The 230,686-nt window shown below is 50.1% G+C and carries 203 protein-coding genes, 8 tRNA genes, 1 other RNA gene and 3 riboswitches (2 of these 215 only partly in view); of the genes, 26 read left to right on the top strand and 186 right to left on the bottom strand.

What is annotated here, in order from left to right:
• From ACRTGH_RS10740 to ACRTGH_RS10770, 7 genes are all read right to left on the bottom strand, one after another.
• Positions 1-140: the 5' end (the start) of a gamma carbonic anhydrase family protein gene (locus ACRTGH_RS10740; RefSeq protein WP_368846041.1), read on the bottom strand. Its footprint begins 418 nt before the window's first position; the window shows 140 of its 558 coding nt (coding positions 1-140); the start codon lies at positions 138-140; its stop codon lies beyond the left edge, outside the window.
• A 100-nt stretch (positions 141-240) separates the two neighbouring features.
• Positions 241-1,089 carry an NAD(+) diphosphatase gene (nudC, locus tag ACRTGH_RS10745; RefSeq protein WP_368846040.1) on the bottom strand — a complete coding sequence of 283 codons (849 nt, stop codon included), beginning with the start codon at positions 1,087-1,089 and terminating at the stop codon, positions 241-243.
• Between the two features lie 54 nt (positions 1,090-1,143).
• Complete coding sequence (gene recO, locus ACRTGH_RS10750; protein WP_368846039.1) at positions 1,144-1,956, bottom strand: DNA repair protein RecO; 813 nt, start codon at positions 1,954-1,956, stop codon at positions 1,144-1,146.
• Positions 1,937-2,626, bottom strand: coding sequence for a DUF502 domain-containing protein (locus tag ACRTGH_RS10755; protein ID WP_368846038.1), 690 nt, complete (start codon positions 2,624-2,626; stop codon positions 1,937-1,939). Before ACRTGH_RS10755 ends, recO begins: the two co-directional genes overlap by 20 nt.
• A gap of 54 nt (positions 2,627-2,680) precedes the next feature.
• Positions 2,681-3,574, bottom strand: a complete 894-nt coding sequence (gene era / locus ACRTGH_RS10760) for a GTPase Era (RefSeq protein WP_368846037.1) — start codon at positions 3,572-3,574, stop codon at positions 2,681-2,683.
• Between the two features lie 41 nt (positions 3,575-3,615).
• Complete coding sequence (gene ybeY, locus ACRTGH_RS10765; protein WP_438474339.1) at positions 3,616-4,119, bottom strand: rRNA maturation RNase YbeY; 504 nt, start codon at positions 4,117-4,119, stop codon at positions 3,616-3,618.
• Entirely contained in the window at positions 4,116-5,183 is a 1,068-nt protein-coding gene (locus ACRTGH_RS10770) for a PhoH family protein (protein WP_368846036.1), read from the bottom strand. The genes ybeY and ACRTGH_RS10770 overlap by 4 nt, the downstream gene beginning before the upstream one ends.
• Positions 5,184-5,354: 171 nt before the next feature.
• Here ACRTGH_RS10770 and bioB point away from each other — a divergent pair, with 171 nt between their 5' ends.
• A complete protein-coding gene (gene bioB, locus ACRTGH_RS10775; RefSeq protein WP_368846035.1) occupies positions 5,355-6,359 on the top strand; it encodes a biotin synthase BioB in 1,005 nt (334 codons plus the stop codon).
• Positions 6,360-6,673: 314 nt separating this feature from the next.
• On the opposite strand, the gene holA is transcribed toward bioB, so the two are convergent.
• Entirely contained in the window at positions 6,674-7,708 is a 1,035-nt protein-coding gene (gene holA, locus ACRTGH_RS10780; protein WP_368846034.1) for a DNA polymerase III subunit delta, read from the bottom strand.
• A gap of 62 nt (positions 7,709-7,770) precedes the next feature.
• Positions 7,771-8,712, bottom strand: a complete 942-nt coding sequence (locus ACRTGH_RS10785) for an NAD(P)-dependent oxidoreductase (RefSeq protein WP_368846033.1) — start codon at positions 8,710-8,712, stop codon at positions 7,771-7,773.
• A gap of 261 nt (positions 8,713-8,973) precedes the next feature.
• Here ACRTGH_RS10785 and tkt point away from each other — a divergent pair, with 261 nt between their 5' ends.
• Positions 8,974-10,965: a transketolase gene (gene tkt / locus ACRTGH_RS10790; protein WP_368846032.1), complete on the top strand. Its 1,992-nt coding sequence runs from the start codon at positions 8,974-8,976 to the stop codon at positions 10,963-10,965.
• Between the two features lie 192 nt (positions 10,966-11,157).
• A complete protein-coding gene (lexA, locus tag ACRTGH_RS10795) occupies positions 11,158-11,772 on the top strand; it encodes a transcriptional repressor LexA (RefSeq protein WP_368846031.1) in 615 nt (204 codons plus the stop codon).
• A gap of 41 nt (positions 11,773-11,813) precedes the next feature.
• Here lexA and ACRTGH_RS10800 read toward each other — a convergent pair whose 3' ends face one another.
• The 13 genes from ACRTGH_RS10800 to cobO form a co-directional block, all read right to left on the bottom strand.
• A complete protein-coding gene (locus ACRTGH_RS10800; protein ID WP_368846030.1) occupies positions 11,814-13,097 on the bottom strand; it encodes a methionine gamma-lyase family protein in 1,284 nt (427 codons plus the stop codon).
• Between the two features lie 28 nt (positions 13,098-13,125).
• A complete protein-coding gene (locus ACRTGH_RS10805) occupies positions 13,126-13,899 on the bottom strand; it encodes a hypothetical protein (protein WP_368846029.1) in 774 nt (257 codons plus the stop codon).
• Positions 13,880-14,455, bottom strand: a complete 576-nt coding sequence (pyrE, locus tag ACRTGH_RS10810) for an orotate phosphoribosyltransferase (RefSeq protein ID WP_368846028.1) — start codon at positions 14,453-14,455, stop codon at positions 13,880-13,882. Before pyrE ends, ACRTGH_RS10805 begins: the two co-directional genes overlap by 20 nt.
• Entirely contained in the window at positions 14,452-15,171 is a 720-nt protein-coding gene (gene pyrF, locus ACRTGH_RS10815; protein ID WP_368846027.1) for an orotidine-5'-phosphate decarboxylase, read from the bottom strand. Before pyrF ends, pyrE begins: the two co-directional genes overlap by 4 nt.
• A 65-nt stretch (positions 15,172-15,236) precedes the next feature.
• Complete coding sequence (carB, locus tag ACRTGH_RS10820; RefSeq protein WP_368846026.1) at positions 15,237-18,467, bottom strand: carbamoyl-phosphate synthase large subunit; 3,231 nt, start codon at positions 18,465-18,467, stop codon at positions 15,237-15,239.
• A 2-nt stretch (positions 18,468-18,469) separates the two neighbouring features.
• Positions 18,470-19,543, bottom strand: a complete 1,074-nt coding sequence (carA, locus tag ACRTGH_RS10825) for a glutamine-hydrolyzing carbamoyl-phosphate synthase small subunit (protein WP_368846025.1) — start codon at positions 19,541-19,543, stop codon at positions 18,470-18,472.
• Entirely contained in the window at positions 19,540-20,850 is a 1,311-nt protein-coding gene (locus ACRTGH_RS10830) for a dihydroorotase (RefSeq protein ID WP_368846024.1), read from the bottom strand. The genes carA and ACRTGH_RS10830 overlap by 4 nt, the downstream gene beginning before the upstream one ends.
• Entirely contained in the window at positions 20,834-21,793 is a 960-nt protein-coding gene (locus ACRTGH_RS10835; protein ID WP_368846023.1) for an aspartate carbamoyltransferase catalytic subunit, read from the bottom strand. Before ACRTGH_RS10835 ends, ACRTGH_RS10830 begins: the two co-directional genes overlap by 17 nt.
• 242 nt (positions 21,794-22,035) lie before the next feature.
• A complete protein-coding gene (locus tag ACRTGH_RS10840; RefSeq protein WP_368846022.1) occupies positions 22,036-23,649 on the bottom strand; it encodes an MBL fold metallo-hydrolase in 1,614 nt (537 codons plus the stop codon).
• Positions 23,650-23,755: 106 nt separating this feature from the next.
• Entirely contained in the window at positions 23,756-24,682 is a 927-nt protein-coding gene (gene murB / locus ACRTGH_RS10845) for a UDP-N-acetylmuramate dehydrogenase (RefSeq protein ID WP_368846021.1), read from the bottom strand.
• 36 nt (positions 24,683-24,718) lie between these two features.
• Positions 24,719-25,201, bottom strand: a complete 483-nt coding sequence (gene trmL / locus ACRTGH_RS10850; protein ID WP_368846020.1) for a tRNA (uridine(34)/cytosine(34)/5-carboxymethylaminomethyluridine(34)-2'-O)-methyltransferase TrmL — start codon at positions 25,199-25,201, stop codon at positions 24,719-24,721.
• A gap of 19 nt (positions 25,202-25,220) precedes the next feature.
• Complete coding sequence (gene ilvD, locus ACRTGH_RS10855; RefSeq protein WP_368846019.1) at positions 25,221-26,873, bottom strand: dihydroxy-acid dehydratase; 1,653 nt, start codon at positions 26,871-26,873, stop codon at positions 25,221-25,223.
• Positions 26,874-26,966: 93 nt separating this feature from the next.
• Positions 26,967-27,509: a cob(I)yrinic acid a,c-diamide adenosyltransferase gene (gene cobO / locus ACRTGH_RS10860; RefSeq protein ID WP_438474886.1), complete on the bottom strand. Its 543-nt coding sequence runs from the start codon at positions 27,507-27,509 to the stop codon at positions 26,967-26,969.
• 110 nt (positions 27,510-27,619) lie between these two features.
• Between cobO and ACRTGH_RS10865 the strand changes: the two genes are divergently transcribed.
• A complete protein-coding gene (locus ACRTGH_RS10865; protein WP_368846017.1) occupies positions 27,620-29,248 on the top strand; it encodes an SGNH/GDSL hydrolase family protein in 1,629 nt (542 codons plus the stop codon).
• Positions 29,249-29,358: 110 nt separating this feature from the next.
• On the opposite strand, the gene ACRTGH_RS10870 is transcribed toward ACRTGH_RS10865, so the two are convergent.
• From ACRTGH_RS10870 to ACRTGH_RS10910, 9 genes are all read right to left on the bottom strand, one after another.
• A complete protein-coding gene (locus ACRTGH_RS10870; RefSeq protein ID WP_438474347.1) occupies positions 29,359-32,094 on the bottom strand; it encodes an FtsK/SpoIIIE family DNA translocase in 2,736 nt (911 codons plus the stop codon).
• 99 nt (positions 32,095-32,193) lie between these two features.
• The gene (locus ACRTGH_RS10875) at positions 32,194-33,474 is read right to left on the bottom strand and encodes an amidohydrolase (protein WP_368846016.1); all 1,281 of its coding nucleotides are present in this window, start codon (positions 33,472-33,474) and stop codon (positions 32,194-32,196) included.
• A 15-nt stretch (positions 33,475-33,489) separates the two neighbouring features.
• Positions 33,490-34,731 carry an adenosylhomocysteinase gene (locus tag ACRTGH_RS10880; RefSeq protein ID WP_368846015.1) on the bottom strand — a complete coding sequence of 414 codons (1,242 nt, stop codon included), beginning with the start codon at positions 34,729-34,731 and terminating at the stop codon, positions 33,490-33,492.
• Positions 34,732-34,781: 50 nt separating this feature from the next.
• Positions 34,782-35,534: a 5'/3'-nucleotidase SurE gene (gene surE, locus ACRTGH_RS10885; RefSeq protein WP_368846014.1), complete on the bottom strand. Its 753-nt coding sequence runs from the start codon at positions 35,532-35,534 to the stop codon at positions 34,782-34,784.
• Between the two features lie 25 nt (positions 35,535-35,559).
• Complete coding sequence (locus ACRTGH_RS10890) at positions 35,560-36,579, bottom strand: HlyD family secretion protein (RefSeq protein ID WP_438474350.1); 1,020 nt, start codon at positions 36,577-36,579, stop codon at positions 35,560-35,562.
• Positions 36,580-36,746: 167 nt separating this feature from the next.
• Entirely contained in the window at positions 36,747-39,362 is a 2,616-nt protein-coding gene (gene alaS, locus ACRTGH_RS10895; RefSeq protein ID WP_368846226.1) for an alanine--tRNA ligase, read from the bottom strand.
• 94 nt (positions 39,363-39,456) lie between these two features.
• Positions 39,457-41,478 (bottom strand): NAD-dependent DNA ligase LigA, encoded by a 2,022-nt coding sequence (gene ligA / locus ACRTGH_RS10900; RefSeq protein WP_368846012.1) that lies wholly within the window; start codon positions 41,476-41,478, stop codon positions 39,457-39,459.
• A gap of 7 nt (positions 41,479-41,485) precedes the next feature.
• Positions 41,486-43,762, bottom strand: coding sequence for a DNA helicase PcrA (pcrA, locus tag ACRTGH_RS10905; RefSeq protein ID WP_368846011.1), 2,277 nt, complete (start codon positions 43,760-43,762; stop codon positions 41,486-41,488).
• Between the two features lie 86 nt (positions 43,763-43,848).
• Positions 43,849-45,498 carry a putative manganese-dependent inorganic diphosphatase gene (locus ACRTGH_RS10910; RefSeq protein ID WP_368846010.1) on the bottom strand — a complete coding sequence of 550 codons (1,650 nt, stop codon included), beginning with the start codon at positions 45,496-45,498 and terminating at the stop codon, positions 43,849-43,851.
• A gap of 283 nt (positions 45,499-45,781) precedes the next feature.
• Between ACRTGH_RS10910 and ACRTGH_RS10915 the strand changes: the two genes are divergently transcribed.
• Entirely contained in the window at positions 45,782-46,582 is an 801-nt protein-coding gene (locus ACRTGH_RS10915; protein WP_368846009.1) for a tRNA 2-thiocytidine biosynthesis TtcA family protein, read from the top strand.
• Positions 46,583-46,607: 25 nt separating this feature from the next.
• Here ACRTGH_RS10915 and ACRTGH_RS10920 read toward each other — a convergent pair whose 3' ends face one another.
• The 16 genes from ACRTGH_RS10920 to ACRTGH_RS10995 form a co-directional block, all read right to left on the bottom strand.
• Positions 46,608-47,333 carry a 7-carboxy-7-deazaguanine synthase QueE gene (locus tag ACRTGH_RS10920; RefSeq protein ID WP_368846008.1) on the bottom strand — a complete coding sequence of 242 codons (726 nt, stop codon included), beginning with the start codon at positions 47,331-47,333 and terminating at the stop codon, positions 46,608-46,610.
• 3 nt (positions 47,334-47,336) lie between these two features.
• The gene (queD, locus tag ACRTGH_RS10925) at positions 47,337-47,717 is read right to left on the bottom strand and encodes a 6-carboxytetrahydropterin synthase QueD (protein ID WP_368846007.1); all 381 of its coding nucleotides are present in this window, start codon (positions 47,715-47,717) and stop codon (positions 47,337-47,339) included.
• A gap of 65 nt (positions 47,718-47,782) precedes the next feature.
• Positions 47,783-49,045, bottom strand: a complete 1,263-nt coding sequence (locus ACRTGH_RS10930) for a glycosyltransferase family 2 protein (RefSeq protein ID WP_368846006.1) — start codon at positions 49,043-49,045, stop codon at positions 47,783-47,785.
• Positions 49,046-49,081: 36 nt separating this feature from the next.
• Positions 49,082-49,783: a CDP-diacylglycerol--serine O-phosphatidyltransferase gene (gene pssA / locus ACRTGH_RS10935; RefSeq protein WP_368846005.1), complete on the bottom strand. Its 702-nt coding sequence runs from the start codon at positions 49,781-49,783 to the stop codon at positions 49,082-49,084.
• Between the two features lie 2 nt (positions 49,784-49,785).
• Complete coding sequence (locus ACRTGH_RS10940; RefSeq protein ID WP_368846004.1) at positions 49,786-50,421, bottom strand: phosphatidylserine decarboxylase family protein; 636 nt, start codon at positions 50,419-50,421, stop codon at positions 49,786-49,788.
• A gap of 229 nt (positions 50,422-50,650) precedes the next feature.
• Positions 50,651-51,406, bottom strand: coding sequence for a WecB/TagA/CpsF family glycosyltransferase (locus ACRTGH_RS10945; RefSeq protein ID WP_368846003.1), 756 nt, complete (start codon positions 51,404-51,406; stop codon positions 50,651-50,653).
• A gap of 16 nt (positions 51,407-51,422) precedes the next feature.
• Positions 51,423-52,346, bottom strand: coding sequence for a bifunctional riboflavin kinase/FAD synthetase (locus ACRTGH_RS10950; protein ID WP_368846002.1), 924 nt, complete (start codon positions 52,344-52,346; stop codon positions 51,423-51,425).
• Positions 52,347-52,377: 31 nt separating this feature from the next.
• Complete coding sequence (gene truB, locus ACRTGH_RS10955) at positions 52,378-53,259, bottom strand: tRNA pseudouridine(55) synthase TruB (protein ID WP_368846001.1); 882 nt, start codon at positions 53,257-53,259, stop codon at positions 52,378-52,380.
• A complete protein-coding gene (locus tag ACRTGH_RS10960) occupies positions 53,259-54,215 on the bottom strand; it encodes a DHH family phosphoesterase (protein WP_368846000.1) in 957 nt (318 codons plus the stop codon). Before ACRTGH_RS10960 ends, truB begins: the two co-directional genes overlap by 1 nt.
• A gap of 11 nt (positions 54,216-54,226) precedes the next feature.
• Complete coding sequence (rbfA, locus tag ACRTGH_RS10965; protein ID WP_368845999.1) at positions 54,227-54,592, bottom strand: 30S ribosome-binding factor RbfA; 366 nt, start codon at positions 54,590-54,592, stop codon at positions 54,227-54,229.
• Positions 54,593-54,598: 6 nt separating this feature from the next.
• Positions 54,599-57,103, bottom strand: coding sequence for a translation initiation factor IF-2 (infB, locus tag ACRTGH_RS10970; RefSeq protein ID WP_368845998.1), 2,505 nt, complete (start codon positions 57,101-57,103; stop codon positions 54,599-54,601).
• A gap of 13 nt (positions 57,104-57,116) precedes the next feature.
• Positions 57,117-57,413 carry an RNase P modulator RnpM gene (gene rnpM / locus ACRTGH_RS10975; RefSeq protein ID WP_368845997.1) on the bottom strand — a complete coding sequence of 99 codons (297 nt, stop codon included), beginning with the start codon at positions 57,411-57,413 and terminating at the stop codon, positions 57,117-57,119.
• Between the two features lies 1 nt (position 57,414).
• Positions 57,415-58,506 carry a transcription termination factor NusA gene (nusA, locus tag ACRTGH_RS10980; RefSeq protein WP_438474888.1) on the bottom strand — a complete coding sequence of 364 codons (1,092 nt, stop codon included), beginning with the start codon at positions 58,504-58,506 and terminating at the stop codon, positions 57,415-57,417.
• Between the two features lie 68 nt (positions 58,507-58,574).
• On the bottom strand, positions 58,575-59,027 hold the full coding sequence (locus tag ACRTGH_RS10985) for a ribosome maturation factor RimP (protein ID WP_368845995.1): 453 nt from the start codon (positions 59,025-59,027) through the stop codon (positions 58,575-58,577).
• 199 nt (positions 59,028-59,226) lie between these two features.
• Complete coding sequence (locus ACRTGH_RS10990) at positions 59,227-60,099, bottom strand: diacylglycerol/lipid kinase family protein (RefSeq protein ID WP_368845994.1); 873 nt, start codon at positions 60,097-60,099, stop codon at positions 59,227-59,229.
• Positions 60,096-61,763, bottom strand: coding sequence for a putative polysaccharide biosynthesis protein (locus ACRTGH_RS10995; protein WP_368845993.1), 1,668 nt, complete (start codon positions 61,761-61,763; stop codon positions 60,096-60,098). The genes ACRTGH_RS10990 and ACRTGH_RS10995 overlap by 4 nt, the downstream gene beginning before the upstream one ends.
• Positions 61,764-62,001: 238 nt before the next feature.
• Here ACRTGH_RS10995 and ACRTGH_RS11000 point away from each other — a divergent pair, with 238 nt between their 5' ends.
• The gene (locus ACRTGH_RS11000; protein ID WP_368845992.1) at positions 62,002-62,769 is read left to right on the top strand and encodes a DUF4931 domain-containing protein; all 768 of its coding nucleotides are present in this window, start codon (positions 62,002-62,004) and stop codon (positions 62,767-62,769) included.
• A 231-nt stretch (positions 62,770-63,000) separates the two neighbouring features.
• On the opposite strand, the gene ACRTGH_RS11005 is transcribed toward ACRTGH_RS11000, so the two are convergent.
• From ACRTGH_RS11005 to ACRTGH_RS11150, 30 genes are all read right to left on the bottom strand, one after another.
• The gene (locus tag ACRTGH_RS11005; protein WP_368845991.1) at positions 63,001-63,852 is read right to left on the bottom strand and encodes a pyridoxamine kinase; all 852 of its coding nucleotides are present in this window, start codon (positions 63,850-63,852) and stop codon (positions 63,001-63,003) included.
• A 413-nt stretch (positions 63,853-64,265) separates the two neighbouring features.
• Positions 64,266-65,594 carry an MATE family efflux transporter gene (locus tag ACRTGH_RS11010; protein ID WP_368845990.1) on the bottom strand — a complete coding sequence of 443 codons (1,329 nt, stop codon included), beginning with the start codon at positions 65,592-65,594 and terminating at the stop codon, positions 64,266-64,268.
• Between the two features lie 139 nt (positions 65,595-65,733).
• Complete coding sequence (locus ACRTGH_RS11015) at positions 65,734-66,714, bottom strand: ABC transporter ATP-binding protein (protein WP_368845989.1); 981 nt, start codon at positions 66,712-66,714, stop codon at positions 65,734-65,736.
• A complete protein-coding gene (locus tag ACRTGH_RS11020) occupies positions 66,704-67,492 on the bottom strand; it encodes an ABC transporter ATP-binding protein (protein ID WP_368845988.1) in 789 nt (262 codons plus the stop codon). The genes ACRTGH_RS11015 and ACRTGH_RS11020 overlap by 11 nt, the downstream gene beginning before the upstream one ends.
• 18 nt (positions 67,493-67,510) lie before the next feature.
• Positions 67,511-69,070, bottom strand: a complete 1,560-nt coding sequence (locus ACRTGH_RS11025) for an ABC transporter substrate-binding protein (RefSeq protein WP_368845987.1) — start codon at positions 69,068-69,070, stop codon at positions 67,511-67,513.
• 41 nt (positions 69,071-69,111) lie between these two features.
• Positions 69,112-69,924, bottom strand: a complete 813-nt coding sequence (gene nikC, locus ACRTGH_RS11030; protein WP_368845986.1) for a nickel transporter permease — start codon at positions 69,922-69,924, stop codon at positions 69,112-69,114.
• Positions 69,921-70,865, bottom strand: a complete 945-nt coding sequence (gene nikB, locus ACRTGH_RS11035; RefSeq protein WP_368845985.1) for a nickel ABC transporter permease — start codon at positions 70,863-70,865, stop codon at positions 69,921-69,923. Before nikB ends, nikC begins: the two co-directional genes overlap by 4 nt.
• Positions 70,866-71,101: 236 nt before the next feature.
• Positions 71,102-71,351: riboswitch (cobalamin riboswitch) on the bottom strand.
• A 110-nt stretch (positions 71,352-71,461) separates the two neighbouring features.
• A complete protein-coding gene (locus tag ACRTGH_RS11040; RefSeq protein ID WP_368845984.1) occupies positions 71,462-72,451 on the bottom strand; it encodes a lysylphosphatidylglycerol synthase transmembrane domain-containing protein in 990 nt (329 codons plus the stop codon).
• Between the two features lie 44 nt (positions 72,452-72,495).
• Positions 72,496-73,296 (bottom strand): GTP cyclohydrolase FolE2, encoded by an 801-nt coding sequence (gene folE2, locus ACRTGH_RS11045; protein ID WP_368845983.1) that lies wholly within the window; start codon positions 73,294-73,296, stop codon positions 72,496-72,498.
• A gap of 16 nt (positions 73,297-73,312) precedes the next feature.
• Positions 73,313-73,987 carry a 7-cyano-7-deazaguanine synthase QueC gene (gene queC, locus ACRTGH_RS11050; RefSeq protein ID WP_368845982.1) on the bottom strand — a complete coding sequence of 225 codons (675 nt, stop codon included), beginning with the start codon at positions 73,985-73,987 and terminating at the stop codon, positions 73,313-73,315.
• A gap of 10 nt (positions 73,988-73,997) precedes the next feature.
• On the bottom strand, positions 73,998-74,642 hold the full coding sequence (rpe, locus tag ACRTGH_RS11055; RefSeq protein WP_368845981.1) for a ribulose-phosphate 3-epimerase: 645 nt from the start codon (positions 74,640-74,642) through the stop codon (positions 73,998-74,000).
• On the bottom strand, positions 74,639-75,523 hold the full coding sequence (gene rsgA, locus ACRTGH_RS11060; RefSeq protein ID WP_368845980.1) for a ribosome small subunit-dependent GTPase A: 885 nt from the start codon (positions 75,521-75,523) through the stop codon (positions 74,639-74,641). The genes rpe and rsgA overlap by 4 nt, the downstream gene beginning before the upstream one ends.
• A gap of 88 nt (positions 75,524-75,611) precedes the next feature.
• Positions 75,612-77,378 carry a Stk1 family PASTA domain-containing Ser/Thr kinase gene (pknB, locus tag ACRTGH_RS11065; RefSeq protein ID WP_368845979.1) on the bottom strand — a complete coding sequence of 589 codons (1,767 nt, stop codon included), beginning with the start codon at positions 77,376-77,378 and terminating at the stop codon, positions 75,612-75,614.
• A gap of 11 nt (positions 77,379-77,389) precedes the next feature.
• Positions 77,390-78,784, bottom strand: a complete 1,395-nt coding sequence (locus ACRTGH_RS11070; RefSeq protein WP_368845978.1) for a peptidoglycan D,D-transpeptidase FtsI family protein — start codon at positions 78,782-78,784, stop codon at positions 77,390-77,392.
• Entirely contained in the window at positions 78,777-80,030 is a 1,254-nt protein-coding gene (locus ACRTGH_RS11075; protein WP_438474362.1) for an FtsW/RodA/SpoVE family cell cycle protein, read from the bottom strand. Before ACRTGH_RS11075 ends, ACRTGH_RS11070 begins: the two co-directional genes overlap by 8 nt.
• Positions 80,023-80,739: a Stp1/IreP family PP2C-type Ser/Thr phosphatase gene (locus ACRTGH_RS11080; protein ID WP_368845976.1), complete on the bottom strand. Its 717-nt coding sequence runs from the start codon at positions 80,737-80,739 to the stop codon at positions 80,023-80,025. Before ACRTGH_RS11080 ends, ACRTGH_RS11075 begins: the two co-directional genes overlap by 8 nt.
• Complete coding sequence (locus ACRTGH_RS11085; protein WP_368845975.1) at positions 80,736-81,188, bottom strand: FHA domain-containing protein; 453 nt, start codon at positions 81,186-81,188, stop codon at positions 80,736-80,738. Before ACRTGH_RS11085 ends, ACRTGH_RS11080 begins: the two co-directional genes overlap by 4 nt.
• Positions 81,189-81,941, bottom strand: a complete 753-nt coding sequence (locus ACRTGH_RS11090) for an FHA domain-containing protein (protein WP_368845974.1) — start codon at positions 81,939-81,941, stop codon at positions 81,189-81,191.
• Between the two features lie 15 nt (positions 81,942-81,956).
• Complete coding sequence (gene rlmN / locus ACRTGH_RS11095) at positions 81,957-83,009, bottom strand: dual-specificity RNA methyltransferase RlmN (protein ID WP_368845973.1); 1,053 nt, start codon at positions 83,007-83,009, stop codon at positions 81,957-81,959.
• Complete coding sequence (rsmB, locus tag ACRTGH_RS11100) at positions 83,006-84,346, bottom strand: 16S rRNA (cytosine(967)-C(5))-methyltransferase RsmB (protein ID WP_368845972.1); 1,341 nt, start codon at positions 84,344-84,346, stop codon at positions 83,006-83,008. The genes rlmN and rsmB overlap by 4 nt, the downstream gene beginning before the upstream one ends.
• Positions 84,347-84,355: 9 nt before the next feature.
• Positions 84,356-85,234 (bottom strand): DUF116 domain-containing protein, encoded by an 879-nt coding sequence (locus ACRTGH_RS11105; RefSeq protein WP_368845971.1) that lies wholly within the window; start codon positions 85,232-85,234, stop codon positions 84,356-84,358.
• Positions 85,235-85,300: 66 nt separating this feature from the next.
• Complete coding sequence (gene fmt / locus ACRTGH_RS11110; protein ID WP_368845970.1) at positions 85,301-86,239, bottom strand: methionyl-tRNA formyltransferase; 939 nt, start codon at positions 86,237-86,239, stop codon at positions 85,301-85,303.
• Positions 86,236-86,700, bottom strand: a complete 465-nt coding sequence (gene def, locus ACRTGH_RS11115; protein WP_368845969.1) for a peptide deformylase — start codon at positions 86,698-86,700, stop codon at positions 86,236-86,238. Before def ends, fmt begins: the two co-directional genes overlap by 4 nt.
• A gap of 66 nt (positions 86,701-86,766) precedes the next feature.
• On the bottom strand, positions 86,767-87,576 hold the full coding sequence (locus ACRTGH_RS11120) for an amidohydrolase family protein (RefSeq protein ID WP_368845968.1): 810 nt from the start codon (positions 87,574-87,576) through the stop codon (positions 86,767-86,769).
• A 117-nt stretch (positions 87,577-87,693) separates the two neighbouring features.
• The gene (locus tag ACRTGH_RS11125) at positions 87,694-88,494 is read right to left on the bottom strand and encodes a class I SAM-dependent methyltransferase (RefSeq protein ID WP_368845967.1); all 801 of its coding nucleotides are present in this window, start codon (positions 88,492-88,494) and stop codon (positions 87,694-87,696) included.
• A gap of 5 nt (positions 88,495-88,499) precedes the next feature.
• Positions 88,500-90,407 (bottom strand): DNA mismatch repair endonuclease MutL, encoded by a 1,908-nt coding sequence (gene mutL / locus ACRTGH_RS11130; RefSeq protein ID WP_368845966.1) that lies wholly within the window; start codon positions 90,405-90,407, stop codon positions 88,500-88,502.
• Complete coding sequence (gene mutS, locus ACRTGH_RS11135; RefSeq protein WP_368845965.1) at positions 90,404-93,007, bottom strand: DNA mismatch repair protein MutS; 2,604 nt, start codon at positions 93,005-93,007, stop codon at positions 90,404-90,406. The genes mutL and mutS overlap by 4 nt, the downstream gene beginning before the upstream one ends.
• 102 nt (positions 93,008-93,109) lie before the next feature.
• A complete protein-coding gene (gene miaB, locus ACRTGH_RS11140) occupies positions 93,110-94,453 on the bottom strand; it encodes a tRNA (N6-isopentenyl adenosine(37)-C2)-methylthiotransferase MiaB (RefSeq protein WP_368846225.1) in 1,344 nt (447 codons plus the stop codon).
• Positions 94,454-94,545: 92 nt separating this feature from the next.
• The gene (locus ACRTGH_RS11145; RefSeq protein WP_368845964.1) at positions 94,546-95,130 is read right to left on the bottom strand and encodes a UbiX family flavin prenyltransferase; all 585 of its coding nucleotides are present in this window, start codon (positions 95,128-95,130) and stop codon (positions 94,546-94,548) included.
• Positions 95,131-95,334: 204 nt separating this feature from the next.
• A complete protein-coding gene (locus ACRTGH_RS11150) occupies positions 95,335-96,561 on the bottom strand; it encodes a VanW family protein (RefSeq protein ID WP_368845963.1) in 1,227 nt (408 codons plus the stop codon).
• Positions 96,562-96,748: 187 nt separating this feature from the next.
• Here ACRTGH_RS11150 and ACRTGH_RS11155 point away from each other — a divergent pair, with 187 nt between their 5' ends.
• Positions 96,749-96,958: a hypothetical protein gene (locus tag ACRTGH_RS11155; protein WP_368845962.1), complete on the top strand. Its 210-nt coding sequence runs from the start codon at positions 96,749-96,751 to the stop codon at positions 96,956-96,958.
• Between the two features lie 154 nt (positions 96,959-97,112).
• Here ACRTGH_RS11155 and ACRTGH_RS11160 read toward each other — a convergent pair whose 3' ends face one another.
• The 3 genes from ACRTGH_RS11160 to ACRTGH_RS11170 form a co-directional block, all read right to left on the bottom strand.
• The gene (locus ACRTGH_RS11160) at positions 97,113-99,182 is read right to left on the bottom strand and encodes a polyribonucleotide nucleotidyltransferase (RefSeq protein ID WP_368845961.1); all 2,070 of its coding nucleotides are present in this window, start codon (positions 99,180-99,182) and stop codon (positions 97,113-97,115) included.
• Between the two features lie 129 nt (positions 99,183-99,311).
• Positions 99,312-99,578: a 30S ribosomal protein S15 gene (gene rpsO, locus ACRTGH_RS11165; RefSeq protein WP_368845960.1), complete on the bottom strand. Its 267-nt coding sequence runs from the start codon at positions 99,576-99,578 to the stop codon at positions 99,312-99,314.
• 108 nt (positions 99,579-99,686) lie between these two features.
• Entirely contained in the window at positions 99,687-102,419 is a 2,733-nt protein-coding gene (locus ACRTGH_RS11170; RefSeq protein ID WP_368845959.1) for an ADP-ribosyltransferase-containing protein, read from the bottom strand.
• Between the two features lie 198 nt (positions 102,420-102,617).
• On the opposite strand from ACRTGH_RS11170, the gene ACRTGH_RS11175 reads away from it, so the two are divergent.
• On the top strand, positions 102,618-102,824 hold the full coding sequence (locus ACRTGH_RS11175; RefSeq protein ID WP_368845958.1) for an IS3 family transposase: 207 nt from the start codon (positions 102,618-102,620) through the stop codon (positions 102,822-102,824).
• 232 nt (positions 102,825-103,056) lie between these two features.
• On the opposite strand, the gene ACRTGH_RS11180 is transcribed toward ACRTGH_RS11175, so the two are convergent.
• The 17 genes from ACRTGH_RS11180 to ilvN form a co-directional block, all read right to left on the bottom strand.
• The gene (locus ACRTGH_RS11180) at positions 103,057-103,890 is read right to left on the bottom strand and encodes a nucleotidyl transferase AbiEii/AbiGii toxin family protein (RefSeq protein ID WP_368845957.1); all 834 of its coding nucleotides are present in this window, start codon (positions 103,888-103,890) and stop codon (positions 103,057-103,059) included.
• Positions 103,887-104,483, bottom strand: coding sequence for a type IV toxin-antitoxin system AbiEi family antitoxin domain-containing protein (locus tag ACRTGH_RS11185; protein WP_368845956.1), 597 nt, complete (start codon positions 104,481-104,483; stop codon positions 103,887-103,889). Before ACRTGH_RS11185 ends, ACRTGH_RS11180 begins: the two co-directional genes overlap by 4 nt.
• A 260-nt stretch (positions 104,484-104,743) precedes the next feature.
• On the bottom strand, positions 104,744-106,117 hold the full coding sequence (gene rlmD, locus ACRTGH_RS11190; protein WP_368845955.1) for a 23S rRNA (uracil(1939)-C(5))-methyltransferase RlmD: 1,374 nt from the start codon (positions 106,115-106,117) through the stop codon (positions 104,744-104,746).
• A 261-nt stretch (positions 106,118-106,378) separates the two neighbouring features.
• Positions 106,379-107,047 (bottom strand): HAD family hydrolase, encoded by a 669-nt coding sequence (locus tag ACRTGH_RS11195; protein ID WP_368845954.1) that lies wholly within the window; start codon positions 107,045-107,047, stop codon positions 106,379-106,381.
• A 147-nt stretch (positions 107,048-107,194) separates the two neighbouring features.
• Positions 107,195-111,289, bottom strand: coding sequence for a DNA-directed RNA polymerase subunit beta' (gene rpoC, locus ACRTGH_RS11200; protein WP_368845953.1), 4,095 nt, complete (start codon positions 111,287-111,289; stop codon positions 107,195-107,197).
• A gap of 17 nt (positions 111,290-111,306) precedes the next feature.
• On the bottom strand, positions 111,307-115,044 hold the full coding sequence (gene rpoB, locus ACRTGH_RS11205) for a DNA-directed RNA polymerase subunit beta (protein WP_368845952.1): 3,738 nt from the start codon (positions 115,042-115,044) through the stop codon (positions 111,307-111,309).
• Positions 115,045-115,378: 334 nt separating this feature from the next.
• Entirely contained in the window at positions 115,379-115,750 is a 372-nt protein-coding gene (locus ACRTGH_RS11210) for a YraN family protein (protein ID WP_368845951.1), read from the bottom strand.
• On the bottom strand, positions 115,747-116,076 hold the full coding sequence (locus tag ACRTGH_RS11215) for an EscU/YscU/HrcU family type III secretion system export apparatus switch protein (RefSeq protein ID WP_368845950.1): 330 nt from the start codon (positions 116,074-116,076) through the stop codon (positions 115,747-115,749). The genes ACRTGH_RS11210 and ACRTGH_RS11215 overlap by 4 nt, the downstream gene beginning before the upstream one ends.
• Positions 116,073-118,151 carry a hypothetical protein gene (locus tag ACRTGH_RS11220; protein WP_368845949.1) on the bottom strand — a complete coding sequence of 693 codons (2,079 nt, stop codon included), beginning with the start codon at positions 118,149-118,151 and terminating at the stop codon, positions 116,073-116,075. The genes ACRTGH_RS11215 and ACRTGH_RS11220 overlap by 4 nt, the downstream gene beginning before the upstream one ends.
• Before the next feature lie 35 nt (positions 118,152-118,186).
• Positions 118,187-118,969, bottom strand: a complete 783-nt coding sequence (gene rnhB / locus ACRTGH_RS11225; RefSeq protein WP_368845948.1) for a ribonuclease HII — start codon at positions 118,967-118,969, stop codon at positions 118,187-118,189.
• Positions 118,969-119,922 carry a ribosome biogenesis GTPase YlqF gene (ylqF, locus tag ACRTGH_RS11230; protein ID WP_368845947.1) on the bottom strand — a complete coding sequence of 318 codons (954 nt, stop codon included), beginning with the start codon at positions 119,920-119,922 and terminating at the stop codon, positions 118,969-118,971. The genes rnhB and ylqF overlap by 1 nt, the downstream gene beginning before the upstream one ends.
• Before the next feature lie 334 nt (positions 119,923-120,256).
• On the bottom strand, positions 120,257-121,918 hold the full coding sequence (gene ilvB, locus ACRTGH_RS11235; protein WP_368845946.1) for a biosynthetic-type acetolactate synthase large subunit: 1,662 nt from the start codon (positions 121,916-121,918) through the stop codon (positions 120,257-120,259).
• A gap of 27 nt (positions 121,919-121,945) precedes the next feature.
• Positions 121,946-123,013, bottom strand: coding sequence for a 3-isopropylmalate dehydrogenase (gene leuB / locus ACRTGH_RS11240; protein ID WP_368845945.1), 1,068 nt, complete (start codon positions 123,011-123,013; stop codon positions 121,946-121,948).
• Positions 123,013-123,507, bottom strand: coding sequence for a 3-isopropylmalate dehydratase small subunit (locus ACRTGH_RS11245; protein WP_368845944.1), 495 nt, complete (start codon positions 123,505-123,507; stop codon positions 123,013-123,015). Before ACRTGH_RS11245 ends, leuB begins: the two co-directional genes overlap by 1 nt.
• 1 nt (position 123,508) lies before the next feature.
• A complete protein-coding gene (gene leuC / locus ACRTGH_RS11250; RefSeq protein ID WP_368845943.1) occupies positions 123,509-124,768 on the bottom strand; it encodes a 3-isopropylmalate dehydratase large subunit in 1,260 nt (419 codons plus the stop codon).
• Positions 124,769-124,975: 207 nt separating this feature from the next.
• On the bottom strand, positions 124,976-125,989 hold the full coding sequence (gene ilvC / locus ACRTGH_RS11255) for a ketol-acid reductoisomerase (protein WP_368845942.1): 1,014 nt from the start codon (positions 125,987-125,989) through the stop codon (positions 124,976-124,978).
• A complete protein-coding gene (gene ilvN, locus ACRTGH_RS11260) occupies positions 125,970-126,500 on the bottom strand; it encodes an acetolactate synthase small subunit (RefSeq protein WP_368845941.1) in 531 nt (176 codons plus the stop codon). The genes ilvC and ilvN overlap by 20 nt, the downstream gene beginning before the upstream one ends.
• 220 nt (positions 126,501-126,720) lie before the next feature.
• On the opposite strand from ilvN, the gene mutY reads away from it, so the two are divergent.
• Both mutY and ACRTGH_RS11270 read left to right on the top strand, forming a co-directional pair.
• A complete protein-coding gene (gene mutY, locus ACRTGH_RS11265; RefSeq protein ID WP_368845940.1) occupies positions 126,721-127,884 on the top strand; it encodes an A/G-specific adenine glycosylase in 1,164 nt (387 codons plus the stop codon).
• A 31-nt stretch (positions 127,885-127,915) separates the two neighbouring features.
• Positions 127,916-129,121: an MFS transporter gene (locus ACRTGH_RS11270; protein ID WP_368845939.1), complete on the top strand. Its 1,206-nt coding sequence runs from the start codon at positions 127,916-127,918 to the stop codon at positions 129,119-129,121.
• A gap of 285 nt (positions 129,122-129,406) precedes the next feature.
• On the opposite strand, the gene cobC is transcribed toward ACRTGH_RS11270, so the two are convergent.
• The 19 genes from cobC to ACRTGH_RS11365 all read right to left on the bottom strand — a co-directional run bounded on the left by cobC (position 129,407) and on the right by ACRTGH_RS11365 (position 149,511).
• Entirely contained in the window at positions 129,407-130,027 is a 621-nt protein-coding gene (gene cobC, locus ACRTGH_RS11275; RefSeq protein ID WP_368845938.1) for an alpha-ribazole phosphatase, read from the bottom strand.
• Positions 130,024-131,109, bottom strand: coding sequence for a threonine-phosphate decarboxylase CobD (gene cobD / locus ACRTGH_RS11280; protein ID WP_368846224.1), 1,086 nt, complete (start codon positions 131,107-131,109; stop codon positions 130,024-130,026). Before cobD ends, cobC begins: the two co-directional genes overlap by 4 nt.
• A gap of 231 nt (positions 131,110-131,340) precedes the next feature.
• The gene (cobS, locus tag ACRTGH_RS11285; protein ID WP_368845937.1) at positions 131,341-132,165 is read right to left on the bottom strand and encodes an adenosylcobinamide-GDP ribazoletransferase; all 825 of its coding nucleotides are present in this window, start codon (positions 132,163-132,165) and stop codon (positions 131,341-131,343) included.
• Between the two features lie 24 nt (positions 132,166-132,189).
• Positions 132,190-133,155 carry an adenosylcobinamide-phosphate synthase CbiB gene (cbiB, locus tag ACRTGH_RS11290; RefSeq protein WP_368845936.1) on the bottom strand — a complete coding sequence of 322 codons (966 nt, stop codon included), beginning with the start codon at positions 133,153-133,155 and terminating at the stop codon, positions 132,190-132,192.
• Positions 133,149-134,684 (bottom strand): cobyric acid synthase, encoded by a 1,536-nt coding sequence (locus ACRTGH_RS11295; RefSeq protein WP_368845935.1) that lies wholly within the window; start codon positions 134,682-134,684, stop codon positions 133,149-133,151. The genes cbiB and ACRTGH_RS11295 overlap by 7 nt, the downstream gene beginning before the upstream one ends.
• A 31-nt stretch (positions 134,685-134,715) precedes the next feature.
• Entirely contained in the window at positions 134,716-135,291 is a 576-nt protein-coding gene (gene cobU / locus ACRTGH_RS11300; protein WP_368845934.1) for a bifunctional adenosylcobinamide kinase/adenosylcobinamide-phosphate guanylyltransferase, read from the bottom strand.
• Positions 135,284-136,690 carry a cobyrinic acid a,c-diamide synthase CobB gene (locus ACRTGH_RS11305; RefSeq protein WP_368845933.1) on the bottom strand — a complete coding sequence of 469 codons (1,407 nt, stop codon included), beginning with the start codon at positions 136,688-136,690 and terminating at the stop codon, positions 135,284-135,286. Before ACRTGH_RS11305 ends, cobU begins: the two co-directional genes overlap by 8 nt.
• Positions 136,691-136,702: 12 nt before the next feature.
• Positions 136,703-137,335: a precorrin-8X methylmutase gene (locus ACRTGH_RS11310; protein WP_368845932.1), complete on the bottom strand. Its 633-nt coding sequence runs from the start codon at positions 137,333-137,335 to the stop codon at positions 136,703-136,705.
• Positions 137,336-137,344: 9 nt separating this feature from the next.
• Positions 137,345-138,115, bottom strand: coding sequence for a precorrin-6A reductase (cobK, locus tag ACRTGH_RS11315; RefSeq protein WP_368845931.1), 771 nt, complete (start codon positions 138,113-138,115; stop codon positions 137,345-137,347).
• A complete protein-coding gene (cobJ, locus tag ACRTGH_RS11320; protein ID WP_368845930.1) occupies positions 138,112-138,852 on the bottom strand; it encodes a precorrin-3B C(17)-methyltransferase in 741 nt (246 codons plus the stop codon). Before cobJ ends, cobK begins: the two co-directional genes overlap by 4 nt.
• Positions 138,840-139,895, bottom strand: coding sequence for a cobalt-precorrin 5A hydrolase (locus tag ACRTGH_RS11325; RefSeq protein ID WP_368845929.1), 1,056 nt, complete (start codon positions 139,893-139,895; stop codon positions 138,840-138,842). Before ACRTGH_RS11325 ends, cobJ begins: the two co-directional genes overlap by 13 nt.
• Positions 139,892-140,650, bottom strand: coding sequence for a precorrin-4 C(11)-methyltransferase (cobM, locus tag ACRTGH_RS11330; RefSeq protein WP_368845928.1), 759 nt, complete (start codon positions 140,648-140,650; stop codon positions 139,892-139,894). The genes ACRTGH_RS11325 and cobM overlap by 4 nt, the downstream gene beginning before the upstream one ends.
• 13 nt (positions 140,651-140,663) lie before the next feature.
• Positions 140,664-141,251, bottom strand: coding sequence for a precorrin-6Y C5,15-methyltransferase (decarboxylating) subunit CbiT (gene cbiT, locus ACRTGH_RS11335; protein WP_368845927.1), 588 nt, complete (start codon positions 141,249-141,251; stop codon positions 140,664-140,666).
• The gene (gene cbiE / locus ACRTGH_RS11340; RefSeq protein WP_368845926.1) at positions 141,248-141,874 is read right to left on the bottom strand and encodes a precorrin-6y C5,15-methyltransferase (decarboxylating) subunit CbiE; all 627 of its coding nucleotides are present in this window, start codon (positions 141,872-141,874) and stop codon (positions 141,248-141,250) included. Before cbiE ends, cbiT begins: the two co-directional genes overlap by 4 nt.
• A complete protein-coding gene (cbiD, locus tag ACRTGH_RS11345) occupies positions 141,856-142,959 on the bottom strand; it encodes a cobalt-precorrin-5B (C(1))-methyltransferase CbiD (RefSeq protein WP_368845925.1) in 1,104 nt (367 codons plus the stop codon). Before cbiD ends, cbiE begins: the two co-directional genes overlap by 19 nt.
• A gap of 395 nt (positions 142,960-143,354) precedes the next feature.
• Positions 143,355-143,924, bottom strand: coding sequence for a peptide-methionine (S)-S-oxide reductase (locus ACRTGH_RS11350; protein ID WP_368845924.1), 570 nt, complete (start codon positions 143,922-143,924; stop codon positions 143,355-143,357).
• 3 nt (positions 143,925-143,927) lie between these two features.
• Entirely contained in the window at positions 143,928-145,112 is a 1,185-nt protein-coding gene (meaB, locus tag ACRTGH_RS11355) for a methylmalonyl Co-A mutase-associated GTPase MeaB (protein WP_368845923.1), read from the bottom strand.
• Positions 145,113-145,117: 5 nt separating this feature from the next.
• Positions 145,118-147,313 (bottom strand): methylmalonyl-CoA mutase, encoded by a 2,196-nt coding sequence (scpA, locus tag ACRTGH_RS11360; RefSeq protein WP_368845922.1) that lies wholly within the window; start codon positions 147,311-147,313, stop codon positions 145,118-145,120.
• Entirely contained in the window at positions 147,313-149,511 is a 2,199-nt protein-coding gene (locus ACRTGH_RS11365) for a methylmalonyl-CoA mutase family protein (RefSeq protein ID WP_368845921.1), read from the bottom strand. Before ACRTGH_RS11365 ends, scpA begins: the two co-directional genes overlap by 1 nt.
• A 246-nt stretch (positions 149,512-149,757) precedes the next feature.
• Positions 149,758-149,931, bottom strand: a riboswitch (cobalamin riboswitch).
• Between the two features lie 129 nt (positions 149,932-150,060).
• Here ACRTGH_RS11365 and ACRTGH_RS11370 point away from each other — a divergent pair.
• Positions 150,061-150,324, top strand: coding sequence for a hypothetical protein (locus tag ACRTGH_RS11370; protein ID WP_368845920.1), 264 nt, complete (start codon positions 150,061-150,063; stop codon positions 150,322-150,324).
• 70 nt (positions 150,325-150,394) lie between these two features.
• Here the strand turns inward: ACRTGH_RS11370 and ACRTGH_RS11375 are convergent, their stop codons facing one another.
• A complete protein-coding gene (locus tag ACRTGH_RS11375; RefSeq protein ID WP_368845919.1) occupies positions 150,395-152,281 on the bottom strand; it encodes a type I glutamate--ammonia ligase in 1,887 nt (628 codons plus the stop codon).
• Between the two features lie 273 nt (positions 152,282-152,554).
• On the opposite strand from ACRTGH_RS11375, the gene hypF reads away from it, so the two are divergent.
• From hypF to ACRTGH_RS11395, 4 genes are all read left to right on the top strand, one after another.
• Positions 152,555-154,939, top strand: coding sequence for a carbamoyltransferase HypF (hypF, locus tag ACRTGH_RS11380; RefSeq protein ID WP_368845918.1), 2,385 nt, complete (start codon positions 152,555-152,557; stop codon positions 154,937-154,939).
• 16 nt (positions 154,940-154,955) lie between these two features.
• A complete protein-coding gene (gene hydF / locus ACRTGH_RS11385) occupies positions 154,956-156,170 on the top strand; it encodes a [FeFe] hydrogenase H-cluster maturation GTPase HydF (RefSeq protein ID WP_368845917.1) in 1,215 nt (404 codons plus the stop codon).
• 224 nt (positions 156,171-156,394) lie between these two features.
• Positions 156,395-157,243, top strand: a complete 849-nt coding sequence (locus ACRTGH_RS11390; protein ID WP_368845916.1) for a methyl-accepting chemotaxis protein — start codon at positions 156,395-156,397, stop codon at positions 157,241-157,243.
• 58 nt (positions 157,244-157,301) lie between these two features.
• Positions 157,302-158,156, top strand: a complete 855-nt coding sequence (locus ACRTGH_RS11395; protein WP_368845915.1) for a methyl-accepting chemotaxis protein — start codon at positions 157,302-157,304, stop codon at positions 158,154-158,156.
• A gap of 75 nt (positions 158,157-158,231) precedes the next feature.
• Here the strand turns inward: ACRTGH_RS11395 and ACRTGH_RS11400 are convergent, their stop codons facing one another.
• The 4 genes from ACRTGH_RS11400 to murI form a co-directional block, all read right to left on the bottom strand.
• Positions 158,232-158,543, bottom strand: a complete 312-nt coding sequence (locus ACRTGH_RS11400; protein ID WP_368845914.1) for an AzlD domain-containing protein — start codon at positions 158,541-158,543, stop codon at positions 158,232-158,234.
• Positions 158,540-159,280, bottom strand: coding sequence for an AzlC family ABC transporter permease (locus tag ACRTGH_RS11405; protein ID WP_368846223.1), 741 nt, complete (start codon positions 159,278-159,280; stop codon positions 158,540-158,542). Before ACRTGH_RS11405 ends, ACRTGH_RS11400 begins: the two co-directional genes overlap by 4 nt.
• The gene (locus tag ACRTGH_RS11410) at positions 159,280-159,672 is read right to left on the bottom strand and encodes a thioesterase family protein (RefSeq protein ID WP_368845913.1); all 393 of its coding nucleotides are present in this window, start codon (positions 159,670-159,672) and stop codon (positions 159,280-159,282) included. The genes ACRTGH_RS11405 and ACRTGH_RS11410 overlap by 1 nt, the downstream gene beginning before the upstream one ends.
• A 70-nt stretch (positions 159,673-159,742) precedes the next feature.
• Positions 159,743-160,513, bottom strand: a complete 771-nt coding sequence (gene murI / locus ACRTGH_RS11415) for a glutamate racemase (RefSeq protein ID WP_368845912.1) — start codon at positions 160,511-160,513, stop codon at positions 159,743-159,745.
• 197 nt (positions 160,514-160,710) lie between these two features.
• Between murI and ACRTGH_RS11420 the strand changes: the two genes are divergently transcribed.
• Entirely contained in the window at positions 160,711-161,853 is a 1,143-nt protein-coding gene (locus ACRTGH_RS11420; RefSeq protein WP_368845911.1) for an acyltransferase, read from the top strand.
• A 34-nt stretch (positions 161,854-161,887) separates the two neighbouring features.
• Here ACRTGH_RS11420 and pepD read toward each other — a convergent pair whose 3' ends face one another.
• From pepD to typA, 3 genes are all read right to left on the bottom strand, one after another.
• Positions 161,888-163,336, bottom strand: a complete 1,449-nt coding sequence (pepD, locus tag ACRTGH_RS11425) for a beta-Ala-His dipeptidase (RefSeq protein ID WP_368845910.1) — start codon at positions 163,334-163,336, stop codon at positions 161,888-161,890.
• A gap of 76 nt (positions 163,337-163,412) precedes the next feature.
• A complete protein-coding gene (locus ACRTGH_RS11430; protein ID WP_368845909.1) occupies positions 163,413-163,970 on the bottom strand; it encodes a cell division protein SepF in 558 nt (185 codons plus the stop codon).
• Positions 163,971-164,175: 205 nt separating this feature from the next.
• Positions 164,176-165,993 carry a translational GTPase TypA gene (typA, locus tag ACRTGH_RS11435; RefSeq protein ID WP_368845908.1) on the bottom strand — a complete coding sequence of 606 codons (1,818 nt, stop codon included), beginning with the start codon at positions 165,991-165,993 and terminating at the stop codon, positions 164,176-164,178.
• Between the two features lie 359 nt (positions 165,994-166,352).
• Here typA and ACRTGH_RS11440 point away from each other — a divergent pair, with 359 nt between their 5' ends.
• Positions 166,353-168,317 carry a methyl-accepting chemotaxis protein gene (locus tag ACRTGH_RS11440; RefSeq protein WP_368845907.1) on the top strand — a complete coding sequence of 655 codons (1,965 nt, stop codon included), beginning with the start codon at positions 166,353-166,355 and terminating at the stop codon, positions 168,315-168,317.
• A 245-nt stretch (positions 168,318-168,562) separates the two neighbouring features.
• Complete coding sequence (locus ACRTGH_RS11445; RefSeq protein ID WP_368845906.1) at positions 168,563-170,317, top strand: Rqc2 family fibronectin-binding protein; 1,755 nt, start codon at positions 168,563-168,565, stop codon at positions 170,315-170,317.
• 43 nt (positions 170,318-170,360) lie between these two features.
• On the opposite strand, the gene dut is transcribed toward ACRTGH_RS11445, so the two are convergent.
• The 4 genes from dut to ACRTGH_RS11465 are packed head-to-tail and all read right to left on the bottom strand — an operon-like array spanning position 170,361 to position 172,760.
• Positions 170,361-170,816: a dUTP diphosphatase gene (dut, locus tag ACRTGH_RS11450; protein WP_368846222.1), complete on the bottom strand. Its 456-nt coding sequence runs from the start codon at positions 170,814-170,816 to the stop codon at positions 170,361-170,363.
• A 56-nt stretch (positions 170,817-170,872) separates the two neighbouring features.
• Positions 170,873-171,115, bottom strand: a complete 243-nt coding sequence (gene hfq, locus ACRTGH_RS11455) for an RNA chaperone Hfq (RefSeq protein ID WP_368846221.1) — start codon at positions 171,113-171,115, stop codon at positions 170,873-170,875.
• Positions 171,116-171,138: 23 nt separating this feature from the next.
• Positions 171,139-172,086, bottom strand: coding sequence for a tRNA (adenosine(37)-N6)-dimethylallyltransferase MiaA (gene miaA, locus ACRTGH_RS11460; RefSeq protein ID WP_368845905.1), 948 nt, complete (start codon positions 172,084-172,086; stop codon positions 171,139-171,141).
• Positions 172,083-172,760: a metal-dependent hydrolase gene (locus ACRTGH_RS11465; protein ID WP_368845904.1), complete on the bottom strand. Its 678-nt coding sequence runs from the start codon at positions 172,758-172,760 to the stop codon at positions 172,083-172,085. The genes miaA and ACRTGH_RS11465 overlap by 4 nt, the downstream gene beginning before the upstream one ends.
• A 228-nt stretch (positions 172,761-172,988) precedes the next feature.
• Here ACRTGH_RS11465 and ACRTGH_RS11470 point away from each other — a divergent pair, with 228 nt between their 5' ends.
• Positions 172,989-173,690: a thiamine diphosphokinase gene (locus ACRTGH_RS11470; RefSeq protein WP_368845903.1), complete on the top strand. Its 702-nt coding sequence runs from the start codon at positions 172,989-172,991 to the stop codon at positions 173,688-173,690.
• Here the strand turns inward: ACRTGH_RS11470 and ACRTGH_RS11475 are convergent.
• The 34 genes from ACRTGH_RS11475 to ACRTGH_RS11640 all read right to left on the bottom strand — a co-directional run bounded on the left by ACRTGH_RS11475 (position 173,678) and on the right by ACRTGH_RS11640 (position 193,675).
• Entirely contained in the window at positions 173,678-174,568 is an 891-nt protein-coding gene (locus tag ACRTGH_RS11475) for a TrmH family RNA methyltransferase (RefSeq protein ID WP_368845902.1), read from the bottom strand. The two genes, ACRTGH_RS11470 and ACRTGH_RS11475, sit on opposite strands and share 13 nt — an antisense overlap.
• 80 nt (positions 174,569-174,648) lie before the next feature.
• Positions 174,649-175,002 carry a 50S ribosomal protein L20 gene (gene rplT / locus ACRTGH_RS11480; RefSeq protein WP_368845901.1) on the bottom strand — a complete coding sequence of 118 codons (354 nt, stop codon included), beginning with the start codon at positions 175,000-175,002 and terminating at the stop codon, positions 174,649-174,651.
• A 47-nt stretch (positions 175,003-175,049) separates the two neighbouring features.
• A complete protein-coding gene (gene rpmI / locus ACRTGH_RS11485) occupies positions 175,050-175,247 on the bottom strand; it encodes a 50S ribosomal protein L35 (protein WP_368845900.1) in 198 nt (65 codons plus the stop codon).
• Positions 175,247-175,780 (bottom strand): translation initiation factor IF-3, encoded by a 534-nt coding sequence (gene infC, locus ACRTGH_RS11490; protein ID WP_438474892.1) that lies wholly within the window; start codon positions 175,778-175,780, stop codon positions 175,247-175,249. The genes rpmI and infC overlap by 1 nt, the downstream gene beginning before the upstream one ends.
• 276 nt (positions 175,781-176,056) lie before the next feature.
• Positions 176,057-177,244 carry a methionine adenosyltransferase gene (gene metK / locus ACRTGH_RS11495; protein WP_368846219.1) on the bottom strand — a complete coding sequence of 396 codons (1,188 nt, stop codon included), beginning with the start codon at positions 177,242-177,244 and terminating at the stop codon, positions 176,057-176,059.
• 228 nt (positions 177,245-177,472) lie between these two features.
• Positions 177,473-177,577, bottom strand: a riboswitch (SAM riboswitch).
• A 46-nt stretch (positions 177,578-177,623) separates the two neighbouring features.
• A complete protein-coding gene (gene coaBC / locus ACRTGH_RS11500; protein ID WP_368845899.1) occupies positions 177,624-178,826 on the bottom strand; it encodes a bifunctional phosphopantothenoylcysteine decarboxylase/phosphopantothenate--cysteine ligase CoaBC in 1,203 nt (400 codons plus the stop codon).
• Positions 178,826-179,038 (bottom strand): DNA-directed RNA polymerase subunit omega, encoded by a 213-nt coding sequence (gene rpoZ / locus ACRTGH_RS11505; protein ID WP_368845898.1) that lies wholly within the window; start codon positions 179,036-179,038, stop codon positions 178,826-178,828. The genes coaBC and rpoZ overlap by 1 nt, the downstream gene beginning before the upstream one ends.
• Before the next feature lie 2 nt (positions 179,039-179,040).
• Positions 179,041-179,655 (bottom strand): guanylate kinase, encoded by a 615-nt coding sequence (gene gmk, locus ACRTGH_RS11510; protein ID WP_368845897.1) that lies wholly within the window; start codon positions 179,653-179,655, stop codon positions 179,041-179,043.
• Positions 179,652-179,930, bottom strand: a complete 279-nt coding sequence (gene remA, locus ACRTGH_RS11515) for an extracellular matrix/biofilm regulator RemA (RefSeq protein ID WP_368845896.1) — start codon at positions 179,928-179,930, stop codon at positions 179,652-179,654. The genes gmk and remA overlap by 4 nt, the downstream gene beginning before the upstream one ends.
• A 13-nt stretch (positions 179,931-179,943) precedes the next feature.
• Entirely contained in the window at positions 179,944-180,813 is an 870-nt protein-coding gene (locus ACRTGH_RS11520; protein WP_368846218.1) for a YicC/YloC family endoribonuclease, read from the bottom strand.
• Between the two features lie 212 nt (positions 180,814-181,025).
• Positions 181,026-182,645, bottom strand: coding sequence for a peptide chain release factor 3 (locus ACRTGH_RS11525; protein ID WP_368845895.1), 1,620 nt, complete (start codon positions 182,643-182,645; stop codon positions 181,026-181,028).
• Positions 182,646-182,660: 15 nt separating this feature from the next.
• Positions 182,661-183,731 (bottom strand): tartrate dehydrogenase, encoded by a 1,071-nt coding sequence (locus ACRTGH_RS11530; protein WP_368845894.1) that lies wholly within the window; start codon positions 183,729-183,731, stop codon positions 182,661-182,663.
• 89 nt (positions 183,732-183,820) lie between these two features.
• A tRNA-Cys gene (locus ACRTGH_RS11535) sits at positions 183,821-183,895 on the bottom strand.
• Between the two features lie 3 nt (positions 183,896-183,898).
• Positions 183,899-183,973, bottom strand: a tRNA-Gly gene (locus ACRTGH_RS11540).
• Positions 183,974-183,979: 6 nt separating this feature from the next.
• Positions 183,980-184,056, bottom strand: a tRNA-Asp gene (locus ACRTGH_RS11545).
• A gap of 117 nt (positions 184,057-184,173) precedes the next feature.
• On the bottom strand, positions 184,174-184,548 hold the full coding sequence (rplL, locus tag ACRTGH_RS11550) for a 50S ribosomal protein L7/L12 (RefSeq protein WP_368845893.1): 375 nt from the start codon (positions 184,546-184,548) through the stop codon (positions 184,174-184,176).
• 96 nt (positions 184,549-184,644) lie between these two features.
• Positions 184,645-185,190 (bottom strand): 50S ribosomal protein L10, encoded by a 546-nt coding sequence (gene rplJ / locus ACRTGH_RS11555; RefSeq protein WP_368845892.1) that lies wholly within the window; start codon positions 185,188-185,190, stop codon positions 184,645-184,647.
• 172 nt (positions 185,191-185,362) lie between these two features.
• A complete protein-coding gene (gene rplA / locus ACRTGH_RS11560) occupies positions 185,363-186,049 on the bottom strand; it encodes a 50S ribosomal protein L1 (protein ID WP_368845891.1) in 687 nt (228 codons plus the stop codon).
• 55 nt (positions 186,050-186,104) lie between these two features.
• Positions 186,105-186,530: a 50S ribosomal protein L11 gene (rplK, locus tag ACRTGH_RS11565; RefSeq protein WP_368845890.1), complete on the bottom strand. Its 426-nt coding sequence runs from the start codon at positions 186,528-186,530 to the stop codon at positions 186,105-186,107.
• 68 nt (positions 186,531-186,598) lie between these two features.
• The gene (gene nusG, locus ACRTGH_RS11570) at positions 186,599-187,135 is read right to left on the bottom strand and encodes a transcription termination/antitermination protein NusG (RefSeq protein WP_368846217.1); all 537 of its coding nucleotides are present in this window, start codon (positions 187,133-187,135) and stop codon (positions 186,599-186,601) included.
• A gap of 15 nt (positions 187,136-187,150) precedes the next feature.
• Positions 187,151-187,375 (bottom strand): preprotein translocase subunit SecE, encoded by a 225-nt coding sequence (secE, locus tag ACRTGH_RS11575; RefSeq protein ID WP_438474390.1) that lies wholly within the window; start codon positions 187,373-187,375, stop codon positions 187,151-187,153.
• Positions 187,376-187,416: 41 nt separating this feature from the next.
• Complete coding sequence (gene rpmG / locus ACRTGH_RS11580; RefSeq protein WP_006192858.1) at positions 187,417-187,566, bottom strand: 50S ribosomal protein L33; 150 nt, start codon at positions 187,564-187,566, stop codon at positions 187,417-187,419.
• A 257-nt stretch (positions 187,567-187,823) separates the two neighbouring features.
• Positions 187,824-187,900: transfer RNA gene (locus tag ACRTGH_RS11585), tRNA-Met, on the bottom strand.
• Positions 187,901-187,912: 12 nt separating this feature from the next.
• A tRNA-Thr gene (locus ACRTGH_RS11590) sits at positions 187,913-187,988 on the bottom strand.
• A 10-nt stretch (positions 187,989-187,998) separates the two neighbouring features.
• Positions 187,999-188,074: transfer RNA gene (locus tag ACRTGH_RS11595), tRNA-Met, on the bottom strand.
• A 16-nt stretch (positions 188,075-188,090) separates the two neighbouring features.
• Positions 188,091-188,176, bottom strand: a tRNA-Tyr gene (locus tag ACRTGH_RS11600).
• 34 nt (positions 188,177-188,210) lie between these two features.
• Positions 188,211-188,286: transfer RNA gene (locus ACRTGH_RS11605), tRNA-Met, on the bottom strand.
• Positions 188,287-188,399: 113 nt separating this feature from the next.
• A complete protein-coding gene (locus tag ACRTGH_RS11610; protein WP_438474392.1) occupies positions 188,400-188,846 on the bottom strand; it encodes a UPF0158 family protein in 447 nt (148 codons plus the stop codon).
• Positions 188,847-188,884: 38 nt separating this feature from the next.
• On the bottom strand, positions 188,885-189,772 hold the full coding sequence (locus ACRTGH_RS11615) for a prephenate dehydrogenase (RefSeq protein WP_368845889.1): 888 nt from the start codon (positions 189,770-189,772) through the stop codon (positions 188,885-188,887).
• Positions 189,769-190,782 (bottom strand): 3-deoxy-7-phosphoheptulonate synthase, encoded by a 1,014-nt coding sequence (gene aroF, locus ACRTGH_RS11620; protein ID WP_368845888.1) that lies wholly within the window; start codon positions 190,780-190,782, stop codon positions 189,769-189,771. Before aroF ends, ACRTGH_RS11615 begins: the two co-directional genes overlap by 4 nt.
• A 25-nt stretch (positions 190,783-190,807) precedes the next feature.
• A complete protein-coding gene (locus ACRTGH_RS11625) occupies positions 190,808-191,263 on the bottom strand; it encodes an N-acetyltransferase (RefSeq protein ID WP_368845887.1) in 456 nt (151 codons plus the stop codon).
• 105 nt (positions 191,264-191,368) lie between these two features.
• Entirely contained in the window at positions 191,369-191,998 is a 630-nt protein-coding gene (gene nth, locus ACRTGH_RS11630) for an endonuclease III (RefSeq protein ID WP_368845886.1), read from the bottom strand.
• A gap of 7 nt (positions 191,999-192,005) precedes the next feature.
• Positions 192,006-193,367, bottom strand: a complete 1,362-nt coding sequence (locus ACRTGH_RS11635) for a PFL family protein (protein WP_368845885.1) — start codon at positions 193,365-193,367, stop codon at positions 192,006-192,008.
• A 38-nt stretch (positions 193,368-193,405) separates the two neighbouring features.
• Complete coding sequence (locus tag ACRTGH_RS11640) at positions 193,406-193,675, bottom strand: ACT domain-containing protein (protein ID WP_368845884.1); 270 nt, start codon at positions 193,673-193,675, stop codon at positions 193,406-193,408.
• Between the two features lie 184 nt (positions 193,676-193,859).
• On the opposite strand from ACRTGH_RS11640, the gene dat reads away from it, so the two are divergent.
• Together dat and ACRTGH_RS11650 are read left to right on the top strand one after the other, a co-directional pair.
• Positions 193,860-194,720, top strand: coding sequence for a D-amino-acid transaminase (dat, locus tag ACRTGH_RS11645; protein ID WP_368845883.1), 861 nt, complete (start codon positions 193,860-193,862; stop codon positions 194,718-194,720).
• A 187-nt stretch (positions 194,721-194,907) separates the two neighbouring features.
• Positions 194,908-196,302, top strand: coding sequence for a pyruvate carboxylase subunit B (locus ACRTGH_RS11650; RefSeq protein WP_368845882.1), 1,395 nt, complete (start codon positions 194,908-194,910; stop codon positions 196,300-196,302).
• Between the two features lie 132 nt (positions 196,303-196,434).
• Here the strand turns inward: ACRTGH_RS11650 and ACRTGH_RS11655 are convergent, their stop codons facing one another.
• From ACRTGH_RS11655 to ACRTGH_RS11710, 12 genes are all read right to left on the bottom strand, one after another.
• The gene (locus ACRTGH_RS11655) at positions 196,435-198,081 is read right to left on the bottom strand and encodes a nucleoside kinase (protein WP_368845881.1); all 1,647 of its coding nucleotides are present in this window, start codon (positions 198,079-198,081) and stop codon (positions 196,435-196,437) included.
• An 81-nt stretch (positions 198,082-198,162) separates the two neighbouring features.
• On the bottom strand, positions 198,163-199,158 hold the full coding sequence (locus tag ACRTGH_RS11660; RefSeq protein ID WP_368845880.1) for an inorganic phosphate transporter: 996 nt from the start codon (positions 199,156-199,158) through the stop codon (positions 198,163-198,165).
• Positions 199,151-199,777, bottom strand: a complete 627-nt coding sequence (locus ACRTGH_RS11665; RefSeq protein ID WP_368845879.1) for a DUF47 domain-containing protein — start codon at positions 199,775-199,777, stop codon at positions 199,151-199,153. The genes ACRTGH_RS11660 and ACRTGH_RS11665 overlap by 8 nt, the downstream gene beginning before the upstream one ends.
• A gap of 99 nt (positions 199,778-199,876) precedes the next feature.
• On the bottom strand, positions 199,877-201,121 hold the full coding sequence (locus ACRTGH_RS11670) for a pyridoxal phosphate-dependent aminotransferase (protein WP_368845878.1): 1,245 nt from the start codon (positions 201,119-201,121) through the stop codon (positions 199,877-199,879).
• A gap of 52 nt (positions 201,122-201,173) precedes the next feature.
• On the bottom strand, positions 201,174-202,403 hold the full coding sequence (locus ACRTGH_RS11675) for an aspartate kinase (protein WP_368845877.1): 1,230 nt from the start codon (positions 202,401-202,403) through the stop codon (positions 201,174-201,176).
• Positions 202,404-202,599: 196 nt separating this feature from the next.
• Complete coding sequence (locus ACRTGH_RS11680) at positions 202,600-205,488, bottom strand: NHLP bacteriocin export ABC transporter permease/ATPase subunit (protein ID WP_368845876.1); 2,889 nt, start codon at positions 205,486-205,488, stop codon at positions 202,600-202,602.
• A gap of 34 nt (positions 205,489-205,522) precedes the next feature.
• Positions 205,523-207,676, bottom strand: coding sequence for an NHLP family bacteriocin export ABC transporter peptidase/permease/ATPase subunit (locus ACRTGH_RS11685; RefSeq protein WP_368845875.1), 2,154 nt, complete (start codon positions 207,674-207,676; stop codon positions 205,523-205,525).
• Position 207,677: 1 nt separating this feature from the next.
• On the bottom strand, positions 207,678-208,643 hold the full coding sequence (locus ACRTGH_RS11690; protein WP_368845874.1) for a hypothetical protein: 966 nt from the start codon (positions 208,641-208,643) through the stop codon (positions 207,678-207,680).
• Complete coding sequence (locus ACRTGH_RS11695; protein ID WP_368845873.1) at positions 208,633-209,817, bottom strand: efflux RND transporter periplasmic adaptor subunit; 1,185 nt, start codon at positions 209,815-209,817, stop codon at positions 208,633-208,635. Before ACRTGH_RS11695 ends, ACRTGH_RS11690 begins: the two co-directional genes overlap by 11 nt.
• A 132-nt stretch (positions 209,818-209,949) precedes the next feature.
• Positions 209,950-210,504 carry a hypothetical protein gene (locus tag ACRTGH_RS11700; RefSeq protein ID WP_368845872.1) on the bottom strand — a complete coding sequence of 185 codons (555 nt, stop codon included), beginning with the start codon at positions 210,502-210,504 and terminating at the stop codon, positions 209,950-209,952.
• 144 nt (positions 210,505-210,648) lie between these two features.
• A complete protein-coding gene (locus tag ACRTGH_RS11705; RefSeq protein ID WP_368845871.1) occupies positions 210,649-212,070 on the bottom strand; it encodes a radical SAM family RiPP maturation amino acid epimerase in 1,422 nt (473 codons plus the stop codon).
• Positions 212,071-212,170: 100 nt separating this feature from the next.
• Complete coding sequence (locus tag ACRTGH_RS11710) at positions 212,171-214,003, bottom strand: RiPP maturation radical SAM C-methyltransferase (protein ID WP_368845870.1); 1,833 nt, start codon at positions 214,001-214,003, stop codon at positions 212,171-212,173.
• Positions 214,004-214,115: 112 nt separating this feature from the next.
• On the opposite strand from ACRTGH_RS11710, the gene ACRTGH_RS11715 reads away from it, so the two are divergent.
• Both ACRTGH_RS11715 and fba read left to right on the top strand, forming a co-directional pair.
• Positions 214,116-215,000, top strand: coding sequence for an RluA family pseudouridine synthase (locus ACRTGH_RS11715; RefSeq protein ID WP_368845869.1), 885 nt, complete (start codon positions 214,116-214,118; stop codon positions 214,998-215,000).
• 92 nt (positions 215,001-215,092) lie between these two features.
• A complete protein-coding gene (gene fba, locus ACRTGH_RS11720) occupies positions 215,093-216,082 on the top strand; it encodes a class II fructose-1,6-bisphosphate aldolase (RefSeq protein ID WP_368845868.1) in 990 nt (329 codons plus the stop codon).
• Between the two features lie 182 nt (positions 216,083-216,264).
• On the opposite strand, the gene ACRTGH_RS11725 is transcribed toward fba, so the two are convergent.
• Entirely contained in the window at positions 216,265-216,576 is a 312-nt protein-coding gene (locus tag ACRTGH_RS11725; RefSeq protein WP_368845867.1) for a hypothetical protein, read from the bottom strand.
• Between the two features lie 545 nt (positions 216,577-217,121).
• Between ACRTGH_RS11725 and ACRTGH_RS11730 the strand changes: the two genes are divergently transcribed.
• Together ACRTGH_RS11730 and rpmB are read left to right on the top strand one after the other, a co-directional pair.
• Positions 217,122-218,009 carry a fructose bisphosphate aldolase gene (locus tag ACRTGH_RS11730; RefSeq protein WP_368845866.1) on the top strand — a complete coding sequence of 296 codons (888 nt, stop codon included), beginning with the start codon at positions 217,122-217,124 and terminating at the stop codon, positions 218,007-218,009.
• Between the two features lie 142 nt (positions 218,010-218,151).
• Positions 218,152-218,343: a 50S ribosomal protein L28 gene (gene rpmB, locus ACRTGH_RS11735; protein WP_368845865.1), complete on the top strand. Its 192-nt coding sequence runs from the start codon at positions 218,152-218,154 to the stop codon at positions 218,341-218,343.
• 89 nt (positions 218,344-218,432) lie between these two features.
• Here the strand turns inward: rpmB and ACRTGH_RS11740 are convergent, their stop codons facing one another.
• The 6 genes from ACRTGH_RS11740 to ACRTGH_RS11765 all read right to left on the bottom strand — a co-directional run bounded on the left by ACRTGH_RS11740 (position 218,433) and on the right by ACRTGH_RS11765 (position 224,856).
• Positions 218,433-218,831, bottom strand: coding sequence for a RidA family protein (locus ACRTGH_RS11740; RefSeq protein ID WP_368845864.1), 399 nt, complete (start codon positions 218,829-218,831; stop codon positions 218,433-218,435).
• 61 nt (positions 218,832-218,892) lie between these two features.
• Positions 218,893-219,258: a chorismate mutase gene (gene aroH / locus ACRTGH_RS11745; RefSeq protein WP_368845863.1), complete on the bottom strand. Its 366-nt coding sequence runs from the start codon at positions 219,256-219,258 to the stop codon at positions 218,893-218,895.
• Positions 219,259-219,363: 105 nt separating this feature from the next.
• Positions 219,364-220,971, bottom strand: coding sequence for an ABC1 kinase family protein (locus ACRTGH_RS11750; protein ID WP_368845862.1), 1,608 nt, complete (start codon positions 220,969-220,971; stop codon positions 219,364-219,366).
• Between the two features lie 85 nt (positions 220,972-221,056).
• Complete coding sequence (locus ACRTGH_RS11755) at positions 221,057-222,679, bottom strand: ABC-F family ATP-binding cassette domain-containing protein (RefSeq protein WP_368845861.1); 1,623 nt, start codon at positions 222,677-222,679, stop codon at positions 221,057-221,059.
• A 47-nt stretch (positions 222,680-222,726) separates the two neighbouring features.
• Positions 222,727-223,536, bottom strand: a complete 810-nt coding sequence (locus ACRTGH_RS11760) for a glucosaminidase domain-containing protein (RefSeq protein ID WP_368845860.1) — start codon at positions 223,534-223,536, stop codon at positions 222,727-222,729.
• A gap of 24 nt (positions 223,537-223,560) precedes the next feature.
• Entirely contained in the window at positions 223,561-224,856 is a 1,296-nt protein-coding gene (locus tag ACRTGH_RS11765; RefSeq protein ID WP_368845859.1) for an NCS2 family permease, read from the bottom strand.
• A 495-nt stretch (positions 224,857-225,351) separates the two neighbouring features.
• On the opposite strand from ACRTGH_RS11765, the gene ACRTGH_RS11770 reads away from it, so the two are divergent.
• Positions 225,352-226,056, top strand: a complete 705-nt coding sequence (locus ACRTGH_RS11770) for a TVP38/TMEM64 family protein (protein ID WP_368845858.1) — start codon at positions 225,352-225,354, stop codon at positions 226,054-226,056.
• Between the two features lie 108 nt (positions 226,057-226,164).
• Here ACRTGH_RS11770 and ssrA read toward each other — a convergent pair.
• The 5 genes from ssrA to rimM form a co-directional block, all read right to left on the bottom strand.
• Positions 226,165-226,517, bottom strand: a transfer-messenger RNA (tmRNA) gene (gene ssrA, locus ACRTGH_RS11775).
• A 75-nt stretch (positions 226,518-226,592) separates the two neighbouring features.
• Positions 226,593-229,007: a replication restart helicase PriA gene (gene priA, locus ACRTGH_RS11780; RefSeq protein WP_368845857.1), complete on the bottom strand. Its 2,415-nt coding sequence runs from the start codon at positions 229,005-229,007 to the stop codon at positions 226,593-226,595.
• 101 nt (positions 229,008-229,108) lie between these two features.
• A complete protein-coding gene (locus tag ACRTGH_RS11785; RefSeq protein ID WP_438474895.1) occupies positions 229,109-229,699 on the bottom strand; it encodes a 3D domain-containing protein in 591 nt (196 codons plus the stop codon).
• A 103-nt stretch (positions 229,700-229,802) separates the two neighbouring features.
• Entirely contained in the window at positions 229,803-230,555 is a 753-nt protein-coding gene (gene trmD / locus ACRTGH_RS11790) for a tRNA (guanosine(37)-N1)-methyltransferase TrmD (protein ID WP_368845856.1), read from the bottom strand.
• On the bottom strand, positions 230,545-230,686 hold the 3' portion of the coding sequence (gene rimM, locus ACRTGH_RS11795; RefSeq protein ID WP_368845855.1) for a ribosome maturation factor RimM. 389 nt of this gene lie beyond the right edge of the window; the window shows 142 of its 531 coding nt (coding positions 390-531); its start codon lies off the right edge, out of view — the gene reads right to left on this strand; the stop codon is at positions 230,545-230,547. The genes trmD and rimM overlap by 11 nt, the downstream gene beginning before the upstream one ends.

Genomic DNA, 230,686 nt, shown 5'->3' on the forward strand with positions numbered 1-230,686 from the left:
CGCGCTACAACACCTGGCCAAAGGCTTGCATACTTTGCTACACGTACATCACCGGAAAGAAATACTTGCGGTGCAATAAACGCCTCTTCATCAATTTGTGGCTTGATTCCATGGAATTCCATACTAGAAAGCGTATACATAACTCTCCCCCTTTTATTTTGATAGTTTCTGAGATGTATCTCTTACATTATACAATGCTTGCATAATAAATGAAACAGAAAAAAGCATTTCGAATAGATATTAAAGACGGCATTCTCGATCTTTTCCTGCTTTAAAACACATCATCATTTCATTTGTTAAGCTGAAGTCATCTGCTTGGGGACATATATTTTCTCGGTTCACCCATTCGGCACGGACCAATTCATTCTTGTCTATACGAATTGTATCAGCACCATCAAGATCGCAGAAAAAACCCATGAGAAGATCATCTGCAATCCCCCATGGCTGTGATTTATAGTAGCTAAGATTCTTGATTTGAAGTCCAACTTCTTCCATGACCTCACGGCGTGCCGTTTCCTCTATGGTTTCACCAATCTCACAAAAACCTGCAATCAAGGCATAATATGGTATGCAACGTAGATGTGCGTATTTCGTCAAAAGAATTTTATTGCCATTCCGAACTCCAACAATGACAGCTGGATTGATACGTGGATAAATCACACGTCCGCAGGCTTGGCAACGTAAGGCGCGTTCTTTTATGTCGTGTATGGTTACAGAACCGCAGGAACCACAAAAACGGTTTTGAAGATACCAATTTCTTAAGTGTTGTGCAGTAAATGCAGCAAACATTTTGTGGGAAGCGCCTCTGTTTTCTTTGCGTAAATCTCGCAGCGGATAGTATGAATAGCCTCTAGGTATAGGAAGGTTGCCTTCTTCTGCGAGGAAGAAGGTAGTATCATTTATCGAAAAGAGATATTGGTATCTTGGCTTTTTCACAAATTCTTTCCAATAAGGAAAATATATACGGCCATTCACTAGGCGTACAAGCAGTTTGTTGTCTTGAAAATAAAAAGTTACACTTTCTGCTTCGGGGTGAAGATTCGCATCGTAAGCATTGGAAAATTGGCTAGGGAAAATATCCTGGATCATTATGCCCCCCTCTTTATGTTTTATCAGACACCCACTTTTAGAGCGGATATATTTTTAGATCTTCGCTAATTGTGCAATAAATGCCAGGGAACGTAAAGGGCGTCCCAATAAAGAATGCAAATAGGTGAGCAAAAGTTCCTCAGCCTGCATCAGTTCGTCCTTCTTGATTGAAATTTTTAGAGCGGATTCGCTTGTTTTGTCATTTGCTGCCTCTGTCCTACAGTTTCCCCATTCTGGTTCTTTGATTATAGGAACCATACGTTTCCATTCAAGCAATAAAAATTTCTTTAAAAGATCATGCAATGCGGGCGAAAATGGCCGAGCTCCTTCCGTGCAGCAGTTGCGGCAAAGAGCCCCTCCCTCGTTTATATCGATGCACATCAAATCTTCAGATTTCTTACCGCAGTGTACACAACTTTCAAGGTGGAGTCCAAGCCCGGATAGTACAAGCAGCTGATAGGCAGCCGCGAGCGCTACTAGACGAGGATTCCGCTCCTCAAAAGCGCGAAAAACCTGGAGCAGTCGGTCAAAGGTATCAGGCCCGGGCTCATGTTCGGGGATAAGAGCGAGTGTCAATTCAGCTATGAACGAGCCATAGGCCATGCTTGCCAAATCCTCTCCCAAGCGGTGCCAATGTTCCTTCAAAGTGCATTGACGTACAGTCCAAACACGTGTCCCTTCCGTGAACTCAACATCAAGGTAACTAAACATTTGCATTCCTGCCGCCAAGGGACTCTTTGGGCGGCGACAGCCGAAAGCTGCGGCTTGTACAATTCCGTGTTCCCGAGTGAAAAGTGTAACCATTTTATCTGCAGTTCCCCAATTTCTCGTGGCAAGAATAAGTGCCTCAGCATTTATTCTTGCCATCACTGGAAACCTCTTTTCTTGGTGTTAGATTATTGGAAGTAGTCTCGGAAGATTTCTTTATTCTGCCACTTGCGGTTGTTCCCACCGACTTCGCTTCCTCGTGTTCTTGACGACGTGGCATAACGGCGCCTGCGGTCAACATATATTGAAGAGCGGATTCATTGCTGATATCTAAGTAAATCACATCGCTTTTTTTTACAAAAAGATTTGTCCCGGATGTCATGTTAAGACTCCATGGAATAAAAACACAAATATAGTCAGGACCTAGTTTTTCATAAAGCACCTCTGGTATTTCAGCCATAACGAAGCCAAGTGCTTTCGATTGATGATAGGGGACGAGGACGACGTGCTCAAACATATTATTGGACTCAAAAACTGCCGTTGATAAATGTTTTACGCTGTTATAGATAAATTTTATGATAGGAATCTTACCGAGAAGCCACTCTCCATAAGAAATCATTCGTTTCATGAACCAATATGAAGAAAGCCATCCTACAAGATAAATGACAAGCAAAACCGTTATGATACCCATGCCAGGATAATAAACAGGAAAATGTCTGCCAAGAACAATTTCGGTAAAATTCAATACCTCAAGCACAACGAAGACGGTGATGGCCAGCGGTACGAGTAAAATCAGCCCATTGATAAACCGCTTTGATACTTTATTCATTCCCCTCGCCTCCTCTTTCTCGCTGTCGTATATCCTTTTGGCATAAAAATAAATCTACTCAAAACCGAAACCATGCAGTATACTTTTTCGATTACGCCAATCCTTCTTGACCTTTACCCAAAGATCAAGAAAAACCCTTGTACCGAGCAGCATTTCAATATCCTTTCGTGCCTGAGCCCCCAGTTCACGCAGCAAAGCGCCTTTTGCGCCAATGACAATCCTCTTTTGCGATTCACGTTCTACATAAATAGTGGCTCGTATATAAATATCACCATTTTTGCGCGTCGTCATTTCCTCAAGCTCAACCGCAATGGCATGAGGGATTTCGTCTCTCGTGGAGAGGAGAGCTTTTTCACGTATGAGTTCTGCTACAATCAGTCGTTCTGGCTGATCTGTCACCATGTCTTCGGGATAATATATGGGTCCTTCTGGTAAATATTGTTTTGCTTCTTTGAGGAGTGCATCGAGATTCACTGCATCTTTAGCCGAAATTGGTACAGCCGCTCTGAAGGGATATGCTGTCATGTAACTTTCAAGGATTGGCAAGACAGCAGATCGTTCTATGAGATCCAATTTATTTACGACAAGCACACACGGACATTTCGTCGCTCGCAGGCGTTCAAGGATATATCGTTCGCCCGGCCCCATTTTTTCAGTTGCATCCACAACAAAAAAAATGACATCCACTTCCTTTAGTGTATTTTCCGCTGCACGTACCATATATTCGCCAAGTTTATGATGTGGTTTATGGATGCCTGGCGTATCGAGGAAGATAATTTGCGCATCCGGTTCTGTCAAAATACAGAGGATGCGATTACGTGTCGTTTGGGGCTTATCACTCATGATTGCAATTTTTTGACCGATCAGGTTGTTGATCAATGTTGATTTGCCAACATTTGGCCGTCCAATAACAGCGACGAAGCCGGATTTATGACTTGCCTTTTCCATGGGTTTCCCCTTTCATCTTTGGTATAACGCTGTTTCGGCCTCTACTTGCCCTCGGCTGTCACAACCTTGTCTTCTTCCTTGGCATTCCGGGAAATGCCAAGTATTTTCATTATGCGGCGTTGTTCTTCTTCCATTTCATGACGTTCGTTTTTTTCTTGGTGATCATACCCTAAAAGATGAAGCATACCATGTACCGTAAGAAAAACGAGTTCGCGGCGTAAACTATGCCCGTAATCAGACGCTTGGATTCTGGCGCGTTCTACCGATATAATGATATCGCCCAACATATTGATTGCCGGACCGTCTGTAATTAAAGGTTCTACGCTTTCCTGCAAAGCAAAAGAAATAACATCTGTAGGTTTATCTACATGACGATAATTTTTATTGATTTCATGAATCTGTGCATCATTCGTTAAAGTAATACTGACTTCAGCATTTTTCAGGGCGTACATTTCACCTATTTTTTCCAACGCATGACGAATATCTTTTTCAAGACATTTATCTAAGGAGAGGTTTTCTATATCACGACGAAATAAGATGTTCAACGATTGTCCTCCTGTTTTTGCGTGTTCACGTTCTCTGCATCTATTTTGACGGCAATATCCATCGCGTTGCTCGGCACAATATTCTCGATCGACAATTTCTTATGTATTGTTTCATGGCGGTTATAGGCCTCGACGATACGTGCGACAACGTCATGACGAATGACATCAAGGGAATCGAGCTCAACGACGCCTATACCACGTACTGAACGCAAAATATGGCTCGCCTCACGCAGACCGGAGGATACGCCATGAGGCAAATCTACCTGGCTCAAATCTCCCGTAATTACCATACGTGACCCAAAACCAAGACGCGTCAGAAACATCTTCATCTGATTTCCTGTTGTATTTTGAGCCTCATCAAGAATGATAAATGCATCCTCAAGGGTGCGACCACGCATATAAGCCAAGGGGGCAATTTCAATGATACCTTTGGCGAGAAGCTTTTGATATGTATCAAAACCAAGAATGTCATGCAGAGCATCGTAAAGTGGGCGCAGGTATGGGTCTACCTTGTCCTGCAAATCGCCCGGCAAAAAGCCCAGCCGTTCCCCAGCTTCTACAGCAGGACGCGTGAGGATGATACGTTCTACCTCTTTAGCACGTAAAGCAGCCACAGCCATGACAACGGCCAAATATGTCTTGCCAGTGCCTGCAGGGCCGATTCCAAAGGTAATCGAACTGCGGCGGATTGTATCAAGATAAATGCGTTGCCCAAGTGTTTTGGGGCGTACATGGCGACCTCGGCTTGTCACAAGAATCGTATCGCTGAAAAGACTATGCAGCGCCTCCCCTTTGCCGCGTTGTACTAGTCCAACACTATAGCGTACCTCATGCATTGTAATGGTTGTGCCTTGTCGATAAAGATACTGCAGTTCACGCATAATCTGTGCAACTTGACATACCAGATTTTCTTCACCATCGATTGTCAGTTCTTCGCCACGACTCACTAACCGACAATCGAAATTATCGATAAGCACCTTTAAATACTCGTCTCGTTCACCCAAAAGTGCAATTGCCTCTCGGCGATCGGCAAAAACGATTTTCTCTTCCCAAACCTTATGCAAATAAAGACTCCTCTCCCCTTGTATTCGACTTTTTCATTATACCTTGCAGTAAACAATCAAGCAATAGCACCCACATAGTCAACCTTAAATGCATAGTTGGTTGACTATGTTATATTCCTGAAATATAATGAAAAAGTCGATAAAATTTTTGAATGAAATGAGGCATCCGTTATGGCAACCCAAACTGCTGTCAAGAAACTCACACAAGAAATCTTAAAAGGGCGCCGTCTTAAGCGTGGAGATGATCTTACCATCTTTCTTGAAGCACCACTCGAGGCGCTAAAAGAAGGTGCACATGAATTGCAGAAGAAATTCTGTGGCAACCATATTGACCTCTGCACGATTATCAACGCTCGTAGCGGTCGTTGCAGTGAGGATTGTAGATATTGTGCACAATCTGCTCAACATAAGACAGGAATCGAGGAATATCCTTTTCTCTCTCAGACAGAAATCTTTGCCAATGCTCGTGCTAATGAAAAAGCAGGTATAAACCGTTTTTCCATTGTGACTTCAGGACGAGCACTCGGAGGCAGTGAATTCAAGGCTGCATTGGACTGTTACCGTACCATGAACAAACGCCTCCATATTGGATTATGCGCCTCCCATGGCCTTTTGACAAAAGAACAGTTTCATGCCTTGCGTATGGCAGGTGTCACAAGCTATCATCATAACATCGAAACATCTCGCCGTTTCTTTCCAGAAATCTGCACATCGCACACTTACGAGGATCGCATTCGCACGATTCGCCTTGCTCAGTCCGAGGGGCTTTGCGTCTGTTCAGGGGGCATCATCGGTATGGGGGAAACGTGGGAGGATCGTCTTGATATGGCAATCAGTCTTTCGGAACTTAATATTACATCCATCCCCATCAATTCACTGATGCCCATTCCCGGCACACCATTAGAAGGGCTCCAGCAGCTATCCAGCAACGATATTCTACGTACCATTGCCTTCTTCCGTTTTATCAATCCAACGGCAAACATTCGTCTTGGTGCAGGGCGAAAACTCATTGAACAGAACGGAGCTCCGGCATTTCTGCATGGTGCGTCTGCCTCCATTACAGGCAATATGCTCACTACCTCTGGCACAACAATCATCGAAGACATGAAGCTTTTAAATCGGCTTGGCCTGACAAATAAAAATGCAAATAATCAAAACCGTGCCGTACACGCTTAAAACAAAACCTTTATTCTGAATGTGATAAAAACAACGGATAAAGTCTAGCTTTTCGTAGTAAGGCAATTCTGCCCTTTTTCCCGGAGATAGCACAATTATCGCAGTCAGCTAAGATCCAAAAGATAAAATCATTCGCACGACAACTGGTATTGAAATAAATGCCAAGGGGTTGGTAGATGTTGATGACATCCTTGGTTCTTGTAATGTTGTCTAAGTTGTTAACCATGCAAAACATGTAGCAGAAACCAGAGATGTCTATTTGAAGAAAAACGAAACGCAGACGATCCTCCTGAATACACGATTTGTTCAGGAGATCATCTGCATAGAGAAAGCACGATATTTTCTAATAGTTCGGTTCTGCTTTGTCCGGTTTTTAGCAAATAATCTGCCTCAATGAGACTCAACAAAACCTCTTTCAATCTTCCTGTGGAAAAATCGGCACTTACACGACTTAATTTCGTTGCAATGAAAGGAGATAATTTCATTGCAACTCCCAGCTGCTTGCCCTTTACACCCCGTGCAATGAACAATTTGGCTTGCCAAAGTTGACGTACATGACGTACAAGAAGCGCCAGAAGTACAGGCGGATAAATACCATCTTCCACTTGGCGGCGTAGAATAGAAAGGGCCTTTTCTGCATTTTTTTCATTTATCGCATCAATCATTGCAAAAGAAGAAACTTCCGGCAATCCCGCAAAAACAGCTACCAATTCTTCTTTACCAATACGTTTCTTGGGGGTATAAAGAGCGAGTTTTTCGAACTCTCTATCCAAATAGGAGAGCGAAATTTCGTGCATCATCCCGATAGCTCCCATAAAGTAGGCATACGCCTCCGAATCAAGCTCCCTTTGCATTTCAGCGAGACGCTCGTTCAGCCAATCGCTAACATTCCAAGGGCGTAGGGCATCTGCTTCAAGAATAGAACCGATCTCCTGGATTGTTTTGTAGACCTTTCTTCTCTTGTCTGCAGCGGTATGGCAAAGAAAAATCACATAGGCATACTCCGGCATATGGGTAAGTGTTTCTAGTAAACGCTCGTCTTTTTTAGCATTATTATGTTTTTTACTGCTGTCAGCATCTTTCGTGCGAAAAAGCGGACTGTCTTGAACGAGTACGACATGTTTTTTAGAAAAAAATGGTACAGATTCAATAAGACCAATAAGTGCATCCGCATTCAGATCCCCTGAAACTTGTTCCAAACCGTTACGCAACTCTTCGCCTTTTGGAAAAAGTTTTTCAAGAAGATACTGTTTCGCTTTTTCAATATAGTAGCGTTCCTCCCCTGCAAGAAGAAATACGTGTTTAGGAGGCATTTTGCGGAGTTCAGCCATAAATGCACCGTACTTCAATCATCCACCTCATTCAATAAGATGTCAAAGCGGCTATGATCAAAATCATAGCCGCTTTTGATTTACATCACATTTTGTGGTTTACCGGAAAGATAGGCAGCTACATTTCTGAAAGCAATCACGGCACGTTTTTCCATTGCTTCTTGTGTTGCAAAGCCCACATGGGGGGCGAGAATTACATTCGGTGCATGCAGCAACGGATGATCGCCTGCAATCGGCGGCTCACCTTCAAATACATCAATACCCGCGCCTGCAATACGCTTTTCATGGAGCGCATCCGCTAATGCTTTGCTGTCAACAACAGCTCCTCGAGCAGTATTGATAAGAATCGCTGTTTTTTTCATTTTTCCAATCTCTTCCCTGCCAATCAAGCCTTTTGTATCAGCTGTTAGCGGCACATGGAGCGAGATGATATCGGATATTCGCATAAGTTCATCGAGACTCACGTAGGCAGCGCCTTCGATTTGTGTTTTATGGCGGTTGTAATAATACACATCACAGCCAAAAGCTCGAGCTAGTGCCATAGTTTTTTTGCCAATAGCACCACCTCCGACAACACCGAATTTTTTGCCGGAAAGTTCAATGCCAAGAAGCCCTGTACGTGTTTTTCCTTCCCGTACTGCCCTATCTGCCGAAAGAATCTTACGGTAAAGACCAATGGCAAGACCAATGGCAAGCTCACTTACGGCTTCATTTGCATAACCTGAACAATTGGATACGAGAATATTATGTGCCCTGCAGTAATCCATTCCTACATGGTCAATACCTGTAAATGCTACACTAAGCATCTTAAGAGATGTTAATTCCTGTAGTACATTCTCTTTGAAGGGCATATTCGCGAGCATAACAAGTTCTGCATCTTTAGCACGTGCGCCCTTTTCCGCCTCATCTTTTGGAGGCGTGTTGTAATATATCATTTCAATTTCTTGCGGGAGGTATTCCTTTTTCAAAGCCTCCGCTTGTGCCTCGCTGATTCCTAACGGTTCGGTGATTACAAGTTTCATGCAAATCCTCTCTTTCTTGAAAGTCAAGAATGCCAGGATGCGTTTATCTTGTTGCATCCAATATTGTCATATTATTATATCATATCATTTTCTCGAATTCACCCCATATTTTATACCAATCCGTTTCTTGCTGAAAATTTTCGCTCTATAGTTTTCGAAGGCAATAGAAAATTTATCTTTTCTTCCTATACATTTTAAAATGAATCATGTAAGATACTAAAGGAAATGACTTTATAAAACACTTTCAGGAGGGAGCCTATTATGGACAATATCGATAATGTCTGTGTAAATGCTATTCGCATGCTGTCGGTGGATGCGATACAAAAAGCGAATTCTGGTCATCCTGGGATGCCGCTTGGCAGCGCCCCTATTGCCTACGAGCTTTGGGCGCACCAAATGAAACATAATGGCAAGAATCCAGCTTGGGCAAATCGTGATCGTTTTATCCTTTCTGCGGGGCATGGTTCCGCTATGCTTTATTCATTATTGCATTTCTTTGGTTATGGTTTAACGCTCGATGACCTCATGAATTTTCGCCAAGACGGTTCCCTAACCCCTGGCCATCCGGAATACTGCCATACGAAAGGTGTTGAAGCTACAACAGGACCTCTTGGTGCAGGCATGGGAATGGCAGTCGGTATGGCAATTGCCGAGAAACATCTTGCGGCCGTTTTTAATAAAGAAAGCTTCCCTATTGTTGATCACTATACCTTTGCTCTGGGAGGTGATGGCTGCATGATGGAAGGAATCTCTTCGGAAGTATTCTCCCTTGCAGGCACATTGCAGCTGAACAAACTTATCATTCTTTATGACAGCAATAATATTTCCATTGAAGGAAATACAGATATTGCTTTTTCAGAAAATGTGGAAAAACGTATGGAAGCATTTGGTTTTCAAACTTTAACGGTTGATGATGGCAATAACCTTGCTGCCATCGGCCATGCTATCGAGGCAGCAAAGGCGGATAAAAATCATCCATCCTTTATTACAATAAAAACACAAATTGGTTATGGCTGCCCTGAAAAACAAGGAAAGGCAAGTGCACATGGGGAGCCCCTTGGTGCAGATAATGTTATTGCTCTCAAGGAAAACCTTGCATGGCCCGATCCCCAAAAAAGTTTCAGTATTCCAGATAAAGTTTACGCACACTATGAAAAGCTTGCCGCTCAAGGTGAAGTTGCTGAAAAAAAGTGGAACGAGCTTTTTGTTGCCTATTGCAAAACGTATCCCGAGAAAAAAGCATTATGGGAGAAGTTTCATGCCCCCATCGATACCAATACTCTCCTTACGGACAAAAAACTTTGGGATTTCGAAAACAAACCTGCCGCTACGCGCACCCTTTCAGGAAAGATAATCAATCATCTCAAGGATGTTGTACCGCAACTCTTCGGCGGTAGTGCCGATCTTGCGCCTTCCAACAAGACGAATATGGATGGCGCAGGCGATTTCAGTGACAGCACTCCGGAAGGACGTAATTTACATTTCGGTGTGCGTGAATTGGGTATGGCGGCTATTACAAACGGCCTTGCTTTGCATGGCGGGATAAAACCATATGCTGCTACGTTCTTTGTTTTCAGCGATTACATGAAACCTATGCTGCGGCTTGCGGCTCTTATGAACCTTTCGGTAATTTATGTGCTTACGCATGACAGCATCGGGGTTGGTGAAGATGGACCCACTCACGAGCCTATAGAGCAACTCGCTATGCTGCGAGCCACTCCCAATGTCAATGTTTTTCGCCCAGCCGATGCTACAGAAACAATTGCCGCTTGGTATGCAGCTATAACAAGCCAAGATACACCTACTGTCCTCGCGCTTACACGTCAGAACTTACCCCAGCTTGCAGGAAGTTCCAAGGAAGCTTTAAAGGGCGGATATATCATTTCAGAAGCGAAAGGTACCCCGGTAGGAATACTCATTGCAACAGGATCTGAAGTATCCCTTGCTCTTGATGCACAGGAAGAGCTTGCCAACGAAGGTATTGCCGTACGTGTTGTCTCCATGCCTTCGCTCGATGTTTTTGAGAAACAATCAGAAGCCTATAAAGAGAACGTATTACCAAAGGATATACGTGCACGCGTAGCCATAGAAGCAGGTGTCGATTTTGGTTGGGGACGTTATGTCGGACTTGACGGAACTACTGTCACAATGCATCATTTTGGCGCTTCTGCCCCTGCAGATGTACTTTTCAAAAAATTTGGTTTTACTAAAGAACATATCATTCTGGCAATGAAGGAAGTATTGAAAAAATAAAATCCATTCAGATTCCGGTCTACGAAAAAACATATAGAGAGCAGTCTGCAATTTTATAAAATATGGCTGCTCTCTTACTGCTAGATATTAAAACAGCCTTCTGCTATAATGGAGCCAATAAATTGAATGTCCTGTATTTATAAGGTCTTTCTTTGGCAGATATATTATACTTGAATTACAGGTGATACTGAAATGAAACGAAGAAATTCTTCTGCAGAGTGGCAGCAAACCATTTTCCGCTATATTAAGGACTTTCTGTTGCGGAAAGGGTATCCCCCTTCTGTACGTGAAATCGGCGATGCGGTTGGCCTGAAATCAAGCTCAACTGTCCATGGCTATCTTACAAAGATGGAACATGCGGGAATGATTCGTCGTGATCCTACAAAACCCAGAGCTATAGATATCCTTGAAGAGAAACCATGGGAGCGCAATGTATCCCTGCCGCTTGTCGGTGTGGTCACAGCAGGAATCCCTATTCTTGCAGAGGAAAATATAGAAGAAGTCTTTTCGTTTCCGCAGGGTCTCATTGGCACACGCAGCAAAGCTTTCGTTTTACGTGTGCAGGGGGAAAGCATGATCAATGCCGGCATCAATGACGGTGATTATGTTTTTGTCAAACAACAGGAAACGGCGGATAATAACGATATTGTTGTCGCATTGATTGATGATGGAAGCGCCACAGTCAAACGATTCTTTAAAGAAAAAGATTGTATACGTTTACAGCCAGAAAATGATACAATGGAACCGTTTTATGAAAAAAATGTCAAGATTCTCGGTAAAGTGATTGGCACATACCACCGTATTTAAGAAAAATCCTTGCAAGTCATGCAGCTTGCAAGGATTTTTTATCAGGAAATTTTCAGTCTTTTTTTTTCAGTCGCACAAATATTTGAGGAAAGATTTTCAATTTCCTCAGCAGCACCCATAACACCAAACATAACCTGTTCAAAAGTCAATCCCCCCTGCAAGTAAACATTAAATGGAGGGCGTAGTGGTCCGTCTGCACTGAATTCAATAGATGCTCCCTGTATAAAGGTTCCAGCTGCCATAATAATCTTATCTGTATAACCCGGCATATCCCATGGCTCTGGTTTAACAAATGAATCAACAGGAGAATATTTCTGGATGCCCGCACAAAAAGCGATAAGCTTTTCTGCCGAGCCAAGTTCTATGGCCTGGATAATATCCCCTCTTTTGGCATCGATCTTTGGGTAAGTCGTATACCCAAGCTTAGTAAAAATATCTGCTGCAAATAAAGCGCCCTTTATAGCTTGACAAACCACATGGGGCGCCAAAAATAGACCTTGGAAAAATAGCCGATTGTTAATAAGGGACGCTCCGAGTTCCGCCCCTATACCGGGAGCGGTCAAACGATAGGAAACTTGTTCTACAAGATCCTTCCGTCCCACTATGTAACCACCTGTTGCTGCAAGACCACCGCCAGGGTTTTTGATTAAGGAGCCTGCTATGATGTCTGCCCCCACCTGTGTTGGTTCAAATTCTTCCACAAACTCCCCATAGCAATTATCAACAAAACAGATGCAATCTGGTTTTATGCTATGAACATGTACGCAAATTTCCTGTATGTCTTTAATAAGCAATGTTGGTCTCGTACTATAGCCACATGAACGCTGGATCAAAACCAATCGGGTTTTATCGTCGATGACGGAAGCAATTTGTTCCATGGCTACGCGCTCTTCTTTTAGAGGGAGTTCCTCGTAAAGTACGCCGTATTCTTTCAAGGAACCCTGGCTGGACGAAGTATAACCAATCACTTTCTGCATCGTATCGTAAGGTGCTCCTGTAAGAGAAACCAGCTTATCTCCGGGACGTAGCAATCCCAGCAATACCGTGGCAAGAGCATGCGTACCTGAAACGAATTGCGTTCGCACAAGGGCGCTTTGTACTCCAAACACTTTGGCATAAACTTCTTCGAGTTTCATACGGCCAATGTCATCATAGGCATAACCGGATGATGTATTGAAATGAATGTCCGATACTTTGCATTCTCGAAATGCTTGAAGAACTTTCAAAGTATTTTCTTCCGCAATATGCTCAGCTATTTCGAATTTTTTTGTTAGTCTCTGCAAAGCATCTTTTTTCAATGCGAGAATTTCTTTTGAAAATGCCATAAAATAATTCTCCTCTTATATTCAAAATTCATTTCTGCGAGACAGCTTTTTGGCGCACATCACGCAACCGCTGAGTGAGATGATGCTCCAATTTGATTTCTAATTCATCAAGGTCATGGGAATCAAAGAGATAATTTATTTCGGGTATGCCACATATGCGAGCTTCCCCGAAAAACTCATCACGAAAAATATTATAATAGATGAGGAGGCCACTCTCTATGGAAAAATCTGAATAATCCAAGATGATATATGACCCATTTGTAATTTTCAGAGGTTTTTCTGAAGAAATAAACCGTTCAAATCCTTCCAACTCTGTCGGCAGACTCTTCCCATATTCCCAGCTTAGAATATGCTTGTCGTATACAATGCTGCTGACAGAAGCCGGATCAAAAGAGCAGAGTTCTGCCAATAGTTTTTCCAACAAATCATCTAAGCGTCGTTCAAATATCTCAAGCGTTGGTGCAATGAATTCAATACGGCAAAATTTTGTTAATCCTATCTGTGTGCTCAATTTGAATTCTTTTGTTTCTTCATGGTAATAGACCGAGGCAATACTATGCAGGGCTGGATTTTCATAAGAAAAAAGCAGATATGTATCGTCTTCGATTCTCATGTCATTTCGATAGAAAAACCCTTTAAAAATTTTGGGCAATTTCTGTGGATAACTCCATCCCTGAAGCATTTTCTCCATTTTTTTTATATTTTCTTCTTTCAAAATAATCGCCTCAAATACAAAAACGGAAAAGACAGGAGCTTTTCTGGTGCTCCTGTCTTTCGTTCCCTTATTTTCCCGTTCGACCACGCTTCGTTAAGGGAACTCCTTCATGGCAGAGAGGGCATTCTTCCGGTTTATAGACTTCAACATCCATATGCAAAAGAGCTGTACAAGGAACATCGCCAAAGTTCACCCTTCCGTTACTGCGATCCACCAGCATGGATACAGCAACGGGGATGCCGCCAAACTCTCGTACTACATCGATGACCTCCTTGATGGAACCGCCGGTGGTGACAATGTCTTCTACAATCAAAACCCGTTCTCCCTTTTCCAAGGTAAAGCCGCGGCGAAAAGTCATTTTTCCGCCTTCACGTTCTGTGAAGATTGCTCGTGTGCCAAGCGCCTTTCCTGTTTCATGTGCCAACAGAATCCCGCCCGTCACCGGGCCGACGACAGTATCAATCTTTTTATCTTTGAATTTTTCTGCCATAGCCGCACAAAGTTGTTGTGTATAGCAAGGATGCTGCAAGACATTGAATTTTTCTACATAATGCGGGCTGTGCAAACCAGACGTGAGGAGAAAATGTCCGTGCATCAAAGCGTTCGTTTGTATCAGCAACGCCTTGACTTCTGCTTCTGTCATGATTTCACCGTCTCCATTTCCTTCAGGATATTTTCCGCAGCATTCTTAGGATTTCCTGCAAGACGAATCGGGCGCCCTACGACGAGATGCGTCGCACCACTTCCGAGAGCAATCGCAGGTGTTGTTATACGACTTTGGTCGTTGATAGCGGTTCCGGCAGGACGAACCCCGGGCGTGACAATGAGAAAATTCGAGCCGCAAGCCTCGCGAATAGTTTCAGCTTCCATCGGAGAGGAAACAACGCCATCAAGACCAGCTTCTTGAGCGAGTCTTGCCAGATGAACCGCTTGGTCATCGAGATCGATATTCGACCACAGTTTGCTCCAATCTTTCAGGCTGATACTGCTCAAAATTGTCACAGCAACGAGTTTTGGCCGCTCTATGCCTAGTTTTTCCGACTCATCTTTCAAAGCTTCAAGCGCCTTTTCCATCATTGCGAACCCACCAGTCGCATGAACGTTGAGCATATCAACCCTCAATCGGGTTAAGACCCGCAAGGAATTAGCAACAGTATTAGGTATGTCATGCAGTTTGAGGTCAAGAAATACCTTTTTGTTGTTATCCTTGAGATACTTAATCACCTCCGGCCCCACTCCATAAAAAAGCTCCATACCGACCTTGTAAAACATCACACTGTCATCAAGCTTTTCTACGAGTTGACGCACTTCATCCATGGACTGTACATCCAATGCTGCAATCAGCCGCTCGTCTGCCATTTTCATTCCTCCTATGGACTCAATATCTTTATTGTACTATGAAATTAGAACCTCGACAAGCGTTGTCAGGAGAGATCGTCTCCCCCCCCAACATAATCTTGCAGGGCAAGAGCATAAATAAGACGCCTTTGCTGCATAAAAGATAGTACGCGAAGAACTTCCCACGCCGTATCCAAGGAGGTCAGGCAGACAATGCCATGCTCTACTGTTGCACGGCGGATCTTGAAACCGTCACGTGCCGAGCCTTTACCTTGAGTGAGAGTATTGACAACCATCTGTATTTTTCCTGTTTTAATCATTTGAATAATATCTGTACTGCGTTCATGCACCTTGCCCACTATGTCGGAATCTATGCCCACAGACTGAATCGCACGCGCCGTGCCTTCTGTTGCAGCAATCTGGAAGCCCAATTCATAGAAAGCTTTCGCTAGTTGTTTGAGTTCCTCTTTATCTTTATCTGCGACAGTAAAGAGAATTCGTCCGTTTTTAGGTATATTCATACCGGCGCTCGAAATTGCTTTGTAAAGTGCTCGAGCATAATGATAATCGATGCCCATTACTTCACCCGTCGATTTCATCTCTGGTCCAAGAGAAATATCGACATCCTGCATTTTGGCAAACGAGAATACTGGAGCCTTGACGGCAACATATGGTCGAGGCGGAACAAGACCAGAGAAATATCCCATTTCCTCCAAAGAATGCCCCATTGCAGCCCGTGTCGCCAAATTTACCATCTTGATATCTGTAATCTTGCTGAGGAAGGGAACGGTGCGGCTTGAGCGCGGATTGACTTCAATAACATAAACCTCATCATTGACAACAACGTATTGGATATTGAGCAAACCTTTCACGTGAAGATTCAATGCAAGACGTTTCGTGTAATCAATGATGGTATAGAGCACTTTTGCCGGAAGCGTCTGGGGAGGGTATACGGCAATGCTGTCACCTGAGTGTACGCCAGCACGCTCGATATGTTCCATGATGCCAGGAATGACAACGGTGATACCATCACAAATAGCATCGACTTCCACTTCCGTCCCCTGCATATAGCGGTCAACAAGAACAGGATGATCGGGTGTAACCTTGACAGCACGGTTCAAATAATCGCGCAGCTCATCTTCCTTATAAACAATCTCCATGGCTCTGCCGCCAAGAACGTAGGAGGGACGTACCATAACTGGATAGCCAATAGTCGCGGCTCCTTCAACAGCAGACTCTACATTCGTGACGCTGATTCCTTTCGGGCAGGGAATCTGTGTCTGGTTGAGAACCTCCTCAAAACGTTCACGATCCTCTGCTCGGTCAATGTCATCCACAGATGTGCCCAAAATATGTACGCCTGATTTTTGCAGAGCGGCAGCAAGATTGATGGCCGTCTGTCCGCCAAACTGCACGATGACACCCTCGGGCTGTTCCTTGTCAATGATATTCAGAACATCTTCCACCGTCAAAGGTTCAAAATAAAGTCGATCGGAAATGTCGAAATCCGTACTGACTGTTTCGGGGTTATTGTTGATGATAATAGCCTCATAACCCATTTCGCGCAACGCCCATACGGAATGAACGGAGCAATAATCGAATTCGACACCTTGCCCGATGCGGATGGGCCCCGAACCAAGAACAATGATCTTGCGCTTGTCCGTACTCACCTGCACTTCATCTTCCTGGGCATTGAACGTCGAATAATAATATGGTGTCGCTGCTTCAAATTCCGCAGCGCATGTATCAACCATCTTATAGCACGGAAAAAGCTTCATTGCCTTACGCATTATACGTATTTCGTTCATTGTGCGGCCGGAAAGTTCTGCAATGGCCTCATCCGACATGCCGATTTTTTTTGCTTCCACCAAATGCTTCGGTGTAATTTCTTCCTGTATAAGTCGAACTTCCATATCCGCAATATGTTTAATTTTACGCAAAAACCAACGATCGATTTTCGTTATAGCATAGATTTCTTCAATATCGGAAATACCACGGCGAAATGCCTCAGCGATGGCAAAAATACGTTCATCGTTGATTTTGTTCAGTGCCTTTCTGAGGGTATCGTCACTCCACTCATCCATTTCCTTCAGGTGCAGGCGCTTCACACCGATTTCTAGGGACCGCACTGCCTTCTGTATCGCACCTTCGAAGTTCCTGTCGATGGACATAACTTCGCCGGTTGCCTTCATTTGTGTGCCGAGCGTATGATCGGCAAAAACGAACTTATCGAAGGGCCAGCGAGGAAACTTAATGACACAATAGTCGATGGAAGGTTCAAAGCAGGCTTTTGTTTTTTGCGTAACGGCATTTGTGATTTCGTCCAAGGAATAGCCAATGGCTATCTTAGCCGATACCTTGGCGATAGGGTAACCCGTCGCCTTGGAGGCCAAGGCCGAGGAACGGCTTACGCGGGGGTTGACTTCAATGACATAGTATTGGTTGCTGGTTGGATCAAGTGCATATTGAGCATTGCATCCGCCTTCAATATCAAGCTCACGAATGATACGCAGAGAGGCGCTGCGCAACATTTGATAGTCATGATCGGACAATGTTTGCGACGGCGCGACAACAATACTGTCACCTGTATGAACACCCACAGGATCGAAGTTTTCCATATTGCAAACCGTAATACAATTATCCTTGCCGTCGCGAATGACCTCGTATTCAATTTCTTTCCAACCAGCGACACTCCGCTCGATAAGAACTTGACCAATCATACTGTATTTCAAGCCCTTGATGACGATTTCGATAAGCTCTTCCTCTGTTTCAGCAATACCGCCGCCCGTACCGCCCATCGTATAGGCTGGACGTACAATCAAAGGAAAACCGATTTCATTCGCAAAACCGACAGCTGCTTCTACATCATCAACGATGGTGCTTTCCGGAATCGGTTCGCCAATTTTTTGCATTGTTTCTTTGAAGAGTTCCCGATCCTCCGCCTTCTTGATTGCTTCGATACTTGTGCCCAAAAGTTCAACATTGTATTTTTCCAATACGCCTTTTTCTGCAAGTTTGACAGCCAAGTTGAGTCCAGCCTGTCCACCCAAGGTCGCCAGAAGGCCGTCCGGCATTTCTTTGGCGATGATTTCCTCTAAGAAATCTTCTGTCAAGGGTTCAATATAGACACGATCGGCAATATGCGTATCCGTCATGATAGTGGCAGGATTGCTGTTGACGAGGACGACTTCCAGCCCCTCCTCTTTCAGGGAGCGGCATGCCTGCGAGCCTGCATAGTCAAATTCAGCGGCTTGTCCTATGATGATCGGACCTGAGCCTATAACCATGACTTTCTTTAAATACTCTTTCTTCGGCATCGTTACCCTTCCTCCTTGAGCAGGGACATGAATTGTTCAAATAAATATCGGTTATCGCTTGGCCCCGGCGAGGCCTCGGGATGATACTGGACGGTAAAGATTGGAAGCTCCGTATGACGCAGCCCTTCTACAGTGTTGTCATTGACTGCACGATGCGTAATTTCAAGTGGAAGTCCCTTTAAAGAATCCGCATTAACGGCAAACCCGTGATTTTGGGACGAGACATGTACTCGATCCATAGCTAGATTTTTAACAGGTTGATTTGTCCCACGATGACCGAATTTTAGTTTATAGGTATCTGCTCCCATAGCAAGGGCAAAAATTTGATGTCCAAGGCAAATACCAAATATAGGTTTTTGGCCTATAAGTTTTTTGACTTCCGCAATGATTTCAGGAACATCCTTAGGATTCCCCGGTCCGTTAGAGAGAAAGATACCATCCGGTTCCAGCGCAAGAACTTCCTCCGCCGTTGTATATGCTGGCATGACGGTCAATTTGAAACCAAACTCATGCAGGGAGCGCAAAATATTCTGCTTGATGCCAAAATCCAGGACCGCCACATGCGGAGCGTCTTCTTGGTCCGCTTCTATGGTATAAATTTTCGGTGTGGTGACTTCCAAGACGACATCTTTCTTTATATTTTTGTCAAGAAGTTTTTTTATCTCATCCTGCTGCGTGCCTTCCGATACGATAACTCCCTTCATCGTTCCGGCTGAACGAATACGGCGCGTAACAGCACGCGTATCGACATCATGGAGGCAAGCAATCTCCTGTTTGCACAGGAAATCTGCCAATTCTCCTTCAGATTGCCAGTTGCTGCCGACATCGCAAAGTTCTGCAATGATAAACCCACTCACAAACGATTTTCTGGATTCCATAAAAGCCTTGGCTACACCATAGTTGCCAATTATCGGATACGTCAATGTAACAATTTGGCTGCAGTACGAAGGATCTGTCAAAACCTCCTGATATCCTGTCATCCCCGTATTGAAGACGACTTCACCGAAAGCTTTTGTTTCATTCAGCAACGTTCCCGTAAAAATGCTGCCATCCTCCAGTATCAATTTTCCTTTCATAGGGTTCCTTCCTCTCCGAAGGCAACAACCTTCCCATCCCGCATCACGATCCGGCCATCAACAACAGTCATTACAGCCTTCCCTTTCAAGTGGCGTCCCACAAAAGGTGAATGTGTGCCGCGCGTATAAAACTGGCTGGAATCTACCACCCATTCTTTTTCCAAATCAATCACAGTAATGTCTGCCGTTTTTCCAACTTCCAGACTCCCTGCATCGAGATGGAAAAGTTCCGCCGGGGCACAAGTCATTTTTGCTATGAGCTCCGACAGCCCCATGTGTCCTTTATGGTAAATTTCCGTTAAAAGCAGCCCTAACGTCGTTTCCAATCCAGGAAATCCGCTTGGTGCATACATATACTCACGATCTTTTTCTTCTTCTGCATGAGGCGAATGATCCGAAACAATGATATCAATCGTGCCATCTTTTAATGCTTCAAGCATGGCCGCGACATCCTTGGATTCACGCAGCGGAGGATTCACCTTTGTCGAAGAATCAAACGGGGTGACACAGTCATCTGTCAGGATGAGATGATGCGGGGTCACCTCAGCCGTAACTTTTACGCCGCGTCCTTTTCCCTCTCTGACGAGTTCTGCAGAGCGTGCAGAACTCATATGCGCGACATGTACGGGCGAATCCGCATATTCTGCCAACAAGATATCGCGCGCTACAGCTATATCCTCTGCTACCGTCGGCCGTCCTTTCATCCCCAGCATAGCACTGCAGTGTCCTTCGTTCATGACACCTTCTTCAACAAGAGAGATTTCTTCATCATGATCAATGATAATTTTATTGAAATTTTTCAGGTAATCCATGCCGTTAAGCATAACTTTAGCGGATCGTACATAATGACCATCATCCGAAAAAGCAACGGCTCCCGTTTCGCTCATATCGCCAAGTTCAGCCAATTCCTCGCCCCGTTGTCCTTTTGTCAAAGCTCCGATGATCTCGATATGAACTAACCCGATTTCCTTCGCTCTTGTTTGCAAACTTCGTATGAGGGCGGCATTATCAACCACAGGGCTTGTATTTGGCATAGTTGCTACCGTCGTAAAGCCGCCTGCGGCAGCTGCCATGGAACCCGACTGAAAATCTTCCTTTGCCTCCTGGCCAGGTTCACGAAGATGTGTATGCATATCGATGAGTCCAGGAACAAGAATTTTTCCCGTGACATCGATAATTTCTGCATCCGATGCATCTATATCCTCTGATACCTCGCTGATAATACCATTTTCAACGAGAATATCCGCTTGTTCATCCCTGTTGTTTTTCGGATCGATAACACGGCCGCCCTTAAATACCTGCTTCATTCTGTCTGCCTCCCATCAACGTCAAAGCCAGAAGTGCCATACGGATAGCGACCCCATTTTGAACTTGTTCCTTTATGGCGGAATGTTCACTGTATGCGACCTTCGGCGAGATTTCCAATCCTTTATTCATCGGACCAGGATGAAGAATAAGAACATCTTCCTTTGCAAGTTTCAGGCGCTTTTCATTCAGTCCAAAGATGCGTGCATATTCGCGCATCGAAGGAAATAGACCCGCTTTTTGGCGTTCCAACTGTATGCGCAGAACATTGATGACATCAGCTTCTTGAATGGCTTCCTCTACCTTGTCGTGTATGAAAATGCCCGGTTCTTTAGCAAGAAAACGAGGCATAAGCGTACGGGGACCGGCGAGATGAACTTCCAATCCCATCTTACGCATACCCCAAATATCTGAACGAGCTACACGGCTGTGCAGGATATCTCCAAGGATAGCAACTTTGAGTCCCGTCAGCTTTTTCTTATATTGCATGATGGTAAAAAGATCAAGCAATCCTTGGGAAGGATGTGCATGCGCCCCATCCCCTGCATTGATAATCACCGGAGAAACAACCTGCGTTGCATAAGCAGCTGCCCCCTCTGCCTTGTGACGCATGATAATGGCGTCGACTCCCATTGCCTCAACTGTCAGCAAGGTATCACGCAGGCTTTCGCCTTTGACAATGCTGCTCGTCGAAGCTGTAATATTGATGACATCCGCACCGAGATATTTTCCGGCCAACTCAAAAGACGAGCGTGTTCTTGTACTTGGTTCGTAAAAAAGTGTAACGATAGATTTGCCCCGCAATGTTGGAAGTTTCTTGATATCCCGATGAATGACATTTTTCATCCCCTTGGCATAATCCAAAATAATTTGGATCTCTTTCGAGGAGAAATCCTCTAGATCTAGGATATTTTTTCCTCGTAAAGAGACAGAATTTTTATCCAAGCAACTCACTCCTTAAAAATTCCCTATCATTCCCTCGCACGGAGAAAAAAGAAAAGCTTTCTTACGCAAGGCATAAGAAAGCTTCAATATATGGCAAGGTTACAGCTATTACACAGCTGTAACTTTACGGCTTCCTTTATCAGCCTCACTGGACTAATTTCAAAGGCAAGTTTATATGGCTTTGTCTTTTTTTGAATCTTATCATATGTATTTTTCTCTGTCAATGAAAAGAGATTTGATATTCATACGTTGAAGGCCGTAAATAATTTTTTCATATAATTCCAGCCTTTCTGTACAGTCCGTATGACCATTTCCATTTGTTGGGGATTGCGCACCACATACTGCAACAATTTACGCCTTTGCTGACGATAGGTAGAATCAACAGTTCTAAGAAAATCCTCCATATCTTTTTCAACAGAAACTTCCGGCAGATTGGATTCCTGTATCGTGTGCTTACGTCCATCCATAAAGACAGAATCACCTAAAAACGGAATATATGATTTTAAATCAAAACGTTTTTTTATCTGCTCCTTCAAAGATTCCGAGGCGGACGGTTCGCCGTGCACGATGAATACGCGAGATGGTTCAGGACTTCTAATTGCCGCAATCCAATCGAGCAACTGACCCATATCAGCATGTGCCGAAAATCCTTCCAGCATCTGGATATTCGCCTTAACGATAATCTCTTCACCCATAACCTTAACACGTTTTACACCATCTATAAGGCGACGTCCAAGGCTTCCTTCTGCCTGGTAACCAACAAAAAGGATCGTTGATTCGGGACGCCAAAGATTATGCTTGAGATGATGCAGAATACGTCCAGCATCTGCCATACCACTGGCAGATATGATGACTGCAGAACTTTCTTGTGAGTTCAGTGCCCGTGATTCTTCTGGAGTTTCGCAAATACGCAGATGTGGCATTTGCGGCAAACCGCCGCCATGCGTAGTTAAAAGTTCTATTGTTGTATCGTCAAATTCCTGTACATTTTGCATAAAAACACGCGTTGCTGCAATGGCCATGGGGCTGTCAAGGATGATGGGAACATCTTCCATACGACCTTCTTTCCAAAGTTTATAGAAGTAGTAAAGCAATGTCTGGGTGCGGCCAACAGCAAACGACGGAATAATAAGGTTACCACCACGCTCCATAGTATCTTGCACAGCTTCCAAGAGAGCATTTTCCTTGTCATAGATTTGGTGCAAACGGTCGCCATACGTCGATTCCACCAAAAGGTAATCCGCGCCTTCAATGATTGTAGGATCTTTGATAATCGGCTGATCCGGCTGTCCTAAATCACCGGAAAAGACAAGCTTCGTTTTTTCACCATTTTCCTCTACATAAACTTCAAGAATGGCAGAACCAATAATATGACCGGCATCACGGAAACAAACTTCTATATTGTTCTCGATACGGAAGATTTCGTTATATGGCTTCGGTGAAAAAAGGTTGAGCGAAGCCTCCGCATCATCCATTGTATAAAGTGGCTGAATTAAAGTATCTCCGCTTCTTTGCATCTTACGATTCAGAACTTCAGAATCGTGTTCCTGTATGTGGGCAGAGTCAGGCAACATGATATGTGCCAATTCGCACGTTACTTTTGTGGCATAAACTGTTCCTTTGAAACCCTCCCGATAAAGTTTTGGTACCAAGCCACAATGATCGATATGGGCATGTGTCAGGACAACACAGTCAATTTCGGATGGATTAAAGAGAAATTCTTTGTAATTGAGTTCTCTTATGCGACGTCCACCTTGGAACATGCCACAGTCCACTAAGATCTTCCGTTCTTCGCTTTCTAATAAATAGGATGAACCCGTAACAGTATGAGCGGCACCAAGGAAGGTTAATTTCATTCTGCTCCACTCCTTTAGAACTTATCCCACGACTCAAGTATATCATAATTTTCTGATTTTAACTACCAAAAAAGGAAAAAGATCACTCCTTTTCCTTTTTTTCTCCCTATTCTGCCTCACCTAAAATGCGAACTTCAGGGAATAATCGAACACCATTTTTTTCAAAAACACGTTGCTGTACCTGCCGAATAAGTTCCAACACATCTTTTGCCGTAGCCCCCCCTGTATTAACAACAAAGCCTGCATGTTTGACGGAAATTTCTGCACCTCCGACAGCAAAGCCTTTGAGCCCTGTTTGCTCAATCAAAGTTCCCGCATAATATCCCTCAGGGCGCTTGAAAGTACTTCCAGCGCTTGGCATTTCAAGAGGTTGTTTGCTCTCCCTGCGCTTTGTAAAACCAGCAACCTTTTCTTCAATATTTTTCTTATCGCCTGGTATGAGTTTAAGTTCAACTTCGCAAACAGCATAACCATTCTTTTGGAAAACACTATGCCGATAAGAAAAATCCAAATCATCGACCTCGAACTCGGTGACCTCTCCCTTTGGAGAAACAGCACGTACACCTTCAACGATACTCTTCATCTCACCATCGTAGGCTCCGGCATTCATGAATACCGCGCCCCCGATACTTCCTGGGATACCACAGGCAAATTCCATGCCTGAGAGGCTGTTTTTGACAGCAAAATTTGATACATCTTGTAAAAGGGCGCCTGCTCCCGCAGTAATCCTTGCATCATTCCGTTTTATGAAGGACATCGGTGAATCGAACTTGATAACAGCACCACGTATCCCCCGATCGAGGACAAGCACATTAGAGCCATTGCCAAGTATAACAAAAGGAATATCATATTTTCTCAAGGAACGGAAAATAAATGCCACTTCATCTATGGAAGATGGAAAAATCAAATAGTCGGCCGGGCCGCCAATCTTGAATGTTGTATGTTCTTTCATCGGTTCATTGAGAAGGAATTTTTCTGCCTCTATCCTTTCCCGAATTTCGTCAACAAAATTTTGATTGATTTGCAAATCCAACCAGTCCCATCTCAAAAAATTTCGTTTACACAAAAATCAACGACCATACCAATGTCCGGAACTTTCCAGCCCAGGAAATCCTAACTGTCGCAAGGCTTCATAAGCTACAATTGCTGCCGCACTGGAAAGATTCAGCGACCGCGCGCCTTCGTGCATAGGTATGCGGATACATTTCTCCCAATGCTGTCTCAAAAGCGCTTCAGGAAGCCCCGTGGTTTCCTTTCCAAAGACAAGGAAATCATCTTCTCGATATGATACACAATCGTAAGAACGCGGTGCCTTTTTCGAGCAGTAGTAAAAATTCTCGTCAGTAAAACGACACAAAACTTCAGAAAAATTTTCATGATAATGGACTTTTACCAAGTGCCAATAATCAAGACCTGCACGTTTCAAGTGCTTGTCATCCACCATGAATCCCAAGGGTTTGACGAGATGGAGCTCTATGCCGCTTGCAGCACAGAGACGAGCAATGTTTCCAGTATTCCCTGGAATCTGTGGTTCAATCAAGACAATATGCAAGACAAATCAATCCTACCCATCATGCCAAGACAGCTCCGGTATTTGCAGATGTCGTGAGTTTTGCATAACGAGCGAGATAACCTGTCTTGATTTTGGGCTCCGGCTGTTTCCATTGCCCTTTACGCCGCTGGAGTTCTTCATCACTGACCTCAAGAGTTAATTTGCGGCTAGGGATATCAATCGAGATGATATCACCATCCTCAATGAGTGCAATGGGGCCGCCAGCCATGGCCTCAGGCGATACATGTCCGATACACGCACCTTGGCTGGCGCCACTGAAACGACCATCTGTAATAAGGCCAACCTTGAGTCCCATACCTGTAATGACTGCGGTTGGATTCAGCATTTCCTGCATACCAGGTCCGCCCTTTGGCCCTTCATAGCGAATAACGACAACATCACCATCATGAATTTTTCCATCCATAATGGCCTGAACACCTTCCTCTTCGGAAGAGAAGCATTTTGCCGTTCCTTTGTAAACCAGCATATCCTCCGATACGGCTGAAGCTTTGACAACCGCATAATCCGGTGCCAAATTGCCATGAAGAATAGCAAGCCCCCCCTGTTTTCGATAAGGCTTTTCAACGGTACGGATGACATCAGGACGCAGGATTTTCGCATTTTTGATGCGTTCCCCTATTGTACCTGAAATAGTTAAAGCATCGAGATGAATGAGTCCTTCCCGCGAAAGTTCATTCATGACAGCGGAAAGACCGCCTGCTTCATCAAGATCCTGCATATGATGTTTGCCTGCAGGACTAAGTTTCGTGATATAAGGTGTGCGACGGCTGATTTCATCGAAGAGCGGCGCAGGAAGCTCTATCCCGATTTCATGGGCAATAGCGGTCAGATGAAGTACTGTGTTGGAAGATCCCCCCACCCCCATATCTACGGTAATAGCATTTTCAAACGCTTCACGCGTCATAATATCACGGGGTCTGATATCTCTCTGTATAAGGTCCAAAATAATATTGCCTGCCCGCTTTGCCAAAAGCCTACGAGCCCCTGTATAAGCTGCCGGAATCGTACCATTGCCTGGCAGCCCCATGCCAAGAACTTCCGTCAGACTATTCATAGTATTAGCCGTGAACAATCCGGCACAGGAACCGCAGCTGGGACAGGCTTGCTCCTCTAGTGCCGTCATTTCGGTTTCATCAATAAGCCCGGCAGCAAATTTTCCTGCAGCCTCAAACGATTGGCTGACGCTTATATCTTGTCCACGAAACCGTCCCGCCAGCATCGGACCGCCGCTGACGACAATCGCGGGGATATTCAGACGGGCTGCCGCTATAAGCATTCCAGGAACTACCTTGTCACAATTCGGGATGAGCACAAGACCGTCAAAACCAGAAGCCATGGCAACAGACTCAATGGAATCAGCAATGAGCTCACGACTTGCAAGAGAAAATTTCATGCCTGTGTGCCCCATAGCAATACCGTCGCAAAGTGCGATGGCTGGAAATTCTAACGGCGTGCCGCCTGCAGCCGCTACGCCAAGTTTTGCCGCATCTGCAATTTCGCGCAGATGCAGGTGTCCGGGAACAATCTCATTAAAAGAATTGCAAATACCAATTAAAGGCTTACGCAAATCTTCTGCTCCATATCCCATCGCATGAAAAAGCGAACGATGCGCACAACGCGTTGCTCCCTTTTTTACAATATCACTTCTCATATTTTATCCCGCCTAACTAGAACATATACGAATTGATAAATATATCCTAGATTTTATCGCAAATTCACGTTGGATTCAAGAAATTTATACGCCTTAAAATTCTATGCCTTTTTGCGCTTTGATTCCCCGCTGGAAAGGATGCTTGATAAGCTTCATTTCCGTTACCAAATCTGCCTTTTCAAGAATTGCCGGAGGAGCTCCTCGCCCTGTCAAAACGAGATGCATTGAAGCAGGCTTTTCATGCAAAAATACAAGTACCTGTTCTTCTTCCAGTAAACCAAAACTCAAAGCATAATTAATTTCATCAAGAATGATCATGTCCCAGAGGCCGCTTTTCATTTCTTGTTCCGCTTCCAATAATGCCTCGTCGGCTTTCTTTCTGTGTTCTGCTAATTCTGTCTCGCTGGCTTTACGAGTAAAACCTATCCCCAACGGTCTTATTGCAATGCGACCATTCACTTTTGCCAATGCAGCAAGAGCCTTTAATTCACCATATTTCCAACTGCCCTTAATAAATTGCAACACAAGTATACGAAGCCCTGCTCCCCAAGCACGAACTGCAAGACCAATAGCTGCCGTCGTTTTTCCTTTTCCTTCTCCTGTATGGATAATCGTCAAACCTGTTGGTTCCAAAATATCTCTCCTTTGAAAGTTTTTCTTAAAATCCTATTCTGTAAGCCTAAAAAACATGATATACTAATGCTTTAGTTATTATTATAATACTTTATTTTACTTATGGTGCTGTTATGAAAAAATTTCTTTTGTTCACCTTCATCATCCTGTGCTTCACTTTCCTTTGCATCTTTTTAACCGAAAAAACAGATGTACTTGGTCTTCGCAACATTCCCTTCACCCCAATTTTTGAGGAGAACGGTGGTCATATACGAATTTCTTGGAAACGTCTGCCTTACCCCTGCTTTTATCGCATTGAAATCCTCTCCAAGACAACAGATATGGTTGATGGTACGCCTGAATATCATTCTTTTGGCTCAGAAATCACATTGAAATCTTCCTACGAAATGCCATCCACACCTATTCCAATGTACTATCGCATCACTGCCTATGGTATGTTCGGACAAATCACTCCGCCTTCTAACGTGGTGGAAAACCCTAGCTTCAACAAACCGATTCAACCGCGCCCAATTTTCGAATATACAAAGAGCAATCCAGCGAGCCGCAAACCTTTTCTTGTCTGGCACACGGTTCCTGGCGCTGTATGCTATGAATTGGAGATTCTTTCCGGCGATCCGGACAAAGATGGCGGAATTTTGCTCTCACGTCAAAATCATCTTTATAATACGGATCAAATATTCACGAATGGTTATCAAGCTGATCTTACACCTTTTATCCAAAGCGATATACAGACGCTTTATTGGCGTGTACGTGCTTTGGGCTTCCATCGCGAACCCATTGGTGAATTCTCTGAAGCTGAACCTATTTATATTGATAAAAAGAAGGCCCTCCCCACAAAACCGTTAATCAATAATTTCGATCAGATGCCAAACCCCGTGGAACCCGTTTATCCCGTTTATCAGTGGATACCTTTAAACGGCTGCAGTAATTATGAGGTTGAGCTCATGGTCGTGCCGCTGCGTCCTGAGGAAGAAAACAACACGCGGCCTTCAAAAAATCGTCAATGGGCACAGAAAGTAACCGATGCATTCAGTTGCTATGATGAATACGCACGTCCTTATGCAGGAGAATATTATTGGCGCGTCCGTGCTATAGATGATAACGGCAATACAATCGGTACATACTCTGACACAGAGAAATTTACAGTAAAAGAAAAAAGTAAGCGTATTTTCGCTGCAGCATTCGGTGACAGTATCACGCATGGAGGCGGAGCACTTTCTTTTTCTCCGATGGATCTTGAATACAGCTTTACGACATATCTCGATATCCCTGCAGTCAATATAGGACGCAGCGGAGACACATCACATACAACGATGTTACGTTTCGAGAAGGATGTCCTATATTTTCATCCTTATAATCTCTTGATACTCACAGGTTCAAACAGCTTACGCGCGCCTGATATAACTTCCGAGCAGATCATCGCCGATCTCGAGGCCATTAGGAAAAAGTGCGAAGCCAACGATATCAATCCTATTTTCCTCACGCTCATGCCCATCAATCCAGAAAATATACAACATGCGTTCCATGTTGAAACCGATCCCTTATGGTGGCAAAAACTCGCGAGGGTCAATGGCTATATCCGTGGACAAAAGCATTATATCGATCTTGAGCCATATTTTTACGATGCAAGTCGCACAATCATGGCACCCGATCTCTCCATTGACGGACTTCATCCCGACATTCGCGGCAAAATGCTTATGGCAGAAATCATCAATCGACATTTGGATCAATTCCGGAAATAATATTTTGTGTGCTGTATCTCCCCTTTCTCGCCTATATCAGCATAAAAAAGAAGCCATGTTGACTGTGTGGACTGCACAATCGACATGGCTTCCTTTTTATGAATACACAATCAGCTGATTTTTTTCTGCAAGGCGGCTTCAGCTTCTTCTGAGGTAACAAGGATCTCCCGCGGTTTACTGCCCATGCTCGGTCCTATAATTTTCATTTCTTCCATGGTATCTATAAGGCGTGCAGCACGCGTATAGCCGATACGGAAACGTCTTTGGATACTTGATGTGGAAGCCTGTCCCGAACTCATAACGAGTTCAATGGCATCGCCCAGAAGCTCATCTGCCTTATTTTTAATATCGTCTTTTTTCCCATCGTTAGCTTCCATAGCGGCATTTTCCGTGTATTCGATAATCTCTTGGTTTTCCTCCATCTGCTGTCCTTGACTTCGGATGAAGTCGAGAAGCCGCTCCACTTCCTCATCACTGACAAAAGCGCCTTGCACTCGCTGCGGTTTTGCTACACCGACAGGATAGAAGAGCATATCGCCCTTTCCCAGAAGCTTTTCTGCGCCGCTCATATCCAAAATCGTGCGCGAATCAATCTGTGAAGAAACAGCAAACGAAATGCGCGACGGAATGTTTGCTTTGATGATACCTGTGATAACATCGACGGATGGACGCTGCGTTGCGAGCACGAGATGTATGCCTGCGGCGCGCGCTTTTTGCGCGAGACGGCATATAGCGTCTTCCACATCGTGCGGTGCGACCATCATGAGGTCAGCCAGCTCATCGATAATGATGACAATGGCAGGCATCTTTTCCTCAGGATTTGCTGCATTGAAGCGCTCCATATCACGCACACCCGTTTGTGCAAACTTGGCATAGCGCTTCTCCATCTCCTGCACCGACCAGTTCAGGACGGATGCAGCCTTCTTTGCGTCAGTGACAACGGGAACCATCAGATGAGGGATGCCGTTGTAATTAGAAAGCTCCACCATCTTGGGATCAATGAGAATGAATTTGACTTCATCAGGTTTCGCTTTGAAGAGGATGCTCGTAATGAGCGTATTGATGCAGACTGACTTGCCTGATCCCGTAGCGCCAGCGACAAGAAGATGCGGCATCTTGGCGAGGTCAGCAAAAATACCCTGCCCAGCAATATCAACGCCCAAACCGACTGTAAGCTTCGACTTAGCGGCTTCAAAAGAGGGCTTTTCCAAGACTTCGCGCAGTCGGATTCCCTCAAGCTCCTTATTTGGCACCTCAATGCCAATAGCTGCTTTGCCGGGAATGGGCTCTATACGCACGGAAAACGCCGCAAGGCTCAAAGCCAGATCATCTGCCAAATTCGTGATCTTGCTGACTTTAACACCCGGCGCAGGCTCAAGCTCATAGCGCGTGACGGCGGGTCCATGGCAGGCATTGATAATCTTCGCCTTGACCTTGAAATTTTCCAGGGTTTGTGACAGTGTTTGCGCATTTTCAGCAATTTCCTGCTCAAGCTCGATATTCTTTTTCTTGACCTGAGCCGCAAGTATCTCCGCGACCTTAGGCAGTGCATAAGGCAACTCTGTGGGCTGAGCCGAAGTTTCTGCCTGCGGTTTCGTCTGCGGTTCGAGAGAAACCGGTGTAACCGAAGGCAATGCTGCGGAAGCAGGCGCAGGCGGCGATGCAAAAACTTCTTGTGGCAAGTTCATCGTCAGAGCTTGCGTGGAATCTGTCGGCTGCATCATGGCGAAGCGTTTGTCCTGCACTTCCCCCACCATAGGGACATCCGCAGGCAAGGGGACAACATCAAAGTCATCAGAGATTTCCGGCGGCGGTTCTGCAATGATTTCCGAAACCTCATCTGCGTCATTCGATTCATTTGAGGCGTACTCGATGGAAAAAGACAGTCGTTCCTCTTCCAATGCCGCTTCATCACTTACTGTTTCTTCGACTGGGTTTTCTCGTCCATGTATTCCCATAAAGTCAAAATGCGTCGGCTCGTTTTCTATCACCGAAGGTTCGGTTTCAGCAAGAAAGACATTATCTTCTTGAGCTTGAAGCACGTCAGATGCTTCTGGTGCCGTAACCGAGGAATACGGAGAAGTAGGAATATCTTCGCTAGGTGCAGTGGTTTCGTCGACTGCTGAAAAAGCTTGGTCGAAGGATTCATCCTTGTCTTGATTGTAAAAGGAGCTTTTAATCTTTTCGCGCACATGCTCTCCCAAGATGCTTTCCGCTTGCGTCACCTTCTGCTGCGCGACGACGAGCGTATCCTTCGCTTTGACGATGCCCGCCTTCGCTTGGCGCTTTGTGCGCAGCATGCCTACGGCAAGTGACCATGTTGTCGAAAGAAGAATGGCAACGACGACGCCGGTTCCCAAGAGGATGATAGCTCCCGTCACACCAAAGAATTTGCGTATGGTAAAAAGCAATCCGCCACCTAAAAGACCGCCTGCAGTTGCCAGATATTCAGGCAAGATCTCCGCTCCTACCGGTACAAGGAAATGATGCAGGATGGCAAGCACGGAAGCAAAGAGCCCTATGAGTCCGAAAAAGTGTGTAGAATAGACGATGCCGCGATGCTTCGTCACATATTGCATACCGATGAGCAAGATAACGCCGGAGGCAACCCAAGATCCCAAGCCAAAAAGATAGCGAAGAATTTTAGCAAAGTAAAGGCCAATAAAGCCAACATTCCAATCGAGTAAGCCGCCGAAGGATATAAGGCCTACAGCAAGGAATAAAAGCCCCATGATTTCATAGCGCCTGCCTGTAGGAGTCTTCGCTGCCATCGTCGCTTTTATGTTTTTTGCACTTTTTTTTCCCTTGCTGCTTCCCTTGCCGTTATTGGAAACTTTTTTTTTCAAAACGACATCACCTATCTAAAATCACAGCAGCCCGTGAAGGGCTGCTGCAAAAGACATACGGATACGTTTGCATAGAGAGGCATTTCCCCTGCCCTTGCATTAATCTGCGAGAAGATGCTCGACATGGCGCTTCGTCTCAAACATGATGCGCTCTTCATCGAGCGTTAAAAGCTCGCGCTTCTCCATGAGGATGCGTCCATCGACAATGACCGTATCGACCGAAGCTGCATTAGCGGAATAAACGAGCAGCGATACAGGATCATAACGCGGCACCCAAGCGGGGCTATTCATATCAAAGAGAACGATGTCCGCTTTGTAGCCCTCCTTCAAGAGCCCGACATCAGAAAAACCGACAGCCTTGGCTCCATATTCCGTTCCCATGCGCAGCGCTTCTCTTGCGGGTACAGCCTCAGGATCATAACTCGCGACTTTGTGCAGCATAGCGGCAAGATTGACTTCTTCGAGCATGTCGAGGTTGTTGTTGCTCGACGTGCCGTCCGTGCCGAGAGCGACGCAGATACCCTCTGCGAGGAGTCGCGGTACTGGTGCGATGCCGCTTGCAAGCTTCATATTACTACCGGGATTGTGCGCTACACGGATGCCATAGTTCTTAATGATGGAGATATCCTCATCATCAAGATGCACGCAGTGCGCTGCCAACGTGCCGTTATCAAAAAGTCCCGTGGAAGCGACATGCGCGAAGGGGCGTTTGCCGTACTGCTTGAAACAATCCTCCACTTCTCCCTTCGTTTCCGACATATGGATATGGATCTCTGCTCCAAGCGACTGCGCCGCCTCTGCCACTTTGCGCAGATAGTCGGGCGGGCATGTATAAAGCGCATGCGGTCCAAACATCACGGTAATGCGGCCGTCAGCCTTCTTATGCCAATTCTTAAAGAGTGTCACGTTCTCCTTAAGCTTTTCATCAGCATCAGGAACCACACCGATCAGACCGCGGGAGAGCACCGCACGCAGCCCCGCTTTCTCGGCAACTTCAGCAACCTTTTCCATATCGGGACCATACATATCAGCGAAGGTTGTTGTGCCGCCTTGAATCATCTCTGCCGCAGCGAGCATTGCGCCCCAGTAAATGTCTTCGCTTCGCATCTTCGCCTCGATTGGCCAGATCTTCTGCTGCAGCCAATCCATGAGCTTCATATCATCCGCATAGCTTCTGAGAAGCGTCATGGATGCATGCGTATGGGCGTTGACGAAGCCAGGAATGGCAAGCTTATCCTTCGCGTCAATCGTGCGCTCGGGCTGCCACAAAGCGGGAATCTCGCCGATCGCCGCAATCTTATTCCCCTCGATTGCAATATTTCCTTCCAGCACAGTACCATCCGCTTGGAGAATCAGTGCGTTAGAAACTAAAATCTTCATAGCCTGCACCTCTTCTTAGGCAAGACCGAGATAGGCCTTCTGTTCATCCGTTAAATAGTCGATAGCAACACCTGCTGCTTTGAGCTTAAGTTCGGCAATCTTTGTGTTGATTTCATCTGGCATAAGATAGACCTTCTTATCAAGTTCCGCATGATGATTGAGGATATGAAGCGCTGAGAAAAATTGTACGCCGAAGGAAAGATCCATGATTTCTGCCGGGTGTCCATCACCTGCTGCGAGATTCACGAGACGGCCCTCCGCAAGAAGATAGAGTTTCCTGCCGTCCTTCTGCTTGAATTCCTCAATGTTCTTGCGCACCGTGCGGCGCGATACGGAAATCTCTTCAAGCTCGGGGATATTGATTTCCACATCGAAGTGACCGGAATTCGCCATCATGGCTCCATCCTTCATAACCTCATAGTGATGCTTACGAATGACATCTTTATCGCCCGTCAATGTCAGGAAAATATCGCCGATACGAGCCGCCTCATCCATAGGCATAACGCGGAAGCCGTCGAAGACCGCCTCGATCGCCTTGATGGGATCTACCTCCGTGATGACAACATTTGCACCGAGCCCTTGCGCGCGCATGGCTCCGCCTTTGCCGCACCAGCCGTAGCCAGCGATAACGACCGTCTTCCCTGCAATGCCGAGATTCGTGGTACGCATGATGCCGTCCCATGTCGACTGCCCCGTACCGTAGCGGTTGTCAAACAGATACTTGCAGTAAGCGTCATTCGCCGCAATCATCGGGAACTCAAGCTTGCCTGCACGAGCTAATGAATGGAGGCGATGCACCCCTGTCGTCGTTTCCTCGGACCCCCCGAGAATATTGGGCAAAAGCTCGCGCCGCTTCGTGTGCAAAAGGTTTACAAGATCTCCCCCGTCGTCGATGATAATATCCGGCTTGATATCGAGCGCCTTGTTGATATACATTTCATAATCTTCATCACTGCAGGCATGCGTTGCGAAAACATAAAGGCCATCCTCGACCAAAGCTGCCGCAATATCATCTTGTGTGGAAAGCGGGTTGCTGCCTGTGATGGCTACTTCTGCACCCGCATTCTTCATAATGAGCGCCAAATATGCCGTTTTCGCCTCAAGGTGAAGCGTAATGACAATCTTCTTTCCCGCAAAAGGTTTTGTTATAGAAAATTCTTTGTTGACGGCCTCCATCACCGGCATGAAGTTCTTGACCCAATTGATTTTATCATGCCCAGACGGTGCGAGACTGATATCCTTAATCATCGATTCCATAAACATACTCCTCCTAAATTTCTTTTGCCATTAAAACAAAATAGACATTTTCACCGCAACAATTTTTCCAAATAGACATAATCCGTGAGATCCGTCTTCAAAGGGGTGATAGAGATATAGCCACGTTCCACGGCAACAATATCTGTTGCTTCGTCGTTTCCCTCATCGAGAATTTCTCCGCCAAGGAAATAGCATTCCCTGCCTTCGGCATCCTCAAATCGCTGAAAAGCATTGACATAATCACGACGACCAAGCTGCGTAAAAACAAACTCCGGTCCGTTTGAGCCAAACCTTTTAGGGAAATTCACATTATAGAAATTTACCTGCTCCTGTTCATAAAATAAAGGGACAAGATTTTCTGCCATAATTTGGGCCACCGCTTCGTAGGAGATTTCAGCGTTTATGTCAAGGGAAATTGCTGTTGCTGTAATACCGTGCAGATATGCTTCCATCGCGGCATTCGCTGTCCCCGAATAAAGCACATCCGTGCCAAGATTTGCACCATGATTGATGCCGGAGATGACATACTCTGGATATATATCGGAAGAAATCGCCTCAAGATAAAGCTTTACACAATCTGCAGGCGTTCCTTCGATACGGTAAGCCGCCACACCATACTTTTCTTCCAATGGTCGATATCGATCCAAACGAATGCAATGCTTGACCGTTATCGCATGGGACATACCGCTTTGTTCTTTGGCAGGAGCGGCCACGACTACTGTATGGCATGGTGAAAGCACGCGGACAAGTGCCTCGATGCCTTCTGCTTCTATACCATCATCATTTGTCAACAGGATTCGCAAACTATCCCTCGTTTCTTTTATATCATCAGGGAGACAATCGCACGACAAGTTTTGTATCCGGCTTAAGATCCTCGCCTATATCTTTGGGTACGGAGATGCGCACAAGAATCTTTTGCCCCGTTCCATCCGTATCTTTGGTTTCCTCTTTCTGCTCTTCTGTCTCTTGTGGGTCTATGATATCCTGTACAGTGCCCTGTATATCATGTCCATTTGTTTGATATGACGCAAACTGTCCGAGACGTACTTTATCTTTAAGCGTTGGTTCGATGTATGCCTCTATCCATAAGTTGTCTGCATTACCGACATTCGCAACGACTTGCCCATCATTTACGGCTCTTTCCAAAGAAATTTCTGAGGAAAGATAAACCGTACCTGAAACAGGCGCTCTGATTTCTGTGCTTTCCTTTGCCTTCTGCGCTTTGGCTAAAGCAATTTCCGCCTGTTTGAGCAAAAGCTCTGCCTGTTTAATTTGCTCAGGCGAAGCGGGTTGAATGATGGTCTGATACCCAACATTGCCAGTTGGACGGGATTGGCTCCCTGCAACAGCAGCATTGTATTCCGCTTCTGCCTGCTCGCGTTTCACCGCGCTTATTGCCCCCATGGCATAGAGCTCATTCATGCGATCCAAACGCGCCTTTGCTTGTGCCACATCGGGGGCGGAAGAGGCATCTCCGCTTCCGGCTCCTGGGATCGCTTGAGTTACAGGAATCCCTTTTTGCAATTCCGCGAGACTTCGTTTTGCCAAATCGACGTTTTGCTGCAGTTGCTGCAAATCTTCGTCTGTAACATTGACTTTGATACGTGCAATGAGATCTCCTGCGTTTACATGCGCACCGTTTTCCACAAGAATCTCAGCAACTGTGCCGTCAGCTCTCGTCTTTACACTGACAAGGGCACTCATCACCTTCGCATCATCAATAGTCACATAGCTGTGTGAACGTTGATAAAACCATATTCCGCCTACAGAAAGAATGGTCATGAGGAAAACAGCAACCAACCCCCATTTCAGGAAATGGTTTACCTTTTTTGTAATATCAACTTCCAAGGACATCCCCCTCATTTAAAAGGAACCGCCATGGGGACAAACAATTGTTGTCTCGCAGTCACCATTATATCAGGAAAATCCAAGCATTCCTGATATAAGAAAAAATGGATCGCCTATTTTCAAGCAAAGCGACATACAATATTACTTATCCAACTTACGCCTGTATTTTAAGCAATTTGTTCCGCAATCATCTTTTCTGCCTCTCTTAAGGCATCTGACATCTTTGAAGGATCCTTGCCGCCTGCTTGTGCCATTTCCTTTCGACCGCCACCACCGCCTCCGACAATCTTCGCTGCAGCTTTGACGATATTGCCTGCATGAATTCCTTTTGCTACAGCATTTGCACTAGCTTTTGCCACAAGATTTACTTTACCTTCATGATTTGCAGCAAGAATCACCACACCATCCACCAAACGATCAAGCATCATATCGGCAATCTTTCGAATCTCATCCATATCATTGGCTTCAACAACACCGATAGAAACAGCAATATCGCCAATCTGCTTCTTGGAAGACAGTAAGACATCCACATCACCCAGGGCACGCTCTTTTGCGAACGATGACAGTTCACATTTCATTTTTTTATTTTCAGCAAGTGCGGCTTCGATATGTTCAGAAACTTCATCATCACGGCATTTAAGGATCTGAGCAGCCGCAGCAAGCGTCGCCGCTTTCCCATTCATATAATCAAGGGCTGCTTTACCTGTCAAAGCCTCGATACGGCGCACACCCGAGGCAATGCCCGTTTCGCTGATGATTTTGAATATGCCGATCTCACCGATGTTGTTCACATGCGAACCACCACAAAGCTCTATGCTAAAATCAGGCACAGACACAACACGCACAACATCACCATATTTTTCGCCAAAAAGTGCCATCGCACCCATTTCTTTTGCCTTAGCAAGTTCCATCTGGGAAATGACGACAGACTTTGCCATCAAAATCTGCTCGTTGACCATACGTTCTACTTCCTCAAGTTGAAGCGGTGTCACTGGCTCAAAATTAGAAAAATCAAAACGCAAGCGCTCGGGAGTAACCAGAGATCCTGCCTGATTGACCTGTGCACCAACGACATGTTTTAACGCCGCCTGTAGAAGATGTGTTGCCGTATGATTGCGTGCTGAGGACAACTTTTTTGCGGCATCAATCTTGATGGATACTCTGTCATGAACCCTCAGTATCCCTTCTTCAATATAACCAATATGATATACGGTTCCATCCGGCAATTTTTTTGCATTTGACACATGGATGCGCCCCAACTCGCTCTGCAGCAAGCCTTCGTCGCCCACTTGCCCGCCGCCTTCCGCATAAAATGGCGTTTCTTTCAGGATTATGCCTGCCTCTTCACCATCATGCAATTCTTCGACAAGCGCACCGTCTTTCCAAATAGCAACAACCGTAGACTCTTCAGCATTTGAATCAACATGGAGATTCACCGTATCAATCCCCGAAAGATCCGGTACAGCGACGCGTTGATTTTCTTGTCGTGCAGCACGGGCACGTTCCCGTTGCTCATTCATCGCCCGATCAAAAGCAATCTTGTCGAGTTCCATGCCATTCTCATGAAGGATCTCGTTCGTAACTTCCCACGGAAAACCGTATGTATCGTAGAGCTTGAATCCGATTTCTCCCGCAAGAATATTTTTCCCTTCACACCGTAAATCGTCCATATGGGCAGTGAGAAGTTCCATACCCTGTGCCAATGTCGCCGCAAAACGATCTTCCTCCAGGCTGATAACCTTCTTGATATATTCTTTTTTATCGACAAGTTCCTCAAAATCAGATGCATTTCCATAAATTCCTACTACGGTCTCGACTGCGCCTTCCAGGAATTTGTCATGTATGCCAAGTATCCGGCCATGTCGTACAGCACGGCGTAAAATACGACGCAAGACATAGCCACGACCCTCGTTGGAAGGCATAATACCATCCATGATCATTATCGCCATACTACGAGTGTGATCAGCGATGACTTTCAAGGATATATCTTTTTCCGCATTTTCACCATATACTACACCCGAAATCTTTGAGGTATATTCAATGATAGGGAAGAGCAGATCCGTTTCAAAATTTGTTTTTTTATTTTGTATCACGGAAGCAAGTCTTTCAAGACCACAGCCTGTATCAATATTTTTATGTTCAAGAGGCTCATACTGCCCCTCCTCGGTGCGGTCAAATTGTGTAAAGACGAGATTCCAGATTTCCAAATAACGGTCACAATCGCAGCCAACAGCACAGTCCGGACTTCCACAGCCGCGCTCTTCTCCAAGGTCAATATAAATTTCTGAATCCGGGCCACATGGTCCAGGACCGATTTCCCAAAAATTATCGTCAAGTTTTACGATATGATCTTGCAGAAAACCTGGTTGTTCATGCCAAATAGATACCGCTTCGTCATCCTTCGGATAGACTGTCACCCAAAGTTTCTCTTTAGGCAATTCTAGAACATCTGTAAGAAATTCCCATGCCCAAGCGATAGCTTCTTTTTTAAAATAATCGCCAAAAGAGAAGTTGCCCAGCATTTCAAAATATGTCTGGTGTCGAGCCGTGCGTCCCACATTTTCAATATCTCCGGTTCGAACACATCGTTGACTCGTCGTAATACGTGTACGAGGCGGTTTCATCTTTCCTGTAAAAAAAGGCTTGAATGGAGCCATACCTGCACCGATCATTAAAAGTGTCGGATCATTCTCGGGAATAAGCGATGCGCTAGGCAACCGCAAATGCCCCTTCTTCTCCGCAAAAAACTGCAAATATGCCTCACGCAATTCATTTCCTGTCATATATTTCAAGAAAATCTACCTCCATTCGTTATCCTAATCAAGAGATTATATCATATTTCAGCCGACCTATTCCAGTGCGTTGGCGAAAGGAAGTTTACTCTGGAAGTTTACCTTGACTGATAAGATCTACCACTTCGTCTTCAGAAAGAATTTTTACACCAAGATGCTCTGCTATTTGTAATTTGCTTCCAGCACGTTCCCCTGCCACAAGATAATCGGTATTTTTCGAGACGGAACCCGTTACACGACCACCGTATTTTTCGATCAGGGCAGTAATTTCCTTTCGTCCATATGAGGCTAATGTGCCAGTTACGACAAATGTCAGATTCTTAAGAGCTGTAGTTCTTTCTTCCTCTTTCTGTAATACGAAATTAAGACCAAGAGCTTTAAGCTCCTCCAAAATCCTTTTATTTTCCTCATTTTGAAAATATTCGTATATGTTGCTGGCACTAATCTCCCCCATATCATGAACTTCAAGAATTTCTTCTTTTGAAGCTTTTGCCAAAGCGTCCAAGGATTCGAAATGACGCATGAGAGAAGCCGCTGTTGTTTTGCCAATCCCGGAGATGCCCAATCCTGTCAAAAGGCATTGAGGCTCGCGCTTTTTTGCTTCATCTATGGTCATAAGGAGTTTATCTGTATTTTTTTCTTTCCCTACAATTCCTTTTGCAATCAAATCTGTACGTTTTTCGAACAAGTGAAATATATCTGTAATATTATGGAGGTAGCCGCCTTTTATTAAAGCGGCAATATTTTTTTCCCCGAGACCTTTAATATCCATGGCATCCCGACTGACAAAATTCAGTATATGATTTTCAATCTGTGCAGGACAATTTTGATTGATGCACTTTATATCAACAGATTTTCCTTCTCGCACCGCCTTTGCCCCACAAACAGGACAGCAGCTGCCTATTTGAAAAGGCTGCGTTCCTATGGGACGTTTTTCTTTGACAACAGCCTTGATTTTTGGAATAATTTCTCCTGATTTATAAACAAGAACTGTATCTCCGATACGAATATCAAGCTGATCAATAAAATCCTGATTGTGCAAAGTCGCTCTTTCCACAGTTGTACCACAAAGACGAATTGGGTCGAAGGAAGCCGTGGGAGTGATGCGACCTGTCCGTCCAACAGAAAGTCCAATACTGCGGACAATGCTCTCCTTCTCTTCCGGAGGATATTTATAGGCAATGGCCCAACGCGGCGCCTTGGAAGTAGCGCCAAGTTCTGTTCTTTGCTTAAAAGAATTAAGCTTTATAACGGCACCGTCGATATCATAGGGCAATTCCCCTCTGGAGTTACCGATTTTTTCAATAGCAGTCCAAACCTCTTCCGCTGTATGACAAACATGATAGCCATGAATAATCTTGATGCCTTGACGCCTCATGAAAGCATAGGATTCCTCATGTGTTTTAAAAGAAATTCCATCTGCTTTTTGCAGATTAAAGATAAAAAGCGAAAGGTTCCGCTCTTTCGTAATCCGGCTATTGAGCTGGCGCAATGTGCCTGCTGCACAATTACGTGGATTGGAAAACTGCTTGAGACCAAGTAGTTGTTGGCGTTCATTTACTGCGGTGAACGCTGCCCGTGTCATATAAACCTCGCCGCGAATTTCAAAATAAGGAATGGCTTCTTTAAGGTTTTGTACCACATCCTTTATTACCTTTGCATTTTCCGTTACATCTTCGCCTTGAAATATGCCGTCTCCTCTTGTAATAGCACGCACAAGCTTACCATTCTCATAGCGCAGGGCTAGAGACAAACCGTCGATTTTTTCCTCAACAACAAATTCAGGATTTTCCAATTGTTCTTTTACATCATGCACAAATGATTCAATTTCCTGTCGTGAGAAAACATCTTGCAGAGAAAGCATAGGAACATCATGTCGCACCAATATGCCGACAGTACGCTTTGCTGTACCACCGATCATTTGTGTCGGTGAATTTTCTGTTATAAGTTCAGGATATTCCTTTTCCAAAGATTTTAATCGCAGCATGAGTTGATCGTATTCATAATCGCTGATTTCTGGGTTGTCGTCATTATAATAGCGAACATTATGATGGCGAATCGTACGCCGTAACCTCAGAAGCTCTTTTTTTATTTCTTTAATATCCATAGCGACCTCATATCTTTTCTATCGGTGCATATTTTTGCATAAGTCCCTTGATACCGACTTGCGGAAAAGCAATTTTGAGCTCAACTTCCTCTCCTTCCCCTCGGACAGAAACAATCGTACCGATTCCCCATTTACCATGACACACCTTATCACCTTCCCGCCATATCACATCCAGGTTCGGGCGAATTGGATTCTCCGAAGTTCTTTCCTTGTGCTGTACAGAACGTAGTTTCGAACATATAGGCAGAGCGGGATTTGATCCAACCAGGTTTATAAGCGATGAGGATTTTTTTAGCTCCTGCAATACCTCAAAAGCAGATTGCGGTCGTCCTATACCATAATTTTTTCCTGATCGCTGTGGCTGTTCCAAATATTTTTCCGGAATTTCTGCCAGAAACCGCGATGGTGGATAAGCATTGCTTTTGCCGTACAATGTTCGGTAGCGCGCATAGGTCAAATAAAGTTTTTTTTCGGCGCGTGTGATACCGACATAGCAAGTGCGGCGTTCTTCCTCAATTTCGTCTGGTTCCAGCAACGTCCTTGCATGAGGGAAAATCCCCTCTTCCATACCGACAAGAAAAACCGTTGGGAACTCAAGTCCTTTTGCGGAATGAAGTGTCATAAGTGTTACACGGTCATCTTCTATATCCGCTGTATCAATGTCAGAGACGAGCGCAATCTGGTTTAAGAAATTTTCCAGCGAGGAATCTTCCTCTTTTGTCTCAAATTCTCGTGCGACACCAACGAATTCCCGCAAATTCTCAATGCGCATTTGTGTGTCTGGCGTATTTTGACTCTCAAGTGCCTGTAAATAACCTGTATCTTCCAACAAAGTTTCAATAAAACGTGAAATCGGCATGGAATCAAATTTTCCCATTAGATTGAAAAGCAATACAGCAAATGACTCAAGAAGATTTTTAGCTCGCGCTTTAAGACCAAGTTCCGACAATATCTCGTTACTGGAAATGACGTCGAAAAGAGAAACTTCGTTTAAGGCAGCATATTCCATAATCTTGCCAATCGTCGCTGCGCCAATACCGCGCTTAGGTACATTGATAATACGAAGCAGACTGACTGAATCAAACGGATTATAAAGAATATGCAGATAAGCAATGATATCTTTGATTTCCATACGGTCATAGAATTTTAACCCGCCTACAATCGTATAAGGAATAGCTGCCGACATCATGGCTTCCTCTAGCACGCGGGATTGTGCGTTTGTACGATAAAGGACAGCGATATCACCATACGAAGAGGCAAAAAGAGTTTTTTGTTTCTGTATGGTATCGACGACGAATCTGGCTTCATCGCGTTCGTCAATAGCTTGATAAAGACAAATTCTTTCACCGGAGACATTCTCTGTCCATAGCTTTTTAGGTTTGCGGTTTTCATTATTTTGTATAACAGCATTTGCCGCTGCAAGAATATTTTTTGTGGAACGGTAATTTTGTTCAAGTTTTATGGTCTTTGTTTCAGGAAAGTCTTTCTCGAAATTCAGGATATTGCTGATATCTGCCCCTCGCCAACCATAAATAGATTGATCTGCATCGCCGACAACACAGATATTGTGATGTTTACCTGCAAGAAGTGTCGTAAGTCGATATTGTGCACCATTCGTATCCTGGTACTCATCGATAAGGATATACTGGAAACGACGTTGATACTTATTGCACAATTCCTTGTCCGTTTCTAAAAGATTAACGGAAATCATCAGAAGATCATCAAAATCCAACGCATTATTTTCTTTCAATTTCTTATCATACAGGCTAAAAACTTCTGCAATTTTTCTTTGGTGAAATGTGTCTGCCTGCTTAGCATAAGAACGTGGACCCAGCATGAGATTTTTAGCTATGGAAATGGTATTCTGAATCTTTGCCGGCATGAATTGCTTGTCATCAAGATTTAATTCTTTTAAACAGTTTTTAATGACGGTTCTCGAATCCGAAGCGTCATAAATAACAAAATTATCCTTATAGATATCTGTAGCCTTGATTTCACGCCGCAAAAAACGTGCGCAAAAAGAGTGGAACGTGCTAAGCCAGATATCTTTGCCCAATCCGCCAATCATACGATCTACACGTTCACGCATTTCTGCTGCAGCTTTATTTGTAAATGTAATGGCCAAAATTTTGTAAGGCGGTACATCATGCGCCAAAAGATTAGCGATTCTGCATGTAAGCACTTTTGTCTTTCCCGATCCAGCTCCTGCCATGATAAGCAATGGACCATTCAAATACGCAACCGCCTCACGCTGTGCAGGATTCAATCCATGGAAAATATCCACTGTATCAACCTTTCCAAGCAGTACCTGGTACTCCCATATACGAAAAGGCTGCCGCAGTCTTGCTGCAACAGCCTTTCGCGTGCCTTTTACTGCTTCTTTATCAATTTAACAGCTTCCGAAAGAGGAGGGATGATCTGCTTCTTACGTGACATAACGCCTGGCAAATAAATATGAGTACCACTGGCATCTTTATGAAAAGCCTCACCTATCAGCGTCTTGGGCGACCCCGTATAAAGAAGGCATGTGCCTTCTTCAATGATGTCCGTGACCATGACCAGGCTCATGTCATAGCCTTCCTGCTTGCAGACAAGTTTCATGCTCTTAATGAGCTCGGCCTCGATATCCATTACTTCTTTCGTATCCATGACAGAAATCTGGCTCACAATGATACGATAATCGCCTATCTGGAATTCCTTCATATCGTTCTTAGTGATTTCCATCGGAGACATATTGCCAATTCCCGAGCCGGCCTTGAGCATTGCCATACCATATTCCATAATATCAACATCCGCAATTTCTGCCAGACGTTCCGCTGTTTTTTTGTCATATGGCGTGCAGGTCGGTGATTTGAAAAGCACCGTATCGGAAAGGATAGCAGAGAGCAACAATCCTGCAATTGCAGGAGGAATATCGACATCCCTATGCCAATGCATGTTGGCGACAATCGTTGCCGTACAACCTACGGGCTCTTGACGCGTAAAAATCGGTTCACTTGTCTGTATGCCGCCAAGACGATGATGGTCAATGATTTCTAAAATCTTGGCTTCTTCAATACCTTCAACAGCCTGTCCGCGTTCGTTATGATCGACAAGAATTACGCGCTCACGCTCTGGCACCATGAGCATATCCTTGCTTACCAGCCCAACGAGCTTACCATTTTCCACAACAGGATAATTGCGGTAACTATACTGCTCCATAGTTCCCTTTATATCGCTAAGAAGGTCCAGCGGCTTGAAGGACACCGGTTCTTTTTGCATGATATGCTTGACAGGAACACATTGGTTGATAAGCCGGGCACAAGTATAGGTATCGTAAGGCGTATTGATTATCAACATGTGACGATTTTCTGCCTCTTCAATGACATCTGCCGAAATACGACCATTTCCCGTAACGATCATGCAATCAATTCCCTGCTTAAGGCAATCAATGAGAGTTTCGTCTCTGCGGTCACCAATCAGAACAACATCATGTTCCTTGACAACATCCTGAATCATTGAAATGCTGCCGGCAGCAATACGTACATTACCACGAATTTTACCGCTTTCATCTCCATTGACGATAACCTCACCATCGATGACACGAATTACATCCCGAAAAGAAGCGCCCGCATCAGCTAGGTTCTGCATACTGAGTTCCTTGAAGTAACGTTGTGCAAGATCACTCACAGTCACGATGCCGACAAGCTTCTCTTCTTTATTTACCACAGGAACAGACTTCAGATCATTCTCGCGCATGATTTCGCCAAGATGGCGCAAACTATCATTCTCCTTTACAACAGTTCTGCAATCAAGCGTGATATCCTTGACCCGGGGATAGAGGTCAGTAATAAGAAGCGGTTGTTCCACACGAAAGTGATTCAGTGCAAACTTCGTCTCCTCATTGACTTTGCCGGCACGAGCAGGTACAACATTTTCGCCCATAGCCTGCTTCAAGTGTGCATAGCCAATAGCAGAACAAATGGAATCCGTATCAGGATTGCGATGACCAATCGTATATATCGGTTTCGTATTTTTCATCGAAAAGAAGCCTCCCGTTTTCAGACGATGACATTTCCACGGTTTCCATTATAGCTTACGCGAACAACAAAAATCAAGCCGAACAACAACAGACGAATCATTCAATATAACCCTTGCGGAATCTCCTTTGGCGATTCCTTTTCAACCATATTGATGAATACCAAAACTTAATGCTGTTATATTTAGCAAAACCTTGCCAAAGAAAAGCTTTGCAAAATATCCGAAGCAAAATTATAATACGATATAATAATAAAAAAAAGATCCAAGAAACGAGGACACATCTATGAATTGGCAGATCCCCCAGCTTTATTTCAGCAAGCTCATGCGAGCTGTAGTGGAATTTCAGCTTATCAATGAAGGTGATAAAATTCTCATCGGTATTTCGGGCGGGAAAGATAGTATATTCCTTGCCTATGCCCTTGCCATCCTCAAAAAACGCATGAAGAAAGCGTTTTGTCTTGGAGCTATAACAATCGACCCACAATTCACAAATAATTTTCCTGTCAGAAAAATTGCCTCTTTTTGTGCGGAACTTGATATTCCTTTTACAACATTCCCGGTAAATATTGCCGGCACAATTCATGAGACTCCGAATAAAAATCCTTGTTTTACCTGTGCTTTTTTTCGCCGCGGCGCTATAAATAACTATGCGAAAGAGCATGATTACAACAAGGTTGCCTATGCCCATCACAACGATGATGCAGTAGAAACATTGCTCATGGGGCTTTTGTATTCCGGACAAATTCACACTTTTACACCAAAAACTTATCTTGACCGCACAGGAATCACCGTCATTCGCCCTTTGATCTATTTTCGAGAACAAGAGATTCGCGAGGCTGTTCTGCTGCATGGATTCCGACCTATTCCTTCGCCTTGCCCACTCGACGGTACAACTATGCGACAAGAAGTAAAAGAACTGGTTGCCAACTGGGAGAAAAAAAATCCGCAAATTTATGGCCATTTGGCTGCGGCAATGCGAAAAAATGCAGTCGGAGAACTTTGGCCTGCCGAAAAGACGAGAGATGAAATGCTCGAAACGTATCGTTCATATAAAAGAAGCTCTATTCTCGAACCCCAAACCTAAAATCCCTAGCCATCTGCCATCTTAATTAAAGTAATCCCATCATACGGTGCGCTTGCGGGATAACCCGAACTTCAGGAAGGAGATCCAACGCCCTTGCTTGAAAGTCGAGCAATTTCATGGCTGAAGGTGCAGTCAATCCGCCAAAAGGCGTCACAGGCTGCAAAACAAGAAGCGTATCAGGACTGCTCTCTGCCATAAGATGAACAGCTTGTAGAAATTCTTCGTTACTTGTATTTTCCGCTACTACAATTTTTACATAGGCATCCTTACGGTATACCAATTCCAAGAAACGACGATGTTCCGACCAAAGTGTTTTGCCTGTAACACTTGGCAGTTTAATATCCATACTGATATAAGAAATCATATCGATTACACTTTTCATTTCGTGATAAAGCGTTCCATTCGTCTCGAGAAACAGCGGTGCGTGAAGCAAAGGAGCGAGTGCACGGATAAAATCTGCATGAAGCAACGGCTCACCTCCTGTAAGACTCACCGAGTGATGATGTGCTTTTGCCAACATATCATTGAGGTTTGCGGCAATTATTTCAGCCGAAAGAGGATTTGGCAATTCCTCAAAATTACCCGATCCCGGTATCATTTCCATGTGACAGATGGATGTAGCAGAAAAATCGGTATCACAAAAACGACATTTGATATTGCATCCCGGAAAACGCAAAAACAGCTGGCGCATACCAATATATTTTCCTTCGCCTTGAACAGAAGAAAATATTTCGATAATACTATCGTCCATATCCTATCTTTCCTTACTATATGTCACAGAAGAATGTGCCGACTCCCAAACGCGAATGGCTGCAAGATACGCCGATCCTGCTTGAAAAAGTTCATGTTTTTCTAACACCCTGTAAATATATTGAGCCAGATTTTCTGCCGTTGGATTGATCACACGAAACGGTTCCAACTCATTTAGATATTGGTGATCCAATGCTGCAAGCACTTCCATTAAAGCTGCTTTGGCAAGCTTGAAATCGATCAGCATGCCAAGCTTATCCAATACGGTTCCTCGAATTTGTATTTCAACTTTCCAATTGTGGCCATGCAGGCGGTCGCATTTGCCCGGATAATCAACAATTCGATGTGCAGCTTCAAATTCTCCTTCAACCTTGATCTCAAACATAAAAAAACACTCCTTTTTTACAAACAGGCTGCCGCAGGAGATTGCGGCAGCCTGTTTATTCCTATTTATTGATTGGACAAATCACGAGTATTCTTGACATTGCCGACAATATCGTCGTAACTCATCGAACGCGTATGTTGTGTATGGCTCCATTCATGTTCATTGCGATGTATAAACCCTAAGAAGATGATCGGTATCCATGAATAGATGAACACAGGGTATAGCAGCATATAAAACCATGCTTTCCATCTGACCTGAATTTTCAACAGAATAATCATCGGCAAAATATATTGGCCAAGCATAATAGCCGTCATTAGTTGTGATGGTATGATATTGTAGATATTTGTGTAGAAAGGCGGAAAAGCGGACTGCACATAGCTGATGATAATAAAAAACGTGGAAATCATCAGGAAGTGTGGCTGCAAGAGATAGAGGCAACCGTCCAGGATACGAATATCTCGACGCTTGACTCCTTCTTTAAGCATTTTGGGGATATAGCGATGTGCCACATCAAATTGACCTTGCGCCCAACGCTTGCGTTGCCTCCACGACTGCATGAATGTCAGAGGTTTCTCATCATAAACAATAGCGTCATGCGCCCATGTTGTCTTGATGCCCTCTGCCAGTGATTTCATTGTAAATTCCATATCTTCCGTTAAGCAGGTTGCCCGCCATCCATGGCGTTCGAGGACATCTGTCGCTATGCACATACCAGTACCGCCAAGAACAGCAGACAGGCCGATATTCGTTTTCGCCAAATGACTGATGTGATCAATGACCCAAAACGCGATAGCAAATGTACCAGATATCCATGTATCATACGGATTTTTTGCATCGAGATAACCTTGTATAATACGATCACCTTTAAGCAAACGATTGTTCATCTCTAACAAAAAGCGCGGATGCACAAGATTATCGGCATCAAAAACAACAACAGCGTCATATTTTTTTTCCATTTTGAAAAGCCGTTCAAACATCCATTCCATAGCAAAGCCCTTGCTTTTTTTTGTTGGATGATGTCTCTCACAAACGATACAGCCATAATCATGCGCGATTTCCGCTGTATTGTCATCGCAGTTATCGGCAATAACGTAAATGTCATAAAGATCCTTTGGATATTCCAGAGATTTAAGATTTTGCAAAAGCTGACCGATGACCGCACTTTCATTATGTGCAGCCACAATGACAGCAAATGTCTTTTGAGGTGTAAGAATCTTGTTTTCTTTCCGACGCCACATGCCGCAAAAACCGATAAAGAAATAGTAAAGCGTGAACAATAAAATGATGATTTGCAACGGAACCATCACAATGTCAAACACGTAGTTCATAAAACCTTTTCCCCTTTATCCCATGCTAAAACGCCATTATTTCCTAAGCAGGAACGATAAGCAGAAATTGAAAAGCCCAAAGACAGAGTATGTGCTGAAAAGAGCGAACAACAGTGCACTCAAAAGCGCTTCGCGTCCGAGAAAGAGGATACTCGCAAACAATACCACAGCAAAAATCTTTGACAGAAAGAAAATCTTTTCTCCCTTCCCTTTGAAATCCGGATAGTGCACCTGACTGACCATTAGGTAAGCCACAATAAGCATCGCGAACGGAAATGCAGGTGCAAGAGCAGTTGTTTCCAAACCAACGGAGCGAAAAAACCATATCGCAGTTGCCACAAGGCATCCTCCCGCAGGAATCGCGAGCCCCATAAAAAAACCATGCACCACAGAAACATTTACATTAAAACGAGCCAAACGCCAAGCGCCGCAAAGAGCAAAGATTATGGCAACAGCCCAACCAAAATAACCATAGTCTTTAAGACAGTAAACATATGCTAAAAAAGCCGGGGCAATACCAAAGGAAACAAGGTCACAAAGGGAATCCATCTCCTTGCCAATTTCACTGCTGACACCAAAAAAGCGCGCAGCTCGTCCATCGAGGCCATCTGCTACAAGAGCAAGGAGAATAAACAAGGATCCTAGCGTATAATCTTGACTATAGGTGCAGAGAATAGAACAAATGCCGAGTACAAGGTTGGCAGAAGTCAACATATTAGGAATCAAGCTCTTGTACATGCCTATTTCAACCTCCCAATTATTGTCTCGCCTCCGGTGACTTTGTCACCTTTTTGCACTAAAATCTCTACTTCAGCAGGCACGACAAGTTCCGTGCATGAACCAAAGCGAATCAATCCATAGAGTTCTCCCTTTTCCAACATATCATCCAGTGTAACCCATGAAACGATTCGACGTGCAAGAATTCCTGCAATTTGTGTAACTGTTACACGCAAGCGTTCATTTTCAATCCCGATCATATGACGTTCATTTTCAAATCCGACAGAGTCTTTGTAGGCCGGCTTAAAACGACCACAGACATACTTTTGTATCTTGATTTCACCTTCGATTGGACTGCGATTTACATGAACATCAAATACCGAAAGAAAAATAACAACTTTTTTGCATGGCTGCTTCAAAAAATCATCGTCTGGCAGGGAAACAACTTCCTGCACCGTGCCATCAGCCGGAGAAACAATGGCAAGTGGATCAGAGGGTATATTTCTATGAGGATTGCGGAAAAAATATGCAAAATAAGCAGCCAAAACAACAAAAGGGACTACAATATAGGGATGTGCCGCCAACCCAAGGATAAGCCCGAGAACAAGAGCGGCGATAATGAAAATATACCCTTCTCGAACAATAGGAAACCTCGCCATAGGCATTACCTCCACAAATATTTTGGGCAAGCAAATAATCTGCAGGTTAAAAATCTCTGCAGATTATTAATATCAAACACCTCATTAAAGGAAAAGTCATCTGTCTAGCTCCCCGCCTTGGCACACCTTCTCATCATTTACCATTAAGGTCAATATACAGAAAATCATTAGACCTGACGGTAACATCTATACCAAATCGGGCAACCTCATGTCATCAAGGCTTCTTTCATTATAGTCGAGAGTTTTTTCTTTGTCTACTTTTTTTATAGGCCATCACCTTAAAAACAAAACGCGGCAAAGCCAATAGCCTCCCCGCTCGTTTTGGCTGCAAAGCCCCCCGGAAAAGCCACTCAAGCTTCGCCTTTTGCATCCAGCGCGGAGCCCGCTTCATCACCCCTGCCATGACATCGAGAGTGCCGCCAACACCTATAGAAACAGGAATTGAAAGCTGTTCCATATGGGTCGCAAGCCATTTTTCTTGTTTGGGAACACCGAGTGCAACGAGAAGGACATCTGGTGCAGCTTCCTTGATTTCGCGCAATATTTCTGGCTCATCTGCCGCCGAAAAATACCCGTTGCGTATCCCTACAACAGATATGCCAGGATAAAGCTTTTCTGCTTTCTTCTTCGCACATTCTGCCACCCCCGGTGCAGAACCAAAGAAAAAAAAGCGATATCCTTTCCTTGGGGCTTCCCGCATGAGTTCCTGTGCAAGATCATATCCCGCGACACGTTCCGGCATCGCGTACCCTAAATGATGCGCCGCCCAAACGGTACCTGCACCGTCAGGTACAACGAGAGCAGCATTATTCAGGATATCTCTCAGTTCACAATCGTATGTTGCCCGCATAATCATTTCAGCATTTGCCGTAGCAATAAGCACAGATTTTTTTTGTTCGATGAAACTTTCAATTCGTTTTACAGCTTCCTTCATAGTCAGGGAATCCACATGAATTCCTAAAATATCGACCCTTTTTCCCAACATGCGGAAACCTCCAAGCTTAAAAACCAAAAAAAACTTTTGCCCGTTCTATATCACGATGAATTTGTCCCACAAGTTCATTGGCATCAGAAAATTTTCTTTCCCCACGTAATTTCCCAAGAAATTCCGTCTTGATTTTCTTGCCGTAAAGATCCGCATCAAAATGAAGTAAATGAATTTCCAATCGTCGTTCTTTTCCGCCAAAAGTAGGATTTGAACCAATATTGGCAACTCCCGGCCAAATCTTGCCCATGAGATGCACGTTCACAGCATAAACACCATTGGGTAAAAGTGCATAAGAATCATCAAGCGAGACATTCGCTGTAGGAAATCCAAGCGTACGGCCACGCTGTTGTCCATAGACGACAATCCCCGTATAAGAAAGCGGCCATTTCAGATAATCATTTACACGAGTGAGATCCCCTTCAGCAATCAAGGCACGAACCAAAGTGCTGCTCACCATTTTACCATCACGTTGGACTGATTTTCCAATCTGCGGTACGAAACCGTAGTTCCTTCCTTCACTTTCTAAAAATGAAATGTCCCCTTTTCCCTGAAAACCAAACGTGTAATTTGTTCCCACGACGATATAGGAGGGCGCAAAATTTTCTTGAAGCAATTTAAGGAAACCCTCTGGCGAAATTGCAGAAAAATCATGGCTAAAAGATACATTCATTAGAATATCCACGCCAAGAGCTTCAATGATTTCTTCTTTCGAGGCCGTATCACGAATTTTTTTTGGTGCACGACCCGGAAACAGGATGGAGAGCGGATGTTCTTGAAAAGTAAAAGCCATACTGAGTCCATTGATATCGCCAGCAAGTTCCTGGGCTCTCCTCAGGATGCTTTGATGACCGATATGGATTCCATCGAAAGTTCCCAAAGCGATGACAATCTTCTCGTAGGAATCGGACAAACGTGTAATTTTGGAAAACCGCAGCATGGATCAATCTCCCTGTGATGAACGACACAATTCAATTTCGTGTCTCTCGAAATATCTTGGTTGGATAAAGCTCGTGTTTCTCCATATCATAGCGCCCAATACCGATAAAATTTCCTTCACCATAAACACGAAGGATATTTTCTGTCGGTAAAGGTCTTATATTGCCTGTAGAAAGACCATTACAAAATGGTTTGATACGATGCGAAGCAATTTCACAACGTGGCAAATGCGCAATTGCCGCGTCAAGAGGCAAAAGTGCTGTTTCTTTAACTTTTGCCGTCTCTTCCAAGGTAAAAGAATCTTGCAGCGAAAACCGGCCAACCTTTTTGCGTAAAAGAAATCCCATTGTTGCAGGAATCCCAATACTTGTGCCAAAGTCTTGACAAAAACTGCGGACATAGGTCCCTTTTGAACAAATCATATCGAGAAGTACACGAGAACCACACTGTTCAATAAAATGCAAGCCATAAATTTTTACGCGCCTTGCAGGAAGTTTCACATCATGTTTTTCACGCGCCAATGCATACGCTCTTTTCCCCTGAATCTTAAGAGCCGAATAGGCGGGCGGCCGCTGCATAATATCTCCGACGAATTCTTGGAGTTTCTTCTCAATAACATCTTTCCCTGGGACGCAGAATTCTGCAAGATGCTCCAAAACTTCACCACCGACATCCCCTGTATCTGTCGAAAAACCAAAAAGCAATTCCAAACGATACGATTTCTGGGCAACGGACAAGTATTCAACAAGTCGCGTGGCCTTTCCTACAGCGACAGGTAAAACCCCGGCTGCTCCAGGATCTAAAGTCCCTGCATGACCGACTTGTTTCGTGCAAAAAATTTTGCGGATATATCCTACGACATCATGTGAAGTCATACCAGGTGGTTTCAAGATGTTGAGAAAACCTTCTGCCATTATTTTTTCTCCAGTGCCTTGCCAATAGCCTCCAGAATCGTACGTTTCGCTTCTTCAAATGTCATCTTCAACGTGCAGCCAGCGGCTCTTTCGTGTCCGCCGCCAGAAAAGTCAGCAGCAATACAGCTGACATCCGTCTTTTTAGAACGCATACTGATACGAAATACTCCTTCGGACTTCCATTTGAGGAGAAGAGAGATATCACTTTCTTCCACAGCACGAAGGGCATCAATAAGCCCTTCTGTGGAATCGAATTGTTCTGCTGCTGCACGATTGAGGAAGATTCCTGCCAGCTTTCCATCATAAAAAAGTTCTGTCGTTTCAACAGCCTTTGCCATTTGCACAATGCGCTCGAAAGGTTTCGCTTCTACCGCTTCAGAGATGATTCCAGGCTCTGCGCCATACTCCACGAGTTCAGCAGCCGCCCGCATTGTAAAAGGTGTTGTATTGGGAAATCGGAAAAACCCTGTGTCCGTTGCTATACCTGTGTAAACTGCCATAGCTATTTCCTTTGTCATCTTGGCCTTCATTTCTTTCAGCAATCGATATATAATCTCCGCTGTAGCCGCACTATCCGAATCAAGGTAAACAGCCTGACATGACAGATCATTTGTGACATGATGGTCAATATTGAGCACCTGTGTGGCAGAAACACTTTCCCTTACTGCCCCCACGCGTTCGATGTTGGTATCCAATATAAGCAATACATCCGCCGTTTCTTTTTCGCTCCCCACTTCAGACGGACGATCAATATTTTCCACACCAGGAAGAACAGAAAAATTCTTGGGAATATCATCGTCGATAAGCACACGTACATTTTTTCCGATCCCTCGAAGATAGTGCATCATCCCGAGGCAAGAACCAATAGCATCCCCATCAGGATTGACATGCGCTGTTATAACAATATTTTTTGCCGCTAGAAGCATATCGCCGGCTTCTTTTAATGGAATCCGCATTCTTTAATTCCTCACTCTTCCAATTCGTATTTCTTCTCATTGTTCAAGCGCATAAGAATTTCTTGGATGTGTGAACTATACATCAGAGAGCGATCCGGTTCAAAGGAAATCTCTGGTGTAAAACGCAGCCTTATGCGCTTGCCTATTTCCCGACGTATGAATCCCAGCGAACTCTTGAGCCCTTCAAAAGTATTCTTAATGGCATCGTCATTTCCCATGATACTTACAAAGATTTTTGCTTCCCTAAGATCACCGGTCATTTCTACCTTGGTCACCGTGATGAAACCGATGCGAGGATCTTTCAGTTCATATAAGAGAATTTGGCTGATTTCCTGTTTCACCAATTCCTGCACTTTCTCTATGCGAAGCTGGCCCAATTACCCTCACACCCCTTGAGCATCACTATCCGATACATCCTTTTTTTGTTGTTCTTGTTCACGCCTTTTATCAGCCGCTTCCTTATTGGCTTCCGTGATGGATGTTTCGATCTCTTCCATTGTATAAGCTTCGATGATATCGCCTTCACGGAAATCCCGATAATCTTTAATGGTAATACCACACTCATAACCAGCCGCAACTTCTTTGACATCATCCTTGAAACGACGCAAGGAATCGATTTCTCCATCAAAAGCAACAATATTATCACGGATAATACGAATCTTAGAGGAATTTGTAATCTTGCCTTCCAATACATAAGAGCCTGCAACAAGAGCCTTGGAAAACTTCATCACCTGACGAATTTCCACCTTGCCCTGCACAACTTCCTTGTACTTAGGCGCCAACATGCCGGACATAGCATCCTTGACATCATTGAGTGCATCGTATATCACGCGGTACGTTCGTATATCAATATCTTCCGTATCCGCAACACGACGCGCATTAGCATCCGGACGCACATTAAAAGCGATAATCAAGGCATTGGAGGCAGACGCGAGCATAACATCAGATTCATTGACTGCACCAACACCTGAATGGACAATGCTGACACGCACTTCATCGTTTTTGTTCAGCGAGAGCAAAGAACTGGCCAATGCCTCTACAGAACCCTGAACATCTGCCTTGATGACAATATTGAGATCCTTGATATTGCCATCCTGTATCTGCTGAAAGAGATCATCCAGTGAAACCTTCTTGCTGCGGATCAATTCTGTGCGTTTCTTTTCAATGCGCTTCCCGGCAATTGACCTCGCCAATTTCTCCTCCAAGGCAGCGAGTACGTCGCCAGCCTCAGGAACATCCGAGAGTCCAAGAACTTCGACAGGGACGGACGGTCCGGCCTTCTTCACATTTTCGCCGCGATCATTAATCATGGCACGAACCTTGCCAAAGGTTGTTCCAGCAATAATCGAATCGCCAATTCTCAGCGTGCCGTTTTGCACAAGAACAGTGGCAACAGGACCACGTCCCTTATCAAGTTGTGCTTCAATGATAACGCCACGTGCATCTCGATTCGGATTCGCTGTAAGCTCCCTGACCTCGGCAACAAGAAGAACCATCTCAAGAAGATCGTTTAAACCGGTTTTCTGTTTGGCCGAAACCGGCACCATGATAGTATCCCCACCCCAATCCTCGGGAATAAGCTCATGCTCGGCAAGTTCTTGCTTCACATGATCGGGATTAGCGCCAGGCTTATCAATTTTGTTGATGGCAACAATAATCGGTACACCGGCTGATTTTGCATGATGAATGGCCTCAACGGTCTGTGGCATCACACCATCATCTGCCGCAACAACAAGAATCGCAATATCCGTTACTTGAGCACCACGGGCACGCATGGCAGTAAAGGCTTCATGTCCAGGCGTATCGAGAAAAACAATCTTTTTGCCTTGGCACATGACCTGATAGGCGCCGATATGCTGTGTGATACCACCAGCTTCATGCGTCGATACCGAAGTTTTGCGAATTGCGTCGAGCAGTGAAGTTTTTCCATGATCAACATGCCCCATGACCGTCACGACAGGCGGCCGCCCAACAAGGGTCTTGGGATCATCCTCGATCTCTGGAATCTCTGTGGGATCCGTCTCAGGGGGCAATTCTTCACACGTAACACCAAACTCAATGGCGACAAGAGCGGCTGTTTCATAGTCAATTTCCTGATTGATTGTCGCCATAATACCCATGAGCATAAGTTTTTTGATAACTTCTGTCGCCGTATAACTCATCTTGCTGGCAAGATCTTTAACAGCGATACTTTCCCCAACTTTGATATGTGTTGGATGCGCAATCTCAACCTTTGGAGCCTGTGGTTTCTGTCGTTGATTATTGCGATTGCGATTGTTTTTACCAGCCCTGCTGCGGTTATTGTTCATGGCACCGCCACGGTTATTCCAGTTGCCGGAATTTCCGGCATTTCCAGTACGACCGTCACTGCGTCCACGATTGCTTTGTTGATTGGCATTTGCACCACGGTTTCCCTGTGCTGAAGATCGATTATTACTGCGGGAGAAACCGCTGCTCGTTCCTGTTCCAGAGCTGCCGGTTTGTGTACGCTTTTGCTGCGGCGTACCGGAACGGCGTTGCCCGCTCACCTGCCCCGTCCCCGCAGCGCCTCCTTGCGCGGAGCGATTGCCGCGCTGTATGCCATTCTGGGAGCCACGCTCCTTCTTGACATTTGCCTGCTGACCCTGTTGCCGTTTCTGGTTTGCATTCCCCTGCTCATTTCCTGAGTTCACCGCAAGGGGCTTTTTTACAGCCGTCGAAACACTTTTTTCTCCAACATCCGTTCCTTTTTTGGGCGCAAAAGTACGTACTAACACAGCACGCTCTTCTTCCCCAACACTGCTCATGTGATTGGCCACACGAAAATTATTGCGTGTCAAGATATTCAGGACAACTTTGCTCTCTGTATGGAATTCTTTTGCCAGTTCATAAACCCTATACTTCGACATCAATCCACCCCCGTCAAACTTCACTCTCCACGGACTCCGCAGCCTCGGGAAAAACCTCTTTCCTCAAAGCTTCATATATAGCGGTTTCCATCTTATTTTTGAAAGCTTTTTCAAAGCCGTGTTCTTTCACTGCACGATGGAAGCATTCTTTATTACGACAAATATACGCTCCCCGACCAGGACTTTTACCTGTTATATCCACAAAATACTCATTGTTTGGACTACGAACAACACGCAGCATATCCTTTTTAGGATATACTGTTCTACACCCTATGCACATACGCTGTGGGTTCCTTTTCGAATCAGCCATATCAGTCACCCTCAGCCGTAAAAGCTTCCTCACCCGTCACTTCAATGACATCCATGCCATCATCAAGAGTTTCTTCCGCCGCCTGGGTTTCGCTCTTTATATCAATCTTCCAGCCTGTCAACTTAGCTGCCAGGCGAACATTTTGTCCTTCTTTGCCAATAGCAAGAGAAAGTTGATACCCAGGCACTACGACTCGTGACTCTTTCGCTTCCTCGTTGATGGCAACTGAGATAACTTTAGCAGGGCTCAAGGCGTTGGCTATGAATTTTGCCGGCTCAGGATTCCACTTGACGATATCAATTTTTTCATTGCGCAGCTCATCTACAACCGCCTGTACCCGCAATCCCTTGTGTCCGACACTGGAACCAACAGGATCGACATTTTCATCCTTGGAATACACAGCAATTTTGGAACGCATCCCAGGCTCCCTCGCCACTGACTTGATTTCCACAATGCCTTCTTGAATTTCTGGAACCTCAAGCTCAAAGAGGCGCTTCAAAAGACCGGGATGTGTCCTTGAGACAAGCACCTGAGGTCCTTTCACAGTTTTGCAAACCTCGATAATATACGCCTTTAGGCGATCGTTATGATGATATTCCTCTCCCGGGATTTGTTCCGTCGGAGTTAGGACGGCTTCTGTTTTGCCAAGGTCGATAAAAATATTTCTTGCCTCAATCCGCTGTATGATGCCTGTAACAACATCGCCTTCCCTGTTAGAAAACTCTTCATAGACTATACCGCGTTCTGCTTCACGGATACGTTGCACAACCACTTGCTTGGCAGTCTGTGCGGCGATGCGTCCAAAATTTGCCGGAGTCACTTCAATTTCAATGATATCATCCAGCTCGTATTCTTTTTTTATGGCCCTTGCTTCCCCCAAGGAAATTTCCTCGATATTATCCAGAACCTCTTCCACGACCGTTTTAATAGCGTAGACATGATATTTTCCGGTTTGACGATCAAGAACGACACGAACATTCTGAGCCGCATTGAAATTCCGTTTGTAAGCAGAAATGAGTGCCGCTTCTATTGCGTCAAAAAGCACCTCAGAATCAATTCCCTTTTCCTTCCCCAGCTCATGTACCGCCTCCAAAAAGTTACGGTCATTATCGTTCTTTTTTTCCTTCTCTTTCCTACTAGCCAACGTTCTTCCTCCCATGGTTAAAAATCTAGGTGCAGCCGCACTTGCGCTATATTTTTTAAGGACAATTTCAACTTTTCATCAAGCATAATAGATTTTTCTGCCCGATCATAACCCGTTAATGTTCCCGTGATGCTTTTCTTCCCCTCGATCGGAGCATACAAAGTCACATCAACAACCTTTTCCATTTCACGTTCAAAATCACGTTCCTTCCGCAGCACCCTGTCCAGTCCCGGAGAAGAAACTTCCAAGATATAAGCTTCTTTAATCAAATCTTTTTCATCAAGAATTTTTTCCAGTTTCTCGCTAACCTTTTGACAGTCTTCAATTTCAATGCCATTTTTTTTATCGAGATAAACGCGCAGATACCACGCATGTTCCCTGACATACTCAACATCCACAACTTCCATATCCGACCCTTGCAAAATATCTTGCACAAGTTCTTCTACCGTTTGTTCTATGTGCTTTGCCACAAAAGTCCTCCTCCTTGATCAGGGAATTTCCGGACAAGAATCCATTTAAGATAGTTGTTAAATGGCCTCTTGTGCATAAGAGTAAAGAGTGGGCTGACGCCCACTCTTCAGAACAATCGACTTAAATTGACTTAGGGTATTATATCATTTCCTAGAAGAAATGTAAATACAAAAATCTTATACCTTACAACAGGGCGCATCAGACAAAAACCTCAATCGCCCTTGGTACTGTCTCCACAGTCAGAGGCAAAAAAGTTCCCAATTCGCCGTCAACATCACTTTGCAGCAGCGTATCAGCAGAGATACGGAAGTGTTTTGCCTGTAAATAAAGTACATTTTTTTCCGAAATCCCTCTTCCTGAAACAATTTCTGCGGTCAAAGCCATGAGGTCAGGAATGCTGCATTTTCTCACAAGCAAAAAATCAAGTTTTCCATCGTCGATTTTAGCCTTGGCGGCCACGTTGCTAAAACCTGCCACAACATCGCTATTTACCAGAACAAACAAGAATCCTTCTTCCTCATAACGCTCGCCATCCGCTTCAATGATGAACTTCACAGAGCGAAACCTTGGCAGTTCCCCAATTCCTTTGAGATAATAAGCCATCTTTCCGAGCGCGTTTTTCAACCGTACATCAACCTCATGCGCAATATTCGTCATGACGCCAGCGCTCGCGACATTGATAAAATACTCTTCCCCTATGCGTCCAAGATCGATCCATCTAGTACGCCCCGTTAAAATGTTGTCAATATAATTTTCAAGCCTACCTGCAAGGCCAAGGTGTGTAGCAAAATCGTTCGATGTGCCGCTGCTGAAGATTCCCATTGGTATATTCAGCTCTTCCTTCATGATAATATTTACAATCTCGTGAACCGTCCCATCTCCTCCAGCCGCAATAACACCTTCAGCCCCAGACTCACGTATATAGAGAGGCAAGGTTTGAAGTTCCTTGGCCGTTCGATACAGGTAAAGCATACAACCCCGTTCCTGAAACTTCCAAACCATCTCATCAAGTCTTTGTTTGAAAGATGCATTCCCTGAAACAGGATTATAAACCAGCATCAACCTCTTCATCTACCTGCCTCCTGCTCTGTGCGAAAGAGACCTATACGACGCAAAAAACGAATGCTCAGAGAACCGACGAACGGGACGCGCGCCAGATCCTCTTCCAATAACCCCCCAATCAAAAGGAGTACGGTGAGATAGACAGCAACACCAATAAAGACAGCTCCCATCGTTGCAATCACATTGACCGAAACAGTCCCCATCACGAAATCATAGAAAAGCTTGATTGCTCCTGCCATTACAGCTGCAGCAAAGATTGTTTTCAAAAGTTGAGGAAGCTCCATGCGGTAGCCGATATAGCGCCATATAAAGTAGAGATTGATAATCGCCGCAACCCCCATATCCGCCGCCGTTGCCCATGCTGCCCCCATGATGCCGAGCCAAGGAATGGCTGTCAGAACCCAATTCAAAACAACTTTGACAATCGCCGCCAATATCATATTGATCATCGGAATCGTTGGATGTCCCAATCCCTGCAAAACTGCCGTTGAAACTTGATGCAGCCCAAGGAGAACAATAGAAAACGAAGATACAAGGACAGCGGGGCCTGCACCCGGCGCATTGTAAATCAATGTAGAAATAGGCGTAGCAAGCATAAGAACAACAATGAATGCCGGAAAACAGACAAAATTTGATATGCGTACAGCAGCCGCCGTCTGCCCAAACACGCGCTTCGTATCCTTCAACGCGCGAGCTTCAGAAATTGCAGGCACAATGCTTACAGCGAGCGACGCTGTAAGAATCGTTGCGAGATTTACGAGCGGCACAGCCATGCCCGTAAGATAACCAAAGAGTTCCGTCGCCTGCGGTACCGTATATCCCGCAACCTCAAGCCGTTGCGGCACGATGAGGAGATCAAGATTCGAAACGATTGGCAGCATGATGCTCGCCGCCGATACAGGCAAGGCAAGCGAAAAAATACGCCGGATAATCTTTACAACGGGTACAGGTTTCTCTCCAGGCGGCGGCGCAAGGTGCATGCCATATTCAAGTTCAATATCACGATTCAGTTTCCATTGATAATAAACAAGTACGAAAAGTCCGCCGATCGCACCTGCAAAAGCACCCAGACTTGCACCTGCTGCTGCATAATCAAGCCCCAGTGGTAAAAACAAGCTCGCAAAGAGAACCATCGTTATTACACGAAAAATCTGCTCAACAATCTGTGAAACGGCTGTCGGCGTCATGCGCTGCCATCCTTGCAAATAGCCGCGTGAACTTGCGAGCAGGGTCACAAAAAATATTGTCGGTGCAAGTGCCACAACAGACATATATGCTCTTGGGTCACGAATAAACTGCCATTCAATGAGCCATTGGGCTCCGAAATACGTAAGCACGGAGAAGAAGAGACCTGTAGCTACCATCAAGAGCATAGATATGCGAAAAACACGCCGCGCCCCAAAAACATCTTTAAGCGCCACACGCTCAGCTGTGATAATCGATATGGCAACAGGCACGCCAGCCTGTGAAATCGTCATGGCAAAGAAATAAATCGGAAAAGCCATCTGATATAGACCAATGCCTTCGCCGCCCAAGATGCGCGAAACAAAAATCCAATTCAGGGAACCTATAACCTTGACGACAAAACTCGCCACAGTCAAAATCAATGTCCCTTTCAGAAAACTTTCCGTCTTGCTCTTGCCTGTAAATTGCTGTTTACTGATACGAAACACCGCCTATAACTGTCCTATACACACTTTCCTTTGTGTGCAGCGGACACGAAACTAGCTAAGTTTTGCAAAAAAACTTGGTTGCCTATATAATAGAGATATGTATACTGTGTTATAAGTCCTCACAAAACTTTTCCATGCGAAAAATGCTGATTTTGGGCTTTATGACCATACCCTAAGGCTTGACGTAGGAATTATACCATTTCTATGAAAAATATACCAGAGGAAGAGGACGGCTTTTATGGAAATCAACCTTATTGGCTTCGATATAAATCTCGGCAAAAAGAAACCAGAAAATATCATCAATAAATCAGCCGCCTGTCCTTTCTGTGACCGCAAAAGCCTCACCGGCATCATCGATACAGACGGCGATATTATTCTGCTCAAAAACAAATACAACGTCATTGAGGGTGCCGATCAGTTCGTACTCATTGAAAACAACGTCTGCCATTCCGACATTCCCGACTATTCCCCCGATCATATGCACCGTCTCATCCGTTTTGGTATTCATCATTGGCAGCGGATGCAAGCATCAGGCAATTACGAAACCGTACTCTTCTTCAAGAACTTCGGGCCACTTTCCGGAGGCACACTGCGCCATCCGCATATGCAGATTGTCGGTTTCCATTCACTTGATGCACATTTAACCTTCGACCCCGTGGAATTCGAAGGACTGACCATCCACGAAGAAAAGAATGTTGTATTCAACATATCGACTTGTCCACGTATCGGTTTCGGTGAATTTAATGTTGTGACCAAGAGCAATGCGTCCCTGGACATCGTGGCAGATGACATCCAGATTGCCGTCGATTATCTTATGCATCACTTCAACAAACGGTGCAACAGTTACAACATTTTCTTTTATCAGGACAACCATGCTCTACGTGCCAAGATCATGCCGCGTTTCGCAACATCCCCGCTTTTCATTGGTTACAACATCCGTTTTCGTCCCAACAATTTAGAAGAAATGAAAAACGATGTACAAAAACTGTATTTCAATAAAAAATAGCACACCAAACCAAGTATAGAAAAACCGTGTTGTATCTGAGCATATGCGAGCAACACGGTTTTTCATCGCATATTTTTAATTGTGCAGTGCATTTTCTTAAAGCATAATACAGAAAATGCACCTATTACCATGAAACCCCTCGCGGTCAAGTCCGAAAAGAGCATACCGATTGAGCGCTTTCCCCTAAGAGCAACGCACAATATCCACAACGTAGAGGTTTGTACATGGAATTTACAATCCTAACTTTCGGCTATAATCGCCAAGATAACGTTCAAAATTCACCCCATAACGGATATCCGTTCCGGCTTCCTTTGTCCATGCGATGCATTCCACTGTATAATCCACAGCAATACGCGCCGCAGACACCATATCCTTGCCGCTCACTGCCGCACCGACGAAAGCACTGCCAAAAACATCCCCTGTGCCATGATAACTGCCGGGGATATTCCGCCCTAGAACATAATGAATATTTCCCTTGCCCACATCATAGACTGCCGCCCCCAATTCCTTTTCATCAAAATAAACCCCCGTCAATACAATGCCCTGAACAGGAATTTCCTTGACTAGGCGGTGCAGAAGCCCTTCCACATAGTCGTGTGTATACGGGCCTTCCTGATATTCCTCACCGAGCATAAATGCCGCTTCCGTCATATTAGGTAAAATCACATCCGCCTTGCTGCAAAGACCTTTCATCGCAGGGGGGAATGTGTCATCAAAAATCGTGTACAGTTTGCCGCCATCTGCCATAACAGGATCGACCACAAGAAGCGTGTCCTTATCCGCCAAAGCAGAAAACGCATCACCCACCAACTGGATTTGCTCAAAGGAACCAAGAAACCCCGTATAAATTCCATCAAATTTTAAATGCAGAGACTGCCAGTGTGTAATAATCGGAGAGATATCTTCTGTCAAGTCACGGTAAGTAAACCCTGTGAACCCCCCCGTATGGGTCGATAATACTGCCGTAGGCAATACCGAACATTCAACCCCCGCCGCTGAAACAATCGGCAAAGCTACTGTCAGTGAGCATTTACCCACACCGGAAATGTCATGAATCGCTAACACTCTTTTTTGTCTTTCCATTCGATTTGCGTCTCCTTTTCCGCCTGTAAAAGCATGATACTTTGAGCCAGGCACCTCATCGGTCGTCAAGCTACGCAGGTTACCCATAGAAACCAACGCATTTCTATGGCTTTTCGGCGACATGCATGCACAACAGATATCATTCTACTACTAATTATTTCCTCTTACCAGAGCATAAACCGAAAATTCCTATACGTCAAGCATCATGAATAATTGGACGTGTATAAGAGTTTCTCTAAGCGCCACATTTCACTTTCATCGATATATTTTTTGCACGACGCTCACGTTTGACCATAGAAAATCCCCCTTCAGTAGATTTCAGTTATTTCCTTATCTACTTAAGGGGGATTATATCCAATTTTATCCTTCCTGCAACAATATATCCTATATTCTATAGGATATATTGTTGCTCTCTATCCTTCCATCAGTTTTGCTACTCGTAAACGCCGCACCAAAAACCCAGATGACGCCGCGCGTAAGCATTGGTCAAAGACGAGCGCAATCCATGCTCCCAAGATGCCAAGACCCATTCCGTAGAGCAGGAATGCCGTGAAGATCGGGCGTAAAAAGGTCACGCTGACAAAGTAGCACATCGCCACCTGCCCTGTCTTGCCGCTGCCGCGCAGGACTCCGGCAAAAATCAGTGCGAAAGCTTCTGGGAAGCTCACTGCCGCAACGAAGAGCATAATGGGCGTTCCCATGGTGATGACCGCAGGATTGCGATCGTAGAAACCGATGATGGAACTTGAGAAAACTGCCGTCAATACGGCTGCCAGCAAAGAGAATACAGTTCCCCACCGGACACCTGCACGTAGGTAAGCGCGCCAACCGTGTACGCGGCGTGCGCCGCACGACTGGCCGGCAAGCACCATGCTCGCCTTGCCCATGCCTTGAGCGAAGCCATAGTAAAGGTCGCAGAAGTTCATGCAGATACTGTGCACGGCAAAGGGAATCGTGCCAAGTTCCACAGCCATGCGCGAATAGAGAACCATGCCGACGCGCTCGCAGCCCATCTCACCAAAAATCCCGGCAAAGAGACTGCCGAATTCCCGCAAGAACGGCACGCTGGGAAAAATCTTCTGCATCCCACGAAAAATTCCCAAGCGGAAAAGTGCGACAAGCGTCGCAAGGAAAGCAAACATCGAGCCTAAGAGTGTGGCAATCGCCGCGCCTTCGACCCCAAGCGCCGGAAACGGCCCGAGGCCGAAAATCAGGAACGCATTGCCTATGACATTGAGGACGTTGCTCGTCACATTGACGGCAAGTACGAGCGCTGTATTGCCGAAGCCGATGAGCACGGCCTGCAGAAGTGTCGCCATGGACAGAAAGAATACTGCCGCAACAGCAATCGCTGCATAGCTGTGTGCAAGAGCGAAATACTCCTCTTTTGCTCCCATGAGGAGAAGCACATCGTCTACGAAGAGAAAGGCTGCAAGGTGCATGACAGCAAGAACCGGCATCGTGATGAATACCGAATGCAGAAGAGTCTCCCCCGCTTCTTGCCGCCTTCCCGCCCCGACATGACGTGCCACCAAGAGCACGACTACGGAGGCAAAGGAACGCGCAACGGTCAGAAGCACCATACGCGGCTGCTCGAAGACACCGATTGCCGCAATGGACAGCGTGCCCAAGGCGCCGACCATGACGAGATCCGCCATGCCCAAGAGATTCATGAATACGCCTTCCATGGCGGCAGGCATAGCGATTGCGAGATACTTGCGATCGTGAGAGGTCAATGTCATAAATCGTCCCAAGCCCCTTTGTTTCCAGCTCGTCACATAATTACCGTTGCCAATTATACAACAAAGCCTTCCTTGCAACAAGACGATAATAAAAATCTTTTTCTTTTTAAGAATATCATCGTCAACTGCACGATTCGTTTCAGGCGCCCTTTGTCTCTTCTTGATCTTTTGCAAAAAGGTGACATGCTACGATATGTCCCTCGGAAAGTTCCATGCGAGCAGGCTTCTTTTCCTTGCAGACCGGCATGCACTTGTCACAGCGATTCTGAAAAGGACAGCCCTTGGGCACATCGAGCGGACTTGGAATCTCGCCGCGAAGAAGCTGAACGTCCGCCTTGCCCTTGGGCTGCAGCGGAAAGACCGACTTCATCAAGGCCTGCGTATAGGGATGCTTCGCCTTGGGCAGATCCTTTGCGCGCAGGATTTCGACGACATTGCCTAGATACATGACGACGACGCGGTGCGTGAGCAGCGCGACGAGCGCCAGGTCATGGCAGATGAAGAGGATGGAGATGCCCTTCTCCTTCTGCAGTTTTGCCAGAAGTTCGACGACCTTTTCCTGTACGGAGACGTCGAGCGCACTCGTCGCCTCATCGCAGACGAGGATTTCCGGCTCAAGCGCCAATGCGCGTGCGATGCCGACGCGCTGCCTTTGCCCGCCGCTCATATTGCCGGGATAACGCTCAGCAAATTCGGAGGGAAGCTCGACGAGGTTCAAGAGCTCTTTCGCCTTTTCCGCTGCACTCGTCTTCAAAAGTCCGAAATTGCGCAAGGGTTCGGCAAGGATGTCCTTGATCTTCATTTTGGGATTGAACGCCGTGCCGGGATCTTGAAAGACCATCTGGATATTGCGGCGATTTTGCCGCGCCTCTTCTCCCGTTAGAGATGTAATTTCTTTATCCTGAAAGAAAATCTTTCCCTCCGTCGGTTTGTGAAGCTGCATGAGCGTTTTTACCAGCGTGCTCTTGCCGCAGCCGCTTTCTCCTACGATGCCGAGAGTCTCCCCCTTGTAGAGGGAGAAACTCACATCGTCGCAGGCTGTAAGTGAGCGGCCGTCGGCTGTGGGGAAACGCTTCGTGATATGCTCGATGCGCAGGACTTCTTTGTTTTCAGCCGGCATACGACATACCTCCAATCTGCGGCACAGAATGCAGGAGTTCCTTCGTATAGTTCGCCTGCGGATTTTCAATGATTGCCTGGGAAGTTCCCTCTTCCACGACATGCCCGTTCTGCATGACCATGATTTTGTCCGACATGTAAGTAGCAACACCGAGGTTATGCGTGACGAGGATGATGGCTGTACCGTCCTCGCGGCAGATTTTCATCAGTTCTTTGACCACCTGCGCCTGCGTCGTGACGTCGAGCGCCGAAGTCGGCTCGTCCGCCAAAAGCAGCTGCGGACGGAAGAACATTGCCATAGCGACGCCGACACGCTGACGCATGCCACCGGAAAGCTCAAAAGGAAAGCTGTCCATGATGGTATCAGGATTTGGAAGCTGCATCTTTTCCAGCATTTCCTTCGCCTCTTTTTTTGCTTTCTCCGGACCCATTGAGCTGTGCTCAAGGATGTACTCGACAAACTGACTGCCGATCGTGCGGATGGGGTTCATCATACTGCCGCTGTCCTGGAAGATCATCGAGATGTTGCGCCCACTGATGTCACGCCACATCTTCGGCGTATTTTCCAGCATATTCATGCCGGAAAAAATGATCTCGCCTTCATTCACGTGCCCCTCGTGGGGGAGGCAGCCCAAGACTGCGCGTATGACGCTGGTCTTGCCGCTGCCGCTCTCTCCCACAAGTGACAATACTTCGCCGGAATCGAGGGAAAAACTTATGCCATGCACCATCTCGGTGCCGGCATATTGGATATGGAGGTTTTTGACCTCAAGAAGCATATCGTTCTTCCTTTCTCCTTACTTCGCCGGACGGATCTTGTTCGTGATCCAATAGTAGTCGGACGGATACATCGTCGCACCCGTGATCTTCGTCGAGCTGATGATGTTCGTCTCGGGGTAGCCGAGGAAGAGCGCAGCTGCATCGTTCAAGAGAATCTGCTGCATCTCGATCATGAGCTGACGGCGCTTCGCCGGATCAAACTCGACAGCAAGAGCCGCGCACTTTGCATCGTACTCGGGGTTGCTGTAGCCCGAACCGTTCTGCTGGTTGTCGCCGTCCTTGTTCGTGCGCCAGTACCAGTTGAGATAAATCTCGGGATCGCCCGTATTTGCCGTGATGATATTGGAAATCAGCAGGTCATACTCGCCGTTGATACCGATCTTGTCGAGCAGATTGTAGTCGACCGTCTTCACCTTAATGTCGAAACCGATCTTCTTGCCGTCCGCCTGCACGGCTTCCGCATAGATCGGCAGTTCGGCGCGGCTGTTGTAGACGATGAAGTCGACGCTCAGAGGCTTGCCGTCCTTGTCGCGGATGCCGTCGCCGTCCGTATCCTTCCAGCCTGCCTCATCAAGCAGCTTCTTGGCACGCTCGATATCGTAGTGGTTAGGGTCGGAAAGCTGATCAAAACCATAATCAAGGGAAGGAGGAACAGGAGCCTTGCCTTCGATGAAGGTGCCCTTCAAGATCACTTCGTTGTACGATTTGCGGTCACACATGCTGATGAACGCAGCGCGAACCTTGGGATCGCCGAGGATGCCCTTTTCATTGATGCGCGCGAGCACCGTGCGTAGCGAGGCAATCTTGTCGACATGATACTTGCCCGTATCGTTGAACAAGCCGACGTCGCCCGGGGCGATGTTCACAGCCATGTCCACTTCACCGGACTGGAGCGCCATGGCGCGCGTATTCGGATCGTCGATCGAAGGAATCTCCACCGTTTCGAACGGCACCTCGCCGTCCCAGTAATTGGGATTTTTTTTCATGACTGCCTTTTCTTTGACGAAGGATTCGCAGACGTAAGGCCCCGTGCAGATCGGTCCCTGCTTTGCAAAGTCGCGATCCTTTTCCGCCGACACATCGACGATGAGGAAGAGCGGGTCGGCGAGGTAGCCGGGCATACTCGGCGCCGGCTTGTCCGTCGTGATGATGAGATTCTGTCCTTCCGCCTTCATCTCCGTGTACTTGAAGAACGTCGCGGCGCGCGTGTTCTTGGCAAAGGCGCGCTCGATGGAGGCCTTGACAGCCTCTGCCGTCAGCGGGTTCCCGTTCGAGAACTTCACGCCGTCGCGGATCTTGAACGTCCACGTGAGCTTGTCGTCGCTGATCGTCCATTTCTCTGCGAGCCACGGCTGGATGTTCATCTTCTCATCAAACTTCGTCAGCGTCTCGCCCATACCGTAGCGCATGACGACCCAGCCGAAAGCATTTTCCGTCGGCTCAAGAGAGTCCGCGAAGTTCGTCACGCCGACGCGCAAGGTATCCTTCGAAGCCTCTTTGCCGCCGCAGCCTGCGAATACCGCCACGGACAAACACGCCGCCATGGCAACAGAAAGCAGCTTCTTCCACTTTTTCATTAAATTTCAGCCTCCTAAAATCATAAGACATCGTAAAACCATCAGCTTGCCTTGTTTGGATCAAGCCAGTCGCGCAACGCATCTCCCCACAGATTGAACACAGCGACGACGAGGACGATGGCGGCGCCGGGGAACAGCATGAGCCACGGCGCCGTCTGCAGTGCCTGCCTGCCTTCGTTGAGCATGAGCCCCCATTCCGGCGTCGGCGGTTGCGCGCCAAAGCCCAGGAACGAAAGACCTGCCAGCTCCATCATCATCGCCCCGATATCGACGGCTGCCGTCACCAGTATGATGGAAAGGATATTGGGCGCGATATGGCGGAAAAACATCTGCACGGGACGCGTGCCGTTCGTCACAGCCGCCGCGATATAATCCTGCTGGCGCACCTTCAGCGTCATGCTGCGCGCCAGGCGTGCATACTTCGTCCAACCGACGGCGACAAGGGCGAGGATGGCATTGACCACGCTGCCGCCCATCATGCCCGCAATGGCGATCGCCAGCACGATGCCCGGAAAGGCGAGGAACATATCGGCAAAGCGCATGATGATCGTATCCACCTTGCCGCCGACATAGCCGGCAACGACGCCGATGGCAGAGCCGATGCCGGCGATGAGGATGACGACCGTCAAAGACATGAACACCGATATGCGCGCGCCGTAAATCACGCGCGTAAAGAGATCGCGCCCGAGTTTATCCGTTCCGAACCAATGCTCGGCGGAAGGCGGCAGAAATGCCTGCTGCATCGACGACTCATAGGGATCCTGCGTCAAGATGAAGGGCGCGAGAAGCGCTGTGAGGAAGATCAACCCTGCCAATATGGAATAGAAGCGCAGGAGCTTTGCGTCCTTGCTCATGATTTCGCCCCCTTCTTCAGGCGCGGATCAAGATATACATAGGACAGATCCACAAGGAAGTTGACCACCATGTAGAAGATGGCTGTCCAGAGAACGAATCCCTCCAACAACGGATAGTCTCGCATCTCGATCGCCCGCACCGCCAGGCGGCCTATGCCGGGCCAGCCGAAGACGATCTCGACGATCGCCACACCGCCCAAGAGCCAGCCTAGAGCCAAACCGAAGAGCGTGATGAGCGGCAAAAACGCATTGGGCAGCACATGGCGCCACAGAATGCGCTGCATGGACAGACCGCGAGCCTTGGCGCCGATGACGTAATCCTGACTGAACTCTTCGAGCACGGCGGTACGCACCTGCCTCGTATACTTGGAAGACAGGAGGATCGCCAGGGTTGCAGACGGAAGAATCAGCCCTTCCAGAGTGACCTCGCCGCCCGAAATCGGGAACAGTCCCAATTTCAAACCGAAGACAAAGAGAAGCAGCAAGCCGACCCAGAAGCTTGGCATCGAAACGCCGAGAAAGGACACGCCGCGAATCAAATAATCCGGCCAACGGTTGCGATATAAAGCTGCGATGACTCCGCAAGGCACAGAAACGACGAGCATCATCAAGGTTGCTGTTCCTGCCAAAAGCAGCGTGCCGAGAAGATTCTGCTCAAGCTTTTCAGCAACCGGCATCTTGGCGGAATAGCTCATGCCCATATCGCCATGCAGCAAGCCGGAAAGCCAGTGCAGATACTGCTCATGGAAGGGACGGTCAAGCCCCAATTCGTGACGTGTCTTTTCGATAGTTTCCTGCGACACCATCGTATCGCCGGTCTCCAGGATCATCTCTACAGGATCACCGGGAGCGAGATACGTCAGACCGAATGTCAAGAATGTAACGCCCAAAAGCGTGATGAGCATCTGACACAGGCGACGTATCAAATCTTTTCCTTTCAATGCAATACCTCATCTCCTTACAAAATCAAAAATTACTCCTGCAAAATCCTCCCGAAATCTCAGCGAAGGATTTTTATTCAGAAACGCAGATCTTGCGGCGTTTCCATAAGAAAACCGCATGTCCATCGACCAACGACAGGACATGCGGTGCTTCCCACAAAGCGCGGAATACCAAGGACATATTCCCCCATCGGAATACGCCTTGGCATCCATCTCCCCATCTCTCGTAAGTCAAGCAATGAATCTTATCATAAGCAGGCTTTCTGGCTCTCGGATCATCGTTTGTTTCCGTCTTCCCGGGTTTTCCCCAGTGACATGTCAGGAAGTGCCGATGCATTCAGCACTTTCATCAGAAACAGCGATTTCAGCGCTTCCCATGGAAACAAATTCCCCGATTACAGCTGCGGGACAGCATGGGTCTTTCACCCATTTTCCTCTCATCGCTCGCCGATATAGGTCGGCGACACTTATGACGTACCGTATGAAGTTTTATATTACTGAAAGTAATTATACATCATATAAAAGTGTGTAGCAAGAAAAAGATACAAGATTTTCTTTGGAAACAACTATTTTGATTTGCAAGAATTACCTTATTTTTAATGTTCTAATTGACGATTGAGGAAATCCCGACCAAAAATCTTCAGCGTATAATAAAGTCCTATGAAAAACGGGATATACTCCGCAATAAGACGCCAGCAAACGGCAAGAATACCAACGGTACCTGCCGGAACGGAATCAGCGAAAAGAAAGACAAAGCCTCCTTCAGCAATTCCTGAGCCGCCTGGGGTAGGTGTGAAATAGAGCAGCATATTAAGAAAAATCATGCGACCCATGACAGTATACCAATCGGCATCCGTCACGCCAAGTCCAAGGAGAAGACACGGTACAATCGCATAGATAAATATGAGACTGAGTCCCGATTCAAAAAAAATGCGTATCATACTTTTAGGCGACGATGCAAGAAGATGTACACCGGTCTTAATGTCGCGATAAAATGCCATAATTTTTTTTCTGCGTTCGTCCTTTGCATGTTTTGTGAAGCGCAGTACAACATAATCGAGGACATTCGTACGAGCTGCCGCAACAATCAGCATGATAACGATAAAAGCCGCAATGGAAATCAACATCAATGTATGGTTATCAATCCCTGGCAAAATACCTGTATCATGGAGAAAAATGAACGGCATACAACAAATAAGAAAGAGAATCGAAACCAGTGTCCGCACAATGACAAGCACTGTCGCTTTGCCTGCGGGAATTCCCGCATGACGCAAAAACATGAGTTGGGCGACTGCCCCTCCCGTTGCGCCAGGTGTCAAAAGCGCAAGAAAGTAGTTACCAAAAACAACTTGTACGGCCTGGGACAGCGTAATTTTTTCATCTGAAATTTTCACAAGATGCATGAGACGCGTACCGTCAAGCGTCAGCCCAAGTCCCACACAGATAAGCGCAAGTACAATCGACCAAGGTTTAAACGCCGTAAGGTTTGTAAGCGTATTGATATCAACAGTGGAATAGATAACCGCACCAGAGATAATGAAAACAAGCAAAAGCGGCAAAACAAAGCGCTTGCAGAACATCTTCATGCGATACCTCCTCCTGTACAGCTATCAAACATCCGACCATTGATCTACTCACTGTGCCCCACAAACTCCTCATGGCTCGCATAAGCACTATGGTTATGAATAGACTCAAAATTCTCGCAAACAACAGAAAACCAATGCAGTCCTTGCAAGGGACGCAAGACAAGCACAATATCGCGCAGAATATCCTCGACAAACTTCGGCCGCTCATAAGCCTTTTCCGTCACATACTTTTCATCCTCACGTTTCAACAGAGGATAGATCGAACACGAAGCTTGGTCTTCTACTAAAGCAGCCAAATCCTCGATAAAAATGCATGATGCGGATGGTCTGAATTCGACAACAACTTGTAAAAGACTTCTCTGGTTATGCGCACCATAACGCGCAATTGCCTTACTGCACGGACAAAGCGACGTAGCCGGAACGGTGACGCCAAGACGAAACGCCATCGGCTCTCCCGACTTCTTCTCTCCCTCAAAGAAGCAGTCCAAATCCAGAACAGATTTTTTACCGCTCACAGGTGCCCTTTTAGCAATAAAATATTTGAAAGAAAGCCTCAGTTTTGCTGTTTGTGCCTCAAGACGAACGAGTGCTTCCTCCAGCATCTCCTCCATCTCTTTTTCTGCCACAGGTTTGTCGCACCAGCGATGAAGAATCTCCAGGAAGCGGCTCATATGTGTTCCCTTGTATTCCTTCGGCAAAGAAACGGTAAAACGAATACGTGCCAAAACTTCTTGGAAACCGCCGCACTTCTCTTTGACGCGAAACGGCAGATGTGCATCCTTGATGCCGACATGCTGTATATCGATACCACGTTCATCCGCATTTTTCTGTATATCTTTCAACATGATTTTTCATCATCCATCATTTTATTTCGTATTCAACGGGATCATCAATTCCAGCTTGTTGGAAGCCCTGCAAACGCAGCTTGCAGCTGTCACAGATGCCGCAGGCTTTTTCCCCGCCCTTATAGCAGCTGTGCGTAAGCTCCAGCGGCGCCTTGAGGCGTACTGCCAGAAGAATAATATCCTTCTTTGAAAGTTGCTGCAAAGGTGTCATGATCTCGATGCGTTCACCTTTATGAGCAGCTTTCGTCGAATAATCGGCAAGAATTTGAAAATGGTCGATAAATTCCGGACGGCAGTCCGGATAGCCCGAATAATCAACGCTGTTCACACCAATGTAGATACGATGCGCTCCTATCACTTCAGCATATCCTAAGGCATAGCTGAGAAAAATCAAATTGCGTGCAGGAACATAGGTGATCGGGATATCCGTACGCGATACTTCTCCCTCGGGCACGTCGATTGCTTTGTCTGTCAACGCCGAACCGCCAATCGTCTCCATATTGGTTTCAATGATAAGATGCTTTTTTACGTTATAAAAGGCTGCAACTTTCTGTGCCCCATCGAGTTCTATGCTGTGTCTTTGATGGTAATTGAAACTGATCGGGTAGATCTCAAACCCCTTTTCCGCAGCCACAGCCATGCAGGTCGTAGAATCAAGCCCACCCGAAAGCAAAACAACCGCTTTTTCCATTTTCCTCTCCTTAACCACGAATCGCTTGGACAGCAGCTTTGATATCGGGCGCGCCATAAACGGCAGAACCGGCAACGAGAACATTGGCTCCCGCTTCGCGCACCAGCGGTGCTGTCTCCGCATTGATGCCGCCGTCAACCTCAATATCAAGGATAAAACCATTTTCTTCCACGGTATGACGCAAAATCGAAATTTTTTCCAACATGGAAGGGATAAATTTCTGCCCTCCGAAACCAGGATTAACTGTCATGATGAGTGCCATATCGATATCTTCCATGAGCTCCTCAAGCATGACCAGCGGCGTCGCAGGATTAAGCGCCACACCCGCCTTGCACCCCAAAGATTTGATTTGCTGCACAAGGCGGTGTGCATGGCGCACTGCTTCGATGTGAAACGTGATGATATCTGCCCCCGCCTCGGCAAAAGCGATAACCTGTGTCTCGGGATGCTCCACCATCAAATGCACATCAAAAACCGCCTTGGAACACTTGCGAAGCGATTGCACAACAGGTGAGCCAAGCGTGATATTGGGCACAAACGTACCGTCCATGACATCGATGTGTACATACTCCGCACCAGCTTCCTCAATACGTCCGATTTCTTCGGCCAAACGTGCAAAATCAGCAGAAAGAATAGACGGTGCAACTTTAATCATCGATATACCTTCTTTCTAGCCGCACTTTCCTGCAGCATTTCCAAATACGACGTATAGCGGGACACACTTATTTTCCCCTGATTTAGAGCCTCTTTCACAGCACAGCCTGGTTCATGGCTGTGTGTACAAGTATTGAACCGGCATGCATTCAGAAAAGGACGAAATTCCGGAAAGAACGATGCAAGTTCGGCCGGCGTGATATCGGCCAATTCTGTCGCACTAAATCCCGGTGTATCAACGAGAAAGCCATCAACAAACGGCAGAAGCTGTGCAACCCGCGTTGTATGACGCCCACGCTTTATTTTCTCGCTTACAGAGCCGATCGAAAGATACCATCCCGGTGATATTGCATTTAAAAGCGAAGACTTGCCAACACCGGAAGGACCGGCAAAAACACTCGTCTTGCCCGTCACTGTTCTTTTCAGTTTTTCAATGCCCTTGCCTGTTTGAGCAGAGAGAGAAAGCACATCATAGCCAATCGCCGTATAGGAATCGATAATTTTTTGTAAATCAGGTGCGCCTTCTGTTACTAAATCTGATTTGTTGATACAGAGAAGAATGTGTCTTATACCTGACCATTCGGCAAGAACAAGAAACCGATCGACCAGTACTTCATTGATGTCGGGATGGCATGCAGCGAAGACGAGCACAACTTGATCAACATTGGCAACGGCAGGGCGGCGCAAGAGGTTTTTTCTCTCGCCACGCCGCTCTATAACACCCGTACCATCCGAAAGAAGTTCAAGTTCCACCTCGTCGCCGGGCACAACAGCGATACGAGCCTTCTTGAGCCGCCCACGCAATTTGGTAGCAACAATTCCTTCTGCCGTATCAACATAGAAAAAGCTATTCTGGGCTCTGAGCACTGTTCCCTTCAACAAACTGCCCTCCCGTCCTTCTTCGCTGCAATTTCGGCATCTTGCCGGTCTATTATATGCCAAACATTCAACCCTATTTTCGCCTACTATTTTAGAAATTCGTTTTGCCGCTGTCTGCATCCTTATTTGGAGCTCTCCCATCCTTGCTGTCCGAATTTTTTTCCTTTGTTTTTGAAGAAGACTTCTCTCCCGCGCTCGCAATCACAAGGTCAACAGAGCTGCCTTCCTCAACCTCACTGCCTGCGGATGGATTTTGACGAATCACTGTGCCTGAAGCCTGTTGGCTCTTTTCTTGCGTCACGGATCCCACATGCAGACCGCGTCCCTTAATGGCTGCAGCAGCAGCCTCTTCTTTTCCGCCAACGACACTCGGCACTGCAACTTTGCGTATACGCTCACCTTTGCTGATAACGAGATCGACGACCTGTCCCTTGCTAATCTTCGTTCCTGCACGCGGATCCTGTCCAATAACCTGCCCTTTAGGCTGTGATGAATACTCCTCTGTCACAACACCAATCTTCAGGCCAACCTGTGAAAGTTTATCCTCTGCCTCAGATTTCTGGATTCCCTTGAGCTCAGGCATACTGACCTCTTCACCGCCTTTGCTCACATAAATGGTCACCAGACGCTCTTCCTTGACTGTCGCTCCTCCCTCAGGATCTTGTTTTGCGACTTGACCTACCGGCACATTGGAATCATAAATTTCCGCAATATCTACACGCAGTTTCTTATCTTCAAGTTTTTGTTTCGCAACAGCAAGTGTCTGTCCGGTCACATCAGGCACAACAACTTCCGCTCCACTCCAAAATTTCCCATAAGAAAGGAATGCTCCCGTAAAAAAACCGAAGAAAAGCACTAAAAGGAGCGCTCCCAAAAACAGTTTGGAGCGATATGCCGGTTTTGAATTAGGATGGTGCGCAGGAGCTTCCCGTCGCTCGTCCATTGGGGACGGCGAGAGAAGCGGCGATTCAATTTCAGCCTCACGCACACGAGGCAATACTTGCGTTGCATAGGGATCGTTTATCATCGGTGCTCCAATCCCGAGAGCTGATTCATCCTGCACGATTTGGCGTACAACAGCCGCACTGTCCGGACGCTGGTTTGGATCTTTTGCCATAAGCCCTGCAACAAGCACTTCGACAAAGGGTGGAATAGAAGCATCGATCGATGCAATAGGAAGCGGTTCTTCCTGCAAATGCTTGAGGGCAATTCCTACGGGTGTTTCACCTGTAAAGGGAAGTTGCCCTGTCAACATTTCGTAAAGTACGACTCCAAGAGAGTAGACATCAGATTTCGGCGTAATCAAGGATCCCTTCGCCTGTTCCGGTGAAAAATAATGTACAGAACCAACGATGTTTCCTGTATATGTTGATGTAACAGAACTTACGGCGCGCGCAATGCCGAAATCCGCAACTTTCACTCGGCCATCGTCCATCACAAGAATATTATGTGGCTTGATGTCGCAATGAACAAGTCCATTTTCATGTGCATGCTGCAAGGCTTCAGCAATCTGCCGCGCAATGCCCAAAGCTGCCGGAACAGACAAGTGTCCCTCCGCATCAAGCCTATCCTTAAGCGTTTGACCCGAAACGTATTCCATAACGATATAGTGACAATTTTCTTCCTGCCCAACATCGTAAATATTGACGATATTCGGATGCGACATCTTGGCCGCTCCCTGCGCCTCGCGTTGAAAGCGCGCCACGAACTCTGCATCACTTGCGAACTGGGCATGCAGTACCTTTACTGCCACTGTGCGATCCAAGAGCTTGTCATGCGCTTTATATACATCTGCCATACCGCCGCTTCCCACAAGTTCCAGCAACTCGTAGCGATTGCCTAAAGTGCGTTGTTCCATGGCCAAGCCTCCTATTCTTCCTGTAGTCTTGCAATCAATCTTCGTGCAATTGGCGCTGCTTCACTGCCGCCGCCGCCACTATTTTCCACGATAATGGCAAACGCCGCTTTCCGGCCATGCACTTCTGCCGATCCAATGAACCATGCATGATCTTTGCCTGTATTTTCAGCCGTTCCCGTCTTTCCTGTTACGCGCACACCGGCGACCTCAGCCGACGTACCCGTTCCCTTCTTCACAACCTCTTCCATAAAACCGTCAATGAGTGCTGCTCTCTTCGATGTAGTGGCTTCAAACCATTTTTCTTCATGTTTTTTTTCTATAGTGACCCCGCCAGGCGTCACTATACGCTCTATCATATAAGGCTTCATCACAACACCTTCATTCGCAAATGCGGCTGCCAGAAGCGCCATATGCAAAGGCGTGACCAGAAGGGTGCTCTGTCCTATACCGATCTGCGCCATATCGCCTTCACCGAGCGATGCAAAATCAGGCAAATGCGAAGCTGTCTCTGCCATATCGCTTTCAGCGGTTCGGAAAAAGCCAAAGCGTTCGAACGCCTCTTGTAAATTCTTTCCGCCTAAACGCAAAGCCAGCGTACCAAAGGTAACATTGCACGATTCTATCAAGGCTTGTTCCACATTGATTTTTCCATGCACTGCACCATGACTTTCATGGATGCGTGTATCTCCCACTTCAAGCGCACCGGTGCAATCAAAAATCTCATTTAGACTTGTAGACTGATTTTTCAATGCTGCATCCAGAATAAGCGGCTTTATCGTAGAACCCGGCGGATAAAGTCCTTGTACCGCACGGTTCAAAAGCGGGCTCGCTTCATCCGTTCTAAGGACATCCCACTCCGACGGAATATCGGCTGGATCAAACGAAGGCCGCGATACAAGCGCGAGCACAGCGCCGCTCTGCGCATCAAGCACAACAACCGCGCCGCGTCTTTCTCCCAATGCCTCATACGCGGTTTTCTGCAGCCCAGCATCAATGGTCAGGTAAACATCATCGCCCCTGTCTGAAGAGAAGAGCTGCGCTACAGGACCAAAGCGTCCGAATACACGGCTATGTCCTGTTAATTCTGCGCCTTTATAGGCTTCAATGCCGGTACTGCCAATTTTTTCATCCAAATAACCAGTAATGGGCGCCGTTACAGCACCATAAGGATAAATACGCTTGCCTATCTCTGGACTGAACGCCAATTTTTCACCTTTGACATCAAAGATTGTGCCCCGCAGAATGCTTTCTTCGGCAGCTGCTGCACGACGATTCAACGGGTGTTCCTCCAACCAATCGGCATCCCATACCTGCAGATAAACAACATAAAGCCCTAGGCAGGAAAACGCCAATAAAAGAACTACAGCAGAGCGCAAAATATACCTTTTATTACTTCGCTCAACCATGTTGATTCTCCTTTTTGGAAAGCACCGTCAAAATGCCAAGCAGAATAAAACTTGAAACCATGGAACTGCCGCCATAGCTGACAAAAGGCAGGGTGATGCCAGTCAAAGGCAAAAATTTTGTGACCCCTGCAATAATAATAAACGCCTGCAGCAAAAAGATGACAGCAGCACCTGCGGCCAGCAGTGACTCTCTTTCTTTTTGGCACATAAGCGCAATCTTTATCGCTCGGTAAAAAAAGAGCGAGAACACGAGCATAATTCCCAAGGCGCCAAGAAGTCCAAGCTCCTCCGCCAATGCCGCAAAAATAAAATCTGTGTGCACCTCAGGAATCAAGCCAGGATGACCATGTGCAAACCCTGTGCCCCAAACACCGCCTGAACCGAAAGCGAAGAGGGACTGAACAATTTGATAGGCACTGCCCGAAGGATCGAGCCAAGGATCAAGCCAGATATTGAAGCGCACACGCACATGCCCGAAAAAAGCATAGCTTAAGGCAGCCGCGCCTCCAAAAACGCCCAGGGCAAGAACGATATACGACTTCCTCCCTGTCGCCATATATGTCATAAAAACCGCTATGCCGAAAAAGAGCAAGGCGGAACCTAAATCTCGCTGCACAACAAACATGAGAATGGCAATTCCCCAAATGCAAAGGAGAGGTGCGATAAAACGCAGCATAGGCAGCCTAAGCAAAAATATTCTATGACTTGGTAGAATCAACATTTCCCTGTGTTCTGCAAGATAAGCGGCCAAAAACATAATGATGAGAATTTTGCCAAATTCTGATGGCTGCACAGCAAACGCTCCTAAAACAATCCAATTGCGGCTGCCGCCAATCTCTGTGCCAAATAAGAGCGCCGAGCACAAAAGAAAGAGGCAAAAGACCCCCAACAGGTATTGATAAGAAAGAATCCGCAATATCTTTGCGCCAAGAAAAATAACGGCAAGATAAACAACCATTCCGATGAGCAGCCAACGCATTTGCGTAACAAAAAGTGCAGGTTTCAATCGGGCAATCATGATGATGCCAAGACTTGAAAGCAGTACCGCAACAGGGAACAGCATACCGTCAATGCCCCTATGGTATTTTGCCAATACAAGCTGCACGAAACCAGCAACAACAAGCACAGCAAGAAGCCATGGCAAAAAATCAGACGCTGGAGGCAATCGATTTCCCATAAGCAGAACGCCCGTACCCAACAGCAGGATGCCAAGCGGGGCAAACAGCAAACGCCCGTTGTCAAACATCATGATCTTCCGTTACAATGGCCGTGATATTGTCAAAACCGCCTGCTTGAATGGCTAAATCAACAAGATATCGTGCCTTATCCGCCGGCCCTTCCTGCAGAGCCTCCCGGATAACTGCCTCGTCGACCATATTTGTCAGACCATCTGAGCACAAAAGAAAGATGTCCCCTGCGTCAACGCCAAAGCTGCCCGTATCAACAATGAGATTTTCTTCCACACCAACAGCGCGAGTCAACATATTTTTTTTCGGATGATGTTCTGCTTCCCGCTCCGTAATCGTTCCCTGATCCACAAGGCTTTGCACAAAGGAATGGTCGTGTGTGATACGCTTGAGTTCACCAGCACGCAGAAGATAAAGGCGGCTGTCGCCCACATGCGCCCAATAGACTTGTCGACCATCCCATTGACACGCCACAACCGTTGTGCCCATACCGCGGTACTCCTCGTTTTCAGTCGCAGTCTGTAAAATCTTATGGTTCGCTTCAAGCACAACACAACGCAAGGATTCCTCTCCCACTGTGTCCATTTGTGCTGAAAACCTTTCCTGAAACGTTTCGACAAGCATGCGGCTTGCTACTTCGCCGGCTGCATATCCCCCCATACCATCTGCCACAACACACATGTTGGGCGGCACGAAGGCTCCAGAATCCTCATTCGTATCACGTACCTTGCCCCGATCTGTCGCCACAAAAACTTTCAAAAAACTCACCTCTCAAACTTCAGCACAACAAATCCTATGCGAATTAAATCACCCGGTTTCAAATATGCTTTGCCCCGTAAAATTTCATCATTCAGATATGTATGGTTCACACTGCCCAAATCTTCTATTACATATTGATTATTTACAAGACGGACTACAGCATGGTGATGTGAAACAAACGTATCAGGAATACGGATATCATTATCTTCCCCACGCCCGAGATTGATTTCATGCGTAAAAGCAAAACGCTTTCCTGCCAAGCCATCCTCGCTTGTCTCCACGACACTCAACACAGCTTCGCTCGGCAAAAACTCACGTGGTTTGATTTCTTCTCGCAGCGATTTTATATCCCGGAACATCATTCGTGCGAGTCGTGAAATGAATAGAAACAACAGCAACAAAATGCCGTATTGAAACAACACGCTTATTATACGGAGGAAAAAATCTGTACCCGGCAATCAAATCACCTCATATCGCAGAACAGAATTTCCAATCTGGATTTTATCGCCCTGCCGCAAGCACGCTTCATGAACCGGCATGTCATTCAAGAGTGTACCGTTCGTGCTATGCTCGTCCTGTAAAAAGTGACGATGCCGCTCATAACGGATGGATGCATGGACACGAGATGCGTTGGGATCTGTCAAGATGAAATCACTGCGCTCGCGGCGGCCAAGAAAAATCTTTTTCTCGCCAAATTCGAGATAGGAATCGATATCGGCGCCCTTCAAAACAGTAAGCGAAGCAATCCTATACTCTGTCGGCAAATTCAACGGCGGCCGAAAAGACGGCTGCTGCAGCACAATCGTATGCTGTTCTTTCACAGCCAAAGCAACACGTTGCACCATATCAGAAAAACCAGCTGTCACTCTGCAGAGGCCAAGTGATAAGGTTGGATCTTTCCTTATCGCGACAGAAAGCCTGCCATCCATGAAACAATCAAGTAAAATGGCCTGCTTTTCCACTAACACATGCAGCTCGTCAAGGAAGCGCTGCGATGAAAGATGGTGACAATCTTCTTCGTTCATAGAAATTGTATAGTCATTCGGCAGCAGCCATTCACCGCTGCCTTTCTTATCCTTTTTTTTAGACTTGGCAATTTCCTTTTCCAGTTTTTTTTCCACCTCGATAGGTTCAAGGGCACTGCCAAATTTCTTATTAAAAAATCCTTCGATATGATTCTCCAAAAAAGTTTCCCATTTTGTAAAAGCCATAGAATCCCTCGCAATCTATCGCAAAATCGTGTCGTTTGATAGATGGCGGTTGCGAAGCTGTCCGCATGCCGCCTGTATATCGCTTCCTCTTTCGCGTCGAACAGTTGCCGCGATACGGCGGCGTGAAAGAGCTCGGACAAAAGCTTCCACACGCTCCTCTTCCGGACGATGGAAGCCGCGTTCCGGTACCGCATTAATCGGAATAAGATTCACATTCGCAATCTGTCCCAAAAGAAGGGCGGCAAGTTCTTCCGCTTCACGTTCCCCATCGTTCACATCACGAATGAGAATATACTCATAGGTCACGCGCCGTCCCGTTTTCTTTGCGTAGCGACAACCCGCTGCAACCACATCCGACATCGGATACTTTTGATTGATGGGCATGAGCATGGAGCGCAAGTCCTCACGTGGTGCATGAAGAGAAATAGAAAGCGTGACAGGCATCCCTTCTTCAGCCAATCGGTCAATCGCAGGCACAATACCAGAAGTAGAAAGCGTGATATTGCGATAGCCTAGGTTCAACACATATTCCTCGTGCAGGAGACGCAAAAAATGCACGACATGATCATAATTCATCAAAGGTTCTCCCGACCCCATCAAGACCATCGTATCAATCTTTTTGTCTTCCATTTCCAGTAATTCCTCAATGAAAAGAATTTCCCCCAGCATCTCACCCGCCGTCAAATTGCGGGTGAGTCCATGAAGTGTTGAGGCACAAAAGGAACAGCCCATATTGCAGCCGGCCTGTGTCGAAATGCAGACACTGTTGCCATAAGGTTGACGCATTAGAACGCTTTCGACAGCGACACCGTCAGGAAAAAGCAACAGAAATTTGCTCGTTCTGCCATCCGATGCATCCAATCGATCTTGCAAAACAGGAGTTACAATCATATACTTTGCAGCTAAAGATTTTCGTAATGTTTCCGGCAAATTTGTCATGCCGGAAAAATCTTTCGCATATTTTTTATACATCCACTCCATTATTTGACGCGTCCGATACTTAGGCAATCGAAACGACCCAAGCTCTTCCTGAAGTTCTTCGAGTGTCATGCCAAAAATATTTTTCATGCGTCCACCCTTCTCTTCATTCGTGCAATGAAAAAACCATCTGTACCATCACGCTGCGGATAAAGTTGTATCATTTTCTCTCTACGCTTTTGCAACGGCAAAAATTCTCCTGCCGTTTCGAGAGAAAAAACCTCATGATCCTTAAGAAACGCCTCAATGATTTCCTCATTTTCGGCACGCGTAATCGTACAGGTGCTATAGACGAGCACACCACCGGGCTTTACTGCTCCCGCTGCACTTTCTAGAATTTCTTTTTGGAGGATCGGCAGCGCCAGGAGCTCTGCAGGAGTCTTGCGCCAACGCGCATCGGGTTTGCGCCGCAGTACGCCAAGTCCCGAGCACGGCGCATCAACGAGAACACAGTCCGCCTGTCCTGCAAAATGCCTACCCGCTTCACGAGCATCCAGCAACATGGGTTCAACGGATATTATACCAAGACGTTTGCAATTTTCCTCAAGGCGCCGTATTTTATGCTCATGAATATCAAGCGCCACGATACGTCCCACATCCCCCATCAAAGCAGCCAGATGTGTCGCCTTTCCGCCGGGTGCACTGCAAACATCAAGTACAAAATCTCCAGGCTCAGGCGCAACGATATGTGCTACAAGCATCGAGCTCTCATCCTGCACTTGAAAAAATCCCTCTTGTAAGGACATGAGGTCATCCAACGCTCCATGACGACGACAAAGTACACCCTCGGGCGTCCAACATGAAGCTTCAGCCTCCACACCTTCAGCCTGCAGGCATTCCAGCAGCTTCTTCCGTGTCGTTTTTAACGTATTCGTACGCAGCGAAAGCACTGCCGGCTCATTGTCAAAAGTACAAAGCCTTACGGCTTCCTCGTAGCCAAACTGCTGTACCCAACGCCGCACTAGCCAAACGGGATGCTGCGATGATAAGGCAAGATGCTGCGTTTCATTCCCTTTTCCCGAGGGAAACGTCGCTTTTTCCGGCTCACGTGCCGCTGTTCGCAAAACAGCATTCACGAACTTTACCGTTCCTGCATGACTGTAACGCTTCGTAAGTTCCACTGCTGTATTGCAGGCAGCCGAAACGGGCACGCGCTCAAGGAAAAAAATCTGATACATAGCCAAACGCAAAATATCCCGCACCATGGGCGGGATTTTTGCAAGAGGACGATTCAAATAACGCCGCAGCATCCAATCCAGTGTTTCTCCTGCCTTTACTGCACCGTAAACAAGTTCCGTCACGAACCTCCTGTCCATATCGGACAGCTTGGCGGCACGCAAAGCTTGCGCTAATGCCACATTGGCATAAGCGCCTTTTTCGTTCACTTCGTGAAGTGCCTTCAATGCCGTCTCTCGCGCTTTATCCATGCAGGCTCCTCACCCTTTCTCGCTTTCCGCATGCACCATACCGTTTACACCTACGGTTTCATCGCTTTCATCGTGTTTGATATTTGTTGTCTTGTCGATGGACGGTTTCGGACTATCTATCAAAAACTTCTGGATTTCCTCACGCACTTTCTCAATATCTACATGCGTATTAAAGCAGGGTCCATTAGGCCGGATGTTCAACACACCGACTGCGGGCAAAGGATAGACATCTTGGATGCCGCTCGTCAAATCACGCTCACAGGCAATCGCCATGACCGCCTTGGGGCGAATTTTCTTCACTGTCTGTCGAGCCAGTGTGCCGCCCGTCACAATAAAAAAATGAAAACCCATTTCATCGGCAAGATTCACAAGTGCACCGACGTCACAACCGCCGCAGCGCTTACAATTATGCGGATCGCGTGTAATCTTGTGCGGACAGGTCGCAAGCTGCAAGCAATGGGGCGTCACGACAAGCAGTTCACTCGGACGCACCTTGATTCCGCGATGGTGGATGATCTGATTGCTGACCTCGATAAAGGAGCGCTCAATTTTCCGTCGATTGAACCCAAAAACCTTACCTATCATAATGGCGACAGGAAAGAGTAAATTGATCAACGTGTAAGATTGTTTTTGAAAAATATGAAGGAACGGCATCCCTAGAATCGCTCCAACCATACTTAATATGCCAAATCCTGTAAGAAAAACTACCGCAGCAAAAAAAAGACCGAGCAGAAGAGGCAGGTAGGCATTGATTTCCAAAAGGCCAAGATAGCTCACGCGCCAAACAGCATACGCAAGAAAAGTCATGCAAAGGAAACTCAATGATAAAAGCGCCACGAAAAGCCTTTTATGCGGTCGTTCCAACCCCGGTATCTGTACAGCTGCCAAGACTATCTCCTCCTTCCTGCCAATATATTCATGCGCAGCAAAAAATCGCCGTCATTCTATTTCTTATTAGAAATCAAACCTCGCAGGAATTTCCAATCCATGCCCGCGTATATAATCATTTGCCGTCATCTTTTTCCCATTAGGAGCCTGGAGCTCTATAATCTCAAGTGTTCCTCTTCCCGCAGCAACAAGAAGGCCGGTCTTCGTTTGTGAGATAATTTCTCCCGGCGTTACAGCCGTTTCTCCATCCACCACTTTTGTCCGCCAAATTTTGAAAGTCTTTCCTCGAAGTGTGCTATAAGCGCCTGGCCATGAATTGAGTCCTCGTACAAGATCATGAATCTCCTGTGCCGACTTGTCCCATGCAATATGTCCGGTACTTTTCGAAAGAAGCGGCGCATAGGTGGACGCGGCATCATCTTGCGGTATGCGCCGAAGCGTTCCTGTTGAAAGTTCTGTCAAGGTTTTTTCCAGAACATCCGCACCAAGCTCCATCATTTTATCATGCAATTCTGCTGCTGTCATATCTGCCGTAATGGGCAAGCTCTTTTTGAGAAGCATATCACCTGTATCGAGGCCTTCATCCATGAACATCGTCGTAATGCCGGTTTCCTTTTCACCACGGACGATAGCCCACTGAATCGGTGCTGCCCCGCGATAGCGAGGCAAAAGTGATGCATGGACATTGATACATCCCAAACGTGGAATAGATAAGATTTCCCTTGACAAAATTTGCCCAAAAGCAACAACAACAATCAAATCCGGCGCAAGTTCTTTCAATTTCCCAACGAATTCCGCTGTCTTGACACGTATTGGCTGGTAAATCGGCAAACCATGCTCTACAGCAAAAAACTTGATGGGAGGCGGCAAAAGCCTCTGGCCACGTCCTTTGGGTTTATCCGGCTGTGTCACAACACCAATGACATCGGCAATATTAACAAGACGCGCTAGGCATGGCACAGCAAAATCCGGGGTTCCCATAAAAAGAACACGAAACTTTTTCATACCGATTTCTCCTCTTGTCGCAAACTTTTTGCGATATCAATGAAGAGTATCCCCTCAAGATGATCGAGTTCATGTTGTATGCAGCGAGCCAAAAGACCGGTTGCTGTTATATGCTTGCGTTTTCCTCGCCTGTCGAGAAATTCCGCCTTGATCTTCGCTGCGCGTTCTACATCACCAAACATACCCGGCACACTCAAGCAACCTTCCGAATCGATCTCCGAACCCTCACGAAATGTAATTTTCGGATTTATAAGCTCGATAAGCCCGTCGCCTACATCAATGACGACCATACGAAGCGCCTCACCTACCTGGGGTGCGGCAATACCGATACCGTTTGCCTCATACATAGTCTCCGCCATATCATCAAGCAGTTTCCTGAGTTTTGCATCGACACGTCCAACGGGCACGCAAACTTCTTTCAATACAGGTGCGCCAGCCTTCTTTATATCCAGCATTGCCATTTCTTTCAAAGCCTCCAAATATAATTTCCCATAAGGTTTCCTTGAACCTGAATATCCTTGTCCTCATCAAAGGCCAAGCCCATAAATACGGTTCGCCGTCGAGAAAAACACCTTTTCCCATTCCTCTTGGGGAATAATTTTTTTCATAAACCAAATATAATCCTCAAGATTTGCGAGCGGCCAATCTGTGCCAAACATGATGCGGTCGTAGCAGTCAAGATACTCAAGCCAATCCTTCAGCATACGCATGTATCCTTGCTTTTTTCGCACAAACCGTTCGCTATCTGATATTTTCTGCTCCAAAAGCCCTGAAAAATCAGCTGCAACATTCGGGTTCTTTTCAAGAACGCCCACAGCATCCTCAAGCCACGGATTGCCAAAATGGCACATGACGAATTGCACCTGTGGCCAACGCACAGCGGCCTCATCCAGCACAAGCGGATGACTGTACTTCAAAAGACCGTTATTTGAAGCTGTAAGCCCGGTGTGGACGGCAACGGGTTTCATGTACTTTTCCGCCAAAGCATAAATCGGTGCAAATTCCTTCTCGTAGATATAAAAATGCTTGTATCCCGGATATAATTTGATACCTACACATTCTTCACGTTTAAGGTTCTCCTCTACAAGGCCTGCCTGCTCCTCTATGGAAAGCGTTTCCGTAAAAGCATCCAAGCCAATGCAGTAGCGAATGAAGTCCGGATACTCATGCGCAGAAGGCTCAAGACTCCTATTTCCCATGACGATGCCCTTTACGATACCAAGGCGCCGATATTCCGCTGCTAAATGCCCTGCCGTATTCTCATGACCTGCCTGTCTGGCAATCTCGTCAAAGTACGGATCTGCACAAAAATGAAGATGTGCATCAATAATTTCCATAGATGTGCTTCCTTTCACACTTCAGAAAGCATTGAATCAAGAATGCTTCCTTCATCTCCCCTATCATAGCACAAGAAACAGGAGAAGAAAAGAAACACGGTTACGCAAAACAACGACCTATACATTCAATACGCCATAGTGAACATGGCTGTATTTTCCCCCCAGTATTTTGGTAAAACCCAATCGTGAGAACTCCAGACTGCGGCTGTTTTCCTTGAGCACGACACGTTTTCGTGCGACACGGCATGCCTCGGCAATAACGGCAGAAGAAACCGGTTCCGGAGCCGCCGCCAAGCGCAAGGGGGCAAGTTGTATGCTTTCCTTCAGAGGATGCCGAAACATCGGGTCGAAATAAACGACATCATAGGAATCGTCGGGCAATTGCCGCAAAAACGGCTCATAATCCACCCCGAGGGCTTCGATACGGCGCATGGCAGCATGCAAATCGTAGTTTCCCGCAAGAAAATGTGCCAAGCCGTAATGAACGATTTCATAAATCAGCGGGCTTTTCTCCAATGCCGTGACCCGCCCCAAATCACCCACAACGAAACTGGCTGTAATAGCATCAGCTCCAAGGCCAAGCGTACAATCAAGAACTGTCATCCCTAATTCCAATCCCATTGCCTCCACCATATGATCCCTTTGCCCAAGCGCAAGGTGTTTCACACGCAAATGTGCCATATTCGGATGGAAAAACAGCTCCCCCTCCGGTGTTTCGAGACGCAAGCCACCTTGTTTCGCCACAAGAAGAAACTTCGCCCTGTATCTTTCGCGCAGCATCTCATACGAAATATGTTCACGTTTGACATATAAAATGCCCAACCGTTCCGCTGTTTTTCGCGCAAGCAAGACATCTCCCGTGCGGCTCTTATATCCTGTTGTGGCAATAACGTGCCGACAATCTTGTATATCCTGCATATCCATCACGTCCGCTTAAACATCTTTGCCAATTCCTCACTGCTGAACTTTAGAATTGTCGGCCGGCCATGCGGACAAGTATAAGGACGTGCCGTCTGGGACAGTTCCTCAAGAATGATCTGCATTTGTCGAAAATTCAGTTCATCTCCCGCTTTGATTGCAGCACGGCAAGCCATTGTAGCAAGGCAGGCATGGCGAATTTCATGAGGCGTCGTTTCATGCATCCCATAAAGGGCTGCCAAGATTTCACGAACTACGTCCTCCGCTTCCGATACAGGAATATCCGCCGGAACTTCTTTCAGTCGAAAATCACGCTCACCGCACGCCTCCATATCAAACCCTAGGCGGCAGAACAGCTCCCGGTTTTCCATAACAAGATTCGACTCCCTTGCATCGAAGGACAATATGGGATGAACGAGGAGCTGCTGCGAGGGAATATTTTCCGCCATAGCGGAGAATTTATCATAGAGAATCCTCTCATGTGCCGCATGTTGATCAACAATATAAAGGCCATCCCGATCCTGTGCAATAATATAGCAGCGGTCTACCTGTCCAATAGGCGTAACTGCTCCCTGATTGTAGAAATCGCCCGTCTGTGCTGCAGATTCTTCACCCACCATCAAACCATCTTTTTTGGGCGGTATAAAAGCAATGTCCCCCACCGTATTTCCATAAGAAGTCCGGCTCATCTTGAGGGTCTCCTGCGCCTCCGCAAAACCCATTGCGGTCTCTTCGGTAGATGCGGTACGATACCGGACAGCAGTGTTCAGGCTGGCAGAGGAGTTGGCTGCTGCTGTGCTCCGGTTTCCATCCATCGAAGGCAATACCGCCGTCGAGTTTTCAGGAGCAATAAAATGCATCGGCTCCGTCGCATAGTGGCGCTCCACCTTCTGCACTGTCCCCGCCACATTGCCCAGCGTCTGCCCCACAGGACGAATAGCGTCAACAACAGCTTTATATACAGCCTTAAAAATTCGTCCTTCGTCCTCGAATTTCATCTCACTTTTCTGCGGATGAACGTTGACATCAATCGTACGCTGCGGCACGGTAATATGCAAAACAATCATGGGAAAACCCGTTTTCGGCAACAACGAATGGTAGGCATTGTCTATAGCCTTCGCTATTGCCTTGTTCGATATAATACGACCGTTGACAATGAACGTCTGCCAAGCGCGGTTGCTTTTAAGCATTGAAGGTTTCGTAATATAACCCTCAATCTTGATATCATCGTCTTCAAAGGAAAGCGCCAGCAGAGCATCCGCTGTCTGCGATCCATAAATACTGCGAACAGCATCATAAAGGGAGCCGTTGCCCGGCGTCATCGTCACTGTCTTGTTATTGCTGATCAAGCAAAAAGCGATATTAGGACGCGAAAGCGCCAATTTCGTGATAAAATCACTGATGCGGGCGCCCTCCGTATGGTTCGTTTTAAGAAATTTTTTGCGCGCAGGCGTGTTAAAAAAAAGGTCCTCCACCTGGATTGTCGTACCGAGACGGCAGCCTATTTCACCAATTTCCTGCCCCATACCGCCCATGATCTTCACTTCTGTACCAAGCTCTTCACCTTCTTCGCGCGTACGCATATGAAAGCGAGAAACAGCCGCAATTGTCGGCAGCGCCTCACCGCGAAAACCTAACGTCCCCAAAGAAAAGAGGTCGCCTACCTCCTGGATCTTGCTCGTCGCATGGCGTTGAACGGCAAGTTCGGCATCTTTCCTGCTCATACCGCGTCCATTATCCGTTACACGCACAAGACTTGTACCGCCTGCCATGATTTCCACTTCGATTTTCGTCGCTCCGGCATCGATGGAATTTTCAATGAGTTCTTTAACCACAGATGCCGGACGTTCCACAACCTCGCCCGCCGCAATCTTATTGATGGTATTTTCATCGAGCACATGAATAAGGCTCATCTTTTTCCTTCCTCCTCTCTAGCCTGTTGTTGAAGGCGATACAATTCGTTCAAAGCTTCCAACGGTGTCATCGCCATGACATCAAGCGCAAGAATGGCATCGCTCAAGGATGCGGAGAACAACGATCCCATGACGGCAGGCAACTCCTGCACCATGTCTTTTGCCGCAAGTTTTGGAGGCTTTATTGCGCCAATGCCCCCGTCCTCATCCGTACACGTCTCAATATCATCGAGAATTTCTTGTGCTCGCTGCGTTACATTTTGGGGCAAACCAGCCAATCGCGCCACATGGATACCATAAGACTTATCGGCACTGCCCTGAATAATACGACGCAGAAAAACAACCTTTGTACCGCGTTCCTTAACCGCGATACAATAGTTTTTTATGAATTCATCCTCCATATCGGTAAGCTCATGATAATGTGTAGCAAACAAAGTTTTGGCATGAACCCGATTCCTTATGTACTCGACCACAGCCCGAGCAATACTCATCCCATCAAAAGTACTCGTACCCCTGCCAATCTCATCAAGAATCACAAGACTGTTCTTTGTAGCATACTTCAAAATCTGTGCTACCTCATTCATCTCCACCATAAAAGTACTCTGCCCACTGACGAGATCATCACTTGCGCCGATACGTGTAAAAATACGATCAACCGGCGAAACCTCGGCTTCCTTCGCTGGTACGAAACTGCCGATTTGTGCCATCAATGTCAAAAGAGCAACCTGACGCATATAAGTGGATTTTCCCGCCATATTTGGTCCGGTAATCAGCATAATCTCGCAATCCCTGTGATTGATGGCTGCATCGTTCGGTACAAAAAGATCATTTTTCAAAATGCGCTCCACCAAGGGATGCCGACCGTCACGAATGAAAATTTCTCCATTATTCGTGAGTTTCGGACGCACATAACCATATCTGCCCGCCGCCTCGGCAAGACTGGCGAGCACATCCAGCCGTGCAATCCATTGCGCTGTTTCTTGGATACGACCAAGTTCCATTTTGATGCTTTCACGAATCTCTGTAAAGAGCCGGTATTCAATCTGGACAATTTTCTCTTGTGCGCCAAGAATTTTCGTCTCAAACTCCTTGAGTTCCTCCGTAATATAGCGTTCCGCATTTGCCAGCGTCTGCTTCCTTATATAACGGTCAGGCACAAGAGCCGTTCCGCTATGGCGCACTTCGATATAGTAGCCAAAAACCTTGTTGTAGCCAATCTTAAGGGTCTTTATCCCTGTGCTTTCCTTCTCACGTTCCTCCATCTCCTGCAAAAGTTTTTTGCTGTCATGGGAAATGACGCGATACTCATCCAGTTCCTCGTTATAACCATTTTTGATAATGCCGCCTTCCCGGAGCGAAATCCCCGGTTCTTCCACGATTGCACGCTCCAGAAGAGCCACGATATCCTCAAAAACCCCAATACCGCTCTGCACTTCGCACAGAAGAGACGAAACCGAAGCCGCGAGCCGCGCCTTCAAAAACGGTAGGACACGCAAAGATAGCTTTAATGCAACGAGATCGCGTGCATTGGCTGTCCCAACTTCAATGCGCGTAAGCAAACGTTCAAAATCAAAAATTTCTCTGCAATGTGACTGAATATCTTCGCGTAAAGAAAAATCCCCTGTAATTTCTGCCACACCATCAAGACGACGTTCAATTTTCTCTACAGAAAGAAGAGGATACTCCAGCCATTTGCGTAACAAACGGCTTCCCATTGCCGTCTTCGTGAAGTCAAGGACATCCAAAAGCGTGTCCTTTTTTCCGCCATCGCGCAAATTACGGACAATTTCAAGGTTGCGCAGCGTATATGTATCTAGAACAAGATTCTCACTTGCATCAAGATAAAAAAGGCGGTTAATATGTGATAAATCCGTTTTCACCGTCTCATGCAGGTAATCAATCAAAATAGCCGTTGCTTCTTGCACAAATTCCCGCTTCGGCCAAGATCCTTTATCAAAATGTTGTGCCAGACGGCCCTTTACATCAACCGCATCCTTTACGCGCAAGGTCAAAGAGCACTGCGGCATACGAAGTTCCATGAATTCAGCCAATTCCTTGCGGAAGGACAATTCGCCCACAATAATCATTTCCGGCATCATCAAGCGATAGAGCTCATCAAAAAGCATCTGCTGCGCATCTTTTCCTTCGTATGTGCCATAAAAGCATTCCCCCGTCGAAACATCAGCAGCGGCAAGCGCAACAGCTTCTCCTTCCTCAAAAATCAAAGCTATATAATTATTCTGTGCATCATGCAGTGAAGATTCAGAAAGAACTGTGCCGGGCGTAATGATTTTGACAACCTCGCGTTTCGTGAGTCCTTTTGCCTTCGGATCACCAATCTGCTCGGCAATAGCAACCTTATAGCCCTTATTGACGAGCTTTGTGATATAACTTTCTGCCGCATGATAAGGAACGCCGCACATCGGAGCCTTGTCCTTATTGGAGCTGCGACTCGTCAACGTCAGCCCCAGCTCGCGCGAAACAAGTTTGGCGTCCTCAAAGAACATTTCATAAAAATCACCAAGACGAAAGAAAAGAATCTCATCAGGATGCTGCTTTTTCGTCTCCAGATACTGCTGCATCATTGGTGTGAGTTCCATAAATCCTCCTATAAAGAGAGAGGGACAGCCTATGCCGCCCCTCCCCCAATGTCACGTCACGCAGACACTTTGATATCACAGATACCAAAAGCAGTTCGCGCCTCAATCCGTCTGTAACTCGCCCTTGAGCACCCATGTCTGCGGCTGTGTAATACGCACCCGCACAATATCGCCCTCGGCTTCCGTCCCCTTTTTCTTCCAGAGAACAATCTTATTCGTTCCTGTTCTCCCCGTCCATATCGCCTCATCCGTACGGCTCGGACCTTCCACAAGAACCTCCTGCACACTGTTCTGAAGCTCCTGGTTCTTTTCCAGGCTGATCCTGTTCTGGACTTGCATCAGGCGGTGCAGTCGCTCCTTTTTGACAGAAGCTTCCACCTGCTCTTCCATCGTAGCGGCAGGCGTACCCGAGCGCTTGGAATACAGGAACGTATATGCGGCATCATAGCGAATCTCTTTCAGAAAATCAAGGAGTTCCGCAAAATCCTCCTCCGCCTCCCCTGGAAAACCAACGATGAGATCTGTCGTGAGACTGGCTCCCGGCACAGCCGTGCGGATCCGCTCAACGAGAGAACGATACGCATCCTTTCTGTAGACACGGTTCATCGCCTTGAGAATCCTGTCACTGCCATGCTGCACAGGCAAATGGAAATGGGGGCAGATATGCTTCCCGTTCTTAACGGCTTCAATCACACGATCACTCAAATCCTTGGGATGCGAGGTCATATAACGTACACGCTCAATCCCTTCGATTTCATCTACCATCTGCAGAAGTTCTGCAAAATCCGCTCTTTTGTGATCCTTTCCATAGGAGTTGACATTCTGCCCCAAGAGTGTAACCTCTTTGAACCCTTGCCCTACAGCCGCCTTGACCTCGCGTACGACATCTTCTGGCTGACGACTGTGCTCACGTCCGCGCACATAAGGCACAATGCAATAGGTGCAGAAATTATCACAGCCATACATGATGGGCACCCAAGCCGACAAGCGGCCAGCACGTTCTATCGGCACATCTTCCGGCAAAGGCGCATTACCCAGAAATACATCCACAATATGACCGCATCTTTCCGATTCAAGCCTTTTGACAACATCCTTCAGCTCATGCACCTTATTCGTACCAAGAACAAAATCAATGTGCGGTGCACGGCGAATCAGAGCCTCGCCTTCCTTTTGCGCCATACAGCCTGTGATACCAAAAATCAGGGTTTGTTTCGCATGTTTCAGATGCTTGATCTCACCAATTTTCCCATAAACCTTATCCTCGGCAGTTTCTCTCACACAACAAGTATTCAAAAGAATGAGGTCCGCATCCGTCATATCCTCTGTTCGTTCATATCCCAACGTCCCAAGCTGCCCTTCCATCCGCTCCGCATCCGAGATATTCATCTGACAACCATAAACCCCGATAAATGCCTTTTTTTTCTGAAACCCCTGTAGATCCTTCATCATCAAAAACCAGCGAACTCCTCACAAAGCCAAGAATAAAACCTTGCATAGCATTATATAGTATTTTTCATTAAATGTCATATTATTTTTTCCTAGATATTGCGTGTCATCCCTTGCCACGAACAAAACTCTTTAGCCTGGAGCCCAAAAGGCATCAAAAGCCTTGCAGCGATTTGCTGCACCATCGCCTCAATGGTTTGCGGTTTGTTGTAAAAAACGAGCATGGGCGGCACAATATGAACATTAGGCAGCGTTGCAAGTTCCTGCATATTGCGCAAATGAATGGGGCTTAACGGTGACTCACGCACAGCGAGAATAAGCGGACGTTTTTCCTTGAGCATCACATCCGCAGAACGCAGGAGAAGATTATCGGCATAGCCGCTGTGAATACCAGCGAGTGTTTTCATCGAACAAGGCACGATCAGCATTCCTGCTGTTGGATATGAACCGCTGGCAGGACCCGCACCGATATCGTCAATGGAAAAATTCTCGTCAGCCAACAGCCGTATTTCTTCAGCCTCCATATTCAACTCGTGTCTTAACGTGAGTTCTGCTCCACGTGTCATCAAAAGAATGGCAGAGAATTCATCCGAAGCGCGAATCATCTTCAAACATTCGACAAGAAGCGGCAAGCCGCTAGCGCCCGTCGCTCCCACAATGATTTTTTTCTTTGTCATCTTTTGCCCTCAATTCAGTCCTTGGAAAAATTCTTCAATCTTGACCATACTTTTCCTATCGTAAGACATAGAAACTCATATTAAGTACTCTCTCGGACAAAAGCGCACGGATTCACCATAAAACGCATCATAATCCTTGTGCAATAAACCTTTACCTTTTGTCTGTCAGGCGATTATTCCAGCATTGTCTTATGCTTTAAACTTTCAGGAATAAGAATCTGTATGAAGATATTCGCGCTCAACAACTTGTCCATTGGTACTATAGACGCGGTAAACCGAAGGCCTCATCCGTGATCCCACCGTCTCCAAGGTGATTTTTTTACCCCCGAGATCCGCCTGTGTACCCAAAACTTGCACGGTGATCTTCCGTCCATCCGCATTCGCCAACAAATAGACATTATGCGGCAAGGGATTAGTAAACTGAAAATCAATCAAATCGTCCGCAACCGTAGCATCAAGTCCCGGTGGGCAATAGGTGGATGGAAGGAAATGTGAATATCTTACCGTAGGGTTGAGTCCCGCCAAAAGAATGGCATTATACAAAGTGGAGCTCACCTGGCAAACGCCACCGCCAATGCCTGGAACAGCCTTGCCATTCACAAGAACAGCCGCATTCTTATAACCTGCGCTTGCAGTGCGCGTTCCAACGATATCATTAAAAGAAAATCCCGCTCCGCTTCGCACCAAAACACCATTAAGCTGCTGCGCTGCCAATGCGATATTGTCTCCACGCGCCCCATGACGATAGTATGTCGTATATGTAGCGAGCACTGCATTGACATTCGTGACATCTTCGGTGCGTACAAATGGCTGCTGTTCAACGATGGGTAAATCGACAATTGTTGATTGCATGGCTTTCAGAGGTTTGTCGAGTGTTTCAACTGCCGAAGAGAGATCCAGTACTTTTCCCGATTTTCCAGGCAAATGGCGAATTGCGCCATTTGCACCAATCTCACAAGAGGCATTGACTGGCTGTACAAGGACGGCAGCGGCAATTGCATCCAGTTTTTTTTGCAAAAGATTTCCATCATAATTTGCCGTAAGAGCTATATTGCAGCCAAACACAGCATTACGAACCTGCGTCAAAACTTTCCGCAAGCCACTGCCTTCCCGTCCGGCTTTATACGCTTTCTCCGCCGCCATAGCAGCATCAGGATGCAGGGAAATATCCTGCGGCTGAAGTTTCCAATTAGCGTCATTACTGCGAAGCGATATCGATTGATTTGCGAGCCTGCGCTGACCAAGCTGCTCAAAATAATGCTCTGCTTCTGCCTGTGTCATACCGAAGAGGGAATGTCCGTCTGTCTGTACCCCATAAAGAATACGATCTCGACAAGAAATCGTATAGGCAAAACCACCGCCAGCCAACAATGTCAATAAAAACAACACCACTATCACAATGGCGACATTAAATTTGGAACTCCCCAGCATTCTTTCAGCCCCTCTGCTCTATGAGCTATATCCAGACAACTAATAATATTTAATAATTCTCTTCATATTCATTTATTCCTGCCCAAGAGAAAAAGTTCTTATCCCTCTTTTTCTCCTCCATTTTGTTTTACAATCAACCGAAATGATGTATAATATAAGATATAATTATAGAAAGAGGTGACCTATCTTGACAGATCAGGAATTGGAACAACTGGTGCAGGAGAAATTTGCCGAAGCCGACAAGAATTTTGAGGAACGTCCAAAGAAATTCTTTATTACGGAAAATGGTCGCGGTGTCGTTGACGGCGGTGATCTTTACAACCAAGTTTACACGGACGTCCTGCGTATCTCCCAACAGGCTGTCACGGCAATCTTAAAAGAAGCTCTCAAGAAATAATGCCGAAAAATCCCTCTGCAAGCGCAGGGGGATTTTTTTTTGCGGCCTAAATCACTTCATGAAAAGCTGCCTTTTTTGTGGGAGTATGTATATCCCCGAAACAAAAATCACGAGGTTGAGCTGCCGTATGGCAAAACACAACCTCGTGAATATTTTACAGAAGAACCTTATGAGAGAGATTCACACGACCTTGCTTATCGATCTCGACAACTTTGACCTCAAATTCATCTCCTTCATGAACAACATCCTCCACTTGGGCAACGCGATGTTTTGCAAGCTGTGAAATATGGCAAAGCCCCTCTTTTCCTGGCAAAATTTCGACGAATGCACCAAAGTTCATGATGCGTGTGACTCTTCCCTTATAAACAGCCCCAACCTCCACATCGCGAACAATATCGGCGATAATCTGTTCTGCTTTTTTGGCGCTCTCCCGGTCAACTCCTGCAATGAATACCGTACCGTCTTCTTTGATATCAATCTGCACGCCCGTCTCATCAATAATTTTTTTGATGGTTTTGCCACCTGCACCAATAACTTCGCGAATCTTATCCACATGAATCTTCATGACTGTGACACGCGGCGCATACGGTGAGAGCTCTGCAGCCGGCTTATCGATGACGGCAAGCATCTTTTCCAGGATAAACGCCCGTCCCCTCTTTGCCTGCGACAAAGCTGCCAAAAGGATATCGCGCGTAATCCCCGCGATTTTAATATCCATCTGTATTGCCGTGATGCCTTTTTCCGTACCGGCCACTTTGAAATCCATATCGCCAAGAGCATCTTCCATCCCTTGGATATCCGTAAGAATCGTATACTGTTCCCCATCTTTGACAAGCCCCATGGCAACGCCGGAAACCGGCCGTTTGATAGGAACGCCTGCATTCATAAGAGAAAGCGTACTGCCACAGACGCTCCCCATAGAACTGGAGCCATTCGATTCAAGAACCTCGGACACAAGCCGTATCGTATAAGGGAACTCTTCCACAGAAGGAATCATCGGCAGCAGAGCACGCTCCGCCAAAGCGCCATGGCCGATCTCTCGCCTGCCTGGTCCGCGTGCCGGACGCGCCTCACCCACACTATAGCCTGGGAAATTATACTGATGGATATAATGTTTGGACTGTTCAGGACCTAAACCGTCAATGATCTGTTCATCCCCCACAGATCCCAATGTTGTGATTGTCAAAATCTGCGTTTGTCCACGCGTAAAAAGTCCCGAGCCATGTGTGCGCGGTAAAAGACCAACCTCACAGCTCACGGGGCGAACTTCATCCAATTCGCGCCCGTCAGGTCGTATTTTTTCGTGTGTGATCATACGACGAACGATTTCCTTGACAATCTTATGCGTCACTGCTGAAATTTCTTTAGCGGACTCTGGGTATTCCATAAGAAAATGTTCCAACACTTCAGCACTGACTGCAGCAATATGTTCGTCACGCTTCAATTTATCGGGATTGCGCACAGCCTCATTGAGACGTTCCGTGCAGTAGCCGCGTATTGCCTGCTCCATTTCCTGCGGTGCAAGAAACAGTCTGACTTGACGTTTTTCCTTCCCACAAGCCTCTACAATTTCTTGTTGGAAATCGACAATTCGCTGGATTTCTTTATGCCCAAAGAGAATTGCTTCAAGAATTACCTCTTCAGGCAATTCATGTGCGCCTGCCTCTACCATCATCACAGCATCATGAGATCCCGCAACCGTCAGATTCAGGTCTGAAACCGCACGCTGCTCTTCCGTAGGATTGACAACAAACTCACCATCCACACGGCCTACTTTTACACCTGCAATCGGGCCGCCAAAAGGAATATCGGAGATGCAGAGAGCACATGAAGCGCCTATCATGCCGGCAATCTCTGGCGCATTATCCTGTTCGACAGAAAGAACCGTTCCAATGATCTGTACATCGTTGCGGAAACCTTCCGGGAAAAGCGGACGAATCGGGCGATCAATAAGGCGACTGCAAAGAATTGCCGATTCGCTCGGACGCCCCTCGCGTTTAATAAAACCACCCGGAATCTTACCGGCAGCATACATCTTTTCCTCAAAATCAACCGTGAGCGGAAAAAAATCCACGCCTTCTCGCGGTTCTTTCGAAGCCGTTGCTGCAACGAGAACAACCGTATCACCATACCGTACAAGAACAGCGCCGTTCGCCTGTTTTGCCATTTTTCCCTGCTCAATAATAAGCGGGCGACCGCCGACCTGCATTTCAAAACTCTGCATCTAAGTGCCTCCTAAATTAATTCCATCAGCTTCAGTTGTATCGTTTTTTTATTCGACATAAAAACAAATTATCCTTGCCGTTTCCAAAAACTTCATGACGTAAAAAAAGCGGGGCGAACCCCGCTCTTTTTATTTCCTCAGATTTAGTTTTGCAATAATAGCACGATAGCGCTCAATATCGCTGCTATAAAGATAGCTCAGCAGCCTGCGGCGATGTCCAACCATCTTCAAAAGACCACGTCTCGAATGATGATCCTTCTTGTGCTCTTTGAGATGCTCCGTAAGATACTTGATGCGCGCTGTCAAAAGTGCAATCTGAACCTCAGGCGAACCCGTATCTCCCTCATGAACAGCATTGTCTTCAATGATTTTCTGCTTTGCTTCCTGTGTCAACATAAATAAAACCCCTCCTGTTTGTTTCTGCTCTTCCCTCCAGAAGCCACGGTATCGTCGGAGAAATTCAATGTCGTAGCCACGGAGAACGCATATAAAACGCCTACCGCATTATAGCATAAATATTTTTCCTTTGCAAACCACGTTTTCCGAAACATGCAACAGAAGCAAATCCGTCCACGTAAGCGGGCGGTACGCATGATCGCGCAGCCACTCCGTCACCGAATCCGTCAGACTCAGCCCATGGCTGTCCATGCGAATATCCCGTTCCATATTGTTGATGCGGTTACTCATAAAGCTGGACTTTTTCAAAAGCATATCCATCTGCGCCACCCTGCGCGCATGGATGCGCTCCTGCCGCCACTCCTCCTTGAGCTTCTTTTCCGTCAGTACATCGCCCGCCGCGTGCGCGTCCAGGATCGCCTGCTCCCGCGCGCGGAACTCCTCCGCCCAGGGCGAGCCCTCGTAGTCCTTGGCCGCCCCCTCGTTCCAGGCCGCCCACTCGTCCACCGTCGCCAAATCCCGTTTGGATCCCTCGTCCTCCAAAGCGGCCAAATCCTCCAAGTCCATGAGAAACATATGCCCCATCTCATGGAGGAACGTCGAAGCATCCGCCCCCTCAAAGAGCTCGATCACACGCCCGCCCTCACTGTTCTTGACGATACGTCCCTGGTTGGCATTGCGGACGCGCTGGTAGACACCAAAACTGCTTCTCCGTACTGCTTCCAAATCAGTTTCCGTCTTTACATTTTGGAAATTCCCTGATACAATAGAGGCAGATAAAGCATTGCTTGTTGCAACAATCGCTGGAGAGCCGTTCCAGTAGGACTGCAACCAAGTGATGCTTTCTTTTTTATTCATGTAAAGCACATTGTTGTTATTAAATTGTTTCTCAAACCATTTTAGCGAGGCCTTATTTCCCTTTTTCCCTGCCGTTTTCCCAAATGCGGAATTAATGATATTGGCGGTTGCCCCATCACGCTCAACATTCTTGTTGATCTCCACAGGTACGACAATCGTCGCCCCATTTGCATCCTTCAGCCCAACGGCAAAGACATAGCTGTCCGGCTTATTCCCACGCGTAATCATCAGCGGGTCTGCCATCTTACGCGGAAGCTGGCGCAAAAGATCAAGCGTCATCCCCTTATGGTTTTTATTGACAGAATGTGCGAAAAAACTCCCGAACACATGGAGCGAATCATACGGGATATTGAGGATCTGCAACACAAGAGGAACGTCCATCACATGGAACAGCGTACCATTCTCTTCTTTTTCCCATTTCCGCTTATCCGCTGCATCATATCGGTCAATCATCGCATTCCAGCTCTTCTCATCCGCACGAAGACGCTCCTCCGCCCGGGAAACAATTTCATTGCTCTGATGGTAAATATCCACATCCATCGCAGAAAACGCACCCGTGTTGTCCGTTGCCGACTTGACTTGATTCGGCTGATCCGCGGTATACCAAGTCGCGCCGTCGCGCTGGATAATTGCTCCGTCGTGCTTATCGTTTTCTTGATATGCTACGCCTTTTCTCGCAAAAGCGTCTTTCAAAATCTGCGTGAGCTTCGACTTCTTCACCTTGCCGGGCTGCATACCCCAGAACAGGAGATTGTTGACGACGAAAGAGGCTGGCGTTCCGTCCTTGTCAAAAGGACGCTTTTCAAAGAAATCCAACGCTTCCTTTTTCGCTGCATCAATGTCCGCCTGTGTCGCCATCGCCTCCGGGTCACGTGGATTCTGGATATTGGCAAAAAGCTCCATGATGCGCCAATCCTTATCCTTGAGCGTATAGGACGTGTCCTCTTTGTCGGCTGTGAGATAAATCCCCTTGCCGTACAGCCCGCTCTCGGAAGGCCGAAACTTCGTGAAATCGGACAATGTACCGTGATACACGACAAGCGGCTCGCCATTTTCGTCCACCACTTTGGAAGATTTGTTGACTTCCTCAGATATTTTTGATACAATTTGATCAAAGGCTTCCTGTGGGAATGAAGTCAGCACGCCCTCCGTGGTGTTGTATGCGGCATTCCACTTCCGGGAAGCCTCTTTTATTTCCAAAGCCTCCACGGAATACAGCCGATTTCCTTCTTTTTCCTGCGCCAACTCTTTGACTGTCAACTCCGCAGCAAAAACTTTGCCCCCAACGACAAAAGGAGAAAACAGTCGATGAATCTGCTTGATGTTCCTATCGTTATCCCGATCTTTATGCGTGTATTCCGCCGTTGCACGCGAAAATAGATGGTCTACATTTGCCACCGCCAACGCATGAATCTTAGCGTCAACCGACTTCCTTGTTGCGGATGCACTCACCATCTTCGCGATATTCGTATTGGACAAGATCGCATGAATACCAAGCACAGAATTTGTTAAATCCTGCCCTACTACCGATCTTGCAGCCGAAGCAGCCTCATCCAGATTTTTAGCCTGTCGCGGCAGCATCAAACGCGCCACCTGTTCCCAATCCCCGAACCACGCCTTAAAAGCCGACGTGCGCACCGTAAGCCACTGATCCTCCGTCAGATTCGTCGCCTTGCCGTTCGGCGCTTTCATCCAAGAAGCCGTACCCGCATACTGCTTGCGGACGGCTTCTTTTTCTTTTTCCACGGTGCGCTGATACAGACCACCCTCTGCATCCCCCTCGCGTCCGGCCTGTATGGCAAACGTATGGTAATAATCCAGCGCCGTGAATTTCTTTCCCGTCTTTTCTGCGATCGCCTTGGCATAGAGATCCGCATGGCGCGCCAGCAGCACCGCGTTCATCCGCGCCGCCTTGGACGCACGGCCGCCGATGGATTTCAGATCGGCCATGATGCGGCGATAGACCGAATACCCTTCAGCCATCATTAATCAATGAGACAAAATGGTGCTGAGATGGCACATCAGCACAGATATGACAACTTCAATCGTTACGGACACCGTGCGTGACATCTTACAAAAAGAAAGGGTCGCTAATGGAGCAATCCTCCACAGTGACCAAGATTCACAGTACCTTACCAAGCATATTACGACCTAAGCCACGAATACCACTTCACACCGTCTATGTCAAAGCGTGGTTGTCCGTATGACAATGTTCCGATGGAAAATTTCTTTAGAACGCTGAAGTCGGAGTGTCTACATCGGATGAAGTTTGGATCAAGGAAGGAGTTGAAGGAAACCACAGCACAATATGTACACTTTTACAACTATGAACGCATACAACTGAAAAGCGGTCTTACTCCATACGAAATATGGAGCAAAACCGCATAAATCAGCGTAATTATACGATAGTAGTTTATTTTCTTGTCCGCTTAACAGAGAGCAGTCCACTTCGATCTTGGGCTTTTCTTTACAGCAAATCCTTCCTGATAAGTTTCGTGACCGCCTCCACATGTCGCGAGACACTAGTATGAATGTTATCGGTACAACAGAAAATCGTACACAGTTGCACTTGTATCGGAAGTTTCCAGATCGCTTCTCCTACAACGTCATACCGATTCGTTTATATCAGCCCCAGAAGATTATTCAGCACTTTCATAATATCGCCGTACTGAATTTCCTTAGCGTATGAAAATCGATTTTGATACTTCTCCCACATTCCCTTAAGCTCATTACTTTCTATTATCCGCGATAAAATACCTGCTCTGTCGGCAATGTTTTCCGCAGTTCCTCGATGATTCGATGTTGCAGTGAGCGCTTCTTCAAAAACAGCTCGGCTGTATTTCTGTGTTTTAGCAATAATGTATACATCATAGAAATCTCTTGGCCTTGTGCTGAATACTCCCCTGCTAAGAATGGTTTCAACCTTCTCTGCTAAGACAGTTTCCATATTGTAACCCCACAACCGGATACGTTGTTCTTCGTCAAACATCCCGCCAATCTCATATTGAATGGCATCAGGAGTGATGACATCTCCTGTGGAAATATCGACAGACAGATGTGTAGACATGGCATCATAAACTGCATCAATTCTGACACGATACCCATCGTACAGATCATTCTCCCGAATCGCTTCAATAGATACAATATGAAAATCCACCTCATCGTTAAGAGCGACTTTGCAGATTGACTCAATCGCCGTATAAATCCGCTCTTTTGTGACAGGCAATCCTCTGAGCGTCGTGTCCAGATCCATCGTTGATCGTGTGTCCAAGCCAACAACCGCTGCGATGAGCATACCTCCCTTGATGACGAAATTATCCTTATATTCGGATGCAGAGAGTCTGGCGAGAAACTTCTCAAACATATAATTTTGAAGAACTGCTTGCGCAGCAATCTTGCTCTTCTTCGCATAGTTCCGAATCTTTGCCTTCAAGCTCATGGATTTGGAACTCATAGCAACACCTCCAGGTATTTTTTCAAATCTGTGCCAACCTTAAGCTGTGCCGCATAATCAGCCAGTCGATCGAGGTTCTTCTTATCGTACGCAGCATAAGTTTTGATGGCTGAAATGACGGTCTCTTCATCACAGCGATTTCTCGTCCGTAAGAAGTCACATATCGTTCTCTCCGGATCATAGCAACGAACCCAATTCCCAAAGATTGTTTGTCGCTCTGCAACACCCAATCGATGCAGCTTCGGTTTGATATAAAAATAAACACATTCATCCTTGATGGAGCATGGAATCACTTTGTTGCTGGGAAGCGTGATGCTGTGCATGAACGGCGTTCTTTCTGAAAGGCCGTTCAGGAAAAGCGCACTTTCATGAGAAAAAATGATGTGTTCAGATCGAAGCATCAACGTATACATATCATCGTGAATGGCATCCGGCAAGATGTAGATGCCCTGACGTACCCGTTCCAATAGACCGGCATGAACATATTTCAATAAAAGCTGCTTGGAGAACCCCAGCGAAAGAACTTCAGCTGTAGTAATCATGTTCTTGTTTTCGATCAGAGCCTTCATAATCATGGGATTGATACTGTTCATGAGCACACCTCCTCATGGTTTACTTTTGATTGGTATTATATATTTTTACTTTTTGAAAGTCAACTTCCTGAAACACAAACACCGCACATCATGGTGAAACAACTTATTTCATGTTCGATGGAACGTACAAGCAGCACTTCCCTTGGCTAAGCACTCCATTCTCCAGTGGTCAGGATTATTGCCGCAGAACGCAAAAAAAGAATTCCGATCAACCGCCCTCTCAGGGCGAATCGATCGGAATCCTTTGCTTTTTCTTCGCGTTATCTCTGCTTCCGTGACAGCAGTGCAACCGTCTCGACATGCGTAGTTTGTGGAAACATATCAACGGGTTGTATTTTATCGACAATATAACCCAATGGCTGTAAAATGGCGATGTCCCTGGCCAATGTTGCCGGGTTGCAGGAGACATAAACAATACGATTAGGGTTCATTTCAGCAAAAGTTTTGAGGACAGCTTCTGTACACCCAGCTCTTGGAGGATCGACGACGATGACATCGGGACAGATGTTTTCACGATGGAGACGCGGCATAAGTTTCGTTGCATCACCTACGAAAAATTCTGCATTTTTTATATGGTTGTCATATGCATTTCTTTTTGCATCTTCAATAGCCGGCTTGACAATTTCAATGCCGTAGACACGATAAGCTTTCCGAGCCAAAAAAAGTGTAATCGTACCTGTACCGCAATAGGCGTCAATAACGGTTTCCGTCCCCGTAAGATTGGCATATTCAAGCACTTTATCATAAAGTATAGCCGTTTGCTCAGTATTTACCTGAAAAAAAGAACGTGGGGAAACCGAAAACCGCAAAGATCCTATGCGCTCAGGAATCGCCAGCTTGCCCCAAAGAAGTTTTGTTTCACGTCCCAAGATCACATTATTGCGGTAGGTCTGGACGTTTTGCTGCACGCTCTTCAATTTTGGAATACGCTTCTTCAGCAGACTTGTAATTTCCTTTGCCTGTGGCAAATCTTTCGTTGCTGTGACAAGAACGACCATTGCCGCATCGTCTTCGCCAATCCGCCCCACAACATGGCGCAAGATGCCTGTATGGCTATCCTCATTATAGATAGGAATCCGACATTTCGCGATGATTTCCCGCATAGCATTGGCAATAGTATTATTTCCTTCTTTTTGAATATGACAATTATCTGTATCAACGATATCATGCGAATTTTTCGCAAAACAACCTATGACGACTTTGCCCTGTTTTCTGCCAACCGGGAATTGCATCTTATTACGATAATGCCACGGATCTTTTGCGCCAAGCACGGGCAGCACCGCAACACCTTTAAGTCCACCGATATGTTCCAAGGCATCGATGACCTGTCGTTGCTTGAGACGGAGCTGTGCTTCATACGCAATATGCTGCAGCTGACAGCCACCGCATTGCTCATAAATCATGCAACGAGGCTTCTGTCGATCCGGACTCGTTTGCAAAATTTTTGCCATACTCCCCCGTGCATATGTTTTTTTCACCTCATCGATACATGCAATTATCCGTTCACCAGGCAATGCTCCTGGTATAAAAATCGCAAAATCATCTACGCGTCCCACTCCTTCGCCACCCGTACCAAGTGCATCTATATCGATTTCATATTTTTTCCCCCGTTGCACGGGAACCTCTTTTTTCATTCCAGCCTTCCATTCTATACATACATTATGCTAAACTTTCAGGACATACGTTCAGCCGCCACAAAAAACGGCATGACTTCCTTTGTGTCCGGTTCCAGTGATGGCATCATCACAGCATCGTGCTGTACATATGGCCTCACGCCTTACAGAAACCTCACCAATCAGTCTGCGCCCTTTGGGCTTGACCTCTTGGGGTTTCATGATAAACTACACGCAGAAACGTCCACTTTGCAGACATTATGCGCCGCTCTTACTAAACTTCTAAACCTTGGAAAATCTCACCTTTTCCAAAAGTTCCTGCGGTTTTTCCAGCAAGACTTTCGCACCGTTGGCGATGAGTTCTTCTTTGTCTCGAAACCCCCAAAGAACACCTACAGGAAGGAAACCAGCACGCACTGCTGTCTGCATGTCAACAGAACTGTCGCCCAAATATGCCACCTCTTCAGGCTGTACGCCAAGATTTTTGGCAATTTCAAGCGGCGTAGCGGGATCCGGTTTTTTCGGATGCCCCGGCCGATCACCAAGAACCTCTTGGAAAAGATCTTTCTCGAAAAGTATATTAACGATTTTCGTTGCCGCCTCCATATGTTTGTTTGTACAAATGGCCACAGGAATACGGTATTTTTTCAGAGCGGACAAAAGTTCGTTTATCCCCGTATACGGACGCGTTTTTTCAAGCAAATGCACGTCATATATCTCCTTGTACTTTGCTAACGCATCTTTCACAAATTCAGCCGAGGCCGCTTTATCCTCCGGCAATGTGCGTTCCATAAGCTTTTGTGAGCCATTGCCTACAAAATGACGATATTTCTCAATCTCATGCGTCGGAAAACCATATCCCTCAAGCATAGCATTTACACTATCGGCAATATCATCCAAAGAATTGACAAGCGTACCGTCGAGATCAAAAATCACTGCCTTGTATTGCATAAGGAGCCGCCTTTCTGTCTGCAAATAAGTGCATCACTGTGTCTGAGCAATTTGTCTTTGTATTATTTCGAGGAAAACCTCTTTTTCCCTTCTGTCTCCCTTATGCGAAAACGAGGCAGCCGCAAAAGCGGCTGCCTCAAAAACGGCTCAAGCGCCAATATTTCCATGTTCGACAGATGTATCCTCCGATGCTGCCCCAAGCGTCTCATTTTCAGCAACATCATCTTCCAGCGTTTCGGAATCGGAAGCCTTATCCATCCGTGCTTCTCCCTCATCACCGTCCCCAGGAGCATCGGGGGGCGGTGGATTTGGGTCAACAACCGCAACATTGCGGTAGCGCCCCATACCTGTTCCTGCAGGAATGAGCTTGCCAATGATGACATTTTCCTTAAGTCCAATCAACGGGTCAACCTTGCCCTTGATTGCAGCATCTGTAAGGACGCGTGTCGTTTCCTGGAAGGACGCGGCAGAAAGGAAGGAATCCGTGGCAAGCGACGCTTTCGTGATGCCGAGGAGAATCGGCTTTGCTACAGCAGGTTCTCCATCCGCTTCAATAGCCGCAGCGTTCGCTGCCTCGAAAGAATTGATGTCAACATACTCTCCCGGCAAGAAGCTTGTAGTGCCCGATTCCTCGATTTTCACCTTATGGAGCATCTGCCGCACCATGACCTCGATGTGTTTGTCGTTGATTTCAACACCCTGCGACTTATAGACCTTCTGCACCTCATAGACAAGATATCGCTGCGTATCCCTGAGACCGCAGACGCGCAAAATATCATGCGGATTGATAGATCCCTCTGTCAATCGATCGCCGGGACGCAAGTGGTCGCCGTCGTGTACGACAAGACGGGCACCATAAGGAATTGCATACTCACGCGATTCACCCGCTTCAGGAACGAGCAGAAGCTTTCTCATGCCCTTGCCCGTATCCGAAATTTCGACCTGACCCTCAATTTCCGCAATTATCGCATGATGCTTTGGCTTTCTGGCCTCAAAGAGTTCCTCGACACGCGGCAGACCTTGTGTGATATCTTCACCTGCGACGCCTCCCGTATGGAACGTGCGCATTGTAAGCTGTGTTCCCGGTTCGCCAATGGATTGAGCAGCAATCGTGCCAACAGCTTCGCCAACTTCGACCTCCGCCTGGTTCGCCAAATCACGTCCATAGCACTTGACGCAAACACCGAACTGTGATTTGCAGGTCAAGACGCTGCGAATCGAAACCCTGTCGCGTACTGCCGCAATTTTTTTGGCCAAAGCCTCATCAATTGCATCATTAAGAGAAGCTATTTTTTCACCCGTCGCAGGGTCGATAATGTCTTCCGCCAGAACGCGTCCGGTAATGCGGTCTTCCAGCGATTCAATGACGCCATTGCCTTCTTTGATGGCCTCAACTTCAATGCCGCGGATATTATTGTTGCGCACCTTGACTTCTTTCGCATCACATCCGAGCATGGCCTCAATATCCTCTTCCGTTAAGATAGTTGCGGCAGGCACACATTCCACGCCTTCGCTGTCTACGACAGCATCCTTTGTTTCCTTCCCAAGCATCTCATGCACAATCGCATGCTTAATCTCCTCACGACGGGAGCGATCCGGTTCTCCGAGTGCAATCTTCTCCGATACCATCGCATTGCTGACAACCGTCTCCAAGGAGAGCGATGAACCGCGCAAAACAATTTCAGGTACATTTTCCTCACCGAGAAGTTCAAGATCCCCCTCCGTAAGAACCGTATCCTGCGGAAGCAGCAGCTCCCCTGACTCCGGGGCAAAAATATCGGCTGCAGTCAAACGCCCGACAAGCTGTTCGTCAAGAATTTCAATGGCATCCGCTGTCGATTCTGCAAGGCAGGCGCGCGCGCGCAGCAAATTGATGCTTTCCACGTCGCAGTCGTCCTCACGTACGATAACATCTTGTGCAACATCGACGAGGCGACGCGTCAGATAGCCCGAATCCGCCGTGCGAAGCGCCGTATCGGCCAAACCTTTTCGAGCGCCATGCGAAGAAATAAAGTAATCGGAAACCGTCAAGCCCTCACGGAAATTTGCCGTAATTGGCAAGTCGATAATTTTACCTGACGGATCAGCCATAAGACCACGCATACCGGCAAGCTGACGCATCTGCTGTTTGTTGCCTCGCGCCCCCGAGTCTGCCATCATGAAAATCGGGTTGAATGCGTCCATATTGTCCATCATCGCATCCGTCACATCATCCGTCGCCTGTGTCCAAAGTGCAATAACCTTGTTATAGCGCTCCTCATCCGTGATAAGACCACGACTGAACTGGCGTTCAATACCGTTGACTTTTTTCTTCGTCTCATCCAGAATGTCCTGTTTCTTTTGCGGCACAATGATATCGGAAATTGCAACCGTCATACCCGCAAGGCAGGCATAGTGGTAGCCAAGATTCTTCACATCGTCAATGACGACTGCCGTTTTGGAAGCTCCGAAATGATCGAAACAATTTGCAACGAGCTTTCCAAGCTGCTTCTTGTCCATCCGAATGCCAAGGCACCACTGGTTTGTTTCCTCATCTTTATGATAGTAACGAAGCTCCGGCGGCAGAATCTCGTTGAAAATCATCCTGCCAAGAGATGTCTTGACAAGACCGTATTTCTCAATACGAACCTGGATTTCAGCCTGAAGTGCCAACTCTTGATGTTGATACATCAAAAGAGCCTCTTTAATGCCCGTGACAATCTTGCCTTCGCCCAAAGCGCCGGGACGCAGGATGGTCAGGTAATATGCCCCCAACACCATGTCCTGTGTCGGCACAATAATCGGACGCCCATCCTTCGGTGCGAGAATATGATTCGCAGCCAGCATCAGTATGCGCGCCTCGGCTTGTGCTTCAGCCGAAAGGGGCAAATGTATAGCCATCTGATCGCCGTCAAAATCCGCATTATATGCCGTGCAGGCAAGCGGATGAAGCTTCAGGGCACGGCCTTCGGTAAGAACAGGTTCAAAGGCCTGGATTCCGAGACGATGCAGCGTCGGAGCACGGTTTAAAAGAACCGGATGCTCCTTGATAACTTCTTCGAGCATATCCCAAACCTCGGGGCGAGCTCGTTCCACCATACGTTTCGCACTCTTAATGTTGTGCGCAACCTCAGAACTTACAAGCCGTTTCATCACAAAAGGCTTGAAGAGTTCCAAGGCCATCTCTTTAGGCAAACCGCATTGATGCAGTTTGAGCTCCGGTCCGACAACAATAACGGAACGTCCCGAGTAATCGACGCGTTTGCCGAGAAGGTTCTGCCGGAAACGCCCTTGCTTTCCTTTGAGCATATCAGACAAGGACTTCAAAGGACGATTGCCCGGTCCTGTCACAGGACGGCCTCGACGGCCATTATCAATAAGCGCATCGACGGCTTCCTGCAGCATTCGCTTCTCATTTCTCACAATGATATCAGGAGCACCGAGATCCAGGAGACGCTTTAAACGATTGTTGCGGTTAATGACACGGCGATAGAGGTCATTGAGATCGCTCGTCGCAAAACGTCCGCCATCGAGCTGTACCATCGGACGAAGCTCCGGCGGGATGACGGGAACAGCATCCAGCACCATCCATGAAGGCTGGTTGCCCGACTTGCGGAATGCCTCGACAACCTCAAGACGGCGAATTGCACGAACTTTGCGCTGACCGCTGACCTCACGCAAATCCTTTCGGAGCTCCTCATTCATCTTATCGAGATCAAGCTCCAAAAGCAGTTCCTTTACTGCCTCTGCACCCATACCAACGCGAAATGCTCCGCCAAACTTACTGCGATTGTCACGATACTCGCTCTCCGTCAACAGCTGCTTCTTGATGAGCGGCGTATCACCGGGATCAAGCACGATATAAGAGGCAAAATAAAGAACCTTTTCCAGGGAGCGCGGCGAAATATCAAGAATCAATCCCATGCGACTGGGTATTCCCTTGAAATACCAAATATGGGAAACCGGTGCCGCAAGCTCGATATGTCCCATGCGTTCACGGCGCACTTTGGCTCGCGTCACTTCAACACCGCAGCGGTCACAGACAATTCCTTTGTAGCGAATCCTCTTGTACTTGCCGCAATGGCATTCCCAATCGCGTGTTGGCCCAAAAATGCGCTCACAGAAAAGCCCGTCACGCTCCGGCTTCAACGTGCGGTAGTTGATTGTCTCCGGCTTCTTGACCTCACCGTAAGACCACTCGCGTATCTTGTCCGGCGAAGCCAGTCCAATGCGCATCGAGTCAAAATCGTTTACATCCAACAACGAGGGTTCACTCCCTTCTACTTATCCGAGAAATCATCATCGCCCATATCATCATCGGCGACTGTCCCATGCTCCTCTAAGGAATCCAGACTGCTCATGTCGGCGATAATATCCTCGCCATTCTCTGCAGGGGATGTGTCTTCCTCGGTTTTCTCGCCTGCCTCATTTTCAGCAGGAGTCTGTCCCTGGTCTCTCTGCGATGGAACCCCTACCACATCAAGATCAAGATCACGTGCTGTCGCACTGATATCATCATCATCATCATGGATAACGATTTCCTGCGCATCCTCCGAAAGAACCTTGATATCAAGCCCAATACTCTGAAGTTCTTTGATAAGAACCTTGAAGGACTCCGGCACTCCCGGCTCTGGAATATTCTCCCCCTTCACAATGGCCTCGTAAGTCTTCACACGTCCTACGACATCATCGGACTTCACGGTGAGAATTTCCTGTAGAGTATACGCTGCACCATATGCTTCAAGCGCCCAGACTTCCATCTCGCCGAAACGCTGGCCGCCAAACTGCGCCTTGCCGCCCAAAGGCTGCTGTGTGACAAGCGAGTACGGGCCGGTGGAACGCGCATGAATCTTGTCGTCAACGAGATGATGAAGCTTAAGCATATATACGCAGCCAACCGTTACACGATTTTCAAACGGCTCACCCGTACGTCCATCATAGAGAACCGTCTTACCGTCCTCAGGCAAACCTGCCGCACGAATCGTGCCAAAAACTTCCTTGTCGCCCGCACCGTCAAAAACCGGTGTCGCAATATGGACACCCGCTACATCCGGCTTTGGCATACCATGTTTTTCAACATCGTAGCCGATAGAGCGCAGACGATCCTCGACAGTCGGATCCCCCGCCTTGATCTGCATGCCCAAAGCACGCACTGCCATACCCAGATGCGTCTCAAGAATCTGCCCGATATTCATACGCGAAGGCACACCCAGCGGATTCAATACAATATCAACGGGTGTACCGTCCGGCAAGAACGGCATATCTTCCTGACGCATGATACGGGAAACAACGCCCTTGTTTCCATGGCGACCGGACATCTTGTCGCCAACGGAAATCTTTCGCTTCTGTGCAATATAAACACGCACAAGATGATTGACACCCGGCGGCAGCTCATCATTGTTTTCGCGGCTGAACACCTTGACGTCAACAATCTTGCCTGCCTCACCATGCGGTACACGCAGCGAAGTGTCGCGTACCTCACGAGCTTTTTCACCAAAAATGGCTCGCAGCAATCGTTCCTCTGCCGTCAATTCTGTTTCACCTTTTGGCGTAACCTTGCCGACGAGAATATCACCCGGCAAAACATCCGCACCAATAGAAATGATGCCGTTGTCGTCAAGATCCTTCAACGCATCGTCAGCAACATTCGGGATATCACGCGTGATCTCCTCTGATCCAAGCTTCGTATCACGTGCGTCACACTCGTATTCCTCAATATGTATGGATGTATAGAGATCACGCTTCACGAGATTTTCCGAAAGCAGGACCGCATCCTCATAGTTATAACCTTCCCATGGCATATAGGCAACAATGATATTGTAGCCTAGCGCAAGCTCTCCATGATCCGTGGCCGGTCCATCAGCAATCGGCTGCTTCTCAAAAACCTCTTCGCCTTTTTTGACAATCGGCACCTGATTGATGCAGGTTCCCTGGTTCGAGCGTTGATATTTCTGCAGTTTGTAAACATCGAGTTCGCCTTCATGTGTGCGCACCTGAATCTGGTCTGCTGTAACTTTCTCAATCGTTCCCGAGCGCTTCGCCAGAATCATAACGCCTGAATCACAAGCTGCTTTGTACTCCATGCCCGTGCCAACAAGCGGAGCCTGTGTACGCAGGAGCGGCACAGCCTGACGCTGCATGTTGGCACCCATCAAGGCACGATTCGCATCGTCATTTTCGAGGAACGGAATCATCGCCGTTGCAATAGAAACAACCTGCTTCGGCGAAACGTCCATATAATCCACGCGATCGCGCGGCATCAAAACGGTCTCTTCATTATAGCGAGCCGTAACACGCTCATTAACAAACCAGCCATCTTCATCAAGCGGCTCATTCGCCTGTGCAATAACAAGTTTATTTTCCTCATCTGCCGTCAAGTAGCGCACGTCATCTGTCACACGATGCGCAACCTTGTCCACTTTGCGGTACGGCGTTTCCATGAAACCAAACTGGTTAACACGCGCATAATTCGAAAGTGAACCGATAAGACCAATATTGGGACCTTCAGGTGTCTCAATCGGACACATGCGCCCATAATGCGAATTATGGACATCACGTACCTCAAAGCCTGCACGCTCGCGCGAAAGACCGCCAGGACCAAGAGCCGAAAGGCGGCGCTTATGCGTAAGTTCAGACAAGGGATTGTGCTGATCCATGAACTGCGAAAGCTGCGAAGAGCCAAAGAATTCCTTGATAGCCGCCACAACAGGGCGAATATTGATCAATGCCTGCGGTGTAATCACATCGACATCTTGTATGGTCATGCGTTCCTTGACCACGCGCTCCATACGTGAAAGACCGATACGGAACTGATTCTGTAGGAGCTCTCCCACAGAACGCACGCGTCGGTTGCCAAGATGATCGATATCGTCCGTCGTACCTATGCCATCCATAAGGTTCAGAAGGTAATTGATGGAAGCCATGATATCATCACAGGTAATCGTACGATGGTTATACGGAAGGGTCCGTGAACAAAGCATTTTCACGCTCTTGCCGTCTCCATCCTGCGTGCGCACAAAGAAAACGGCCGGTTTCCCTTCGTCAAAAAGAGCATCTTCCTGCTCCGCCGTAATATTTTCCAACATCGCCTCATCAACGACGACATCCGCCGGAACGACAATTTCTCCCGTCTCCGTATCCACGATGGGTTGAGCCAGAACCTTACCAAGAAGACGGCGCTTCCAACCAAGTTTCTTCGTCAGTTTATAGCGGCCAACCATCGCGAGATCATATCGTTTAGCATCAAAAAAGAGCCCGTCAAGAAGCTGCTGCGCATTGTCAACCGTCGGAGGTTCGCCCGGACGCAAGCGCTTATAAATTTCAACAAGTGCTTCTTCTTTGGAATTCGCACCATCACGTTCCAGCGTCGCCTGAATCCGTTCATCATGATTAAAGAGCTCAGCAATCTCGTTGTTGGAGCTATAGCCCAAAGCACGAATCAAAATGGTAACGGGAAGCTTCCTTGTCCGATCAATGCGCACAGAAATTACATCGTTTGTATCTGTTTCCAATTCAATCCATGCACCGCGATTCGGAATGATTGTCGCATTATAGAGTTTCTTGCCCGTCGGATCAATTGTCTCGCCATAGTAAGCGCCCGGTGAGCGCACAAGCTGGCTGACAATGACACGCTCCGCACCATTGATAATGAAAGTCCCTGTATCTGTCATAAGCGGAAAATCGCCCATGAACACTTCCTGCTCCTTGATCTCGCCCGTTTCACGGTTAATCAAGCGGACATTGACGCGCAGGGGGGCTGCAAGCGTCACATCCCGCTCCTTGCATTCATCGAGCTCATACTTAGGCTCCCCGAGCGAAAAATTCTCAAAGGAAAGCACAAGATTCCCCGTAAAATCTTGAATCGGTGAAATATCCTGGAAAATCTCCTGGAGGCCTTCCTTCAAAAACCATTCGTAGGAGTTTCTTTGAATATCCAAAAGATGCGGCATATCCATGACTTCTTTGATTTTTGCATAGCTATACCTATTTCTCTTGCCCACCGGCACAGGACTAAACATTAAATCCCTCACCCCTTAGCCAAAACTCATTCCAAACTCAAAGCACGCAAAAAAGACAACGAAAAAATATAAAGATAAAAAAGGACAAGGCATAAAACTATCGCTTGATACCTTGTCCGCTCTCTCCCATCTCGTCCGCCATCGTACACGCTTATTCAGTTCTCTGCGGTAAAAACGCAAATGCGCATAGTTTGAATAACATACACGCTGTAATAAATAAATCTAGCACAGGAAAGCTACATTGTCAATACTCATTTAAAGATAAATTTTCCAAATAAATTTTCCAGCCAGCAACCTTGATCAACGTGCAAACCGCCATACCTTTTTAAGACAGTCAACAGCCACACGCCCCCGCCTCAAAGGCATTTTCGTAATACTGCACCGTGTAGGAGCCTCTTTCATAAAGAACTTCCGCGACATCAAAACGGCAAGGCTTTTCCTCGATTCTTTTTTCCTGCATATACCAAACAGCAGTACGAATAATACGCCGCTGTTTCGTCCGTCCCACAGCTTGCGCGGGAATACCGTAATGGGTGGGACGACGCGTTTTGACCTCAACAAAGAGAATCGTATTCTTTTCCTCAGCAATAATATCGATTTCGCCCATAGGCGAACGAAATTGCCGCTCCAAAATTCGACAACCACGTTTCCCAAGATATTGCGCAGCAAAATCCTCGCCTTGATTGCCAAAGTCTTTGTGGTTCATTTGGGAAGCTCCACTTTTCGATGATTCCTATCAATGCGATAGACATATGCAAGCACTTCAGCTATTGTGCGATAGAGCTCTGGCGGTATTTCCCTGTCAAGTTCCAATGCCATCAACATATTGACGAGCGATTTGTTCTGATAGACGGGAACCGCATTTTTTTGCGCCGCCGCCAAAATATTCTCCGCCACAAAACCACGTCCCTTGGCCACAACCTTAGGCGCAAGATTTTTCTCCGGTTCATAACGGAGCGCTACGGCTTTCTTATCTGCTGTTTTAGCCGCTTCCGCGTCCATTGGTATTTGCTTGTTCTTGTCGTTTATCATTCTTTGCTACCTGCCACCCCAACTTTAAGATCCGAAAGTTCAAGGGTTGTTCCTTTAAAGGATGCCTTAAACTCAGGAATATATTCCTTAAATTCATTAACAATAGAAGGATCGGAAAAAAGCACACGCATATTGAGACTTTTTTGATCGTAGACCTGGCAAGTAAGTTCCACCGCCCCGATATAATCGGTGAGTACACATAGCCTTAGCCAAGTTTCCTTATGCATCCGTCCGTCCTCTGGGGAATATTTTTCCTCATTGTAAACATTGGCATATGCCGGAAAGCTTTGCTTTTCACCCTCCCCCATATACAAAGGCAGCATGAAATTCAAAGAACGATGTGTATTGCCCTTGCCATCTGTCTGGAAAACACTGCCCCCTTCCATGGATTGCTTCATGGAGGAAACAAAATCTGCCACATCCTTGCCCGCCTTTTTAAGTTGACGCGCTTTCATGTCCTTGACGGCCGCCATATCACAAAGCTGCATAAAGGCCCAGAGACGCGGCAAATCCCCTAGATTTTGCTGGACTGCCGCTTGGTTGACGGCGGCAGGAACATTATTCTGGCTTAAGCGCAAAAGAAGTTGGAGCTGTTTTGCGTCGTTATCCGGCAGCATCTTTTGTCCATTGTTGACAAAATTTCGCAACAAAGCGGCATCCCGTTCAGACAGCTGCATATTTCTCAGCATGAATGCCGCAGTATCTTTCAATGCCTGCATGAGCTGCGGCGTATTTTGCATAACGGGCATCTGACGCGGAGCCGTATTCGGCATTGTCCCCCCCTGCGGTTTCTGTGAGGACGAATTGGTCTGCTGCCCATCCTGCACCAGTCCCCGCGACGATTGGCCTTTGTCCTCTGTCAGGGCGGGATTCCCCTGCTGTGCAGTTGCCCCTCGTGCATTGTTCGGGACTTCCGCCTCACGCGCCTGTCCTGGCCGAGCACCTGCGTTTTCCTGCTGCAGCTCAGATGTCTCTTCGTTCGCCTGGAGAAGGTTCATTCCTGAAGATTGCTCTTTTTGTCCCTGCAGCAAAGGGCTGCCGTCCTTCATGAGCTGCGCTTCTTTACCTTGCACCATTCCTTCCTTCGGCACCTGCCCTGCTGGAGTTTCAGGCTCCTGTGAAGCGGTTGCGCCCTGTTTCAATTCACCGGCTTGAGTTTGTCTGGGCAGAGCCGCTTCTTCTGCTTGCGGCATCTCCTTCGTTCCCGTGGCAGAAGTGTCCGGCTGGTTTTCTCTTGCTGCGCTGTTTTCCGGCAGCACATTCCCCTGCGTCCCAGCGGTTTTGCCTTGTTGCCCCTCCGCTGTTCCTTGCCCCATCTCCTGCATCACATTACTTGGATTGCCCGACATCTTCTGATCTTGCATCTGCCCTTGACCCTGGAGCGATGCTCCAGCCTCTTCGCCTCGAGGCAAAAAGTACTGTACAAGAGATTTCAAGAAGCCAAACGAATCCGAATCCCCCAGCCCCTGTCCACCCTGCATCGACGTCAAGGTCAGAGCCGCCAAGGCTTGCTGCAGCGCCGCAGGCAGTTCTTCCAAAGTTTTTGAATCCAGCAGCTGAAAAGCAAACTTATTGAGCAGCGCCGGCTCCAACGCGGCTCCCCCTGCTTCCGAAGAAGTCAGCAACACCTTTAAATTCTGCAAAACGGCTTGCATATTCTCACTGAAATCACTTACCGGCACGCCTTTTTCTGCTAGGGAACCAAGCTGCATGAGCATACGCGAAAGCATCGTCAGCTGTTCCATCGAAAAACGCTGGCTTTCTGCCGTACTACCGAGTCCTTCCTGCAACGTTGCACTGAGCGAGAAGGAGCTTTCCATAACATTGCGTATGACCTTTTGCAGCTGTTCCGGCAAAACATCAACGGTATCTTCCTGGTTTTGAGATATTTTCCCGAGTATTGCAGACAAATCGGCAATGGAATTACGAATCGAAACATTTGTCTCTTTTGTAAAAGGAGACGATAACGTACCGTCACCGCGCCTTGATACGCCGTCTGCGGAACTTGTTGTCTGCGTCCGCTGTACGCGCTGCAGCGAGCCTGCAGCATTTGCAGCATTTGCTTCCATTGCCATAAAATGAATCCTCCGTGAAAATCTACAGAAACCGATCAATCATGCAATACATCATAAGAAAGTCTTGAACGAACCGGTTCAAAACTCCTCCGGTGAATCGGGCATGGCCCATACTTTTCTAAAGCAAGCATATGTTCCTTCGTCCCATATCCCTTATGTCTCGCAAACCCATACAGGGGATATTGGCTGTCATATTCAAGCATCATGCGGTCTCGCGTGACTTTTGCCACAATGGAAGCCGCCGCAATGGAGGCCGACTTTGCGTCTCCCTGTATGATGGAAAGAGTCGAGGTCGCCAGCCCCTGCAAAGGCATGGCGTCAATCAGAATCTTATCCGGCTGTGGTTCCAAAGACGCAATCGCCTCATACATCCCTTGCTTTGTTGCCTGATAAATATTTTTTTCATCAATGACTTCGCATGGGATAACCGCTTTTCCTAACGCAATCGCATTTTTCTCTATCTCACCATAGAGTTTTTCACGAACCGATACGGACAGTTTTTTGGAATCATTGATCTGCGGCAGATAAAAATCAAGCGGCAAAATAACCGCTGCAGCAACAACGGGTCCCGCTAAAGGACCTCGTCCCGCCTCATCAACCCCAGCAACAAGACGATACCCTTCTTCTAATGCCATCTTCTCATAACGGTAAAGCGTGTGCACCCGGGCACGATCCTCTTTCTCCCTCGCCCACTTACGCAGCATTCTCTGTACACCTACACGGGAATCTGCACCACAGGAAGCCTCGATTTCCATCGTCCAGTCCCCGGATACATAAAGACGCTCTAATTCTTTTATCGTCATTTTCGTTGTATCCATTAACTGCCTTCCTTTTTCTCCACACTTTCTGATTTATCCTGTAAATCTTGAGCCATCACAGCATTGTCCGCTGAATCTTCAGGCGGCACATCCAAGCTGATTTTCCCGAATTTTCCCATACGAAACTCCGACAAAAGGATGTGGTGCACTTTTTCCATATCAATGCGCCCCCCCTTTAAAAGGCAGCCACGTTTTCGTCCAATCATCTCCATAAGTTCATCGACATTCTGCGGCATAATTTGTTTGAACTTAAACCGTTCCTGCAGCCTTTCCGGATAATCGCGCAGCAAGATTTCAAGAAGGAGTCTCGCCACACTCTCCATATCGTAGATTTCATCATTAACCGCCCCGGTAAACGCCAGTTTCAGCCCCACTTCCTTATCCTCAAACTTCGGCCAGAGAATGCCCGGCGTATCCAGAAGATCCGCCTCCGCCCCAATACGTATCCATTGCTTAGCACGGGTAACGCCTGGTTTATCCGCTGTCTTTGCCTTGGCAGCTCCTGCCAAGCGGTTGATCAAAGATGATTTTCCCACATTCGGAATCCCAAGAATCATCACGCGTGCCTTACGAGCCGCCACTCCCTTCGCAAGCAATTTTTCGGTCTTGTACCTAGCCGCTTTCGCAATGAGCGCAAGGAGTTCCCGTATCCCCTTGCCCGTAGCCGAATCAAGTGCTGCAGCAAAAAGTCCTTGCCCACGAAAATATGTCAGCCAACGTTTTGTTGCTTTTTCATCTGCCAAATCCATCTTGTTTAGTGCCACAATCCGCGGCTTTCCCTCAATGATTTCCCTCAGCATCGGATTGGCACTCGAAATCGGAATTCGCGCATCCAAAAGTTCCACCACAACATCGACCAGTTTCAGATTTTCCTCCACCAACTGCCGCGCTTTTTTCATATGCCCCGGATACCACTGGATCACCGGAAGCTCTCTGGATGTATCCTTATCCATTCCTATCCATAGCTCCTTTAATCTCTGCTCTTTACTGCCTTCTTACGTATTAATCCCAAGGCCTTCCATCCGTTCCCGTCTAATCGTTCCCACTGTTCTTCCCCTTAGGTAATTGTGGACAGATGCGGAAACGGCAGGAAAAATTTTGCCTACAATTATCTCCTATATCATAAGCAAAAAACAGTATTTAAACAAGAGGCCGACTTCCTGCGGAAATGAAGTCAGCAATCCCTTGACGGCATCACATGTGCGATTTCACTTCCTGGAAATCTTCTGATTCCAGCAAACAGTAAAAAAGCCTCACCCCTTGGAAATACAAGGAGCGAGGCTTCTTTTACTTAAACTCCACAAATTCATTCAGACGCGCTCCGCCTTTAATCATCGGTTCGACGAAGCTTTTTTTCAGTTTCAATACAATGACGCGCGGCTCGTCTGCTTGAGTGGCACGCCTGAACGCATGGATGAATTGTTCCTGTGTCGTGACGGCTTCGGCTTCAATGCCAAAGCTCTTAGCGTAAGCGACAAAGTCCATCGAATGAGCAAATTCACAGGCAATATAACGCTCCTTATACATGACCTTCTGGAGCTGTCGGATCATGCCAAGGCTTGAATTATCCATGATGAGCGAGATAACAGGCAATTTGAGACGCGCAATTGTGTAAAGCTCATTTCCCGTCATGCGCATGCCTCCATCGCCTGTGATATGAATCATACGGCGCTTCCTGCCATAAGCGACCTGCGCTCCCATAGCAGCGGGCAAGCCGAATCCCATAGTGCCAAGCCCCCCTGAGGTCAGCCATGATCTCGGTTCTTCGACACGTAAATGAAGTGCTGCCCACATCTGATGCTGCCCGACATCTGTCGCAAAAGAATATGGCTTGCCCGCTGTTGCAAGTGCAACATGGTGCAGCGCCCATGGCACGGTCAGGCAGCCGACCTCATAATCGTAAGCATATTCCCCCCGCCACCGGCGAATATGCTTAAGCCATTCGCCGGTACAATGCAAAGGTTCCGGCTGCATCAAGAGACGCAAAATGATTTTCATGTCTCCTGCCAGTCCAATAGAACTTGGAATATTCTTGTCAATCTCAGCAGGATCAATATCGATATGAATGAACTTCGTTCCCTTCATATATTTGACAACATTGCCTGTCTGACGATCGCCAAAACGGCTGCCGAGCGCGATGATTACATCGGATTCAGCAATCGCATTATTCGCTACTTTGCGCCCATGCATACCGGCAAAACCAACGCACAGGGGATGTGACCGAGGGATGGAACCAAGTCCCATCAATGTCTGTACAACGGGAATGCCATAGCGCTCCGCAAAGGCGGTGAGCTCAGCAGCAGCACCTGCATAGATGACGCCGCCGCCTGCAATAATGACAGGTTTCTTTGCACGGCGAATGACGTCAGCAGCTTCTGCCGCACAAATCAAAAAGTCCGCATCGGGCTTACCCGATTTTTTTGCCTCATGGATACGGCGCTCGTATTTCACGTCTGCAAAAAAAAGATCGCGGGGAATATCGACAAGCACGGGACCTGGACGCCCGCTGCGCGCGATATCAAAAGCCTCACGCAATGTTGCAACGAGCCTGGCGGCATCTTTTACCTTAAAATTATGTTTTGTGACAGGCATCGTAATGCCGAGAATATCAGTTTCTTGAAAGGCATCGCGCCCCAAGAGGCCTGTATCCACCTGTCCCGTGATTGCCACCATGGGGATGGAATCCATAAACGCCGTGGCAATGCCGGTCACGAGATTCGTTGCACCTGGACCCGAGGTTGCAAGACAGACCCCTACCTTTCCCGTCGCGCGAGCATAGCCATCTGCAGCATGAGCAGCGCATTGTTCATGCGAAGTAACAATCTGGCGAATATGATCTTCATCATAGAGTGCATCATACAGCGGCAAATTCATACCGCCCGGATAGCCGAATATCGTGTCAACACCTTGTTCTTTCAGGCATTCAACAACCGCTTTCGCGCCTCTCATCGAAGTCTCTCCTTCCCTGTTTTGCCCTTAAATATGCGAAAGCACCGCCTCCGCCATCTCTTCGGTATTCGCTTTCCTGAAGCCTTCCTTCCAGAGATCAACCGTACGCCAACCCTCATCCAGAACTGCATCCACAGCCCTCTCGACAGCCTGTGCCGCCTTTTCCTCCTCGAGTGCATAGCGCAGAAGCATTGCCGCTGAGAGAATCGTACCAACTGGATTGGCAATCCCCTTGCCTGCAATATCAGGTGCAGAACCATGAATCGGCTCGAAGAGGCTTGTTTTTTCGCCGATACTCGCCGACGGCATCATGCCGATGGAACCGCCGACAACAGCCGCCTCATCCGAAAGAATATCACCAAAAAGATTGCCTGTGACAATGACATCAAACTGTGTAGGCTTCACGGCAAGCTGCATGGCACAATTGTCAACATAAAGGTTGTTAAGCTCCACCTCTGGATAATCCTTCGCCACCTGCACGACGGTGCGCCGCCAGAGGCGCGACGTCGCGAGTACGTTCGCCTTATCGACGCTTGTCACATGGGCACGGCGAAGTTTCGCTGTCTCAAAGGCCAGCTTAGCAATGCGTTCCACCTCGGGCACGGAATAATTTTCAAGATCCCATGCTCGCTCATATCCATCCTTTATTTCACTTTCACATTTATCGCCAAAATAAATGCCGCCAATCAGCTCACGCACAATCAAAAGATCTGCACCTCGAACCAGTTCAGGCTTCAAAGGTGAGTACTCAACGAGAGAATCCGCGACCTTTACAGGGCGAAGGTTTGCATAGAGCCCCAAACCTTTTCGAAGTCCCAGAATTGCCTTTTCCGGACGCAGAGCAGGAGCAACATCATCCCATTTGTCACCGCCCACGGCACCGAAAAGGACGCCGTCCGCTGCCTGCGCAGCCAAAAGGGTTGCCTCAGGAAGCGGGGTCCCGCACTTATCGTAAGCAGTACCACCCGCATCATGTTCTTCGTAGGAAAGCTCCAAAGCAAATTTTTCCGCTGCTTTTTTTAACACAGCAACAGCCGCATCCGTTATTTCCCTGCCAATGCCGTCGCCAGGAATAACTACGATTTTTCTTGCCATCAGAGTTCCCCCTTTTCCTTAATATAGTGAATGAGTCCGCCCGCTTTAGCGATTTCCTGCACAAACCCCGGCAGCGGATGTGCATGAAAAACATCGCCTGTTGTGAGATTTTCGATAGTCCCCGTCGTAGTATCAACACGCAATTCATCGTTCGCGTGGATTTTCTCCACATCATCGCCGATTTCCAGAAGAGGCAGACCTATGTTGATGCCGTTACGATAAAAGATTCGCGCAAAATCTGACGCAATGATTACGGGGATGCCCGATGCCTTAATGGCCACAGGTGCGTGTTCACGCGAAGAACCGCAGCCAAAATTTTTCCCGCCAACCATGATATCGCCTTCCTGCACATTCTTCGCGAACGTTTCATCGATATCGACCATACAGTGTTCGGCAAGTTCCTTGGGATCAAAGCTATTCAGATAGCGCGCAGGAATAATAACATCCGTATCAATATTGTCGCCGTAACGCCAAACTTTTCCTTGCAAATTCATCTCACTTTACCTCCTCCGGCGCCGCAATTTTACCGAGAATGGCACTTGCTGCCGCCACATGCGGTCCTGCCAGATAAACCTCGCTGTCCACATGTCCCATACGTCCGCGGAAATTGCGGTTTGTCGTCGAAACACATCGTTCGCCTGCCGTGAGGATTCCCATATAGCCACCAAGGCAAGGCCCGCATGTGGGGGCAGCGACAGCACAGCCTGCATCGATAAACGTATCGATATAGCCAAGGTGCATGGCCTCCTGATATACCGCTTGACTGCCGGGAATCACGATGCAGCGCACATCGGGATGAACCTCATGTCCCTTGAGGATACCTGCCGAAATTTCCAGGTCCTCCAGTCTGCCGTTTGTACAGGAACCGATAACCACCTGGTCAATCTTGATCTCATCAATATCCATAACACGCTTCGTATTGCCGGGCAAATGAGGGAAAGCAACAACAGGCCGCAGTTTGGAGAGATTGATTTCAACCGCCTGGCAATACTTTGCATCTGGGTCGGATGCTACAGGCTCATAAGAGCCCTGCACACGTCCCTCAACATATTCCTTCGTTTTTTCATCAAAGGGGAAAATACCATTTTTGCCGCCTGCCTCGATCGCCATATTGGCAATCGTCAAACGATCCGTCATCGTAAGTTCCGCAACTCCCTCACCCGTAAACTCAAGCGATTTATAGAGTGCGCCATCCACACCAATCATGCCGATAAGCGTCAGGATAACATCTTTGCCGTTAATATCGTCAGGCTTCTTTCCCGTAAGATGCACTTTGATGGTCTCCGGTACTTTGAACCACGCGGTTCCCGTCGCCATGCCGACAGCAAGATCCGTTGTGCCGACACCTGTTGAAAAGCCGTTCAAAGCGCCATAGGTACATGTATGCGAATCTGCGCCAATCGTCAGCATTCCCGGTCCCACGAGACCAAACTCAGGCAGGATGACATGCTCAATACCGACACGGCCAATCTCGAAATAGTTCTTAATTTTATGCTTTTTCGCAAAATCACGCACAATCTTGCCGAGGGCAGCTGCCTTGATGTCCTTTGCCGGTTGGAAATGATCGGGAACAAGCGCAATCTTCTCGTTGTCAAAAACAGGGCGACCGATGCGTTCAAACTCCTTGATGGACGGCGGAGCCGTGATATCGTTCGCAAGCACCATATCAAGGCGGCAAGTAATTAGCTGCCCCGGCTCGACATAATCGAGGCCTGCATGGCGCGCAAGAATTTTTTCGGTCATATTCATTCCCATGGAATTTCCTCCTGATAAAATATTCTGGCTGCTATAGAGCGTCCTTAGTACAAGCCGTGAACAAAACACATACTGCAGATTCATCGACATGACCAATAGCTCCCGAAACAATCGAAAGAAAACGGCTTACACCCTATTATATCATAAGGAATGATACCATAAGGACGGTAAGCCGTTTCAAGTTTCAAAGTTTGTTGCGGTGCAAAATCAGAACTCGAGCTCTTTCTGATCCTTGAGCCAACTCATCATGCCGCGCAGTTCGCCTCCGACCTTCTCAATCTGATGCTCAGCGTGGATGCGACGCTCAGCGAGAAAGTTTGCACGACCAGCAGCACGGTTTTCAAGAAGCCAGTTGCGGGCAAACGTACCGTTTTGGATTTCCTTCAAAAGCTGCTTCATTTCCGCCTTGACCGCCGGCGTAACAATGCGCGGACCGGCCATGTAGTCACCGTATTCCGCCGTATCGGAAATGGATTTGCGCATTTTCGCCATACCGCCTTCATAAAGGAGGTCAACAATGAGCTTCATTTCATGGAAGCATTCAAAATATGCCATCTCCGGCTTATATCCCGCCTCAACAAGCGTTTCGAAACCAGCCTGCATCAAAGCGCAAACACCGCCGCAAAGAACAGCCTGCTCGCCGAAGAGATCCGTTTCCGTTTCATCCTTAAACGTTGTCTCGATAGCACCGGCACGCGTGCCGCCAATGCCGCGAGCATAAGCGAGGGCAATATCAAAGCAATTTCCCGTCGGGTTCTGGTAAACCGCGAAAACGACAGGAACGCCGCCGCCTTCAACAAAAGTACGGCGTACAAGATGACCGGGGCCTTTCGGTGCAACCATGAATACATCGATATCTTCCGGTGCAACAATCTGCTGAAAATGAATATTGAAACCATGCGCGAAAGCAAGAGCACTGCCGGACTTCAAGTTCGGGGCAATTTCGTTTTTATAGACATCCGCCTGCTTCTCATCCGGAATCAGGATCATTGTGATATCCGCCTGCTTGACAGCATCAGCGACAGACAGAACCTTGAGATCATGTGATTCAGCAATCGCCTTGGATTTCGATCCTTCATAAAGGCCAACAACAACATTGACGCCGCTCTCCTTGAGATTCAGTGCATGTGCATGACCCTGGCTGCCATAGCCGATGATAGCGACCGTCTTGCCCCTCATGACCTCCCAGTTCACATCCTGATCATAGTAAGTTTTTGCCATAGTACTCTCTCTCCTCACAATTTTGGTAAATGGTATGTTCGCCGCGCTCCAAAGCTATGAGCCCTGTACGAATTGTCTCCAAGATGCCATAAGGCGAAAGAAGCTGCAGGAACGCCGTAACCTTCTCATCGTCCCCCGTGATCTCGAAAATCAAGGTTGTCGGGCGCACATCAATAACGTGTGCACGGAAAAGCTCCGCCATCTTAAGCACATCGAGACGATTCGTGTCATCCGCCTTCACCTTGATGAGCGTCATGCCGCGAAAAACAGATGTCCCCGTCTGAAGCGCCTGTACCTCGACAACGTCCGGAAGCTTTTCAAGCTGCTTCATCATCTGGTCAACAAGTTCTTCGTCTCCCTGCACGACGACGGTAATCCTGGAAAATTCCGCGGTCTCCGTCACTCCCACCGACAAGCTGTCGATATTGAACTCACGCCGCGAAAACATGCTTGCAACACGAACAAGTACGCCAGACTGGTTCCTCACGAGTATGGAAAGCACATGTCGCATCTGAAATCCTCCTAACACCTGTACCTGTTGTAAACATGTATACATTATGGCAATATACCCTTTGTTTGTCAACAGGATTTTCCTCTTGTTTCCATGAAAAATATAGGTATAATTATAGAAAGTCTTTTATGAGCAGCACCAAAAGAAGCGGATCAAATACTCTTGGCAAACAAAATTTAAAAGGCTTACCTATCCGAAACGACATTGCAGGAGGCATCGCATGGCAAAAACAGCGAAAAAAAGCATCTTGAGCAACGCGCGGGCACTCGACGGAATTGTCGAACCTCTCCTGTTGTGGTTTTACGGCGAAAAGCGCTCTCTGCCCTGGCGCGAAGAGCCAACACCGTATCGCGTATGGATTTCGGAAATCATGCTTCAACAGACTCGAGTCGAAGCCGTAAAGCCTTATTTTTCACGTTTCATTGAAGCCTTGCCTGATGTCCATGCACTTGCCGAAGCGGATGAGGACACGCTGCTGAAGCTTTGGGAGGGTCTCGGATATTATAGCCGCGCACGTCATCTGCGAGAAGCGGCGCGCATCGTTTGCCGCAGCTTTAGCGGCGAACTGCCCGCAGACTTCGATGCGCTTCTCACCTTGCCCGGCATCGGACGCTATACAGCAGGCGCCGTCTCTTCCATTGCCTTCGGGAAACGTACGGCAGCGGTAGACGGCAATGTACTGCGCGTCGTCATGCGCCTCATCGCCTCATCTGCCGATATCCTCAAGGAAAGTACGAAACGCGCGGTAGAAGAAGCCCTGCTTGCACGTCTTCCCCAAAAGCCCGGCGATTTCAACCAGGCTTTGATGGAATTAGGCGCACTCATTTGCTTGCCGCGCGGTGCGGCACGATGTCCCGACTGCCCGCTAAAGCGCTTTTGCCTGGCAGCAGATCTGGGAATTCAAGCAGAATTGCCTAAAAAGACTCCGCCGAAGAAAAGACGCACGGAAAAACTCACGATTCTTATACTGTCGCAGAACGGAAAAATCGCCCTGAAAAAACGTCCTTCAAAAGGGCTCCTTGCAGGACTTTGGGGGCTGCCCTCACTTCCTGGCCATTGGAGCAAAGAAGAACTGATGAAAGAACTCCATTTGTTGGGCTTTTCCCCTGCAAAACTTACGAAACTTCCAGCAGCAAAGCATATATTCTCTCATATCACATGGCAAATGATCGGCTGGCGAATCGAAATCGATGAGCCAAGCCCCCCTCCCGCTCTCCAAACATTTTCCTCGCATTCTTCCCAACTTCGCGAAACATCTGTCTCTTATGGCAGTATACCCAAGGAATCTCCTTCTTTTTTCTGGGCAACAGAAAAAGAGATGCTTGATACCTACAGCATCCCTGCCGCCTACCGCAGCTATTTTCCCTATATATCGGAAATATAAATTGCTGCAGCATTTCTTCTCGAGGTACGTTATGAACTGGAAACTCACTCTTGCCGTCCTGGTCTGCAACATTCTTTTTATGTCTGCAAGCTATACAATGCTCATTCCGTTTTTACCACTCTATTTAACAAATGAACTCGACGTTGCCCAAAATTCTGTCAACCTTTGGTCGGGACTCGTCTTCTCTGCTTCCTTTGTCGTCAGTGCCATTATGGCGCCGATTTGGGGCCGTCTTGCCGACCGGCACGGCAAAAGACTTATGGCGATTCGCTCAAGTCTCCTTCTCTCCTTGAGTTATCTCCTCTGCGGCATTGTCCAGACGCCGGAACAGCTCGTCGCCGCACGCCTTGTGCAAGGCTTCAGTGCCGGCCTTTGGCCTATGGATCTCGCCATCATGTCCGTTTACGCGCCGCCTGCACGCTTGGGGCTCTGTCTCGGCATCATGCAAGGCGTCCTGACGGCGGGCGGCGTCATCGGCCCCCTCCTCGGCGGTACGCTTGCCGAATTCTTCGGCATGAGACTGTCTTTTTTCGTCGGCGCAGCCGCACTCTTTCTAAATTGTTTGATGTTCATCTTCATCATCAAAGAACCGCCAGCAACAAAACCGAAAGCAAGTGAAAACACCGACCAAAAACATCATTCCCTTCTTTCCCTGCCTCTGATACGCCATCTTCTCATCGCCGGGCTTCTCGTGCAAATGGTCATCCTCATCCTTCAGCCCATCATCACAACATACATTGTCTCACTTGCAGGAAATTTACCAAACCTCGTCTTTGTTTCCGGCCTCGTCTTTTCTCTCGGCGGCATCGCCGGAGCAATAGCGGCACCGGCTTGGGGAGCTTTCGGGCAACGTCGCGGCTTCATCCGCTCCATGATGTTTGCACTCGGCTGTGCAGGTGCAGGAATCATGTTCCAGGGAATTCCTGATGATCTCTGCACCTTTGCTGTCATGCAGTTTATCTGCGGTCTCTTTTTTGCAGGCATCCACCCCGCCATCAATGCACTTCTCGCACATCACAGCCCTGCCGATGCCAAGGGGCAAATCTTCGGCCTCCTCTTCGCCGCGCAGCAAATAGGTTCCATAGCAGGTCCCGTTCTCGGCGGTCTTATCGCAACATTCTTCGGTATGAAATACGTTTTCTTTCTCGCCGGCACGATCCTGCTTGCCCTTGCAGTTTTCATCCATCAGCGCTTTACCAGAGTTCGCGGGCTGCGCAAACTCTTCAAAACCGCATAGACTATACGACATGGTCTTTCTCCCACTTACGGCACCCTGCACGGGGAACGCTGCCCCCATATTGTAAAAAACGAATTGACCTGCCGCCATCTTCCGGCGTATTTGGGCCGCCCATGAGGAATTTCCTAATTTCCTGCCGCACATAAGCTCTTCGGCGAAAATTTCATCCGCATAAAAATAGACCAGTTCGCCAACGCAGTTGGAAAACTGATCCATGAACAGCTGCAACGGAGCTGACCGCCGCCCGCAAGAGCGGCGGTTTTTATCCATCGGGAGCGAACACAGTCAAGCTCCCTTTAAATGCTCCAAATGCGCGATACTATTTACATAATCGACAGTGAAGTGATGTCCGCCGTGTGTCAAACGACTGACCGCCGTATTCCCTTGGCGGAGGCGCCAAACGTAACGCAGCGGCATATGGAGCGCATAGGTAAGTATCGTGCGCAAAAAAGCGCCATGTGCCACTAGGATGATTCTTTGCCCCTCATGTTCAGATGTGATTTTCTCAAGTGTCCGCGCCGCTCTCTCTTCCACATCTTGGAACGTTTCGCCACCCGGCGGTTTCAATTCATCCGGTGCAGAAAAAATCTGTTCCCCTGCCTCAGGCCACTTCTCCACAATTTGTTCAAATGTCAACCCCTCCCACGCGCCAAAATTCATTTCACGCAGGTTTTCCGTCTTCTGTACCTCACAGCCAAAGCGCTCGGCAAGAAACTCCGCTGTCGACACAGCACGCTGCAAATCACTCGAATAAATGGCATCAATTTTTTCTGCCGGAAAATGTTCCGCTAAACACTCAGCCTGCCGTATGCCGGTCTCAGCAAGCTCCACATCGGAATGTCCCTGGAAGCGTCCCCCCACATTCCACTCCGTTTGTCCGTGGCGCACCAGATAAATCTTCGTCATATCGCGTCCAACTCCTTCCAAATCGCCTGCATTGCAGAAAGCAGACGCTCATTTTCCTCACGACATCGCACCGCCGTTCGCAGATATGCACCAGAAAGTCCCGGGTAATTGCTGCAATCACGCAGCAAGATGCCGCGTTGCCGAAGAGCGGCGAGAAGACGCTGCAAAAAATCATTCCCATGGCGTAAACGAAAAAAAATGAAATTTACCGAAGGGGCAAAAACCTCGATTCCCGATAATTTAGCAAGTTCCGCGGCAAGAAATTCCTTTTCTCCACAGACAAAACGCCGTGCCGCCTCCTGATATTCCAGGTCAGCAAGAGCAGCAATACCTGCTGCCTGTGCGAGCGAGTTCACATTCCAAACGTCTTTTCCGGCTTCCAGAGAACGGCAAAGCTCTGGCACGGCAACACCGAACCCCAGACGCAGCCCAGGAAGCGCAAAAAATTTTGTCATGGACTGTACGACAAAAAGATGCGGATATTTTTTCGTGAGATGACGCACGGTATATTTCTCGCGATCTTCACGAAAATCCAAGAAAGATTCATCCATGATGACCCACACGCCATGCTCCTCCGACAGTTCAAGGAAGGCGCACAATTCTTTGCGGTCCAGTAGGCGGCCTGTTGGATTGTTCGGACTGCAAAGCACAACAACATCTGCATTCGGAAGCTGCTCCTCCGCTGCTTCCGAAGCAAAAGAAAAACCTTGACTTTGCAATAAAGGAAGATATCGGACTTCCGCTCCTGCAGCCCGCGCCGCCCTTTCATACTCGCTGAAGGACGGCACGGGCAAAAGAACCCGCCTGGGACGCACAGTATAAAAAAAGCAATAAAAAAGCTCCGCCGCGCCGTTGCCGAGCACAATTTCCTCCTGCGGCACACCATAAAACGAAGCAATCGCCGCCTTCAAGGCTCGCACTTTAGGATCAGGATAGTTGACAATCTCATCGACATGGGAAACTATAGCTTCCCGCACAAGCGGCGACAAACCCAGAGGACTGATATTCGCACTGAAATCGAGCCATGAACCGCCCGTCGGACAAGTTTCATAAACATTGCCGCCATGCTCATACCTTTGCAGAAGCTCGTCCTCCTCTCAACCATCTTCCCTTCATTTTACCATGAAACCCCAAGAGGTCAAGCCGAAGGCGCAGACCGATTGGCCAGGTTTCTGTAAGGGCGTGAAGAGATATGTCAGCACGATTCTATGATATGCCGTCGCTGAAACCGGGAACAACCGGAAGACATGCCGCTTCGCATAGCGGCTGAACATATCTCTTGAAAGATTACGTCAAACCGTCTGCTTGCTCAATCAAACAAAAGAAGTAAGCAGCAAAAAACACAAAAGCACGAGCGTTTCCGTCAGCGTCGTGATCGCACCGTATACATCTCCGGTCAAGCCGCCGAGATAGCGCGTTGCGTAACTTGCGAAAAAGATCGTAAAGAGGAGCGCGGCAAGTATGACCACTGCCGGGAAAAAAAGCCACGAGGACAGAATGCCTGCACGCAAGGGAAAGCTGCCGCAAAATTCCGCCGCAACACCCAGCAAGGAGGAGATCAGCAGCGTATAAAAAAAGACACCGTAAAGCACGGGCTTCGTGCCGCCATCCTTGAACGCCTTCCCCATCCCCTCGGAACGTGCATAAGGAAATAAAGCAATGGCAGCAACCATCATCAGGCGCGCGATGACGGGCATGAATAGCAAGGCAGGAATGAGCACTGCGGTTTGCATAAGGTCAAGCAAAATCGACCAATCGAGAATCATCAGCAAAACGAAAGCAAAGACGCCGTTCGCTCCCACGCGACTGTCCTTCATGATTTCCAACATGCGTTCGCGCGAGCGTCCTGAAAAGAGCCCATCCATCGTGTCCATGAAACCGTCGCAGTGAAGGCCGCCGGTCAGGAGAAGCGGCAAGATCAGCAGAGCCGCTGCAACAACATGGAGCGGCACGAAAAAGCCGTTCTGCGGCAAAAGGAACAGCAGGAGTGCAGCAAAAGCAGCATAAATGAGACCGAGCACCAGGCCGATCAACGGGAAATAACGCACGCTGTCGGCAAAATCTTTCTCGCACCAATCTTTCTGCTCCACAATCGAAATGCGCGTGAGAAACTGCAGCCCGATAAAAAATGCACGCACGAAAACACCCCCGTCCGCTTCGCTTCAAAAAAACATTGCCCGCTGCTGCCAAAGAAGGAATCCTCCGTAAGCAAAGAGCAAAAAAAGTACTGTAACCGTATACATAAGGCGCACGGTTCTCTGTATATCATCAGCTTCGATTTCCCGCACGGCTTCCCCCATATAGGCGCGGAAGTGCGGTTCACCGAAATAGTAGTTGTTGCCCCCCAAGCGTATGTCGAGCGCACCCGCCACGGGAGCTTCGGCATGACCGCCATTCGGGCTCGGATGCTTTGCTGCATCGCGGCGCAGCATCTGCCATGCGCCGCTTCCATTGAAGCGCAGCAAAAAAGCCGCGAGCACGAAAAGAACGCCTGTGAGGCGCGCGGGAATGTAGTTGAGCACATCGTCAAGACGAGCCGCCACCCTGCCGAAGTACAGATATTTCGCGTTCTTGTAACCGAGCATCGAATCCATCGTGTTCGCCGCCCGGTAGAGCACGGCGAACGGCAAACCGCCAAGCAAATAGAAAAAAAGCGGTGCGATGACGCCGTCAACCGTATTTTCGGCCACGGTTTCGATTGCGGCACGTGACGCCTCCGACGCACTGAGCTTTTCCGTATCGCGTCCCACAATCCAGCCGACCTTCCTGCGCGCTTCTGAAAGATCACCTTCTTTGAGGAGGGCGCGTATCTCCATGCCCGCCGCCGCAAGGCTCTTCGGTGAAATCATGAAGGCAAGCAGCAAGGCTTCCAGCGCCAAGCCCAGATGCGGCAAGGGAATGAGCGCCACAAGCTGCAGGACGCACCAAGTGACTTCGTAGCAAACGACAAGCACGATAAGGGCGAGTACACCGCCAAGAAGCAGCTTCTTCTCGTTCGTATCTTCAGGATGATAAAAGCAATGCTCCAACCAAGCGATGAGATTGCCGATCAATACGACAGGATGGAGGCACGAACGCGGGTCGCCGAGGATACAGTCGATGAAAAACGAGAGAACAGCTGTCAGCATCCGCCCCGTTCCCCCATGATTTCTCGCAGCTTATCCAGATCGAGATGCTCACGCACAACAGCAGCAAGACGGTCGTAACTCTCTTCCTTCTCGCGATAGCGATTGCGTGTTACGGCAAGCGGAGAAAGCCCCTTCTTTTCGCGCAAGGCGTTGAGCAAGGCGCGGCGCAGGCCGTCGTGATCAAAAAATCCGTGAATGTATGTGCCTAAGACGTTTTCCTCTTCATTCACTGTTCCCTCCACAGCGTCACAAGACTCGCCGCGCCGTTCTTGCACGCGAAGGGGATGTCTGTCGCTTTCACGCAAAAATTCGGTCTTTCCCATATGAATCTCATAACCCCTAATGCCCTCGGCAGAAATCCGTTTGCCAAGAAAAGGAAGTTCCTTGGTCGAAGCGACGACCTGAGAAGTCAGCTTTTCTTCATGAAACGTCGTCTGCAAACCGAGAAGTCCAAGACCTGACGTACTGTCAAAAACAGACTCCGTATGATGCGGGTCGAAGATCTTTTCGCCAAGCATCTGGTATCCGCCGCAAATACCTATGACGGCGGCTCCCTTTTCATGTGCTTCACGAATTTTCGCCGCGAGTCCCGACGCTTCCAGCCAACGCATGTCCTCCGACGTGTTCTTGCTGCCCGGCAAGAGAATCAAGTCGGGGGTCCCCAACGCCTCAGCCTCACGAACGTAGCGCAAAGCAACATCAGGCTCATTCTCCAAGCTGTCAAAATCCGTAAAATTGGAAATCTTCGGTGTGCGAACGACTGCAAGATTAAGCTCTTTTCCCTCCGCTTTTTCCGCCTTTTCCTCTAAGGATACGGAATCCTCGTCATCAATACCCATTTCCTCTATGTGCGGAATGACGCCGAGCACGGGCTTGCCCGTCTTTTTCTCTAAAAATTCGACAGCAGGCGTAAAGAGGGAGATGTCACCGCGAAACTTGTTGACGACGAGCCCTTTGACGAGCTCCCGCTCATCCTCTTCCAAAAGTTCCAGCGTACCGACGAGAGAAGCGAGCGCACCGCCGCGGTCAACATCGGCGATAAGCAGAACAGGCGCATTCAGATACTTCGCCACGCGCATGTTGACGATGTCATTCGCCTTGAGGTTGACTTCCGCAGGGCTGCCTGCCCCCTCGATGACAACAGTCTCATACTCTGCGTCAAGGCGCGCCAGAGCCTCTTTGACCGCAGCAAACGCCTTGAGCGAATAACCTTGATGGTATTCCTTCGCCGTCATATTGCCGACGGGCTTTCCCATGAGGACGACCTGCGAACAGGAATTTCCCGTTGGCTTCAGCAAAACAGGATTCATGTCAACGAACGGCTCAAGTCCTGCAGCTTCCGCTTGGGCAACCTGCGCGCGCCCCATCTCCAAGCCATCTTTCGTGACATAGGAGTTGAGAGCCATATTCTGCGCCTTAAAAGGAACGACACGCCGTCCCTCCTGCCGAAAGATGCGGCAGAGTGCCGTCGTCAGGATACTCTTCCCCACATGCGAGCTCGTCCCCATCATCATGATGTAGTTCGCCAAAAGCCATTCCTCCCGTGAAACAAAGAATGTATTATTCCGATCCGCCGTCCTGCCACGGCACAGCAAGCTTCTTGAAGTCAACGGCAATGCCGCAGGAAACGAAGTAGACCTCCGTCGCTTCGCGCGCCGTCAGCTGGTTGGCAATGCCCGTGATGTCACGGTATTCGCGTGCGAGATGATTCTCAGGCACAATGCCTGCGCCCACCTCATTCGTCACAAAAATTGTCGTTCCCTGCTGCTTTTTCGCCGTTTCAAGCAAAAGTCCGATCTTCTCACGTATAAGAGCATAGTTCGCCGCAGAATCACGAACACTTTCCAAAGCGCACAGAAGATTACTGATGTAGAGCGTCAGGCAGTCGAAGAGAATCATATCGTGCGTTTCGCCAGCCGCCTCAATGGCACGATGAGCGTCTTCAGGCGCCTCCCATGTATGCCAATCCCGGGGACGGCGCTCACGGTGCAGCTTGACGCGGAACGCCATCTCTTCGTCATAGACGCCCGCCGTTGCAATATAGGCGACGTTCTTCCCGAAGCGAGCTGCATACTGCTCAGCAAAGCGGCTCTTACCACTTCGCGCACCTCCTGTGACGAGAACAATCTTACCCATCTGCCGTCCTCCTTTCCCTCTGCAAACGGCAGGCCTCAATGAAAGATTTTGCCGCTTCAGGGCAACCGGCGAAATGCAAATGCAGATAAGAGCCAAGCACCGCTCCTTTCGCATAACCTGCTGCATAACGTGCACCATTCCTCATGCGCGTGAAGGTAAAGGCTCGTGGAACATGCGCTTCCTCCTGCACTAGCTCCGTCGAAAAATGGAACTCGTGACCGCGCAGCTTTTTGCCGCACGCTCCAAGAATCGTATCGCAGCAAAGCTCCGCCTCGACGTAACCGACCATTTGCAGTCTGCGATTCATCTGCACGGCAGAAGGAATCAACCCCACCATCTCGTATGATTTGCCGTCGAAGTCCACAAGTTTTTCCATCAAATACATGTAACCGCCGCACTCGGCATAAATCGGCATCCCCATATCGCCCGCATCACGCAGAGAACGGCGCAGCGACACGTTCGCCGCCAGCTCTTCGGCAAACATCTCGGGGAATCCGCCGCCCAGGAGAACACCATCCGCCTCTGGCAAAACCACATCCTTCAGAGGACTGAAAAAGAAGATTTCCGCACCAAGCGATTCCAACACTTCGAGGCTTTCGGGATAATAGAAGGAAAATGCCTCATCACGCGCGACAGCAATCCGTACCTTGGATTGCTGCGGTCCTGCTTCTTTCCGCGCCGAAAAAATCTGCTCTTGCGGCAAAGCAAACGGCACGGCATCAGATGCAAGTCGGATGAGCGCCGTAAGATTGACTGACAGCGCCGCTTTTTCGCCCATTTTCCTCACGATGTCGCGCTCTTCATTCTCTTCTGCAGGCAGAAGCCCCAAGTGCCGCTCCGGCATCTTAAGCGAATCATCGCGGCGCATCGCACCCAAAACGGGCATATCGACCTTCGCCATCGCCTCACGAATCATCGCCTCGTGCGTATCCGAACCCAAGCGGTTCAAGAGAACACCCTCCAGCTTGACCTCGGGATCGTAGCGGCGAAAACCGAGAGCGATCGCCGCAGCCGACGCTCCCATCGACTTGGCATCGATGACGAGCAGCACAGGCGCATCGAGCAATTTGGCGATTTCCGCTGTAGAACTCACGCCCTTCCTACCGCCGTCATAAAGCCCCATGACGCCCTCGATCAAAGCGAGATCCGCTCCCTGCGCCGTGCGTGCAAAAATCTCCTTGAGACGCTCCGGAGGCATAAGCCATGTGTCAAGATTGTGCGCAGGCAATCCGCTCGCGAGTGCATGATAGCCGGGATCGATGTAGTCGGGACCAACCTTGTAAGACTGCACGCGCAGCCCCTGTGCACGAAGCGCAGCGAGGATGCCCGTCACGAGCGTTGTCTTGCCCGAACCGCTCTGCGTCGCGGCAATGACGAGACGCGGAATCCGTTGCTCCATAGCGATTTCTCCTCAGCGCGTATTGTCGATGAGATACATGACGGCATTGACGACAGATGCCGCAATCGGACTGCCGCCCTTCGTTCCTTCCACCGTGATGTACGGCACTTTGTCATTCTTTGCCAGAAGCTCCTTGGAATCCGCCGCCCCGACGAAGCCGACGGGGATGCCGACAATGGCCGCCGGACGTATGCCGTCTTCTTCCACCATGCGCAGCACCTCGAAAAGCGCTGTCGGCGCATTGCCAATGGCGATAATCGCGCCATCGAGCGCCTTGCCGAAAGAACGCATGGCAGCCATGGAACGCGTGATGCCCTGTGCCTTTGCCTCAGCAGCAATCTTCTCATCGGCCACGAGGCAATGCACCTCACCGCCGAAGGAAGCAAGCTTTTTCTTATTGATGCCCGTGCGCACCATTTCAACATCGGTGTAAATATGTGCGCCTTTCCTGAGCGCCTGCTGCATCTCCTCGATTGCCTGCGGATGAAGGCGGATGACCTTCGCGTAGTCCACATCTCCCGACGCATGGATCATGCGCGAGTACACCTTGACTTCCGCTTCCGAAAGGTGGAGATCTGCCAGATACGGCGCGATGATTTCCATGCTGCGGTTTTCAATCTCCATCGGCTGCTTGATAAAGTCCATGCTGTAACCTCACTTATCTTTTCTCTTTTGATAAATAAACGCCAGAACCTCTTCAAAGTTCTGTGCCATATGCTCGTAAGCGATGCGCGGCCGTTCGACGATGACGAGCGGCAGACCGAGCTTCATCGCTGCCGCAAACTTCGTATCGGCGCCGCCGACCGTACCGCCATTCTTCGTGACGACGACATCCGCCTCGTATTTTTTGTAAAGCTCCTCGTTAAGCACCTCGGAGAACGGTCCCTGCAAAGCGACGATATGGCTCGGACGAAAGCCCAGTGCCGCACACTCCGCGACGACCGTAGGATCGGGCAGGACCCGTGCCGTCAGCACGCAGTCCTGCAGTGCCGGCGCTTCCTTGAACACCTTGAGGTTATGGCTGCCCGTCGTGAGGAAGATGTTCTTTCCCAAAGAAGCCGCAACCTCTGCCGCCTCCTCATAGTCTGCGACATAATGCGCTTTTGCATAATCGAGGGGCACACTCTGACGCTCATAGCGGATATACGGGATACCGCACGCGCGGCAGGCGCGCATGGCATTTTCTGAAAGGTTCGCTGCATAAGGATGGCTCGCATCGACGAATACGGCCACATCGTGCTCGCGGCAATAAGCCGCAAGCGCCGCTTCATCCAAAGGACGATCATTTATGCAGATGCCTGGATAGCGCGACAGAAGCTCCTCGCCGTAGCGGCTCACGACCGATGCCGTAACTTCCTGCCCCTTTTCGAGTAAAAAACCCGCAAGTTCCCGGCCATCTTGTGTACCCGCTGCCACAAAAATCATACTTCGTAGCCCCGCGGCGTAATCATATATCCTTCCTTCATATAGGTGCGGCTATTGCCGATGATGACAAGCGAGAACATGTCAATCTTCTCCTTCGTGAAATCCTCCAGTGTCGAAATCGTTTTGCTCTCGGCATCACGCGCCGCATGGTTCACAATGCCAACGGGCGTATCTGCCGCACGGCAGCCGAGGAAGATTTCGCGTATCTCCTCGATATTCTGCACGCGTTTCTTGCTTTTGGGATTGTAGAGCGCGACGACGAAATCAGCTTCTGCCGCAGCCTTGGCACGCTTTTTGATAAGCTCCCAAGGCGTCAACAAATCGCTGAGACTGATGACGGCAAAATCGTGCATGAGCGGTGCCCCCAAAATGGAAGCTGCCGCATTCACAGCGGAAATGCCGGCGATGACGCCGCCGAATTTGGGGCGATCGCCCGCCTCGCGCTGCAGGAGAAGCTCCAAGACGAGCCCTGCCATGCCGTAGACGCCGGAATCGCCGCTCGAGACGACGACGGTATCCTTACCCTTCGCCGCCGTTTCCACTGCCATGCGGCAGCGGTCAATCTCCTGCATCATGCCCGTACCGATGACCTCGCGCTCACCGATAAGTTCGTCGATGAGCTTGATATACGTCGTATATCCCGCGACAACGATCGCTTCCTCAATCGCCCGCTTCGCGCGAGGCGTCATATCTTCCAAGCTGCCGGGACCGATGCCCACCACTGTTATTTTTGCCATACAAGCGCCACCGTCACTTTCTCGAATCTTGTTTTGGCAAGGGCAAGTCTGCCTGACGAGACGCTCGCAAGTGCTGCGGCTTCCGCGACATTACCAATGCCGATATTTTCCTTGACAAAAGGAGACTCCGTAAGGCCATAAGCATCGATCGTCTCCTGCATTTTTTCATTGGAATAAAAACGGATTTCCCTCTTGAGCTCCGCTGCCAGAGCCAAAAGCCCCTCCTCAGCAGCCTTCGCCTCCGTACTCGCCAGAAGCGATACGTCTGCCAGGCTGCGGCCGACCTTCGTGAGCGCCGCCTCAAGCGCTGCACGAATCTCCGTCACCGTTGTTCCACGCCGGCAACCAATGCCGGCAACCAGGCGACGCGGTATGAGATAGATGAGATTTTCGCACGGGTTACCCGCTTTTTCTGTAATCCATGCACTCAGAACCGTCGCCTCCAACGGCTCTTCTTCACGCAGAAAAGACGCCAAACCCATATCGTCAAGCCGCTTCTTATAAAAGCTCGCGCGCGACAGCTTTGCATCAATCACATAGCGGATCTCTTCTCCTTCCAGCACAGCGCGGTTGAAGCACTTGATCTGTTCCTTTGGGCAAGGGCGCAGGGCGAGGCGTGCGGCGACGACATCGACGGCGAGTTTCTTCTGCACATCTGTCGCCGTCGTTATGACGGGATCGGCGCCGAGCGAAGCCGCCAGTTCACGCGTCAATTCATTTGCGCCGCCGATATGCCCTGACAGCAGACTGATGACGTGCCGAGCTTCTTCATCGAGCACCAGGACAGCGGGATCTTGGAGTTTGCTCTGCAGAGAGCCTGCAATCATGCGCACGGCAATTCCCGTCGCCATGACAAAAATCAAGGCATCGTATTGACGAAATGCTGCCGCAACCTGCGGCGCAAGGCGCTCATAAACACGCGTATCTTCCAGCCTTTCCTGCCCTTCCTTGACGAAGATATCAACACTCATGTCGAGCGCTGCTCGAACGCGAAGAGCCGTGCGCGTGCCGCGCGGCGTCGCCGTGAATACGGCGCACCTCATTTGCTTGCTTCACGGAACATATGGCTGAACTCCGGTGCATAAAGGCGCGAAAGTTCATAGTCCGCCCCAAGGCAGCGACTGACGACGATCATCGCCGTACGGTCGATTCCCTTATCGGCGATTTCCGCCACAATCGTTTCCAACGTAGCGCGCACGATTTTCTGCTCCGGCCACGAAGCGCGCTGCACGATGGCGATCGGTGTATCCGGTGCATAACCGCCCGCAATGAGTTCTTCCACGACATCAGAAAGCATCGTGATGCTGAGAAAGATGCACATCGTCGCCTGATGCGAGGCGAGCGAACGCAGCTTCTCCCGCTCAGGCACAGGCGTGCGCCCCTCGTTGCGCGTGATGATGACCGTCTGCGAGATTCCCGGCAAGGTGTACTCCTGCTTCAAAGCGGCTGCCGTCGCGAGAAAGGAGCTCACACCCGGCACGACCTCGAAATCGATGTTCTTCTTCTTGAGCACATCCATCTGCTCTTGAATCGCACCGTAAATGCTCGGATCACCCGTATGGAGACGCACGACCATAAGACCTTTCGCCACGGCCTTTTCAATCGTTTCAATGACCTCGGGAAGCGTCATGGAAGCGGAATCGTGAATCTCAGCACCCGCCTTGGCAAAATCAAGAAGCGCCGGGTTGACGAGAGAGCCCGCATAGATGATGACGTCCGCTGCCTGCAGGAGCCGATGCCCCTTGAGCGTAATAAGCTCGGGATCGCCCGCGCCTGCGCCGACAATGTATACCTGCATATTCTTCCTCCTGTTACACGTTTGCCTTATGGCAGGAAATGATATAGACGGGGTTTATCGCCTCCGCCATGTCGTAAGGACCTATCTTTCGCAGGCGATTCACCTGCACTTGAACGGTATCATAAAGATATCCTCTTTTCTTGCGCATATACGCGAGCGAGCTTGCAAGCGTCTGCACCGTGATACAATTTATAACAATAAAGCCGCCAGGCTTCAAGCGCGCATCGAGAAAATCCAGAATTTCTTCCAAACGGCTGCCCGTGCCGCCGATAATTGCCGCATCGATTCTTTCGGGCAGCTGTTCCAAGCCTTTCGGTGCCTCGTTCTCAATGATCGTGAGATTTTCGACGCCAAACTTTTCCGCATTCTGTCGGATGAGAGCCGCCGCTTCCGCCTTGCGCTCCACGGCGTAGACGTGCCCTTCCTTTGCCAGAAGCGCCGCCTCGATAGAAAGCGAACCCGTTCCTGCGCCGATGTCACAAACGATGTCGGCTTTTCCGATCTTCGCTCCCGCCAAGGTCAATATGCGGATTTCTTTCTTCGTCATCGGCGCCTTGCCGCGAATGAACTCTTCATCTTCAATGCCTAAAAAATGCTTCATGCTTTCACCACCAAAATACCATGAGAGATTTCTGGTACCAAGGATGCCCCGGCAAGGGTCGTATGAAGGATCTGCTCATCCTCGTACGAGAGCCGCGAACAGATATGGAGCTCCGACTCCGGCGGCCATCCCAGCTCTATGAGCCGTGGCGGAATCGTGCGAGAGTTATTCGTGCGGTCTGTCAAAAGTCCGAGCAGCGCCCCCTCCCTATAGGCAATTTCCTCCGCCTGCGGCACGCGTCCGTGAAAGGACGCGAGGCGCGCCTCGTGCCAAGGCAGGGCGAGCCGCGCGAATGCCACTTGCAAGGAGCTGACGCCGGGGATGACAACGAGTGTCTGCGGCGGAAACTCGCGCCGCAGAGCATCGAGCAACGAATAATAACCGGGATCGCCTGACACCATGACAACGACATGCGTCTTCTGCAGCTTCTCGCGAATAAATGCAAGCACAGCGGCAATATCACCGCGAATCGTCATCGTCTCCTGCCCCCGGCGCGCAAAATCCGCCAGAGCACGGCTGCCGCCGACGAGCACTTCCGCGCTCTCGATAGCGGCGCGCGCCGCCGGCAGGACGAAATCGGGATTGCCCGGCCCGATGCCCGCCACTACGATTCTATGTTCCAATGAAAATCCCCGCCTATCTCTTTCGCTGTTTCATCCATGCCCAAGAGTTCTCCCTTGAGCGTCGTCATCGCCGTACCGACGCGGAGGTCTTGGAATACGTACCGCTCGGCGCGTGCCGAAGCACGTGCGCAAAGGATATCGTAAACCCTCTGCAAACCGTATTTGGCAAAAAGCGGCAAGACCTCTTCCGTCGTCGTCGCCTCAAGGATACGACGCACAGCCGCTTGCGGCAAGCCTTCCGAAGCCGCATAGGCAGCCAAAGCCTCCAAACGCCCATCAGCAATGCGGTTGTGTGTATAAAAGACACCCGCCGCAACTTTCGAAAGCTTGCCAATATGCCCGAAGAGCAAAACCCGCTTGAGCTTGCGCTCCGCCGCACGCTCCAACATGAAACCGATGAAATTGCTCGTCTGCACGATGGCTTCACGCGGCAAGCCGAAGCGCGCGGCTGCATTTTCCCCCATCTTTCCCGGCACAAAAATCTGCGTATCAAAACCTGCTGCAAGCGCCACATCGATTTGCGGCACAAGGGAGTTCTTAAACCCCTCCTCCGACATCGGACGCAAAACGCCTGTTGTGCCAATGACTGAAATACCGCCGATGATGCCAAGAATAGGATTCAGTGTGCGTTTCGCAAGCGCCTCACCCGCTGGAATAGAAATCGTGATATCGGCACTGCCATCCTTGCCGAGAACATCCTCCACGACATTCCCAATGAGCTGCCGCGGCCCCGGATTGATGGATGGCTCTCCCGGCGGTACGGACAGACCGGGCTTCGTAACCGTGCCGATACCGCGTCCCGCATGAAAGTGTACACCTGTCCCATTGGGGCGAATAACAACTTCCGTAAAAACAGAAACGCCATTCGTGATATCCGGATCATCGCCCGAAAACTTCACGACTTCGGCACGTGCTCCTGAAGGCGTACGGATGACCTCACGAATCGGGATATGAAGCGGCGTACCATCAAGTGCAGTGATATCCACAGTCTCGCAGTATTCCCCCGCAAGAAACAAAAGCGCAGCCTTCGTTCCCGCCGCTGCACAAGCTCCCGTCGTATAACCGTTCCGCATCTCCTTCGCCATACCGCTCCCCCCCACAACAACATTTTTATTGTACAATGAAAGCCCAAGAAGTCAAGCCCTTGGCGCAGACTGATTGGCCGCTTTCATGTAAGGGCGACGCACAATGTCCACAAAGTGGATGTTTGTGCGTACAGCTTACAATGAAAGCCCAAGAAGTCAAGCCCTTGGCGCAGACTGATTGGCTGCTTTCATGTAAGGGCGACGCACAATGTCCACAAAGTGGATGTTTGTGCGTACAGCTTACAATGAAAGCCCAAGAAGTCAAGCCCTTGGCGCAGACTGATTGGCTGCTTTCATGAAAGTTTACCATAAAACCTCCAGAAATCAAGCACAGAGAGCAGCGCACAATATACAAGCCCCGGCAAGCGTGCGCCGCCGGGGCTCAGACTCTATTTTTATTGCAATATCCCAAGATCCCGCAGTCGCTTGAAATCAATCGTCGTCTTGCGGCGCGGATGGCGGGCAAGATATTGCTGCCGTTCCGGCTCAGCCGGATGAAAACTCCCCAGAGGCGCGGCCTTTGCATAGCAGCAGCGTGTCAGTCTCTTACTGTGGTTCGGGTCGTTGACTGTCACATTTGCTTCCGTTACAGCGGGCGGCCTGCCGCGGTTCATGATAAAATTCATGTGATATTCCACAAGAGGCGCATCTTCTGCGTCACTGTAGTATACACCGCTTTGATACATCGGCCCTTTCGCCGCACCCTGCCCATCTTTTTCGTAGGGGTTCACAACGGCAAAGAGAATATCGAGAAGCTGCGATATATCCGTCTTCTTCGGGTTATAGGCGATTTCAAGTCCCATAATGGCGGAAATCCAGCCGCTCTTCACCGCATCATACGACGGCTCCTCTCTCTCCGCATTGATATAACCCGTCCGCGTCGCAACGACGCCGGGCACATGGTCAAAAACCTCCTGCAGCTCATAGAAGCTGCCGCCGGAGACATAAAGCCGTTTCGTATACAAGAATCATCCCTCCCCTTCGGGATGCAGGAGATCGACATGGCGATCCGAAGCACGGTGAATGTCAAAGACGTGGATAAGCTCCGCCACTCCCTGCGAGGGCGATACCGCTCCCTTGAGGACAGCTTCCCGCACCTCCGGCATACGCCCCAAGATTACAGGATCGTCAAAGAACAGGTTGTGCAGATGCTCATCAATCATGCTGTTCATCCAATCAAGCAGCTGCCCTTCACGGCGCATTTTGAAAGCGCCGTTTTCCTTCGTCGTATTCTCGAAGATGCGTATGACATCCCAAAGCTCCTTGAGCCCTGTTTTTTCCAAAGCGGAAACGAGATAGGCATGCGTTTGCCAACCGCGCGTTGCAGGGCGGATGTACTCAATCATGCGCTCGTACTCGCCGCGTGCGACCTGCGCTTTCGTACGATTGTCGCCGTCTGCCTTGTTAATAACGATGGCATCGGCAAGCTCCATGATGCCCTTCTTGATGCCTTGAAGCTCATCTCCCGCTCCCGTCAAGACGACGAGCAGGAAGAAGTCGACCATCGAGCGAACCGTCGTTTCCGACTGCCCGACGCCAACGGTTTCGATGAGGATGACATCGTAGCCCGCCGCTTCACAAAGAAGCATTGTCTCGCGACTCTTCCTCGCAACGCCGCCCAAAGTGCCGCCGGCAGGCGACGGGCGGATGAACGCCTCTTCCCTGCGCGAAAGCGTGCCCATACGCGTCTTGTCTCCGAGAATGGAACCTTTTGTCACCGAACTTGTCGGATCGACCGTCAGAACGGCGACTCGATGCCCCATGTCGCAGAGCATATTGCCAAAAGCCTCGATCATCGTACTCTTGCCCGCTCCCGGAACGCCTGTAATGCCGATGCGCAGAGCCTTCCCCGTACGGCGAAGGAGCTCCTGCAGCACCCGCTGCGCCTTTGGGAAATGGCGCGGGCTATTGCTTTCGATGAGAGTGATGGCGCGGGAGAGAATCATTCGATCCCCCGCCGCAACCCCTTTCACATAGTCTTCCACATCAAGAATCATGCGATTTTTCCGGAATCCCGTTGTCCCCAAATCCGGGTTGATGTTGCCAACCGTCAGATCCTTGATGCCGTCAATGCCGCTCATGACGCTCGTGGCAAAATTCTTGTCCGCGTTTTCCGGCACCCAGTCCGGCTTCGTGTTCGTGTATTTCGCCATGGTTCTTACCCCGCAGCCATTTCTTCCTTTGCACGTCCAATCAAAAGTTTCAAGAGCTTGATGCCCGCCTCAGGAATATTCGTTCCCGGTGCGAAGATGGCGACCGCGCCGTTCTTATAGAGGTGGTCGTAGTCCTGCACGGGAATAACACCGCCGATGCAGACCATGATATCATCGCGCCCGAGCTTCTTGAGCTCCTCCACGAGAGCCGGCAGAAGCGTGTTGTGACCGGCTGCCAGCGAACTGAAGCCGACCATGTGAACGTCGTTATCGACAGCGTCCTGCGCTGTCTCATCCGGCGTCTGGAACAGAGGTCCGACGTCGACGTCCCAGCCCATGTCAGCGAAGGAGGAGGCGATGACCTTCTGTCCGCGATCGTGCCCGTCCTGTCCCATCTTCGCGACGAAAATACGTGGGCGGCGACCCGTAAGCTTTTCAAAGTCGTCGGCAAGCGCACGCGCCTTGTCGAGCTCCGTCTTATCCGTGAACTCCGAGGAGTAGACGCCCGAAATCGTATGAATCACAGCCTGATAGCGGCCCGAAACCTTCTCGACAGCATCCGAAATCTCGCCGAGCGAGCAGCGCACACGCGCCGCTTCGACCGCGCACTCCAAGAGGTTGCCGTTGTCGCGCGTCTCGGCTGCCTTCGTGATGGCTTCCAAGGCGGCACGCACGTCGTCCTCGTTGCGGTTTGCACGCAGCTTTTCGAGACGTTCGACCTGAGCCTGGCGCACAGCCGTATTGTCAATCGCAAGGATTTCCAGCGGATCTTCCTTCTCCAAACGATACTTGTTCAGGCCGACGATCGTCTCGTTGCCCGAATCGATTCTCGCCTGGCGGCGTGCCGCAGCTTCCTCGATACGCATCTTGGGCAGTCCTGTCGGAATCGCCTTTGCCATGCCGCCGAGAGATTCGACTTCCTGGATATGTGCCCACGAGCGGCGGATGATCTCGTTCGTAAGAGCTTCGACATAGTAGGAGCCGCCCCACGGATCGATGATCTTGCAAACGCTCGTCTCGTCCTGGATATAGAGCTGCGTATTGCGTGCAATGCGAGCCGAGAAGTCCGTCGGCAGAGCGATGGCCTCGTCGAGTGCGTTCGTATGCAGCGACTGCGTGTGACCGAGAGCAGCACCCATCGCCTCCATCGCCGTACGCGCGATGTTGTTGAACGGATCCTGCGCCGTGAGCGACCAGCCCGAAGTCTGCGAATGCGTGCGAAGCGCCATAGACTTGGGATTCTCCGCACCGAACGACTTGACGATCTTCGCCCAGAGGACGCGCGCTGCACGCATCTTGGCGATTTCCATGAAGTAGTTTTTGCCGATCGCCCAGAAGAACGACAGGCGCTTTGCAAAAGCATCGATGGGAAGCCCCGCCTTGATGCCCGTGCGAATGTACTCAAGACCGTCAGCAAGCGTGTAGCCGAGCTCGATATCTGCCGTCGCACCCGCTTCCTGCATGTGATAACCCGAAATGGAAATGCTGTTGAACTTCGGCATGTACTTCGTCGTATACTCGAAGATATCGCCGATGATGCGCATCGACATATCCGGCGGATAGATGTACGTGTTTCGCACCATGAATTCTTTCAGGATATCGTTCTGAATCGTGCCTGCCATGATCTTCTTGTCGACGCCCTGCTCCACACCGGACTGGATGAAGAAAGCAAGGATCGGCAGCACGGCGCCGTTCATCGTCATGGAAACCGACATCTGGTCCAGCGGAATACCCGAGAAAAGGATGTTCATGTCAAGCATCGAGCAAACCGAAACGCCCGCCTTGCCGACATCGCCAACAACACGCGGATTGTCCGCATCATAGCCGCGATGCGTCGGCAAATCGAACGCGATGGAAAGACCTTTCTGTCCCGCAGCAAGATTTCTGCGGTAGAAGGCGTTCGACTCTTCCGCTGTCGAGAAGCCCGCATACTGGCGCACCGTCCAAGGGCGGAATACGTACATCGTCGAGTACGGTCCGCGCAGGCAAGGCGGTATGCCGCTCGCAAACTCCAAATGGTTCATGTGATCGTATTCATCGTGGTTGTAAAAAGGTTTGATGGGAATTTTCTCCATCGTGCTTTCAATCAACGAGTCGTAACTCATGCCCGTCGAAGCTTCAAGGCGCTGGCGCCAATCTGCATCCTTATGGGCAGGTGCACCCTCGAGATCGATTTTCGTGAAATCAGGGTTTTGTGCCATCACTGAATCATTCCTTTCTTCTTCTGCAGGAACTGCAGCGTCTTGTAGCAATTGGCACGCACGGAAATGAAGTCATCCACGCCCGCTTCACGGTACGTAGCCTCCAAATCCTTCGGCGCAGCACCCGCGAGGAAAATCGTCGCGTCAGGCAGTGCCGCACGCAGTTTTGGTGCAAGTTCGGGCACAATCTCCGGGTACGTCGGATCTGTCGAGCAGATGACGACGGCATCGGCGCCCGATTCCTTCGCAGCGGCAGCTGCCTCGTCCGTCGTCTTGAAACCATCGTTCAGGAGCACTTGGAAAGCGCCGACCTGCAGGAAACTCGTCGAAAAATCGGCACGCGCCTTATGCTGCGGAATGGGTCCCATATTCGCGAGGAACACCTTTACATTATCGCCGTCATGGCTGTCGCGATACTCTTCCGTGATGCGGCGCAATGCCTCGTAGCGCTCACTCCAACGATGCGCCTCGATCGGCGTGATCTTCTCCGCAGCCTCACCCATCTGCAGAGCTTCGCGAAGCTCCGCGATTGTCGCACCGGCTTTTGCCGCCTTGACGGCAACTTCCATCTTCTCACCTTTACCGGCACTCTTCAGAGCCGCTAGGCAATCCTTCTTAAACGCCTCATCCACATCGGCAAGATAGGCTTCGACATCCTTCTTGCGCTTCGCAAGAAGCTCCGCCGTATCCTCCTCACGCGGGTCGAGGAGCTGTTCCGTCATGTTCGGATACATATTGTTGCCGACGATGCGGTCCTTGCGCAGCTCGAGGCTCTTGAAGCGCGCTTCAAGCGTCTTGCCTACTTCTTCCTGCACATATCCCGCCTCGAGAGCCTTAACGATGCCGCCCTTGCCCTCGATTGCCTGGAACTCAGCCCAGATCTTTTCCTGAATCTCCTTCGTCAGCGTCTCTACCGCCCAAGATCCTCCCGCCGGATCAATCGGCTGCATCAAACCGAACTCTTCCTGCAGCATGACCTGCACGTTGCGCGCGATGCGACGCGAGAATTCATCGCCCTTGCGGATCGGCTCATCGAACGGAGCGTTCTCGAAGGAATCAAGTCCGCCGACGACGCCCGAGAAAATTTCCGTCGTATTGCGCAGCATGTTGACATAAGGATCGTAAACCGTCTTGAAAAACAATGCGGGGCGCGCATGGATATGGATGCGCTGCGCTTCCTCGCCGCCGCCAAACGCCTTGACGATCTGCGCCCAGATCGGGCGAACCGCACGGAGTTTAGCAATCTGCAGGAAGAAGTTCGCGCCCATGGAGAAGCCGAACATCATCTGTTCCGCCGCCTCGTCCACCGTAAGCCCGCGCTCTATGAGAGCGCGCAGGTAAGCGACACCGACGGCAAGTGTCGAAGCAACCTCCTGCACATCATTGGCGCCGCCGCGCGAAACAGCATCGCTTCGCACCATGATCGTCCTGAGCTTCGGAGCATACTTCTTCACCCAAAAAGCCGCTTCCGCCATCTCATCATAAAGCTGCGGAAGTGCGGCATAGTTCTCGCCGCGCTGAATCATTTCACCCAGGGGATCCGCCCCTACGAAACCGCTGAGCTTGGCGAGATCGCCGCCGTCGGAATTGACAGACGCCGCGACGAGAGAAAGCATTGGCAAGGACGAAGCACCCGCATAGATATAGAGCGGATGATGGTCGAGCTTCAAGCCGTTAAGCGTCGTGTGCATATCCTCGACCGTCGTGATATTGCACCCTTCATCACCGATCTTTTCGGCATCCTTGGCATCCTTGTTGAGGAGCGTCGCCGAATCCAGACGGATGTTATAAATCGTCGATCCCTTGTCCACCTCGCGGCGCAGCAACTCGTTGTTTTCCTCAGGCAGCGTCTCGTCGCACGACTGCGCGATGCCCCAAGGCTGTTCAATGTAGCCGTTCGGACGCACGCCGCGAAGGAAGTTGTCCATACCCGGGAAGTCGGTTCTCGGCAAGATTCCGTCTGTCATCTTGTGCGTGTACATCGGCTCAAACGTAATGCCCTCATACGTTTTCGTAAACATCTTCTTCTCGAAGGGAGCCCCCTTCAACAACTCGACGCAAGCCTCTTTCCACTCCTCATACGTCGGCGGCTCAAATTCGTCGAGCGGAACATCGGGGAAACTCGTTTGTTGTTCGGCCTTCTTCAAGATGGCCTGCAGGTCAAGGTTCTCATCCTGACCCTTTGTTTCATTGCTCATACTTCCACAGCCTCCCTTAACAATGATACGGAACACAACAAAACCGCCCTGCGTTTAAAAGGCGGTTTCTGTGTTCCGGTCGACAGGCTTCATGTAGAGATGCTTCTGCACGTCGTTTCCAGTCAGAACATCTTCTTTCCAAATAAAAATCCGGTGCCAAAAGCGCCGGAGAGCCCGCCGTGTCCCAGTACGGCAAAATCCCCTACCCATCGCTCGCAGGTATTGGCACACCTCAATGGTACGCCAACGGTGATGTCAAAACAGGCAGTTCTCCTGGCTCAGATTCATCGTCCAATCATGCCTTCCCAGAGATTTCTCCAGTGGCGTTCTATGACGGACTCCTCTTACAGTGGCGGGACCGCTCCGGCTTCTACCGGATTCCCTATTAAGTCTTGCGACACCTGTCTCCAACAATATGTTGTTTTCATCTTTATATTAACTCTATTTATTGGGGATTGTCAATACTTCCGAAGTCTTTTACAATAAAAATATGAGTTGAACCCCGACCTTTTCCCAAGACTCTTCCAAATCATGCAAGGAGGCTATTCCATGATCAAAATTCATGGCGCCGTCATCATAGAACAAGGCGTGACCTTTGCCATAGTTGTCGTCAAACCCCACGTCACTCAGTACACGGCACGCGCCGTATCGTTCCGCAACGAGATCGCGCCCTTTTTCCGCAACTTGCCCATCATCCTGATGTCGCAGGATCGCGATGGAAAACCGCGCTATTACGGCAGAAAGGACATCGTCGATTTTTTGAAAACAGTGAAAATCGAGCAGATTCCTTGGAAGACATACCATATCTATTAAAAGACGCACCTGCCCCAACAAAAGAAAAAGCGCCTGTCTTGGCGCTTTTTCTTTTGTCATCAGCAAACCGTCAAATCATATTCTTCGTATAGGCATCGTAAAGAACTTTGAGCTCCTCAATCTTATCATACATCTCCACCTGCAGGCCAGAAGCGGCAGCGTAATCGCCCTCATTCAACGCCTTGATCAGAAGCGTGAAAAGTGATTTCTCATCAATGCTGTCTTTTGCGAGATAGGAACGGATTCCATTGATCTTGTTCCAGTTGTAGGAATCCTGATCCGTTACGAAATCCGTCTGCACCTCGCGCGCCTTGCGCACGATATCACGATTTTCAGGAATGATTCGGCTGATGAGCTCCGTTTTCCAGCGCAGGAGCGCGCCCGCCTTGAAAGCGTCGATAATCTGCTCACGAAGTGCACCGCCTGCTGTAATGGCCTCCACCTTCTCCGGGTGGTTCTCAAAGCCCTGCATATTTTCCCAGACCGTCGACGGCGGCGCACCGAAGAGGCGATCGCGTTCCCTTTCGGTATAATCCTCGAATACATCGATTTCGCTCCTGTAAGCGCGATTCTTTTCGAGATAGAACCCCTCCTCGCCTGCATCTTTGGACAATTCCGCCAGCAGGGCATCCGTCGTGCGGGAAACAGCCGCTTTCACCCCATCAAGAACAGCGGAATAGACAGCTGCCAGGACAAGGTATGTATTGGAATACGGATTGCAGGCGCGCAATTCGAAGCGCGTCGCATAAGGATTCGTCAAATCACGAATCAAACCCGCAAGTATCGTGCGGTTGCGTGAGGGAATCTCGGGTGTGTGGCCAAGGGATGTGACAATGCAGACCGGCGCCTCAAACCCCGGCTTCAAACGATTCAAAGAATCATTCGTCGCCGAGACAAACGGATTGATAACCTCGTAATTCTTCAAAAGCCCCATGATTGCGCCATAACCGACAGCACTGAGGAAGTCCTTTTTCATATCCTGCGGCGTAAAGAGATTATAGACCTTGCCGTCTTCCATAACAGCGGCAATGCAGAAATGCGTATGTTCACCATTGCCCGCAAGACCGATCATCGGCTTCGCCTTAAAATTCACTTCAAGTCCGTTCTCGCGGAAGACCTCGCGCACGATCGTGCGCACGATAAGCTCATTATCTGCCGCCTGCAAAGCGTCGGCGAAACGCCAGTCGATCTCAATCTGCTCACAGACATGCGTCATCTTGCCCGATTCGTCAATCTGCGCCTTGAGGCCGCCGACCTCCTTATGTCCCATCTCTACCTGCAAGCCATAGCGGTCAAGCAGCATGACAGCCTGCTCCAAAGCCGTGCGCACAGCCCCATGCGTACGCTGCCAATACTGCTCCTGCATGACCTGCGAGGCCGACATCTCTTCAACATTCGATTCTTCCAACGGCGTCTTCACCCAAAATTCCAGCTCTGTCGCCGAAGTGAACTGGAAATCCACGATTTTGGAGCCATCGATATGTTCAAGACCCGACACATGCGGATGCTCCTTGAACATCTGCAGGAGCTCCCCTTTCAGATAGGTCAGCGTATCCTTCAAAATAGCGCGCGAATCAACGCGTTTTCCATCGTGAATCAAAAAAGAGGGGATGCGCAAGGTGCCGATCGGTCTCCCCGTCTCCTCGTCGAAATGTTCGAGATTATAGTCGATAAACCAGTTTGCCTCCGGATCAATCGGCATATCCACCTTCGCATTGTTCAAGATGGCAATGCCCGTCAGCACGACGGAAGATCCATCGGTCTGCACCGCTGTCCCATTATAGAAAGCGTCCATATCTTTGAGGAAGATCCGCATGGGTATTTTCTCGTCCGTATCATTTCCCGCAAGGTCGATGCCGACGAGGGAAACAAACTTGATCTCCGGATGTTCTTTCAAGAGACGCGCTATTTCTTCCTTCTTGGAATTTGCCGGAATCACATACAACAACTCTTCCATTTCAACCATCCTTTTCCTCGCACAGGCCGCTCCTTCATGCAAAACGACAAAAGCGTTTCCACATAAAAAAACCGCACAGCAACAGCCTCCCCTCAACGGACGGAAGCCAAAGCTATACGGCGACGCTGCCAAAATATTCTTCTCGTGGCGTTATCATATCATTTCCCTGCCGCAATGTCCAGCAAAATTCTGTCAGAAGGAGGAACTTTTTCCCGCCTCGTGGTATAATCGCTAAAAAGAGCGAACACAAAAGGAAAGGCTGCGATATTCCTCATGACAGAGCACAATGCATCGCTTGATCGCGAATCATACCGGATAAAAATTTTCGGCATCGTGCAAGGCGTCGGTTTCCGTCCTTTCGTCAGCCGCACAGCCGCTGAGTTCCATATCACCGGCGATGTCTGCAACAAAGGATCCTACGTCGAAATCCGAGCCCACGGCGCCAAGGAGGCTCTCCGCCGCTTCCTAGAAAGAATAGAAACCTCACCCCCCTCGCGAGCCGTCGTCCTCAAAATCCTCAAAGCGCCTCTTACCGATTTTCCCGATACCGATGATTTCAAAATCATAGAAAGCCTTGCAGAAGATGGTTCGGTCTTTGTTTCGCCTGATATCGCCATTTGCCCCCAGTGCCGGGCCGAGCTTTTTGACAAGAAGAACCGCCGCTACCTGCACCCCTTTATCAACTGCACCTCATGCGGCCCCCGGCTCACAATCCTCGACTCCATGCCTTATGACCGTGAGCGCACGAGTATGGGCGCATTCCCGATGTGCCCGGACTGTCATTACGAATACACGCATCCCGAAACGCGGCGCTATGACGCCCAACCCGTATGCTGCAATGCCTGCGGTCCCACGGTCTGCATTATCGACGGCGAAGAAACGGGGCTTGCCGCCATCAAGCGGGCACGCCGAGTTCTGCAAGCCGGCGGCATTGTTGCCGTAAAAGGCATCGGCGGCTTTCATCTCGCCTGCGACGCACAAAACGAAGCTGCGATAAAACGCCTGCGCGAGCGCAAACATCGCCCCCGAAAACCTTTTGCCATTATGATGCGCGACTTGGCAACAGTACGGCGCGAATGTCATCTCGGCAAAGCGCAGGAAAAACTTCTCGACAACCACCAGAAACCCATCGTCCTCCTTCCCAAGAAGCGCCAGGGCAGAATCGCCCCAAACGCTGCACCCGGCATGATGTCGCTCGGCATTCTTCTCCCCTACACGCCGCTTCATCTTCTGCTCTTTGATCTGCCCGACGGCCTTTCCTTCCCCGACAGCCTCGTCATGACGAGCGGCAACCCTTCAGGAGCGCCGATCTGCCGCACCGATGAAGAAGCCGCAAAACATCTCGCTCCCATCGCCGATCTCATTCTGTCGCACAACCGTGAGATCCGGCTGCAAGCCGATGATACCGTCATGGATTTCTATGCCGGCGCCCCTTATGTGGTACGTCGCAGCCGCGGCTACGCACCTCTGCCCCTGATGCTCTCCGCCAACTTTCAAGGCTCCGTTCTTGGCATCGGCGGCGAGCTAAAAAACACCTTCTGCCTCGCCCAAAACTCTCTTTTCTATGCCTCTCCCTATTTGGGCGACATGGGAGACCTGCGCACAGTACATGCACTTCGCCAATCCCTTGCGCGCATGAAACGCCTTCTTGGCATCCGCCCGGAAGCCGTTGCTGCAGACCTCCATCCGCATTATGAAACAACCCGCTTCGCAAAAACCCTCGGGCTGCCCATTTTCGGCGTACAGCACCACTATGCTCACGTACTTTCAGCTATGGCTGAAAACAACGCTCTCACCCCCGTCATAGGCGTGAGCTTCGACGGCACGGGTTACGGCACGGACGGCACAATATGGGGCGGTGAAATCCTGTTTGCCACGACACGCGGTTTCGAGCGTCTCGGCTCCCTCACGCCTTTCCTCCACCCAGGCGGTGATATTGCCGCGCAGGAAGGCTGGCGCATTGCCGTATCCCTGCTGTACGATTCCTATGGCAGGGAAACAGCGCTTTCCCTCGCGCAGGAACTCCAGCTTGCAGACGAAGGCTCCATCTCCGCCGTTCTTTTTCTCCTCGAACACGGGCTTAATATCATCCCTTCGACAAGCGCAGGACGCCTCTTTGACGCTGTGAGCGCCCTGATCGGCCTCTGCCGTATCTCGACATACGAGGGCGAAGCTGCCATGTATCTGCAATTCGCGGCGGAAAAAGCCGAAAAAGCTTTTCCCAACATCTGCCCGGAGGGATTCTTCGGCAATCCCCCTGCTGCATGGAGCGAAAGCGGCTGCCTTATTGAATGCATGGACAGCCCCTCCTCCCCTGCTGCCCGTTTCATGCTTGATACAAACGGCCTCTTTCTCCATCTGTTGGATCTATGTCGGCAAGGCGAAGCAGCCGAAAGAATTGCCCTCATTTTCCATCAATGCCTTGCCGCAGCTATCGTCAGAGGCTGCCAAAGAGCACGCGATTACACCGGCTGCCAAACAGCGGCATTGACAGGCGGCGTCTTCCAGAATACGCTTCTCCTGCGCCTCACACAGCAGGGCTTGGAAAAGGAGGGCTTCCGCGTTCTCCGCCACAGCCTCATCCCGCCAAACGACGGAGGGATTTCCGTAGGGCAGGCGCTCTTCGCCATGCAAAAAATTCAAGCCATAAAAACATAATAAAGGAGTTTTCTTTATGGGACTCAATGATACGCCATCCGGCGAGCGGCTGCACATCGGTTTCTTCGGGCGGCGCAATGCCGGAAAGTCCAGTCTTGTCAATGCTGTCACCCAGCAAGAAACCGCCATCGTTTCATCTGAAAAAGGCACAACTACCGATCCCGTCTTCAAAGCCATGGAACTTCTGCCTCTTGGCCCCGTCATGCTCATCGATACGCCAGGCTTCGATGATGATGCGGGAACGCTTGGCCGGCTGCGTGTGAAAAAAACGCGCCAAATCCTCAACAAGACCGATATTGCCGTACTCGTCATAGATTCAAACACCGGCATTACACCTTCGGATGAAGAACTTCTGGCTCTTTTTCGGGAAAAAGCCATTCCGTTCCTCATCGCCTGGAACAAGTGCGACAAAAGAAATGTCTGGCCAAAACCTTCTGTTGAAAACGAGATCCTTGTCAGTGCAGCCAAAAAGAGCGGCATTGAGGAATTGAAGGAACAGCTTACCCGACTCGTCCCTGCGGAAAAAAACCGTACCTTTATCCGTGATATGCTCTCCCCGGGCGACCTCGTCCTCTTGATCATTCCCATCGACAAAGCTGCGCCCAAAGGACGCCTGATCTTACCACAGCAACAAGCCATTCGCGACATTCTGGAAGCTAATGCGCTTCCCATCGTCTGTCGGGAAAGTGAAACGGCCATCGCACTTGAAAACCTCAAAAAGCCTCCGGTTCTCGCTGTCTGCGACAGCCAGATATTCAAAAAGGCTGCTGCCTCCGTCCCTTCCGCTATCCCGCTGACTTCCTTTTCCATCCTTATGGCTCGTTACAAAGGCTTTCTAAACGAGGCAGTGGAAGGTGCGGCCGCGCTCGCCCATCTAAAAAACGGCGATCGTATACTCATCGCGGAAGGCTGCACACATCACCGCCAATGCAATGATATCGGCACGGTAAAAATCCCTCATTGGCTAAAGGAATACACCGGAAAGCAACTGCATATCGAAACATCGAGCGGACATAGCTTCCCCGATGAGCTTGGCAACTATCGCCTCATTGTCCACTGCGGCGGCTGTATGCTGAATCAACGGGAAATGATGTACCGCATGAAGTGTGCAAAAGATCAAGGTGTTCCCATGACGAACTACGGCACACTCATTGCACATCTGCATGGTATACTCGATCGGAGTCTTAGACTCTTTCCGCATCTGGCTGCAAAGGTAAGGGAAAAACCGTAAGCAAAGAATAAAAAGATTTCCCAACGGTTATTTGCTTTCCGAACACTCTGCCTCTGAACAAAAAAGTTTTTCTCGAGAGCAGGGATTTTTTAAAAAATATAGAACCATATAGGAAATGAAACGTCCAAGAAATAAGAAAGATTGGCCTTTTGACCCAGCGGCGGTGCAAGCCCAGCGACAGAACATAAAATGATGCACCCCCATATTTTTGAGGAGGAATATTTATGGCCCTGCCGGAAACCATCAGAACCAACGAGGATATTCTCAACGCTTTCAAGGCCGTCCTGCCTTACCTGAACGATGTCGTGGAAGCTGATATCGCCTCGGTGCTCTCCGACGGAAACGTCTGCCTTGCCTTCGAACCCGCAAAAGGTTTTTCGCTCCCCATTCATGTCGGCGATTCCCTGCTCGAACATCCATCGATTCAGTCGGCAAAGCATGACAAACGCACTTCGTTTGCCGATATGGACGCCTCAGTTGCCGGTGTGGCATTACGAACAGCTGCCGCACCGATTTTTGGCGTCAATGGAGATGTCATCGGTGTTGTGGCTGCTGGTTTTCGTCCAAATGCAACAGAAACCGTTCTGGAAAATATCGAGCGCATTGCCTCCGCCGTACAAACAATCCATGCCTCGATCGAACAAGTTGCCGAAAGTGCGGATGAACTTGCAAAAACCGGTCAGGAATCCGTTGCGCAGGCAGCCATTCTCCAAGAACGAAATGCGGAGACCATCAAAGTCATCGACTTCATAAACGGCATAGCCCAGCAGACGAACCTTCTTGGACTCAACGCCGCAATTGAAGCGGCACGCGCCGGTGAACAAGGCCGCGGCTTTGCCGTCGTCGCCGAAGAAGTCCGCAAGATGGCCGAGCAGTCCCGCACTGCCACGGAAAAAATTCAGGAAACGCTGTCGGAAATGAACAAGGCGGTCATGGAAATCTCCAAATCCATCGAATCGACGGGAGCGATCAGTGAAGAACAGGCTGCATCCACCCAGGAAATCACAGCGAGTCTCGCAAACGCCCGTGACATCATCGAAGATTTGAAACGCTTTGTTTCAGAGCTCCAGTAAGGGACGTTCGCTCCCATGTATTTCAGCAAAATCAATCGTATAGAGGAGGAACATCCTTATGGCACTGCCTGAAAACATTCAAACGAACGAGCAGCTTATCGACGCTTTCAAACTCGTACTTCCTTACCTGAATCCCATCCTGCCCGACGATACGCGTCTTGTCATCACATCTGACAAGCAGTATCTCGATATCGCGCCGGCAAAACACCTTCAGCTCAAAGCCTCCATTGGCGATTCCGTTGAAAATGTTGCCGTCGTACAGAAAGCCATCAACGAGCGCCGTCCCGTATCTACCGACCTTGATGCCAATGCTTACGGCGTACCGATCAAGATCATATCGGCTCCTGTCACAGGACCCAACGGCGACATTCCCATCGTTTTTTCCTCGAGCTATGAAATCAGCGACACACTGAACAAGATTGCCAACGGCGTCAACCATATAGCCGAAGCAACGGAAAATGTCTACAGCTCTGTCGAGCAGGTGGCCAACAGCGCAAGCGAGCTCGCAAAAACCGGACAGGAATCCGTTTCCCAGGCAAGCACGCTTCAGGAGCGCAATGCCGAAACAATCAAAGTCATCGACTTTATCAATGACATAGCCCAGCAAACGAATCTCCTTGGCCTCAACGCCGCGATCGAGGCTGCACGCGCCGGCGAACAAGGACGTGGTTTTGCCGTCGTTGCTGAAGAAGTTCGGAAACTTGCCGAGCAATCCCGCACTGCCACAGAAAAAATTCAGGAAACCCTGTCGGAAATGAACAAATCCGTTACGGAGATTTCCAAATCCATCGAGTCAACCGGCGCCATCAGTGAAGAACAGGCTGCTTCTACCGAAGAAATCACAGCAAACCTCTCGCGTGTCCGCGATATCATCGCCGACCTGCAAAAATTCGTTGACAGTGTAAAAAAATAATACATAGAAAAAGCCGCCCATGCATTTCGAAAATGCATGGACGGCTTTTTTGCACATATAGCGTCCTTGAGCCGTTCATCCCAAGAGAACAAATTCCATAACAAACACGACAAGACAGCAGGCAGCTGAAACCTGAAAAAGGCTCGCCCCGCACCACGCGAGAGCAATGCCTGCGACAAGGGCAGCTGCACCTGCGGCAGGTACCTGCGTCGCCTCGACAATCGCCGGAAAAGTCATGACGGCCAATGTCACATAAGGAACATAATACAGAAAAGAACTCAGAAACCGCCCCTTGATCGGACGGCGCAGAAGCGTCAAGGGCAAAAGCCGGATGGCAAATGTCACGGCCGTCATAACAAGCAAATATAAAATGATATCATGCTTCATGCTTCTCCACTCTCCTGTTCTTCTGCAACAGGAAAAAAGGCCGCCGCCGCACCCGAAATGAGTACCGTCAGCAAAATCGTCCGCAAGGAACCCGAAAGTGTGGAAACAAACGGTGCAGAAGCCGCCAAAAAGCTCAGGGCGAAGCTGAGGAACACGAGCCCAAGGACAACCTTGTCCTGCTTGCCCGGGGGAATGACAATAGCAATAAACATGCCATAGAGCGCAACGCTTAACGCACTCAAAAAAGAAGGCGGCAGGATATCCCCGGCGACAATACCGAACGAAGTGCCGAAAGCCCAAGTCGGCACAGCAAGAGCCATGGCGCCGTAATTATATGCAGGCTGCAAAAAGCCCTTGCGCGAAATCGTTATGCCAAAAATTTCATCGGTAATGCCAACCCCGACGCCAAGACGATGATAAAAAGGCATATCCGCAGAAATTTTCTGGCTCAGGACACAGCTCATCAACATGTAGCGCGCATTCGCCACGAGTGTGATCGCCGCCATTTCCCAATACGGCGCATCGGCAGCAATAACAGTAAAGGCCGCATATTCCCCTGCTGAAGCCAGATTAAAGAAACTCGCGATAAAGCCTTCTACGGCATCAAGACCCGCGTTATGCGCCGTAATGCCAAGCGTAAAGCTCACAACGAGATAGCCGAGCGCGATAGGCGTACCATCGCGCATACCCTCACGAAAGAGCTGCCCCTGCGTTTTCCGGGCCGGAGGATCTGCCATCATTTCGCAGTCACTTTACCCATGAACTTCTCACGATTTACAAGAACACGCTCATGCAGTCCCTCGCCGATCTCTTTCGCATCATCATACGCCTTGACAGCGAATGTAATTTGACGGCCATCAAAGCTTTTGACCTCCGCTGAGGCACAAACCTTGCGTCCAAGAGGCGTAGCCGCCTTGTGACGGATATCCAGGGAAATGCCGACTGAAGTCCAGTCCGAAGGTATGAGCCCTTCCACAAGTTCCGCGGCAGCCTGCTCCATCAATGCCGTCATCGCCGGCGTAGCAAATACCGGCAATGAGCCGCTCTTCATCGCAATGGCCGTGTTTTCTTCTGTGACCGTCGTTGAAACCTCATTCTTCATATCCACCTTAATGTTTGTTTCCACCATAACAAAATCCTCCCATAACTATAAGTACCGGATAGCTGCATCCCGTTGTCCGTCTGCAGCCAATAATCTTTCAAAGTGCGAACAACATTTTGGAACGTTCAATATAAGCAAAATCCGGGCTGCTGTTCAACCATTCGACCGCACCGTGCTGCTCACGTTCACGCAGAAGCCCTTCCGCACCCAAACGTCGCTGAAGTTCATGCGCGGTTCCGGTCGCTCCGTCAAAAATCGCCGTTTCTGGACCCACGACCCGCTGGATTGTCTCACGCACAAAAGGGAAATGCGTACAACCGAGCACGATGCAGTCAACTCCCTCTTCTGCAAGACCTGAAAATTTTTCCTGCAGATACCGCGTGAGCGAGGTTGAGCAAATCTCCCCACGTTCAACGAACTCCACGATTTCCGGGCACGGCAGCTTGATAATCTCGCCTTCCCCCTGAAAACGCGCCAGAAGCCGCTGAAACTTTCTCTGCCGCAATGTCGCATGTGTCGCCATGACAACCACCTTAGGGTGCCTGCGGCTCAAAACTGCAGGCTTCAGAGCTGGTTCCATCCCGATGATGGGAAGATTCCTGTACCTGCGCCGCAGCGTGGCGCTCGCCGCACTCGTCGCCGTATTGCAGGCCAACACGACGGCCTTGACCCCCGCCGCTGCCAAACGGTCAACCTGTACCGTCGTCAACGCTCGAATCTCCCGCTCCGAACGTTCACCATAAGGCGCATTGGCAGAATCGCCAAAATAAATAAAATCCTCCGCAGGCAAACGGGAAACGAGCTCTCGCAGCACGCTGATGCCGCCGAGCCCTGAATCAAAGACGCCGACGGGCTGCTCCACTCTCACCGTCTTTTCCCCCTTTCCTGAAATACAGGATTTCCCTATTTATTCTAATGATTTCCGCCTAAAAAATCAACCTGTGCCTATAGATTTAAACCATTTACAAAGATACGAAAAACCGATATAGTAAGGAATGTATCGCTTGCGGAGACTTCTGCAGGACAGCATCTTCCAAAGCGAAATCCTTTGCAGGAGGCTTCCTTATGGCAAAACAACATCTCGCCGCCATCGAATATATTCGAGGCGTTTCCATGCTCGGCGTCATAGGCATCCATGTCGGCTCGCAGTATTTGATGAACCCCGCATCCAACGCGCACTTGACCGCGCTTTTTGAGATTGCAACGCGCTTCAGCGTACCAATCTTTTTCTTTATTTCCGCCTTTGGCATCTTTTACAATATGGATTTATCAAAACCCTTCAGCTACAGCCAATTTCTCAGAAAGCGCTCCCGGGCGGTTGTCATTCCCTATCTTGTCTGGTCACTCTTTTATCTTGTGCACGACGGCTGGCTCTATGGCGTCGGCTTTCCCGCACCGCTCTCCCTGCTCTCGGCTCTTTTCTTCGGCAATGCGAAGTACCAACTTTACTTTCTCGTGCTTCTCATCTGGTTCTATCTCCTTATGCCGCTTTGGATTCCCATCGTAAAAAATATCGGGGGCAGGGGCCTGCTGCTCCTCTTCGCACTGCAAGTTGCTTTCGACTATTTCTCAAGCTTCAACGTGGCGTTCAACACAATGGTATACGGCATGGAAAACCCCATACTCAAAAGTTTCCTGTTGTACCGGCTGAACTACTGGGTCATGCACTACGTCTTCATCTTTGTGATCGGCGGTTATCTTGCCGTGCACTTTGACACCTTTCGGGAATTTATGCAGAAACATCGCACGGGCATTGTCGCATTTTTCGCTGCATCCCTCGCCGCTCTGCTTGGCTACTATTACTTCCTGCTCACCTTTCGCGGCTACACACAGATGGATGCCATCAATACGGCGCACCAGCTCTGCCCGCTCGGTATCGTTTACACGCTCGCGGCTTCTCTTTTCTTCTTCACCATCTTTACCGAGCAAACGTACCCACGCACTCTTGACCGTCTGCTTTCCCTTCTCGGCAGACATTCCTATTTCGCCTATCTCGCGCATCCGTTCTTCATCGGATATATGATGCTGACGCTTGAGCATCGAGGCATTATCATGACAGCGCCAAAGGCTATCGCATTCTATATTCTGACCGTCGTCCTCACCATCGCGGCGGCAGTTGTTTTCCGCCGGCTGGGCGAGAAAATTCCTTTCCTGAACAGTATAACCATCGGCATTTATCCGAAAAAAAACAAACGCGGATCCGCCTGAACGAATCCGCATCTATTCCAAAAACTCGTCGTGCTTACCGCTCGGCGAGTTTTTTCACTGTGGAAAGAAGAAGTTTTGCCAGCGGCGCGACAGTCGAAAGTTCAAGGCTTTCCTTCGGACTATGGATATCATGCGTCGTCACACCGACAGACACGAACTTCATCCTGGGATTCTTGCGGTAGAACCAGCCGCATTCAAGCCCCGCATGAATCGTCTCAACCTTCATGGGCTTTTCCATCTGTCGTGCAAAAAGTTCCACGATGGTATCCGCCAGCGGGTTGTCCCTGTCCTCATCCCAAGCGGGCGCAATCGTGCCAATATGAAGCGCAAAACCGGTAAGCTCCGCCAAATCTTTCGCCATGCGGCAGAAGTCGTGAAGCTTCTCCTCCACATTAGAGCGAGGATAAAAGGAAATTTCCACCTCGGAGCCTTCCATGTTTACCATGCCGAGATTCGCCGAAGTTTCAACCAGCCCTGGCATGGATGCAGACATCTGGTAAACCCCTGTATGGAACACACGCAAAAGACGCAGTAAATCTGCAGCATCCTCCGAGGCAAAGCTTTTTTTTGGTAAAGAGGCACTTTCCAGCGTCACTTCGATATCGGGATCCGCTGCATTATATGTATGGCGAAAAATTTCTCTCTTCTCAGCAAAAATCGCGCGCAGTTCTTCTTCTGCGGTTTCCGATAGGAAGACTGCCTCCGCCTCTGCCGCAATGGCATTTTTTGCCTTGCCGCCCGTAAACGAGGCAAGGGAAAAACTTACGCCTGCTTCTGAAAGTGCGGAAAAACAAAGCGCGAGAAGGCGAATCGCATTGGCACGTCCCGCACCGGCAGCCTCTCCCGAATGTCCGCCTGCAAGGCCGTTGACAGAGAGCTTCCACGCTTTTTTCCCCTCTGGATCCACAAGCTTCATTGTGCGCGAAAAGGTCAGGTCGACGCCGCCTGCGCAGCCTACACAAAGCTCATCAAGCTTCTCCGAATCGCAGTTGATCATATACGCCGCATCTTCCAGATACTTTTTATTCAGATGAATTGCACCCGTCATGCCTCGTTCCTCATCCACCGTGAAAATCGCGCGCAGAGGACCGTGCTCTTCAGCATGGCTCAGCACATGGAGAATGATCGCCACACCGATGCCGTCATCCGCCCCCAGACTTGTCCCCTCGGCCGAGAGGATACCGTCCCTCACAACGAGTTCGATCGGATCCCGAAGCGGATCATAGGAAACCCCTGGAGCCGCAACACATACCATATCCATGTGTCCCTGCAAAATGACGCGCGGCACATTTTCTTTTCCTGGCACAGCCGGCAAATCGGCGATGATATTATTCTTCTCATCCTGCACGACCGTGAGCCCCATCTTCTGCAGATGCGCCTTAAGATAATCGCTCACTGCTTTCTCATGGCCCGACGGACGCGGAATTGCTGCAAGGGCGCGGAATTCCTGCAGGACATTTTCCAAAATCTTGTCCTTTTCCATAATGACCTCCTGTTTTTCTGCAAAAAAAGGACAAAGCAATCAACTCATTGACCGCTCTGCCCTGAATGTATTTCCCTTAATTCTCCAAAGGAATCGGTTCCGCATCATACACATTGACGCCATCCGGAGCATAAAGCACCATCGACGTGGAAACGCGCTTGACTTCGCCGTTCATGATATAGCAAACACCATTGACGAAATCGCAAATGCGCCTTTGTTCCTCAAGCTCGACACGTTCATAGTTCACAAGCACCGCCTTGCCGGCCTTCAGATCATCCGCAATTTCCGGAACTTGATCAAAGCTGCGCGGCACATAGATCTTCACATTGAGCGAAGGAATCTGTGTCGTATGAACTGTCAGCTTCGGGCGCTCCGTTGTACCTGTCACGCGCGGACGCGGCGAACGCATTTGCCCTGTATATGGTGTCCGAAGCGGACGTACCGCCGTTTGGCGCAAGGGCGGCTCCATTGTCTCGTATTGCACGGGCGCCCCATTGACAACTTTTCTCTCCTCAAAAACAGACGTCGTTCCCGTCCGTACCGCTGCCTGCTCTTCCTCTCTTGCAGGTTCCTGCCTGACGACCTCTTCCTCCATAGGCATGAGGAAGTCCGTCACCTTCTTTAAAAAATCCACCGCTTCCGCCTCCACAGCAATATAAAGATAATAGCGACAAAAAAACCGAACAAACGATTGGAAATTCCTTAATGAATCCTAACTGCTAACTTCGCTATACTTTTCGGAAATCCTCCTAAAAAAATTAAGTCGCCAAAACTTTTTTTCGGAAACCGCACACCTGTACGGACGGTTTCCGAAAAATCGAAGCTACAGAGCGATCTTCTCACTTTCGTGCATTCTTGTTTGCACGCCCGCGAGCCGTGCGGTCAAGAATCGTTTTTCTCAGGCGGATATTCTCGGGTGTGACTTCGACAAGCTCATCCTCATTGATATATTCCAATGCCTGTTCAAGGCTCAAAATACGCGGCGGTACAAGGCGGATCGCCTCATCCGAGGAAGATGTGCGCATGTTAGAAACATTCTTTTTCTTGCAGGGATTGATGTCGATATCGAGCTCACGCGAATTCTCGCCTACAATCATGCCCTCATACACCTGCTGTCCCGGAGAAATAAACATCGTGCCGCGATCCTGCAGCGTATAGATGCCGTATCCCGTCGTCTCACCTTGCTCGAAAGCCACAAGCGAGCCGCGTGTACGCCCCGGAATATCCCCCTTATAGGGGACGTAGCCGCAAAACACATGGTTCATGATGCCATTGCCCTTCGTATTGGTCAAGAGCTCCGAGCGGAAACCGATGAGACCGCGCGCCGGAATCACAAACTCCATGCGCATATAGCCTGAAACCTCTGTCATGTTGGACAGCTCTGCTTTACGCGTGCCCAGGGACTCCATGACCGTGCCCATATATTCCTGCGGCACCTCGATCGTGAGATTTTCCATAGGCTCGCACCTTTGTCCATTGATCGTCTTATAGACGACTTCGGGCTTGCCGACCTGCAGCTCGTATCCCTCGCGGCGCATCGTTTCGATAAGTATGGAAAGATGCAGCTCACCACGTCCCGATACCTTGAAGACATCTGCAGAATCTGTTTCCTCCACGCGCAGGCTCACATTCGTTTCGACTTCCCTGAAAAGTCGGTCGCGCAAATGACGCGAGGTGACGAACTGGCCTTCCCTGCCGGCAAACGGGCTCGTATTGACACCAAAGGTCATGGAAAGTGTCGGCTCGTCAATGTTGATGGTCGGCAGAGCCTCCGGGTTTTCCGCATCCGCCACTGTATAGCCAATACTGACCTCCCCCAGCCCCGTCAAAGCAACGATTTCCCCGAGCCCTGCCTCGGGCACCTCGACACGTTTCAGGCCTTGATAAACAAACACCTTGCCGACGCGCGCCTTCGACTCGTGATCGCCACTGATAAGCGCAACCCCTTGGTTCGCCTTGACACTGCCGCGAATGATGCGGCCAACAGCAACCTTTCCCACATATTCATCGGCCTCGAGTGTAGTAACCATCATTTGGAGCGTGCCGTCCGCATCGCCCGATGGAGGAGGGATCTCCTTGACGATTGTTTCCATCAGCGGCTCAAGACTGCTGCTTTCGTCCTCCATTTGATACTTTGCCACACCCTCGCGAGCCGTCGCATAGATACAAGGGAAATCAAGCTGCTCGTCGTCAGCGTCAAGTTCCATGAAAAGCTCAAGAACCTCATCATACACATCATCGACACGCTGGTCAGGACGGTCGATCTTATTGATGACGACAATGGGCTTGAGTTTTTGTTCAAGCGCCTTCCTGAGCACATACTTCGTCTGAGGCATCGGACCTTCAAAGGCATCGACAAGCAACAGCACTCCATCCACCATATTGAGCACGCGTTCCACTTCGCCGCCGAAATCGGCATGACCCGGCGTATCGACGATATTGATCTTTACGTCATTATAGAGAATGGATGTATTCTTGGAAAGAATCGTGATACCGCGCTCACGCTCCAGGTCACCAGAATCCATAACGCGCTCGGCAACCTGCTCGTTCGAGCGGAAAACATGGCTTTGCCTGAGCATCGCGTCCACCAACGTCGTCTTGCCGTGGTCAACGTGGGCGATGATTGCGATATTCCTCAACTTTTCATTTACATTCATTTTTGTCCGACTTCCTCCTAGTTAGCAACCATGTATATAACAGTACAATTCTATTATAGTTGTTCTGCAATGTCAAATCATTTTCCATTTGATAAAATTGACCCAAAAGCCCTGGTTGCCTAACAATATTTTCAACTTGCTCCTCCCTTCTCTCAAAACAAATATTTTTCAGATTGTCCGGCAACACTTCACTTTTTAAAGCCATAAAACTTTCATAATACATTTATGTCCTGGTTTTAATCAGAAGATTTTCCTATTTAGTCGCAAAACTTCTTGCTTTTCTTGATTAAATATAGTATTATTTTACTATATAAATCCGTATATTCCATTATTATTAGGACTTTTCAGGGGGTACAGCAATGAAATTACGAGTAAAGATGCTTCTCTGGGTAGGAATTCCCTTCTGCATCATCTTTTTCGCCGTCTCCATATTCAGCTACTGGAACGCCAGTACGCTTCTTATCGAGGCGACCCAAAAAGAAATGATGACGCTGGCCGAGCTTGATGCGGAACAGGTCAACGAAACAATCCAAAGACAGAGAGATGTCCTCGATGGGCTGACAGAAGCTTGGGCAGGCAACCTTCCTTCAAATGAAGCCTTTGCCCCCATCGGTGCAAGTTTCATGAAACGCAGCGAGGTCAATACACTTTTTATCGGCTTTCCGGAACGCGATTTCCTTGACAGTCAGGAGGGCGTCGTGCCCAAGTCCGAATTCGACGCGACTTCTCGAGATTGGTACAAAGAAGCTGTCCAAAAAGACGGCGTGCAGATCTCCGATATCTATCTGGACAGTTTCCAAAACATCAAAGTCGTGACCTTGAGCAAAGCCGTGCGAAACAATAATGAGCTCTTGGGGGTTGTCGCCGCAGATATCCTTTTCGACGAGATTGAAAAGAAAGTCGCTTCCTTCAAGGTAGGCGAAACGGGCGAGGCTTTCATGCTCGATGCTTCCGGACGCTTCATCGCCCATCCCGCGCTGACGCTTGACGATAATGTGCACGACGAAGGCGAGGACAAAGCAAAAAAATTCCTCTCCAAAGAACCTATTTTCTTTGAATCAAGCTACCAAGGCGTCGATATGTTTTATGCCGTACACCCCGTGGGCGATACCGGCTGGTCTTTGATCCTCTTTGTGCCGCAAGAGGAAATCTTTGCCGCTGTCGCACACCTCAAATGGCTCATGATCGCTTGCGCCCTCACCGCCCTGCTCCTTTTGGGCAGTATTCTCTATTACATTGCCCGTTCCATTTCCCACCCCATCGAGGAACTCGCCGCTGTTGCCACAAAAGTGGCGCAAGGTGATCTGACAACCCATATGGCTCCAACTGACCGCCAAGATGAAATCGGCAGTCTGCACAACAGCTTCTGCCAGATGACAAACGGTTTGCAAAGCCTCATCCGTCAGACAGCCCAAACATCGGAGCAGCTTGCCGCCTCATCGGAAGAGCTTACCGCCTCCGCTGACCAATCCGCCCAAGGTGCACAGCAAACATCGGAGGCTGTCGTCAGAATCACCGGCGAGGCGCAGGAACAAGGCCATGTCGTAACAGAATCCCTGCAAACAGTAAACGATATCACAACGGCCATGAACGAAATCAATGCAGGCGTCGGCGATGTCTCGAATGCAGTGGAGCGCGTCGAATCCGCAACGACCGAGGGGCAACAAGGCCTCAACGTAGCCGTCAAAGGAATGCAGGTGCTCAACGAAAGCTCACAAGATGTCGCGGATGCAGTGACCGCACTCTACGAAAGCTCCAAACGCATCTCAGAAATCGTCGAGATGATTACACAGATCGCGGAACAAACAAACCTTCTTGCCCTAAACGCCGCCATCGAGGCTGCCCGCGCCGGGGAACAAGGACGAGGCTTCACGGTCGTAGCGGAAGAGGTCCGGAAACTGGCCGAACAGTCGGAAGGCGCCGCGCAGGAAATCACCAACCTGATTACTGACAATGCCAAACGCATCGAAGAAACCTTCAAGGTCATGCAGGATCAAAAGGAGCATGTCAGTGAAGGAGTCGAGCAAGTGCATCGGGCAAGCAGACGCTTCGATCGCATCGCTGCGGTCGTACAGGAGCTTTCTGCCAAAGTTTCCGGCATTCTTGAAAGCACGCAGAAAATCCATACGAAAAACATGCGCATGGAGGAATCTGTACATAAACTCAAGTCCGTATCCGATTCCGTACAGGGCGATGCGGAAAATGTTTCTGCCGTATCCCAGGAGCAGGCGGCTTCCATGCAGGAGATTGCAGCCTCAAGCGCCACCCTCGCAAACATGGCCCAAGATTTACAAAAAGCTGTGAGCAAATTCCATCTGGACTAAGCGCGCTGCCATGAAAGCAGCCAAAAGGCGCAGGCAGATTGTCCGTTTTCACGGCAAGGCGGCGCACAATATCACAAAATGGACGTTTGCGCGTATACTTTACAAAAACAAGAAGCCGAGGAGGCGGCATCCATTCCTGGGTGCCGCCTCCTCGGCTTCTTTCTTATAATTGACCGCAGAAAGACATCAATGCTATACTTTATCATACCCTTCAATATTCTAACCCGAAAGAACAGGTGAATCCCATGAGCCTCGATGGATTTTCGACATACCCGCTCACGAAGGAGCTGCATAACGCACTTCTTGGCGGACGCATAGACAAGATCACGCAGCCCAACAAAAGCTCCGTCTTCCTCAATATACGACAACCCGGCCGCAGCTGCCTTTTGCACATCGCGGCAAACCCACAGGCTCCCGCAGTTTTTCTCGCGGAAAAGCAACCCGAGAATCCCGTCGAACCGCCGCTCTTCTGCATGGTTCTGCGCAAACACCTCGAGGGAAGCCGCATTGCCGATATACGCCAGTTCGGCCTTGATCGCATCATCGCACTTGATTTCGACGCACTTGCGGCAGGAGGCAAAATTGTCACAAAAACGCTGCTCATCGAACTCATCGGCAAATACAGCAATATCATTCTGGTACAGGACGGCATGATTCTCGATGCCCTGCGCAAAGTGGGCAGCGCAAACAGCCGCACCCGCACGGTTCTTCCCGGACGGAAGTACCTGCCGCCGCCGGCACAGGATAAGCTTGATCCGCGTACAACAGATATGGACGCCATCATAAAGCGCATCGCCCGGAATCCCGAAGCAACCCTCTACAAGGCTCTGCTGAGCTCTTGTCTCGGCTTTGGTCCTGTCACGGTGCGGGAAACCTTATTCACTGCCGGACTGCCCGAAACGATGACAAGCGCCGAACTCGACGCCAAAGACCATGCTGAGCTTCGCTGCGCCCTCGAAAGCGTCATTGCCGCCTGCATAAAGGAAGAGCTCGCCCCCTGCCTCATCCTTGACGCCAACCGAAAGGTCCTTGCTACCTCTCCTTTCCTGCTGCATCACATGGGCAAAGAAACTGTGCTTTCCTTTCCCACCATCAGCGAAATGCTGGAAAAAGCAACCCGCCTCACGGGGATTTATACGCCGCCGGAAAAGGAACGCCTGAAAAAATTCGTTCGAACGGAGCTTGCGCGCGCGGAAAACAAACTCGCCGTCCTGCGCGAAGAACTCACCCAGGCAGAAAATGCCGAGGAATACAAGAAGTTTGGAGACAATCTTATGACATACGCGCATCTCTTCCGCGACCACGAAGATGCTGCCGTCACCGTCGATGATATTTACAGTGAAGTCGGCGAAAAAATAACCCTGCCGCTCAACCAACGTCTGACTTTGAGCCAAAACATGCAGGCCTTCTACCACAAATACGACAAGCTCAAACGTGCGCAAAAACTTCTCGATGAGCAGCTTTCCTTTTGCAGGGAAAGCATCCGCTACCTGGCAAGTATTGAAAACTCTCTGGAATCCTCTTCCTCTCTGACAGAAATCGAGGAAATCAAAGAGGAGCTCATCAAAAGCGGCTTTTTGCAGGAACAGCTGAAGAAAAAACGCCAGGACAAGCCTTCCTCCCCCTTTCGCTTCAAAACAGAAAGCGGACAGGAAATCCTCGTGGGAAAGAACAATAACCAGAACGACCGCCTGACATTTCAGACGGCTGCACCGGACGATCTATGGCTTCATGCCAAGGATATTCCAGGCTCCCATGTCATCCTGCGCCTTGCGGGCGAAGAGCCGACCGAGGAGAGTCTGTTTCTCGCCGCACAGCTCGCCGCTCATTTCAGCAAAGCGCAGGATTCTTCCAACATACCTGTTGACTACACATACCGCCGCTACGTGAAAAAACCATCTGGCTCCCGTCCCGGCTTTGTCATCTTCACGCATCAAAAAACGCTCTATGTGACCCCGGACGAAGAGAAAATCCGCGGGATGCTTCTCTCGGTGAAATAACCGCAGCCGCTGTATCTGCCTCGCCGCACTGCCGGCGCTTGCCTCATTCCTCCCCCGTCGAGCCAAAGCCGCCTTGGCGGCTCACTCCCCGGCCGGCCTCATCGCCATCGACAACAAGGTATTTGTAGAAAATCCCCTGTGCGATGCGCATGCCCTTTTCCACGAAAACATCTTTTTCCCCGAGATTCAGGACGGCTGCCATGATATGCCCGTCGTTGTCTGCATTGTTATAGTAATCCGAATCAATAATGCCCTGGCTGTTGACGAGCATCAGACAATGCTTGAGGGAAAGCCCCGAGCGTATGTGCAGCCCCAGATATTCATCCTTCTGCATATACGCCTTGAGCCCTGTCGGTACGATCGCCACTTCCCCGCGCTTCAATATACAGTCACACGCCGCCGCAAGATCATATCCAGCACTGCCCGAAGTCTTGCGTTCAGGCAATTCGATTCCTTTCCCCCGATATTCTTCAATGATTTCAAAACCACGCTTTCGCAACTCCATACCCCTTCCTCACAAAAAGCCTTCTCCCTTATGGTGGAGAAGGCTTTTCTCTATTCGCTCCTCTTTTCGGTCTCGCCGGCAGATGCAAGTTTCGTTGCAGCAACCGTGGATATGGCATGCTTGTAAATCAAATGCTGCTTTCCTGAAATCTCCAGTACTACCGTAAAATTATCAAAGCCCCGGACATATCCCTTCATTTGAAACCCATTGAGCAAGTGTATGCTGACCGCCTTGTTTTCCCTGCGCATCTGATTCAAAAAATTATCTTGCAAATTGACTGGTTTTACCGGCATTCCAAGCCCCCCCTTTTTACAATTCATTTGCAGCGTATCATGAAAAACCGCCTTATATCCGTATAAATCTTGGTGCAAAGCATCTCTTCGGAAATGTTTTCGGCATCATACCAATGGATGTAGGGCATTTTTCTAAACCAAGTCATCTGGCGTTTCGCAAAATGACGCGTCGCCTTCTTGATTTCCTCCTCAGCCTCCGACCTGTCCATGCAACCGGCAAGATATGCCACTGTTTCCTTGTAGCCAATGCCCTTCATAGCCTGGCACGCAGCGGATACGCCACCCGAAAGCAGATGCCGCACTTCCTCTTCCAATCCATCTCGCAGCATGATATCGACCCGTTCTTCAATTCGTTCGTACAGCTTCTGCCGATCGCGCCTAAGCCCGACGACATAGGCATCATAAACAAGGCCTCCAGCCTCTGCTTCACGGCTTTTTGAAATGCGCTCCTGCCCCAGAGCAGCGACTTCAAGAGCACGAACGACGCGCCTGAAATCATTGACATGAAGGCGTCCTGCCGCTTCCGGATCAACCTTTTGCAAAAGCCCATGCACAAAATCCTTGCCCTTCTCCTGCGCCATGGTCTCAATCCGCTCACGGTAAGCCGCATTGCCTGCAGTTTTATTGAACGCATATCCCTCAAGCAGAGATTTGATGTAAAGCCCCGTGCCGCCGACGATGAACGGCAGCCTGCCCCGTGCTTCGATGCAAGCAATCTTTTTTGCGGCCAGGCGCTGAAAATCCGTTACGCTGAACGAAGCCGACGGTTCGAGTATATCAATGAGGTGATGCGGCACAACCTCCCTTTCCTCAAGCGTCGGTTTTGCCGTGCCGATATCGAAGCCCCGATAAAAGAGCATGGAGTCTCCCGAGATGATCTCCGCTCCAAGTTTCCTGGCCAGAGCCAAGGACAGCGCCGTTTTCCCCACGGCTGTAGGCCCCAAAAGAACCACGAGCCTGCTTTTTTTCATACAAGCTCCAGCGAGCCTCCGGGCTTCACAATGTGCACGGCAGCACGCGTCATCTCCTCGGTCACTTCCTTGTATTTCACTGCATCCTGCGCGACAACAGGCCATGTATTATAATGAATCGGAATGACATTCTTGGTGTTGAGCCACTGTGCGGCAAGAGCGGCATCCTCAAGACCCATCGTGTAATTGTCCCCGATGGGCAGGATGGCATAATCCAAAGGATCCTTCTGCCCGATGAGCTTCATGTCGCTGAAAAGTGCCGTATCGCCCGCAAAATAAACATTCAAGCCTGCCATATGGATGACATAACCGCAGGCAATGCCACCGGGCACCCCCGAGCTGTGCCATGCCATCGTCATACGAACTTTGCCGAACGGAAGTTTCACCGAGCCGCCGATATTCATGCCATGCGTCTTCAGGCCGTTCTCCTGTTCCAAACAAACGTTGAGAACCTCCGGAATTCCGAGAATGGTTGCTCCCGTCCGCTTGGCGATAGCCGCTGCGTCGCCGAGATGGTCGCTGTGGGCATGGGTCAGCAAGATATAGTCGCACGCCACCTCTTCGGGTGCAATAGCCGCCAGAGGATTGCCCGTGAGAAATGGATCCGTTAAAACTTTTGCCTTTCCGTCATCGAGCAAAAATGAGGCATGGCCATAATAGGTAAAGTTCAGCATACTGCCAACTCCTCTCTAAATAAAACCCAATTGAATCCACAAATGCTAACCACAGCTCCTCAAACTGGCAGGAGCATATAGCTCTATACTGTATAGTTATACATAAAGAGCAAAAAACCTTCCGAACTTCCGGACAGGAATTGCAGAATGCAGAAAAGCATGGTACGCTAAACAGATACGATGCCATACGGTTGACAAGACACCATAAGCATACAAGGAGGCAAACAAATGCCTGCAAATGAATTTCTCCTGCCGCAAGGGCGGCTCATTTTTTCCCATGACCTGCCCGACAACGTCTATACCCTTATCACAGGCGGACGCGCTCCTGCAAAAGACTGGCTGGACGCCGCCCGACGCGGCCATCTTTGGGCACTTGACCACGGCATTGACATCTGCCACGAAATGAAGCTCTTGCCGGAACGGCTGATCGGAGACGGAGACAGCGCCTCTTCCCAAGCATGGGACTGGGCTCTGGCTGCAGGTGTAAGAACGGAGCACTTCAGCCCCCGAAAAGATTTGACAGATACCCAAATCGCCTTACATCGCCTCAAGGAAGCACATACTCCCTGCTTCCTGCTCATCACCGGCGCTTTCGGCGGACGCTTCGATCACGCCATGAGCACGATCTTTTCCTTCGCTCACATGCATCTGCCGGGCCTTCTTGCCGACGAGAAAGAAGCTTGCTTCTTCCTGCGAGGAAACGAACGCCTTGCCTTTGCCGCAGAAAAAAAGGCAAAGGCGATTTCACTCCTGCCCATGACGGAAGAATGCCTTGGCGTAAATCTTGAAGGCACCGCTTGGCCGCTCCAAGACGCTCGCCTCAGCCAGCACGAGCCGTACGCCGTATCCAACGAATTCGCTGTCGAAAGCTCTTCCTTCAGCGTTTCCCTTGCCAAAGGGGTGCTCGCCGTTTACCTCTATTGGGAATGACGGCCAAATCCCCGCCTGACGGCGGCCGCCTCATAGAGCACCAGGGCAGCCGCCGTGGAAACATTGAGCGATTCCGCCTGCCCAAACATCGGAATAAAGATTTTCCGAGCAGCCATCGCTTGAAGTTCGCTGGAAATGCCCTTTCCCTCATTGCCAAAGGCAAGCGCGATGCCGCCATTGTAATTTGCTTCATAATACGGCCTTGCCGCCTCATCGAGAACCGCCGCCAACAAATCGATGCCTTCCCGGCATAAAAAATCCTGCAGCTCCTGCCTCGAAACATCCGAAACAAGCGGCAGATGAAAAATAGAACCCATACTGGCGCGCACCGTCTTGCCCGAAAAAACGTCCAGAGTATTGTGTAGGAGTATGACGCCGTCCGCACCGGCCGCATCTGCTGTGCGTAAAATTGTCCCCGCATTGCCCGGATCCTGTACGCCGTCAAGCACCACAAGCAAAGGCCCGTTCTTTTCCGGCGAGCTTTTGGCGACATCCACCGCCCGTGCTTCAGCAGAGGTTTTCATACCGCAGCTCTTTCCGGTGCAAAGTTCCGCAAGGGACGTGGCCTTTTCCTCCAACACAAGCAAAATGCCCTGCGGCGTCTCGGTATCGCTTGCCTTTTTATAGACCTCATGCGATGTCTCATAAAGGGGACAACCCCGCGTCGCTATTTGCTCCAAAAGCCGCTTCGCACGCGCTTCCTGCGCCCTTTCCGGCGTAAAGAGACAAAGGCGCAGCCGCCAACCGGACAAAACCGCCATTTCGCAAAGGCGTACTCCTTCAGCAACGAAAACACCTTCCGCCTTGCGCCTCTGCTTTTGCTTCAAACCTGCAATCCATTTGATCTTTTTATTCTGGGCACTCTCGATCCGCTCCATCGTCGCCTCCTACGAGCCAACAGTTCCTTGCTCCCTCGTATAAAAAAAGGGAAGGCATCAGCCTTCCCTTCACCATATCCTTACTGGTTTTCCTTTGCAATAGCGACGAGTTGAGCAAACGCCTTCTCGTCATGAACAGCAAGGTCGGCAAACATCTTGCGGTTGACCTCAATGCCGGCCTTTGTAAGGCCGTTGATGAGACGGCTGTAGGAAATGCCGTTCATGCGAGCTGCTGCATTGATGCGGGCAATCCAGAGTTTGCGGAACTCACCCTTCTTCGCGCGACGATCGCGACGGGCGTAATAAAGAGCCTTCATGACGGTCTCATTGGCCTTCTTGAACTGCTTGCTCTTCGCTCCGCGGTATCCCTTGGCCAACTTCAAAATCTTTTTATGGCGTCGATGTGCGGTTACGCCGGTTTTTACTCTTGGCATATTCCATTCCTCCAATATCTATCCGAAATCTATCGGTTTATAATTCCTCAAACGTTGGGAAGCATCTTCCTTACGCGCTTATGATCTGCTTCCGCGATAAGAGCAGCCTTGCGGAGATTGCGCTTGCGCTTTCTCGTTTTCTTCTCCAGGATATGGCTCTTGAACGCCTTGTTCCTCTTAAACTCACCAGAACCCGTTATGGTGAAACGCTTTGCAGCTGCCCTGCGTGTCTTGACCTTTGGCATTATTGTTTTCCTCCTTTGGTTTGGGCTTTCGGGGCTAAGATCATCGTCATGTTTTTGCCTTCGAGCTTGGCATCCCTTTCGATGGAAACAAGTTCCTTGAGCTGGGCGGAAACCTTGTCCAGAACTTCCCTGCCAAGCTCGGGATGCGACAATTCACGGCCACGGAACATGATGGTAACCTTGACCTTGTTTCCTTCTTCAAGAAAACGAAGAGCATTTTTAAGCTTCACGTCAAAATCATGCTGCTCAATATTGGGGCGCAGCTTGACTTCCTTGACCGTGATGACCTTCTGTCTCTTCTTTGCCTCTTTCTCCCTTTTTTGCTGTTCATAGCGATATTTGCCGAAATCCATGATACGGCATACCGGAGGTTTCGCTTTCGGCGCAACCTCGACAAGATCGAGATGCTGCTCCTCCGCCATCCGCAAGGCATCGCGCGTCTGCATAATACCGAGCTGTTCGCCCGACGCGCTCGTTACGCGTACCTCCCGAATACGGATTTCCTCATTGATCCTTAAAGATTCCCTGCTAATGGGAAAACACCTCCTGGTAAACAAGTCAAAATAAAAGGGCGGCAAACACCACCCTTCATCTTGCACAGAGCAATATGAACCTGACTGACCACGTGCCAGCAGGTGAGAAGCGGCGGCCTCTTCTTGAATTACTCAGCTATACTATCATATATATCTTTTTTCGTCAAGCGTTTTTCTTGGAACGGGCAAAACGGGGAAAACGGACGTCGTACCGAAAGCAGCTTTCTTGCTGCATGCCTGCAGCGGATGACCGCCTATTTTGCCTCTTCCCTACTCTCAAATACCGGCAGCTTTCTTGAGCACTGCCGCCTTGTCCGTCGCTTCCCACGGCAATTCAACATCCGTACGGCCGAAGTGCCCGTAAGCTGCCGTCTGTCCGTAAATCGGACGACGCAGATCCAGATTGCTGATAATGGACGCCGGGCGCAAATCGAAATTCTCGTGTACGATCTTCTCAATCAATACCTCGTCTACCTTGTTCGTGCCGAATGTATCAACCATGATGGAAACGGGGCGCGCAACACCGATCGCATAGGCGAGCTGAATCTCGCAGCGGTCGGCAAGACCCGCCGCGACGACATTCTTCGCCACATAACGTGCAGCATAGGCTGCAGAACGGTCAACCTTCGTGGGATCCTTGCCCGAGAACGCACCGCCGCCGTGACGTGCCATGCCACCATAAGTATCGACGATGATCTTTCTGCCTGTAAGACCCGAATCTCCCTGCGGGCCGCCGATGACGAACTTTCCCGTCGGATTTACGAAGTATTTTGTATCCGCCGTCAGAAGCTCCGCCGGAACAACCGTCTTGATGACCTTTTCAATCATATCCTTGCGGATCGTCTCCAAATCGACTTCCGGATCATGCTGCGTCGAGATGACGATGGTATCGACAGCAACCGGCTTGCCGTCCTCGTAACGAACCGTCACCTGCGTCTTGCCGTCAGGACGCAGATAAGCGAGCTCGCCGCTCTTGCGCACCTCGGCCAAGCGGCGTGCAAGGCGCTGTGCCAACGCAATCGGCAGAGGCATGAACTCGGGCGTCTCATTCGTCGCATAACCAAACATCATACCCTGATCGCCCGCGCCTATGGAATCCGCCACATCGGATTCGCCGGCCTTCGCCTCAAGGGCTTTATCAACGCCGAGCGCGATATCAGCAGACTGCTCATCAAGGGACACGAGAATGCCGCATGTCGCCGCATCAAAACCGTACTTGGCGCGCGTATAGCCAATATTTTCGACTGTCTGGCGGATGATATGCGGGATATCAATATAGCACGAAGTCGAGATTTCACCAACTACATGCACCTGCCCCGTCGTCACCAGCGTTTCGCAGGCCACGCGCCCCATGGGGTCTTGTGCGAGAATCGCGTCAAGAATCGCGTCAGAAATCTGATCTGCCATCTTGTCGGGATGACCTTCCGTCACCGACTCGGAAGTGAACAATACCGTTTTGCTCATGCTAAACTCCATTCTGCCGCCGTCGCCTGCGGCAAAGCCAAAAAACAAGGTGCGACCGTCCTTGTTCACGCAGCTCTTCTGTGAATCAAGCAGCTGCCTTCGGAAAATCGCCGCATGGGTTTGCCCGAAATTCACCGCATTTCAAATACGGAACACGCATCGTTCCACCCCACACTTCCCTCACCAATCAAAAAACTCTCTTTCCTACAAAAAGAGAGTTTTTCTTTGCTCCCATCTTATAGGCAAAAACCTACAGGAATTGGCACCTTTTTGATCTTGTCAACGGTTGCCGCAGCTTCTTCGGGCCAGTCCCTCCACTGCTCTTGATGAGTGATATTCGATTTGACTTCATTATAAGGGAAAGGATAACAAATGTCAACTATTTTTGTAGGAATTCTACGCGGTCAAGAATCAAGGCTGCCAACGCGTCCTTTCCCATCAGCGGGACTTCCTCGACAGAGCCGTCGCGCGAGAGAATCTTCACGAGATTCGTCTCCGTATTGAAGCCGGCACCCGTGCGCGTCACATCATTGGCCACAATGAAATCGAGATTTTTCTTCGTGAGTTTTCGCTGCGCGTATTCCATAAGATTCTGCGTCTCGGCTGCAAAGCCGACAAGAACCTGTCCCGGCTTTTTGCGCGCACCGAGTTCCATCAGAATATCGGGGTTCTTCTCCAAAACGAGAGTAATCTCCTCCGCATTCTTCTTGATTTTTTGGCCCGCGGCTTCCTTTGGACGGTAATCGGCAACAGCCGCTGCCTTGACGATGATATCCGCCTCGACGGCCTCTTGCAGCACTGCCTCGCGCATGGCAAGAGCCGATTCCGTGTGAAGGACACGCATCCCCGGCGGATCCGGCAAAGCCACCGTCCCCCCCGCAACAAGAACGACCTCCGCGCCGCGTCGTGCAGCTTCCTTCGCAACGGCATAGCCCATCTTGCCGCTCGAACGATTGCCAATGAACCGCACGGGATCGATCGCCTCAAGCGTGCCGCCTGCCGTCACCAACACCTTCATGCCGTACAGGGAAGAACTCACGGACAGGGATTTCTCGATCTCACCTACAATATCCACAGGCTCGGGCAAACGCCCCACGCCTGCCGTGCCGCAGGCCAAATACCCCGCAGCCGGTTCGATCTTATGCCAGCCAAGCCGCAAAAGCTTCGCGATATTTTCCTGCGTCACAGGATTTTCATACATCGCACTGTTCATAGCCGGCGCAAAAAAAATCGGCGCTTTGACAGCCAGAAGCGTTGTTGTCAACATATCATCCGCAATCCCGGCGGCCGCTTTCGCAATGATATTCGCCGTAGCAGGGGCAATGAGAAAAATCTCGGCCAACTGCGCCAAAGCGATATGCGCGACATGCCAATGCGACGGCTCGGTCCACATATCTGTCGTCACCGGCTGTCCCGTGATTTCACGGAACGTCAGGGGAGCGACGAAATGCGTCGCTTCCTGCGTCATGATGACATGGACTTCCGCCCCTTTTTTTCTGAGACGGCTCGCTATTTCCACGGCCTTATAGGCGGCGATGCCGCCTGTAACGCCCAGAACGATCTTCTTCCCTTCGAAAACCATTATTTGATGCCGCCTTTATTGCGCTTGTAAAGAATATCGCCCTCCGATATCTCTTCCAGGGCGACAGTTACATCCTTTGTAGAGGATGCTTCCACTTTTGGCGTCTCTCCATCCAAAAGCTGCCTTGCGCGTTTCGCCGCGAGAACAACAAGCGTATAGCGACTGTCCACCCTTTCCAACAATTTGTTGATTGAAGGATCCGCCATGCTCATGCCTAATCATTCCTTCCTGTTTCGATCCTATCAAAAAGCTCCCCGCTGCGAGAAACGAGATGACGTTCCGCCGCCAAAATGCCCAAAATGGTTTCGACCGCCTTTTCCACCTCATCGTTCGTAACAACGTACTTATAGCGGCGTCCTGCCCTGATTTCATCGACGGCTGCCCCGAGACGCTTTTCGAGCACCTCTTCCGTTTCCGTATCACGTCCGCGAATACGACGCTCAAGTTCAGCAAGCGACGGCGGCAAAATGAAGATATAGACGCCGTCGGGAAATTTCTCCTGTACCTTCATCGCGCCCTGCGTATCGATTTCCAGCAGGATATCCTCTCCGGCTGCAAGTTTTTCCTCGATTTTTTTCAGAGGCGTTCCATAGTAATTGTCATACACCTTGGCCCATTCAAGCAAGGCATCGCTCTCGATCATTTCCTCAAAAGCTGCAGCCGTAAGGAAATAATAGCTCTCACCGTCAATCTCCCCCTCGCGCGGTTGGCGCGTCGTAGCGGAAACCGAATAGGCAAGACCGGTTGCTTTTTCCAAAAGCGCTTGGCAAATCGTGCCCTTTCCTGCACCCGAAGGGCCGGAAACGACGACTAAGAGTCCTTTCCTCATTTTCCGTCCTCTTTCATTTTCGTATCCACATCATCTGACTCAAGCACACGATGCGCCATGGTTTCCGGCTGCACTGCCGAAAGAATTACATGATCGCTGTCCATGACGATGACGGCACGTGTGCGCCTGCCGTAGGTTGCATCGATAATACGTCCGTCGTCCCTTGCCTCCTGCACAATACGCTTGATCGGAGCTGATTCCGGACTGACGATTGCCACGACGCGATTGGCCGAGACGATATTCCCGAACCCTATGTTGATGAGCTTGATGTCCATGCCAGCCCCCTGCTCACTCGATATTCTGCACCTGCTCACGCAGCTTCTCAACCTCGCTCTTGATATCGACAACGAGTTTCGCTGCCTGTGTAAAATTCGCCTTTGAAGCAATGGTATTTGCCTCTCGATTGATCTCCTGAATCAGAAAATCCAGCTTCCTGCCGATTGGCTCATGCATTTCCTCAATGGTTTCCCGAAACTGAGCGATATGGCTTTTAAGGCGCACAATCTCTTCATTATAACTGATGCGATCCGCATAAAGCACCGTTTCCTGCATGATGCGCATCTCATCAATACCCTGCCCCTTGAGCATCTCGTTAAGAACCGCCGACAAATGTGCGCGGTACTTCCCGACGATTTCCGGCTCATAGAAAGCAAGCTTTTCCACGGCTCCACCCAGAAAATCGAGACGAGCGTCAAAATCTCGCCGCGTATGCTCGCCTTCCCGCTCGCGCATCTCAGAAAAGTGGTGCAGCGCACGCTCCAACGACATAAAAAGCAACTCCCTGCTGTCGAGGATATCACGGCTCTCCTCCTGCACTCGAAGCACATCGGGATATACCGCTATTTTACATACATCGGAAGGCGGTGTCAAATGCAGGAAATCGCTCAGTTCATAAAGGGCCTCCCGGTAAGCGTGGGCCAAATTCTTATCGACAAAGACCCTCGCTTCCTTTTCCCTCTTGTCATGAAAAATAATATTGACATCCACCTTGCCGCGTGCCGAAAAATTTTTGATGACTTTGCGCATATCGTTTTCAAAAACATTGAGCACCCGCGGCATGGAAAAAGAAATATCAAGATAACGCTGGTTGACCGATTTCACTTCAACATGAACCTTGTAATTTTCGTTTTCCTGGCCTGCTGCACCAAACCCCGTCATGCTCTTCAAAGCAAACAGCCTCCATCCCAAAAACAATGAACCGCCATAAAAATCCCAGCGACTCGGCCATAGGCACAGACCCTTGGGCTGTTTTCATACCAGCTACGCACCAATGCCCCCATCGTTGCTTTCCCCATTCTACTATGAAACTTGCGGTTCGGCAAGAAAGAAGATTTCGTCAAAATGGCGGTGCTGAATATATCAGCGCTTCCTTAAACTTCCCTGCGATCGACGGGAACCGCATGGAGTTCCAAGTCCGGATTGTTGTCAAGAATCCAGCCCAAAGCCCATTCATTGTTCACGAGAAGCACAGGATTGCCACGACGGTCACGTACAAACATGCCTCGGTCAGCGCCCTTCAACGAAGTCGGCAGCACCTCGCGTCCATCCGGAAAGGCAAGCCACCGCGCAACTTCGTAAGGCTGCATCTGAAGGATGATATCGACATTATACTCGTTCTTGAGGCGGTATTCCAAAACCTCGAACTGCAATGTGCCGACCGTGCCGACAATATAGGCTTCCGCACCGACGCCTTCCTGCACAAAAAGCTGTATGGCGCCTTCCTGCGTCAGCTGTTCGATTCCTTTGACAAACTGCTTGCGTTTCATCGTATCCTTTGTAGAAACACGTGCAAACTTCTCGGGCGGGAACACGGGGAAATCCTCGTACTTGAACTTGCGCGAGACATCCGTCAGCGTATCCCCGATCGAGAAAATCCCTGGGTCGAAAAGCCCGACAATATCCCCCGGAAAAGCCTCGTCTATGATTTGACGATCCTGCGCCAAAAATTGCTGCGGCTGGGCGAGTTTGATAATCTTGCCGGACTTTTCATGCCACACATTCATGTTGCGCCCGAACTCTCCCGAAACAATGCGGATAAAAGCCAGCCTGTCGCGATGCGCCGGATTCATATTCGCCTGGATCTTGAATACAAAAGCAGAAAACTTCTCATCATCCGGCTCGATAAGACCCTCAGACGAAGCTCGCGGAGCAGGCGCAGGAGCCAATCGCAGATATTCCTCCAGGAAATTCTTCACCCCGAAATTTGTCATAGCAGAGCCGAAAAACATCGGCGTGAGCTCGCCTTTATCGATCCGTGCACGGTCAAAAGCCTCTCCTGCCGTATCGAGAAGCTCTATATCATCCCTGAGTGTCTGTCTTTCTTCCTCCGTAAGCTGTGCCATAAAGACGTCGTCATCGACAGAGCCTTTGACGGACACACGCTCTGTCTGCCCGTGGCTCGCATCCGCTGCAAAAAGCTCCACTTCCCGCCGTTCGCGGTCATAGACGCCCTTGTAGCTGCCGTCTGTGCCAATCGGCCAGTTCATCGGATAAGAGCGAATCCCCAGGACTTCCTCAAGCTCATCCATGATATCAAGCGGCGCCTTGCCAAAACGATCCAGCTTGTTCACAAAGGTAAAAATAGGGATATGCCTGTCACGGCAAACCTTGAACAGCTTTTTTGTCTGCGCCTCAACGCCTTTTGCCACATCGAGAATCATGACGGCACTGTCAACAGCCATCAGAGTTCGATATGTATCCTCGCTGAAATCCTGATGTCCCGGCGTATCAAGGATATTGATGCAGTATCCTTCATAGTCGAACTGAAGCACGCTCGATGTGACGGAAATGCCGCGCTGCTTCTCGATCTCCATCCAGTCGGAAACAGCATGGCGCTGTGTTTTGCGTGACTTGATGGAACCGGCCAAATGAATGGCTCCGCCGTAGAGCAGCAGCTTTTCCGTCAGCGTCGTCTTGCCCGCATCCGGATGTGAAATAATGGCAAAAGTGCGCCTCTTCCCGATCTCTTTTCTCAGTCTTTCCTGCGACAAAATAGCTCCTCCAATTCAAACACTTTCCTCAAGCAGCCGCACGACAGCATCTCCCACATCAGTCGTCCGCGCCGTACCGCCCAGATCGGGGGTAAGCGTATTCTTTTCGACAAGCAGCCGTTCCATGGCGCAAAGGATTTTCTTCGCCCATACCCGCTCTTCCCAGAAATCGAGCATCTGGCTGATGGACCAAATAGCGGCCAAGGGATTCGCCAATCCCTGCCCTGCGATATCGGGCGCGGAGCCATGAATCGGCTCGAACATGGACGGGAACCGCCTCTCAGGATTGAGGTTCGCACCCGCTGCCAGACCCATGCCACCTGCAATGGCCGCTCCAAGGTCGGTCAGGATATCACCGAAAAGATTGCTTGTCACAACGACCTCGAAACGCTTGGGATCCTTGACAAAAAACATGCTCGCAGCATCGACGAGATAGGAATGTGTCTCGACATCAGGATAATCTTCCCCCACCTCGCGAAAAATCTCATCCCAAAAAACCATGGAATAACCAAGTGCATTTCCCTTGCTGATGCTTGTCAGCGTCTTTTTTTCCCGCCGAGCCAGATCGTAGGCATAGCGAATGACGCGTTCCGTCCCCCTGCGCGAGAACACACCGGTTTGCAAGGCGATCTCCTCGGGAGTTCCTTGGTAAAGGCGTGCACCGACATTTGCATATTCGCCCTCGCTGTTTTCCCGCACAACAATCATGTCTATATCCTCGCGCGCCACATCTTTCAAGGGGCAAGGCGCACCCTCAAGCAAATGCACGGGACGCAGGTTGATATACTCATCAAAACCCCGGCGAATCTTCAGAAGAAGCCCACCTAATGAAACATGATCCGGCACATCGGGATAACCTACAGCACCGAGATAGATGGCATCAAATCCCTTAAGCTTTTCCATGCCGTCTTCCTCCATCATGCATCCCGTCTTCAAATAGTATTCGCAGCCCCACGGAAATTCCGTAAACGAAACAGAAAACGTTCCCGCAAGCTGCGCGACAGCACGAAGAACCTTCCGTCCCTCAGTCAAAACCTCGGGGCCGATGCCATCGCCCGCGATAACCGCCACATGGTACTGCTTCATACAGCCACCCCTTCCTAAAAAAAAGACTGCCGCAGAAGGAACTTCCTGCAACAGTCTATAGGGAACAGTTCTTCCCCTGCTTATCCTTTTGGAGGCGACACCCAGACTCGAACTGGGGAATAGGGGTTTTGCAGACCCCTGCCTTACCACTTGGCTATGTCGCCGTATGGAGCGGAAAACGAGGCTCGAACTCGCGACCCCCACCTTGGCAAGGTGGTGCTCTACCACTGAGCTACTTCCGCATAAGATGGCGACCCGAAGGGGACTTGAACCCCTGACCTCCGCCGTGACAGGGCGGCATTCTAACCAACTAAACTACCGGGCCATCCGTTGCTGCAATCAGCAACAAATAGTATTATACAGTTGCGAAAAGGGCTTGTCAAGAAAAAATTGCTGGAAGCCTCCTTTTCGGAACACCTCCAGCAATTTTCATAAAGCCAAATTACTTGAGTTCGACCGTCGCGCCAGCCTCTTCGAGCTTTGCCTTGAGCTCCTCGGCTTCTGCCTTTGCGACATTTTCCTTGACCGGAGCCGGAGCGCCGTCGACAAGAGCCTTCGCTTCCTTCAGGCCAAGACCCGTAGCTTCGCGAACCGTCTTGATGACATTGATCTTCTTGTCGCCAGCCGAAGCGAGCACAACCGTAAACTCGCTCTTCTCCTCGCCGCCGGCAGCAGCACCGGCAGCAGCGCCGGCAGCAGCAACCGCAACCGGAGCAGCAGCGCTGACGCCAAACTTCTCTTCCATATCCTTGACGAGCTCGGAAAGCTCAAGGACCGTCATGCCTTCAATGGCCTGCAGGATTTCTTCTTTAGTCATGTTCATATACCTCCATAGAATTACATTTGATTTCTCTTCTTGATTATTCAGCTAACGCCATCGGCGGGAACGCAATCCTGCGATTTCCCCCAAGGTTCAGGCGGAAGCCTGTTCCTTCTGCTTGCGAATAGCCTCAAGCACATAGACCGCATTGCGGATAACACCCTGGAGCACGTTGACAGTACCCGCAATCGGAGACTGCATGCTGCCCAGAAGCTTTGCAATGAGGACTTCGCGCGACGGCAGAGCCGCCAATGCCTTGACCTCGTTGACATCGATGACGCGGCCATCCAAAAGCCCCGCCTTCAGAGTCAGAATACCGGCCTCTTCCAGCTTGTTCTTCTTTATGAACTCGCAGATTGTCTTTGCCGGCGCCACGGCATCCTCGGTGGAAACAGCCAACGCCGTCGTTCCTTCCAAGTGTCCGCAGATTTCATCAAGACCGGCTTCCTTCGCAGCAATGCGTGTCATCGTATTCTTGACAACATGGTAGGAAACTCCTGCTGCGCGCAGCGCACGACGCAGTTCTGTATCCTGGGCCACGGTCAGACCTTTATAGCTTGTGAAAACAGCGCCCTTTGCCGTCGTGAGTTTCTCCTTCAGTTCGGCAACGACCGCCTGTTTCTGTGCATTTACACCCATTCTTGCACCCCCTCTCAATAAATACTAAAAAACGGCTCCCAACTGTATGCCGGAAGCCGCATCCTTTGAAACAATGCGCCTAAGTCCGACCTCGGCGGGCGATTTTCATCGTTAGATGGCGAACCATACCTGCTGTCTACAGTCATCTATCTATGCTGTTGTATCGAACGAATTAGGCAAGCGTGCTGACCGGAACGCCAGGTCCCATCGTCGAGCTCACGGTGACGGCACGGATGTACTGTCCCTTGGCAGCAGCCGGGCGAACCCTGACAAGCGTGTCGATCAAAGCCTGATAGTTCTGTACAAGCTTTTCCACATCGAACGAGGCCTTGCCAATCGGAACATGGACATTGCCGGCCTTGTCCGTACGGTACTCAACCTTACCCGCTTTGATTTCGCTGATTGCTTTCGCGAGATCCATCGTAACGGTACCGAGTTTCGGGTTCGGCATAAGGCCGCGGGGGCCGAGCACCTTACCGAGACGGCCAACCGTCCCCATCATATCCGGCGTAGCGACAGCGACATCAAAGTCAAACCAGCCACCCTGGATTTTCGTCACGAACTCATCGGAGCCGACATAATCCGCACCGGCATCCTCTGCTTCCTTGACCTTCTCGCCTTTTGCAAAGACAAGAACCTTCTTTGCCTTGCCCGTGCCGTTCGGCAGAACCATGGCGCCGCGAACCTGCTGATCCGCATACTTCGGATCGACACCGAGACGTACATGAAGCTCGATCGTTTCATCAAATTTCGCGGTCGCCGTCTTCTTGACGACTTCCATTGCTTCCGAAACGCTGAACAGCTTGCTAGGTTCCAGGAGCTTTGCGGCCTCTTGATATTTCTTGCCGTGTTTTGCCATTCAAATTCCCCTTTCGTGGTCATAGCGGTAATTCCTCCCACGAGCATGAGCAAAATCAATCAACGATTTCAATACCCATGCTGCGAGCCGTTCCCTCGATCATGCGCGTAGCAGCCTCGAGGTCTGCCGCATTGAGATCCTGCATCTTCGTCTGTGCAATCTCCTGTGCTTTGGCACGCGGCACCTTAGCGACTTTCGTCTTATTCGGCTCGCCCGAGGCTTTGTCGATACCAGCAGCCTTCTTCAAAAGGATTGCGGCCGGCGGCGTTTTCGTGATGAACGTAAACGAACGATCTTCAAAAACCGTGATCTCAACCGGAATAACGAGACCAGCCTGCTTGGCCGTCCTCTCATTGAACTCCTTGACAAACGCCATGATATTGACGCCTGCCTGGCCGAGTGCCGGACCTACCGGGGGAGCCGGACTGGCTTTGCCGGCAACAACCTGCAGCTTTACGAGCTTTGCGACCTTCTTTGCCATACTTTTTAACACCTCCTTAAAAGGGTAGTGTTTTATATCGCTTCGTACCAAAAGGCAGAAGACGTATCCTAAATTTCCTCGACTTGGTTATAGGCCAGCTCGGCAGGAGTTTCCCGTCCAAAGATATTGACCAGCACCTTGACAACGCCCTTTTCCGGGAGCACCTCGGCCACCGTGGCGGTTTGCCCGTCAAAAGCACCCGAAACGATGCGGACGACCTGCCCCTTTTCAAGTTTGATGTTGACAACAGGCCTGGGCTCTTCCTCACCCGCAGATTTCAGGATATGCTTTACCTCAGCTTCCGAAAGCGGAATGGGTTTCGTGCCGGAACCGACAAAGCCCGTCACTCCCGGCGTATTGCGCACAACATACCAGGAACGATCGTTGACAATCATTTCAACCAAAGCATAGCCCGGGAATATCTTTTTCTTGACGGTCTTCTTCCTGCCGTCCTTTGTTTCAGTTTCTTCCTCCATTGGGACGATGACATTGAAAATATTGTCCTCCATCCCCATGGTATGGACGCGGGACTCAAGATTCGCCTTGACCTTGTTCTCATATCCGGAATAGGTATGGATTACATACCATTTCTTCTCAGACTCCATCACGCCTCCAGCCTTCTATCGCAGAATAAGTTGAAACAACCTTGCAAAAAACGTATCACATATCCAAATAAGCGCGCAGACAATCACGACCGCAATGCCCACAACGCCAGTATATGTCACCAGTTCTTTGCGGGTCGGCCATGTCACCTTCTTCATCTCCGCTTTGACCTCACCCGTAAAGCGGAAGAGGTTAAAGCCTTCCGACGAAGGCTGCGGCGCTGACGATTTTTCATCCGCCAAAGCATTCACACCCCGTATCATAACGCTGCAAGCCCTAGGAGTTATTTCGTCTCCTTATGCGGCGTGTGCTTCTTGCAGAACTTGCAATACTTATTGAACTCAAGCCGATCCGGATCATTCTTCTTGTTCTTGTTGGTCTGGTAGTTGCGGTTCTTGCAGACTGTGCAGGCCAACGTAACGGCATTGCGCATGTTTCAGCACTCCTTCCATAAAATCACTAACATACTTTATCACACTTAATGCGCAGTGTCAAGGAATCACCAGAGAAAATGAAACCGTCAGCTCTGTGCAGACTTTGCGGCTCTTTTCAGAGGATTTGTTGACGCTGGCAGGGCGAAAAAGATGCACTAAGACGGCGATGCCGAATTGATTCGTGCTTCCTAAAGCGCTCTCAAAAAAACGGCTTGCTTGCCGACATAATAAAAACCCCTATGCGGGGCTTCAAAAATGGTGGCGGCACAGAGATTTGAACTCCGGACACTGCGGGTATGAACCGCATGCTCTAGCCAACTGAGCTATGCCGCCCTATATTTATGATGGAGCTGATGACCGGGATTGAACCGGTGACCTTATCCTTACCAAGGATACGCTCTGCCGACTGAGCTACATCAGCAAACCTGCATTGGTTGCGGGAAGAGGACTCGAACCTCTGACCTTCGGGTTATGAGCCCGACGAGCTACCAACTGCTCCATCCCGCGATGAAACAAAATAAGATGGTGGGCAGGGATGGATTCGAACCATCGTAATCCGAAGATGACAGATTTACAGTCTGTTCCCTTTAACCACTCGGGCACCTACCCACTATATCAAGGCAGCCTAAGCTGTTGCCTGCATTGGTTGCGGGAAGAGGACTTGAACCTCTGACCTTCGGGTTATGAGCCCGACGAGCTACCAACTGCTCCATCCCGCGATGAATGAGCCAAGCATATGCCAAACAATATATCTCAGCTGACAAGTAATGATTATACTACAGGGAAAACTCTTTGTAAAGAGGTGCCAATAAAAAAGTTATGCCCCAGCTTCTCATTCCCTGTAAGCGATCCTATTTTCCTCACACCACTCGCGCGCAAGCACACGAAGCGAAACGGCAAGGTGCTCCTGCCACGCCTCTTCCATACGGCATTCCCGCAAAAATTTCCTGAAGCGAGTTCTGGCTGCAGAGCCATGCAGGACTTCCTGCATCTCTTTCCGAACGGGTTGCGGCGCATTGTCCGCAAAGGCCTGCATGATAGCACGAATCTCTCCTTCATATAGATCCGGCAGTGGCACATATCGCTGCCAATCATCCTCAATGGAAAGCACATGCTCCATGCACGCCTCTTCCCGTGCCGCATCCTCGCCGTCAGAGGTAGGAGAAATCTCCGGGATGTCCCCGAGAAACACGACATCCCCATTTTGCGTATCAACATAGCCCTGCAGCAAAGCCGCCTTTTCAAGCGCCGCAGCCAGCTCCTTCAAGTCGATTTCCAAACCTTCCACTCCCCTGCCGTTCATGCCGGAGCCCTGTTCTAAACGAGATCATACATCTTTTCCGTTTTGTCAAGAATGGCGTCGCGGCGTTCCTTTCCTGCCGCAAAATATCGGCGGACAGCCTCACGGTCGCCCTCCTCAATCGATTCAATGACCGTACCGAGAATTGCCTGCAAATCGCGCAAATGCCGCGTGATGGCTTCACGGTTCGTCATGCAGATATCCGCCCACATATCCGCATTGGAAGAGGCAATGCGCGTCGTATCCTTGAAGCCCCCGCCTGCAAGTTTCAGACAGGATTCCATATCGTCCCGACTCTGGCTTAAAAGCGTCACAAGCGCCGTTGCAGCCACATGCGGCACATGGCTGATGAGAGAAGCGCAGCGGTCGTGCTTTCGGATATCCAGCCGCATGAAATTCGCTCCCGTATGAGACAGGACTGCCATGAGCCTTTCATGCGCCTCAGGCGGCGCCCCCGTATCTTCGACAATAACATATGCCTTATGCCTGAAAAGATCCTTGTCGGCAGCCTCAACACCGCTCTTTTCGCGCCCTGTCATCGGATGACCAGCAATATACCAAATCCCCTCGGGTAACATCTCTTTGATATGATGCCAGAGATATGCCTTTGTGCTTCCCGCATCCGTCAGGATGGTTCCCGGCCTGAGATGCGGCAGGATTTCTTCCAGCAGCGGTACCATCTGCAGTACGGGCGTCGCCAGAAATACGATATCGGCCTCCCCCACAACCGTCTTTATATCAGAAGAGGCCCTGTCGACGGCGCCGCGCGCGACAGCGATGTCCATAGACTTTTGCGTACGGCAGAGTCCCGTGATAAAGATATCGTCGCCGAGTTTTTCCTTCAGCGCAAGGCCGAGAGATCCCCCGATCAGGCCGACGCCGATGATTGCCAGTTTTGTCCTCATGCCTCTCGCCCCATGAATCTTGCAATGCTGCGCACTTCTTCCATCGTCTTTCGGAAGTTTTCCGGAGTCAACGATTGATCGCCGTCCGAGAGAGCGATCTCAGGATGCGGATGCACCTCGATGATGAGACCATCCGCCCCGGCTGCAATCGCTGCACGGGACATCGAAGGAACCATCTGCCAACGCCCCGTGCCGTGGCTCGGATCGACGATGACAGGCAGATGCGAAAGCTCCTTGACGGCAGCAACAGCACTCAAATCCAGCGTATTTCTCGTATATGTCTCATACGTACGGATACCGCGTTCGCAGAGCACAACTTTTTCATTGCCGCCCGCCATAATATATTCAGCGGCATTGAGCCATTCACTGATCGTGGCGGAAAGACCGCGCTTCAAAAGCACAGGCACACGCGCTCTGCCAATTTCCTTGAGCAGTTGGAAGTTCTGCATATTGCGCGCCCCGATCTGAACCATATCGGCATACTTTTCGATGATCTCGACATCGTTGATATTCACGATTTCCGTCACGACCTTGAGCCCCGTTTTGTCGGCGGCCTCGCGAAGCATTTTGAGCCCGTCTTCCGCCAAGCCCTGGAAATCATACGGCGAAGTACGCGGTTTGAAGGCTCCGCCCCGCAGGAACTGCGCCCCGCAGCTTTTGACGCACTCAGCTGCTTCCATCAGCTGCCCCATGCTCTCGACAGCACAGGGTCCTGCCATGATTGTCAGATGACCCGCACCGATCTTCAGACCGCCGACATCGATGATCGTATCCTCATGTTTGAATTCGCGGCTCACAAGCTTATACTTTTCTGTAATGCGCACCGTTTTTTCCACGCCGTCAAAAGAATTCATCTGCAGTCCTGCGATGAGCTTCTTGTCGCCAATCACACCGACGATTGTGCGGTCATCTCCCGTCGAAAGGTGGTATTTAAGACCGGTTTTTGTAATTTTCTCTTCCACCCTCTCAAGATTTTCCTGTGTCGATGCCGGACTCATTACAATAATCATGGCGCAACCTCCTGCTCTTTCCTCACTAAACCTCCCGCACCATGGCAATCTCATCACAGTTCGGGAATTTCGGACAATCAATGCACTCTTTCCAAACCTTTTGCGGCAGCTCTTCCTTCGCGACGACGCGAAAGCCAAGCGTCTTGAAGAAACCTGGCTTGTACGTCAAGGTGAAAAATTGACGCACGCCCAGCGCCGCCCCTTCTTCCATGAGAAGCCGCACGATTTCCGAGCCGATGCCATGCCGCGAGAACTCGGGAGCGACGGCCATAGTCCGCACCTCCGCCATTCTGTCCCACATCATATGCAGGCCGCCCACAGCAACGATCCTGCCCGCATCATCCTCAGCCACAACCATATCGCGCAGCGTCTCGTAGAGGGTATTGCGTGAACGTGCCAACATGACGCCGCCCGCCGCATAATCGTTCACAAGATGAAAAATGCTCTCCACATCCGCGAACACGGCTTTTCTGTACTTCAAAAGATTTCCCCCATTCGGCGTCTGCGTCGCCTCGGCACAGTAAGTCTCCCCTGCACCGGACGCATCGCCGGTGTCCAGCCACTTCCCCAACCCTGCGGGCAATTGTCATTCACGGCTGGGACAGACCTCGGCGAGCGGACACTCACCGCAAAGCGGCCGCTTCGCCTTGCAGATGCGCCGCCCATGATAGATGAGCCAATGGTGCGCATCGCTCCACTTCTCACGCGGAATATTTTTCATCAGCCCCTTCTCGACCGCCAGCGGTGTTTCCCCCACAGCGAGCTTCAGGCGGTTCGCAATGCGAAAGACATGCGTGTCAACCGCAATGGCAGGGCGATGAAAGGCTACGCTCGAAACGACATTCGCTGTCTTGCGTCCGACGCCGGGCAGCTTCAGCAGCGTCTCGTAATCCTCAGGAACCTCGCCGCCGAATTCTTCGACAAGCGTGCGGCATGTCGCCATGATATTTTTTGCCTTGTTGCGAAAAAGCCCGCAGTCCTTTATCTCGTCTTCCAAGCCCGCAAGCCCAAGCGCAAGAACGGCCTCGGGTGTTGCCGCCTTCTTGAAGAGGCGTGCCGTCGTGATATTGACGCGCTTGTCCGTACACTGCGCCGAAAGAATGACAGCGACGAGCAGTTCGAAAGGATTGCTGAAAACGAGTTCGGGCTTTGCGCCGCGATACGTCTCCTCGAGAATTTCCAACTGCCTCTCGCGTATTTTTTTTGTAACGCGCATCGTTCCCTCAATTCGTCAGGCTGCGCACAGGGGCCGGGATACGTCCGCCGCGCGCGATAAACGACTCGGAGCTGAAAGCGTCGCGAACGGGCATGATGGGGCAGCGCCCAAGAAGGCCGCCCCATTCCACCTCTTCGCCGACCTTTCTTCCCGGTACCGGAATGATGCGTACCGCCGTCGTCTTATTGTTGACCATGCCGATGGCAGCCTCATCCGCGATTATGCCCGAAATCGTTGCCGCTGTCGTATCGCCCGCGACAGCAATCATATCAAGGCCGACGGAGCATACGCAGGTCATTGCCTCAAGCTTCTCGAGGGACAGGCTGCCGCGTGCCACAGCGTCAATCATGCCCGCATCCTCGCTCACAGGAATGAAGGCTCCAGAAAGCCCGCCGACATGCGAAGAAGCCATCAGCCCCCCCTTCTTCACCGCGTCATTCAGCAGGGCAAGCGCCGCCGTCGTCCCCGGCGCACCGCAGCTTTCAAGCCCCATCTCCTCAAGGATATGCGCCACACTGTCCCCCACGGCCGACGTCGGCGCCAGGGAAAGGTCGATGATGCCGAAGGGAACGCCCAGGCGCTTCGAAGCTTCACGCGCCACGAGCTGTCCGACACGCGTAATCTTGAACGCCGTGCGCTTAATCATCTCGGCAACATCGGAGAAATCTCCGCCCTTAATTTCCTCAAGAGCGTGCTTCACAACACCTGGACCGCTGACCCCGACGCTTACGACCTTATCCGCCTCGGAAACACCATGGAAAGCACCTGCCATAAAGGGATTGTCCCCCGGCGCATTGCAGAAGATGACGAGCTTCGCACAGCCGAGAGCCGCCGTATCCCGCGTTAGTTCCGCCGTTCGCTTGATGATTTCCCCCATCTCCCGCACACAGTCCATATTGATGCCCGCCTTCGTCGAACCGAGATTGACAGAGGAACAGACAAGATCCGTCGAGGCCAACGCCTGCGGTATGGAAGAAATCAGCACCTTGTCGCCGTGCGTATAGCCCTTTTCCACAAGTGCAGAAAAGCCGCCGATGAAATCTATGCCGATTTCCTTTGCCGCGCGGTCAAGCGCTTCCGCCACGGGAACAAAGGAGTCCGTCCTGCATGCATCGGCCGCAATGGCAATCGGCGTTACGGATACGCGTTTGTTGATGATGGGAATGCCATACTCCGCCTCAATGTCCTTGCCTGTCTGCACAAGAAACTCAGCCGAATTCGTAACCTTCTCGTACACATTGCGGCAGAACTGTTCGATATTCGGATGCGCACAGTCCCTAAGCGAAATCCCCATCGTAATCGTACGCACATCGAGCTTGTTCTCCGTAATCATACGGTTTGTTTCCAATATATCATCAATGGTAATCACGGCAAAGCCTCCCTTGAAGCATAAATTCCTGTAGAAAATCAGATTTTGTGCATGGCATTGAAGATGTCCTCATGCTGTGTCTTGATTTCAACACCAAGCGTTTTGCCTTTTTCCTCCAGCAGCTTCCGCACAATAGAAAGCTCGATCTTGCTTCCTTCCATATCGGCAATCATGACCATATTGAAGAAGCCGTCCATGATATTTTGGTTAATGCTCAGGATATTGACGCCGTTCTCCGCCAGGAGCGTGCTCACTGCCGCAATAATGCCCACGCTGTCCTTGCCGACAATAGTCACCACGATTTTCATTCTGCAACCCCTCATTTCTGCAGGAAGCAGCTATAAAGCCGCCTCCGCTGGATGATATTGTTTCCTCATTATATCAGCCGCCAAGGGAAAATCCAAGGGGGGGCGAGTATATCAAATTGTTTTTTCTTCCGGTTTCCTATATAATTAACAAAGGATATCCACATCTATTAAGGAGGTCTTCTTCTTGAAGGAACTCAGTTTTTCCAACGACCATTTTTTCACGCCGGGCGAAGCCCAGATCGATGTCGAGGATCGCGGCTACCAATTCGGTGACGGCATTTACGAGGTCACGCATGTCTACAATGGCCGACTTTTCGCCTTTGACCGCCACCTTGCACGCTTTCGCCGTTCCATGCGCGAAATGCACATTCCCATCACCTACATGGACGAGGAGCTTACAGCCATCCATAAGGACATCATCGAAAAAAGCGGTATAAAGAACGGCGCCATCTACTTCCAAATAACGCGCGGCACGGCTCCGCGCGCATTCACCTTCCCTGGACGCGCCACACCGCATCTTTCCATGACGATACGCGAGAGCGAACCGAACCGCGCATGGCAGGAAAAAGGCATCTCGCTCGCGCTCGTCGAGGACATCCGTTGGCTGCGCTGCGACATCAAATCCCTGAACCTGCTCGGCGCCGTATTCGCCAAAGAAAAAGCCAAGGCCGAGGGCTGTGAGGAAGCCTTGCTCTACCGTAAGGACACGGGACTTGTCACCGAAGGTGCGAGCAGCACCTTCTTCCTCGTAAAGGACGGCGTCCTCTGGACGCATCCTCTCGATCATCTCATCCTGCCCGGCGTTACGCGTGCGCTCATCATCGAGGAATGTGCCAAAGAGCTCGGCCTGGCCGTCATAGAAAAGACCTTCACGCCGGAATTTGCCCAGGGCGCGGACGAAGCTTTCGAGGCGAGTACGAGCCTTGAAATCACACCGGTCATCAAGATTGGCGACAAGAAGATCGGCTCGGGCAGCCCCGGTGAGATCACGAAAAAAATCATGGCTTCCTTTCAGAAGCTTATCCAAAAAGAATGTTTTTCCTAAAATTTCCCCTGAAACAAGACGGATAAAACACTGCTCTCGCCCCTTACGGCAAAATTTTCCGGCTATTGGAAAAAACCTGTTAAAATATCAAGTTTTCATTGACAATATCCAAATTAGTACCTATACTTGTACTTGAAGCAAATACATCAGGTTTATGGTAGTATAACCCGAAGGAGTGTGTTTTTTTATGGCAAAAAAGGTAAAAATCACAGAAACTGTACTTCGCGACGGTCACCAGTCCCTGTGTGCGACGCGCATGCATTACTCCCAGATGGAGCCGATGCTGGCAGCACTCGACAAAATCGGCTACAACTCGTTGGAAGCATGGGGCGGCGCGACCTTTGATACCTGCCTTCGTTTCCTCGATGAAGATCCGTGGGAGAGGCTCGACAAGCTCAAGGCTCGTCTCAAGACCCCGATTCAGATGCTGCTCCGCGGACAGAACCTGCTCGGCTACAACCACTATTCCGACGATGTCGTCAAGAAGTTCGTCGAGAAGGCATCCGAGCACGGCATGGGCGTGTTCCGCATCTTCGACGCGCTGAACGACGTACGCAACCTCAAGACGGCGATCAACGCCGCTCTCGGCTGCAAGGAAAAGCCGCATGTACAGGGCTGCCTCGTCTATACACTGAGCCCCTACCATACGAACGAAGTCTTCGTCGACCTTTCCAAGAAGCTGCAGGAAATGGGCTGCCATTCCGTCTGCATCAAGGATATGTCCGGCCTTTTGAAACCGTATGTCGCTGAAGACCTCGTGAAGAAGCTCAAGGCGGCGCTCGACATCCCCATCCAGCTCCATACGCACTACACGTCCGGATTCGGCAGCATGACGTACATGAAGGCAATCGAGGCAGGCGTCGACACCGTCGACTGCGCGCTCTCGCCATTCGCCCTCGATACGTCCCAGCCCTGCACGGAGACGATGGTCGCCGCTCTCGAAGGCACGCCGTTTGACACGGGTCTTGACCGTCAGGCCATGACGCCGATCGCGAAGCACTTCCTCCAGGTCAAGCAGGATCTGATCAAAGAATTCAACCTCAAGGGCTATTTCGATGTCAACCCGAACGTCATCGACTTCCAGATCCCGGGCGGCATGCTCTCGAACCTGGCGAACCAGCTCAAGGAGCAGGGCATGGAGGACAAGTTCCAGGATCTCCTCGACGAGATGCCGCGCGTGCGCGAAGATGTCGGTTATCCGCCGCTCGTCACGCCGTCCAGCCAGATCGTCGGCACGATGGCTACGTTCAACGTCATGACGGGCGAGCGCTACAAGATCGTTCCGAAGGAATTCAAAGACCTCGCTCGCGGCAAGTTTGGCAAGCCGCCGGTGGAAGTCAGCCACGAGTACCTCACGAAGACGCTCGGCATCCCCGAGAGCGAGATCATCACAGACATCGTTGCAGAAGATGCGAAGGCTCCGAAACTCGCAGACTTCGAGAAGGAAATGAAGGCAAAGGGCTTCCTCAACCCGACGGAAGAGGATATCCTCTCCTACGCGCTCTTCCCGCAGGTCGCGGAAGAGTTCTTCAAGAAGCACTACACGCCGATGAACGCTTACGATATGTCCCACAAGGCATAACGACACTAAAAAAGAACGCCCCGCATGAGGGCGTTCTTTTTTTACGGGAATTTTCGCACGACATCTTTTTCCTGCATACAGCAGTTTCCTTGTTTCCATGAGATGCCCCGCTGTTTTCATGCCAGCCTGAATTCAGCGAAAGAAAATCGACTTGCCAATAAACTCGCGCAGCAAAGAATTATTCGGTATATCATATTCATCCGTGATTTCAGCAAAACAACGGCAAAAATCCAACAAACGGTTTGCTTTCGCATATTCCGGCACATCGTGCGGCACCATTTCAAGAAGGGGCATTGCATAGCGTTTCAATACAGCGAGCTCATATATGAGAGCCGAATTGAACATCACATCGGCTTCTTCCTGGAACGGGAAAATATTTTTCTCCTCGCCCGCGCGCACATCAGGCCATTGGCGCAGTGTTTTCAATGCGTAGGCGCCGCGGAACTGATAGTCGCGCACCATGCGCCGCAAAAGACGCGCGTCTGTCGTCGGTATGCGGTTATGCGCATCTATATTGAGCTGCGTCAAGGCGCTGATATAGATCTTGTATTTCTTGCTGCGCGGCACGGACGCGGTCAACACCTCATTAAGCCCATGAATCCCTTCCAGAATCAGCGGCGTATGCGGTGCAACGGAAAGACGCTCCGTACCGGCCTCACGTTTTCCCGTAAGAAAATTATAGTGCGGCAGGATAACCTCTTCCCCATTCAGGAGACGCACGAGATGATCGTTGAAGAGTTCGACATCGAGCGCGCCGATGTTCTCGAAATCATATTCCCCCTTCTCATTGAGGGGCGTATCTTCCCAATTGCGGAAATAGTCATCGAGTGAAATGGAAATCGGCTCTATGCCGTTCACCCGCAGTTGGATGCGCAGACGCTGGGCAAACGAAGTCTTTCCTGAAGACGACGGACCGGCGATGAGCACAAGACGCAGTTCGTCAATATTCTCTGCGATATGATCGGCAATTTCGGCGATTTTTTTCTCATGCAGCGCCTCGGAGACATGGATGATATCGGCGATCTCGCCGCGCCTTATATATCGGTTGAGATCGGGCACATAATCGCAGCGCAGGATCCTCGCCCACTTCTCCGCTTCCATGAGGATTCCGCCAAACTTCGGCTGCGGCACAAATGCGGGAAGCGTCTCCGGATCGCTTGGTTCCGGCGTACGTAGGAGCACTCCTCCCGGCATAGCATCCAGTGCAAATTTGCCAAGCTTTCCTGTCTCCGGCACCATCGGGCCGAAAAGATAATCATAAAACTCACCGCAATAATAAATACTCGCTTTTTCCGAATCAAGCGCCATAACGAGGTTTGCCTTCTCAATCTGCTCCGACTTTTTGAAGAGTTGTACAACCTCCTCGCGCTGCAGCTGTTTCTTGACAATAGGACGGTTCTCGGCAACGATATCCTTCATGCGCTTTTCTATCGCCTCTGCTAGGATCGCCACGGATGATCCATGCATCTGCTGCAGAGTGCAGTAAAGCCCCTTGTGCGCGGTAAACTGCACGACGACCTCAACCTCAGGATAAAGCTCCCGTACGGCAAGAATCAAAAGAAACACAACGGAACGGCGATAGATGCGTCGGCCAAACTCGCTCCGCGTATCCACAAACTCGATCGTGCGGAACTCTCCAACCTCGGACTGCAAATCGCGCAGCACATGATCGACAAGAGCCGCCACAATCAGCGGTTCCCCCTCCCGCTGCGCCTCTTCCGCCAATTCCTCCAATGTCATATCCGGCGGAATATTCTTTGCGCCTCGCTCTATACGCATAACTTTCCCTCCCATGAACCATGAAAAAAGAAAAGGCTGAAACGATACGCCTAAAAGCGTCCGTTTTCAGCCCACGATTCCCTAAAACACCCAAAGGACAATTTGATAAGCCAAGGCTCCCATGATTGCCGTACACGGTATTGTCAACACCCAGGCTGCCAGCATCTGTTGCGCCACACCCCAGCGCACCGCACGGATACGCTTTGCCGTACCAACCCCCATGATGGAGCCGGAAACGACATGGGTCGTACTGACAGGCAAATGCAGGAGCGTCGCCGAAAAAATCACGATGGACGAATTGAGATCCGCCGCAAAGCCGCTGATGGGCTCCAACTTGAAAATCTTGCCGCCAATCGTGCGTATGATACGCCAGCCGCCAACCGCAGTACCGCAAGCCATCGCCGCCGCGCAGAGAAATTTTACATAGTCCGGGACCTCGAAGGTGGAAATATAGCCACCGGAAAGAAGCGCCAGCGTGATGATGCCCATGGACTTCTGAGCGTCGTTCGAGCCATGGGAGAAAGCCATTGCTGCCGCCGAAAGGATCTGCATTTTTTTGAACCGCCCATTCAGGACGGAAGGAGCAAACTTCCCGAAAACAATGAACAGGATGGTCATAACAATGAATCCCGTCGCTATAGCAATCACCGGCGAAGCAATCAGCGAGAGCACGATCTTCCCTATGCCCATAAAATTCAAACCGTCCGACCCTGTCGAAACGAGAACAGCGCCGATGATGCCGCCGACCATCGCATGAGAGGAGCTGCTGGGCATCGCAACATACCAAGTGAAAAGATTCCAGACGATCGAACCAACCAAGGCTGCAATGATGACGTGCTCATCAACCATCTCCGCACTCGCAACAATATCGCCGCCGATCGTCTTCGCAACCCCGGTACTGTAAATAGCTCCCACGAAATTCAGAAAGGCCGCCATGATAATGGCATTGGCCGGCTTTATGGCGCGTGTCGAAACAGATGTAGCGATAGCGTTGGCTGTATCGTGAAAGCCGTTGATAAAATCAAAAATCAAAGCCAGCACGATGACTGTCAAAATCAGAAATTGCAGCTCAGGCATATTTCATTACCACGCCGCGCACCATGTCCGCAATTTTTTCGCAATGGTCAAGCGTGTCCTCCAGATATTCCAAGAGATCCTTCCACTTGATGAGCTCGATCGGATTTTTGACATCCTCAAAAAGATTCGCGACCTCGTTGCGAAAAACACGATCGCCCTCACTCTCAAGATTGCTGATGCGATGCGTACACTTCAAAATTTCATTCTGGTTCTTCTTCACGTGCTTGAGGAGTCTGAATGCCTTCATCATTTCCTCTGTGCACTCAATGAGGAGCTTCGAGAGTGCAATCGCGCTGTCCTTCACGTCTCCAATATGGTACATGACGACACGCTGCAAGGTTCCCTGCAGGAAATCCACGCCGTCGTCGAGGCCATTGGCAAGGGCATAGATATCCTCGCGGTCAATCGGCGTAATGAACGTCTGGTTCAATTTGTCAATGATCCTGTCGTTGACCGCATCAGCCTCATGCTCCAGGTCAATGATCTCGCGCATTTTCTCCTCGGCCTTGCTGTAATCCTGCATGACCTCATCCATCATCACAGCACATTTATGGAAGTACTTAGCACTTTCGAGGAACAGGTCAAAAAACTCTGAGTCCTTGTGCTTGAAATTAAACATTTGCTGCCTCCCAGAACACGATACCTCTGCTCTTTCGTATCAACTATATCATCATTTTTCTGATAGGGCAATATCTTATTGGGAAATAGGTGCAAATGCTTATTTTTCCACAGCATCCCAGGCCTTCTTGACCTTAGCGGCAAGCCCCTTGATCTTCGGCGTCGCTACGCCGCACACGGCAATCCTCACGCCGCGTTTCAAAGGTACGGCAAAAACAAGATCCTCATGCAGCTTTTCTGCTACAGCCTTCGGATCCTTTGCCGGCACGGCGAGGAAAAAACCCGCCTTGTAAGGCAGCGCCTTGAGCCCGCACGCATCTGCCTCCTGCATGAAAAGAGCGCCGCGCGAACGCACGATCTGGTAAAGCGCCTCACGCTCCTTCTCGTACTGCGCGAGAAGAGCTGCATCCTGCTGAATCGTTGCGAGAAGCGCCATCGCACCACGGTTGATGTTCGACCATGTAGCGCGGCTCGAGAATTTGTTGATATCGGCAAACTCATCCATCACGGCACGGCTCGCCGAAAGCCCGACAATAGCGCCTGTGCGCTGTCCATAGAATGTATATGCCTTGGACATGCTGAAGGCGAACATAACGAAAATATTCTCCGGAAGATCCGCAAACTTTTCCATGAAGCCGCGCGTTTCCTCCTTCGTACCGCTATACTCAATGTAGGCGATATCCACGAGGATACTGATGCGCTTGCCCGCTTTTGCCTGTTCCCGCACAGCAGCAAGCACCGCATCCCAATCCTCGTCCGATAGGGAATACCCCGTCGGATTATGTGCCGGCGTATTGATGATCACAAGAAGCGACTCCTGACGCTGCAAAAGATCGTCCACCTTGCGGGCAAACGCCTCCGCATTGAAACACAACGCGTCGTCGAAAAGCGGATACGTCTCCAGGCGGCGTCCGATATTCTGGCAAAGAGCATTATAGGGACCCCAAAACCAATCGGAAGTGAGTACGGCATCGCCGACCTCCGAATAATTCTCTATGGCATGATGCACTGCACCCGTACCGCCCGACGTTGCCACAGCCTCGACATAGCCTGCAGGACGATGCCCCGCAAAAACAATTTCCTTCACGCTGTCAAGATAGGACGGCAAGCCTGCGACTGGCGCATAGGATATAACCTCATTCATCGGCAGACTACGAAACACCTTTTCCACCGTAGGCAGACAAGCGATTTTTTCCTCCTCGTCAAAGATGGCGCCGAGCGTAGCGTTTGTAACCTTCGCCGCCCCATGCTCCTTAATCGCTGCCTGCGCCGCGCCGCTGGCGGCGAAAATCACGTCGTTGAGAACTTTGTTTTCTGTATGCGATGCTGCCATTTTTGTGCTCATTTAATAGGACCTCCCAATTGCCTCAGCACATTAAAACCTGAAACCTTAAACATCAGGCGCGTGGAAAAAATTCATCATGAATGGCATTTGCCGCCTCTTCCAGTTTGTCCTTCCGAATGAGGCAGGAAATACTGATCTCGGATGTGCTGATGATATCGATGTTCACATTCGCACGCTCCAGTGCGCCGAACATCCGGGCGGCGATGCCGGGATTGCCGAGCATACCGACGCCGACGACAGAAACCTTTGCAACGTTCTCCTCCACGAGAACCGATATGGCATTAAGCTTCTTTGCAACCCCGTCGACAATCTCACGCGCCGTTTCCAGATCCTCGACAGCGACGGTGAATACCATGTCCGTCACATTGCGCTCGATGTTCCGCACACTCTGCACGATCATATCTACGCTCACATTGGCGTCAGCAAGCGCGGAAAAGAGAGAGTGTGCGACCCCCGGCTGGTTCGGTACGCCCATGACAGCGAGCTTTGCCACCTTGTCGTCGTGCGCCAGTCCCCTGATTACAAAATCCTTCTCTTCCATTGTATAAGCCTCCCTGATCATCGTGCCGGTTTTCTCTGTAAACGTCGAGCGTACATGAATGGGGATGCCGAAGTGCTTGCCCATCTCCACGGAGCGCGGCTGCATGACGCCTGCACCGAGGCGCGCCATCTCCAGCATCTCATCGTAAGTGATCTCCTGCATCTTGCGCGCACCCTTGACAAGGCGCGGATCGGCGGAATAAATGCCGTCCACGTCAGTGAAAATCTCGCAGCTGTCGGCTTTTAATGCGCCTGCAAGAGCCACCGCCGACGTATCCGAGCCGCCGCGTCCAAGCGTAACGGGATCGCCCAAAGAGTCGGCCCCCTGGAAACCCGCGACGACGACGATGTTGCCCTCGTCCAAAGCTTCCCTGACGCGATGCGGTTCAATTCCCACAATGCGCCCCTTCGTATGCACGGAATTCGTTCCCATTCCGACCATCGCGCCGGTCAGGGAAACCGCCTTGTGTCCCATCGAACAGAACGCCATAGCCAGAAGTGCAATGGATACCTGCTCGCCTGTCGTCAACAGCATGTCCATCTCACGCGCATAATGGTACGGATTTTTGTCTATGCCGCGCGCCAGCTCGATGAGGTCATCGGTGGTGTCCCCCATGGCGGAAACGACGACGACGACCGCATCGCCCGGCTGCATGCCATCGAGAACACGCCGCGCCACCGCTTTGATTTTCTCCGTAGTGGCAACCGAACTGCCACCAAACTTCTTTACGATCAGAGCCATAACTTCCTCCTAGATTGCCCGCCGGCAAAAGAACAGCGCGAGCAAAAAACGTCCTTTGAGAGTGGTCATTCGTTACAAAATACTCCAAAACATGATTGACCGCCTTATATTATACAAAAATTTCATGTCCACGTCTACAATAAACAAAAAAATACAAAGGAGGCACAGTCTTACTGCGCTCAATCGCATGGCTCCGCTATAGCTGCTGCCGCTCGGCAAGCTGGAAAAACAAGCCTTTCATCGCCATCAACTCTTCGTAGCTTCCCTCCTCCGCAATCACGCCGCGTTCCAGCACGAGAATCCGATCGGCGTGACGGATGGTCGAGAGACGATGCGCTACGAGGATGCGTGTCGCCTTCATATCCGCAAGTGTCTTAGTGACAACAGCCTGCGTTTCATTGTCCAGAGAGCTCGTTGCCTCGTCAAAAACGACGATACGAGGCCGCTGTACGAGCGAGCGTGCGATGAGGAGACGCTGGCGCTGTCCGCCGGAAAAGACCGTGCCGCCGTCATTGACGAGCGTATGCATGCCCATCGGCATCTCCTTGATGTCCTCGGCAAGTCCGACGAGGCGCACGGCCTCCCATGCGTCGTCGATCGTCAGCGGCAAAGAACCGACAATATTGGAAAAAATTGTGCCCGGGAGCAGCTGGCCGTTCTGCATGACGACACCGATCTGCCGGCGCACCGACGCCACATCGAGGTCGCGCATCGCCAGCCCATCGTAAGCGACGGAGCCTTTCTGCGGCTGCTCCATGCCGAGAAGCAGCCGCAGGAGCGTAGACTTGCCGCTGCCGGAACTGCCTACGATGGCAAGGAACGTTCCCGGCTTTATGGAGAACGAGACATCTTGCAGCACCCAGGGCGCATCGGAGTGGTAACGGAAAGCGAGCGAATCGACGGAGATCTCTCCACTAAGCTCACCTGCCGTCATCCTGTCTTGCGTCGCCTCGCTCTTTTCCTTCAGGATGGGACGCACGCGCTCAAGCATCGGCATGACGCGCCAGAGTGAGACGCCGCCTTGGAAAAGCCCCATCAATGAGGATCCGAAACCTCCCATCGCCGCATAGAAGCTCAGAAAATCCGCTTCATTCAAGAAGAACTGCCCTATCTCCTTTTCCTGATCGAACATCGTCATGGCGAAGTAAAAGATGACGAAATTCAGCACCAGTGTCTGCCCCTGGGAAAGGAGCTCGAGATGATTTCCCTGCCTGCGCGCATCCCTGTTCCAGCGCCACGCCTCACCGAAGCGGTGCGCCCAGAGATAGAAGGCGCGTTCTTCCGCAGCACGCAGCTTAAACTTGCTCAACCCCGCCAGAAGCTGCAGGACGAGTCCCGATACACGCCCCGAGGCCTCCGCCCTGCGCCGCTCGTTCTTCACCTGCCGATAGGAAAAGAGGAGCGACAAGAGGCTGAAGCACAGCCAGACAAGCCCGGCGAGCAGCGCCATCTTGTAGCTGTAATAAAACATGACGAGAAGATTCCAGAAGCAGAAAATTCCATTGAAGACGCCTGCGGCCGCCGCTGTGGAAAACTGTGCGGAAATCTGCTGCAGGCCCTGCATGCGCAGGGCAAGATCCCCCACTTGAAAGCGGCGAAAAAAAGCAGCGGGAAGCGACAGAAGCTTGAGCCAGAGCGCCGCTTCCGCCGGTACTCGCATATGATTCTTGAGCCGCATGACGGTGAGACCGCGCACAAGCTGCAAGAGTGCGCCCGCCACGCTCGTGACGAGCATGACTTGCACGACAACGAGATGCGCTTGCTTGTCGAAGCTCGGTATGATGTCCTCAAAAACAGTCTGCGTGACAAGAGGCGTGACGACAGGGATGAAGCCCGCAAAGAGACAACAGAACAAGATCGTCCAAAAATCTTTGCGCCAGCAAAAACGCATCGTCCAACGCAGCCATGAACCAAGCGTGTCGCTTCCCTCCGGAATCATCGGATAGAAGCAATACGCCTCGCCTTGCAGCTCGCCCGCTACTTCGGGCGTAATCTCCACGCGCTTGCCCCGCTCCATGTCGACGTATTCATAGCGCTTCGGACTTACAGGGAGCGCCGCAAGAGGCTCACTCCCACGATGGACGAGCAGCGGGCCGAGATCTTTTTCATACCAATCCCCAGCAAGCTCCACCCGCCGCCCATGAAGCCCGCTGCTCAAAGCAATCAAGCGGAGAACTTCATGCATGTTCGCAGGTTTCTGCGCTTCAGCGGGAAGGCGCACACGGCTTCTTTCCATGCCGTAGAAGGAGGCGATCTCCCGCACCGCATGAACGACAGCGGGCTGCTCCCCTGCTTCGGCACGATGGACGAAAGGAAACTTGGGCAGAAGCCCGGACAAGAGTTCACGGCACGAGTTGTCCAAGATCCGTTCCCTCTGCGCTGCACTCTCCTTCAGCCGCTCCTTTTGCGATCTTTCCTGCGCCGCAAAAAATGCTTCGTACGCCTTAGAAAAGCGGCGGTATTCCAAGGCATAAGCAGCGTGCAGCAAAGCGAAACCCGCCTTCTGCAGCACATCTGTCGTACGGTGAAGCACAACCTCAGCATCCTCGACAAGAAGTACAGGAGCCTTCGCATGAAGCAGCACAATGCCGTACCCCTCGACCAAACGCTCCTGCTGCTCTGCAGCGAGTCCTTCCGCGGACACAGAAAGCCAGGCGAGTTCATCACGCGGCGGCATGACCCATGTGCCTCTCTTGAGCATTTCCGGCTTACCATAGGCGGGCACATGAAAAAGACGAGGCAGAAGTACGCGCTTCGGACGGCAAAGAGGCAGAGAAAGAAGGGACTCCCAACGCTCTGCCATCTTTTCCCTCTCTCCTTCATCCGCAAGGGAGGACGCCTCCCATGTTCTGCAAACAAGCTTCAACGGAGAGGTCGCTATGGCGAGCAGGCGCAGTTTCCCGCCGCTTCCTGCGGGCGGGGATGCGAAGCAGCTGCCGGCGGCAGCCGTGCCAAGAAAATGGCGGCTGCCGCCGGATGACGCCCTGCCGCCCATGGCGTAAAGTTCCGCCTCGCCTTCCGTCACCTCATAGATCCGGCTTTCCTCTTCCAGCCAGATCCATTCGCCCTGCCGTACACTCTGCATCGCCTTATCCCCCCGTTCTTCCTGCCCTTCATCATCATTCCTGCACCAGCTGACTGTAGTAGCCGCCGCTCTCCAGCAGCTCTTCGTGGGTGCCGCGCTGCACCACGCGCCCCTTCTTGAGCACAATGATCTCATCGCAGTCACGGATGGTCGAGAGACGATGAGCAACGATGAAGCAAGCGCAGCCCCTGCGCCGGATGTTCTTCATGATTTCCCGCTCTGTGACGGGATCGAGCGCACTCGTCGCCTCGTCGAGCACAAGAAGCGACGGGTTCGACGCAAGGGCGCGCGCGATTTCCAAACGCTGCTTCTGTCCTCCGCTGAAATTGCAGCCACCCTCTGCGACCGGGGCGTCATAACCCGAAGCGCGGCGTGATATATCCTCGTCAATCATGGCATCCTTCGCCGCCTGCACGATGTCCTGACGTGAAACCATCGGATTGAAGAGCGCGATGTTCTCGGCAATCGTCCCTTCGAGCAGGAAGATTTCCTGCTCGACGACGGCGACGGACTGCGCCTTGACATCAGGCGGCACCTCACGCGCCGGAATGCCATCGAACAGGATCTCCCCCGACCAAGGCTCGTACAACCCTGCCACCAAACGTGCAAGCGTCGATTTGCCACTGCCCGAGCGGCCGACGATCGCCACGCGATGCCCCGGCTCCAACACGAGGTTCAATCGCTTGATAAGCGGTCTCTCACCGTGCGCATAACCGAAGTTGACCTCCTTGAGCTCAAGTCTGCCCGAAAGCTTGGCAGCGCCTGCCGCCAGCGCCCCCGGCACAAACTCTTTATCCTCGGGAGCGGGATAGCGCCAGACGTCGCGTACTTTCATCATCTGCGACTGGGCAAGTTGGATGCCCTGCGACATGTTGACAATGTTCCCTACAGGCTCCTGGAAGCTGCCCATAAGGCTCTGAAAAGCGATGAAGATACCAATCGACATCAATCCATCCATGATGGAAAAACCGCCGACCGCCATGATCAGAGCCGTATTCAGCCCTGCGAGCAATGCGGGTACAAAGGATATGTACTGACTGTAATATTCTTGCTCCTGCACCATGGAAAGATATCCGGCGTTAGCGTTCGCCCATTGCGCGAAAAAATCATCCTCGTTGCCATTCGCCTTCAAGGTTTCCAGGCCCATGAGTCCGGCGACACAGACGCCATACATGCGCCCCGCCTCCTGCTGCAGCTTCATCTGCTGCTCCAAGAGCCAACGGCAGCTCATGTACGCAACCGATAGATTGACTGCGGTGAAGGCAGCGCCGATCATGGTCAGTTTCGGACTGTAAAGCCAGAGCAACCACAAATAAAAAGCCGCCAAGAATACATCCAGAACAGCGGTGGCGAGCTTTCCCGTCACGAAGGCTGCGATGGTCTCATGCAGCTGCACACGTGCGGCGATCTCCCCCGGCGAACGCGTCTGGAAAAAGCTTGTCGGCAAATGGAGCACATGGAAAAAGAAAGCTGCCGATTCCCGCACCGTCATCTCTCCCTGCCAGCGCAAAAGGCAGGAGGAACGCAGGAACACGAGCGTCGAGCGCAGCACCAGCCCCAGTCCCAGAGCCAGCAGGACATCGAAGAGCCACTCCCGATGCTTGTAGGACACGACGTCATCGAAGAACACCTGGGAAACGACAGGAAGCGCAAGATTCACCAAGGCCAGGGAGATCTCCACGCCGAGAAGAAAGAGCACAGCTCGCCTGTCCTTGAGGAGGTTCACTGCCAGCTCCTTCCATACGCCGTCGCGCTTTCCCGACGGTGCGAAATCCTTCCCCGGCCGCAGGATGAGCGCGATGCCTGTAAACATGCCCTCGAATTCCTCCCACGACACCGTCCTATGCCCGACAGCCGGATCGTTGAGATAGACCTCCTCCTTTTTTTCATCATACCCTTCGAAAACAAGGAAATGCGCGAAGCCCCAATGCAGGATGAACGGAGGCTGCTGCTGCGCCGCCTCCTTCGCCGAGTAGGTATAGCCGGCTCCCTCAAGCCCCAGGCGCTCTGCCGCATCCAAGACATTTACGGCATTGCTGCCGTTGCGGTTCACATTGCAAAGCTCCCGCAGCTGTTCAAGCGGCAGGAACTTGCGATAATAGCCCAAAATGATGCCAAGTGACGCCGCACCGCATTCGACAGCTTCCATCTGCAGGACGATCGGCGTCCTGACCCGTGCTCTTCCCATCTCAATCACTCCTGAGCCATTGGCCCAGCTTGTTGAAAGCCTTCACCAACGGAGCTTCACGATTTACGATCGCCGTCGCTGTACAGGTCATTCCCTGCTTGATGACCACCGCATCCTCCGGCCCCGCCAGGGTCGTCCAAAGATAACCGGACGAAGTGGTCTCATCGCGGATCAACGCGACCTGCACTTCCATGATGGCGCCGCCCGCCTGTTTCACGATCCAGCCAGCCAGTTCCTCATTGCCCGTCCAATAAACGATGCGGTCACTGGAAACGGGGAATTCCGACACCCGCGTCACGCGCCCGACAAGCGCACCGTAAAGCGATGCGTCGACAGCCCCGGGAGAAACCTGCACCACAGTCCCGGGCCTGATCTTGTCCCCCATGAGCGCCGGCACATAGAGCACCGCCATCAATTCATTTTCCCCGCCCCCGGCGCAGAGATCGTAGAGCGGCACACCTGTCGCCACGATATCGCCCACACGATGGCGCTGGCTCGTCACGACTCCGTCGCAAGGGCTCAGGACCTCGCTGCTCTCATGCAGAAGCTCCTTCGTCGAAGAGAGCTGCGCCGTGCGCGTGCGCATGTCGGCCTGACTGTCGGCATTCTTCGCCTGCATGGCTTCCAGATAAAGCTGCTGTTCCATCTGCGTCTGCTCCAACGTCGCGACCCTCTGTCCCTTCATCACATAGTCGCCCTCGGCAACCTCCATCGACACGATGCGGCCTCCGGCAAGCGGCGTGATGTTCGTCGCCCCCATGCCGTTCACGAGGATGCCGTAGCCGCTGACCTTGTCCGCCATGACACCGAAGACCGACCAGAGCGCGACGGAAAAGATCGTGAGCAGGATCGCCGCGAGCACGATCCAGCCCGACGCCGATGTAATGGAAAGGATCTGCCCCGAGCGAGCCGGGCGGCGCAGCCGCTCCAACGCCTTTTCTTGAAATATCTGCCGTTCACCCGCCATCTTCCTGAACCTCCACCTTCCTGCCCAAGGCATCGGCGCCCACGGCCGCCGTAATGACGAGATCCCCCGGGGCAAGGCCGTCTTCCACCTCGACGAAATCATCATCGACGAGACCTATGCGTATCTCCTTCACCTTCAGGCACTCATCCGCATCCATGCAGTAGACATAGGGTCCAACATCCGGTGAATCCTTATGCACCGCCTTCTTCGGAATGGCAAGCGCCTCCGTTGTATTGCGTGCGATGATCTTCACTTTGTTGTAATAGGTGGGATCGATATATCCCGCCTCATTGTCGATTTCCAGGAGCAATTCATGAACATCCGCCTCAACACTCGGATCGGGCTGGATGCTCGCAATGCGCACGGGAAATTCGTTCGGCTTCAAAGCGGATTCCTCACGGCTGCCCGAAATCGGATAGACCTTGTGGAGCAGGCTGTGCAGCGGGATCTCCAGCAGGAAAGCCTCGCCATGCTTAAGAAGCTCCCGCACATTCTTGTGCGCCATGAAGACCGAGCCATGCAGGATACTCGTATCAGCCAGGAGGAGCAAGCTTTCTCCCGGGCGTATATAGTCCCCGCTGCGGCGTGAGATATGTATGACCAGTGCATCCTGCGGCGCACGCACGACCATCTTGTCGAGCGAAACACGCACCATGTCGCGCTGCGCCACACGATTCGCCAGCTGCGCCTTGGAAGCATCACGTTTCGCGGCGGCATTCTCATACTCTTGACGCGACGTGGCGTCCTGCTCCAACAAAAGTTCATACCTCCGGGCAACGCGCTCATCATAGGCGAGCATCGCACGCGCTTCTTCAATCGAGGCTTCTGCAGAAGCAAGCTGTGCATGAAGTGCAGGATTGGAAATAGTTGCGAGCACCGTGCCAGCTTTCACATGATCGCCTTCCTTGACGAACAGCGTCTCCACGACGCCCTCATACTGCGCATTCACATCCACCGTCCAGGCGGGCCGCGTTGTCAAACCGACGTCATCGAGCGCGACATGCATCTGTCGATAAGAGGCGCGCACCGCAGGCAGCAAGAGGCGCTGCGCATCCTCCATCTTCTCGATATGGCGTCTGCCGGCCGCATTGATGAAGACGCCATATCCCACCATCAATAGCACGAAAGCGATGACGATTCCCATCATGACTTTCAGATATCTATGTTCGTCCATCTGCCACCTCCGTCATCCTGTACCCTCCCCGCGCATGGCGCCTCACCCATAGATTTATCGACAAATCGGGCGCATAGTCTCACTATGCGCCCGTGCCGAATCTTCATGATGCAGCATAAAAGGCAGCTGCGCTCAGATCACCACGATTACACCGCAGACGACCGCGACAACCGACGATTCCGCCGCGGCCGTCTGCGTAGTGACGACCGTTAAGACTTCCACTTCGGTTACGGCTGCCACCACTTGTACAGCTGCCTCCACCTGAACTGCCACATCCGCCTGAACCGTTGTCACGCCGGCAGCTGCCACGAGGGCAAGCTCCGCTTTCGTCAACGTCTTGGGAGACGCAGGAAGCGGCAGGTAGCGAATGTCCTCCGTATCCTGGATGAGGCGCAGTTCCACGCCTTCCGGCAGGATCTGCTCCGTCTTTTCCGCACGGTTCAGCAGCCGCCGCGAAATCTCCTGCACCGACTTCTGCGCACCTTCATGCGGCAGCACGAGGTATTCGACGAGTTTCGGCGCCTCCACGACCTTGTAGGTAACGCCCTCCTCAATCGGGATCCCCGTCTCCTTCAGCACGCTCTCCGGATCTTCCTTGAAACGCTTGGCGAACGCCTCATCGTTCCAGCACTTTTCAACGATTTCCGCATAGAGGATCCTCGGATTCCTCGTCTTCTTTCCTTCCATCGTTTTTCCCCCTTTTTTCTCTCAAACCCAACATCCTTTCGACAGCTTCTTGAAAAACTACCGTCGCACATCCCCCTTCTTCCTCGCAAACTCAGCCGCTTCTGCCTGCGACGATGCAGGAAACAGCAGCCGGAATCACGCCTCTCACGAAAGCTCATAAGGCTCCAGGAAAAGTCCGGCCTGTTCGAATTTCCGCAGCAGGAAGAACACGATTGCCGGCGTCATCCCTTTCTCTTCCATCAGCTGTTCTGCAATGTCATAGGCGCATCTCCCGCCCTCCTGCAAGAGGTGCAGCACCTCGCGGTAGCAGACTGCCGGAATTGTCTCGTCGCTGCAGAAGGACAGCCAAAACCGCTCCTCTCGGAAAAACCGGACGCCTTCCGCCGTATCTTCCGCCGAAACCCCACGGCGCAGGAAGAGCGGCATCGTCTTGGGAAATTCCTTCCGCATGTACTCCTTGATCATATACGAGATGAGACGCTTGAAATCCTCCAAATCCGCAAAACCTTCCTTCGCGATGATCTGCTCCCCCGTCGGCTGCTCGGCGGACGCCGAACAGGGCGTCAGAAGGCGCACGGAGCGTTCCGCCATGTTGACGACGAAGCCGCTGACGCAGGAAATCGTATCCTCGTCCCCGACGCCCACCTTGGCTCTTTTTATGGAGCGGGCACGGCCCACTTTGGCGAAGCAGTTGGCCGGAGCTTCAGAGAACTGCGGCAGAAGCTCGACGCGGACAAGCTCTTCGGGCGTGAAGAATTCATGTATGCGATGCAGAGTGTCAAGGTTCAGCACGGAAAAGCGGTGCACGCCTGCACTTCGCTCCAGCGCCCATGCGAGATAATCCCTCGTCCTCTCGGGTCGGCGCATGGCTGCCGCCGTAGTGACCTGCGGCACGACGCCGAAGATCTCATAAAAGTCCGCCGTCCATGCCTCATAAGCGGGATTATCAAAAGGCTCTGTCGCATAATAGCACGTTCCCGCGCCCGCTGCTGCCCCGACCGTCTCCTTCAGATAGAGCAGTATACCGCGCCACAGCGCGCGATTCGCCTCATTCCTTTGAAAAACCTGCTGCAGTTTTCCCGCCGACAGCCCGCAGAAAGGACAGCCGACCGAACATCCGAGGCTGAGTTCGAAGGTCACGGGGACATGAATCAGAGCGGCATTGTGCAGCCCCATCTCCATCCAGCAGCGATTGCGCTGGCGCCCGCGCCATGCGCGGAACATCGGCTCTTCAGGCACGCAGTCCGCATCGACCATGCGTTGACGGCTCTCGAACTTCTCCCGCACGAAGGCGCGGTAGCGCTGCACCGTGCGCGGCAGTGCCTCCGGCGGATCTTCGCTGTGTTTTTCCGCCTCCTGCTCGATGGCAAGGATGCGCAGAGCCTCGATATCGCCCCGCAAGCCATATTCTGTCAGCGTCTTTTCCGGCGCCTCCTGAAAACGCCCGGCAAATCCCGGCTCCATCGTCCACAGCTCCAAAAAGCGCTTTGCCTGCCCAACTTCTGCAAGATATGCCCCATCCTTCATATCGAGCGTCATGATTTCTCTTACTGCCGCATTGTGCATCGCATACCCCTCTTTTGCAAAGCTCTTGCACATGGGAACCACGGATAAATTCAGCCCCCAGCCTCACGCATCTGCACGACTTCATTTTATCAGCGTTCCCCTACTTTCCCGACTCCACCGCCAGGGCAAGGATCTTGCCGCGCATCTCCAGCAAAAGCCCTACCGCCAAAAGAAAGACCAGTGCCTCCTCTGCCGCAGCCTTTCCAAACGATTTTTCCAACATCTCGACAAGTCCCTGCTTCTCCTGCGGATCATCCGCCGCCAGATAAAGTTCGCGCGCCGCACCGCGCAGGGTGTAGAACGTCTTCTTCGCACAAAGCCGCAGGTCTTGAATCTCGACCCGATCGGGGAACACCTGCATGTCGAGCCTTTCCCGATAATCGCTGGCGTACCTCGCATTCCATGCGTTCACAACTGCTTCCACTTCCTTATAGACCGCGGGCAGGGGCCTCTCACCGATCGCATCGTACTCATAGGCGATATCCGCGATATATGCCTCGTTGTCCCAGGCAACGTAATCATAGATTTCCGCCGGCCGCAGTTCCAGGCCATAGGCGGCAGGATCATTGCAATAGACGCTGCTCCTATGATAGCGGATATGCCGGAAAGCCGTGGGCGGTTCCAGATGGCGGATGAGCGGCAGAAATGCCAGCATTTCTTCGTAAGCTTCCACAGGCTCATCGGGGAAACCGTAGAGAAGGTTCCAGATAATCTGCACCTTGCAGAAGCGTGCCTGTTTCAAGAGCGCCACATGCGCGATCCCGGTATTCCCCTTGTGCATGATATTGAGGATATCGTCATGCAAGCTCTCAATACCCGGCTGAATCTCATTAATATGCACCCTCGCCAAACGCTCGAGATCGCTCTTTTTGAGATTGGACTTGATCTCCGTCAGGATGCCCTTGCCCGGCGGATTTTCTGCCAGCAATTCCGGCAATTCCCGCAAGTGGCGGCGACTCAATATACTGTCACAGAATACGATCTTATGGTCGCCGTATTTTTCCAGAAGCAGGCGGAGCTCCGACGCAAAATGCGGCGTGCTCTTTTCGCGATAGGTGCGCACCCTGCCGTTCAGGCCGCAAAACGTGCAGGGATGTTTGACCCCCCACCAGCAGCCCCGCGAACCTTCCGCGAGAAGGAGGCAGGCTTCCTCTTCCCCACGCCTGAAATGTTCGGGATGCGCCTTGACGACCGCGAAGAAATCGTCGAAATCCGGCAGCGGCAGCGCATCAAGATCCTGCGTCAGGCGATGCGGCAAGCATTCCGGCAGAGGATCGCCCCGGCGCAACACGCCGTAGGGCAGTGGCAGATCCTTTTCGTCCAGAATGTTCCGGCAGACGGAGGAGAAAATCTCATCCGCTTCACCGAAAAACACATAATCGACAAACGGAAAGAAGTTGAGATACGCCCTTCCCCCTTGATCCATGCAGTTGGAGCCGCCGACCATGGTCACGAGGGAAGGCTCCCTTTCCTTGAGCCGTCGCAGGATGGCGAGCGTCGCATTGTTCTGTTCGAACTGCGAAACGATGCCGACAATGCGCGATCCATGCGCGAGCACAGCTTCCACCGTCTCTTCCACGGCAAGCCGCGCCGCTTCCGTCGCACGCGGCAAAAACTCACACACAGCCGCCTGCAGCGCCGACGACATCCCCATGCGGCGGAGGAAGCCGAAATACTCCTCTCTCCCCTTTTTCGCCGACAACCCCGCCAGAGGCAGGAACAGCCATTCCGACATCCTGTAAATGCTGAGCAGCAGGAGTATCTCGGATCTTTTCAAAGCGAGTCGGAAACGCAAGTCGCCATGCTCCACCCGACAGGAAATACCGTCCCGCAGCAAGCACGCCTTCAACAGCCCCATAGCCAGAGAAGGTGATGCAAATTCCACCACAGGAGGAACAACAAGGCAAACCTCGGTTCTCTCTCCTCGAGCCATAGCACACCGCCTTACGCACGACAACGCATCCGTTATCTGCTATAATCATTCTATCATGAGAATCTCATTTATTTATCGAAAAACTAATCCAGCGACTTAAGGAAGTGTGCGCATGAGCCAGACCATACTACGCCTCCCCGAAGGCATGCCCGCTATGGAGCTTCGTGAATTTCTGCAAAAGGAATGCGGCTTTTCAACGACGCTTTGGAAAAGACTGCGGCGCTCGGGCACGTTTTTACTGAACGGCCGTTCAGTGAATGCCGCGTGCGCCTGCATCCAAGGCGGCGACGAGCTTCGCTGGCAGCTGGACGAGGAGAGTCGCATCGCTCCCGCAGACATCCCCATAGACATTCGTTACGAGGACGATTCCCTCCTCATCATCAACAAACCCGCAGGCATGCTCGTGCATCCGACGAACGGCGAGCACAGGCGGACCCTCGCCAACGCCGTACTTTTTCACTACGAAACACACGGCGAAAATCATGCCTTCCATCCCGTGCACCGCCTCGACCGCCAGACGAGCGGACTCGTGCTCATCGCCAAGGAGGCACACGTACAGCACCTGCTTTCCGCTCCCGACAAGATGAGCATGGATCGCATCTACCTCGCCATCATCGAAGGCGCACCGCCCGAGCCTTGCGGCACAATCGATGCGCCCATCGCACGCCGCCCCGGCAGCATCATCGAACGCATGGTCTCTTCTGCCGGACAGCCGGCCGTCACGCACTACGAAACCCTTTGCACAAAAAACGGACTTTCCCTCCTCTCGCTCCGCCTCGAAACGGGCCGCACGCATCAGATCCGCGTCCATCTCGCACATATCGGGTATCCTCTCTTAGGCGACGATCTCTACGGCGGTACAAAAGAACGCATCTCTCGTCAGGCGCTGCACGCGACCCGTCTCTGCCTCCGGCACCCTTTTTCCGGAAAAACCGTTGCCGTGACAGCTGCCCTTCCCAGAGATATGAGGACATTCTTCCCTGACATCCCCGGATAGTAAACGCTTTTGCAAAACCGTCATGACGCTCCTCTTAAAATATGGTATAATAATCGTGTCAGATTGTATCATCTTTACAGGAGGTTGAGATTATGCCATTAATCGGAACAAAAGAAATGTTCAAGAAAGCTCACGAAGGCGGTTACGCCATCGGCGCCTTCAACGTCAACAACATGGAGATTGTCCAGGGTATCACCGAAGCGGCCGCCGCTTTGAAGTCGCCTATCATCCTGCAGGCTTCCGCCGGCGCCAGGAAATATGCAAAGCCCGCCTACCTCAAGCATCTCGTCCAGGCCGCCCTTGAATGCGAAGATCTGCCCATTGCCCTGCACCTCGACCACGGCCCGGACTTCGAAACCTGCAAATCCTGTATCGACGACGGCTTCACCTCCGTTATGATCGACGGCTCCCACTTGAGCTTCAAGGAGAACATCGAGCTCACAAAGCGTGTCGTCGAGTACGCCCATGAGCACGGCGTCGTCGTCGAAGGTGAACTCGGCCAGCTCGCCGGAATCGAGGACGATGTGAAAGTCGCTGCCGAAGATGCCCATTACACGCGTCCCGAGGAAGTCGAGGAGTTTGTCTCGAGCACGGGCGTCGATTCCCTCGCCATCGCCATCGGCACGAGCCACGGCGCTTTCAAATTCAAGCCCGAACAGTGCACGAAGAATGCCCAGGGCGTTCTTGTCCCGCCCGAACTGCGCTTTGACATTCTCGCTGAGATTGAAAAGCGTCTGCCGGGCTTCCCCATCGTACTGCACGGCGCTTCCTCCGTCATTCCCAAGTACGTCAAAATCATCAATGACAACGGCGGCAACCTGGCCGATGCCATCGGCATTCCCGAGGATCAGCTCAGAAAGGCCGCAAAATCTGCCGTCTGCAAGATCAACATCGACTCCGACCTGCGTCTTGCCATGACAGCAGGCATCCGCGAGCACTACAAACAGCACCCCGAACACTTCGACCCGCGTCAGTACATCGCGCCGGGCCGCGACTATATCCGCGAGCTTGTCGAGCACAAGATCAAGGAAGTCCTCGGCTCCGACAACAAAGCTGACGAAGTCATGGCTCTTCTGAAATAAAATCTTCAAGAGGCGCCAACGAGACAAATTCATAACACTGCAAAAAGAGCTGTGCGCACGAGTCTGATTCAACTCATGCGCACAGCTCCTCTTTATTCGTGCCCGCAATTCGATATGCTATTTCATCTCTCTCATATTTCACAGACAAGAAGGATTTTCCTTTTCATGGCTGCCTTGGTGCATTAAATCAATATGGTTTTCAGATGTGTATTCCTTCTGGAGGTCTTGCCATTGTCCCCTTCTCCAATATTTTCGATTCTTTGGATATGGAAGACGGCCCCCTTGCCTTCGGCGCCTTCATCCGGCTCCTGCGCCGGCGTCTCAATTTCCAGCCGCGGCGGATGCAGCCGACGTTGCCTTTCCAGCTCGGCCTCCCGGGCTTCATCCATCTGGCTCTGCCGCACGCCCGCATCGGGCGCTGCAGCCTGGACGGACGGAGCCGAAAGGCCGGCGAGGAGCAGGAGCATCATCCCTGCATATCGTTTTGTTTGCATATTCTTCATCCCTTTGAGAGTTTTCCGGGATTTTGCGTTTTGCGTTATTATACGCTCCCTGTTTCTTTGGGAATATGGATTGGAATCAACAACCAAAGGACAGAAAATATAACAACGAATAAAAATAAAACGATATTTAGTATCTCATTTAAGAGAAGCAATGTGCAAAAGGAAAAAAGAATTGTTTTTTTATAGGTAAATCCAACGGCTCGTTTGATCATAATACTCAAGAACAAAACCCTTGAGGAAATTGTAAAAACAAAGATGCTTACGACAAGAATGGCATACAGTTCTCCCGGCATATTTTCATCTGCTTTGACGATTTCCATTCCTATAACACAAACGATTTGCATTACAGCTAAGATGATGCATACCACCCACAGCTTCAAAAAACAGATAGAAGCAGGAATAGATATGTTTGGAAATTTTGAGAAGATACGGGCGCCGCTCTTTTATTTTTGATAATTATTTTCAATTTCATTGTATTTCCCCGTCAATCGCGTTATAATATGAACAGTGACCACCATACTAAGGAGGTATGTAAAATGAACCAGGAGCAACTCGATCGCATGAAAAACGGCAAGGGCTTTATCGCCGCCCTCGACCAGAGCGGCGGTTCCACGCCGAAGGCGCTCAAGGCATACGGCGTCGACGAAAGCGCCTATTCGAACGATGAGGAGATGTTCACCCGCGTACATGAGATGCGCACGCGCATCATCAAGAGCCCCTCTTTCCAGAAGCAGGAAATCCTTGCGGCAATCCTCTTTGAAAACACCATGGACCGCAAAATTGACGGCCTCTACACGGCAGATTTCCTTTGGGATAAGAAAGGCATCGTACCGATTCTGAAGGTGGACAAAGGACTTGCCGCCGAGGCCGACGGTGTGCAGCTCATGAAACCGATCGACGGTCTCGGCAGCCTTCTCGATCGTGCGCTTGAACGCCACATCTTCGGCACGAAAATGCGCTCCGTCATCAAGCAGGCAAACAAGACGGGCATCCGCGCTATAATTGAGCAGCAGTTCTCCGTAGGCAAGGAAATCATAGCCAAGGGTCTCGTCCCCATCCTCGAACCCGAGGTAGACATCCATTGCCCCGCCAAAGAGGAGGCCGAGGCAATCATGAAAGACGAGATCAAGTCACATCTCGCCAAACTGCCTGCCGACGATAAAATCATGCTCAAGGTCACGATCCCCACGGTTGAGAATCTCTATGAAGATCTCATGCAGGATCCGCATGTCGTGCGCATCGTCGCTCTGAGCGGCGGCTATCCGCAGCACGAAGCCAACGAAAAGCTTGCTAGGAACCACGGCCTGATCGCCAGCTTCTCCAGAGCTTTGGCGGAAGATTTGCGTGCAAACCAGAGCGATGCGGAGTTCGACAAGGTTTTAAAAACCGCCATCGATGGTATCTACAAAGCTTCAATCACCTGACAACATGAGAAAGAAAAAAGCGAGGGGAGCACCTGCTCCCTCGCTTTTTTCTTTCTCCTTGCACTTCCCTTTTCTTTGTGGTAAAATACTTTTGTTGTCTATGGCGCAAGTTTTTTCGCGTCATCCAAAGGAGGTGTGCCCCATGGCAAGTGTTTGCGAAATCTGTGCAAAGGGCGAAATGTCCGGCATGAATGTCAGTCATTCGCATGTGAAGACGAAACGCAAGTGGAAGCCGAATATCCAACGTGTCCGTGCTGTTGTTGAAGGCGAAACAAAACGCGTCAATGTCTGCACGCGCTGCCTGCGCTCCGGCAAGGTGGAACGCGCCAACTGATTTAGTGCACAAAATCAGGAATGATATATCATAAAACAAGCCGTTGAACCTAGGTTCAACGGCTTGTTTTATGATATATCCACTTTTGTTTAATACGAAAAATTATGTCCCTCGAATGCAATGCAATCGATTTCGATCAAAGCATCTTTCGGAAGTCTGGCAACCTCAACGCAGACACGGGCAGGCGGGCAACTCGGGAAATATTTTGCATAGACGGTATTCATCGCCGCAAAGTCATCGATATTCTTCAGATAGACCGTCGTCTTGACGACATCTTCCAAAGAGCATTCATCGGCCTCAAGAACGGCCTTGAGGTTTTCCAGTACGCGCTCCGTCTGTTCGGCAATGCCGCCGGCGACAAGCTCTCCCGTTGCCGGATCGATGGGAATCTGTCCCGACGCAAAAATCGTACCGCCGGACGAGCGTATTCCCTGCGAATACGGGCCAATAGCCTTCGGCGCAAGCTTCGTAACAATTTCTCTCTTCATGCTGCTGCACTCCTTTTCATAGAAACAAACATGACATCATGGCGGAAACGGCCTGCCTCCCCTACTCCTCCATTTGGAGATCCGGACGCAGTGCAATCGCACCGCCCAAATAGATATGGCGAATATCGCTCTGCGGCTTGTCCGTATCAACGAGCAGCAAGGCTCGGATACAATGCGGCAAAGCGTTCTCGACATCAGGCTCCATTGTATCGAAAAGCGGCACGGCATCAAATCCCTTCAGAAAGCGTGCTCCTGCCGCGGGAAAGGCCGCTTTGAGATCGGGCGTCGCCGAAAAAATCGCTGCACCGATATCCTTCGGCGCGATCTTATTCGTGCGGCACATACCCATGACCATAAGCTTCACAGCCTGGTATATCTCATCTTTCGTATCCTTCTCTACCGTGATCGCACCCCTGATTCCACGCACGGGAATCCCTCCTATCCTACTTTATTCCCCATATAAAATGAAATACTGTCCCTATGCAAATTATACCTTATAAAGCTTCAATTTCCTACTATATTCTTTCCGACCTCAGCGTCCCCGCAGGATGCTCCAGAGCAGCCGGAAGGCAAGCAGCATAGCCGCCAGATAGCCAAGAACCCCCAGAAAAGGAATCTCCATGATCTTCGGCGTCATCTGCGTTGTGCATATCGTGCTTGAACCAAGGAGCAAAGCCGCGCTCAAAAGGGCAATGATCAGCTTGTTGATCATCTTGTTGAGACGGGTCAATGGCTCATCCGCACCTGTAAGTTCAAGATTGACCTTTGTCTGTCCGTTCAGCGTCATGCGCAGAATATCCGATATCTGTTCCGGCAGCTGCAAGGATTTCCGCAGCAGGATATATCCCTCGCGCTTCGCCTTGGCGACTTCCTCGCGCCAAGTGAAACCGCGCGTGAAGTTCAGTTCCATGCTGCGCGCCAGGATTTCCACAAAGCTAACATCAGGGCAGATCAGGCGCATGAGGCCTTCGATCGTCATGACACCGCGGCAGAACATACTGATGCCCGGCGCCATGGCAATGTGATGACTGCGCAGCACATTCATGATTTGCCGCGAAAGCACCCCCATCCTGAGCGCACGGAAATCAAGGTCGCCATACTGCACCATGAGTGCGTCGATATCCTGGTAGAGTCGCGCATGGTCGATGCGCTCCTGCGGCACGCCGAGCGAGAGAACAGCAGACTTCATCTCGAATGTATCATGCTGCGCCAGCGCGAAGATCGCCTTGCGGATCGCGCCGCGATCCTTGTTCGAGAGACGCCCCATCATGCCGAGATCGAGCCAGACAATCCTGCCTTTTCTGACCCAGATATTCCCCGGATGCGGATCAGCATGAAAATAGCCGTCATCAATGATCTGCTTCACATAATTTTCGCCCAGACGTTCGCCCAAGCGCCGGATATCCAGGCCAGCCGCTCGGAGGCCGGCCGTGTCATCGATCTGTATGCCCTCGATATACTCCATGACGAGTACATGCTGCGTCGTCAGATGGCGGTAAACCTTAGGACAGGTGACGAAATCCACATCTAGGTTCGCATGGCGGAATTCATCAATGTGGTTCGCTTCCATGACGAAGTCCATCTCCTGCTTGGCAATCGCCCAGAGTTCATCGAGCACCATGCTGAAATCGACAACGTCCTGCGTCGGGCCAAGAATCTTCAGAATACCTGCAGCACGCTTCAAGAGAACGATATCCTTGCTCATCACATCGTGCACGCCGGGGCGCTGGACCTTGATGACGACTTTCTCGCCTTCCTGCAGCACCGCACGATGCACCTGCGCGATGGAGGCAGATCCCAGAGCCTCTTCATCAATCGATTGGAAGATGCGCGTCCATCGCTGCTGATATTCCTGCTCGATGACCTTCTCTATGACGGAAAACGGCAGCGGCTTCGCCTCTGTCTGAAGCTTCATCAGCTCATCGCAGTATTCCTGCGGCAAAAAATCCGGCCTCATGCTCATGATCTGGCCAAGCTTCACGAAGGTCGGGCCGAGATCCTCAAGAATCAAACGCAGCTTCTCGGGCGTTATGCCATGGACGATGTCGCGTTCCCGAAGCACCTCGACCATTTCGCGCAAGCGGTTCGTCGACCCTTTATCCTTTTTGCTCAACGCTCCTTCAAAGAGTCTTACGAGCATCGTATCACCCGCCCTAAAAAGACAAAGCCGCCTGCTGCGGCGGCTTTCCCAGACTTCTGCGGCAAAGGGCATCCCCGCCCCGGTCTCACGCCTTGCCGTATTTCTCCTCAAGCTGCTGGCGCACCGTTTCGTTTTCAAGGAATTCATCGTATGTCGTCACGCGGTCGACGACACCCTCAGGCGTAAGGTCAATAATGCGATTGGCGATCGTCTGGATAAACTCGTGGTCGTGCGAGACGAAGAGCACCGTTCCCGTAAAGGCGATGAGCCCGTCGTTCAAGGCCGTGATGGATTCGAGATCGAGATGGTTCGTCGGCTCGTCCAAAAGAAGCACATTCGCTCCCGAAAGCATCATGCGCGAAAGCATGCAGCGCACCTTCTCGCCTCCGGAGAGAACTTTTGCCATCTTCTGGCTTTCCTCTCCCGAGAAAAGCATCCGTCCCAGAAAACCACGAACGAACGATTCATCCGGATCGCGCGAATACTGGCGCAGCCAATCGACAAGAGTCAACTCAACATCATCGAAAAAGTCGTTGTTGTCCTTTGGCAAATACGACTGCGTTGTCGTTACGCCCCACTTGAAGGAGCCTTCGTCCGCCTCCATCTTGCCCATAAGGATTTCAAAGAGCGCTGTCTTGCCGACGGTGTTCGGCCCGACAAACGCCACCTTGTCGCCCTTCTTCAAGGTGAAGCTCACATTGTTCAGCACCTTCTCGCCGTCAATGGTCTTCGTCAGCCCGCTGACCTGCAGGAGCTGATCGCCCGCTTCTCTGTCAGGGGTAAAGGCGATGTAAGGGTAGCGACGCGAGGAAGGCTTGATATCGTCGAGCGTGATTTTCTCAAGCAGCTTCTTGCGCGAAGTCGCCTGCTTCGATTTCGAGGCATTAGCGCTGAAACGCTGGATAAAAGCCTGAAGCTCCTTGATCTTTTCCTCTTTCTTCTTGTTTTGATCCTTTGCCATCTGCAGTGCAAGCTGGCTCGACTTCAGCCAGAAGTCGTAATTTCCTGCATAGAGCTGGATAGCGCCGAAGTCTACATCAGCGATATAGGTGCAGACCTGGTTGAGAAAATGACGGTCATGGGAAACAACGATGACCGTATTCGGAAAATCATCGAGGAACGCTTCCAGCCAGTTGATGGATTCAATATCCAAGTGGTTCGTCGGCTCATCGAGGAGCAGGATGTCCGGGCTGCCAAAAAGAGCCTGTGCCAGAAGCACGCGAACCTTTTCCTTATCCGTGAGATCCGCCATCTTCTTGTGGTGTTTGTCCGGTTCGATGCCGAGGCCGTTCAGGAGACGTTCCGCTTCCGGCTCCGCATCCCAACCGTTCATATCGGCAAACTCCGCCTCAAGCTCCGAGGCCTTCATGCCGTCCTCATCCGAAAAATCAGCCTTTTGGTAAAGCGCATCCTTCTCGTCCATGATCTCCACAAGGCGCTCATGCCCGAGCATGACCGTGCGCAGCACCTCCACATCATCGAAAGCGTAATGATCCTGCTTCAGGACGGCAAGGCGCTCACCCGGTGTGATATCGACAGAACCCTTCGAAGGCTCGATATCGCCGGAAAGCACGCGAAGGAAGGTAGACTTGCCCGCTCCGTTTGCTCCGATGACACCATAGCAATTTCCCGGCGTAAACTTGATGTTCACATCCTTGAAGAGAACACGCTTGCCAAATTGCAGTGTCAGTCCGCTTGTACTAATCATAAAATGCGACCCTCATCCTTCTCTTGTTTTCAGTCAACGCGCTAGTCTTACTGGCGCAAAATGGCACGAAAGAGCTGCATGATGCTCTGCCCATACGTAGTCCCGGGCACAGCCCAGCGACCATTGAGATCTTCCCACGTGCCGAGCGTACGCGTTCCATACGTCGAACGCACGAGGTCATAGCGCGGGTCAACGACAGGCTCCGCCGGACGACGCGTCGAAGCATAGGCCAGCAAATGCTGGATATGCGCACGCACACCAAGCTGCGAGGAAGAGAAGTATGCTCCCTTGACCGTAGCACTCGTCGTCCCCAGACCGCAATAGTTGTTTTGATCCGGCGTCACTGTACCGCCATAGCGGAAAAAGCCGGTTTCCTTCAGCGCCTGTGCAAAAGCGACATCCGGGCGGATTCCCTCCCGTGCGCCCTCCTGATAATAGTACGAAACAAGCGCCTCAGGCGACACGGAAATATTCGGGTGCGGATTCTGGCTCAGAAGGTAATCCACGCACTGCTTCTCCGTTGCCATGGCGCCGCCCATAATAGCATTCGCGCCGCGCGGAGCCATCGGATATTTTGCCGGCACCTTGTTGACGGGCTGCTTCATCGGCAGCGGCGGATTGAGGATGCCCTGGATCCGGTCGGAGAGCGCCTGCTTCTCCTGCTTGTCCGCAGTCTTCTGCAGCGGCATCTCTTTCGTCTGTCCCTGCTCGATGCTTTGATGCATTTCCACTTTCGTTTCCACCTGCGGGTCATGTAAACGCTTGGCGCTCGCCGCGGATGGAAGCGAAAAAGCAAATGCTCCGAGAACAAGAGCCGTCAAAACCGCTTTGCCTTGAAGAGACTTGTTAAAAATCAATGGTGATTCCTCCTAGGAATAAAGTCAGAGCGTAACATACGCAAAATGCAGCACAAAAAATACAGCTAAAAGAAGCGTTGCCGGCGGAAGCTTCCTGCCCCGACCGGAAAAGGCCTCCAGAAAAACATAGGCGATGACGCCTGCACCCAATCCCGCTGTGACACTGAAGGAAAGGGGCGTCACGAGAAGCACGGCAAAGAAGGCGGCAACTTCCGACGGCTCATGCCAATGAAGCTGCACCCCCTGCAAAAGGGACACACCCGAAAAAATCAGCGCGGGTGCAATGACAGACGGAAAATCAAGCAAGGCGGCCGCGACAGGCTCCATGAAGACAAAAAGCAGGAGAAAAAGCGCCGTTACCATGGCGGCAGCACCTTTGCGCGCACCGACAGCAATACCTGCGGCCGATTCTTTTGCCAAAGCGAGCGGGCCCGTGCCCAGAAGCGCCGCCAGGGCGTTGCCCAAAGCGAGAACAAGAAACGGACGCTTCCCCGGCAGCTCGCACGACTTCTCTGCTCCGTGCCCGAAAGCCGCCAGCACACCGAAGGTTTCAAAAAAAAGCACGAGCCACAGCGCGAGTACCACACCAAGGAGCTGGTTCATGGCGGCAAAATCCAAGGAAAACACCGTCCTGTCAAGCCCTTCGGGCAGGATGAACGGAGCCTCGGGCAACACGAGGAAGCCTTCAGCGAGGGCTGCCGCTCCAGCCAGCGCCGCAGCCCAAAAAGCCGCTCCCTGTATCCCCATCGCCCAAAGGGCAAGAGCCACCGCAAGCCCCAGAAGAGCAAAGAATACCGCCGGCTCAGAGAAACTTCCGAGCATGGTGACCGTCGTCGGCGAGCCGACGACGAGCTTCCCCATCTGAAGCCCCCAAAAAACAACGAGAAGACCCAGCCCTCCCCGTGCAGCCTCCCGGATGCAGGGAGGAACCGCTGACAAAAAGAAACGGTGCAGAGGAGTAACCACGGACAGCAGAAGGAGCAGCGCAGCGCAGAAAGAAACAGCCATGACCGCCTGCCAAGGCACTCCCATGCGGTAGACAACGCCGTAAACAAGCCAGACATTGATACCGACCGCAGGCGCTGCAGCAATAGGCTGCCGCACTGCGAAAGCGAGAGCGAACGTCACCAAGGCGGCAGCAAAAACAGCCGCCGTATAGGCGCCAATCAGCGGAACACCGGTTCTAGCCCAAAGTTCCGGCACGACGAGAAGCGAAGCAAGAAGCGAAAGCGCCGTCAGCACACCGCCTTTGAATTCCCGTCCCCAAGGAATCCAGCCGCTGTTCCTCGTCAGCAAAGAAAAGATCTTTCGGACCGCCAAATCCCCCTTTCCAAGGATGCCGGGGAAACGGCCTCGTCCCCTAAAAAAACAATCCGCTCTTATTCTACCATGAACGCCCAAGAAGTCAAGACCGAAGGGCACAGACCGATGTGCTGCTTTCATGCAGGGGCGACGCTCAAAACGTCCATTTTCCAGAGGTTTCGGGCGTAATAAGACAGACTCCCCTTTCCATCATAATATGACTTTCTTCACATTTTCCCAAATCAAACGAAAAGCCATCCGCCTTGCCGAAGACGCCGAACCGGAGCACATCGGCGAGGCCTAAAAAATCGGCAAACCGCACGTACTATCCCTTTGGGCAAAAGAATGCTATAATGTTGCCATGATTTTCTGGAATCACCGATCTGCGGCATGACGCTTTGATGATGCCATCGCAGGAAACGTCACCGAAAGCAAAGCATGCCGTTTCGCTTGACGGTCGAATCCATGTCCTGAAAGCTGATCCGTGTTTCCCTTAGACAAGGAAGGTACTTCATGCGCAAAAATCCCATGAACATCGTCAAACTCATCGCCTTGCTGCTCTCCTGTATTTTGCTCTATATCATCCACCTCGCCAATCCCACGTTTTTCCCAACGCTCTGGCAGGTACTGAAGAGCGGCGACCTCATGGGCACAGCCGATTACATCCGCTCCTTCGGCTCCTGGGCAATGTTCTTCAGCTTCTGGCTCGTGCTCTTTGTCAATGCCTTGGGCTTTCCCCCTGCCATCATTTTTTCGACAGCCAACACCCTGATTTTCGGCATTGTGCCCGGCATCGTCCTCTCCGTCATCGCCGAGACCGTCGGTGTCACCGTGAGCTTCCTGCTCATGCGCTTCCTCTTTCGCTCCTCTGCCGAGCGTCTCATCGCAAAGCATCCGCGTCTCGGAAAAATTGACTCCTACAGCGGCGAGAACGGTTTTACTGTCATGCTGATCGCACGCATGGTGCCCTATCTGCCCTCGGCCCTCCTGAACGCCATCGGCGCCTTGAGCGCTATAAGCCTGCGCGATTACGTCATCGCCTCCTTCATCGGCAAATTCCCCTCGACTGCCATCGAGGCCATCATAGGACACGATACCGTCCTGAAGAACCCGGATCCCACACGCCTTGTCCTCGTCTGCATTGCCGCCGTCATCCTTGTCGTCGGCGCATGGTATTACGAAAAGGCACAGAAGAAAAAAGCAAGCCGGCTGCACTAAAAATCCAACTCGCTGCCAGAGACATCGCAACATAGGAAAAGAGGAAGCCGCGGGCCTTGCCCGCGGCTTCCTCTTTTCCTATGTCAGCGGCTGCTGCCGCTTCCTTCCTGGTGGAGACGAGGAGAATCGAACTCCTGTCCGAAAGCATTGTTTCATCGGCTTCTCCGAGCGCAGTCTGTGCTTTGCTTTAAGAATCAGGACGCCCACAGACAGGCTTCCGTCATCCGATTCCGCAAAATTTTCCCCTTCGAGCCTGCGAAAACCGGCTCCCGGGTATCCCGCATTTGTCCTCTTATCCGCTCAGGCGGGAACCAAGCGGCAAGAGGCTGGCCTTAAGCGGCCAGAGCGTATTCTTCGTTTGCTTTTATGTTTAAATAAAAGTTTCACCTTACTAACGGGATGATGACCCCCCGGCTCGCTGCCCATGCACCATCTACCCCCGTCGAAACCTTTACGTCCCCGTTGGCCTGTACATGAAGCAAATCTTGCTTGGATGTATATTATACGCCTTCCCCGAAAGATTTGCAAGAAAAATCCTACATCGTCATGATCGGGTCGATATCGACGAGCACATCGTTTCTTACGGCAAGGCCTTCCCCGCGCAGAAAGTCGCAGGTTTTGGCGAGATCGGCCGTCTTGATGAGAAGCACGAAGCGATAGATATTGCGGAATTTTGCGATCAGGGCAGGAGCAGGGCCGATGATCTGCTGCCCTTCCATGCCAGCGAAAGCAGAGAGGAAGCGTTCCTGGATGCGGCATGCCTCATGACGCGCCGCTTCTTCCGCCTCATGCTGTACGATCAGTTTGACGAGGCGGCTGAACGGCGGATAGAAAAGTGTTTCACGAAGGGGAAGTTCCTGCCGGTAAAAGGCCTCATAATCCTGCTGCAAAGCCGCAGCGACGGCATAATGCTCGGGGGTGTAGCCCTGCACGACCACCTGTCCCGGCACATCGCCGCGTCCGGCTCGGCCGGCTGTCTGCGTGATGAGCATAAAGCAGCGCTCCGCCGCACGAAAATCGGGCATGTTGAGGCTCGAGTCAGCACTCAATATGCCGACAGCCGTGACATTGGGAATATCATGCCCCTTCGCTACCATCTGTGTGCCGAGCAGGATATCGTACTTTTTTTCGCGAAATGCCGCAAGGATCTCCTGATGCGCGAGCTTTCGGCTCGTCGTATCCCTGTCCATCCGCACGACACGCGCCTCAGGCACGAGAGCGCGAAGTTCCGCCTCAAGTTTTTCCGTGCCGGAGCCAAAGTATTTGATATAGGGGCTACCACACTCGGGGCATAGGAGCGGCACCGCCTGTTCTATATCGCAATGGTGGCAAAGAAGCCTGCCGCTTCTATGATAGACGAGCGGCAGAGAACACTCGGGGCATTTGACGACCGCGCCGCAGGATCGGCACATAACGAAGGTCGAGAAGCCGCGGCGGTTCAGCATGAGGATCAACTGCTCCTTCTTCTCCATCGTATCCTCGATGAGCCGGCGCAGGCGGCGCGATATGATATGGCGGTTTCCCTGATGCAGCTCCTCGCGCATATCGACAGCCTCGACATGCGGCAAGGGTTTCCGGCCGATGCGCTCCGGCATCAGCAGATGCGTAAGTTCGCCCCGCCTGGCACGGTACGATGTCTCGAGCGAGGGCGTGGCGCTGCCCAGGAGAAGCACGGCTCGGTGGAGACGCGCCATCTCTTCCGCGATAGGGCGCGCGTGGTAGCGCGGCGCTTCATCCTGCTTGTACGACATGTCCTGCTCCTCGTCCAGGATGATGAGCCCGATATCCGCTGCCGGCGTAAAAAGAGCCGAACGTGCGCCGATGACGATGCCCGCCTCACCGCGCCGGACGCGCAGAATGGCATCGTTGCGTTCAGCAAGAGAAAGCTGGCTGTGCATGACGATGATATCCTCAGCAAAGTATCCTTTGAAGGCAAGAACGATCTGGCTTGTCAGGGCGATTTCGGGCACGAGCACGATGACCTTGCGCCCCGCCTGCCGCACGAGCGCGGCAGCCTCGATATAGACCTGCGTCTTGCCGCTGCCTGTCACCCCCTGCAAAAGAAAGGCATGATTCTCCCCTCGTTCAATATAGGGGCGAACAGCGTCAAGCGCCGCCTGCTGCTGTTCGCTCAGGCATACGGGCTCCATGCTGCCTGCCAGGTCCCGATAGCTGTCGCGCAGCAAGCGGCGTCTCTCGATGCGGACCGCCCCCGTCTTCACCGCCGCCTGGATGACAGCGGCACTGATTCCGGCCGTGCGCAGCGCAGCGGAAGACTGCCCGTCTTTCGCCGCCAAAAGCTCCAAAAGCCGTCTCTGTGCCGGACGCCTTGCATAGCGCGCCAACATCGTCTCATCGAGCGGCGCGTTCAGAAAGACGTAGTTTTCATAGCGCGCCTTATCTCGTTTCTGCGCCTGATATGATTTCCGCACCAATTTCTGCTGCACGAGACGGGAGAGCAGAGGAGCGAGTCTTTCGCCCAGCTTCGGCAAGGCTTTCCTAACAGCAGAGACATTCAGGGAACCTCGATCGAGCAGACTTTGATAAAGAAGCTTCTCCTCTTCCGTGAGATGCAGCAGGTCCGCCCCCTCCACCGCCTCATACTCGACCGCGATCTTCAAACCGCTCTTGCCCGGCATGAAGAGCCGCATGGCTCCGGCAAGCGGGCATAAATAAAAATCGGCCATCCAGCGCGCTGTCTCGATCATTTCAGGAAGGAACCACGCTTCCTCGTCAACAGCAGAGATGATGTCCTTCAGCTTGTAATCGCTCGGAGCAGCTTCCATGTGCGCAGCGACAGAAAGCACAAAACCCTCGACACGCCTCCCTCCGAAGGGCACGAGGACGCGCCATCCCTGCGCCAGGAAAGCCAGCGTTTCCGGCACACGGTAGGTATAGGCCTGCGCTATGCTTTTCACAGGGACATTGACAAAAACTTCTGCCGTAAGCAAGATGTTCACGCTCCAAAATATAACGCAAAAGAGAAAAGCTTCCGGCACGCAACAGGCGCACCGAAAGCCCATCCCCTGCACCATCCCGGACGGCGCAGACCTCAATCCAAAATAAAGATCTCGATATTCTTGCGGCCGAACATGATAGCCTCTTCCGACGTATCAAAAGCAAGATCGATCTTGTTGCCGCGGATAGCGGAACCGACATCCTCCGCGATCGCTTCGCCATAGCCGGGGATGAACACACGCGTTCCCAGCGGAATGACGGCGGGATCGACAGCAATCACGCCTTTCCTGACCAAAGTCCCGCTCGCTGTGTGATTGGACAAACCCGGATCAAAGCGGCTGTAAGCCGTGGCAGACACCATGAGGGAACGTCCTCCGCCCCTGCTCGGAGCAACCTCGGGTACCGGCGGTTCCTCCCCGCCCGAAAGCGCCATATACGTCATACGGCCGCATATGCCATCCACCTCAAGGTTGTTTTCCTGCTGGAACTTCGTAATGGCAGCCGTTGTTTTCGCACCGCAAATGCCGTCTGCTTCGTTATCCGCCAAGTAGCCGCGTGCAATCAGGAGCTTTTGCACCGCACGCACACTGTCGCCCCTCATGCCTTCCTTGACGAGGAAACCATGGGCCAATGCCGTTGCACCGGTCACCATGAGACCGAGGAAAAGAACGAACGAAAAAATCATAGCTTTTCTCAATAGACGCCACCTCACAGAAAAAGCAAAAATTTTCCACAGGGACTATTATATCAAAAAGCATGAATTACGTCAAAACATTCTTTAACGCCGTCTAATGCGTTTCCCATCCGTCTTCCGCTTCAAGCTCCGCTAAGAACCGCCTGTCCTCCGCGGTCAGCCCTGCCCGCTGCAAAAGCTCCGGACGATTCTTCCGCGTGAGGCGCAGCGATTCCTTGCGCCGCCAGGCACGGATCTTCGCATGGTCGCCCGACAATAGGACTTCCGGCGTCGTCATGCCTTCATATTCGCGCGGACGCGTATACTGAGGAAACCCCAGCAAACCTTCATAGAAGGAATCCGTCGGCGCGGACTCCTCTGAGCCGAGCACACCCGGCAGCATGCGGGCAACGGCATCGACGACGATCATCGCAGGCAGTTCTCCCCCCGTCAGGACAAAATCGCCTACGGAAATCGTCTCGTCAACAAGATGTTCGCGAATGCGCGCATCAAAGCCCTCGTAATGCCCGCATAGAACGATAAGCTGTTCCTCCGCTGCCAGCTCCTTCGCCATATCCTGCGTAAAGGTCCTGCCGCTCGGACACATGAGGAGGATGCGGCGCCTGGCGCAGGCACTGCCCGCAAGGATCGAGCGCACGGCACGGAACATCGGTTCAGGCTTCAGAACCATGCCGCTGCCGCCGCCAAAGGGAGAATCATCCACCTGCCTGTGCTTGTCAAAGGCAAAATCGCGCAGCTGCGTGAACCGGATGTCGAGAAGCCCTTTCTCCTGCGCCCGCTTGATGATGCTCGCGCCAAAGACCCCTTCAAACATCGCAGGGAAAAGGGTGACGATATCAATGCGCATAATCGTCCAGCTCTTCCTGCAGGTCGACGCGCAGAAAGCCTTCCTTCACATTGATTTCGCGCACGACTTTCTTGAGCGCCGGAATCAAAAGCTCTCCGCCCGCTTGCCGACGTGTCACATAAACATCGTTG

It is taken from the genome of Selenomonas oralis, from assembly GCF_051603425.1.
Taxonomy (GTDB): domain Bacteria; phylum Bacillota; class Negativicutes; order Selenomonadales; family Selenomonadaceae; genus Selenomonas; species Selenomonas sputigena_A.

Coding starts and splice junctions, on each gene's coding strand:
- nudC (WP_368846040.1), bottom strand. CDS start 1,089: ATGATCCAGGATATTTTCCCTAGCCAATTTTCCAATGCTTACGATGCG.
- recO (WP_368846039.1), bottom strand. CDS start 1,956: ATGGCAAGAATAAATGCTGAGGCACTTATTCTTGCCACGAGAAATTGG.
- ACRTGH_RS10755 (WP_368846038.1), bottom strand. CDS start 2,626: ATGAATAAAGTATCAAAGCGGTTTATCAATGGGCTGATTTTACTCGTA.
- era (WP_368846037.1), bottom strand. CDS start 3,574: ATGGAAAAGGCAAGTCATAAATCCGGCTTCGTCGCTGTTATTGGACGG.
- bioB (WP_368846035.1), top strand. CDS start 5,355: ATGGCAACCCAAACTGCTGTCAAGAAACTCACACAAGAAATCTTAAAA.
- ACRTGH_RS10785 (WP_368846033.1), bottom strand. CDS start 8,712: ATGAAACTTGTAATCACCGAACCGTTAGGAATCAGCGAGGCACAAGCG.
- tkt (WP_368846032.1), top strand. CDS start 8,974: ATGGACAATATCGATAATGTCTGTGTAAATGCTATTCGCATGCTGTCG.
- lexA (WP_368846031.1), top strand. CDS start 11,158: ATGAAACGAAGAAATTCTTCTGCAGAGTGGCAGCAAACCATTTTCCGC.
- ACRTGH_RS10800 (WP_368846030.1), bottom strand. CDS start 13,097: ATGGCATTTTCAAAAGAAATTCTCGCATTGAAAAAAGATGCTTTGCAG.
- pyrE (WP_368846028.1), bottom strand. CDS start 14,455: ATGACAGAAGCAGAAGTCAAGGCGTTGCTGATACAAACGAACGCTTTG.
- pyrF (WP_368846027.1), bottom strand. CDS start 15,171: ATGGCAGACGAGCGGCTGATTGCAGCATTGGATGTACAGTCCATGGAT.
- carB (WP_368846026.1), bottom strand. CDS start 18,467: ATGCCGAAGAAAGAGTATTTAAAGAAAGTCATGGTTATAGGCTCAGGT.
- carA (WP_368846025.1), bottom strand. CDS start 19,543: ATGAAAGGAAAATTGATACTGGAGGATGGCAGCATTTTTACGGGAACG.
- ACRTGH_RS10830 (WP_368846024.1), bottom strand. CDS start 20,850: ATGAAGCAGGTATTTAAGGGCGGCCGTGTTATCGATCCGAAAAACAAC.
- ACRTGH_RS10840 (WP_368846022.1), bottom strand. CDS start 23,649: ATGAAATTAACCTTCCTTGGTGCCGCTCATACTGTTACGGGTTCATCC.
- ilvD (WP_368846019.1), bottom strand. CDS start 26,873: ATGAGAAGTGATATTGTAAAAAAGGGAGCAACGCGTTGTGCGCATCGT.
- ACRTGH_RS10865 (WP_368846017.1), top strand. CDS start 27,620: ATGAAAAAATTTCTTTTGTTCACCTTCATCATCCTGTGCTTCACTTTC.
- ACRTGH_RS10875 (WP_368846016.1), bottom strand. CDS start 33,474: ATGAAGATTTTAGTTTCTAACGCACTGATTCTCCAAGCGGATGGTACT.
- ACRTGH_RS10880 (WP_368846015.1), bottom strand. CDS start 34,731: ATGGAATCGATGATTAAGGATATCAGTCTCGCACCGTCTGGGCATGAT.
- alaS (WP_368846226.1), bottom strand. CDS start 39,362: ATGACAGGAAATGAATTGCGTGAGGCATATTTGCAGTTTTTTGCGGAG.
- ligA (WP_368846012.1), bottom strand. CDS start 41,478: ATGGATATTAAAGAAATAAAAAAAGAGCTTCTGAGGTTACGGCGTACG.
- ACRTGH_RS10910 (WP_368846010.1), bottom strand. CDS start 45,498: ATGAAAAATACGAAACCGATATATACGATTGGTCATCGCAATCCTGAT.
- ACRTGH_RS10915 (WP_368846009.1), top strand. CDS start 45,782: ATGAATTGGCAGATCCCCCAGCTTTATTTCAGCAAGCTCATGCGAGCT.
- ACRTGH_RS10920 (WP_368846008.1), bottom strand. CDS start 47,333: ATGGACGATAGTATTATCGAAATATTTTCTTCTGTTCAAGGCGAAGGA.
- queD (WP_368846007.1), bottom strand. CDS start 47,717: ATGTTTGAGATCAAGGTTGAAGGAGAATTTGAAGCTGCACATCGAATT.
- ACRTGH_RS10930 (WP_368846006.1), bottom strand. CDS start 49,045: ATGAACTACGTGTTTGACATTGTGATGGTTCCGTTGCAAATCATCATT.
- pssA (WP_368846005.1), bottom strand. CDS start 49,783: ATGTACAAGAGCTTGATTCCTAATATGTTGACTTCTGCCAACCTTGTA.
- ACRTGH_RS10940 (WP_368846004.1), bottom strand. CDS start 50,421: ATGGCGAGGTTTCCTATTGTTCGAGAAGGGTATATTTTCATTATCGCC.
- ACRTGH_RS10945 (WP_368846003.1), bottom strand. CDS start 51,406: ATGTTGGGAAAAAGGGTCGATATTTTAGGAATTCATGTGGATTCCCTG.
- ACRTGH_RS10950 (WP_368846002.1), bottom strand. CDS start 52,346: ATGCTGCGGTTTTCCAAAATTACACGTTTGTCCGATTCCTACGAGAAG.
- truB (WP_368846001.1), bottom strand. CDS start 53,259: ATGGCAGAAGGTTTTCTCAACATCTTGAAACCACCTGGTATGACTTCA.
- ACRTGH_RS10960 (WP_368846000.1), bottom strand. CDS start 54,215: ATGCGGATTCCATTAAAAGAAGCCGGCGATATGCTTCTAGCGGCAAAA.
- infB (WP_368845998.1), bottom strand. CDS start 57,103: ATGTCGAAGTATAGGGTTTATGAACTGGCAAAAGAATTCCATACAGAG.
- rnpM (WP_368845997.1), bottom strand. CDS start 57,413: ATGGCTGATTCGAAAAGGAACCCACAGCGTATGTGCATAGGGTGTAGA.
- ACRTGH_RS10990 (WP_368845994.1), bottom strand. CDS start 60,099: ATGAAGAGGTTGATGCTGGTTTATAATCCTGTTTCAGGGAATGCATCT.
- ACRTGH_RS11000 (WP_368845992.1), top strand. CDS start 62,002: ATGGAAATCAACCTTATTGGCTTCGATATAAATCTCGGCAAAAAGAAA.
- ACRTGH_RS11005 (WP_368845991.1), bottom strand. CDS start 63,852: ATGGAAAGACAAAAAAGAGTGTTAGCGATTCATGACATTTCCGGTGTG.
- ACRTGH_RS11010 (WP_368845990.1), bottom strand. CDS start 65,594: ATGACATTGACCTCTCACGATCGCAAGTATCTCGCAATCGCTATGCCT.
- ACRTGH_RS11015 (WP_368845989.1), bottom strand. CDS start 66,714: ATGCCGGCTGAAAACAAAGAAGTCCTGCGCATCGAGCATATCACGAAG.
- ACRTGH_RS11020 (WP_368845988.1), bottom strand. CDS start 67,492: ATGCTTCTTGAGGTCAAAAACCTCCATATCCAATATGCCGGCACCGAG.
- ACRTGH_RS11025 (WP_368845987.1), bottom strand. CDS start 69,070: ATGAAAAAGTGGAAGAAGCTGCTTTCTGTTGCCATGGCGGCGTGTTTG.
- nikC (WP_368845986.1), bottom strand. CDS start 69,924: ATGAGCAAGGACGCAAAGCTCCTGCGCTTCTATTCCATATTGGCAGGG.
- ACRTGH_RS11040 (WP_368845984.1), bottom strand. CDS start 72,451: ATGAAGATGTTCTGCAAGCGCTTTGTTTTGCCGCTTTTGCTTGTTTTC.
- folE2 (WP_368845983.1), bottom strand. CDS start 73,296: ATGTTGAAAGATATACAGAAAAATGCGGATGAACGTGGTATCGATATA.
- queC (WP_368845982.1), bottom strand. CDS start 73,987: ATGGAAAAAGCGGTTGTTTTGCTTTCGGGTGGGCTTGATTCTACGACC.
- rpe (WP_368845981.1), bottom strand. CDS start 74,642: ATGATTAAAGTTGCACCGTCTATTCTTTCTGCTGATTTTGCACGTTTG.
- pknB (WP_368845979.1), bottom strand. CDS start 77,378: ATGGAACAACGCACTTTAGGCAATCGCTACGAGTTGCTGGAACTTGTG.
- ACRTGH_RS11070 (WP_368845978.1), bottom strand. CDS start 78,784: ATGGTTGAGCGAAGTAATAAAAGGTATATTTTGCGCTCTGCTGTAGTT.
- ACRTGH_RS11075 (WP_438474362.1), bottom strand. CDS start 80,030: ATGTTTGACAACGGGCGTTTGCTGTTTGCCCCGCTTGGCATCCTGCTG.
- ACRTGH_RS11090 (WP_368845974.1), bottom strand. CDS start 81,941: ATGGCTTTTACAAAATGGGAAACTTTTTTGGAGAATCATATCGAAGGA.
- rlmN (WP_368845973.1), bottom strand. CDS start 83,009: ATGAAAAATATTTTTGGCATGACACTCGAAGAACTTCAGGAAGAGCTT.
- rsmB (WP_368845972.1), bottom strand. CDS start 84,346: ATGGATAAAGCGCGAGAGACGGCATTGAAGGCACTTCACGAAGTGAAC.
- fmt (WP_368845970.1), bottom strand. CDS start 86,239: ATGAAAAAGTTTCGTGTTCTTTTTATGGGAACCCCGGATTTTGCTGTG.
- def (WP_368845969.1), bottom strand. CDS start 86,700: ATGGCAATGCTGGATATAAAGAAGGCTGGCGCACCTGTATTGAAAGAA.
- ACRTGH_RS11120 (WP_368845968.1), bottom strand. CDS start 87,576: ATGGAAATTATTGATGCACATCTTCATTTTTGTGCAGATCCGTACTTT.
- ACRTGH_RS11125 (WP_368845967.1), bottom strand. CDS start 88,494: ATGCAGGATATACAAGATTGTCGGCACGTTATTGCCACAACAGGATAT.
- mutL (WP_368845966.1), bottom strand. CDS start 90,407: ATGAGCCTTATTCATGTGCTCGATGAAAATACCATCAATAAGATTGCG.
- mutS (WP_368845965.1), bottom strand. CDS start 93,007: ATGGAACTCACACCAATGATGCAGCAGTATCTGGAGACGAAAAAGCAG.
- miaB (WP_368846225.1), bottom strand. CDS start 94,453: ATGAAGGATCTACAGGGGTTTCAGAAAAAAAAGGCATTTATCGGGGTT.
- ACRTGH_RS11145 (WP_368845964.1), bottom strand. CDS start 95,130: ATGACAAAGAAAAAAATCATTGTGGGAGCGACGGGCGCTAGCGGCTTG.
- ACRTGH_RS11150 (WP_368845963.1), bottom strand. CDS start 96,561: ATGCTGGGGAGTTCCAAATTTAATGTCGCCATTGTGATAGTGGTGTTG.
- ACRTGH_RS11160 (WP_368845961.1), bottom strand. CDS start 99,182: ATGCAGAGTTTTGAAATGCAGGTCGGCGGTCGCCCGCTTATTATTGAG.
- rpsO (WP_368845960.1), bottom strand. CDS start 99,578: ATGTTGACACAGGAAGCAAAGCAGAAAATCATTGAAGACAATGCTGTT.
- ACRTGH_RS11170 (WP_368845959.1), bottom strand. CDS start 102,419: ATGGCTGAAGGGTATTCGGTCTATCGCCGCATCATGGCCGATCTGAAA.
- ACRTGH_RS11175 (WP_368845958.1), top strand. CDS start 102,618: ATGTCAAAGCGTGGTTGTCCGTATGACAATGTTCCGATGGAAAATTTC.
- ACRTGH_RS11180 (WP_368845957.1), bottom strand. CDS start 103,890: ATGAGTTCCAAATCCATGAGCTTGAAGGCAAAGATTCGGAACTATGCG.
- ACRTGH_RS11185 (WP_368845956.1), bottom strand. CDS start 104,483: ATGAACAGTATCAATCCCATGATTATGAAGGCTCTGATCGAAAACAAG.
- rlmD (WP_368845955.1), bottom strand. CDS start 106,117: ATGAAAAAAGAGGTTCCCGTGCAACGGGGGAAAAAATATGAAATCGAT.
- ACRTGH_RS11195 (WP_368845954.1), bottom strand. CDS start 107,047: ATGCAATACAAGGCAGTGATTTTTGATCTCGACGGTACGCTTGTCAAT.
- rpoB (WP_368845952.1), bottom strand. CDS start 115,044: ATGTTTAGTCCTGTGCCGGTGGGCAAGAGAAATAGGTATAGCTATGCA.
- ACRTGH_RS11210 (WP_368845951.1), bottom strand. CDS start 115,750: ATGAACCACAAAGACTTTGGCAATCAAGGCGAGGATTTTGCTGCGCAA.
- ACRTGH_RS11215 (WP_368845950.1), bottom strand. CDS start 116,076: ATGATAAACGACAAGAACAAGCAAATACCAATGGACGCGGAAGCGGCT.
- ACRTGH_RS11220 (WP_368845949.1), bottom strand. CDS start 118,151: ATGGCAATGGAAGCAAATGCTGCAAATGCTGCAGGCTCGCTGCAGCGC.
- rnhB (WP_368845948.1), bottom strand. CDS start 118,969: ATGGATACAACGAAAATGACGATAAAAGAATTAGAGCGTCTTTATGTA.
- ylqF (WP_368845947.1), bottom strand. CDS start 119,922: ATGGATAAGGATACATCCAGAGAGCTTCCGGTGATCCAGTGGTATCCG.
- ilvB (WP_368845946.1), bottom strand. CDS start 121,918: ATGAGAGGCGCGAAAGCGGTTGTTGAATGCCTGAAAGAACAAGGTGTT.
- leuB (WP_368845945.1), bottom strand. CDS start 123,013: ATGGCAAGAAAAATCGTAGTTATTCCTGGCGACGGCATTGGCAGGGAA.
- ACRTGH_RS11245 (WP_368845944.1), bottom strand. CDS start 123,507: ATGAATTTGCAAGGAAAAGTTTGGCGTTACGGCGACAATATTGATACG.
- leuC (WP_368845943.1), bottom strand. CDS start 124,768: ATGGGAATGAATATGACCGAAAAAATTCTTGCGCGCCATGCAGGCCTC.
- ilvC (WP_368845942.1), bottom strand. CDS start 125,989: ATGGCAAAAACTTACTATGATCAGGATGTGAACTGGGAGGTCATGAGG.
- ilvN (WP_368845941.1), bottom strand. CDS start 126,500: ATGCGACATGTGCTTTCCATACTCGTGAGGAACCAGTCTGGCGTACTT.
- mutY (WP_368845940.1), top strand. CDS start 126,721: ATGGCAAAAACAGCGAAAAAAAGCATCTTGAGCAACGCGCGGGCACTC.
- ACRTGH_RS11270 (WP_368845939.1), top strand. CDS start 127,916: ATGAACTGGAAACTCACTCTTGCCGTCCTGGTCTGCAACATTCTTTTT.
- cobC (WP_368845938.1), bottom strand. CDS start 130,027: ATGACGAAGATTTATCTGGTGCGCCACGGACAAACGGAGTGGAATGTG.
- cbiB (WP_368845936.1), bottom strand. CDS start 133,155: ATGCTGACAGCTGTTCTCTCGTTTTTCATCGACTGTATCCTCGGCGAC.
- cobU (WP_368845934.1), bottom strand. CDS start 135,291: ATGGGTAAGATTGTTCTCGTCACAGGAGGTGCGCGAAGTGGTAAGAGC.
- ACRTGH_RS11305 (WP_368845933.1), bottom strand. CDS start 136,690: ATGGAGCAACGGATTCCGCGTCTCGTCATTGCCGCGACGCAGAGCGGT.
- ACRTGH_RS11310 (WP_368845932.1), bottom strand. CDS start 137,335: ATGGACTTTATCAAGCAGCCGATGGAGATTGAAAACCGCAGCATGGAA.
- cobK (WP_368845931.1), bottom strand. CDS start 138,115: ATGATTTTTGTGGCAGCGGGTACACAAGATGGCCGGGAACTTGCGGGT.
- cobJ (WP_368845930.1), bottom strand. CDS start 138,852: ATGGCAAAAATAACAGTGGTGGGCATCGGTCCCGGCAGCTTGGAAGAT.
- ACRTGH_RS11325 (WP_368845929.1), bottom strand. CDS start 139,895: ATGAGGTGCGCCGTATTCACGGCGACGCCGCGCGGCACGCGCACGGCT.
- cobM (WP_368845928.1), bottom strand. CDS start 140,650: ATGCAGGTATACATTGTCGGCGCAGGCGCGGGCGATCCCGAGCTTATT.
- cbiT (WP_368845927.1), bottom strand. CDS start 141,251: ATGAAGCATTTTTTAGGCATTGAAGATGAAGAGTTCATTCGCGGCAAG.
- cbiD (WP_368845925.1), bottom strand. CDS start 142,959: ATGGCGAAGGAGATGCGGAACGGTTATACGACGGGAGCTTGTGCAGCG.
- meaB (WP_368845923.1), bottom strand. CDS start 145,112: ATGGCGAAATACACGAACACGAAGCCGGACTGGGTGCCGGAAAACGCG.
- scpA (WP_368845922.1), bottom strand. CDS start 147,313: ATGGCACAAAACCCTGATTTCACGAAAATCGATCTCGAGGGTGCACCT.
- ACRTGH_RS11365 (WP_368845921.1), bottom strand. CDS start 149,511: ATGAGCAATGAAACAAAGGGTCAGGATGAGAACCTTGACCTGCAGGCC.
- ACRTGH_RS11370 (WP_368845920.1), top strand. CDS start 150,061: ATGATCAAAATTCATGGCGCCGTCATCATAGAACAAGGCGTGACCTTT.
- ACRTGH_RS11375 (WP_368845919.1), bottom strand. CDS start 152,281: ATGGAAGAGTTGTTGTATGTGATTCCGGCAAATTCCAAGAAGGAAGAA.
- hypF (WP_368845918.1), top strand. CDS start 152,555: ATGACAGAGCACAATGCATCGCTTGATCGCGAATCATACCGGATAAAA.
- hydF (WP_368845917.1), top strand. CDS start 154,956: ATGGGACTCAATGATACGCCATCCGGCGAGCGGCTGCACATCGGTTTC.
- ACRTGH_RS11390 (WP_368845916.1), top strand. CDS start 156,395: ATGGCCCTGCCGGAAACCATCAGAACCAACGAGGATATTCTCAACGCT.
- ACRTGH_RS11395 (WP_368845915.1), top strand. CDS start 157,302: ATGGCACTGCCTGAAAACATTCAAACGAACGAGCAGCTTATCGACGCT.
- ACRTGH_RS11400 (WP_368845914.1), bottom strand. CDS start 158,543: ATGAAGCATGATATCATTTTATATTTGCTTGTTATGACGGCCGTGACA.
- ACRTGH_RS11405 (WP_368846223.1), bottom strand. CDS start 159,280: ATGGCAGATCCTCCGGCCCGGAAAACGCAGGGGCAGCTCTTTCGTGAG.
- ACRTGH_RS11410 (WP_368845913.1), bottom strand. CDS start 159,672: ATGGTGGAAACAAACATTAAGGTGGATATGAAGAATGAGGTTTCAACG.
- ACRTGH_RS11420 (WP_368845911.1), top strand. CDS start 160,711: ATGGCAAAACAACATCTCGCCGCCATCGAATATATTCGAGGCGTTTCC.
- pepD (WP_368845910.1), bottom strand. CDS start 163,336: ATGGAAAAGGACAAGATTTTGGAAAATGTCCTGCAGGAATTCCGCGCC.
- typA (WP_368845908.1), bottom strand. CDS start 165,993: ATGAATGTAAATGAAAAGTTGAGGAATATCGCAATCATCGCCCACGTT.
- ACRTGH_RS11440 (WP_368845907.1), top strand. CDS start 166,353: ATGAAATTACGAGTAAAGATGCTTCTCTGGGTAGGAATTCCCTTCTGC.
- ACRTGH_RS11445 (WP_368845906.1), top strand. CDS start 168,563: ATGAGCCTCGATGGATTTTCGACATACCCGCTCACGAAGGAGCTGCAT.
- hfq (WP_368846221.1), bottom strand. CDS start 171,115: ATGCCGGTAAAACCAGTCAATTTGCAAGATAATTTTTTGAATCAGATG.
- miaA (WP_368845905.1), bottom strand. CDS start 172,086: ATGAAAAAAAGCAGGCTCGTGGTTCTTTTGGGGCCTACAGCCGTGGGG.
- ACRTGH_RS11465 (WP_368845904.1), bottom strand. CDS start 172,760: ATGCTGAACTTTACCTATTATGGCCATGCCTCATTTTTGCTCGATGAC.
- ACRTGH_RS11470 (WP_368845903.1), top strand. CDS start 172,989: ATGCCTGCAAATGAATTTCTCCTGCCGCAAGGGCGGCTCATTTTTTCC.
- ACRTGH_RS11475 (WP_368845902.1), bottom strand. CDS start 174,568: ATGGAGCGGATCGAGAGTGCCCAGAATAAAAAGATCAAATGGATTGCA.
- rplT (WP_368845901.1), bottom strand. CDS start 175,002: ATGCCAAGAGTAAAAACCGGCGTAACCGCACATCGACGCCATAAAAAG.
- rpmI (WP_368845900.1), bottom strand. CDS start 175,247: ATGCCAAAGGTCAAGACACGCAGGGCAGCTGCAAAGCGTTTCACCATA.
- metK (WP_368846219.1), bottom strand. CDS start 177,244: ATGAGCAAAACGGTATTGTTCACTTCCGAGTCGGTGACGGAAGGTCAT.
- coaBC (WP_368845899.1), bottom strand. CDS start 178,826: ATGGTTTTCGAAGGGAAGAAGATCGTTCTGGGCGTTACAGGCGGCATC.
- rpoZ (WP_368845898.1), bottom strand. CDS start 179,038: ATGAGCATGGCGGATCCTTCAATCAACAAATTGTTGGAAAGGGTGGAC.
- gmk (WP_368845897.1), bottom strand. CDS start 179,655: ATGAGGAAAGGACTCTTAGTCGTCGTTTCCGGCCCTTCGGGTGCAGGA.
- remA (WP_368845896.1), bottom strand. CDS start 179,930: ATGGACATCAAGCTCATCAACATAGGGTTCGGGAATATCGTCTCGGCC.
- ACRTGH_RS11520 (WP_368846218.1), bottom strand. CDS start 180,813: ATGACGGGGTTTGGTGCAGCAGGCCAGGAAAACGAAAATTACAAGGTT.
- ACRTGH_RS11530 (WP_368845894.1), bottom strand. CDS start 183,731: ATGAAGCAGTACCATGTGGCGGTTATCGCGGGCGATGGCATCGGCCCC.
- rplL (WP_368845893.1), bottom strand. CDS start 184,548: ATGACTAAAGAAGAAATCCTGCAGGCCATTGAAGGCATGACGGTCCTT.
- rplJ (WP_368845892.1), bottom strand. CDS start 185,190: ATGGGTGTAAATGCACAGAAACAGGCGGTCGTTGCCGAACTGAAGGAG.
- rplA (WP_368845891.1), bottom strand. CDS start 186,049: ATGGCAAAACACGGCAAGAAATATCAAGAGGCCGCAAAGCTCCTGGAA.
- rplK (WP_368845890.1), bottom strand. CDS start 186,530: ATGGCAAAGAAGGTCGCAAAGCTCGTAAAGCTGCAGGTTGTTGCCGGC.
- nusG (WP_368846217.1), bottom strand. CDS start 187,135: ATGGAGTCTGAGAAGAAATGGTATGTAATCCATACCTATTCCGGATAT.
- rpmG (WP_006192858.1), bottom strand. CDS start 187,566: ATGCGCAATGCCGTTACGTTGGCCTGCACAGTCTGCAAGAACCGCAAC.
- ACRTGH_RS11615 (WP_368845889.1), bottom strand. CDS start 189,772: ATGAGGACAAAACTGGCAATCATCGGCGTCGGCCTGATCGGGGGATCT.
- aroF (WP_368845888.1), bottom strand. CDS start 190,782: ATGATTATTGTAATGAGTCCGGCATCGACACAGGAAAATCTTGAGAGG.
- nth (WP_368845886.1), bottom strand. CDS start 191,998: ATGCGCGTTACAAAAAAAATACGCGAGAGGCAGTTGGAAATTCTCGAG.
- ACRTGH_RS11640 (WP_368845884.1), bottom strand. CDS start 193,675: ATGAAAATCGTGGTGACTATTGTCGGCAAGGACAGCGTGGGCATTATT.
- ACRTGH_RS11650 (WP_368845882.1), top strand. CDS start 194,908: ATGGCAAAAAAGGTAAAAATCACAGAAACTGTACTTCGCGACGGTCAC.
- ACRTGH_RS11655 (WP_368845881.1), bottom strand. CDS start 198,081: ATGCGTATAGAGCGAGGCGCAAAGAATATTCCGCCGGATATGACATTG.
- ACRTGH_RS11660 (WP_368845880.1), bottom strand. CDS start 199,158: ATGCCTGAGCTGCAATTTCTGATTTTGACAGTCATCGTGCTGGCTTTG.
- ACRTGH_RS11665 (WP_368845879.1), bottom strand. CDS start 199,777: ATGTTTAATTTCAAGCACAAGGACTCAGAGTTTTTTGACCTGTTCCTC.
- ACRTGH_RS11670 (WP_368845878.1), bottom strand. CDS start 201,121: ATGAGCACAAAAATGGCAGCATCGCATACAGAAAACAAAGTTCTCAAC.
- ACRTGH_RS11675 (WP_368845877.1), bottom strand. CDS start 202,403: ATGGCTCTGATCGTAAAGAAGTTTGGTGGCAGTTCGGTTGCCACTACG.
- ACRTGH_RS11680 (WP_368845876.1), bottom strand. CDS start 205,488: ATGCAGAGTGTACGGCAGGGCGAATGGATCTGGCTGGAAGAGGAAAGC.
- ACRTGH_RS11685 (WP_368845875.1), bottom strand. CDS start 207,676: ATGGGAAGAGCACGGGTCAGGACGCCGATCGTCCTGCAGATGGAAGCT.
- ACRTGH_RS11690 (WP_368845874.1), bottom strand. CDS start 208,643: ATGGCGGGTGAACGGCAGATATTTCAAGAAAAGGCGTTGGAGCGGCTG.
- ACRTGH_RS11695 (WP_368845873.1), bottom strand. CDS start 209,817: ATGGACGAACATAGATATCTGAAAGTCATGATGGGAATCGTCATCGCT.
- ACRTGH_RS11700 (WP_368845872.1), bottom strand. CDS start 210,504: ATGGAAGGAAAGAAGACGAGGAATCCGAGGATCCTCTATGCGGAAATC.
- ACRTGH_RS11705 (WP_368845871.1), bottom strand. CDS start 212,070: ATGCACAATGCGGCAGTAAGAGAAATCATGACGCTCGATATGAAGGAT.
- ACRTGH_RS11710 (WP_368845870.1), bottom strand. CDS start 214,003: ATGGCTCGAGGAGAGAGAACCGAGGTTTGCCTTGTTGTTCCTCCTGTG.
- ACRTGH_RS11715 (WP_368845869.1), top strand. CDS start 214,116: ATGAGCCAGACCATACTACGCCTCCCCGAAGGCATGCCCGCTATGGAG.
- fba (WP_368845868.1), top strand. CDS start 215,093: ATGCCATTAATCGGAACAAAAGAAATGTTCAAGAAAGCTCACGAAGGC.
- ACRTGH_RS11725 (WP_368845867.1), bottom strand. CDS start 216,576: ATGCAAACAAAACGATATGCAGGGATGATGCTCCTGCTCCTCGCCGGC.
- ACRTGH_RS11730 (WP_368845866.1), top strand. CDS start 217,122: ATGAACCAGGAGCAACTCGATCGCATGAAAAACGGCAAGGGCTTTATC.
- rpmB (WP_368845865.1), top strand. CDS start 218,152: ATGGCAAGTGTTTGCGAAATCTGTGCAAAGGGCGAAATGTCCGGCATG.
- ACRTGH_RS11740 (WP_368845864.1), bottom strand. CDS start 218,831: ATGAAGAGAGAAATTGTTACGAAGCTTGCGCCGAAGGCTATTGGCCCG.
- ACRTGH_RS11750 (WP_368845862.1), bottom strand. CDS start 220,971: ATGCTCGTAAGACTCTTTGAAGGAGCGTTGAGCAAAAAGGATAAAGGG.
- ACRTGH_RS11755 (WP_368845861.1), bottom strand. CDS start 222,679: ATGATTAGTACAAGCGGACTGACACTGCAATTTGGCAAGCGTGTTCTC.
- ACRTGH_RS11770 (WP_368845858.1), top strand. CDS start 225,352: ATGCGCAAAAATCCCATGAACATCGTCAAACTCATCGCCTTGCTGCTC.
- ACRTGH_RS11785 (WP_438474895.1), bottom strand. CDS start 229,699: ATGATTTTTTCGTTCGTTCTTTTCCTCGGTCTCATGGTGACCGGTGCA.
- trmD (WP_368845856.1), bottom strand. CDS start 230,555: ATGCGCATTGATATCGTCACCCTTTTCCCTGCGATGTTTGAAGGGGTC.